We start from the raw sequence: 230,686 nt of genomic DNA, 5'->3' as shown, positions 1-230,686 counted from the left end.
GTTCACCGAAGAAGAGGGGCGCACGCTCCGCACGGCGGTCTTCGGCGCGATGGTGCTCGTGTCCACCGCCGACCCCGGCGCCGTCGACGAGGAGTCGTACGCGGGCATCCGGGCGACCACGAGCCTGTCGCCGGACCTCCGCGCGGTGCTCGGCGCGGCGGCACCGGTGTTGCCCGAGGGGTCGGCCGCGGACGTCGAGGCCGGGGTCATGGAGGCGCTGCGGCACTCGATGAAGATCCTCGGCGCGAAGGCTCCGGCCGAGGTGGAGGCGTTCCCGCGGGCCGTGCTGGCCATCTGCCGCGAGGTCGCCACGGCCGACGGGCAGGTCGCCGCCGCCGAGCAGGCCGTGGTCGCGCGAGTCGAACAGGCGTTGAACGCGGTGTAGTCGTTGCTCCACAAAGCGGACATCTGCTGCTGCCTGTGGGCCAGTTCACCTTTAGAGGATTCCTACAAATGACGGCGTAGAACTCGCGTTGTTCGAGCAGTTTTCCTACTGGCAAGTAGACGAGAGTGTGTAGTCGGTTGGGCGGCGACCGCCGCTGCAGGCCTCTGTCCCCGAGGAGATCGTCGTTGTTCACGCGTATCGCGATCGTCAACCGCGGTGAGGCCGCCATGCGGCTCATTCACGCCGTCCGCGAGCTAGCTGAGGAGACCGGGTCTCGCATCGAGACCGTGGCGCTCTACACCGACGTCGACAGGTCGGCGACCTTCGTGCAGGAGGCCGACCTCGCCTACCACCTGGGTGCCGCCGCGAACCGGCCGTACCTCGACCACGCGGTGCTCGAACGCGCGCTGGTCGAGACCGGCGCGGACGCCGCGTGGGTCGGGTGGGGCTTCGTCGCCGAAGATCCCGCGTTCGCCGAGCTGTGCCACCGGATCGGGGTCGCGTTCGTCGGGCCCAGCGCCGAGGCCATGCGCAAGCTCGGCGACAAGATCGGCTCCAAGCTGATCGCCGAGGAGGTCGGCGTCCCCGTCGCGCCCTGGAGCAGGGGAGCTGTCGAGACGCTCGACGCGGCCAAGCAGGCCGCCGCGCAGATCGGCTACCCGCTGATGCTCAAGGCGACCGCGGGCGGTGGTGGCCGCGGCATCCGGATGATCGCCAACGAGGAGGACCTGGTCGAGTCGTTCGACCGCACCAGCGCCGAGGCGCTGCGCGCGTTCGGCTCCGGTGTCATGTTCCTCGAGCGGCTGGTCACCGGCGCGCGGCACGTCGAGGTGCAGGTCATCGCCGACGGGCAGGGCACGGCGTGGGCGCTCGGCGTCCGCGACTGCTCCGTCCAGCGGCGCAACCAGAAGATCATCGAGGAGTCGGCGTCCCCGGTGCTGACGCCCGAGCAGGTCGCGGACCTCAAGGCGTCCGCCGAGCGGCTCGCCAACGCGGTCGAGTACCGCGGCGCGTGCACCGTCGAGTTCCTCTACCACCCCGGCGAGAAGCTGTTCGCGTTCCTCGAGGTCAACACCCGCCTCCAGGTCGAGCACCCGATCACCGAGATCACCTGCGGGTTCGACCTGGTCAAGGCGCAGCTGCACGTCGCGGACGGCGGCAAGCTGGAGGGCGAGAAGCCCGCCGAGCTCGGCCACGCCATCGAGGCGCGGCTCAACGCCGAGGACCCGGACCGCGACTTCACGCCCAGCCCCGGCAAGATCGTCCGGCTCGAGCTGCCCGCCGGTCCCGGCGTGCGCGTCGACACCGGTGTCAGCGAGGGCGACACGATCCCGGCCGACTTCGACTCGATGATCGCGAAGATCATCGTGCACGGTCGTGACCGCGACGAGGCGCTGGGCAAGCTGCGCCGCGCGATGTCGCAGACCATCGTGATCATCGAGGGCGGCGCGACCAACAAGAGCTTCGTGCTCGACCTGCTCGCCGAGCCCGCCGTGATCGACGGCTCCGCGGACACCGGCTGGATCGACCGCGTCCGCGCCGAGGGCGGTCTCGTGACGCACCGGCACTCCGCGATCGCGCTCGCCGCCGCGGCCATCGAGGTGTACGAGGACGAGGAGATCGTGTCGCGGCAGCAGCTGCTGTCGTCCGCGCACGGCGGTCGCCCGCACACCCAGCACGAGGGCGGGCGCACGCTCGAGTTCGCGCTGCGCGGCCAGAGCTACAAGGTCAGCGTCGCCCGGCTCGGCGCGCACCGCTACCGCATCGGCGTCGGCACCGAGGAGCCCACGCTCACCGCGGACGTCGACGTCGAGCGGTTCGACGACCACACCGGCCAGGTCACCGTCAACGGCGTGCGGTACCGCATCGTCACGGCGACGCACGGCCCGGTGCACCACGTCGAGGTCGACGGCGTCACCCACCGCGTCACCATCGACGAGGGCGGCGTGCTGCGCTCGCCGATGCCCGCGCTCGTCGTCGCGATGCCGCTCGCGGTGGGCGACGAGGTCGAGGCCGGTGGCCCGGTCCTCGTGCTCGAGGCGATGAAGATGGAGACGGTGCTGCGCGCGCCGTTCCGCGCCCGCCTCAAGGAGTGCGCGGTCGCGGTCGGCAGCCAGGTCCCGACGGGTGCGCCGCTGCTGCGGCTCGAACCGCTCGGTGATGACGACGACGCACCGGTCGAGAAGGCCGAGGGGCCGGTCGTCGAGCTGGAACTGCCGGGCGAGCTGGACCTGCCCGCGCAGGACAAGGCGGCGCGCGGCCTGCAGGACCTGCGCAGCATGCTGCTCGGGTTCGACACCGACACCGACGACGCGAAGCGCCTGCTGGGCAGCTACATCGCGGCCCGCGGTGAGCTCGCCGAGCGGCCGCTGGTCGACGAGGCCGGTCTGGTGCAGCTGTTCGCGGACCTGTGCGACCTCACCCGCAACCGTCCCGCCGGTGAGGAGAGCAAGACCGACACCCGCGTGCACAGCCCGCGCGAGTACTTCCACACCTACCTGAAGAGCCTCGACGCCGATCGCGCTGCGCTCTCCGACACGTTCCGCCAGCGCCTCACCAACGTCCTCGCGCACTACGGCGTGGACGAGCTGAAGCGCACGCCGGAGCTGGAGGAAGCGGTCTTCCGGATCTTCACCGCCCAGCAGCGCGGCGCGGCCGACGCGGCCGTCGTGACGTCGTTGCTGCGCCAGTGGCTCAAGGAGCAGCCGCCGGTCGAGGCGGACCGGATCACCGTCGGTCTCGCGCTCGAGCACCTGATCTCGTCGACGCAGGTCCGGTTCCCGGCCGTCGCGGACGTCGCGCGCAGCGTCGTGTTCAGCTGGTTCGCGCAGCCGCTGCTGCGCCGCACCCGTGCCCGCGCGCACAGCGACGTCCGCAAGCACCTGATCCACCTCGACCGGAACCCGGACTCGCCGGACCGCGAGGAGCGGCTCTCCACCATGGTGGCGATCGCCGAGCCGCTGGTCCGCCTGCTCGGGCAGCGCATCGGCCGTCCGGGAACGGACCCGGTGCCGCTGCTGGAGGTGCTGGCGCGCCGCTACTACGGCAACCGCAACCTGACCGACGTCCGCTCGGTCGTCGCGTCCGGCTGCACGTTCGTCGTCGCCGAGCACTGGCCAGCCGAGACCCGGCTGGTCACGACCGCGGTCGACTTCCCGTCGCTCGGCGACGCCGTGCGCGCCGTCGGTGAGCTCGCCGACGGTCCCGTCGTCGCGGACCTCTACGTGACGTGGGAGAACGGCCCGGCCGACATCGACGAGATGGCGGCGCAGCTGCGCGAGGTGCTTGCCGGCCAGCAGCTACCCGCGCAGATGAGCCGGATCACGACGACCGTCGCCGGTCGCCGCGGCGAGGTCATGCACCACCACTTCACGTTCCGCGCCACGGAGAACGGCTTCGCCGAGGAACGCCTCGTGCGCGGCCTGCACCCGGTCATCGCGGACCGCATGCAGCTGGAGCGGTTGCGCGAGTTCGACCTCACCCGCCTGCCGTCGCTGGACGAGGAGGTCTACCTCTTCCGCTGCGTCGCCAAGCAGAACCCGACCGACGAGCGGCTCGTCGCGCTCGCCCAGGTCCGCGACCTGACGCCGTTGCGCGACGACGCGGGCAGGCTCGTGTCGCTGCCCGCGCTGGAGGACATCCTGGCGACGTGCCTCGACGGCATCCGCCGGGCGCGTGCCCAGCAGGGCGGCCGCAACCGGCTCGCCACGAACCGGGTCGTGCTCTACGTGTGGCCGCCGACCGAGCTGTCGTCCGCCGAGCTGACCGCGATCGCGCAGCGCGTCATCCCGACGACCGCGGGCCTCGACCTCGAGGAGGTGCTGTTCCTCGCGCGCCGCAAGGACAGCGTCACCGGTGAGCTGACCGACATGGGTGTCCGGATCGGCCAGGAGCCGGGCGGCGGCGTGCAGCTGTCGTTCGTCCCGCCGCCCTCCGAGGCGCTGCAGCCGCTCGACGACTACCGCCAGAACGTGCTGCGCGCGCAGAGCCGCGGCACCGTCTACCCGTACGAGCTGATCGACGTGCTCACCGGGCCCGACGGCTCGTTCGTCGAGCACGAGCTGGTCGAGAACAAGCTCGTCGCGGTCGACCGCCCGCGCGGCCAGAACTCGGCGGCGATCGTCGCGGGTGTCGTCACCACGCCCACCGCGGCGTACCCGGACGGCATGACCCGCGTCGTGCTGCTCGGTGACCCGACGAAGGCGCTCGGCGCGCTGTCCGAACCGGAGTGCGCGCGCGTCATCGCGGCTCTGGACCTGGCGGACGAGATGCGCGTGCCGCTGGAGTGGTTCGCGCTGTCCGCCGGTGCCCGCATCTCGATGTCGTCCGGCACCGAGAACATGGACTGGGTCGCGGCCGCCCTGAAGCGGATCGTCCGGTTCACCCAGGACGGCAACGAGATCAACATCGTCGTCGCGGGCATCAACGTCGGCGCCCAGCCGTACTGGAACGCCGAAGCCACGATGCTCATGCACACCAAGGGCATCCTGGTCATGACGCCGGACTCGGCGATGGTGCTCACCGGCAAGCAGTCGCTCGACTTCTCCGGTGGCGTCTCGGCCGAGGACAACTACGGCATCGGCGGCTACGACCGCGTCATGGGCCCGAACGGCCAGGCGCAGTACTGGGCGCCGGACCTCCGTTCCGCGCGCGACGTGCTGATGGCGCACTACGAGCACACCTACATCGCGCCCGGCGAGACCGGCCCGCGCCGCGTCGGCACCACCGACCCGCTGGACCGCGACATCTCGTCGTTCCCGCACGACGTGGCCGACAGCCCGTTCACGACGGTCGGCGAGATCTTCTCTGCCGAGTCCAACCCGGACCGCAAGAAGCCGTTCGACATCCGCACCGTGATGCGCGCACTGGCTGACCAGGACCACGAGGTGCTGGAGCGGTGGGCAGGCATGGCGGACGCCGAGACGGCCGTAGTGCAGGACGTCCACCTCGGCGGCATGCCGGTGTGCCTGCTCGGCATCGAGTCGCGTTCCGTGCCGCGCCACGGCTTCCCGCCCACCGACGGCCCGGACACCTACACCGCAGGCACCTTGTTCCCGCGTTCGTCCAAGAAGGCCGCGCGGGCCATCAACGCGGCGTCGGGCAACCGGCCGCTGGTCGTGCTGGCGAACCTGTCCGGGTTCGACGGCTCACCGGAGTCCATGCGCGAGCTGCAGCTCGAGTACGGCGCGGAGATCGGGCGCGCGATCGTCAACTTCTCCGGGCCCATCGTGTTCTGCGTGATCTCGCGGTACCACGGTGGTGCGTTCGTCGTGTTCTCGAAGGCGTTGAACCCCAACATGACCGTGCTCGCCGTCGAGGGCTCCTTCGCCTCGGTGATCGGTGGGGCTCCCGCGGCTGCCGTGGTGTTCTCCCGTGACGTCGACGGGCGTACCGCCAACGATCCGCGGGTGCGCAAGCTCGAAGCCCTTGTTGCCGAGTCCGCTGGGGCTGAGCGGGCTGCTCTCGCCACCGAGTTGGCTTCTACTCGGCAGTCTGTGCGGGCCGAGAAGCTCGGTGAGGTCGCTGCCGAGTTCGATCGGGTGCACAGTGTGCAGCGTGCCGTGGATGTCGGGTCTGTGGACGCGATCATCAAGGCTGCCGAGTTGCGGCCTCAGATCATTGAGGCGATTGAGCGCGGGTTGCGCTGATCGCTGGTTGTTTGTGGAGGAGCCCCTGCCTGTTGGGTGGGGGCTCTTTCTTTTGGTGGTGGGGTGGGGAGGTCCTCGCTGATCACCAGAGGTCGCCACATCGAAAATGCCTTGTCAAGGCGGAAAAGCTGCCTTGACAAGGCATTTTCGATGTGGCAAGGCTTCGCCTGATCAGCGAGGACCTCCCCACCCCTGCCCTCCGGGAAAGTTTGTCCTGGTCGTTCGGCCGCCGGTTTGTGCTCGGGGGCCGCGCCCGTTGGGCAGTGCGGGGGTTGGGAGTGCGGCGGGCGCTCTCTTCTTTTGATATCTGCCGGTTTCGCTGGGCTCCCTTGGTACCTGCCGGTTCGTCGGCTTCTCTTGGTACCTGCCGGTTCGTCGGGCTCTCTTGGTACCTGCCGGTTGAGCGGTGCTCGCTTGGTTCGTGCCGGTTGGGCAGTGTTCCCTTGGTTCGCGCCGGGTGTGGGCGGTGCTCGCTTGGTGCTCGCCGGTTGGGCGGTGCTCCCTTGGCGCCTGCCTGTGTCGTCGTGTCTGCCGCGCTTCTGCCGGTTCTCGCTTTGTCCGCTTCCGCTTCTGCGGGCGTGGAGTTGTCGGTGGTGGCTGGGAGCATGGATTCGGGGGGTTCTCGCGTGCGGGGACGCCTGCGTGAGCGTGGCTGTGTTCGAGGCCTGCCACGCTTCTGCTGGTTGGGGTGTGGCTCGCCTTCGTTTCTGCCGGGTTCGTGGTGGGTCGCTGGGTGTGCTGGCTTCGCTTCGCTTGTGAGGTGTCCGCCGCGCCGCAGAAAGTGCAGGCTGTCGCACCCGGTTTCGCGCTTGTGCGTCTGCGAGGCCGGGGATTGTCGGTGCTGGCTGCGAGTATCGATTCGGGGGGTTCTCGTGTGCAGGGGACGCCTGCGTGAGCCTGGCGCGCTCGGGCGTCTGCGCGCGAGGGTCCTCGCCATGCCGCAGAAGTGCGGCCTCGCGCGCCCCGAGCCTCGCGCCGCTGCGGGAGTGTCGAGTTCCGCGCTGTCGACGCGGCGCTAGGGGGTGAGGGTGGCGTGCAGGTGGCGCAGGACGTCTGGCGCCCAGTCGTCGACTGCCTCGTGGCAGACGTCGGCTGCCGCGTCGGGGTCGCCTAGCAGGATGAGATCGGCGGCCTCGCGCAGGCGTTGGCCTGATTGGCGGTGTGCGGCCAGTGCTGTGGTCAGGTGGGCGTGAGCGCTGGCGGCGTCGCCTGCTGCGGACATGATCCTGGCGGCTACCTGGTGTGCGTCGCCGGACAAGAGCAGTTGGCCGGAGCGTTCTACCTGCTCGAGGGCGGTTGCGGCGGTGGTTGAGGCCTCGGTGATGTCGCCGGTTGCGAGTTGCAGTTCGGCTAGCAGGAGCAGGGCCTCTGTGCCCGCTCGCAGGTTGCCGATCTCCTGGGCTCGGTCTACGCCGCGGTGGCATGCGGCGAGTGCGGTGTCCACGTCGCCTGAGGCGTGGGTGACGCGGGCGAACGCGGTCAGGGCGTTGATCTCGTTGACGTGGTCGGACTGGTCGGCGCCCAGCTCCAGCACCTGCTCGATGAGCTCTTGTGCGGCGCGGAGGTCGCCGGCCGCCAGGCGTTGTTCGGTCAGGTGGATGAGGCCCATCAGTTCGCCGCCGCGGTTGCCGTTCTTGTGGTGGGCGTGGCGGCCTGCCGCGTTGAGGACTTCCGCCTGGTGCAGGTAGCCCATCCTGGTGAGTGCCCAGGCGTGCACCAGCTGCGCCTGTGCTTCGTGGGACGGGTTGCCCGCCTGTTGGGCCATGTCGAAGGCGCGAATGGCTTCTTCCACGGCCAGGCGCAGGTTGCCCTGGTAGCCGCGGGCGGCGCTGAGTGCCAGGTGGGCGGACGACTCCTTGTCGGCGAAGCCCTCGCGTGCGGCGATCGCGATGCCTTCCTCGAGGTGCGAGATCGACTCGGTGAGCATGCCGCTGTTGTTGCACACCATGGCTATGTTGGTGTGCATGGCGACGGCGCCGGAGGTGTCGCCCAGCGCTTCGCAGAACGCCAGTGAGTCGAGGTTGTGCTCGAGTGCGCGGCGGTGGTCCCCGAAGTAGTAGTAGGCCAGTCCGAGTGTGCGGTGCATGGCGGACTGGAGCCGGGCGTCGCCGAGCTCCTGCGCCATGGCGAGGCCCGTGTGGCCGGTGGAGATCCAGTCGCGGGTGAGGCTGTTCATCCAGAAGAACATGCGCAGTGCGTCGATCAGGTGTGTGGCGAGCAGCTCGTGCCGGTGGTCGCGGGCCCAGCCGATGGCGGCCACGAGGTTGTTGCTCTCGGTCGTCAGCCAGGAGACGACGTCCACGTCGGCGGCGACCGCGGTGATCGTCGTGGGCCGCGCCTCCCGGTGCATGTTCGGTGCGAGCTTGGTGGCCGCCGCGTCGGTGTGCACCAGGTAGTGCTCCAGCAGGTCGCCGACCGCGTCCCGCAGGCCCGTCACCGGCTGCTCGCTCGCGTACAGCTTGACCAGGTCGTGCATGCGGTAGCGGCCGGGCTGGTGCTGGTGCACGAGGTGCGCGGACTCCAGCACCGACAGCACCGACAGCGCGGACCGGGCGTCCGGCGTGCCGGTGAGCGCGGCGACAGTGGCACAGTCGAAGTCGGCGAGCGGTGAGGCGCCGAGCAGTGCGAGCATCCGTTGCGCGTCCGGGGAAACCGTGCGGTAGGAGAGGTCCAGTGCGGCGCGGACGCTGATGCGCGGCTCGCCCTCGACGCTGAACAGGTCCAGCCCGTCGCCTTCGGCCAGCGAGCGCAGCGTGTCCGCGATCGTCCCCTGTGGACGGTTGGCCAGGTTCGCCGCGACGATGCGCATCGCCAGCGGGAGGTTGCCGCACAGCCGCAGCAGCTGACCGGCCTCGGCGGCCTCGGCGTCGACTCGCGGGCCGCCGAGCACGTGGCGCAGCAACGTGAACGCCTCGTCGTCGGACAGCACGTCGAGGCCGATGCGGATCGCGTCGTGGTGGACGCCGAGCCCGGTGAGCGCGTTGCGGCTGGTGACGACGACGAAGCAGTTCGGCGAACCGGGGAGCAGGAGGTTGACCTGCTCGACGCTGGCCGCGTTGTCGAGCACGACCAGCATCCGCTTTCCGTCCACAGTGGACCGGAACAGTGCCGCTCGCGCGTCCGCGCCGTCGGGGACGCGGTCGGGTGCGGTGCCCAGTGCGCGCAGGAACACCGACAACGCGTCGGACGCGGACATCGCGGGTGTCGGCGCGTGGCCGCGCAGGTCGACGTACAGCTGCCCGTCCGGGAAGTCGTCGCGGACCGCGTGCGCCCACCTCACGGCGAGCGCGGTCTTGCCGACGCCTGCGGTGCCGGTGATCGCCGCGAGCCGGATCGGTGACCCGGCCGTCGACGTGAGGGAGCGCAGCTCGTCGGCGCGGCCGACGAAGCTCGCCAGGTCCATGGGCAGGCAGGCGGGCACGTGCGCCGACCAGTCGGAGCTGTTCGGGTTCAACGCGGGATCGTGGCGCAGGATCGCGGTGTGCAGCGTGCGCAGCTGCTCGCCGGGTTCGAGGCCGAGCTCCTTCAGCAGCCGGTTCCGCAACCGCTGGTACGCGGTGAGCGCGTCCGCCTGCCTGCCGCACCGGTAGAGCGCGAGCATCAGGTGGCCGATCAGCCTTTCCCGCGACGGGTGCCACTCGACCTCTTCGCTGAGCTCGGCCAGCACGTCCGCGTGCCCGCCGAGCGAGATCTGCAGCTCGAACCAGTCCTCGCGCGCGGTGAGCCGCTGGTCGTCGAGACGTTCTGCCTCGGCGCGCAGCGGGCCCTTCAGCCCGGTGAGCGCTGGGCCGCGCCACAGCGCGAGCGCGGCGACCAGTTCGGCTGCGGCCTCCTCGACCAGCCCGCTGTTCCGCAGCGATCGCGCCTCCTGGATCCGGGTGGCGAACCGGTGTGCGTCGACGCTCTCGGGTGGCAGTGTGAGCCGGTACCCGCCGGGTTCGGTGGTGATCGCGGAGCCCAGCACCTGGCGCAACGCGTAGACGTGCCGCTGCAGCTGCTGCTGGCCGGTCGCGGGCGGGTTGCTGTTCCACAGCACCTCGGACAGCCGGGGCGTCGGCACGTTCTCGCCCAGGTTGATCGCGAGCTCGGCGAGCAGCTTCTGCCGGTGGACACCGGCGATGTCCACTCTGTCACCGTCCTGCCAGAGTTCCAGCGGACCGAGGATGCGCAGTTCGACAGGCACCAAATGATCCTATTGGGTGACCGCTCAGGTACTAGGGGTGAGCGTGCGTTCCAATTGGCGCAGGACGTCCGGCGCCCGGTCCTCGGCCACCTCGTGGCAGATCCCGGCCGCGGTGTCGTGGTCGCCGAGCAGCAGGAGATCGGCCACCACACCCAGGTGCTGGTCGGTGCGCCGGTGCCACGCGAGCGCCACCTCGAGGTGAGCCGACGCGCTGACGGGGTTGCCTTCCGCGAGCCTGACCCGAGCGATGGTCTGGTGCGCGTCGCCGTGCGCCACCATGTGCCCGGAGGACTCGGCCAGCCCGATCGCCTCCACCGCGGTGGAGGTCGCTTCGTCGAAGTCCCCGTCGGACAGGTGGATCGCGGCCAGCAGGACCAGTGCCTCGACCTCCGCCCGCGCGTTGCCGGCGTCGCGCGCCATGGCGATCACCTGGCCGCACGTGCCGAGCGCGGTGTCCAGGCGCCCGGCGACGTGCTGGACCCTGGCGGCGCCGATGAGAAGGTCGATCTCGTTGACCTGGTCGACCTGCTCCTCGATGGCCTCCAGCGCGGCGGTGATCAACTCCTCGGCCTCACCGAGGTGCCCGAGCTTCAGGCAGTGGTCGACCTGCCAGACGTGGGCCGTGACCTCCCCGCCCCGGAAGCCGATCTCCTGGTAGATGAGCTGACCCGCCGCGTGGTGGGACTCGGCCAGCCGCAGGCGCCCCATCTGCTCGTGGAGCCAGGCGCACACGAGCATCGCGTTCCCCCGCAGGTACGGGTTGTCGGCCTGTTCCGCGAGGGCGAGCGCTCGCTCGGCCTGCGCGACCGCCTCCCGCAGCTCACCCTGGTAGCTCCTCGCCGCCGCCACGGCCAGCCGGGCGGGTATCTCCAGGTGCGCCAGGTCGTTGCGCACGCAGAGGTCGACCGCCTCCTCCGCGTGGCGGACCGATTCGGCGAGCATGGTGCCGTGGACGCGGGAGATGGAGACGTTGATGTGCATGGCCGCCGCGCTCGCCGTGTCCCCGAGCTGCTCGTACAGCGTCAGCGAGTCCAGGTTGTGCTCGATCGACCGGTGGCGGTCGCCCAGGAAGTAGTAGGCGAGACCGAGGGTCCGGTGCATCGCCGACTCCAGCCTGGCGTCGCCGAGATCCCGCGCCACGTCCAGGCCGATGTGTCCGGTCGCCAGCCAGTCGTGGGTGAGCCGGTGCAGCAGGAAGAACGCGCGCAGTGCGTCGATCAGGTGGGTGGCGAGCAGCCCGTGGCGGTGATCGCGGGCCCAGTCGATGGCGGCCACGAGGTTGTAGTGCTCGCCTGCCAGCCAGGCCACCGCGTCCACGTCACCGGCGACGGCGGTGATCGTCGCCGGACGTGACTCCCGTTGCATGGTCGGCGCGAGCTTGGTGACCGCCGCGTCCGCCTGCACGAGGTAGTGCTCGAGCACCCCGCCGACCGCGTCGCGCAGGCCCGTCACCTCCTGCTCCGACGCGTACAGCCTGATCAGGTCGTGCAGCCGGTATCTGCCGGGCAGGTGCTGTCGCACGAGGTGCGCCGACTCCAGCTCGGTCAGCACCTTCCTCGCCCGCGTGACCGTCGTCCCGGTCAGCGCGGCCGCTGCCGCGGGCCCGATGTCGGCGAGCGGTGAGCTGCCGAGCAGTGCCAGCATCCGCCGCGCGTCGGCGCCCACCGCGCGGTAGGACAGGTCGAGTGCGGCGCGCAGGCCCGTGCGCTCACCCGGCACGTCGAACACGTCGAGGCGATCCTGCTCGGAGAGATCCGCCACCAGGTCGGCGATCGTCCCGTGTGGACGGTTGGCGAGGTTCGCCGCCGCGATGCGCAACGCCAGCGGCAGGTTCCCGCACCGCCGCAACACCTCGTCGGCCGCCGCGGACTCGGCACCCACCCGCTCGTCGCCCAGCACGCCGCGCAGCAACGCGATCGCCTCGTCGTCGGACAGCACGTCCAGTCCGATCCTGGTGGCGTCGTGGCGGACGGTGAGGCCGTTCAACGCGTTGCGGCTGGTGATCACGACGAAGCAGCCGGGCGAGCCGGGCAGCAGTGGCCGGACCTGGTCGACGCTCGCGGCGTTGTCCAGCACGACCAGCATCCGCTTGCCGTCCACAGTGGACCTGAACAGCGCCGCGCGCGCATCGGCACCTTCCGGGATCCGCTCCGGTGGCGTGTCCAGCGCGCGCAGGAACATCGACAGCGCGTCGGACACCGACATCGCGGGCGCCTGGTCGTGGCCGCGCAGGTCGACGTAGAGCTGGCCGTCCGGGAACCGGTCGCGCACCTGGTGCGCCCACCGCACGGCGAGGGTGGTCTTGCCGACGCCCGCGGTGCCCGTGACGGCCGCGATGGGAACGGCGGACCGGACGGTCTCGGTGAGCCGGTGCAGCTCGCCCGCGCGTCCGGCGAAGCTCGCCAGGTCCATCGGCAGGCACGCGGGCCCCGGCGCCGACCAGTCCGCGGCCGCCGGATCCAGCGCGGGGTCCTGGCGCAGCACGGCGGCGTGCAGCGAGCGCAGCTGTTCGGACGGTTCGACACCGAGCTCGCTGCTCAACCGGGACCGCAGCAACTCGTACGTGGCAAGCGCATCGGCCTGCCGTCCGCCGCGGTACTGGGCGAGCATCAGGTGGCGCGCGAGCTGCTCCCGCACCGGGTGTTGCGCCGCCAGCTCGCGGATCTCGGCCAGCACCTCCGCGTGCCTGCCGAGCGAGATCTGCAGCTCGAACCAGTCCTCGTGCGCGGTGAGCCGCTGGTCGTCGAGCCGCGCGGCAGGCGCCCGCACCGCGCCGCCCATCCCGGCCAGTGCGGGGCCGCGCCACAGCGCGAGCGCGGCGACCAGCTCGTCCGCCGCCTCGTCGACCAGCCCGGAGCGTCGCAACGCCCGCGCGTGCTCGACCCGCGCCGCGAACCGGTGTGCGTCGACGTTCTCCGGCGGCAGGGTGAGCCGGTAGCCGCCGCGCTCGGTGGTGATAGCCGAACCCAGTGTCCGACGCAGCACGTGCAGATGTCGTTGCAGCTGCTGCTGGCTGGTCGGCGGTGGGCTGTCGTTCCACAGCACCTCGGCCAGCCGGGTCGCGGGCACGCGCTCACCGAGGTGGAGCACCAGCTCGGCGAGCACCTTCTGCCGGTGGAGGCCCGCGATGGGGATCAGCACGCCGTCCGACCACATCTCCAGCGCGCCGAGGACGCGGAGTTCGACTGACACCCGGCGATTCTATTGATTCGGCACCGAACGGATCAGACAGGCAGCTGCCACACCTGGTTGCTGCTCGCGAAGCAGTCCCAGATCTGCAGCCGCGTGCCGTCCGCCGAACTCGGCCCGGTCGCGTCGAGGCAGCGGCCGGACGCCGGGTTGCGCAGCGTGCCGTTCGACTGCGCCTGCCAGCCCTGCGCGCCGCTCCCGGTGCAGTCCCACAGCCGCGCGACGGCGCCGTTGGCGGTGCCGCTGAGGTCCAGGCACTTGCCGAGCGCGCGGAGCGTCCCGTCCGTCCCGACAGTCCAGCGCTGGGCGTCGGTTCCGTTGCACGTCCACAGCTGCACGGCGGTGCCGTTGGCGGAGTTGGCCGCCGCGACGTCCACGCACTTGCCCGCGATGCCGGTGATCGGCCCGGTGCGGCCGGTCGGCGGGGTGCCGCCGGTGGCGGTCGCGTAGATCGCGCTGACGAGCGACGTGCTGCCGGAGGTGTCCTGCGACAGCTCCCAGTTCATGATGCCGCCCGCGTTCGCCATGGCCCACTGGGTCTTGCGCTTGATCGTCGGGAGACCGTTGTAGCACTGCTGCGCGCCGCCGGCGGTGGTGCAGTCGCGGTTGGCGTTGGCCGGGTCCATCGCGACGAGTTGCGAGTACGTGAAGTAGCCGGGGCGGCTGTAGAACGGCACGCCGAGAACGGTTTTGGCGGCGGGCAGCCCGCGCGACTTCCAGAAGTTCGCCGAGTTGATCGACCAGTCGTAGTTCGCGTGCGGGCTGCCGCCGTCGTAGGCCATGATGTTGAGCCAGTCGACGTACCCGAACACCGCGGGCTGCACGCCGTTCGCGGTGCCGCCCTCGGACACGACGGCCGCGGTGAGCAGCTTCCCCCTGCTGTGCATGGCATTGCTGAGCTGCTGCATCAGCGCGGAGTAGTTGTTGCCGGACGCGCCGGGGTCCGGGTACTCCCAGTCGATGTCGACCCCGTCCAGGTTGTACTGGTTGATCACGTTGACGACGCTGTTGACGAACGTGGTGCGGCTGTTCGCGTTCCCGGCGAGCGCTTCGAACGCCGAGTCGTTGCCGTCGTTCCAGCCGCCGATCGCGAGCGACACCTTCACGCCGTTGTTGTGCCCCAACGACACCAGTTGCTGGAGCTTGCCGGTGTCGGGGATGCCTTGAAGCGTCCCGTTGGAGTTGGGCAGCGCGAACGCGTAGTTGATGTGCGTCAGCTTGGTGTACTGGATGCTGTTGACGCTGCCGGACCACGACGGCATGTACCCGACGCTTCTGAACCCGTTCGGCAGGTCGGCGCTGGCCGGTGGAACGAGGGTGGTGGTGGCGAGGACGACAGCGCCTACCAGAACTCGTGTCCTCATGGACATCCCTTCGCTCTGGCGGCGGCCGAGCCGAACGTAACGGTCGATTCGCAACGGAAGTAAGAGGTTCGCCGGACCGGAACTAATTCCGAGACGCAGTGGGTACCTGGAGTGAAACGACTGGTGGAGGCGACGATGATCCGGGTGCTGTGCGTGATGCTGTTGCTCTTATCGGGCTGCACGGGAATTCCGCTCACCGCCGACCCGAGCGTCGAAGCCGAGGCGTCCCAACGGGTTCCGGCCGGCACGATGGACGCGGTCGCTGCGAGGGCCGCGCTGGGGCAGCTGGTGCTCGCGGTGCCGGGCAGGCTCGAGGGCTACGAGCGCGACTGCGACGACGGCGCGGCGTGCGTGTTCGGTCAGCCGTGGTTCGACGCGGACGGCGACGGGTGCGACCAGCGCAGCCAGGTGCTCGCCCGCGACCTCGTCGACGTGGTGCGCAAGCAGGGCCGGTGCGCGGTCACCTCCGGCACGCTCCACGACCCGTACACGGCGACGACCGTGACCAGCGTGTCGAAGATCCAGATCGACCACGTCGTGCCGCTGGCCGAGATGTGGCGCAGCGGCGCCGCCGCGTGGCCGCCCGAGCAGCGCACCGCCGCGGCCAACGACCTGCGCAACCTGGTCGCCGTGCAGGGAAAGGTCAACCAGTCCAAGGGTGACAAGACGCCGGACGAGTGGATGCCGCCCAACCCCGCGTACGCCTGCCCCTACGCGCGCATCTACATCACCGTGAAAGCGGCACACGCGCTCACCGCCACCGCACCCGAGAAGGCCGCGCTCGACCAAGCGCTCGCGTCGTGCTGATGAGTGTCGCGGCACCCGTTAGGCGCTCGCGGTTGCCCCGGCCGGGTGCCATGTTGGAAGGTGACATACCAGCGCAACCTCTGGGTGGGGAGATCACGCATGCGACGGACGACGCCGTTCGTCCTGCTGGCGGTGGGCGGATTGCTGGCGGGATGTCTCGGGCAGAACCAGGCTGAGCAGGGACAGCCCACGCGCAACGCGGACGCCAAGGACGTCACGCTGACCATCGTGGCCAACGCCGTCGCGGGAGGGAAGAACACCCGCGGCGCCGACTGGCTCACCAACTGGGTCATCCCGAGGTTCACCGAGGCGCAGAAGGCCAAGGGGGTCAACGTCACCGTCCGGTTCGACCAGAACGGCGCGGGCGACGAGGACTACAAGACCAAGATCGCGCTCGACCTCAAGACCGGCGGCGGTGCGGACATCGTCGAGATCGACGGCATCTGGCTCGGCGAGTTCGCACAGGCCGGGCAGATCAAGCCGCTCGACGACGTCATCGGCAAGTCCGGCGTGGACGCCTGGGACGGCTGGAAGCAGATCCCGGACGCGGTGCAGGGCCTCGGCCAGTTCGACGGCAAGCGGTACGGCGTGCCGATGGGCACGGACGGGCGCGTGCTGTTCTACAACAAGAAGCTCTTCGCGCAGGCCGGGTTGCCGTCGGACTGGCAGCCCCGCGGCTGGGACGACGTGCTGGCGGCCGGCACGGCGCTGAAGAGGATCCCCGGCGTGGCCCCGATCCAGCTCAACGCGGGCACCGCGATGGGCGAGGCGACCACCATGCAGGGCGTGCTGCCCGCGCTGGTCGGCACCGGCAAGCCGATCTACGACGGCGGCAAGTGGCAGGGCGGCACCGCCCAGGTCAAGGACGTGCTGGGGTTGTACCAGCGGGTCTACGGCGGCGGGCTCGGTGACGCCGTGCTGCAGCAGGAGGCGAAGGGCCGCGACCGGTCGTTCGCGATGTTCGCCGACAACAAGATCGGCATCCTGCTGGAGAGCGACTACTTCTGGCGCTCGGTCGTGGAACCGCGCATCGGCGTCGCGAAGATGGCGGACCGGGACACGGCCGTCGGGTGGGCGCTGGTGCCCGCGAAGCAGTCGGGTTCCGGGGTGAGCGGGCAGGACTTCGTCAGCATGTCCGGCGGCGGCGTGCGGGTCGTCAACCCGAACACCCAGTACCCCAAGCAGGCGTGGGAGTTCATGCAGTTCCTCAACTCCGCCGAGGCCGTGAAGGCGGCGCTCGCCGGGACCGCGCAGGTGACCCAGCGCAACGACGTCAACGACGAGGTGCTCAAGGGCGACCCGATGCTGTCGTTCATCGCGGACGAGGTCCTGCCGATCACCCGCTACCGGCCCGGTCTCGCGGACTACCCGAAGGTGTCCGCGGCGCTGCAGCAGGCGACGGCGGACGTGGTGGCCGGCAAGAGTCCGGACGACGCGGCGAAGGCGTACCAGGATGCGCTGGTCAAGGCCGTCGGCGAGGGAAACGTTGCGGGCGGCTGACTCCGATGTGGCCGGACTGGGTGCGACGCGGGCGATCGCCTTCGTCGCACCCGCACTCCTGCTGATCGGCGTCTTCCTCGTCTTCCCCGCGCTGTGGACGCTGTACATCGGCATCACGAACTACCAGCTGACCGGACCGGCCGCGGCGCAGCCGCGCGTCGTCGGGCTGGACAACTTCGTCTCCGCGCTGAACGACGCGTTGTTCCTGAACTCCGTGGGGCTCACCGCGTTGTTCGTGTTCGGCTCCGCGGTGATCGGGCAGAACGTGCTGGGCTTCGTGCTCGCGTGGCTGCTGCGCCGGGTGCGGCCGTCACTGCGGCGCACGGTCGAGGCGTTCGTGCTGCTGGCGTGGATCCTGCCCGGACCGGTGGTCGCCTACCTGTGGTTCGCGGTGCTGAGCCGCGACGGCGGCACGTTCGGCCTGCTCCTCAACGACCCGGCGACGGCGTGGCTGGTCGAGTACCCCATGGTCAGCCTGATCGTGTTCAACATCTGGCGAGGCACCGCGTTCTCCATGCTGCTCTACACCTCCGCGCTGGCCGCGGTGCCGCCGACGCAGCTGGAGACCGCGCGGCTCGTCGGCGCGAGCGGCTGGCAGACCGTGCGGGACGTGGTCTTTCCGCACATCCGCGGCCACGTGCTGACCAACACGCTGCTGATCAGCCTGTGGACCGCCAACGACTTCACGCCGTTCCTGCTCACGGCGGGCGGACCCAACCACCGGTCGGAGGTGCTGCCGGTGCTGATCTACCGGCAGGCGCTGGAGAGCGGGCAGCTCGGCTACGCGTCGGCCATGTCGTTGCTGCTGCTGGTCGGCAACCTGGTGATCGCGCTGGTGTACCTGCGGCTGCTGCGGAGGCGCGCGTGACTCCGGGGTTCGTGGTGCGGCGCATCGGTTTCTACGTGCTGGTGGCCGTGGTGCTCGCGTTCTTCGCGGTGCCGATGCTGTGGCTGGCCAGCGCCCCGTTCGACGCACGGCCCGGTCTCGGCCTGCGCTGGCCGGACTGGACGTGGTCGAACGTCACCGCCACCTTCCAGCACCCGTTCGCGTTGACGTCGCTGCTGAACTCGCTGGTGCTGTGCGGGATCGCGACGGTGGTCACGACCGCGTTCGCCGCGCTGGCCGCGTACTCGCTGTCGCGCGTGCGGATTCCCGGCCGGGATCTGCTGCTGTACCTGCTGTTGCTGCTGTCCAGCGTGGTGACCGGTACCGCCGCGATGGTGCCGATCTTCGTGCTGATGCTCCAGCTCGGCCTGATCAACTCGCAGTTCGGGACGGCACTGGTGATCGCGAGCGGCATGCTGCCCGCCGCGATCTTCATCCTGAAGGACTTCGTGGACGCCGTGCCGCGCTCCTACGAGGAGTCGGCGCGCGTGTTCGGCGCGTCGCCCGCGCAGGTGCTCGGGCACGTGGTGCTGCCCATCGCCCGGCCCGGCATCGCGACGATCCTGGTGTGGTCGTTCGTCAACGCGTGGGGCAACTTCCTGCTGCCGTTCCTGCTGCTGCGCGACGTGGGCAAGCAGCCGGCCGCCGTGCTGCTGCGGACGTTGAACGACGAGGGCGGCAGCGCCAACCTGACCGTGATCCCGGTGTTCTCGCTGCTCTACTCGATCCCGGTGGTCGCGTTGTACCTGCTGGTCAGCAAGCGGTACGGGTTCCGCTTCCACGGAGGGATCAAGAGCTGATGGCGGGCATCGAGATCACCGGGGTCTCCACCGTGTACCCGAACGGGGTGCGCGCGGTGGACGACCTCGACCTGACGATCGCGGACGGCGAGCTGTTCGCGTTGCTCGGCCCGTCCGGCTGCGGCAAGACGACGTTGCTGCGCACCATCGCGGGCCTCGAACCGGCCGCGGCCGGGTCGGTCGCGATCGACGCGCGCGACGTGACGCGGCTGGAGCCGGGTGCGCGTGGCGTGGCGATGGTGTTCCAGGACTACGCGCTCTTCCCGCACATGACGGTGGCGGAGAACATCGCCTATCCGCTGCGGGTGCGTCACGTCGCGAAGTCCCGGCAGCGGGAGGTCGCCGCGCAGACCGCGGGCAGCCTGTCGCTGGGCGAGCTGCTGGACCGCAGGCCGGGTCAGCTGTCCGGTGGCCAGCAGCAACGCGCCGCGCTGGCCCGTGCGATCGCCGCCGGGGCCGAGGTGCTGCTGCTGGACGAGCCGCTGTCCAACTTGGACGCCCGGCTGCGGCTGGAGGCGCGGACGTTCCTCAAACGGCTGCAGCACGAGCTGGCGCTCACGACCGTGTTCGTGACGCACGACCAGGCCGAGGCGCTGGCGCTCGCGGACCGGATCGCGGTGATGGACTCCGGCCGGATCCGCCAGCTGGGGACGCCGCGCGAGGTGTTCCAGCGGCCGGCGGACACGTTCGTCGCGAACTTCATCGGCTCGACGCCGATGAACCTGCTGCCGGGCAAGGCTTCTGATGGTGCGGTGTCGGTGGCCGGGGCGCGGCTGCCGGTGGAGGTCGACCTCGTGGACGGGACACCGCTCGTGGTCGGCGTGCGCCCGGAGTACCTGAAGGTCTCCGGTGCCGGGCTCTCCGGCCGAGTGTCCATTGTGGAGAACCTGGGTGTGACGTCGCTGGTGACGATCGAGTGCGCGGACGGCACGCTCGTCGGACTGACCGTGCCGGAGCAGGAGGAACCGGCCGTGGGGGAGGCGCTGTCGGTGAGCGCCGCGCCCGGCAGGCTGCTGCTCTACGGGGAGGACGGCAGGCTGCTCGGCTCGCGGTGAGAGGGGTACGTGGTGAAACTGTCGGAACGGGACACCGAGCGCTATCGCGCGGACGGATTCCTCGCGCTCGACCAGGTGTTGCGCCCTGAGCGGTTCGACGCGCTGGTCGCCCACTTCGAGCGCGAGCTGGCCGCGTTGCCGCCGGGGGCGCGGCCGGAGCAGATGGACGTCCCGCACTTCACCGATCCGGCGCTGTTCGAGTGGCTGCTCGACCCGGACGTGCTGGACCTCGTCGAGTCGGTCATCGGCCCGGACATCGCGCTGTTCTCGTCCCACTTCATCTGCAAGCCCGCCGGTGACGGCAAGAGCGTGCCGTGGCACCAGGACGCGTACTTCTGGCGTGACGCGATCGAGCCCGCCGCGGCCGCGGTCACCGTGTGGCTCGCCATCGACCCGTCCTCGCGCGAGAACGGCTGCATGCGCGTGATCCCCGGCAGCCACCTCCGCAACGACACGAAGTACGCCGACCTGCAGGGCGAGGACAGCCTGTTCGACAAGCAGATCGCCGCCGTCGACGAGTCGGCGTCCGTCGACGTGGAGCTGCGGCCGGGTCAGTGCAGCGTGCACGCGGCGACGCTAGTGCACGGCAGCACCGCGAACCGCAGCACGAACCGGCGCTGCGGCTACACGATGCGCTACATGCCGACGACCGTCCGGTTCAAGCACGAGTCGGTGGGGCACAAGCACCAGGTCTACCTGGCGCGCGGCGTGGACCGCGCGGGCAATGTCTACGCGGACCCGTCGCGCGCCTACCCGGAACTGGTGGAGCACCGCTCCTGGTAGCTACCCGCGGAGGAAGTCGTCCAACGCCTTCGCGGTCGCCTCGGCCGGGATGCTGTGGTCGGCACCGCCCGGCACGTCCACGTACTCCGCCCGCGCCAGGTGCCGGGGCAGCTCGATCGCGGCGTCGCGCAGCCCCGGCCAGGACTCGCTGCTGCTGAACACGATCGCGGGGACGTCGAGCCGTGCCATCTCGGGCGTCGGCAGGTTCGGCGCACGGGTGATCGTCGCGTCGTAGACGACGGTCTGCGCGATCGCTTCGAGCCGCGGCCACATCGGCGACTGCCGGATCTGCTCGACCAGTTGCGGCGGCAGCCCGATGCCCTCGATCTGCATGGTCGCGACGGCGTCACCGAGCTTCCCGCCGACGACCAGCGCGGCCAGCTTCGCGGGCAGTCCTTCTTTCGCGTGGCCCGCGAGGCCGCCGATGGAGAACGGCGGTTCGTACAGCGCGAGCTTCGTGATCCGCGACCCGGCGACGGCCGCCTGGAGCGCCAGGATCGCGCCGGACGAGAACCCGAAGACGGCCGCCTCACCGCCTTCTGCCGCGATCACCGCGTCGAGGTCCTCGATCTCGCGCTGGACCTCGTAGGACGCCACGTCCGCGGCCGCGATGGCGTCGGTGCTCCTGCCCCGTCCGCGCCGGTCCGGGCGGATGACCGTGTAGCGGTCCTGGAGCAGGTCGGCCAGCGGCGCGCAGGTCGCGGCGTCGTTGAACGCGCCGGGCAGGAACACGATGGCCGGGCCGCTGCCCGCGCGCTCGTAGGCGATGGTGGTGCCGTCGGCGGAGGTCGTGGTCCGCATGGTCGGTCTCCTCGGCTCAGGTGTCGGTTCACCAGGTCGACGAGCGGGATCGGCCGGGATGGACAGTCGGTCGCGAGTTTTTCGGGGAGTATTTCGCCATGCGGTACCTGCTGATGATCAGTGCGGATGAGAGCCAGGTCGACGAGGTGGTCAGCGAGGAGGGCATGCGGGCGTTCACCGCCTGGATGGACGACCTCGTCGAACGCGGCGTCCTGCGCGCGCACGAGGGCCTGCAGCCCAGCCGGACGGCGACGACCGTGCGCGTGCGCGGCGACGAGGTGCTGCTGACCGACGGCCCGTACATCGAGGCCAAGGACCAGATCGGCGGGTTCGCGCTGATCGAGGTCGACGACCTGGACGAGGCGATCGAGATCGCCGCCGGGCACCCCGCGTGCGCGGTCGGGCAGGTCGAGATCCGCCCGTTGCGCCCGTGACCGATGTCGCAGGCGCCGTCACCACCGCCTTCCACGAGGAGTGGGGACGGCTGGTCGCCGCGCTCATCGGGTTCACCCGCGACTGGGACCTGGCCGAGGAGTGCGCGCAGGAAGCCTTCACGCTGGCCTGGCGCACGTGGCCGCGTGACGGCGTGCCCGACCGGCCGGGCGCGTGGCTGCTCACCGCCGCGCGCCACCGGGCGGTGGACCGGGCACGCAGGGCCCGGCTCGGTGAGGTCAAGCTGCGGCAGGTCGTCCTCGATCCGGCGGAGCCCGAGCTCGACGACAGCGCATCGAGGACGACCGGCTGCGGCTGATCTTCACCTGCTGCCACCCGGCGCTCGCGTTCGAGGCGCAGGTGGTGCTCGCGCTGCGCACGCTCACCGGGCTGTCGACGGCCGAGATCGCCAGGGCGTTCGGGGTGCCCGAGGCGACGATGGCGAAGCGGCTGGTCCGGGCCAAGCAGAAGATCCGCGACGCGGGCATCCCGTACCGGGTGCCGCCCGCGCGCCTGCTGCCCGCGCGGACGCGAGCCGTGCTCGGCGTCGTCTACCTGCTGTTCAACGAGGGCTACGTCGCCACGTCCGGCGCGGACCTGCACCGGCCGGTGCTCGCCGAGGAGGCGCTGCGGCTGGCCGCGCTGCTGGTGTCGTTGATGCCGTCCGATTCGGAGGTGCGCGGGCTGCACGCACTTCTCCTGCTCCAGCACGCCCGGTCGTCGGCTCGCGTGGCGGACGGCGTGCTCGTGCCGCTCGAGGAGCAGGACCGGTCGCGGTGGGACCGCGCGCTCATCGCGGCTGGGTTGGCGGAGTTGCGTGCGGCCGTGCGGGAGGAGGTCGGGCCGTACCAGCTGCAGGCGATGATCGCGGCCTGTCACGTGACCGCGGCCGACCCGGTGCGCATCGTCGAGCTGTACGACGCGCTGCTGGCGCGGGTGCCGTCGCCGACCGTCGAGCTGAACCGGGCGGTGGCCGTGGCGATGCGGTCGGGTCCGGACGCCGGCCTGGCGTTGCTGGACGATCTCACGGGCCCGCTGGACCGCAACCACCTCTTCCACGCCGCTCGCGCGGATCTCCTGCGCCGCGCGGGCCGCGTGGAACAGGCCGCCGAGGCGTACCGGGTGGCGCTCGAGCTCACGTCGAACGACGCCGAGCGCGCCTACCTGCGGCGTCGTCTGGACGAGCTCACCAGGTGAGCAGGACGACGAGCGCGGGCACGAGCTGGGCGATCGAACCGCCGACGCCGGCGCCCGTGGGCCGGCTGAGCGCCATCCGATCGGCCGCGAACAGCACGAGGCTCGACAGCACGAGGTGATAGCCGGACGCTCCACTTCGGACATCGCGGCCAGGCTGGTGATCTCCGCGCACACCGTGCAGGACCACCTCAAGTCCGTGTTCGGCAAGGTCGGCGTGCGCAGCAGGGGAGAGCTCGTCGCCGCGTTCCAGCAGGTGTTACGAATTCCGCCGTCCGGGCGATTACCCCTTACCCGACGCGGAGGTGTGCGATGCGCTGGATGACTGCTTCGGCCGTTCTGATCCTGCTCGCCGCGGGCTGCGCCGGTGCGAACCCGGCCGCCGCCCCACCCGCCCCACCTGCCGCGCCGCCGTCCACGACCACCACGCCCGCGTTGCCGCGCGCCGACCAGGCCACCATCGACCTGGCCCTCGCCACGACCATCACGCAGGCCGACCTCAGCGGCACCTGGGAGGTCTACACGCCCGCCCGTGAGGCGGAGCCGGTGACCGGCTGCGGCGATAAGAGCCCGCTCGCCGACCTGCCCGCCGGTGCGCGGCAGCTCGGCCCGGTGCTGAAGGTGCCGAACAGCACCTGGTTCGTCTACTCGTCCTCCGCCGTGTTCCCCGACGAGGCCGCCGCGATCAAGTGGGCGCAGCTGCGCAACACGCCCGAGTACGTCGAGTGCCGCCGCGGTGAGCTCGACTCCGAACAGCACGCGAAGGACGCCCGGTACTCCGTCGTGACGGAGTCGACGACCGCCGAGGGCATCGGCGTCGGCGGCTACGAGGGCTACACGCGGTACCAGCTCAAGGCCGACCTCGGCCAGGGCCCGCAGAACGCGAGCGGGACGTACGACCGGCACACCTACCGGTCCGGCCGCGTCATGATCGGGATCTCGATCGACTTCGCGGCGGGCGAGAAGGACGCGCCGGATCTGCACACCACGATCGGCAACGATCTAACTCGCGCGCTCGCCGCCGTCTACGGTCGTGTGAAATAGGGGAGTGACCAGACGACGCGCACTCATCACCGGCGGATCCCGCGGCATCGGGGCGGCCATCGCACTCGCTCTCGCGGAGGCGGGACACGCCGTGGCCGTCCACTGCAGAACCGGTGTGGAGCAGGCTCGCGCCGTCGTGGAGTCGTTGCCGGGCAACGGACACGTCGTCGTCACGGGTGACATCGCCGATCCCGACGCGGTCTCGGCGTTCGTGCGGGAGACCGTGTCGTCGCTCGGCGGCATCGACGTGCTGGTGAACAACGCGGCGGTGTACTTCCACCAGCCGATCGGCTCGACGTCCTACGTGGACTGGCAGGACGCGTGGCGGCGGATGCTCGACGTCAACGTGCACGGCACCGCGAACGTCACGTGGTGCGTCGCCGACCACCTGCTGAACCGCGCGGATGGTCCGGCCGGGGCGCGGATCATCAACATCGGCTCGCGCGGTGCCTACCGGGGTGAGCCGGACGCACCGGCGTACGGCGCGTCCAAGGCGGCCGTGCACTCGTTCACCCAGTCGATCGCGGTCGCGCTCGCACCGCACGGGATCGCGGTGGCCGGCGTCGCGCCGGGGTTCGTCAACACCGAGCTGGCGTCCGGGATGCTCGCCGGTCCGGAAGGTGACGCCATTCGCGCGCAGAGCCCGTTCGGCCGGGTTGCCACGCCTGCCGAGGTCGCGTCGGCCGTCGCGTGGCTCGCGTCGCCGGGCGCGCAGTGGGCGAGTGGCTCGATCGTCGACCTGAACGGGGCTTCGTACCTGCGCTAGCGGTGAGGTGGTGAGTTCTCTGCAGTGAGGGCTTCGTACCTGCGCCAGGCGTACTTACCCTGGGGAGGTGAGCTCCCTGCGACAGCGCCTCGGTGAGGGTCTGGTCGCGATGGTGGCCGGTCCCGACGCCGAAGCCACCGCGAGGCGGATCCACGACACGCCCGGTCCCCGCTGGTTCGGCGCGGATCGGCCGATCCGGCACGTGCACGCGGACTCCGCCATGTTCGTCGGCGGGCTGAACGCGTTGCTGATGCAGTCGCTGCACCCGCTGGCCATGGCGGCGGTGGCGCGGCACTCCGACTACCGCGTCCACCCGTGGGGCCGGTTGCAGCGCACGGCCGCGTTCATCGGCATGACCACCTACGCCGCGGAACACGACGCGCAACGGGCCGTCGACGCCGTGCGGCGCGTCCACGAGCGGGTGCGCGGGGTCGACGACTCAGGGCGCCCGTACCGCGCCGACGACCCGCACCTGCTGGGCTGGGTGCACGCCGTCGAGGTCGACAGCTTCCTGCGCTGCCACCAGCGGTACGGCGCCGCCCCGCTGGACGCCGCCGGGTGCGACGGCTACGTCACCGACATGGCGCGCATCGGGTCCGCGCTGGGCGTCGTCGATCCGCCGATGGACGTCGCGTCGCTGCAGGCGCGTCTCGCCGGGTACCGGCCGGAGCTGCGCGGCACGCCGGAAGCCCGTGCCGCCGCCCGGTTCCTGCTGATCCCGCCGCTGCCGCTGCTGGCCCGCGCGCCCTACGCGGTGCTCGCGGCGACCGCCGTCGCGATGCTGCCCGCGTGGGCGCGCTGGCCGTTGCGGCTGCCGTACCTGCCGGTGTCCGAGGCGACCACGATCCGCCTCGCGGGCCACGGTCTGATCGGCGCGCTGCGCTGGGTGACCACTAGCTGAGCTTGCGGCCGCCGGGGATCATGCCCGCCGCCATGATCGACATGGTGAGCGGCGTGCCCAGCTCGATGAGCCTGGCGCGCTCGTCGTCGCGGAGCGTGTCGTAGGCGGCTGCCGCCATCGCGTCGGTGTGGTCCTCGATGCGCTGCCGCAGCCCGAGTCCCTGCTCGCTGAGCGTCCGGTCTTCGTTGAGCAGGCCGCGCTTCTGAAGGTCCTCGACGGTCGCGTCCCAGTCCTCTGTGGACCACCCGCGCGTCTTGCGCAGCGACTCGGCGGGCACCTCACCGCTGCCCGCGTGGATCACCAGCGCCTCGAGTCCGCTGACGCCTTCGATCAGCAGCGCGGCCAGGTGCCCGTCGCCGCGGAACTCGCGCAGCAACGTCTGCGCGTGCCACAGCTCGAGGTGTGGCTCGGTGGGCCAGGGGAGCGTCGCGTGCGCGGCGAAGAGCGTCCTGCCGTGCAGCATCTCGGTGGCGCGCTCGGCCGCCTTGCGCGCGATCCCCGCGGCTTCCTTCATGTGATCGGTGCCGATGAAGTCGGCGAGCCCGCGGTTCAGCGCGTCGTCGACGGAGTCGAGCCGCATGCCGAGCATCTGCTCCGGCGACGCCTTCTCCCACGCCGCCGGGATCGCCGCGCGCACCCGTTCCGGGTTGAAGTTGTAGAACGTGGCGATGACGATCTCGGCGGACACCGGCCCGAGTGCGGCCGCGCGGGACGCGAAGTACCCGCTGGCCCGGTCGAGCCCGGCCTCGGCGTACCGCTTCTCCGCCTCCGGCGCGAAGTAGATCATCCCGTGCACCGCCTCGAGACAACGCCACAACGCCCTGGTCACGTTCACCATCGCACCTCCGCATACCGACCGGTCGGTCTTCCAACCTAGATCGACAGGCGGGGTGCGCGCCAGGGCCGTTTGCGTACCCGGCTACGCGTTTTCCCGGATGGCCTGTATTCGCGCTGCTCCTAACGTCCTCTCGTGAGACAACTGGGACGAATGGAGCACATCATGAAGCGCACCCCGGTCTTCACCGCCGGCCTCACCATCTGCGGACTACTCGGGCTGTTCGACGTCGTGTCCATCGGTGGCGCGGGCGAGGACGGCCCTCCCCTCGGCATCGTCGTCGCGGCGGCCGCGCTCGGCGTGCTGACCCTCGTCGGCGTCGTCATGGCGTGGCGCGGCAAGAGATTCGGCGTGGCGACCGTCGTCGTCTCCCGTGTGCTCGCCGCACTGCTGAACCTGCCCGTGTACTTCCTCGACGCGCCCACGTGGGTGCTGGCGTTGGTCACAGCCCTGCTCGTGCTCACCGTCGTCGGTGTCGCGATGCTGACGGTGCGGTCGGACTCGCCTGCTGTTGTCTAGGTGTGACGGCGGATCGCCCGTGCTCGGCACGGGCGATCCGCGGTTTCAGGCCTGCGATGGGGTGTCCGGATCACGGTGGTGAGCTTCATGATCGTGGTTCCTCTCGTGCGCTCAGGCGCGCTCGTCGCGCCTCGAGGAAGGTTCGTTCGGTGTCGTTGGTGGCCAGGGCGACCGCTTCGTCGTAGGCGGCGACGGCATCGGCGGTGCGGCCGAGCCGGGTGAGCAGGTCCGCGCGAGCGGCGGGCAGCAGGTGGTAGCCCGGCAGGTCCAGCTCCTCGATGGTGGCCAGCGCCAGCGCCGGTCCGTGCACCTCGGCGACGGCGACCGCGCGGTTGAGCACCACGATCGGGGTCGGGGTGTGCTGCAGCAGCTGGTCGTAGAGCGCCAGCACCTGCTCCCAGTCGGTCGCGGGCCCGTCCGTGTGCACGGCGTTGATCGCGGCCTGCAGCTGGTAAGGCCCCGGCTGGGCACGCCGCAAGCACCGGCGCACCAGCTCGTGCCCCTCTGCGATCAGCTCCCGGTTCCACCGCGACCGGTCCTGCTCCGCGAGCACCACCAGCTCACCCGAAGGCCCCACCCGCGCCGGCCGCCGGGCTTCGGTGAGCAGGAGCAGCGCCAGCAGCCCGATCACCTCCGGCTCGTCGGGCATCAGCTCGGCCAGCGCCCTCGCCAGGCGGATCGCCTCCAGGCACAGGTCCGTCCGCAGCAGTTCCCCCGACGTCGACGTGTACCCCTCGTTGAAGACCAGGTAGAGCACGGTGAGCACCGAGGCCAGCCGGTCGGGGAGCTCGGCGGCGGCGGGCACCCGGTAGGGGATGCCGGCGTCGCGGATCTTCTTCTTCGCGCGGACGATCCGCTGGGAGACGGTCGCTTCCGGCACCAGGTAGGCCCGCGCGATCTCCGGCACCTCCAGCCCGCCGAGCAGGCGCAGGGTGAGCGCGGTCTGCGCGAGCGGCGACAGCGCCGGGTGGCAGCAGGTGAACATCATGCGGAGCTGGTCGTCGCGCACCGGTCCCACCTCCTTCGGCTCGTCGGGTTGGTGCAGCAGCAAGGCCTGCGCGTGCCGGGCCTCCCTGGTGGACTCCCGGCGCAGGCGGTCGATCGCCCGGTTTCGGGCGGTGGTCACGATCCACGCGCCGGGATTGGGTGGAGGTGCCTCGTCCCACTTCTGGACGGCGACCGCGAACGCGTCCTGCACGGCCTCCTCGGCGAGCCCGATGTCACCGAGGAGGCGGGTCAGCGTGGCCACGCACCGGCCGTACTCCGCCCGGTAGACGCTGTCCAGATCCATCAGCGCCGCCGCGACCCGTCGTCGAACGGGCGCACCTCGATCGGCTGCCCGCACGCCAGCGCGCACTTGCTGGCCCAGGCCAGCGCCTGGTCGAGGTCGTCGGCCTGGATCACCCAGAACCCGCCGAGCTGTTCCTTCGTCTCGGCGAACGGGCCGTCGGTCATCGTGGTCGTGCCGTTGGCGGGGCGGACGACCGTGGAGGCGTGCGAGTGCTGCAGGCCGCCGACGAACACCCACGAACCGGCGGCCTTCATCTCGTCGGTGACCTTGCCGGTCCGGGCCATCATCGCCTGCACCTCCTCTTCGGACTCCGGCGGCGCGCTTTCGTCGAGCTGGACGGCGAGCAGGTACTGCTTCATGGCGAAACTCCTCCGAGAAGGTCAGGCGGACAGGCGGCGGGCGATGGCCGGGATCACGATCGCAGCGGCGACCACGTGCGTCAGCATCAGCAACACCTTCGTGGCCGCGGACGCGTCCGCGAGCACATCGGGAACCAGTGACAACGCGGTGAGCACGACCGTGGTGCGGACGAACGCCGTGCGCGGACGGCGAGCCGTGCGGGCCAGCACCAGTGCGAGCACCAGGCCCACCGCGGAGCAGATGGCGGTCAGCACGGCGAACCCGGACACCGGGATCGGCGCGCCACCGACGACGAGGCTGATTCCGGCGAGCTCACCCGCGGCGGCGACGGCCGCGGTCGCCGCGGCGGCGATGGCCGTGGCGGTCAGGCCACCGGTGACCAGTGGCTTCGCGGGTGTGGTGGTGATGACGGACATCGTGTGCCTCCGGTGAGTGGCGACCGGCCCGTTGCCGGTCTCTCACCCTGGCTACGAACGCGCTCGACGCCATTCGACATCACCGCAGAAAGAATTCAGGCGGGTTTGCGGATCAGGCCGGTGTAGCTGGCGATCGCGAGTGTCGCCAGTGCCCACACGGCGATCTGGATGCACCAGATGGCGATCGTGAAGCCCTGGCCCCAGCGGGTCGCGGTGTCCAGGTCGCATCTGCTGCGCAGGCCGGTCGTACCTAGTGGGAGTCCTCGGTCGATGCCGAGGCCCACCAGCTCGATGAAGCTGCACGGGGTTCCCGCCGGCGCGGCCTGCGTCGTCACGCGTTCTGCGGCCAGGTGGCCTGGGCGCGTGTCGACCTGGCCCGCGACCCAGCCGAGTGTGCCGGACAGCGTCAGCGCGATGATCAGGGCCAGGCCGAGGCGGGCTGCTCGGTAGCCGTAGCCGCCGAGCACTCCCCAGATGGCGTGGATCCACTGGGCGGGGCGGTTGCCCAGTGCTTCGGGGTTGCGGCGGCGCAGGTCCTGTTGTTGCGCGATCAGGATGTGGCGTGCGTTGTGGTCGTGGCCCGCGGCGCGTTCGACCGCGGCCAGCTGCTGGTAGGGCTGGGGCCGGTACTCGTTGGTGTGGAAGCGGATGAGGTGCAGCCACTGCTTCCACGTCATGCGCCCGAGACTGGCGTAGGTGAACATGTCGAGGCTGATGCGACCTGATTGGTGGCAAGGGCCTTGGCTGTCCGGACGGGCACATACAAGCGTCGCTTCCAGGTGGGCCTGCTGGTTCAGCACTGCTTCCCTGAGGTCGATCTTCAGACCGCGGTCGGTGGTGGCCGTGAGTCCTTGACATGCAAGCGGCCCCTCGATGCGTGTGCCGCTCAAGTCCACGACGCCGCCCTCACCGCCTCCGGACACCGTGGCTGAATCGACGAACAGTATGTCGTTGAAGCGAGCTGCCTGGGCTTGGATCGCTGGGCCGCGTGAGTCGACGATATTCGCATTGGTCAAGGACGCGACGCCCTCGATGCGCGCACCAGCGAGCAGAAAGCTTCCGTTGTGGCTCTTGCTAGTGATCTTGATGTCGCGGGCGAACAGGTGACTGTCTGTGTGCATCGAGTCGGCGTCGACTGCGGGACCGTCGTCGTTGGTGAGGTTGGCCCCGTCGAGGTCCACCTGTCCGCCGATGTGCGATCCGACCAGGCGGATGGCACCTTTTACACCGTTGCCGACGATCTTCGTGTCGGAAAGGAGCAGGTTGCCCTCCATGCGTATGGAGTCGGCGTTGATGGCGGGGCCCCGGTTGTTTGTGATGGAGGCACGCTGGAAGGCCACTTGCCCGCCGATGTGAGCAGCGCGCAGTGAAACAGCGCCTTCTTCGTTATCGCTGGTGATCTTCGTGTCCCTGAAGAAGAGCATGTTGTTCGTGTGCAGCGCGTCTGCGGCTACTGCGGGGCCTTGGCTGCTCGTGATCAATGCGCCAGTGAAGTTGATTTGACCGTCGATGCGGGCACTCAGCAGCTGCACTGCGCTCTCTTGCTGGTCGCATTTGATCTGCACGCCCACGAGGATGAGGTTGGCCATGATGTGCAGCCGGGATGCACTCAAGGTGGTCATCAGGCTCATGGTGAGATCGAGAAACGGGAGCTCTGCTTCTCGCGCGTAGATCTTCTCTGGAACCGCGCAGTGAACAAGCCTGAGGCCGGTTGTGGCGCGCACGTGGGCCAGGTCCAGTTCGCCCGTGAGGTGTGCGCCTGCGATCCGCACACCTCGTGGATCGAGTTCGCCCCGGCGGCCGAGCAGGAGTTCGCGGATTAGCTCTGCTCGGACGACGTGGTCAGGATCATCGCTCGTGGCGAGCTCCTCGACGTCCAGGTCGCTGCACACCACCTCGACACCGCGGCGCGCGGCTTCGACGACCTCCTTCTCCTGGTCACTCAGATCTGCCAGTACGGGGATCGGCTCCGGCACGGTCACACCTGTCTGTCGATCAACCGGCCCAGACCGATACATCGGAGTTGGAACAAACCGGTGACAAATACTGGTCTAGCCCAGTATTGTCGGTGTGCAAACGCTCGACGAGGGGGGCGATGGTGGGGGTCATCCAGCTCCGCGTCGACAACAGGCTGATCCACGGTCAGGTCACCTTGGCCTGGGTCGGCTACCTGGACGTCGAACGTCTCGTCGTGGCCAACGACGAGGTCGCGCTCGACGAGTTCCAGCGGATGCTGCTGCCACAGTCGGCTCGAGGGGTGCCGACTGCGGTGCTGAGCATCACCGACGCGGTGAAGTTCTGCCGCGACCCGCTTCGGGGGGAGCGGGTGATGGTGATCGCGCGGCAGGCAGAGGATGCCTTCCAGCTCATGGCTGAGGGCCTGCCTGCCGCGTCGGTCACCGTCGGCAACGCCGCGCCGGAGCCGGGGACCGAGTTCGTGATGGTCACCCGGTCCGTCGCCGTCACCAAGGAGCAAGCCGCCGGGTACCGCGCGCTCGCCGAGTCCGGCGTGCCGGTCTTCTCGCAGCTCATGCCCACTGATCGCCCGGTCGACTTCATCGGGCTCCTGGCCAAGAAATCGTTGTGAGGGGAACAACGTGCTGGTCGCGATATTGCTGACCCTGCTCAGCATCGCATGCATCTACGACGCTCTCGGACCCAACCTGATCTTCGCGAACCGGCCGCTCATCGGCGGGACGCTCGCCGGCCTCATCGTGGGCCAGCCGGTGCTCGGCATGGCGATCGGCGCGACGCTCGAACTGACCGCGCTCGGCGTCTACACCTACGGCGGCGCAACGATTCCCGACTACCAGACGGGTGCGATCGTCGGCACGGCACTGGCCGCGTCGACGACGGCGCCGCTGTCCGAACAGGTCGCGCTCGGGCTCGGCGTCGGCCTGCCCGCCGCGCTGCTGCTCGCCGCGCTCGACCCGATCGGCCGGTTCCTGCCGGCGTTCTGGTTGCACCGCGCGGATCGCTACGCGGACGAAGGCAACGCGCGGGGGATAGCGCTGATGCACTGGACCGCGTTCACGCCGTGGGCGGCGGTCCGCGCGATCCCGACGTTCCTCGCCGCGTGGGCGGCGTCGACCGGGGTGGTGCAGAAGATCACGCAGTCGATCCCCGAGGGTTTCACGACGGGCATGGCGCTCGCCGGATCTCTTCTGCCCGCAGTGGGTTTCGGGTTGCTGCTCACCGTGATGCCGCTGCGCCAGTACTGGTACCTGCCGATCCTCGGCTACGTCCTGTTCGCCTACCTCAAGGTTCCGCTGTTCGGCATCGCCCTGTTCGGGCTGGCGATCGCAGGTATGTACATGGCGCTGCGCAAGCGCGAGGAGACCGCCGATGTCCACTGAGAACGCGGTGACGCGCGCGGACCTCAACCGCGCCTTCTGGCGGTACTTCTGGTCGTTCCAGATCTCCTGGAACTACGAACGCATGCAGGCGCTCGGCTTCTGCTACGCCATCGAACCCGTGCTGCGCAGGCTGAACCCGGACCCCGCGGACTACTCGACGGCGTTGAAGCGGCATCTGCAGTTCTTCAACACCTCGCCGTTCATCGGCGGACCGCTGGTGCTCGGCGCGGCCGTCGCGATGGAGGAGGCCGGGGCGAAGTCCTCGGCGCACAGCCTGAAAGTCGCCTTGATGGGGCCGCTCGCCGGCGTCGGCGACACGATCACCTTCGCGCTGTACAACAGCATCATCTTCACGATCGGCGCGTCGTGGGCGTTGCAGGGCAGCATCTTCGGCCCGATCTTCACCGCGGTCATGGTGCTCGTGCCCTACTTCGCGGTGCGGCGCTGGCAGTTCGTGTGGGCCTACCAGCAGGGCTCGAAGCTGGCCGCGCGGCTCGCGACCGGTGCGCTGACGAGGCTCACCGAGGGCGCCACGGTGCTCGGGCTCATCGTGCTCGGCGGGTTCATCCCGTCGATCGTCAAGATCGTGACCACGCTGACCTACCGGCAGCAGGTCGACGTGCAGGGCACGAGCACCGTGCAGGAGATCAAGGTCCAGGAGCAGCTGGACGCGGTGCTGCCGTTCCTGCTGCCCGTGCTCGTGACGGCCGGGACCTATCTGCTGATCAAGAAGTTCCGCCTCAAGCTGGTCTGGATCATCTCGATCGTGGCCGCCATCGGGTTGTTGCTCGGCTGGCTCGGCTGGTTCGCTCCCGCGCTGCCGGAGGTGCCGAAGTGACTGCGCCGCAAGTGGTTCTCGTCGGGCACGGCGCGTTGCCGAGCGGGGTGCGCGACGCGGTCGAGCTGATCCTCGGCGCGCAGTCGAGGCTGCACGCCGTGGAGCTGCCGCCCGAGATGGCGCCGGAGGGTTTGCGCGACGAGCTCGTCCGGGTACTGGACGGGGGCGGCGAGGCCGTCGTGCTGACCGACGTCTTCGGCGGCACGCCGCACAACGTCGCCGCGGTCGTGGCCTCGTTGCGGGACAACGTCGAGGTGCTCACCGGGATGAACCTGCCGATGCTCGTCGAGGTGCTCACCAGCAGGGCCGCGACCGCGGCGGAGCTCGCCGAGGTCGCGCTGAACGCCGGCCGCGGCGGGATCATGCACGTGAGCCTGATGTCGAGGGCGACCGATGGCTGAGCTGCTGTTCGCGGGAACGCGGGCGAACGTCACGCCGCCCGCCGGGTTCCCGATGGGCGGCTACGTCGCCAGGGGCACCAGCAAGGCAACGCACTCGCACGACGCGCTGGAGGTCAGCGCGTTCTGGCTGAGCACGGCCGACGATCCGGGTGTGCTGTGGCTGAGCCTCGACTCGCTCGCCGTCGACGCCGAACTGGTGGGGCTGCTGGCGAGCAGCGCCTCGACCCGGCTCGGCATCCCGGCGGACCGCGTCGTCGTCTGCGCCTCGCACACCCACGCCGCGCCGATGGGCTGGACCCGCAGGCTGCACCCGTCGCTGCCCGGCGGACGCGACGACGGCCTCGTCGCCACCCTGCTGGTCCGCGTCGACTCGGCGCTCGCCGAGCTGCCGGGCCTGCGCAGACCCGTGACGCTGTCCTGGTGCGACGTGTCGACGAGTGGCGTCGGCACGAACCGCAACCGCCCGGACGGCCCGCACGACAACACGACCGGCGTGCTCGCGGTTCGTGGTGCCGGAGATTCGATCGACGGCCTGCTGTTCGACTACGCCAGCCACCCGACCGTGCTGGGCCCGGAGAACCTGGCGTGGTCGGCGGACTGGCCGGGTGCCGCGCGTGCGGCGTTGTCGAAGGCGCTGCCCGCCGCGGTCATCGGGTTCCTGCAGGGCGCGGCGGGGGACGCGAGCCCGCGGTTCATCCGGCAGAGCCGTGAACACGGCGAGGTCGACCGGATCGGCGGGTTGCTGGCCACCACGATCCTCACCGGACTGGCGCACGGCTCACCACTGCCCGCGGTCGTGCCTTCGGTGCACCGGAAGACGGTCACGCTGCCCGTGCGGCAGGTGCCGCCCGCGACCGCGATGCATCCGCTGATGGCGTGCGCGGGCCTGGCGGCGGACACCCCGGCGGGCCGCATCAACCAGACGCGACTCGAAGGTGCGCGTGCGCTGGCGGCGCTGGCACCGGCCGACCTGCCCGCGACACTGGACCTGCCGCTGAGCGTGGTGACGCTCGGCGAGGTCGCGTGGGTGCACCTGCCGGTGGAGCTGTTCGGCTCACTGGGACTGCGGATTCGTGCCACGAGCCCGTTCCCCGTCACCAGGGTCGTCGGCTACAGCGACGGCTACTTCGGCTACGTCGCCGACGCGGACGGCCACGAGCGCCAGCTGTACGAGGCGCTGGTGAGCCTGTTCGACGCGGACGCGGGGGAGCTGCTGGTCGAGCAGTCGGTGCAGCTGCTGCACAGCGCTCGACTCAGTGCTGCACCTGCGTGATCACCTCGTACCGGTCGGCCCGGTAGATCGACCGACCGGTCTCGACGACGAGGCCGGTCGAGTCGCGGGGCGTGCCCTCGATGACGAAGCACGGCTGGGTGCGGGGGATCTGCAGCAGCTTGGCCTCGTCCTGCTCCGGCAGCACCGCCGAGATCCGCGCGCTCGTCGTCTCGACCTTCACCCCCCAGCGCTGCACCAGCTCCTGGTACAGCGACCGGCTCGACCAGTCGAGCTCGGTGATGCCGGGAAACCGGTCCACCGAAAGGTAAGTGCGTTCGATCGCCATCGGCACGCCGTCCGCGGTGCGGAGCCGGACCAGCCGCATCAACGGCCGCCCAACGGATACCTCCAGCAGGTCCGCCAGCCGCGCCGACGCCAGCTCCACGTCCGCGTTGAGCACCTTCGCGCCCGGCGTCATGCCGTGCTGCCGGGCGTAGCCGGAGAACGAGGTGACCAGGTCGACCTGCGCGGTCTTGGGTTCGGCGGTGAACGTGCCGAGCCGCGGCCTGCGCACGACCACGCCGTCCGCCGCGAGCCGCGAAAGCTCTTGGCGCACCGTCATCCTGGCCACGGCGTACCGGTCGGCCAGCACCCGTTCCGACGGCAGCAGCACGCCTGGTCCGAGCGCGATGACGAGGTTCTCGAGTATCTCGCCGAGCTGGCCGCCCTTGGGGCGGTCGAGCAACAGCTCCGTCGGCATGTCCGTCGACGGGTCGAGGTCGTGCTTGGCGCGCGGCACGGCACCAGTATCTACGAGTTGTGGGCGCCAGGCGTGCCCATCTGGCGGGCACGCCTGGCTTTTCTCAGGCGGCGGCTTTCGCGGATGCGCTCTTCGGGGCCCCGTGGGACTTTCCGGGAGCGCGCACCCCGTTCACGGCCGACGTGTCGAAGGCGAACGTGATCACCGCGGTGGCGATGGCGTCGGCGTTGACGTCGAGCGCGTGCGCGTTGAGGTTGCCGCGCAGGTCGTACGCCGCGTCGAGCTGCGCGTACAGCGCCGCGTCCGCGCCGTCGGCGACGGGCGTGAAGCTGTCGCACGGCTGGTGGTAGCACGGGTCGTACGCCGCGCCGGCCACACCGCCGTACCTGGTCGCCTGGTCGGCGGTCTTCACGCCTTCGGCTCCGGTGAACAGGCCACCGGCGGGAATGCCGACGGCGATGAACGGCCCGTAGTCCGAACGGCCGTCGAACGGCGTGTCGTCCATCGGCTGGCCGCGGCCCGCGTAGAACTTCTCGAAGACGTCCTCGATCTGCGCCGAGCCGGGCGGGATGAAGTCAGGCGGTGCGGTGCCACCCGAGTTGTCGCCGTCGTAGATGCCGAAGAAGTAGTTCGGCGACCCGACCATGTCGAAGTTCAGGTACAGCGCGATCTTGTCCCGCTCCGCCTGCGGCAACGTGGCGACGTAGTGGTCCGACCCGAGCAGCCCGTCCTCCTCGGCGCCCCACCAGGCGAACCGGACCTTCGAGTTCGGCTTCACCTTCGACATCTGGATCGCGACCTCGAGCACCGTGGCGGAACCGGTCCCGTTGTCGTTGATCCCCGGCCCGTTCTGGACGCTGTCGAGGTGGGCGCCCGCCATCACGACGTTGTTCGGGTTGCCCTTCTCCGACTCGGCGAAGACGTTCCACGCGGTGCGCGTGTCCTCGAAGAAGTCCACCTTCACCTTGACGATCGGGTTGCCGACGGCCAGTTCGGCGCCGACCGCGAACGTCGCGGCGACCACCGGGATGGCGAGTCCCGGCGTGTCGCCGATCGTGAAGATGATGTCGGTGCGACCCGGCTGGCCCTCGTTGAAGAAGACCACGCCCGCCGCGCCCGCGGCCTGCGCGTTGAGCGCCTTGAGCGAGAAGTTGCAGCTACCGCGCTGGATCAACGCGATGCCGCCCGCCGGGAAGCCCGCGAAGTCCGCGGCCTCGCACCCGCTGGTGCTCGTGTTCGGCACGGCGCCCGGCGGGAGCACCACGTCCACGGGGTAGAGGGTGCCGGTCGCCTCACCGAGGAAGGTCGGGGTGAAGGCGTTGCGGACGAAGTCGAGGTTCTGCCGGTAGTGCTTCGGCGTGGGGGAGAGCCGCTCCAGCGCGGAGTTGTCCTCGAGGTACGCGAACTCGAACTCCTGCACGGTCGGCTGGTAGCCAGCCCTGCGGAGCTTGTCGACCACGTAGTCGACCGATGCGCGGAACCCCGGCCTGCCCGCGGCCCGGTCGCCGTGGGTGTCGGAGATGGCCTGGAAGGCCCTGAGGTGGCCCAGCACCCCGTTGAGAGTGACCGCCTTGGTGAGCTTGGCGGGGGAGTTGTTGGTGGGGTCGGCGAGCGCCGGATCGGCCAGTGCGACCGGTGTGATCAGCACCAATGCGGCTGTGACGGCGGCGCGGCGCCATGGACGTAGGGACATGTGCTGCCTCCATGCATGTGGAAAGCCCGCACAAGTCCGTCGTCGCGAGGTGTGACCTGCGTTACATCTGTTGGTCGAATGCCGTAGTCCGTTTCGGTGCTCGCTCATGCCTTCCTGGGGAGCGCCAGGTGGACGGCGAAGGCCGCCAGGGTGGTCGCGACCGCCTGGTAGGCGATCGACAGCTCGAGGCTCCTCGCGATGCCGAACACGGCCGCGAGGTCCGGGGTCCACCAGTCGGCGAGCGTGCCGAGGCCGAGCACGTGCCAGCCGAAGAAGCTCGCGCACCAGGCGATCACGAGCCACGGGGCGTGTGCGGGGCGGCGCAGGAAGAGGGTCGTGGACACCGCTGCCGCCGCGTTGATGGCCAGTGCCACGCCGGTGAGCGTCGGGGTGCTCGGCCAGATGAGGGTCGCCGCGGTCTGGAGTGCCAGTACGCCGAACGTCAGCGCGCAGACGATGTGCTTCCTGTCCATTGCGCAGAGGGTACGGGCGGACGCAGCCCGTGAAGCCGCACCCGCGCCGCAGCCATGTCGAGCCTGGGCGCGCGGCTCCGACCTCGATGCGAAACGCTGGGCAGATCGAGAAGGAGCCGACGTGAAGTACCTGATCATGATCTACAGCAACCCGCGCACCTGGGGCCACCCGGTCTTCCTCAACACCGAGGAAGCCGAGGCCATGACCCAGGCCGAGCGCGACGAGATGGTCGCGGGTGAGGAGGCGCTCTTCGCCGAGATCGCCGAGTCGGGCGAGCTGGTGGAGGGGCAGGCGCTGGCCGACCCGATCACCACCAGGACGGTCCGGGTCCACAACAAGGTGCCGGTCACGACGGACGGCCCGTACGGCGAGGCCAAGGAGCAGATGGCGGGCTACTTCATCGTCGACTGCGAGACCCCGGAACGGGCCGTGGAGATCGCCGCGCGGTTCCCGGACGCCAGGTTCGGGCCGGTGGTGGTGCGGCCGATCATGGACTTCTCCGGTCAGGACGTGTGACCGGGCGCGAGATCGAGGACCTGCTGCGCCGGCTGGCGCCGCAGGTCCTCGCGGCGGTCGTGCGCAAGTACGGCGACTTCGAGCACGCCGAGGACGCGGTGCAGGAAGCACTGCTCGCGGCGGCTGTGCAGTGGCCGGAGCAAGGCATCCCCGACCGGCCGGACGGCTGGCTCGTCACGGTCGCCAACCGGCGCATGATCGACCAGATCCGCAGCGAGACCGCGCAACGCAGGCGCGAAATGAACGCGGCCCAGGAGGAACAGCCGGAGGTCAGCGATCAGGACGACACGCTGACCCTCCTGATGTTGTGCTGCCACCCCGACCTCACGCCCGCGTCCCAGATCGGGCTGACGCTCCGGGCGGTCGGCGGCCTCACCACCACCGAGATCGCGCAGGCGTTCCTCGTCCCCGAAGCCACCATGGCCCAGCGCATCAGCCGCGCCAAGCAGAAGATCAGAGGCGCGAAGTTCGTCCTGCCGCCGGAACAAGAGCTGCCGGAACGGCTGCGCACCGTCCTGCACGTGCTGTACCTGATCTTCAACGAGGGCTACACGGCCGTCAGGAACGACCTGGCCGGCGAGGCCATTCGGCTCACCAGGACCATGCACGCGATCCGGAACGACGGCGAGATCGCGGGACTGCTGGCGTTGATGCTCCTCACGAACGCGCGGCACGAAGCGCGCAGGACACCGGAAGGCGACCTCGTCCCGCTCGACGAGCAGGACCGCGCCAGGTGGAAGAAGGATGAGATCCGCGAAGGCATCGCGCTCATCACCGACACGCTGAAGACCGCGCCGCTCGGCCCGTACCAGGTGCAGGCGGCCATCGCGGCGGTGCACGCCGAGGCCGAACGAGCGGAAGACACCGACTGGCGGCAAATCGTCGGCCTCTACCAGCTGCTGCACCAGCTGGATCCGAGCCCGGTCGTGACGCTGAACCACGCCGTGGCACGGGGAATGGCGCACGGACCACGGGCAGGGCTCGCACTCCTCGCACCACTCGAAGCGGAACTCGCGGCACACCACCGGTTCCACGCGGTCAAAGCACATCTGCTGGAGATGGCGGGAGACCGCGAGGCCGCCCGGTCCTGCTACCGGACGGCCGCGAGCCTGACCACCAGCCTCCCCGAGCAGCGCTACCTGCAGGGCCGCGCGGCGAGGCTGGACGTCACGCGCTAGCCGCCATGGCGCGCAGGGTCGTGGTCATGTTCTCCCGCAGCTCGCGCAGCCTGCCCTCCAGAATGTCCGTTCCCCGCGACGGGTTGGCCTCGACGTGCTCGCGCAGTCCGGTCATGCCGGGCCCGTGCTCGAAACCGTGCCGCACCAGCACCTTCGACCCCTGCGGCACCAGCTCGTAGTACCAAAGGGACTCGGTCTTGTGATCGTCGTCGTCGATCACGTCCTTGCCTCCCACGGTCCACGCGAACCGCGTCGGCGCCGTCATCTCGGTGACCTCGCAGATCACGTGGCCGACGAAACCGTGCGGGAACTCGTTGCGCGCCTCGAACCGCGCGCCCACGCCAGGGGTGTCCAGCCAGTCCGCGTGCACGCACTCCGGGCTCCACTCGCCGATCCGGGTCACGTCGGTGATCAGCTCCCACAGCCGTTGCGCGGGCACGTCCAGCTCCAGCTCGACGTCGACTCGGGCACCGGTGACGTAGTCCGTTCGCATGTCTCTCTCCTGCCGTTCGGGGGCACTGTCGCCACGAGGTCGGAGCCGAGCGGGCGAACTCGCCGTCCCCGCCGAAAATTTGTCGTACGGTCCTGCGCCGTGGAGATCCCGACGCTCATCGAGCGGCTCGCCGACCCCGACGACTGGCACGTCGTCACCGCCCGGCTGCAGAAGCTCGGCGACGCCGCGTTCGACCCGCTGGTGGAGACGCTCGCGTCCACCGAGGACCGCGAGGTCGCGGGCAACGCGGCGCACGCGTTCCGCGGACTGGAGGTCCCGCTGGGGCGGTACGTGCCCGCGCTGACGCACCCCCACCCGACGGTCCGGGACCACGCGGCGTACGTGCTGCAGGCCGCGGGTGCCGAGGCGCTTCCGCACGCGCACGCCCTGCTGCCGCTGCTGTGCGACGAAGACGGCGACGTGCGACGGCGGGCCGGGTTCGCGCTGGAAGCCATCGGTGCGGGCGTGGTGCCGCTGCTCCGCGAGCTGCGCCGCACCGGCACCGTGCACGAGCGGCGCGCGGCGCTGGTCGCGCTCGCCGACGTCGGGGGACCGGAGGCGCTCGACGACGCCGACCGCGCGCTGGTCGAGCGGCTGATCCGGGTCAAGCTCCTCGACGAGGACCCGGAGGAGATGCACCTGTGCGGCGGCTGGTACGCGCTGCCGACCACCGACCAGGCCGCCGTGCTGAAGGCGTTCGACCTGTCCGACGCGGTGCCGGTGACGATGCGGCTCGGCGCGGCCGCGTGGAACAACGACCAGCACGCGTCCACACGGGACAGTCCGCACGCCGGGTGCTCCAGGGTGTACGTGAGCCCCGACTTCGAGGGCTGGACGCTGGTGTTCGGCCGGCCGCTCGACCACGACGGCAAGCAGGTCGGCACCCGGTGCGCCGAGCTGAGCCGCGCGTTCGGTGCCGCGCACTGGTACGGGATGAGCTGCGGCGACGGGTGGACGGCGTGGTGCGTCGCCGAGCGCGGTGAGGTGCGCAGGTACTACGACGCGTTCGCGTCGGAGGACCAGGTCGGTGAGCCGCTTCCGGTCGAGGAAGGCTTGATGCCGCCGCACGAGTACCCCGAGGATGACGACGACCGCGACGACTGCTGGGCGACCACGGTCGCGGCCGAGATGTCCGTCGACATCGCCTCACTGGCCTGGGACGTCGGCATCAGCGGGCACGGGTTGCTCGCGCTGACCGGCTGCGGGCGTGAGCACGGCCACCCGCGGGGAGCGCTCGAGATCTGATTTTGGTACGCTCGTACCAGGCCTCGGCAGGGCCTGCGGACGACGGTTCAGTACCCGCTCAGCGACAAGACTGGCCCATGGGAGTGAGTCGTGGCCTGGGTCGTGTTGATCGCGTCCGGCGTGCTGGAGGCCGTCTGGGCCGCCGCACTCGCCGAGTCGCGCGGGTTCACCCGCAGAGGACCGGCCGTCCTCTTCCTCGCAGCCCTGGTGCTGAGCATGACCGGTCTCGCGTACGCCATGAACGACCTGCCCGCGGGCACCGCGTACGCCGTGTGGGTCGGTGTCGGCGCCACGCTCACCGCGGTGTGGGCGATCACGACCGGCAAGGAGAAGGCCACGGTCGCGCGCGTGTTCCTGTTGCTGTGCCTGGTGTGCTGCGTCGCCGGCCTGAAGGCGGTGAGCTGAGTGGCGTGGGCGGTGCTCGTGATCAGCGCGGTGTTCGAGGCCGTGTGGGCGACGGCGCTGAGCGCGTCGGACGGGTTCACCGAGCCGGTGCCGACGGTGGTGTTCGCGGTGGCGCTGGTGCTCAGCATGGGCGGGCTCGCCGTCGCGATGCGGTGGATCCCGGTGAGCGTCGCGTACGCCGTGTGGGTCGGGCTCGGCGCGGCGCTGACCGTCGGAGTCACGATGATCATGGGACAAGAACCGGTGTCCGTCTTGAAGATCGTGTTCCTCGCGGGCATCGTCGGATCGGTGATCGGACTGAAGTTCGTGCGGGGGGAATCATGACTGACCCGAAGGACGACCTGCGCCACTACCTGAACGAAGCGCGCGAAGCGGTGCTGTGGAAGCTCGAAGGGCTGGGCGAGTACGACATCCGCCGCCCGCTGACCCGCACCGGCACCAACCTGCTGGGGCTGGTCAAGCACCTGAGCATCGTCGAGGTGCTGTACTTCGGCTACGTGTTCGGCAGGCCCTTCCCCGACCCGCCCGCGTGGCTGGTCCCGGACGCCCCGCCCGGCACGGACCACTGGGCCACCGAGGACGAGTCGCGCGAGTACGTCGTGGACGTCTACCGGCGGGCGTGCGCGCACGCCGACGCGACCTTCGAGGCGGTGGCGCTGGACGACATCGGCGTCGCACCGTGGTGGCCAGAGGAGCGCAGGCGGATCAGCCTGCACCGCGCGCTGGTGCACGTGATCGCCGAGACCCAGCGGCACGCCGGGCACGCGGACATCGTGCGCGAGCTCGTCGACGGGGCCATCGGGCACGGCGCGGAGCAGGACTACCTGCCGCCCGTCGACCGGGCGTGGTGGGACGAACGGCACCACACCATCGAGGCGGTGGCGCGCCGCTTCGCGTGAGCCCGCACCTCGCGTTTTCACTCGATCCGGGGCCGGATCTCGGCGGCTGTGAACAGTAGGCTCGACCCGACTCTGTGGAGGGGGAGCCGATGACCGAGCAGTCCACCTGTGTGCCAGCCGAGATCAACACCGGGGTGCCCAGCGCGGCGCGGGTGTACGACTACCTGCTGGGCGGTGGCCACAACTTCGCCTCCGACCGCGCGGTCGGATCGCGGGTGCTCCAGGTGCTCTCGGCCGGCAGGGAGATCGCCCAGTCGAACCGGGCGTTCCTGCGGCGCGCGGTGCTCGAGATGATGGACCGCGGGATCACCCAGTTCCTCGACCTCGGCTCCGGCATCCCGACGGTCGGCAACGTCCACGAGATCGCGCACCACGCGAACCCGGACATCCGCGTCGTGTACGTCGACTACGACGAGGTCGCCGTCGCGCACAGCCAGCTCCTGCTGGAGGACGACGCGAACGCCACCGTCATCAACGCGGACCTGTGCGATCCGGAAGCCGTGCTGGGCAGTCCCGAGCTGCCGTCGCTGATCGACTTCGACCAGCCGGTCGGCCTGCTCATGGTCGCGGTGCTGCACTTCGTCCCGGACGAGAAGGACCCGGCGGGCATCGTCGCGCGCTACCGCGACTGCTGCCGTCCGGCAGCCTGGTCGCGCTGTCGCACCTCACCGCCGACTACAAGCCGGAGGAGATGGGCGGTGTCGTCGAGGCGATGAAGCACAGCCGCGACCCCATGCACTTCCGCTCGCACGAGGCGTTCAGCGCGATGTTCGACGGGCTGGACCTCGTCGAGCCGGGCGTCGTGTCCGCTCCGCTGTGGCACCCGGAGCCGGGCGCGGTCACCGGCGGGCCGCAGGACGTGTACGTCGGGATGGGCCGCAAGCCGTAGTCAGCGCCACGACCACCGGATGCCGATCCAGTCCGCACTGGCCCCGGTCTCCAGGTGGTGCACGGCGTTGTGCCGCAGGCGGAGATCCTTGAGGCGTCGGGGCTCGTCGTCCGGTCCTTCCTGGACGACGACGTGCGGGTCGACCGGCGGTGCGTCCGGGTGGAACTCCACCTCGATCAGCACGTGCTCCTCGAACCCGCGGACGCCCTGCCAGTAGTCGGTGCAGGCCGTGGTGTTCGGGACGTGCGACTCGAACTCGAACACCCACGTGTCGCCGGTGTCGAGCGGGTGACCGAAGAGCAGCTCGGAGACGACGGCGTTCTCGCTGGGCTCGTGGACGACGCGGCCGAGCGCGCAGTTCCGCAGCGGTGTCGTGATGACGGGGCCCGCGGGGATTTCCTCGTCGCCGTAGTAGTGCGCGAAGAACCGGTCGACGCCGTCGGCGCGGGCGCGGGTGATCAGGTTGCTGTGCACCAGGTTCAGGCGGTGGTGCTCGTCCACGGTGACGCGGTCGTGGCGGGCGACGATCTCCAGGTCGTTGGCGCGGAAACCCGGTAGCAGATGGGGGATCTCCTTCGGCCACCCGGCTGGCCCGCTGTGCGCCAGCAGGTCCAGCAGCGCCCGTTCCGGTAATCGCAGTATGGCTTCGAGCGCCGCGATCACGTGCAGCGACTTCGGTCTGACCCGGCCCTGCTGCCAGTAGCTCAGTGTGGACAGTCCCACTGAGATGTCCCGTCGGGCCAGATGGCTGCGCAGGCGGTCTAGCGTGAGCCCGCGACGTCGGATGGCCGCGCGCAGCGCGGCGTGGAAGGGGCCGGTGCGCAACAAGGTCTCGAGGCTCGGTGTGGCTGCCACGGCACCCAGGGTAACCAAAGATGAGATTCTTTCGTCTTTCGGGGGTGGCAACAGTTCGGTGTCGAGGCCGCTAGGGCAGTGGATCGTTCATGTGTTCGATATGATCATCTTGTGTCCCGGCCTGTGTTGCGTCCAATTGCGACGTCGTTCGTGGTGCCGGGTCCGGCCGGTGTGGCAGTTCGGGATCGGCTGAAGTGCCTCGCACCACGAGATGTCGAGGTGTTGCGGCTCGTGGGTGCCCATCTGGGTTCGCTGGCATCGCGTGATCTGAAGACGCGGTGCGCCGACGGGCTGCAGCATTGCATGGACAGGTGGGCGGCGCGCAAGCAAGGCCTGACAGGGGCGTCGTCATCGCGGTGGGCTGGTGCGATCACGAAGGCCAGCCATGAGCAGTGGGGGTTGGCACGCCGTGGTCAGGCGGCCTGCATCCGCCGTCTGGAGGCGGGTGTCGCGACGATCGAACGTCGTCTGGCGCTGCCGGTCGGGGCGCCGGGGGTGAAACGCGAGCCGGGCGGATACCGCAGCAGGCATGAGTGGTTCGCCAAGTCCCGACGACTGGGCGTGCTGCAAGACCGGCTGGCCGCGGTGCGTGCTGATCGTGACGCCGGCCGGGTGCGGGTGGTGCGGGGTGGGCGGCGGCTGCTGAACGCCAGACATCATCTCGATGCCGCGGAGTTGACCGAGCCGCAGTGGCGGGCGAAGTGGGAATCGGCACGGATGTTCTTGTCCGCGGACGGCGAGTCGGGGAAGCCGCACGGCAACGAGACGATCCGGATTGATCCTGACGGCCAGGTGAGAATCAAGCTGCCCGCACCACTCGCGTACCTGGCCAACGCTCCGCAGGGCCGCTACGTCCTCGCTTGCACGGTGACGTTCCGGCACCGCGGCGATCAGTGGGCTGCTCGTGTCGCGGCGAACCAGGCTGTCGCGTACCGCATCCACCACGACGTCACGCGCGACCGCTGGTATGTCACCGCTTCGTGGCAGAACCTGGTCGTGCCCGCCTCTCCGCTGCCCGTCGCACTCGCCGGCGGTGTGGTGGGGGTCGACATGAACGCTGACCACCTCGCCGCGTGGCGGCTCGACGCGCACGGCAATCCGGTCGGCGGCCCGTGCCGGTTCTCCTACGATCTGTCCGGCACCGCAGCGCATCGTGATGCGCAGGTCCGGCATGCCCTGACTCGGCTGCTGCGTTGGACCAGGCGGTCCGGCGCCAAGGCGATCGCGGTGGAAGACCTCGACTTCGCCGATTGCAAGACCCGCGAGAGACACGGCAGGCGCAAGTGGTTCCGGCAGCTGATCTCTGGCATGCCCACCGGACGCCTGAGGGCCCGGCTGGTGTCGATGGCGGTCGAACACGGCATCACCATCGTCGCCGTCGACCCGGCCTACACCTCCCAGTGGGGCGCCGAGCACTGGCAGAAACCTCTCACCAGCACGACCCGCAGGGTTTCCCGGCACGACGCCGCGAGCGTCGCGATCGGGCGACGCGCCCACGGCTACCCGATCCGGCGACGGACGGCACCGCCCCCGCACGACCAGAGCGATCGCGCAGGGCATCGGACCGTCCAGGCCGGACCGAGTGGCCGCATGCGTGAGGGATCCCGTCCACCCGCCAAGGACCACGCACACGATGCGCGCAGCCGGGCAGGGACGCGAACACGGGATCCCAGCGTGCCCAACACCGTTCGGGACACGCGCAGCGACAGGAACCGAGCTCAACTCTCACTCCTGCTCACTGAACAGGAACGGTGTGGTATTCCCATCCCATGAACACCAGTACCTCCTCGGTGACGTTCACCAGCGGCGGCGAGACGCTGTACGGCGTGCTGCACGTCCCAGCCGGACCGGGGCCGCACCCGGTGGTCGTGGTGCTGCACGGTTTTCCGGGCTACGAAAGGAACTTCGACCTCGCGCAGTCGTTGCGCAGGGCGGGGTACGCGAGCCTGGTCTTCCACTACCGAGGCTCGTGGGGCGTCGGCGGGTCGTGGTCGTGGACGCACGCGCTCGAGGACGCCGCACTGGTGACGCGCGCGGTGCGGGAGCTGGCCGAGCACCGCGTCGACCCGGACCGCGTGGCCGTCGTCGGGCACAGCATGGGCGGCTTCGTCGCGCTGATGACGGCGGCCGCGGATCCCTCGATCACCGCGGCGGCGTCGATCTCCGGCTTCGACATCGGACGCGCGGCCGCCGCGTGCCGTGCGGACGCGGCGTTGCGCGCGCACTGGACGGAGCAGTTCGACCAGTGGCTGCTTCCGTTGCGCGGCACCAGTGGCGCGGCGCTGATGGACGAGATGCTCGAGGCCGGTGATCGGTGGTCGCTCGCCGGGCTGGCCGATCGGCTCGCCGGTCGCCCGGTGCTGCTGGTCGGCACGAGCCTCGACGAGGTCACGCCGAGCGGCGTGTTCCACGACCCGCTCGTGACCGCGTACGCGTCGGCGCGGCTGGAGCACCACGTCTTCGCGGCGGACCACGCGCTGTCCGACCACCGGCTGGAGCTCGCCGCGACCGTGGAGGGCTTCCTCGGCCGCGTGTGACCACGGTCAGGCCACCAGCTCGCGGTCGATGAAGCCGAGCAGCAGCCCGCGCATCCGGTCGAGGGTCATGCCGGGTGCGCCCGTCATCACCTGGATCGCGGCTCCGTCGGTCAGCGCGGTGAACCGCAGTGCCGCGTCCTCGGGGTCGACGTCCTGCCGGAACACCCGCTGCCGCTGGCCCTTGCTGATGATCCGCACCACGGCCTCGCGCCAGCGGGCGTAGAACTCGTTGTGCGCGGGACGCAGCTCGGTGCGCAACGCGGCCTCGGACCAGAACTGCAGCCAGATCGACCACTCGTCGCGCACGCGGCCGGGCCACGGCAGCTGCATCTCGACCAGGCGGACCAGCCGCTGGTGCGCGTCGTCGATCAGGCCCAGCTCGGCGCGCTGCCGGGTGAACGCCTGCTCGACGCAGTAGCGCAGCGCCTCGTTGAGCACGTCCTGCTTGGTGGGGAAGTAGTAGTGCACGGCGGCGGGGCTGGTGCCGCACGCCTGCGCGATGTCCGCGACCCGCACCGAGTGGTAGCCGCGTTCGGCGATGAGCCGCCACGCGGCCACCAGTATCTCGTCGCGGCGCTGGTCGCGGTGGCCCGCAGGCGCCTCGTCCGGCGGGACGGGCGTGCCGTCGCCGCCGAGGAGCCAGTCGACCGCGACGCCGCCGGTCTCGGCGATCCGGGCCAGCTCCCACGGGGTGAACCGGCGCTTCCCGGCCAGCGAGCGGGAAAGTTTGCTGGGTTCGATGCCGACGCGAGCAGCGAACGCGCGCTGGCTGCCGTCGGTCAGCGCCATGAGCTGACGGACGCGCGCGCGTAGCACCTCGTCGGCGGCCATGGTCGGAGGGTAAGCACAAGATGAGGAAATCTCAACGGTCAATAACCGATTTGGATGAAAGAACCCTTGACATGCCAAGGAGGAACCGGTCACCGTATTGAGACCTTCTGACTGGTGAGTCAGTCAGATGAGCGCAATGCTCTCCCGACGCGCTGGGAGGTTCCACCATGTCCGCAACATCAACACGCCGCGATGTGCTGCGCTGGGCGGTCGCCGGCGGTGCCGTGCTGTTGACCGGGTGCGGGACGCAGGCCGCACCGGGTGCGGCGGGTGGCCCGCCGCGCAGAGGCGGCAGACTGCGCGCGGGCATCGTCGGCGGTTCCGCCAAGGACTCGCTCGACGTGCACGCGCCGGTGACGCACCCGGACGAGGCACGCGTGCTGCAGCTCTACGACTCGCTGCTCTGCTACGACACGGACTTCCGCATCCAGCCCGCGCTGGCCGAGGAGGTCACGCCGTCTGCGGACGCGAAGACGTGGACGATCCGGCTGCGCCAGGGCGTCGAGTTCCACAACGGCAAGGCCGTCACCGCCGAGGACGTCGCGTTCAGCCTGCGGCGGATCGTCGACCCGGCCAAGCCGCAGGCGGGCGCGGTCGGGCTGGCCGCGATCGACCCGGCGGGCATCGAGATCGTCGACCCGCGCACGCTGCGGCTGAACCTGCGCACGCCCGACGCCGTGCTGGCCGACCAGCTCGCCCAGTACAACAACGGCATCGTGCCCATCGGCTACGACCCGAAGAAGCCGATCGGCACCGGGCCGTTCGCGTTCGGCAGCTTCGAGCCCGGCCAGCAGAGCACGTTCACCCGCAACCCGAAGTACTGGCGCGAGAACGAGCCGTACCTGGACGAGATCGTGATCATCGACTTCCCGGACGACACCGCGCGGGTCAACGCGTTGCTCGGCGGCCAGGTCGACGTGATCGACCAGCTGCCGCTCGGGCAGATCGAGGTGGTGCGGGCGAACCCGGCGCTGAAGGTGCTGGACTCCGAGACCGGCGCGTGGACCCCGTTCACGATGCGCGTCGACCAGCCGCCGTTCGACGATCCGCGGGTGCGCGAGGCGTTCCGGCTGATCGTCGACCGCGAGCAGATGGTCAAGCAGGTGCTCGGCGGGCACGGCGTGGTGGGCAACGACCTGTACGCGCGGTTCGACCCCGCGTACGCGAAGGATCTGCCGCAGCGCAAGCAGGACATCGGCCGGGCGAAGGAGCTGCTCAAGCAGGCGGGCAAGGAGAACCTGACGGTCGAACTGGTGACCTCGGCCGTGGCGGCTGGGCTCGTCGAGGCCGCGCAGGTGTTCGCCAACCAGGCCAAGGCCGCGGGCGTGACGGTGAACGTCCGCAAGGTCGACTCGGGCGAGTTCTACGGCGACAACTACCTGAAGTGGACGTTCGCGCAGGACTTCTGGTTCACCCGCTCGTACCTGCCGCAGACCGCGCAGGGCAGCGTGCCGGGGGCGCCGTACAACGAGACGCACTGGTCCGACCCGAAGTTCGTGGACCTGATCGCGCAGGCGCGGTCCACTGTGGACGAGAAGCAGCGCGCCGAGCTGATCAAGCAGGCGCAGCGGATGGAGTACGACTCCGGTGGCTACATCGTGTGGGGTTTCGCGAACCAGGTCGACGCGCACAGCGTCAGGGTGAACGGCCTGGTGCCGGACCGCAGCGGTGTGCCCCTCACGTCGTACGGATTCCGTCGCGCCTGGATGTCGGCCTGATGGTCCGGCTCGCCGTCAAGCGGCTCGTCTTCGGCGCGCTGATCCTGTGGGCGGTGTCGGTGGTCGTGTTCCTGGCGACCGCCGCGCTCCCCGGTGACACCGCGCAGGCGATCCTCGGCCGCGAGGCGACCCCGGAACGGCTCGCGGCGCTGCGGCTGGAGCTGCACCTCGACGACCCGCTGGTCAGCCAGTACTTCTCGTGGCTCGGCGGGCTGCTCACGTTCGATCCCGGCCGGTCGCTCGTGAACGGCCTGCCGGTGGCCGAGTTCGTCGGGCCGCGGATCGTGAACTCGCTGGTCCTGATGCTCACGGCCGCTGTCGTCAGCACCCCGCTCGCGATGTTCCTCGGCACGTGGTCGGCGGTGCGCCGGGATCGCGCGGCCGACCACGTCACCGCGGTGGTGACGCTGGTGCTCGCCGCGTTGCCGGAGTTCGTCGTCGGCATCACGCTGGTGATCGTGTTCGCCACCGGCCCGTTGCGCCTGCTGCCCGCGGTGTACGTCGGCACCGGTCAGGTGACGTTCGTGGATCTTGTGCTGCCGGCGTTGACGCTGGTGCTGGCGGTCGGGCCGTACATCGTGCGGATGATGCGGGCGACGATGATCGAGGTGCTGGAGAGCGAGTACGTGCAGCAGGCCCGGTTGAAGGGCCTGCCGGAACGGACCGTCCTGTTGCGACACGCGGTGCCCAACGCGGTCGGTCCGGTCGCGCAGGTGGTGGCGTTGCAGCTCGCGTGGCTCGCCGGAGGTGTCGTCGTGGTCGAGTTCCTGTTCCGGTACCCCGGCATCGGCTACGCGCTGGTCGACGCGGTGAACAACCGGGACCTGCCGGTGGTGCAGGCGCTCGCGCTGCTGATCGCCGCGCTCTACATCGTGGTCAACCTGCTCGCGGACCTGGTGAGCCTGGTGGCCAACCCGCGCGTGCGGACGGCGATCCGATGACCGCGGCCGTCGCTCCGGCGTCACTGCTGCGCACCGCGGCGCGGACCGGGCGGACGCGGGTCGGGCTGGTGCTCGTGGCGCTCGTCGTGCTGACCGCGTTGCTCGGACCGCTGGTCGCGCCGCACGACCCGACGGACTTCGTCGGCGTGCCGTTCGGCCGCGACTCCCTGTTCGGTGCGGACAACCTCGGGCGCGACGTGCTGAGCCGGTTCCTGCACGGCGGTCAGCTGCTGCTGGTGCTGTCGATCGCCGCGACGGTGGTCGGGGTGGGTGTCGGCACCGCGCTGGGGATGGTCGCGGGGTACCGGGGCGGGTGGCGCGACGAGCTGATCATGCGCATCGGCGACGTGGTGCTGGCGTTCCCGCAGGTGGTGCTGGCGCTGCTGTTCGTGAGCATCGCGGGGCCGAAGGTGTGGCTGCTGGTGACGGTCGTGGGGTTGAGCCACGCGCCGCGCGTCGCCCGGATCATGCGCGACGCCACGCTCATGGTGGTGGAGCGCGACTTCGTGAAGGCCGCCGAGGTCACCGGCACGCGCAGGCTGCGGATCATGACCGGCGAGATCCTGCCGAACGTGACGGGCCCGCTGATGGTCGAGCTCGGCCTGCGGCTGACGTACTCGATCGGGCTGATCGCCGCGCTGAGCTTCCTCGGGCTCGGTCTCCAGCCGCCGACGGCCGACTGGGGTCTGATGATCAACGAGAACCGCATCGCGCTGACCGTGCAGCCGTGGGCAGTGGTGCTGCCCGTCGTGGCGATCGCCGTGCTGACCATCGGCACGAACCTGGTGACCGACGGGTTGGCGCGCGCGTCGGCCGGACTCGGGCGAGGGGTGGAGCGGTGACGACGCCCGAGAGGACGGAGGTGCTGACCGGCGTGCGGGTGCGCGGGCTGACGGTGGCCGGTGTCCCGTCGGGAGCGCCCATCGTGGACTCCGTCGACCTCGACGTGCGGCCGGGCGAGATCCTCGGCCTGGTGGGGGAGTCGGGTTCTGGCAAGACGACGCTGGGCCTGGCGCTGCTCGCCTACTACAAGCGCGGCACTCAGCTGGCCGGCGGTTCGGTCGCGATCAACGGTGTGGATCTCGCCGGCGCCGCGGTGCGCCGGATGCGCGGTGACGCCGTCGCGTACATCCCGCAGTCGCCCGCGTCGGCGTTGAACCCGGCGCTGCGGATTCGCACGCAGCTGGGGGAGTGCGGTGGTGACGACGCGCGCGTCCGCGAGGTGTTGCGCGAGGTGGCGCTGCCGGACACCGACGTGTTCCTGCGGCGGTATCCGCACCAGTTGTCCGGCGGGCAGCAGCAACGGGTCGCGATCGCGATGGCGTTCCTCGGCAGGCCGGACCTGATCGTGCTCGACGAGCCGACGACCGGGCTCGACGTGACGACGCAGAAGCACGTGCTGGAAACCGTGCGGAAGATGTGCGCGACCTACTCGTGCGCGGCCGTCTACATCACGCACGACATGGCGGTGGTCGCCGAGCTGACCGACCGGATCGCGGTCATGTACTCCGGTCGCGTGGTGGAGACCGGTCCTGCTCGGACGGTCCTGCGTTCCCCTCAGCACCCCTACACGGCTCGTCTGCTGATGGCCGTTCCCGATCTGGACGGGCGGCGCGAGATCCGGGGCATCCCTGGGCATGCGCCGTCGCCGGTGCGCAGGCCCGCCGGGTGTGCGTTCGCGCCGCGGTGCCCGCTGGTGGTGGACCGGTGCCGGGACGAGGTGCCCGCGCTGGAGGACGGGGTGCGGTGCTTCCGGGCGGGCGTGTCGCGCTTCGAGGTCGTCGAACGGGTCGAGGTGCCTGTCGTGTCGGCAGATGCCGCACTCGAGGTGCGCGGGCTGTCCGCCTGGTACGGGTCGCACCAGGTGCTGGAGGACATCTCACTGTCCGTCCCACGTGGACAGTGCGTGGCGCTGCTCGGCGAGTCGGGCAGCGGCAAGACCACGTTGGCGCGGGCGATCGCCGGGTTGCACCCTCGGCACGGCGGCGAGGTCGTGCTGGGCGGGGAGTCGTTGCCGCCCAGCGGGTTGCGGCGCACGCCGCTGCAGCGGCGGCGCATCCAGTACGTGTTCCAGAACCCGTACGAGTCGCTGAACCCGCGCAAGACCGTGCGCGAGCTGGTGCTCGCGCCTGCTCGGGTGTTGCTCGGCAAGGTGCCGGACGGCCTGGTGGAGGACGCCTTGTCGCAGGCCGCGCTGTCGCCGGAGCTGGCTTCTCGGTACCCGGACCAGCTGAGCGGCGGTGAACGGCAGCGCGTCGCCATCGCGCGTGCGCTCGCCGCGCAGCCCGAGGTGCTGGTGTGCGACGAGGTCACCTCGGCGCTGGACGTGTCCGTGCAGGCCGCGATCGTCGAGCTGATCGCCGGACTGCGCGAGCGGAAGGGGCTGACCTTGTTGTTCGTGACGCACGACATCGCGCTGGTCCGCACGGTCGCGCAGCACGTCGCGGTGCTGGAGCACGGGCGGATCGTGGAACGCGGCCCGGTGGCCGAGGTCCTCGCCGCGCCGGAACATCCGTACACCCAGGCGCTGATGGCGGACACGCCGAGGTTCGACACCTCGAGGTTCTCGCAGTGAGCCCGGCGCTGCGCTCCGACGCGCTCGACGGGCAGGTCGTGCTGGTGACCGGTGGCGGCACCGGCATCGGCCGGGCCACCGCGCTGGCCTGCGCGCACGCCGGGGCCGATGTCGTGGTGAGCGGCAGGCGTCGGGAACCGCTCGACGAGGTGGCCGCACTGGTCGCCGCGGCCGGACGCAAGTGCCTCACGGTGGCCGCCGACGTCCGCGAGGACGTGACCGAGCTGGTCGATCAGGCGCTCGGCGCGTTCGGACGGGTCGACGTGCTGGTGAACGGCGCGGGTGGCCAGTTCATCGCGCCCGCCGAGGACATCTCGGTCAACGGGTGGCGCGCGGTGCACCGGCTGGCGGTCGAGGCTGCGTGGAACCTGACCCGCGAGGTCGCCACCCGGTCGATGATCCCGAACCGCTCGGGCCTGGTGGTGTTCGTCGCGTTCTCACCGCGCCGCGGCATTCCGGGCATGGTGCACGCGACGTCCGCGCGGGCCGCGGTCGAGAACCTGGCCGCCGGGCTCGCGCTGGAGTGGAGCCGGTACGGCATCCGCAGCGTGGCCGTCGCGCCCGGCACGATCCTCACCGACGGGCTGCGCGAGCAGTACCCGCAGGAGGCCATCGACGGATGGGCCGGTGCGGTTCCACTCGGACGGCTCGGCACACCCGACGAGGTGGGCGAGCTGATCGCGTTCCTCGCCACCGCGACCTACGTGACCGGTACGACGGTCGTCGTCGACGGCGGGGTCGACGCGTGGGGCACCGGCCACCCCGCGCCCCCTCAGGAGCCCGCATGAGCCGCGATCTCACCGCGTTGTTCGCGCCCCGCTCGGTCGCCGTGGTCGGGGCGAGCGACGACCACAGCAAGTACGGCAACTGGATCTCCGTGCGCGCCCTGCGCGGGTCACGCGAGGTGCACCTGGTCAACCGCACCAGGCCGACCGTGCTCGGCAGGCCGACGGTGCCGAGTCTGCGCGACGTCGACGGGCCGGTGGACCTCGCCGTGATCACGGTGCCCGCCCAGGGTTTCGCCGCGGCCGTCGACGACGCGCTCGCGATCGGCGTCCGCGCGGTCGTCGGCATCACCGGCGGACTCGGCGACCAGCAGGACGAGATCGCGCGGAAGGTGCGCGAGGCGGGAGCCTGCCTGCTCGGCCCGAACTGCCTTGGCGTGCTGGACTGCAGCACCAACCTCGAACTCACGTCGTACGACTTCCCCGCCGGCCAGGTCGCGATGATCTCGCAGAGCGGCAACATCGCCATCGAGCTGGCCGGTCCGCTCGCAGACGCGGGGCTCGGCTACTCGCGGTTCGCGAGCCTCGGCAACCAGGCCGACCTCGACGCGGCCGACCTCGTCGACGCGTGCGCCGAGCACGACGAGACCCGGGCGATCGCGTTGTACTGCGAGGACTTCCGCGACGGGCGGAGGTTCGCGCGAGCCGCGGCACGGGCGCACGCGGCGGGCAAGCCGGTGGTGCTGCTGGCCGTCGGACGCGGCCAGGCGTCGGCACGCGGTGCGCGTTCGCACACCGGGTCGCTGGTCACGGACGGCGTGGTGGTCGAGGCGGCCTGTGACGCGGCGGGCATCGAGCTGGTGTCGACGCCCACCGAGATGGCGCACCTGCTGCAGGCGTTGCTGCGCACCAGGCCGCCGCGCGGTCGGCGGGTCGCGGTGTTCGCCGACGGCGGCGGGCAGGCGCAGGTGGCGAGCGACTGCCTGGAGGCGGCGGGCATGGACGTCCCGCGGTTCACGCCGGAGCTCGCGGCTGACGTGGCCGCGGACCTGCCACCGGCCGCGGCCACCGAGAACCCCGTGGACGTGGCGGGCGGCGGCGAGCAGGACATCGGCTGCTTCAGCCGGATCACCGCGACGCTGACCGAGACCGGTGAGGTCGACGCCGTGCTGCTGACCGGGTTCTTCGGCGGCTACGGCGAGTACGGACCCTCGCTCGCGGCGGGAGAGCTGGCCGCCGCACACGACATCGCCGCGCTGAAGGGCAACGTGGTCGTGCACACCATGAACTGGCGCTCCCTCGCCGCGGACGTGCTGCGCGAAGGGGGAGTGGCCGTGTACCGCTCCGTCGAGGACGCCGTCTGGGCGCTGGACCGGCTCACGCGCAGAGGCGCGCACGTGCCGCCCGGCGTCCCGCCGATCCCGCCCGCCGAACCACCGTTGCGGGGCAACGACTACTGGACCGCGCGCCGGTTCCTCTCCAGCGCCGGCCTGCCGTTTCCTCCCGGTGCGGAGGTGCGGACGCTCGCCGAGCTGCGCGCTGCGCGGCTGCGCTATCCGGTGGTGCTCAAGGCGTTGGGCGACGACCACAAGTCCGACCGCGGCGGCGTCGTGCTCGGCATCGACACACCGGAGGCGCTGGAGGACGCGTGGCACGACGTGGCCACGCGGCTCACCCCTGAGGCGTGCTCGGTCGAGGAGATGGCCGACACGTCCGTCGAGCTGATCCTCGGTGTGCGCCAGGACCTCCGGTTCGGTCCGGTCGTGCTCGCCGGGTTCGGCGGCGTGTACGCAGAAGTGTTGCGCGACAACCGGTGCGCTCTCGGGCCGGTGTCGAAGGAACGCGCCCGCCGCCTGCTGTTGTCGTTGCGCGGCGCGCCGCTGCTCACCGGTTTCCGCGGCCGTCCGGCGGTGGACGTGGACGCCGCGGCCGACGTGCTGGTCGCGCTGTCCGAGGTGGCCGCGGCGCACCCGGAGCTGGCCGAGATCGAGTGCAACCCCGTCGCGGTCACCCCGCACGGCGCGCTCTGCCTCGACGCCCGCATCGTGCTGGTCCCGTAGAAAGGAGCTCCACCATGGACTTCACGTACACGCCTCGGCAGCGGGCGCTCAAGGAGCGGGCCGCGGAGCTCGCGGACGTGATCATGCAGTACGAGGACGACTGCGAGGCCAACAACGGCCTGCCGCCGGAGACGCACGCCAAGCTGCGCCAGGCCGTGCTCGACGCCGGGCTGCAGGCGATCAACATGCCAGCCGAGTGGGGCGGGGCCGGCCTGTCGATCTTCGAGCAGGTCGTCGTGCAGGAGGAGCTCGGCAAGCTCACCGGCGCGCTGTGGGACGTGGTGTGGCGGCCCGCCAACGCGTTGCGCGCGTGCACGCCGGAACAAAGAGAACGGTTCCTCGTCCCGGCCATCCGCGGTGACCGCCGTGACGCGGTCGCGGTGACCGAGGCCGAGGCGGGCTCCGACCCGCAGGCGCTGCGCACCACGGCGGTGCGCGACGGCGACGGGTACGTGATCAACGGCGAGAAGTGGTTCGTCACGGTCGGCGACGTCGCCGACTTCATCATCGTGCTGGCGCTCGTCGACGACGCGCCCACGACGTTCCTCGTCGACAAGAACCTGCCCGGCGTGGAGATCGTGCGGATCCCGCAGTTCACCCACACGTTCGTCTACGAGCACCCGGAGATCAAGTTCACCGACGTGCGGGTCGGCGCGGACTGCAGGCTGGGTGAGATCGGGCAGGGCTACGACCTGATCCGCGACTGGTTCGTCGAGGAACGCCTGATGATCGGCGCGCGCACCGTCGGCGCCGCGAACCGCGCCACCAGCCTCGCCGCGGACTGGGCGAACAGCAGGTCGCAGTTCGGCTCGCCGATCTCGCACTTCCAGCTGGTGCAGTCGATGCTGGCGGACAACGTGATCGACGTGACCACCAACCGCCTGCTCGTCTACCAGGTGGCGTGGGAGGCGGACAACGGCATCGACCGCAAGACGTTGCACGCCAAGGCTGCCGTCGCGAAGCTGTCCGCGTCCGAGGCGGCGGGCCGGTCCGCCGACCGCGCGGTGCAGATCTTCGGCGGACGCGGCTACATGCGCGACAACCCGGTCGAGCGGCTGTTCCGCGAGCTGCGCGTCGACCGGATCTGGGAGGGCACGTCCGAGATCCAGCGGCTGATCATCGGCAACGAGATCGCCAAGCGCGGCGTCACGGGCGTGCTGTCGCTGGGAGCGTCGTGACCGTCGTGATCGAACGGCGGGGCAAGGTCGCGGTGCTGACCCTGTCCCGCGAGCACCGGCTCAACGCGCTTTCCCTGCAGCTGGAGCAGGACCTGCTCGACGTGCTGTCCACATCGGACGTCACGTCGAGCCGCGCGGTCGTGTTCACCGGTGCCGGCAGGGCGTTCTCGACCGGCGCCGACGTCGACGAGGTGCGCGGGCTCGACGCGGCGGCGATCGCCGAGTACTACCGGGCCAGCGGCCGCGTCTACGAGGCGGTGGCGGGTCTGCCGCAGCCGACCGTCAGCGCGGTGCACGGCTGGTGTCTCGGCGGCGGCTTCGAGCTGGCGCTCGCCACGGACCTGCGGGTCGCCGACGACACCGCCGTGTTCGGCCTGCCCGAGGTGGGCCTGGGCATCGTGCCCAGCTCGGGCGGCCTGACCAGGCTGGTGCGGATGTTCGGCACCGCCCGCGCTCGCGAGCTGGTGCTGCTCGGCACGCGGGTGCCCGCGAGCGATGCGCTTCGGCTCGGCCTGGTCACCGAGGTGACGTCCGTGGGCAACGACGTGGCCCGCGCGGTCGAGCTCGCGGCCAAGCTGAGCGCCCAGCCCGCACTGGCCGTGGCGGTGGCCAAGCAGGCCATCGACGCGGTCGCCGAGTCGTCCGCGGCGGCGTCGCTGCTCATCGAACGGCTGGCCTACGGGATGCTCAACCGGGTCGACGACGAGCGGCCCGAGTAGCGCACCGCGAGCAGCGCCACGAGTCCGAACTGGACGGCCGTCGCGACGATCAGCCGCAGGCTCAGGCTGTTCAGATCCGGCCACGCAACGACCACGAGCACCACAGCCAGCGCGCCGAGGCACAAGCCCCGCATCTCGCGTCGGTGTGAGATGCACAGGACGATCCACGACACCGTGGTCACCGCGAAGCCCAGCTCGTGCACGACGCCGTGCCAGCTCATCGTGGGCGCTCCCTCCGGGGCGCCGACGGGGAACCCGGCGCCCGCGTCGGTCGGGAACACGCCCGCGATGACCAACCCGGCGCCGATCAACGCGACCAGCTTGCTGCGCATGCCGATCCCGCACGCCACGAACAGCAGTCCGGTCACGACGAAGTTCGCGATCTGCACCCAGCCCAGCGCGCCGAGGCTCAGCAGGCTCGCCGGGTGACGTGCCGGGTCGAAGCCTTCTCGCGTGAACGCCTGCACCGCCCACCCCACGAGGAACAACGGTCCCGCGATCAGTCCTGTCTTCACCATGGCCTTCTCCTCTCGGTTTCACCCGAGACGTCGAAGCCACCGGACCTAGCCGGACACGAGCCGCGCCGCACGTCCCCGGAGATAGCGCTGCTGGGCCACGCTGATCGCCTGCCGCGCGGCGTCCAGGTACTCGTCGCGCGCGGCCACCAGGTCACCGCTCATCTCCAGCAGATGCGCGCGCACAGCGGCCATCCGGTGATCACCGGCGAGCCGCTTGTCCGGTTCCAGCGAGGCCAGCAGCGCGAGCCCGGCCCGCGGCCCCTGCACCATCGCGACGGCGACGGCGTGGTTGAGCGCCACCACGGGGTTGTCGGAGATCCGCAACAGCAACCCGTACAGCGCGGCGATCTGCGGCCAGTCGGTGTCCGCCGCGGTCGGAGCCTCGTCGTGCACCGCCGCGATCGCGGCCTGGAGCTGGTACGGACCTGGCCTGCCGAGCGGCAGCACCGCCGAGATCAGCTCCACGCCTGACGCGATGGCGGACGCGTCCCACAGCGAACGGTCCTGCTCGTCCATCGGGATCAGGTCACCGGAGGCGCTGCTGCGCGCGGCCCGGCGCGCCTCGGTGAGCAGCATCAGCGCGAGCAGCCCGGCGACCTCGCCGTCGTCGGGCAGCAGCCGGTGCACGACGCGGGTGAGCCGGATCGCCTCGGCCGCCAGGTCGTCGCGGCGCAGATCGGCGTAACCCTCGGTGAAGATGAGGTACAGCACGTGCAGGACGGCCGGCACCCGCGACGCGTGGTCCGCGGGCAGGCCGAACGGGACTCCGCTGTCCGCGATCGCCTGCTTGGCCCTGCTGATCCGCCGGGTCATGGTCGTCTCGGGCACGAGGAACGCCCGCGCGATCTCGGTGGTCGTCAGTCCGCCGACGGCGCGCAGGGTGAGTGCGATCTGCGACGCCGGTGACAGGGACGGGTGGCAGCACAGGAACAGCAGGATCAGCGTGTCGTCGGAGTCCGGCACGTGCGCGTCCGCGACGGGCGCGAGGTTCCTGGCGACGGTGTCCTCGCGGGTGCGCCGCGCCTGCTCGTTGCGCAGCAGGTCGGTGAGCCTGCGCGACGCGACGGTGATGAGCCACGCGCGCGGGTTGTCCGGCGTGCCGTCGCGCGGCCACTGGGTCGCGGCGGCGAGCAGCGCCTCCTGCACCGCGTCCTCCGCGGTGTCGAAGTGCCCGTACCGCCGCACCACCGCGCCGAGGACCTGCGGCGCCAGCGAGCGCAGCAGGTCCTCGGTGGTGGTGCTCAGCCCTCCCACCCGGTCTCCGGCCCGGCGATCGGCCGGATGTCGACGTGCCACTCGTGGGTCAGCGCCGCGTCATCGGGGTGCGGGGTGTTGGCGAGCTGCGCGGCGATCTCGGTGGCCCGGTCGAAGCTCTCGCACTCGACGATCGTGTAGCCGGCGAGCACCTCCTGCGTCTCGGCGTACGGCCCGTCCGTCACGACCGGAGCGCCGTCGCGCAGCTCGACCCGCCGCGCGTGGACCGGTGCGGACAGGCCCTGCGCGTCGACGAACTCGCCGGACGCGACGAGGTCGTTGTTCCACTTCTCCATGAACGTCGTCAGCCTCCCGACGTCCTCGGCGGTCCACTTGCCGGTCAGCATGTCGAAGTCCTGCTGCGCACCGAACATCATGATCATGTACTTCACGGTCGTTCCCTTCCGGAGCGGGCACCTGAGATGGTGCCTCGCGAGAGACGTCGGCGCCGGACGCGCGAACCGGACGTTGCGTAACGCGAAGTCGTCACGAAACTCCGGCCGGGTTCTTCCGATGACCCGCACACCCGCTCCCGAAATGCTGTGGAAGGAACAAAACCGCAGTTGAGGGGCTGAGGACATGACTACGGCGACACTGGACCACCCGCGAGCCAGACACGAGACGCTCATCCGAGGACTGTTCGACGCGCACGGCGGCGCGCTCGAGCGCTACGTGACGAAGCTGCTCGACGGCGACCGGCACACCGCAGCCGACATCGTCCAGGAGACGGCGTTGCGGGCCTGGCAGAACGTGGACGACCTGGACGTGAGCGGCCCCGACTTCCGGCCGTGGCTGTTGAAGGTGGCGCGGCGGCTGGTCATCGACCGGCACCGCAAGAGGGCGAACCGGCCGACCGAGGTCGGTGGCGACGCACCGGACTGGGCCGTCCGCGTGGGTGACGCGACCGAGCGGACGCTCGCGGCGATCGTCGTGCAGGAGGCGCTCGACAGCTTGACCGACGAGCACCGCGACGTGATCAGGGAGGTCTACTTCAAAGGGAGCAACGTCGGTGACGCCGCTCGGGTGCTCGGCATTCCGGCGGGGACCGTCAAGTCGCGCACGTACTACGCTCTGAGGGCACTCCGCGCCACGATGGGCAAGCGCGGCCTGATGAGTCCTGTGTAGACAGTCCCGGCAAGATCACCGGTAGGTCACGCGGTATTGCCCGGTGTCATCGTGACGCGGTATGACATGAGGAACTCTCATTCATTGTCGACCAGTCACGAGAACCGGGTGATTGATGTCCTCCGCCTCGGGGGAGCGGTGCGAGGTCTGCGGGGAGGACCTCGTCGCGCCGTCGAACGGTCGTCGCACCGGGAGACCCGCCCGCTACTGCTCGAGCGCGTGCCGTCAACGCGCCTACCGCATGCGCCCGAAAGACCCTGGTCCCGCACTCGACGGTCCGCCGGCTCCGCTCAAGGAGCCGGTGCTGCCCGCGCCGCTGGACAGCTTCGTCGGACGAGAGCGCGATCTGGCCGAGCTGGACTCGTTGCTGCGCAAGCACCGGCTGGTGACGCTGCTCGGGCCGGGTGGTGCGGGCAAGACCCGGCTCTCCGTCGAGCTGGGCACGCGTGTGCGCGACCGGTTCCCCGGCGGTGTCTACCTGGTGGAGCTGGCGTCCTTGACCGATCCCGCGCTCATCGCGCGGACGGTCGCGGACACGCTGGGAGCCGGTGAGGAGATCGGCAGGCCGGTCGTGGAGACCCTTGCCGACGCGGTGTCCCGGCAACCGGCGTTGCTGGTGCTGGACAACTGCGAGCACCTCGTGGTCGCCGCCGCCCGGCTGACCGCGGAGCTGTTGCGCCGCAGTGCCGCGCTGACGGTCGTGGTCACCAGCCGGGAATCACTGGAGCTTCCCGGTGAGGTGGTCTTCCGGGTGGGTGAGCTGACGCTGCCCGCGAACGCCGTGCACGCGGTCGACCTGCTGTCGTCGGACGCCGTCCGGCTGTTCGTCGAACGGGCCTCCGCCAACTCCCCCGACTTCGAGCTGACCGACGACAACGCCGCGCACGTCGCGGCCATCTGCGCCGAGCTGGACGGTCTGCCGCTCGCCATCGAGCTGGCGGCGCGGCGCGTCCGGCTGCTCGGCGTCGCCGAGATCCGCTCCCGGCTCGCGGACCGGTTCCAGCTGCTGACGTCCGGCCCGCGCACCGCCGCGCGGCGCCACCGTGACCTGCGCACGACCATCGAGTGGAGCTACGAGCTCCTCGATCCGGTGGAACAGGTCGTGTTCCGCTCGCTGTCGGTGCTCGTCGGCGGCTTCAACATGGACACCGCCGCCGCGGTGTCCGATGTGGACGACGTGCTGGAACCGTTGTCCGCGCTGGAGTCCCGTTCGCTCGTCGTCGCCGGGCGCGCCGACGGCCGGTTCCGGCAGCTCGAGTCGATCCGGCTCTACGGGTTCGACCAGCTGCGCGCCGCGGGTGAGGAGGACGAGACCTACGACCGGCTCGCCGAGTACCTCCTCGCGCTGGCCGAGCCGATCGTCGGCGACGGCATGCTGCACTGCTACGAGGAACTGGCGCCGCTCGACGCCGAGCGGACGAACCTGCTGGCCCTGCTGGACTGGGCGGCGCAGCACGGCGACGACCGGCACCTCGCGCTGGCCACCGCGCTGGGTCGCGTGTGGCGGCACCACGGGTACGTGTCGGACGGGTCGGCGATGCTGCTGTCCGCGATCGACACGGCCGGGCGCGACCACCCGGTCCGCTGGGCCGCGCTGACCGTGGCCGCCGGGCTCGTCATCGCGGGCGGCGACTACCCGCTTGCCGTCGAGCTGGCGTCCGAGGCGGTGCGGCTCTGCGAGGTCGCGGGCCACCCGGTGCGGCTGGTGAAGGCGCTGAGCATCCTCGCCGCCGTCTACGTCACGAGCGGCATGCACGACGCGGGACGCGAGGTGGCGCAGCGCGCACTCGACCAGGCGCCGCGGTTGACGAACCCGCTGGACCTCTCGGTGTGCCTGCACAACCAGGCCTACTACCTGCTGCTGGCGGGGCAGGTCGAGCAGGCGACCGAGCTGATGGACCGCTGCCTCCCGCTGTACCGCGCCCATTCGCCGCACCCGCTGCCGTCCGAATGGCTGCACACGGCGGGAGTGCTCGCGCTGGCCCGCGACGACGTGGACGCGGCGGACACCCATCTGCGCGAGTCGCTGGAGCGGTTCGTCACCACCGTCGGCGCGGACTCGTTGCCCGTCACCGCGGTCGAGTCGTTCGACGGGCTCGCCATCGTGGCCGTGCGGCAGGGGTTGTACGTGCGCGCGGTGCGGCTGGACACGATCGCCGACGTCGCGCGGCACGACCGCAAGCTCGGCCGCGAGGCGTCGGTCGAGAGCAAGCGCGACGCGACGCTGGCGGTCGCGCGTGGCGGGCTCACCCCGGAAGAAGTACGCCGTGCTGAGTACGACGGCATGGCGCTCGCCCGGCGCGGTGCGGTGGAATACGCGATCAGCGATACGTGGCCCGAGCGCGAGGGGAGCCTGTCTCCGTTGTCCGACCAGGAGATCTCCGTGGCCAGGATGGTCGCGGCCGGGCACACCAACCGGCAGATCGCGTCCCGGCTGCGGCTCACCGAACGCGCCGTCGAGTCCCGGCTGCGCGACATCAGGACGACGCTGGGCCTGCGCACCCGCGCCCAGCTCGCGGCGTGGAGCGCCCAGCACCTGGACGAGCCGTGACCGTTCCCGTGCCGCTGGACAGCCTGGTCGGCAGGCGGCACGAGCTGGCCCGCCTCACCGACCTGCGCCGCACGTCGCGCCTGATCACGTTGCGCGGACCCGGTGGCGCGGGCAAGACGCGGCTCGCGCTGGAGTACGCGGGCCAGGCGCGCGGCGCGTACTGGGTCGAGCTGGCGCCGCTGACCGACGCCTCCCTGCTGGAGTCCGCGACCGCCGCCGCCATCGGCGTTCCCGAGCAACCGGGCCGGCGCCCGGTCGACACGATCGCCTCCGCGCTGGCCGGTCGGCACGCGCTGCTGGTGCTGGACAACTGCGAGCACCTGATCGAGGCCTCGGCCCGATTGGTGAGCGCGTTGCTGGCCAGGTGCGCGGACCTGACCGTGCTGGCGACGAGCCGCGAGGACCTGGACGTGCCGGGCGAGGCCGTGCTGCGGCTCGGTCCGTTGTCGCTGCGCAACGCCATCCGGCTGTTCGCCGAACGGGCGAGTGCCGCCGCGCGGGGGTTCGTGCTGTCGGATGCCAACACCGACGTGGTCGCGCGGATCTGCGAACGGCTCGACGGCCACCCGTTGTCGATCGAGCTGGCCGCCCGCCGCGTCCGGCTGCTCGGTGCCGACGACGTGCTGCGGCGGTTGGACGACCGGTTCCGGTTGCTGGCGAGCAGCCGTCCGGCCGAGGAACGGCACCGCGACCTGCGCACGGCCATCGGGTGGAGCTACGACCTGCTCGACGACGAGGAGAAGGCCGTTTTCCGGCGGCTCTCGGTGTTCCCCGGCGGGTTCGGGCTGGATGCCGCGTCGGCGGTCGGTGATCCCTCCACGGTGCTGGACTTCGTCGGTGCGCTCGAGGCCAAGTCGCTGCTGGTCGCGGCTGGTGGCCGGTTCCGGATGCAGGAGTCCATCCGGTTGTTCGCGCACGACCGGCTCGTGGAGTCCGGTGAGGTCGACGAGGTCCGGCAGCGGGTCGTCGAGTGGCTGGGCGGGTTGGCGGAACGCTATGCGCGGCAGGCGTTTCCGACGCTCGACGTGCTCGGGCCGCTCGACGTCGAACGCGACAACCTGTTCGCCGCGCTGGAATGGGCGCACGAGCGGAGGCCGCTGTTCGCGGCGGCGCTGGCCGCGTGCTGGCGGGAACGGGGCCAGTTCGGCGCCGGCCGGGCGTTGCTGGAGGAGCCGACTGGTCCGTTCCGCAGCACCGTGCTGGCGCAGGCGGCCGTGCTGGCCACTGATGTGGGCGACGGTGCCCGCGCGGTGCGGCTGGCGTCCGACGCGGTGGCGCTGGACCGCGACGGCGACCCGGTGCACCTGGTGCGGTCGCTGAGCAGGCTCGCGGGCGCCTCGCTGGCCGCCGGCGACGCGAGTGCCGCCGTAGTGGCGGCGCGTGAAGCGCTGGCGCTGGCACGTCCGCAGAGGCAACCGTTCGCCACGGCGGTGTGCCTGCACAACCTCGCGTACATCAGCCTGCACGCGGGGTCGCTGGACGAGGCGGAGACGCTGCTCGCCGAGTGCCTGCCCGCGTGCCGGGCAGCCCCGGAGCCGTGGCTGAAGGCCGGCGCGCTGCACAGCGCGGGCGCGGTCGCGTTGGCGCGCAACGACCTCGACGCGGCGGACGCGTACTTCCGCGAGGCGCTGGAGTGCGCGACCAGCCACGTGGCCCGGAAGATCCACTCCATCGAAGGACTGGCCGTGGTCGCGGCCCGGCGCGGTGACGCGCCCCGTGCGGTGCGGCTCAGCTCCGCGACGTCGGCGCTGCGCCGGCAGTGGGGGATGAGCACGAACACCCGTGACTCCGACGTGTCGTCGGCGATCCGAACCGCGCGGGCCGCGCTGTCCGGCTCAGAGGTGCAGCGCGCACACGACGAAGGTGCCGCGCTGTCCGCGGACGACCTCGTCGCGCACGCCCTCGCCGTGGCCTCGGGCCCGCTCACCCCGCGCGAGCACGAGGTGGTGCAGCTCGTCGTCGACGGCCGGTCGACGCGCCAGATCGCGGCTGAGCTGGACATCGCTGAGCGGACGGTCGAGGCGCATCTGGAGAACGTGCGCGGGAAGTTGGATGTGCGCAGCCGGGCCGAGTTGGCGGCGTGGTGGGCGCGTCAGGCGGGGTTGCCGCGTGGGCGCAGCCTGCCGTTCGGCAGCGGTGGTGCGGGCAGTCGTTCGCCGGGGTAGCCCTCGACGCGCCCGAAGCGGTCGGCCTCCCGCTGCCACTCGTCGCGGAACCGGACGATCTCGTCGTGGTCACGACCGACGAAGTTCCACCACATCACGATCTCCTCGCCGAACGGCGGGCCGCCCAGCAGCACGATCCTGGCGTCACCGGAGAGCGTCAGGTGCCGAGAACCGACACCCGCGTAGCCGAGCGAGCCGCGCTGGAGCGGTGTCTCCTCCATCAGGACGCTGCCGGTGTCCACGAGGACGCCGTGCTCGAACGACGGGTCGATCTCGAGGCACACCGTGCCGTTCAGCACGATCTCCGCACCCAGCAACGGCGTGAACGTGCGCACCGGTGACGTGACACCGGCCAGCGAGCCGAGGAAGACCTTGACGACCGCGTCCTCCTGCTCGACCGGCGACGGGACGTGGTGCTGGAAGTCGCGCGGCGCGTCGCGGTGGGCGTCCGGCAGCGCGACCCACAGCTGCACGCCGTGCAGCACGGACGTGTCCTTCGTGGACACCTCGGAGTGGCAGATGCCGCGACCGCCGGTCATCAGGTTGACCTCGCCGGGGCGGACCATCGCGTGCACGCCGAGGCTGTCGCGGTGCTCGATCTCGCCGGTGAAGAGCCAGCTGACGGTCTGCAGCCCGGTGTGCGGGTGCGGCGCCACGTCCATGCCGCCGCTGGCCGTGATGTCGTCGGGGCCGTAGTGGTCGGCGAAGCACCAGGCACCGATCAGCGACCGCTGGCGTTGCGGCAACGTGCGCCGCACGGTCATCGCCCTCGGCCCGCCCAGCGGTACGACCCGCGGTTCCAGCACCTCGACGGTGCCCGGCGTGCTGCGGCACGTCAGCTCGGCCGGGCTCGACTCGACGTTGCTCACCCACCCGACCTTAATGCGGCCAGCGCGTGCGCGGCGCCCGTGGCGATGAGCGCCGTCCTGGTGCGTGCGGGTGCGAGCCGCGGGTAGTGGAACGACAGCACGCCGAGCACGCGCCCGGACGGCCCGAGCAGCGGATGCGACTGGACGGACCGGGTGCCCGCGTCCAGCACGACCGTGCGCGTCTCCTGGCCGTCGAAGATCGGGCTGGAGGTCACGTCGTCCACGTAGACCGGCGCGCGAGTGGACAGCGCGGCGGCGCACGCGGTCGCCTGCGTCGGGGCGACGGTGTCGAAGTACGCGAGGAAGTCGGCGGGGAAACCGCGGTGTGCGGCCATCCGCAGCACGTCACCCGGTTCGCACACCTGCAGATCGCACGCCGCCGCGTTGCCCAGCGTGAAGGCGGCGTCGAGCACCGCCTTCACCACGGCGGGCCAGTCGGCGATGGACAGGAAGTAGTCGTCGAAGATGGGCACCGCCATCGCCCCGCCACGGCGCCTGACCTGCGCGAGCAGCTCACGACGTGTCTGGCGCACCTCGGCGTCGATGGCGTTCTGCTGCTGCTCGGCGACGATGCGCGCGTGTTGTTCGGCGACTCGGCGGCGTTCGGCGGCGGCCCAGTGCGACGAGGATCCTTGACCGCTCACCGAACAATCGTCGCCCTCGCGGGTGCGGTCGTCCAGCGACCGGGACTTGTCACGGTTGTGAGAGCGCGATCACAAGCCACTTCTCCGATCACTCGATCGGGTGAAAGGTGGCGAGGTGAGCCTCAAACCGATTCTCGTGCTGGCGCTCCTGGCCACCTTCACCCTGAGCGGCACGGCGCAGTCCACGGTCCCCGAGCAGAGCCCGGTCGACGTCACCGCGGGCGCGATCCGGTTCGACCCCAAGCAGCCGAAGCTGGACGTCTCCTACGGGGTGTCCGAGCTGGAGCTCAAGTACATCCGCAAGGACGCCGCCGAGCCGGACGGCTGCACCGCCCGCGACCACGAGGAGACCGAGGAGGCGGAGGTGACGCCCGGCAGCGGGCACGTCACCGTCGCCGGAATCCGGTACGAGTTGGTTCAGTTCCACTTCCACACGCCGTCCGAGCACCGCTTCGGCGGCCACGCCTACCCGCTGGAGATGCACCTCGTGCACCGCAGCGCGGAAGGCAAGTTGCTCGTCATCGGCGTGCCGCTCAAGCCGGGTCCGCGCTCCGCCGTGGACAAGGTGCTGGCGAAGCTCGCACCCGAGTGCGGTGAGCCGGTCGAGGTCTCCGCCGTCGACCTCGACCGGTTGCTGCCCGCGAACCGCCGCACGTTGCACTACAACGGTTCCCTGACCACCGCGCCGTTCACCGAGGGCGTCGCCTGGTACCTGACGACCGAGCTGACGGTCACGCCCGCCACGATCGCCAGGTTCCAGGGCCTCTTCCACGACGGCAACGCCCGGCAGACGCAGCCGCTCAACGGCCGCACCCTCGTCACGGTGCCGCGGACCTAGGAACCGGGGTTCACCAGGATGTCCGCGACGCTCGGGTCGTGCCCGCGCAGGTAGTAGGTGTCGTCGCCGAACCGCTCGACGGCGAGGATTTCCCACTCCACGGACGACCGGATGTGCGTGCGCAGCGACTGGGTCGCGATGTGCGCGTCGCGCTGCACCTCAGGCGCGAACCCGGCGGCGCGGACCTGGCTGAGGAACTGCTCCTCGGCGACGAAGAACTCGGCGAGGTGGCCGTTGACCATCGACACCACCTCGGCGAGTCCTTCCTCGGCCGTGCAGCCGGACTCCCTCATCAGGATCGTGATCGCGTCGCTCTGCCTGCCGAGGTCGCGCTGCTTCTCGTAGGAGATGACGTCGTTGGCCAGGCCCACGTGCATGGCCATCGGCAGCCGCATCCGCTGGAACGCGGGCAGCGCGCGCACCTCGGCGGGCAGCTCGGCGTGGTTGGCGATCTCGGTGAGGTCGCTGTAGGGCCAGCTGGCGATCGAGAGGTACCGGTAGGTCAGGTACTCCTCCATCGTCGGCTCGTACCCGTCGGCCCAGTGCCGAGCTTCGAGCGCGTACGTCTGCAGCCACAGGATCGTGGAGTTCGCGAACTGCTGCCGCCAGCTCTCCTGCACCGACGTCGCGGTCATCCGCTCCCACCAGTCGGCCAGCGCCAGCCCCGCCGGAGTCAGCTTGGCGGCGGGCGTGTCCTGCAGGACGTGGACGAACTCGTCGACGACCGCCGCGGTGCGGTCGGCGTCGAGACCGCAGCCCGCGTCGTCGATCTGGTCGTCGAACACGAAGCCCCAGCCCATGAACTCGTCGAGCAGGGTGAGGGTCCTGAGGTCCGCGTCGGGGTAGTAGCACCCGGTCAGCAGGTCGCAGCGGGTGCCCTTGAGCACGCTGAGGTTGCCGGAGTTCGGGAGCATCCCGAACCGGGTGAGCCAGTCGAACATGCGGTCGTGCGCGGCCCAGATGTGCCGGTTCATGCCCCGGTACGCGATGGGCATGTCGAACCGCAGGTTCGGGTGGTAGGGCACCACGAAGTCGGTGTCGGACCGGGTCGGGGCAGGCAGGGTTTGTCGCACAGGGATCTCCTCTGTCACGGGCGCGGGGAGAGAACGACGTCGAGGTGGGACGGGCGCAGCGTGGGGGTGGTCGTGGGCGTCACCGGATCGCCGATCGCCCGCAGCCGCCACTTCTGGGCGATGGACGCCAGCAGGAGGCTGGCGGTGGCCCAGGTGAAGTGGTCGCCGGGACAGCGGTGGTGGCCGTGGCCGAACGGCAGGTACGCGTCGCGCGGCAGCGACTTCGACCGTTCCGGCAACCAGCGGTCCGGGTCGAACCGCTCGGGGTCGGGGTAGAGCTCCTGCCTGCGGTGCACCAGGTACACGCAGACGAACACCGGCGTGCGCGCGGGCACGAGCACGTCACCGAGCCGAACCTCGGTGAGCGTGCGGCGGGAGACCATCCACGCAGGTGGGTAGAGCCGCATGACCTCGGTGAAGAACCGCCGGGTGTAGTCGAGCTTCGGCAGATCCTCCGTGCTCGGCGTGCGGCCGGACAGCACCTCGTCCAGCTCGGTGTGCAGCCGTTGCTCGACCTCGGGGTGCCGGGTGAGCAGGTGCACCGCCCAGCACAGCGCCGAGGTGATCGTCTCGGTGCCCGCGGTCAGCAACGCCATCGCCTCGTCGCAGATCTCGCTGTCCGACAGGTCTTTCCCGTCGCGGATCAGCATCGACAGCACGTCGCCGTGGTCGGCGCTGCCGCTCGCCCGGTGGTGGGCGACGGCCTCGCCGATCGCGGCGCGCACCTGGGCGATCGCGTGGTTGGTGCGCAGGTTTCCCGGCGTGGGAACGAACCTGGCCAGCCCGGTCGGGTCGTACATCGACTTGGTGACCCCGGCCAGCGCCAGCGGCAGGTAGCGCCGGAAGTCGGCGACCCGCTGCTCGTCGATGCCCGCGGTGACCAGCGTCCTGGTGACGAACGTGAAGTTCACGTCGCTGATCAGGTCGTGCAGCGGCAGGCGCAGGCCGTCCGTCCACGACTCCATCAGCTCCTGCGCGGCCGCGGCCACGATCGGCGCGTACTCCGGCACGCGCCGCTTGTCCAACGCCGGCTGCACGAGGCGGCGGCGCTGCCTGTGCAACTCGCCGTCGGCGGTCAGCGAGGTGCGGCCGATGATGCGGGCCATCGCGTCGAACTGCATGCCGCGGTCGAACTTCCGCGCGTCCTCGACGAAGATCTGCCGGGCCAGCTCGAGGCTGCTGACCAGGTACCACGGCTTCGGTCCGCCGTAGAGCACCGCGATGTCGTCGGCCGCGTCGGCGCCGCGCAGCAGTTCGAGCGGGTTGCGCAGCAACGTCAGCGCATGGCCGACGAGCGGCAGACGTCCGTGCAGCACGGGAAGAGTCATCGGCAGGCTCCGTTCGGGCGTGCGACCGCGGTGACGAAGGGGCCCATGACCTTCGGGGTGCCGGGTGGCACGAGGCTGTCGATCTCCTCGACGGCGAAGCCGCCCGCGCGGACGGTCTCGATCGTCGGGCGGTTGAGCCGGCAGCCGCCGACCAGGAACCGCCACACCGGGACGCACACGGTCTGCTTCAGCTCACCGGTGCGCAGGTGCTCGAACAGCAGCACCTCACCGCCAGGACGCAGCACCCGCGCCATCTCGGCGACGGCCCGCGCCGGGTCGTCGACCGAGCACAGCACCAGCGTGCTGACGATCGTGTCGACGCTGTCGTCCGGCAACGACAGGCGCTCGGCGGGCGCGTCGATGACGCGCACCGGCACCGTCGCCTCGCCGACCCTGCGCAGGAGCCGCTTGCGGTACGCGGGATCCGGCTCGGCGGCGACGACCTCGTCGACGTCGTGGAACCGGGGCAGGTTCATGCCGGTGCCCGCGCCGATCTCCAGCACGGTGCCCTTGGCCCGGTCCGCGACCCACTGCCGGGTCCGGCCGAGCCAGTCGACCTCCGCGTACTCGTTCAGGCGGTCGTAGAGCGACGCGTAGATCGGGTGGCTGCGCACCTTCGTGGCGCTCACGCGTTGTCCTGCAGGGAGAGCATCCACGCGTCCGCCTCGACGACGCCGTCCAGCGGTGCGGACACGTCCTCGGTGCTCGCGACGACCACGTCCCGCATGCGCTCCAGCAGTCCGTCCACATAGGACGACGGGACGTAGGCGGGGTCGTACATGCCGATCAGCCTGATCTCGTCGCCCTCCTGGCGGCCGATGACGCACAGCTGGCACGGGATCTGGAAGACCTCGCCCGCGAAGTCCTCCATGAAGTAGTCGCTGCGCCGCACGTCGCAGCCGTCGAGGCGCAGGCTGTAGGGCTCGCCGAGCACCTCGAACACGAGCGACTGGGACAACCCGAACGCCGCCTCCATGTCCGGCAGCAGCTGGGTGAGGCCCAGCAACGGGATGCCGTCGTGGCGCAGCGCGTCCCGCACGGTGGCGCCCGCGTCGGCGAACGCCTGCCTGATGGACTGGCCGGGTTTGGTCTCGTGCCGCAGCAGGACGCCGTCGAGGAAGATGCCCGCGGTGCGTTCGAGATCCGCGTCGCGGCGGGCGCCGTTGACCGAGATCAGCCGCACCTCGGGGTCGCCGGTGTCGGCGGCCATGAGCGAGACGAGGACGGTGTAGAGCGCGCTGTAGAGCGTGATCTTCTGGCCGCGCACGAACGTCAGGAACGGCTGTGCCTGCTCGGCGGGCAGCACGAGGCTGCGAACCTGCGTGCTGTGCGGTTCGGTCACCGTCTCCAGGTGCGCGGGCGGCACCAGCACGGCCGGGCGGCACCCGGCGATCTTCTCCGTCCAGTACGGCAGGTCGTCCGGGCCGGGCGCGGCGGGCTGACGGGCGAGCACCGAGCGGTAGTTCGGCGCCTCCGGCAGCTCGATTCCGTTGTACAGCGCGGTGAGGTCGCGTTCGACGACCTCGACCGCGCAGCCGTCGGCGATCATGTGGTGCATCCGCAGCGCCAGCAGGTGCTCGACGTCCGAGCTGGTGATCAGCTCGGTGGCGAAGACCCTGCCCTCGGCGGGGTTGAGCGGGGTGGCGCGCTGGAGCCGGACGAGCGCGTCGGTGGCGTCCATCCGGTCGGCGTTCTCCTTGCGCAGCACGTTCTTCGGCGGCTCGTTGACGACCTGGAACGCCTCGAGCGGGCCGCCGTCGAAGGACAGCGTGACGCGCAACGCCTCGTGCCTGCGCACCAGCTCGTCGACGGCGCGGGAGAGCGCGTCCTCGTCGAGCGGTCCGGTGATCCGGTAGTTGATCGACAGGGTGCACGCGGGGCCGGGGACCACACCGCGGTCGAGCTGGAGGTCGTGGCCCCACAACAGCATCTGCGGGACGCTCAGCGGCAGCTTCGTACTTCCGGTGTCCACTGCTGCGGGCGCGGCTGCGGTTCTCGGCGCCGTGGCGATGACCTGCGCGAGGCCGTCGACCGTCGGCGCGTCGAACACCGTGCGCACCGGCAGCGCGACGCCGAAGTGGTCGCCGAGCCGGACGGCGGCGCGCACCGCGAGCAGCGAGTCGCCGCCCAGCTCGACGAAGTCGTCGTGCCTGCCCACCCGGTCGATGCCGAGCAGGTCGGCCAGGATCTCGGCAATCCTGATCTCGATCGGCCGCACCGGCCTCTCGTACGGCGTGCTGAGCGCCGGGCGTGCGGCCGACGGCGCGGGCAGCGCGGCCCGGTCGACCTTGCCGTGGCCGGTGAGCGGCAGCTCGGTGAGCACGACGTACGTGGCCGGGCGCTCGTGCTCGGCGAGCGTGGTCGCGGCGTGCCCGCGGACGTCCGGGAGCAGGTTCTCCGTCGCGGACGTGATGACGTGCCGGTGCACGGGCGCGTTGATCAGGTCACCGCCTGATTGCGGCTGGGGCCAGCAGATCAGGGTGTCGTCGCCCGGCCTGAGGAACACGGCGTCGAACTCGCCGTCCGGCCAGCCCGCTGCCCTGGAGAACCGGACGGTCCAGCCGAGCTCTTCGGCGAGTGCGGAGATCTCGGCGGGGTGCACGGCGACCAGCTCGGCGTCGTCCGCGAGCCTGCGCAGGTCGGCGACCGTGAGGTCGCCCGTGCCTGCCAGCTGTGCGCGCACCGCGCACGCGCCCGCGGTGCGCCGGTTGGGAATCCGTTGCAGGCCAACGGGCGTGTCACCGATCAGCAACGTGTGCAGGCCGTCCAAGTCACCCGGCCATTCGTGCCAGTTGGCGATCTCCGTGGCCGGGCCGTCCGACACGACGACGTCGAAGCGGAAGTCGTTCATCTCGTTGCGCCGCTCGCCGCCGCGGGGGCGGATGTCGACGTGCCTGCCGGTGATGGCGCTGGTGAACCATCTCGGGTCCACGAGGAGCTGCGGGTCCCGTTCGACGCGCTTGCGCCACTGCTCGCGCAGCCGCGTCACCGGTGCGTCGTCCGGCGCGTTGGCGAGCACGACCGCGGCGTGGAACGCGTCCTGCAGCGCGAGGTCCCTGATGTCGCCGAACACGACGCGGCGGCCCGCGTGGAGCGCCCGCGTGACGACGTCCGCGAGGTAGGCCTCGCCGGGGAAGTACTGCGTGACCGAGTTGCACAGCACCAGGTCGAAGCCGGTGAGCCCGGCGGTTTCGGTGGCGTCGCCGTGGCGCAGGTCGACGTGGTGGAGTCCGGCCGCGATGAGCCGCTCCGCGAGCGCGTCGAGCGTCGGCCTGCTGACGTCGAGTCCGACGACGCGGGCACGGCCGGGCGCGAGCCTGGTGAGCAGCTGGCCGGTGCCGCAGCCGAGCTCGAGCACCGACCGCGGGTCGTGCTCCTCGGCGAGCGCGACGGTCGTGGCGACCCACTCGGCCATGTCCGCTTCCGACAGTTGTTCACCGGTGTAGCTGCTGGTCCAGCCGCTGCGCTCGTCGTGATGGTCGAGGTCGTCGACGACGCCGGTCCACCGGTCGCGCAGCTCATCGGCGGCCGTGCGCTCGTCCCACTCGGGGACGACGTACGCGACGAGTCCGTTCCCGGCGACGACCACCGCGTCCCGCACGCCGGGGTGCTCGCGCAGCGCGGCGGCGACGCCGTCCGGCTCGACCCGGTAGCCGCGCACCTTGATCTGCTCGTCGAGCCGTCCGCGCAGCTCCAGCTGACCATCGGCCCGCCACCGGCCGAGGTCGCCGGTGCGGTAGACGAGCCGGCTCCGGTCCCGAGGGTGCGGCACGAACCGCGCCGCGGTCAGTTCGGGATCGTTGAGGTAGCCGTTGGCGAGGTTCGCGCCCGCCACGCCCACCTCACCCAGTTCGCCTGCCTCGGCGACCTGGCCGTTCTCGTCGACGATCCACAGCTCGGTGTTCGCGATCGGCGTGCCGACCACGACGTCCGCCCCAGGCCCGAGTGTCGCCGATGAGCACCACACGGCCGCCTCGGTCGGGCCGTACTCGTTGACCAGCTCGACGTCCGGCAGGACGCGGTGGTGCTCGGCGACCAGCTCCTGCGGGCACGCCTCACCGGCGACCACGACCCGCCGCAGAACGTCCGATGGCCTGTCCACAGTGGACAGCAGGATTCGGTGCAGTGACGGGGTGAGCAGCGTGTGGCTGACGTCGCCGCTGGTGAGTGCCTCGGCCAGCTCGGTGACCGCGTCGGACGTGCCGGGAGACAGCAGCCGCAGCTCGCCGCCGGACAGCAGCGTCCACCAGATGCCGGCGAGACTGGAGTCGAACGTCATCGGCGAGATCAGCGCGAACCCGGTGACCCGTTCCGGGTAGCGGTGCAGACGCGCCTGCGTGGAGTTCGCGATCGCCCGGTGCGACACGGCGACCGGCTTGGGCCTGCCCGACGTGCCAGACGTGTGGATCACGTACGCGACGTCGCCGAGCTGCGGGTCGCGGTCGAGCAGCTCGGCGGAACGCGTCGCGATCTGCCTGCGCACGGCGTGGTCGTCGAGGTCGATCCGCGTCGCGGGCGACGTGATCACCTGACCGGTGGACGCGATGAGGAACCGCGCGTCGACGTCGGTGATCATGCTGGTGAGCAGCTCGGCGGGATAGCTCGCGTCGACCGGCACGTACACCGCGCCGAGCGTGAACAACGCGGCTTGGGTGACGACGGCGTCGACGCCCCGTGGCAGCGACACGGCGACGTGCACGCCCGGTTCGACGCCCTGTTCCTTGAGGTACCAGGCGGTGCGGTGGATCTCGGCGTCCAGGTCGGCGTACGTGAGCGCGCTCCTGGCGTCGCGCACGGCGATCGCGTCGGGTGACCGGCCGGCGGCCCGCCTGAGCAACGCGGGCAGCGTCAGCGCGGGGAACTCCACGTTCTGGTCAGACATCGCTGGTCCTCTTCGTGTTCACAGGGGTGGTCGAGATGGCTCTGGCGACACGTCGTGCCTGCTGGCCGTGCACGTGCAGATCGCCGCGCAGCGACGGCGCGCCGACGAAGTAGAGGGCTTCCTCTTGTTTCGCGGGGAATCCCCTCTCGTCGAGCACTCCGAGGTGCCCGACGAGCCCGGCGAACGCGGGCCGGTACCCGGTGGCCGCGATGACGACGTCGGGACGTTCTTCCTGGCCGTTCGCGAGCTGGACGCCGTCACCGGTGAGCGCAGCGACGGCGGCCGTGATCGTCAACCGTCCACTTCGGACGGCGTCGGCGAACCCGCGGTCGGCGGTGGGTGAGGTGCCGTCCCGGTTGAACCGCGCGTGCACGCCCTCGGTCGGAATCGGCAGACCGTGCTCGGCGAGGTCCCGGTAGTGGCTTCGGTGAGTGCTGATGCTGAGCTTGTCGACCAGGTCCTCGGGCAGCCACCAGAACAGCGCGCCGACGCGGTGCAGCTTCGGGTCGGCGGGGACGAGGAGCGGGGGAGTGCGCACCGCCATCCGCACCTCGGCGGCGGTGCCGAGCAGCTCGACGGCGATCTCGGCGCCGGAGTTGCCGGACCCGACCACGAGGACGCTGGCCCCGGCGAAGTCCTCGGGGCTCCGGTAGTCGGCGGCGTGCAGCAGCTTCTTCGTGAACTCACCGGGCCACAGCGGGATGTGCGGTTCGGCGGCCCACCCGGTGGCCACGACGACCACGTCGGCCGGGATGGTGTCCCCGTCCGCGAGCCGCACGTCCCAATTGGCACGACGTCCGTGCGCGACTTGCACGACATCGCAATTGTGACGAATTCGCACTTCGTGCTGGGTGGCGTATGTGTGCAGGTAGCGCGCGTATTCGGCGCCACTCGGCCACGTTCCCGCGCTTCTGTCAATACTTCGACCAGGTAGAGCCGACAATCCGCGGATCGTGTTGAGACGGAGATTCTCACGTCTCTGCAACCAGCTTTGACCCGGCTTGGTTCCGCGTTCCAGAACCGTCACGTGCATGCCTCTGGCCTGCAGGTTTGCTGCGGTGGCGAGACCTGCGGAGCCTGCCCCGATCACTATCACGTGGGATTGGTCGATGTCCTGCCACACGTGTGAGCTCCCGTCAATGCCGGCGGTGTGGCGCAGCTTAGGCAGGCGCAAAAGTAACTAAAGACCAGTGTTGGTGTGCCAGAAGGTTGAGTGCGGTCTCGATTGGTGCATTACCGCAATACTTTCCATGTGTCGCCGATGTTTCTTGTTTCTTAAATCGGAAAGATCTCGCCTTGCTTCAGCCCGCCAGCTTTGCGACGGCGTCGATGAGCTGCGGCCCGTCGAGCAGGACGAGGTCGTTGTGGTCCGCGCCCGGCACCTCGACGGCCTCGCCCCGTGCCGCCTCGGCCACCTCTTTGCTCTGCTCGGGTGGGACGACGGTGTCCTTCGCGCCGTACACGACCGTGATGGGCACGTTGAGTCGTGACACCTGTTCCTTGACGGGGAACTTGTCGAGTAGCAGCAGGCGCAGCGGGAGGAACGGGTAGTGGACCTTGCCCGCCTCGGCCAGGTCGGTGAACGGGGAGCGCAGCACCATGCCCGCCGGGGGATGTTCGGTCGCCAGTTCGGTCACCACGGCGCAGCCCAGGCTTTCGCCCACGTACAGGAGCTTGGTGGCGCCCTCGTTGATGAGGAAGGTGCGGGCTGCTCGGGCGTCGTGGGCCAAGCCCTCTTCTGTTGGGTGGCCGTGGTTGCCGCCGTAGCCGCGGTACTCGAGCAGCAGTACCGACAGGTTGCGTGCGGTTAGTGCCTTGGCCAGCGGGGTGCGCAGGGAGCGGTTGCCTGCGTTGCCGGGGGCTACCAGGACTGTGGCTTTGGCGTTCTTCTGCGGGAAGTACCAGGCGGTCAGATGTAGGCCGTCTCTTGTGTGGAGGGTTACGTCCCTTCCGCCTGGGATCACGTCCGCGGCGTGGGGGAGTGGGCCTGGTGTCGGCAGGTAGATGAGTTTGCGTTGGAACGCGAATGCTGCTGCTAGGACCACGGCCACGATGGTGGTCGTTGTGGCCAGGCCGATCAACAGGCGGTTGCGCACGGTTGTCATCATGCGCCTGGTTGCGGGGTGGTGTTGCAGCGTGGGGGCTTGCGGTGTGGGGTGGGGAGGGGTTCGCTGATCACCAGAGGTCGCCACATCGACAATGCCTTGTCAAGGCGGAAAAGCTGCCTTGACAAGGCATTGTCGATGTGGCAAGGCTTCGCCTGATCAGCGAGCCCCTCCCCACCCCCTGCCCTCCGGGAAAGTTTGTCCTGATCGTTCGGCCGCCGGTTTGGGCTCGGGGGCCGCGCCCGGTTGGCACTGCGGGGGTTGGCAGTGCGGCGGGCGCTCTTTTCTTTTGGTATCTGCCGGTTTCGCTGGGCTCCCTTGGTATCTGCCGGTTGGGGCGGTGCTCTCTTGGTACCTGCCGGTTCGTCGGGCTCTCTTGGTTCGTGCCGGTTGGGCGGTGTTCCCTTGGTTCGTGCCGTTGAGCGGTTCTCGCTTGGTTCGTGTCAGTTGGGTCGGTGCTCCCTTAGCGCCTGCCTGTGTCGTCGTCATGCCTGCCACGCTTCTGCCGGTTCTTGCTTTGCCCGCTTCCGCTTCTGCGGGCGCGGAGTTGTCGGTGGTGGCTGGGAGCGTGGATTCGGGGGGTTCTCACCTGCGGGGGACGCCCGCGTGAGCGTGGCGCGTCGGCGTCGCCTCGTGCACGGGTTCCGCGCCGCGCCGAGTTGCGCTGTGTTCCGGGTACCGCCGGAACCAGCCTTACTGGCGAGGGGCGAAGGCCGCGTCGAACGCGGCCGCCGGTGGCTCGATCGACGTGAGAGTGCGGATGAAGGCCAGCGCGTCAGGGGCGCCGTGCAGGCGGTCCATGCCCGCGTCCTCCCACTCGATTGAGATGGGGCCGTTGTAGGAGATCGAGTTCAGTGTGCGGAACACGGTTTCCCACGGCACGTCGCCGTGTCCGGTGGACACGAAATCCCAGCCGCGGCGGGGATCCGCCCACGGCAGGTGTGAGGAGAGTCGGCCGTTGCGGCCGTTGAGGCGCAGCTTCGTGTCCTTGCAGTCCACGTGGTAGATGCGGTCGCGGAAGTCCCACAGGAAACCCGCGACGTCTAGGTCCTGCCACATCATGTGGCTCGGGTCGAAGTTCAGGCCGAACGACGGGCGCCTGTCGATCGCGTCCAGGGTGCGCACGGTTGTCCAGTAGTCGTAGGCGATCTCCGACGGGTGGACTTCCAGAGCGAACCGCACGCCGACCGAGTCGAACACGTCCATGATCGGGTTCCAGCGGTCTGCGAAGTCCTGGTAGCCGGCCTCGACGAAAGACGCCGGTACGGGCGGGAACATCGCCACGCAGTGCCAGATCGACGAACCGGTGAAGCCCACGACGGTGTCCACGCCGAGCGCGGCTGCGGCGCGTGCGGTTGTCTTCATCTCCTCGGCCGCGCGCTGGCGCACGCCCTCGGGGGAGCCGTCGCCCCAGATGTGGGGCGGGAGGATCGCCTCGTGCCGCGCGTCGATCGGGTTGTCGCACACGGCCTGGCCCGTCAGGTGGTTGGAGATCGCCCAGCACTGCAGGTTGTGCTTTTCCAGCAAGGCTTTTCGTGAAGCTACGTAGGAGGGGTCCGACGCCGCGCGCGTGACGTCGAGGTGGTCGCCCCAGCAGGCGATCTCCAGGCCGTCGTAGCCCCACTCGCCCGCTAGCCTGCAGACCTCCTCGAACGGCAGGTCCGCCCATTGGCCGGTGAACAGCGTGATCGGACGTGGCATCGCTGACCTTCCTTACACGGGCGAGGAAACGTCTACGGACACCCATTCGCCGCAGGCCGCGCTGCGTGCCACGGCGTCCAGTGCCAGCTGGACGCCGAAGCCGTCTGCGAAGCCGGGGACGGGGTCGGTGCCGTGCGCGATGTCCAGCAGGAGGTCGCGCACCTCGTGGGTGAAGCTGTGTTCGTAGCCGATTAGGTGACCTGGCGGCCACCACGCCGAGACGTACGGGTGCTCGGGCTCGGTCACCAGGATTCGGCGAAAACCTTGCGAGGACGTGGGATCCGCGGCGTCGAAGAACTCCAGCTCGTTCAGGCGCTCCAGGTCGAACGCGAGTGAGCCGCGGGAGCCGTTGATCTCGATGCGCAGTGCGTTCTTGCGGCCGGTCGCGAACCTGGTCGCCTCGAAGCTCGCCACCGCGCCGCCGTCCAGTCGCGCGATGAACAACGCTGTGTCGTCGACGGTCACCGCGCCGCGCGAACCGTTGTCCGGCAACGGTCTTTCGTGGACGAACGTGTCCGTCAACGCGCTCACCGCGCGGACTCGCAGGCCGGTCAGGTACTGGGCCAGGTCGACGATGTGCGCGCCGATGTCGCCGAGTGCGCCGGAGCCCGCCATCTCCTGCCGCAACCGCCACACCAGTGGGAACTCGGGGTCGACGATCCAGTCCTGCAGGTACACGGCGCGCACGTGGCGGATCGTGCCCAGCCTGCCCTGCGCGATCAGGTCGTGCGCCAGCACGGTCGCGGGCAGGCGGCGGTAGTTGAAACCGACCATCGCCCGCACACCACGCGCGGACGCCCGCGCGGCGGCCTCGACCATGGCCTGCGCCTCGTCGATGGTGTTCGCCAGCGGCTTCTCGCACAGCACGTGCTTGCCCGCGTCGAGTGCGGCGATGGCGATCTCGGCGTGGCTCGAGCCCGGCGTGCAGATGTCCACGACGTCCACGTCGTCGCGTTCGATCAACGCGCGCCACGACGTCTCGTGCGTGCGCCAGCCGAGCTTCTCGGCGGCGCGCGTGACGCCCGCGGTGTCCCGTCCGCACACGGCGGCCATGTCTACGCGCATGGGTAGGTCGAAGAAGTTGCCCACGGTCCGCCACGCCTGCGAGTGCGCCCGGCCCATGAAGGCGTACCCGACCATGCCCACGCCCAGCGCGGGCTTCACCGGTACACCAGGTCGCTGATCATCCGGGCGGCACCGATGACGCCGGACGTCTCACCCAGTTCGGACACGACGAGCGGCAGGTTGTTGGTGGCCAGGGGAAGCGAGCGCCGGTACACCGCGCTGCGGATCTCGGCGAGCAGCACGTGCCCGATGCGCGCGACGCCGCCGCCGATGACGATCAGGTCCGGGTTGAAGAAGCTGACCAGCCCGGCCAGCACGAGCCCGACCCGTCTCCCGCCCTCGCGCACCAACCGGCCCGCGACGGGATCACCGGCGGCCAGCGCGTCGGCGACGTCGGTCGCGGCCAGGATTCCGCGTTCCTGCAGCCGCACGGCCAGGAACGGCGACTCACCCGACGATGCCACCGCCAGGGCGGCACGGGCCAGCGCTGCTCCGGAGAACAGGGCTTCGAGGCAGCCGAGGTTGCCGCACCCGCACGCGGGACCGTCCTCCTCGACCTGGATGTGCCCGATGTCGCCTGCGGAACCGTTGGCACCGCGGTAGACCTCGCCGTTGACGACGATCCCGCAGCCGACGCCGGTGCCGATCTTGACGAACAGGAAGTCCTCGGACGTGCGCGCGACGCCGACGTGCTGCTCGCCGAGCGCCATGACGTTCACGTCGTTGTCCACCAGCACCGGGCAGCCGAGCTCCCTGGTGAGGTTGTCCCGCACCGGGAACTGGTCCCAGCCGGGCATGATCGGCGGCGCGTACGGCACGCCGTCGCGGAAGCTGACCGGGCCGGGCAGCCCGATGCCGAGTCCGTGCAGCTGCGGCAGGTGACCCTGGTCGCGCAGCTTGCCGATCAGGTAGGTGACGCGGCCGAGCACGTGGTCCGGGCCCTCGCGGACGTCGATCTCCTCGGCGATGTGCTCCAGCACGTGCAGCTCGCCGTCCGTGACCGCGACGTCCACGCTGGTGGCGCCGACGTTCACCCCGGCGAAGCGCAGGCCGGAGTTGATCCGCACGACGGCGGGCCTGCGGCCGCCGCGCGACTCGGCGAGCCCGGCCTCCTCGATGAGTCCCAGCTCGGTCAACCTGTCGAGCTCCGCGCCGATCCTGGTCCTGGACAGCTCAACCAGGTCGCCGAGCTCCGCTCTCGACTGCGGGCCCCGGTCGCGGAGCAGGCGCAACAGCCTGGCGTGCGTCGATGGTCCAGACATGCCCCACAACGTAACTTCTGTCGGTCTTGGACAAAAGTGTTATCACTCGATTGCGACTTTTGGCGGATCGTGCAGAAGTTCTGCTTGACGTGAGCAGATCGTCGGACCATCGTTGCGTTCCATGGCCGCGCCGCTGCTCGCCATGAGGAACGTGTCGAAGAGCTTCTTCGGCAACGAGGTGCTGTCCGGCGTCGACCTCGACCTGCGACCGGGTGAGGTGCACGCGCTGGTCGGCGAGAACGGCGCGGGCAAGTCCACGCTGATGAAGATCCTCGCCGGGGTGCACGAACCCGACTCGGGCGAGATCGAGCTGGGCGGCGAACAGGTGCGGTTCTCGCACCCCAGCCAGGCGCAGGTGGCCGGCGTCGCGATCATCTATCAGGAGCTCACGCTGCTCGGCGAGCGCACGGTCGCCGAGAACGTCTTCCTCGGCCGCGAACCGTCCCGCTTCGGCGTCATCGACCGGCGCAAGATGGAGACCGAGACGACCCGGCTGCTCGAGGAGCTCGGCGAGAGGTCCTTCACCTCGCGCAGGCTCGTCCGCCAGCTCTCCGTCGCGCAGCAACAGGTCGTGGAGATCGCCAAGGCGCTGGTCGTGGACGCCCGCGTGGTCGTCATGGACGAACCGACGGCGTCGCTCGCCGACCACGAGGTCGAGCTGCTCTACAAGCTGATCCACCGGCTCCAGGCGCGCGGCATCGGCGTCCTGTACGTCTCGCACCGCCTGCGCGAGGTCTTCGACCTGGCCCAGCGGGTCACCGTGCTCAAGGACGGCCGCCTGGTGTCCACAACGGACACCGAGGCCATCGACATCCCCGGCCTGGTGCGGCTGATGGTCGGCCGCGACCTGGAGTCGTTCTTCCCGCCGAGGGAGTCCGACATCGGCGACGTGCTCCTCGAGGCGAGCGGCGCGGGCCACCGCAGGCTGCGCGACGTCGACCTCCGGCTGCACGCCGGTGAGATCGTCGGCGTCGCCGGGCTCCAAGGCTCCGGCCGCACGTCGCTCGCCCGCGCGCTGTTCGGCGTCGAGCCGTTCACCACCGGGGAGATCAGGGTGGACGGGCGCAGAACGCGGATCACCTCACCCCGCCGCGCGATCAAGGCCGGGCTCGGCTACGTCACCGAGGACCGCAAGTCCGAGGGACTCGCGTTGCGGCAACAGGTGCGGCACAACGCTTTGCTGGTCGCGCACGCGCTGCACCGGTCCGCGGGCGTCTCGGTGTCCGAGCTGCTCACCTCCGTGGAACTGACCGGTGGACCGGACAGCGCCAGTCGTGAGGTGCGCTTCCTGTCCGGCGGCAACCAGCAGAAGGTCGTGCTGGCCAAGTGGCTGGCCGTGCGACCCCGCGTGCTGATCTTCGACGAGCCGACCAGGGGCATCGACGTCGGCGCCAAGTTCGCGATCTACACGCTGATCAGGGCGCTGTCGGCGCAGGGCGTGGCCATCCTGATGATCTCCTCCGAACTGCAGGAGCTGATCGGCATGGCCGACCGGATCCTGGTGATGCGCGACCACCGGATCGTGGCCGACCTGCCGGGTGACTCGACCGAGGAGGCGATCATGCACGCCGCCGTCCACGAGGAGGCCGCGCCATGACGGCGATCGCCGCACGGGTCAGGTTGCCGTCCGGCGGCGGTGTCCACCTCGCGTTGGCACTGGTGCTGGTGATCGGTGCCGTCATCGTGGCCGTCGACGGCGGGAACCTGTTGTCGCAGCCCAGCATCACCGGCATCCTGCACCGCAGCGCCGCGCTCGGCATCGTCGCGGTGGGCCAGACGATCGTGCTGCTCGTCGGCTCGCTCGACCTGTCCGTCGCGTACCTGATCAGCCTGTGCTCGCTGGTCGCCGCCGAGACGATGGCGGGCCAGGAGGGCATGGTGCTGCCCGCGGTGCTCGCCGTGCTCGGCGTCTGCGTCGTGGTGGGCCTGGTCAACGGACTCGTCGTGAGCCTGTTGCGGGTCAACGCCTTCATCGCGACGCTCGGCATGGCGTTGCTGCTGCGCGGCGTGATCGACGACCAGTACGACGGGCCCGCCGGCCAGGTCGCCCAGGGGTTCCAGCGGATCGGCTACGACCGGATCGGGCCGATCCCGGTGGCCGCGCTGCTGATGGGCGCCGTGGCGCTGGTGGCGTGGTTCGTGCTCACCCGCACCAAGCTCGGCTACCGCATCTACGCCGTGGGCGGGGACGTCGAGGTGGCGAGGCTCTCCGGCATCCGCACCGCGCCGGTCGTGGTCACCGCTCACGTGTTGTGCGCGGTGTGCGCCGGGGTGGCCGGGCTGTTCCTGGCGAGCAGGCTCGGCGCGGGCACGCCGACCGTCGGCACCGACGGCGGCTACGACCTGGAGTCCATCGCGGCGGCCGTCCTCGGCGGCACCGCGCTCGCCGGCGGCAAGGGGGGAGTGGTCGGCACGATCAGCGGTGTCCTGCTGCTCGCCGTGCTGGACAGCGTGTTCAACGCGCTGGAGGTCGACCCGTTCTTCAAGAACGTCGTGCGCGGCACCGTGATCATCGTGGCGGTCGCCGTGTACGCGGTGCGCACGAGGAGGCCGCGGTGAACCGGTCGCTCGTCCCCGTGCTCGGCGTGCTCGCGGTGCTGCTCATCGCGATCGCCTTCGTCAACCCGAACTTCGTCGACCCGCCGGTGTTCCTGGCGTTCCTCAAACGCGCCGCGCCACTGGCGTTGCTCGCGGCCGGGCAGTACTTCGTGATCGCGTCCGGCGAGTTCGACCTGAGCGTCGGCTCGCTGATCACGGCCGAGGTGGTGATCGCCGCACGGCTGATCAACGGCGACGCCGACGCGACCTGGTGGGTGATCGTGCTGCTCCTGGTGATCGGCGCGCTCACCGGCCTGGTCAACGGGACCATCACCACCCGGTTCGGCGTCCCGTCGTTCATCGCGACGCTCGGCATGCTGCTGATACTCGAGGGCGCGGTGTTCCTGTGGACCGACGGCGCACCGCGCGGTGCGCTGTCGGACGAGTTCCGGATGTTCGGCCGCAACAACGTCGTCGGCCAGATCCCGTGGTCGGTGGTGATCCTGCTGCTGCTCGGCGTCGGCGCGGTGCTGCTCATGCGGTCCGACTTCGGCCGCACCCTCATGGCCACCGGCGACAACGCGAGAGCGGCGGCGCTCGCCGGGGTCCGGGTGTCGTGGGTGCGGACGACCGCGTTCATCCTCTCCGGACTGTCGGCAGCCGTGGCGGCGGTGCTGCTCGGCGGGTTCGGGGGAGTGTCGGCCCAGGTCGGCAGGGGAATGGAGTTCGCGGCGATCACGGCCGTCGTGCTCGGCGGCGTAGCGCTCGGCGGGGGACGCGGCAGCGTCGTCGGCGCGATGGCCGGCGCGCTCACCGTGGAGTCGTTGTTCACGTTGCTCAACCTGCTCGGCGTCTCCGGTGCGCTGGAGTACGCCGTGCAGGGCTTGATCATCATCGCCGCCGTCGCGTTCACGTCAAGGAGGACGGATGAACATCCGAGGCCTGGTCGCGGCATTCGCCGCGGTCGCGCTCATCACAGCGTGCTCAAGTGACCAGCCGACCGCACAGGTGGGAGGTGGGTCGACGAAAGCCGAGAGCCCCTCGGAGTTCTTCGACCAGGCCGAGTACGACCGTCAGCTGGCCATGAGGAGCAAGCAACCGGTCGGCCCCGCGGACAAGCCGTGGGAGCAGGCGATCGAGCCGCAGATGGTGGACACGGCCAAGTACAAGAAGGACGGCCCGTACAACTTCTGCTTCTCCAACGCCTCGGTCGACAACCCGTGGCGGCAGGTCGGCTGGAAGACCATGCAGGCCGAGGTGAAGCTGCATCCGGAGATCGCCAAGTTCACCGCGCTCGACGCGGAGGCCAAGGACGACAAGCAGATCTCCGACATGGCCGAGCTCGGCTCGCAGGGCTGCAGCGTGCTGATCGTCTCGCCGAACACCACGGCCACGCTGTCGCCTGCCGTCGAGCAGGCGTGCAAGACCGGCGTGCCGGTCGTCGTGTTCGACCGCGGCGTGCGCACCGACTGCCCGGTCACCTTCATCAACCCGATCGGTGGCTACGCCTTCGGCGCCGACGCGGCCGAGTTCATCACCGGCAAGGTCAAGGAGGGAGGCAAGGTGCTCGCCCTGCGCATCCTGCCGGGCGTGGACGTGCTGGAGAACCGGTGGGCCGCGGCGAAGCTGGCGTTCGACAAGAGCAAGCTGAACGTCGTCGGCGTCGAGTTCACCGACGGCGACCCGGCCAAGACCAAGAGCATCGTCAGCGACTACCTGCAGCGGCACGGCAAGCTCGACGGCGTGTGGATGGACGCGGGCGCGACGAGCGTGGCGGCCATCGAGGCGTTCGAGGACGCGGGCCAGCCGGTGCCGCCGATCACCGGTGAGGACCAGCAGGACTACCTGCGCAAGTGGAAGGACGCCAAGCTCACGGCGTTCTCCGCGACCTACCCGACCTACCAGTGGCGCACCCCGGTCATCGCCGGGCTGAAGATCCTGGCAGGCCAGGAGGTTCCGAAGCAGTGGAAGCTGCCGCAGCCGACGATCACCTCCGACAACATCGACCAGTACCTGCTGCCCGGCATGCCGCCGCTGCACTACGCGCTCTGCGGCTGCAAGGACATGCCCGGCTATCCGCAGAACTGGGGCGGCACGAGCTGATGCGGGCCGACTGATGTGGTCCATCGGAGTCAGCACCTGGGTGTGGCGGTCCCCGTTGACCGACCACTGGCTGGCGGAGCTGGCTCCGCGCGTGCGCGGCTGGGGTTTCGACGTCATCGAGCTGCCGGTGGAGCAGCCAGGTGACTGGGACCCCGGCCGCGCCTCAGCGCTGCTGCGCGAACTGGGCCTCGGCGCGACCGTGTGCCTGGTGATGCCGCCCGGACGCGAGCTGGTCGCCGCGGACCGGGCCACGATCACCGAGACCCAGGACTACCTGAGGCACTGCGTGGACGTCGCGAAAGCCGTGGGCAGCGAGGTGATCGCCGGGCCTGCCTACTCGTCGGTCGGACGGACCTGGCTCGCCGACCCCGGCCCGCTGTACGAGGAGCTGCGGACCAACCTCGCACCGGTCGGCGAGTACGCGGCCGAACAAGGGATCCAGGTCGCCGTCGAACCGCTCAACCGCTACGAGACGAGCCTGGTCAACACGGTCCAGCAGTGCCTCGAAGCACTCGGTGAGCTGCCCGGCTGCGGCATCGCGCTGGACACCTACCACCTGAACATCGAGGAGTCCGATCCCGTGGCCGCGATCAGGGCCGCCGGACGGCACATCGCACACGTCCAGGTGTGCGCCAACGACCGCGGCACGCCCGGCGACGACCACCTGGACTGGCCGGGCATGCTCTCGGCGCTCGCGGACACGGGCTATCGCGGCCCGCTGTGCATCGAGTCGTTCACCCCCGACAACAAGACCATCGCGACCGCCGCGTCGATCTGGCGTCCGCTCGCGAGGAGCCAGGACGCGCTGGCCGTCGACGGACTGGCCTTCCTGCGGGAAGCCGTCACGAAGTTCTGAAATCCCCCGCCGCCGCCTGAACCGCACGGTTGAGGAGGCAAGTCGCCATGAGAACTGCGATGTGCGCCGCGCTGCTGGTCGCCGCGACGCTCGTGCCCGTGCCAGCGGCTTCCGCGCACGGGGTGAACCCGGCCGACTTCCAGCAGGTCGAGCTGGCCAGGGGTGAGCCCGAGATGGGCGAGCCCATGTCGCTCGCGCTGCTACCGGACCGCTCCGCGCTGCACACCGCGCGGAGCGGAGAGGTGCGCCGGACCGACGCGAACGGCAACACCAGGGTCATCGGCACCCTGCCGGTGTACCGGCACGACGAGGAAGGCGTGCAGGGCATCGGCGTCGACCCCGGTTTCTCGTCCAACCGGCACATCTTCATCTACTTCGCGCCACCACTGTCCACACCGGATGGTGAAGCACCGAGGGAGGGCACGGACTTCTCCGCGTGGAAGGGCGTCAACCGGCTGTCGCGCTTCACGTTGCGCCAGGACTTCACCATCGACATGGGCAGCGAGGTGCGGGTGCTCGACGTGCCGGCCGACCGCGGCATGTGCTGTCACGTCGGCGGCGACATCGACTTCGACGCGCAGGGCAACCTGTACCTGTCCACCGGCGACGACTCCAACCCGTTCGAGTCCGGCGGCTACGCGCCGCTCGACGAGCGCACCAACCGCAACCCCGCGTTCGACGCCCAGCGCAGCTCGGCCAACACGAACGACCTGCGTGGGAAGCTGTTGCGCATCAAGGTGAACGCCAACGGCAGCTACTCCATCCCGGCGGGCAACCTGTTCCCGCAGGGCACCGCCAGGACCCGCCCGGAGATCTACGGGATGGGCTTCCGCAACCCGTTCCGGTTCATGGTCGACAAGCCGACCGGCGTGGTCTACCTCGGCGAGTACGGACCGGACGCGGGCGGGCCCGACCCCGACCGCGGCCCGTCGGGGATGGTGGAGTTCAACCGCATCACCGGTCCCGGCAACTTCGGCTGGCCGTACTGCGTCGGCACCAACACCCAGGACGAGGCGTACGTCGAGTACACCTTCCCGAACGGGCCGTCCGGCTCCCGGTACAACTGCGGTGGCCCGACCAACAACTCCTTCCGCAACACCGGGCTGTCGACGCTGCCCGGCGCGAAGTCGTCGTGGATCAAGTACGACGGCTGCTCGGTGCCCGAGTTCGGCTGCGGCTCCGAGTCGCCGATGGGCGGCGCGCTCTACCGCTACGACGAGAACCTGAACTCGTCGATCAAGTTCCCGAAGGACGTGGACGGGCACTACTTCGCCGCCGAGTACGGCAGGCGCTGGCTGCGCATGATCGACGTGAACGCCAACGGCTCGGCGGGCCAGATCTCCCAGTTCCCGTGGCGCGGCACGCAGATCATCGACACCGCCTTCGGCCCGGACGGCGCGCTGTACGTGCTGGACTACGGTACCGGCAGCTTCGGCGGTGACGAGAACTCCGCGCTGTACCGCATCGAGTACCGCCCCGGTTCGGGGAAGGCGCCCACCGCCCGCGCCACCGCGGACAAGACGTCCGGCAAGGCACCGCTGACCGTGCGCTTCTCCTCGGCCGGCTCGTCCGACCCCGACGGCGGCGCGCTGAGCTACAAGTGGGACTTCGGCGACGGCACCTCGTCCACGGCCGCGAACCCCACGAAGACGTTCACCGCCAACGGACAGCGGATCGTGACGCTCACCGTCACCGACCCGACCGGGCTGACCGGCAGCACGAACGTCGTGGTCACGGTCGGCAACACGGCTCCGACGGTGACGTTGCGGACACCGGGTGACGGCAGACTCTTCGAGTTCGGCGACACCGTCCCGTTCGAGATCTCCGTCAGCGACCCGGAGGACGGCGCGGTCGACTGCTCGAAGGTCAAGCTGACCTACGTGCTCGGGCACGACAGCCACGGCCACCCGATCACCTCGCGCAACGGGTGCACCGGCTCGATCACCGTGCCCGTCGACGGTGAGCACGACACCGCGGCGAACATCTTCGCGGTGTTCGACGCCGAGTACACCGACAAGGGCGCCAACGGCCAGCCGCCGCTGACCACCCACGTCAAGCACATCGGCCAGCCGAGGCACCGTCAGGCCGAGCACTACAACAACTCGTCCGGCGTCCAGCTGTACAACAAGGGCGAGGCCGAAGGCGGGAAGACCGTCGGCGACATCCACAACGGCGACTGGATCTCGTTCACGCCGTACGCGCTGTCCGGCGCGACGGACTTCAAGGCGCGCGTGTCGTCCGGTGGTTCGGGCGGCAAGCTGCAGGTGCGCACCGGTTCGCCGACCGGAGCCGTGCTCGGCGAGGTCGACGTCCCGGTGACCGGCGGCTGGGAAGACTTCGTCGACGTGTCCACCGGCCTTTCCAGCAACGCGAGCGGCACCCTCTACCTGACCTTCTCGGGTGATGGGGGCGCGCTGTTCGACGTCGACTCGTTCACCTTCGAGGGCAACGAGACGAGCGCCGCGGCCGACGTCCTGGTGTTCTCCAAGACGGCGGGCTTCCGGCACGACTCGATCGAGACCGGGGTGCAGGCGATCCGCGAGCTCGGCCAGGCGAACGGCTTCTCCGTCACCGCGACCGAGGACGCGGCCGCGTTCACCGCGGCGAACCTGGCGAAGTACGAGGCCGTCGTGTTCCTCAACACCACGGGCGACGTGCTGAACCCGACGCAGCAGGGCGCGTTCGAGGCCTACATCCGCAGCGGTGGTGGGTATGCCGGCGTGCACGCGGCGGCGGACACCGAGTACGACTGGCCGTTCTACGGCAACCTGGTCGGCGCGTACTTCAGCGGGCACCCGCCGATCCAGCGCGCCACGATCAAGGTCGAGAACCGGGGGCACCCGGCGACCGCGCACCTCGGCAAGACGTGGTCGCGCGTGGACGAGTGGTACAACTACGGCACGAACCCGCGTGCCACCGCTCGTGTGCTGGCCACTTTGGACGAATCGTCGTACTCGGGTGGCGACATGGGCGACCACCCGCACACCTGGTGCAAGACGTACTCGGGCGGCCGGTCGTTCTACACCGGCAACGGCCACACCCGCGAGTCGTACGCCGAGCCGGAGTTCCGCACCATGCTGCTCGGCGGGATCCGTTACGCCGCGGGGCTGGTCGACGCCGACTGCCGTCCGGAGAACGGCTACCGCGCGCTCTACGACGGGTCGACGGCGGGCTGGGCGCAGGCCGGGCCGGGCGGGTTCCGCAACGCCGACTCGACGCTGACGTCGTTCGGTGGCATGGGGTTGTTCTGGCACCAGACCGAGCTGAGGTCGTACTCGCTGAAGCTCGACTGGAAGATGCGCGGCGACTCGAACTCCGGTGTGTTCCTCGGTTTCCCGGCGAGCACCGACCCGTGGTCGGCGGTGGACAACGGCTACGAGGTGCAGATCGACGCGACCGATTCCCCTGACCGCACAACGGGTGCGGTGTACGGGTTCAAGTCCGCCGACGTCGCCGCGCGCGACCGGGCGCTGAACCCGCCGGGGGAGTGGAACACCTTCGAGCTGCTCGTCCAGGGCGAACGGCTGCAGGTGTTCCTCAACGGGGTCAGGGTGAACGACTTCACCAACACCGACCCCGCGCGGTCGCTCGTGTCCGGGCACATCGGCATCCAGAACCACGGCGACCGCGACGAGGTGGCGTTCCGCAACGTCCGGCTGCGGGCTATTGGGTAGCGAACACCTCGACCTCGGCGAGCGACAGCACCACCGCTCCCGACTGCTGCACCATCACGTACCTGCCGTTCCGGCCGACGGGGAGCCTGGTCGGGCTCCCCGCCTGGCTGGTCTGGTGGGTGCTCCAGACACCGGGCGTTCCCGCCTGCTGCTCAGGGGACTTGGTGGTGTCGAACGGCCGGTCGGACACGAAGACCCAGTAGTCGGAGAGCCGGTCGCCGCAGCAGTCCGTGCGGTTGTGCACGGTGACCGTGCCGATCTGCTGCGACGAACCGAGGTCGACCTGCCACCACGGCCGGGGATCGGGTTCGGTGTCGGACGTGTGGGTCACCGAGTTGCCCCAGAAGCTGCCGTCGGTGTTGCCGTCCACGGCACGGCCGGCGGCGGCGCCGAGGTGGTGGGTCGTCGACTGCCTCGCCGGTTTGCCGAGCGCGAGGTTGCTCGGCTGACCGTCCTGGTGCGCGGAGACCGTGGCGATGGCGGGGCGTCCGCGCGCGCCGGTGACGCGCAGGCGCAGCTTGTCCGTGGTGACGGGCCTCGTGAGCTCCAGCAGGCGCTTGTGGCCGATGGTGGTGCCGGTGCTCACCTGCTGCCAGCCGGACCCGTTCCAGGAGTCGACGGCGAAGGAGGTGACCCGCTGGCCGACACCGAGGTTCTCCTGGACTCCGATCACGCTGACCTTCCTGGCCGCGCCGAAGTCGACGACCAGCGACCCCGTCTTGCCGGTCGGCTGCCACGACGTGCTCGCGTCACCGTCCACGGCCTTCGCGGGCGTGTTGCCCGGTGTGTTGGTGGTGCCGCTGTCGTTGGTCGCGCGTGCGCCCCTGGCGTGGTCGGCGCCGAAGACGTCGGAGCGCCACCGGGCGAACTCGTGCAGCCGGTCGACGTCGTCACCGGGGAGCCGGCCGGTGTTGTCCGGTGCGATGTTGAGCAGCAGCTGGCAGTTTCGGCCGACCGAGCCGAAGTAGACGTCCTGCAGCCAGCTCAGCGAGTTCGGCTGCTGGTTCTGGTGCCAGAACCAGCCGGGCCCGAGGTGCGTGTCGCACTCGGCAGGCAGCCACTTCACGTAGTCCCAGCGCGGCGTTCCGTTGGAGTTCCGTTGCGTCAGCAGGCCGTTGCTGCCGAGGTCGCCCGCGCCGTTGTCGTCCGGCTTGACGAGGCGGTCGGGGTCCGCGGGGCCGTTGAACGGCAGCACGCTGTGCTCGGTGACCCGGCCGTAGCCGCTCTCGTTGCCGACCCAGCGCACGTCGGGGCCGCCGTCCTGGAAGATCACCGCGTCCGGCTGGAGCGTGCGGACCATGCGGATCCAGTCCGCGTACACGAAGCTCTCCTTGCCTCCGCCGACGGCGTCCGCGCCGTCCCACCACACCTCGTCGATCGTGCCGTACTCGGTGAGCAGCTCGTAGAGGGTGTTGAGGTAGAAGCGGTTGTAGTCGTTGGCGCGGACGTTGAACCTCGGTCCGTCCGGCCGGGTGCCGTCCAGGCCGGGTTCCGGGATGACGGTGTCGACGGACCGGCTCCCGTTGCCGAACCGGCCGCCCGGCTGCGCCTCGTGCAGGTCGGCGGGCGAGAGGTAGAAGCCGACCTTCAGGCCGTACTTCTTCGCCGAGTCCACAAAGGACCTGACAACGTTGCCGTCACCGTTCTGCCACTCGCTCTCCTTGACCGAGTGGTTGCTGTAGCGGGTGGGGTACAGGAGGAAGCCGTCGTGGTGCTTGACGGTGAGGATGGCCTGCTTGAAGCCGGTGTCGCGCAGCGTGCGCATCCACTGGTCGGTGTCGAGCTGGGCGGGGTTGAAGACGTCCGGGTCCTCGGTGCCGGTGCCCCACTCGCGGCCGGTGAAGGTGTTCGGACCGAAGTGGTGGAACGAGGTCAGCTCCATGCGCTGCCACGTCTGCTGCCGCTCGGACGGGACGACGTTGCCCGCCTTCTCGAGTATCTGCTCGTCGCTGTCACCCGGCGAGATCGCGATGACCTCGGAGGGGGCGGCCTGCGCCGCGGCGCCGGTGGGAGAGCAGAGCGCGCCTGCCAGCAACAGCGCGATCACGCCGGGGTGGGCCCTCATGTTCGGACTCCCGTCTACTCGCAAACATTGGATGTATGGGAGTAGAGCACCGGTTCGTTCCGGAATCAACGGAGGTCGTCAGAACTACTCCAGAAGCGCGAAAACTGTTTGTGTCAAAGGAAAAGCGACGCTGCCGTGGCAGCGCCGCTGGGGTTCTCTACGCTTCTGGCGTTGTCAGGTCATCCGATGACTGTCGGATTTCCCTCCTGGAGCGTGCGGTCGTCGACGATCACGCGCGGGATGTGCGGACCGGCGTCGGTGTAGACGTGGGAGGTCGTCGGCTCGTCGGTGACGCGCATCGTGCCGTCGCCGAAGAACCAGCGGAACGTGCTGCCCGGCTTGGCCGTCAGGTGCAGCGTGTCGCCGTCCCTCGTCGTCGTGAGCGGCACGTCGTCGCCCGGCAGGCCGAACCAGCCGCGCAGTCTCGGGTTGAGCAGGAAGCTCTCCGCGTACCGGCGCGAGCCCGCGGTGTTGGGGTGCGCGAGCGCGGCGGTCAGGCACTGCGGCGGGGTGGGGCTGAACTCCGGGCAGGCGTGGCGTCGCAGCACCGAGATCGGGTCCTCGGTGGGGAACTGCCACACCTGCGGGTTGCTGGCGAACGCCGCGTTGTCCACGGTGAACAGCCCGTCGCCCGCGACCGCGTACGGCGTGCCCGACGCCGCGTTGGCCTCGTCGACCGCGCGCCGGTACTCCGCCGCCGAGTACCGGGTGAACTGCTCGTAGCGCAGCGGCGCCCGGCCGATGCGCTGCACGCACTCCTGCGCGACCGCCGCGGTGAACCCGCGGTCGGTGCAGTAGCTCGTCGGCGGCTTGCCGCTCGCCCGGCTCAGCGCGTAGTAGAAGTCCGCGACGAGCACCTTCGGGTGGCCCGGCAGGGAATGCGCTTTCTCGATGGCCGCCTTGATCCCGCGGCCGCCGTACCCGACCTTCGCGCCGCTGAAGTACGGCACGTCCTCGGCCGGGTTCGTCGCGGCCGCGCCGACACCGCCGCACTCACGTCGCACGGCGTTCGGCACGTCCTCGGTGCCGGGCGTGATGCCGAACGGGATGCCCAGCAGCGGGTCCATGTCGTTGATGCAGCCATTGAGGATCACCAGGTCGATGTCCTGACCCGCGGCGCCCGCTCGTTCGAGCTGGCAGAACACGTCCGGCATCTGCGCGGTGACCTCGCCGAGCTCCATCTCGCCGTCTTGGTCCGGGTCCTGGAGGTACGCCTCGTCCAGGCAGCGCCTGTCGTCGTTGCCCTTCGGCAGTTCCGGCGCGTCGAGCACGGCGCCGGAGATCGAGTAGTCCCGGTGGGTGTAGCCGCGACCGGTCTGCTCGCCGAGCAGCTTCGCGGTGAGCCGCGGGAACTTCTTGTCCGGCTCGACGCCCTGGTTCCACACCACCGAGTCGCCGACGGACACGACGTTCACCGGGTCGCACGTCGGCGGCACGTCCTCGCGCCACACCGGGCCGAACGCGCCGCCCGGCCTGCGCGCGTCGACCAGCACCTCGCCGGTTCCCACGGGGAGCGTGAACTCCGCTCTCGCCACGGACCGGTCCATCGACACCGTGCCCGTCTTCGTTTCGCCGCCTAACCGGACGCGCCACTCCACCTGCGTCGACAGGCCTGTCGGGTGGTAGATGCTCACCCGGCCCGGCGCGGGTTTCCCGCAAGCCGGGGTGATGTCCACGTCGAGCACCAGCGGGTCGCCGCCGGCGCTTGCGGCCGCGGGGGCGGCTGTCGCCACCACCACCGCCATTGAAACCATGATCGCCCTCATGGCCTCCGATCATCCCGGCTGAACGGGCTCCGGTCGCTGTGATTTACGATACGCGACAGTTTCGTAAACAGGGTTGGGTGGGGCTGGTCGCCGCGGGGTTGCCGGGCTTCGCCCGGACCACGAGTGATGCCTCCTCCGTCGGCGTCACTCGTACCGAGATTTTGGGTGGCTTGGCACCGTGGTCCGGTCCGGTGGTCGTCTTTCGTTGTTCTGGTCGCGCTGAGTCCGTGGTTGCCGGTCCGTGGCCGGCCTGGTCTCTTCTTCCGTGCATCCCGCCTGCCGTTGTGCCTCTTTCCCGATGGCCTGTGGTTCTCCGCCGGGCGGGCGCCCGCGCCCGGCGGGCAGGCGCGGGACATCGGCCGGTGCCGCTGAGCTGCCGCTCGCAGGGCGTTCGCAGAATTCCTTGAGAACCCGCCCCTAGCGTTCTCACCATGACCGCTAGAGCACTGGCAGCGGGCCTCGCGGCCGCGCTGTCGATCATGTTCGCGTCGGCGGGTGCCGCGCACGCGGACACACCCGGCTACATCAACTCCGTCGCGGGGCACGCGCAGGCCGAGAAGGCCGAGTTCACCGTGCCCGCGTCCGTCAGCATCGCCCAGGCGATCCTCGAGTCCCGTTCGGGCGAGAGCAAACTCGCCCGTGAGGACAACAACCAGCACGGCCTGAAGTGCGCCGCGGCCGACCGGCCCGGTCCGATCGCCATCCGGTGCCGCGCGTACCAGACGCAGGAGTGCACGCCCGGCTGCCACACGGTGACCGCGTACTTCCGCGTGTTCGCGAACGTGCGCGACTCGTTCCGCGACCACGGCAGGCTGCTCACGTCGAGCCCGTCGTACGCGCACGCGCTGCCGTACCGCAACGACCCGGACCGGTTCGCCCGCGAGATCGGCAAGGTCTACGCGACCGACGGCAGCTACGGCGAAAAAGTCGTCAAGCTGATGAAGGACCACAACCTCTACCGCTTCGACAGCGGCGGCCCGCCGCCGTCGGGGCCTGCCGAGCTGATCATCAGCAGTGGCAACACCGACTTCACCGGTGACGGCAAGGAAGACATCGCGACGTTCACCCGTGGCAGCACCGCGGACGCGTACGTGGCCGCCTCCACCGGGTCCGGCTTCAGCGGCACGTCGCAGAAGTGGCACGACTGGTTCGCCGCGGGCAGTGAGATCCCGCTGACCGGTGACTTCAACGGTGACGGCAAGGCGGACGTCGCGACGTTCACCCGGGGCACCACCGCGGACGTGTTCGTGGCGCTGTCGACCGGGTCCGGCTTCTCGGGCACGTCGGTCAAGTGGCACGACTGGTTCGCGATGGGCTCGGAGATCCCGGCCGTCGGCGACTTCAACGGCGACAACAAGGACGACATCGCCGTGTTCACTCGGGGCGACGCCGCCGACGTGTACGTCGCGCTCTCGACGGGGTCGAGCTTCAGCGGCACCTCGTTGAAGTGGCACGACTTCTTCGCCGCCGGCGCGGAGATCCCCGCGATCGGTGACTTCAACGGTGACGGCAAGGACGACATCGCCACCTTCACCCGCGGCGCCACCGCCGACGTGTACGTCGCGCTCTCGACGGGGTCGAGCTTCAGCGGCACCTCGTTGAAGTGGCACGACTGGTTCGCCGCCAGCTCCGAGATCCCGGCGATCGGGGACTTCAACGGTGATGGCAAGGACGACATCGTGACGTTCACCCGCGGCGACACCGCGGACGTCTACGTGGCCTTGTCCGACGGCGGGAAGTTCACCGGCACCACCGTGAAGTGGCACGACTGGTTCGCGATGGGCGGCGAGGTGCCCGGTGTCGGCGACTTCAACGGTGACGGCAAGGACGACATCATCACCTTCACCCGCGGCCCGGCCGCGGACGTCTACGTGGCCACCTCGACCGGTTCCGGTTTCACCGGCACGTCGCAGAAGTGGCACGACTGGTTCGCCTACGAGGGCGAGATCCCGGCTCCCGCAGTTCTGTGAATCACGCAAGAGGGGGAAGACCAATGCTCAGGAAGAAACTGCTCGCGGTCGCGGTGGGCGGCCTCGCCGCGCTGACCGTGGCCACCGCGTCCCCGGCGAGAGCCGCCGACGCGACCGGCGACGTGTACGTGTCGCTCTCGGACGGCACGAAGTTCGTCCAGAACTCCTGGAAGTGGCACGACTGGTTCGGGCTCGACAACGAGGTCGTCCAGACCGGCGACTTCAACGGTGACGGCAAGGACGACGTCGTCACGTTCACCCGAGGTGACGCGGGGAAGACCTACGTCGCGCTGTCCGGTGGCGGAGGGTTCGGGCAGAGCGCCGTCTGGCACAACCACTTCGCGGTGGGAGCCGAGACCCCGCTGGTCGGTGACTTCAACGGTGACGGCAAGGACGACGTCGTGACGTTCACCCGCGGCACCGCGGGCGACGTGTACGTGTCCCTTTCGGACGGTGGGAAGTTCGTCCAGGACGGCTGGAAGTGGCACGACTGGTTCGCGATCGGCGGCGAGGTGCCGCTGGTCGGTGACTTCAACGGCGACGGCAAGGACGACATCGCCACCGCCACCCGCGGCAACACCGGTGACGTGTACGTCGCGCTGTCGACCGGTTCCGGCTTCGTCGGCACGTCGCAGAAGTGGCACGACTGGTTCGGCATCGGCGGCGAGATCCTCGACATCGGTGACTTCAACGGTGACGGCAAGGACGACATCGTCACCTTCACCCGCGGCGACGACGCCGACGTGTACGTGGCGCTGTCGGACGGCTCGAAGTTCATCGGCACCACGCAGAAGTGGCACGACTGGTTCGCGATGGGCGCCGAGGTCCCCGAGGTCGGCGACTTCAACGGTGACGGCAAGGCGGACATCGCGACGTTCACCCGCGGCGGTGCGGCGGACGTGTTCGTGGCGCTGTCGGACGGCGCGAGGTTCACCGGCACGTCGGTCAAGTGGCACGACTTCTTCGCCGCCAACAACGAGACGCCGCGCATCGGCGACTTCAACGGCGACCGCAAGGCGGACGTCTCGACGTTCCTGCTCGGCGGCTCCACGTCGCTGCGCACGCACATCGGCAACATCGCCCGCGGCGAGGTCGGCGTCGGCAAGCCGCAGTGCGAGAAGTACGGCCCGTGCGTCAAGTACGACTGGTGCGCCATGTTCGCGACCTGGACGTGGGAAGCGGCCGGCATCAAGGGTGTTCCGCGCGGCCAGTGGGTCGCGACCTCGCTCGGCACGTGGGGCCAGCAGCGCGGGCTGTTCAAGCCGCGTTCGTCCGGGGTGGGCAACCCGGCGGTCGGCGACTGGGCGGTGTACGGCGCGCCCGGCTCCGGTACCGGCGGGCACGTCTCGGTGGTCGTCGCGGTCAACGGCAACGGCACCATCACGACGGTCGACGGCAACAGCACCGGTGAGCGCGTGACGCTCAGGACGATCAACCCGGCGACCGCCCGCGCGGGCAGCCGCAACGTGCTCATCTCCGGCTACGTCAGCCCGCCCGGCGCCTGAAAGGTGACCATGAACCTCCGTGCACTCGGGGGCTCGGCGCTCGCCGCGATCATCATCGCGGCGAGCGCTCTCGCCCTCCCCAGCACCGCGCAGGCCGCCGTCTCCGACAACGGCCCGGTCGGCTGGGACACCTATCGCAAACTCGACCAACTGCCCGAGCTCACCCACTCGCGCACCGAGCAGTTCTCCAGCTTCGCCCGCGACGGCAGCAACGGCGACGGCTTCTCCGGTGCGTTCTCCTGTCTGCGCCAGGACGCGTCCGGCTGCGTCATCGCCGAGGACAGCGGCGCCGGCGAGGTCCAGTCGCTCTGGTTCACCCAGGTCTTCAACGGCAACACCGGCAACATGACCGCGACCGGCTGGATCAAGATCGAGCTGGACGGCCGCGTCATCCTGCAGCGGTCGTTGCAGGAACTGGTCGACGGCAAGGAAGGCGCGCCGTTCGCGCACCCGCTCGTCGCGAACGCGGACCAGAGCTCGGGTGGCGTCTACGTCAAGGTGCCCATGCCGTACCGCAGCTCCATGCGCATCACCACGCAGAACAACCCGAACTTCTACCACGTGACCTACCGGGACCTCGCGTCCGCGGACGGCGTGACGACGTTCGACAAGTCCGACAAGGCCGAGGACGTGCTCGCGATGCTGCGCGCGTCGGGTACCCGCGACCCGAAGCCCGCCGCCCCCGGCGCGACTCCGGCGAACCGCACGGTGACCGTGCCCACCGGTGGCAAGGCGACCCTCGCCCAGCTCACCGGTTCCGGCAGCATCAACTCGTTGCGGCTCAAGTTGCCCGCGCACAACAACAATCTGCGGCTGCGGATCACGTTCGACGGCCGGACCACTGTGGACAGTCCGGTCGGCGAGTTCTTCGGCAGCGCGCTGTCCCAGGCGGCCGTGCGGTCGCTGATGTTCGCGATGAGCGCCGACGGCTGGCACTCGTCGTGGTGGCCGATGCCCTACCGGTCGTCCGCGCAGGTCGAGCTGGTCAACCCCGGCCCGGCCGTGCAGGTGACGTCCGAGATCTCGTCCGCGCCGCGCGCGTGGACCGGGACCGAGGGCCACTTCGGCACCCAGTCCAAGGGCGCGCGGACGAAGGCGGGCGAGGACTGGTACTTCGCCGACGTGGCGGGCAGCGGCAAGTTCGTCGGCGTCACGCACACCATGCGCGGACGCACGCCCGGCCGTTACTACCTGGAGGGTGACGAGCGGGTGCGGGTCGACTCGTCGCTCGCGCCGTCTCTCCACGGCACCGGCACCGAGGACTTCTACGAGTCGGGCTGGTACTTCGACCGCGGCGAGTTCAGCAACCCGTTCAACGGCAACCCGCGGCACCTGGTCGGCAGGGACGGATGCGTGCACGAGTGCGACGGCGTGTACCGGCTGATGCTGGGGGACGCGGTCGGCTTCGGCAGCGCGCTGCGGTTCGGCATCGAACACGGGCAGCAGAACGACTTCGACGCTGACTACGCCTCGACCGCGTACCTCTACACGCGGCCCGAGGTCGCGACGAAGCGCACCGACGCGATCGACGCCGGTGACGCGGTGAGCCGGTCCGCGCACGGCTGGACCGAGGCGGGCGGCGGCCAATCCCCGTTGTCCGCGCAGTACGAGGGCGATGACGACGACGTGGTCCTGCGCGACGACGTGCGGAGCAGCACCTCGCCGGTGTCGTTCAAGATCTCGGTGAAGGGTGCCGCGTTGCTGCGCCGGACCAGCGACCAGAACGCCCCGGCGCGCGCGGACGTGCTCGTCGACGGCGTGCCGGTCGGCACCTGGGTGCAGCCGCTGCGCAACGGGACCTCGCGCTGGCTCGAGGACTCGTTCACGCTGCCCGCGACCGCGAAGTCGCAGATCACCGTGACGCTGAGGCCGCAGGGCACCTGGACCGCGGCCCAGTACCAGGTCGACAGCCTGGTGCCCGCGTTCGCGGACACCGCCGCGCCGTCCGCGCCTGCTCAGGTCAGGACGGTCGGTACGAAGGTGCACTCGATCGGCCTGGAGTGGTCGCCCGCGGCTGACAACGTCGGTGCGGACAGCTACCGCGTGTACGGCTACCGCGCCGGCGGTGCGGAGACGCTGGTCGGCACCACGCGGGTGCCGCAGTTCCGGGACGGCGCGCTGAAGCCGGGGGAGACGTGGAGCTACCGCGTCGCCGCGGTGGACGCGTCCGGCAACGAGGGTGCGCGGTCCGCGGTCGTCAGCGGCAAGGTGCGCGGCTCCAACGTGTCCGATGTGGACGGTGACGGCCGGGACGACGTGCTCACGTTCACCCGCGGCGACGCGGCGGACGTGTACGCGGCGACCTCGACCGGGTCGGGCTTCACCGGCAACGGCGTGAAGTGGCACGACCACTTCGCAGTCGGCGCGGAGATCCCGATGTCCGGTGACTTCGACGGCGACGGCAGGGCCGACGTCGTCACGTTCACCAAGGGCGACGGCCGGGTCTACGTGTCCCTGTCCGACGGCACGAAGTTCGTGCAGGACGCCTGGATGTGGCACGGCCTGTTCGCGCCGGGCACCGAGGTGCCGCTGGTCGGCGACTTCAACGGCGACGGGCGCGACGACATCGCGACGTTCACCCGAGGCGACTCGGCGGACGTGTTCGTGGCGCTGTCCAACGGCCGTTCGTTCGTGGGCACCGGCTGGAAGTGGCACGACCACTTCGCGGCCGGCACCGAGACCCCGGTCGCGGGTGACATCAACGGCGACGGGCGCGACGACATCGTCACGTTCACCGGCGGCGCGGCCTATGCGGCCCTGTCCACCGGCGCGTCGTTCGAGGGTGACGGCGTGAGGTGGCACGACAACCTGCCCGGCAAGCCGGAGCTGGGCGACGTGGACGGCGACGGTCGTGACGACGTGGTGCTGTTCTCCGGTGGCCAGGTGACCGTGGCCCGCTCGACCGGCACGTCCTTCGGGACGGCGTCCGTGTGGCACGGCCACTTCGCGGTCGGTGACGAGGTCCCCGGCGTCGCGGACTTCACCGGCGACGGCAAGGCCGACATCGTGACCTACACCCGCGGTACCGCCGCGGACGTGTACGTGGCAACCTCTACGGGCACCGCGTTCGCGGGTGACGGCGTGAAGTGGCACGACTGGTTCGCTGCGGGCAGTGAACTGCCACGCCCATCGGTCTGACCAGCGACAAGCGCGTCGTGTTCCGCCACTTGGCGGAACGCGACGCGTCCAGCTCCGTGAAACGATCTGGTCTCGGTATCGAGTCAGAAAAATCGTGCCACTGGTCCCGTCCGTACACCTGCATGGAACAGTGCCGACGTCTCGGAGACGCTCGGGCTACAGACTTGTGAGTGAAAAGGCAGGGAGCATGGCGACAGAGTGGTCGGGCGAGCACCCGGCGGTGGACCCCGCCCTGATGGCGGACGCCCGCGCCAGGAGCCAGTCACGCGCCCAGTCGTGGGAAGTGTTGGACCCGGAGGCCACCAGGCGCGGCAAGCTGCCGCTGCCGATGACCTTCAAGCCGAAGATCATCACTTTGGCCGTGGCGGGCGCACTGCTGGTCACCACGGCCGTGTACATCGGCACCCTCGGCGACTCGGACGACAACCCGGCTGGCATCGCCCAGCAGACGGGCACCGGCAACGGCTACATCCCCGGTGTGATCGACCCGCAGATCCCGTCGTCGGGCCAGCAGTCGTCGACCGCGCCGGCAACGAGCTCGTCGCAGCCTCCCGGCAGCAGCGCCACGCCGACCAACCCGATCGTGAAGCCTCCGGCCGGGCCCGCGTACTCCGGTACCGCGGGGCCTGGGTGCGGCGGGTTCAACGGGGTCGGCACGTTCCGCGACGGGCGTGAAGGCTGGGTCGACCACGGCGACGGCAAGTGCGGGTCGGCGTTCGTGTCGATCCCCATGTCCGGATCCGCCACCAAGGACGACAGCTCCGCCTACGGGCTGTGGACGTTCTCCACCGGTGCCGTTTCCTCCGGTACCTGCGCCCTGTCGGTGTTCATCCCCAACGGGGACCTGCAGGAGGTCGGCGGCAACCCCACGTCCTACCGGGTGTTCGGCGGGCACCAGCCGTCCGGGTCGCCGCTGGGGTCGTTCGAGATCAAGCAGGTCGACCAGCGCGGGAAGTGGGTCGGAGTCGGGTCCTACAAGGTCACGGACGGGAAGCTCGCGCTTCAGCTGCTGACTCGGGGCCAGGACTGGAACGGGTCCGGGGCCACGTACGCGCACCACGCCGCGTCCGCGGTGAAGGCGGATTGCAAGGCGTGAGGATGAGGGAAAGAGGAAAACCCACTCTTTCCACTCTCAACGTATAGCGCACCGGGGGGCTTGCGGCAAGACCCCACTCGCACCGCAGAATCGTCGGCCGTAGCCAGATTCCGCGGCAATGGGGGTTTGCGAAGTGCGTGTGTTGTTGTCGGGGTACGACTCGCGCGGGGGCGTCGAGCCGCTGGTCGCACTGGCGGTGCGACTGCGGGCACTCGACGTCGAGGTGCGGGTGTGCGCGCCGCCGGACGAGGAGTTCGCGGCGCGGCTGGTCGACGTCGGTGTGCCGATGGTGCCGGTCGGCCAGTCGGTGCGCGCGTTGGTGACCGGGGCGACGCCGCCGTCGACGGCGGGCGTTTCCGAGCGCGCGGCCCAGCTGGTCGCGGCGCAGTTCGACGAGCTCGGCCCGGCGGCCGAGGGATGTGACGTGGTGGTGGCGACCGGGTTGTTGCCCGCTGCGGCCGGTGCGCGGTCGGTCGCCGAGAAACTGGGCATCGGCTACGTGTACGCGAGCTTCCAGCCGGTCAGCCTGCCGTCGCCGCACCACCCGCCGCTCGCGAGGCCGGGCAGGCCGCTGCCGGCGGAGGTGACCGACAACCGGGTGCTGTGGGACCTGGACGCCCAGCACGCGAACGCGCTGTTCGGCGCGGGGCTCAACACCCACCGGGCGGCGAACGGCCTGCCGCCGGTGAACGACGTCCGCGACCACGCCTTCACCGACCGCCCGTGGCTGGCGGCGGACCCGGTGCTGGCCCCGTGGCACGAGACGCCGGACCACGACGTCGTGCAGACCGGTGCGTGGATCCTGCCGGACGAACGGCCGCTGCCGGCCGAGCTGGTGGCGTTCCTGGACGCCGGCGCACCACCGGTGTACGTGGGTTTCGGCAGCATGCCCATGGGCGCGTCGAAGGACGTGGCCCAGGTGGCCGTCGAAGCGATCCGCGCGCAGGGCCGCCGCGTGCTCGTCGCCCGCGGCTGGGCCGACCTGGCAGTCGTCGACGGCCACGACGACTGCCTCGCCGTCGGCGAGGTCAACCAGCAGGTACTGTTCTCGCAGGTGGCCGCCGTCGTGCACCACGGCGGCGCGGGCACCACGACGACAGCCACCCGTGCCGGCGCGCCGCAGGTGGTGGTGCCCCAGGGAGGGGACCAGCCCTACTTCGCGGGCCGGGTGGCCGACCTGGGCATCGGTGCGGCGCACGACGGTCCGGCTCCGACCGCGGAGTCCCTGTCAGTCGCGCTCGGCACGGCACTGGCCCCCGAGACCCGCGCGCGAGCCACCGCCGTAGCGGGCACGATCCGCGGTGACGGGGCGGCGGTGGCCGCTTCGCTGCTGGTCGACGCGACCAGCCGGCGCAGGTCACCGGTGTCCGCGTGAACGCTGCGGGATCGAATCTGAAATCAGTCAGGCGCTGTGAGGGGAATGTGTCAGCTCAGGGGTACGAAGAGGAACTGCGGTCCGAGCGCAATTACGTCGCCGGGCTCTACACGCGGCTCGACGCCGAGCGCGCGCGGGTGAAGGGCGAGTTCACCGCGGCGTTGCGCGGAACCGGCGGGACACCCATGGAACGGGACTTCCACGTGCGCGCGCTGGCCAAGGAGGCGAAGCGGCTGGACGTGGCGGACAACGGCCTGTGCTTCGGCCGGTTGGACACCCTTTCGGGCGAACATTCGTACATCGGCCGGATCGGTCTCTTCGACGAGAAGAACGAGTTCGACCCGGTGCTGCTCGACTGGCGGGCGCCTGCGTCGCGCGCGTTCTACGTCGCCACCGGTGCGAACCCGGAGAACATGCGCAGGCGTCGCCAGTTCCACACCCGCGGGCGTCAGGTGCTCGAGTTCACCGACGAGGTGCTCGGCCGCCCCGGAGTCGACGAACGAGGGGACGCGGCCCTGCTCGCGGCGGTCAACGCGCCGCGCGGCGAGGGCATGCGCGACATCGTGGCGACGATCCAGGCCGAGCAGGACGAGATCATCCGGCTCGACCACCCCGGTGTGCTGGTGATCGAGGGCGGTCCCGGCACCGGGAAGACCGTGGTGGCGCTGCACCGCGTCGCGTACCTGCTCTACACCCAGCGGGAGCGGATGGAACGCCACGGCGTGCTCGTGGTCGGGCCCAACCCGGCGTTCCTGAACCACATCGGCCGCGTGCTGCCGTCGCTGGGCGAGTCCGACGTGGTGTTCACGACCACCGGCGGACTCGTGCCCGGCCTGCGCGTCACCGCCGAGGACCCGCCGGAAGCCGCCCGGATCAAGGGCTCGCTCAAGATGCTGGGTGTGCTCGAGGCGGCGATCGCCGACCGGCAACGGCTGCCGGAGGAGCCGATCCCGATCAACCTGGGCGGCGTCGCGGTGCAGATCAACGCCGAGACCGCCGAGTGGGCGAGGGACGAGGCGCGGGCGAGCGGGTTGCCGCACAACGAGGCCCGCGTGACGTTCACCGAGATCGTCACGTACGTGCTCACCGAACGGGCCATCGGCCGGATCGGCCGGACCTGGCTGAGCCGCTCGGACCGCGGCGCGTGGGAGCGGATGCGCAAGGACATGCTCAACGAGCTCGCGAACGACGACGCGTTCACCGCCGCGCTCGACGAGCTCTGGCCGGTGCTCACGCCGGAAACACTGCTGGCACCGCTGTACTCGTCCCTCGAACGACTGCGGGCGGCTGGTGCCGACCCGGCGCTGCTGCGTGCCGACGGCGACGCCTGGACGGTGTCGGACGTGCCGTTGCTCGACGAGCTCGTCGACCTGCTCGGCCGGGACAAGGCGGCGGACCAGGCCGCCGCGCAGGCTGCCGCGCGGGAGCAGAAGGCCGAGGCCGAGTACGCCATGAACGTGCTGGACAGCCTCGTCGGCCGCCAGGACTCGATGGACGACGAGGACCACCTGTTCGCCACGGACCTGCTCTACGCGGAGGACCTGGCGGATCGCTTCGTCGAGCAGGACACCCGCGAGCTCGTCGAACGCGCCGCCGCGGACCGCGACTGGACCTACCGGCACGTCGTGGTCGACGAAGCGCAGGAACTGTCCGAAATGGACTGGCGGGTGCTGATGCGGCGCTGCCCCGGCAAGTCCTTCACGGTGGTCGGCGACCTCGCCCAGCGCCGGTCGGAGGCCGGCGCGAGGTCGTGGGCGGAGATGCTGGAGCCGTACGCACCCGGCCGCTGGATCTACCGGTCGCTGACGGTGAACTACCGCACGCCCGCGGAGATCATGACCGTCGCCGCCGCGCTGCTCGCCGAGTTCGCACCCCAGGTCCAGCCACCGGAGTCGGTCCGCGCGTGCGGCGTCCAGCCGTGGTCCCGGCTGGTCACCGAGGACGAACTGCCCGCTGCCGTCGAGGAGTTCGGCCGCGACGAAGCCGGTCGCGAGGGCACCAGCGTCGTGATCGGGCCACCGGATGTGCCGGGTGCGGTGGCGGCGTCGGAGACGAAGGGACTGGAGTTCGACTCCGTCCTGGTCGTGGACCCGGAACGGATCCTCGCCGACGGCCCGCGCGGTGCGGCCGAGCTCTACGTCGCACTGACCCGTGCCACCCAACGCCTCGGCGTCCTGCACCACGGCCCGTTGCCGCAGGCGCTGACCGGGCTCGTGGAAGCCGGAACACCCGCCCAGGCGGGGAATCAACGGTAGGTGCCCGGCTCGAAGCGTCACTGCTGACCACGAACCGTTCGCGGGCAAGCTCCGCAGTCGACATCGTCGAGCCCGCACTCCGCCGGGCCAGGCAACGCGCCGAACGGGAGGGCGTCGACATGCGGATCGTGCGCGCCGACGTGACCGACCTCGACGCGTCCGTCGGCTCCGGTTCCGGCTCGTGCTGCCGCGCGGCGCCACCCGCGCGGACGTCGAGGAAGCGTTTCCGCGGTGGCGGATCACCGACGTCGAAGTGGCCGACACCGAGCCAGACAGCCTCGCCAGGCTGCTCAAGTTCGACGAGCTGTTCTACCGGCTCCGCCGCAGATGATCCGGAGTGGACTCGACCGTTTGGCCCCGCAGCACGGCGCCGCACCCTGATCGGCTTCCGCGGTCCCGTGGAAAGTCGTGGTATGAAGCCAGGGTGCGGCGCTGCACACCCGGACGCCGTGCTCGTGCGACGACCTGGAGGGAACGTGGGCCGTACACCGATCACGGATCCAGCGCGTCTGGGCAGCCTGCACGGCGCCGCGCTCGCCGTTCTGTCGGAGGTCGGGTTCGCCCGCTTCAACTACGACCGCGTCGCCGATCGGGCGCACGTCAGCAAGGGCAAGCTGTACGAGCGGTGGCCGTCGAAGGTCAGCCTGATCGCGGACGCGGTGATGTCGCTGCGCCCGGACGTGCCGCTTCCGGACACGGGCTGTCTGTCCGCGGACATCCGGGAGATCATGAGCTCGTGGAGCTACGACGAGGCCTGGTACGACTCGCGCGGCCTGCTGCTCGGCCTGCTGGAGGCCAGCAGGGACAACGACCGGATGGCGGAGCTGCTGGAGCAGCACATCAAGCCCGCCTTCGCGGGTGCGCTGGAAACCGCGATCACGCGGGCCGTCGCACGCGGCGAGCTGGCGGACACCGTCGACGCCGCGACCTTGGCGTCGATGCTCACCTGGAGCTACGCGACCCACTCGACGGGCCGGATCGTGGACGGCGTGCTGGTGCCGTTGCTCACGTCGAGACAGTCTTGAGTGGACAGTGAACGAGGAGGCGCAGATGGCGGATTCGCGGCACACCTGGACGGAGCCAGGGGCTTACGAGGTGGCGCCGGGAATCCACCGGATCCCGCTCCCACTGCCGATGGACGGCCTGCGCGCGGTCAACGTGTACGCCGTCGAGGACGGCGACGGCCTGGTGCTGGTCGACTCCGGCTGGGCGCTGGACGAGGCGCGCAAACAGCTGGAGGACGCGCTGGGTTCCGTCGGCTACGGCCTGGAGCAGGTGCACCGCTTCCTGGTCACCCACGTGCACCGCGACCACTACACGATGGCCATCACCCTGCGAAAGCTGTTCGGTGCCAAGGTGTCCCTCGGCATCGGTGAGCAGCCGTCGCTGGAGAAGATCATCAGCGGTCAGGCGGACGGCCAGCTCGCCGAGCTGGCCAGGTGGGGTGCGGGTGCACTCGCCGACGAGCTGCGCGAGGCGTACAAGAACTTCGACAGCAGCGAGGTGCAGCGGGGCTACGAGCTGCCGGACGAGTGGATCGACGGCACGACCGACATCGCACTGCAGGAACGCGTCCTGCGCGCGGTGCCCACACCGGGGCACACCAGCGGGCACCTCGTGTACGTGGACACCAAGGCACAGCTGCTGTTCGCGGGCGACCACGTGCTGCCGCACATCACGCCGTCGATCGGCTTCGAGACCGCTCGCGCCGAGCTGCCGCTCGGCGACTACCTCGACTCGCTGCGGCTCATGCGGTCCTACCCGGACATGCGTCTGCTGCCCGCGCACGGGCCGGTGACCGACAGCGTGCACTCCCGCGTCGACGAGTTGTTGCAGCACCACGAGGACCGGCTGGGTGCGACTCTCACCGCGGTGCACTCGGGCGCGGTCACTTCGCACGAGGTGGCGCGGAAGCTGGGGTGGACGCGGCGGGCGCGCAACTACGACGACCTGGGGTTGTTCGACCGGATCCTGGCCGTGGGAGAGACGAGTGCGCACCTCGACGTGCTCGTGGCGCGCGGTGAGCTGGGGTCCGTTGTGGTGGACGGTGTTGTCGAGTATGCGCCGGTCAGGCCAGCAGCAGCCGAACGGTGAGCTCGAGCCGGGTGGCGACATCGGACGCGGTGGCCCGCCGCGTCACCCAGGCGACGAGGTTGGACAGCCACACGTCGCTGATCACGCGGGCGATGGCCTTGTGCTCGTCGGTCGGCTCTTCCTCGCTCATGGCCCTGGTGAACATGCGCTCCATGAGCCGCGCGACGTTGTCGACCTCGGCCCCGGCTGACGCGTCGGCGAAGGTGAACGCGCGGGTCATCGCCTCGGTGAGGTGCGGGTTGCGCTGCAGGCCGCGGGTGATCCGGCCGAGCACGAACAGCACGCGCTCGTAGGCGTTGTCGCCGGGAATGCTGGTGCGATCCATCTTTTCCTGCGCGCGTTCGAGCTCGACGCCGAGGCTGGACACCAGCAGGTGGACCTTGGAGGGGAAGTAGCGGTAGAGCGTGCCGAGTGCGACGTCGGCGCGTTCGGCGACCGCGCGCATCTGCACGGCGTCGAACCCGCCCTTGGACGCCAGTGCGATGGTCGCGTCGACGATCCGCTTGCGCCGTTCGCGCTGGGCTGCGGAGCTGAGCTCCTCGCCCGACAGCACGTTGAGTGCGTCCGCGCGCGGCTTCGAACTGGCTGTCACCGAGCTGATCCTCCTGGAACCTGTTTCACCGGTGCGAGCATCGTACCTGACCGGTGTCGTGAGTGTGATTGATTCAGGGGTGTTGGCAGAAGTAGAACACGTTCTATAAACTTCTTCATGTCCTGGAGGAGGTCGGATGCCCATCGCCATGACCGACGAACAGCGCGCGGCGCGGTCGAGCCTGCACGAGTGGGCGGCGAAAGCGGACCGGCCGTTGCACTGGCCCGATCTCGCCCGGCTCGGCCTGTTCGACGTGACGCGCGAAGGTGGCGGTGTCGTCGACCTCGCCGCGATGCTCGAGCAGACGGCCGAGGACCTGGTGCCCGGCCCGGTGCTGCCCACCGCGCTGGCCGGTGTCCTGCTGGCCGAGCACCCCGTGGGTGACCTGCTCGCCGACGGACGAGCCGCGGTCGCGCTCGGCCTCACGAGCGGCACCCTGACCGCGGTCGGCGGCGTGCTCAACGGCGAGGCCCGGTACGTGCTGGGCGCGGTCGAAGCGTCACACCTGATCCTGCGCGCCGGGGACACGTGGGTCGTTGTGCCCGCCGACCGAGCAGTGGTGACCGGGCTCGACGCGGTCGACCTCGCCTGTTCGCTCGGGCACGTCGCGCTCGAGAACGTCTCCGCAACCGAGGTGCTGCCCGACCCGACGGACCTGGCGATGACGCTGTTCGCCGCCGAGGCCAGCGGTGTCGCCGCGTGGTGCCTGCGCACGGCGACCGCGCACGCCCGGCAGCGCGAGCAGTTCGGCAGGCCGATCGGGTCGTTCCAGGCGGTCAAGCACCTGTGCGTCGAGATGCTGTGCCGCGCCGAGCAGGCGAGCGCCGTCGCGTGGGACGCGGCACGCGCCGCCGACGAGGCGAGGGACGAGCTCCCGCTGGCGGCCGCCGTCGCCGCCTCGGTCGCGCTGGACGCCGCGGTCGAGAACGCCAAGGACTGCATCCAGGTGCTCGGCGGGATCGGGTTCACCTGGGAGCACGACGCCCACCGCTACCTGCGGCGCGCGCTCGCGTTGCGGCAGCACGCAGGCGGCACGGCGAAGTGGCGCAGGCGTGCGGCGGAGCTCGCGCTCAACGGCGCGCGCCGGTCCCTCAGAGTCGAGCTCCAGGACGACCCGGCCGAGGAACGCGCTGCTGCCAAGGCTTTCGCGGCCGAGATCACCGCACTCGAACCAGCGGAACAACGGAAGCGGCTGGCGGACAGCGGATACCTCGTGCCGCACTGGCCGAAGCCGTACGGGCTGGACGCCTCACCGGCCGTCCAGCTCGTGATCGACGACGAGCTGGCCGGTGTGCGGCGGCCGGACCTGGTGATCGGGGCCTGGGCCGCGCCGACGATCCTCCGGCACGGCACCCCCGAGCAGCAGGAGAGGTTCGTGCGGCCGACCTTGCGCGGCGAGATCACCTGGTGCCAGCTGTTCAGCGAACCCGAGGCCGGATCGGACCTGGCCTCGTTGCGCACCCGCGCGATCCGCACCGAAGGCGGCTGGCTGCTCACCGGGCAGAAGGTGTGGACGTCGCTCGCGCACCAGGCCGACTGGGCGATCTGCCTCGCCCGCACGGACCCGGACGTGCCGAAGCACAAGGGCATCACGTACTTCCTGGTCGACATGCGCACCAGGGGCATCGACGTGCGGCCGCTGCGGGAGATCACCGGCGAGGCGCGGTTCAACGAGGTGTTCCTCGACGACGTGTTCGTGCCGGACGACTGCGTGGTCGGCGACGTCGACAACGGCTGGCGGCTGGCCCGCACCACGCTGGCCAACGAACGCGTCGCGATGGGACGCGGGTCGTCGCTGGGGGAGTGGCTGGAACGCGTGCTCGAGCTCGACGCCGCGCGCGATCCCGATGTGCGGGAACGGATCGGCGCGCTGGTGGGTGAAGGGCTCGCCGGGTCGGTGCTCGAACTGCGCGCCGGGCTGAAGCAGCTGAGCGGCGCCGATCCCGGTGCGGAGTCGAGCGTGCGGAAGCTGGTCGGCGTGCGGCACCGGCAGGCGGTCGCCGAGTTCGGTGTGGAGCTGCTCGGGCTGGACGCCGTGGTGGCGCACCCGCTGGTGCACGAGTTCCTGCTCGGCCGGTGCCTGAGCATCGCGGGCGGCACCACGCAGGTGCTGCTGAACCTGGCGGGCGAACGGATCCTTGGCTTGCCGAGAGAGGGCTGACGTGGACTTCGCGTTCGACGAGACCCAGCAGGAGATCGCCCGGCTGAGCGGCGACGTGCTGGGCAGGGAACCCGACAAGGCGTGGAAAGCCTTGGGGGAGGCCGGGTTGCTGGCGCTGGCCGTACCGGAACGGCTCGGTGGCGACGGTCTCGGCGTGCTCGAGGTCGCCGTGCTGCTCACCGAGGTCGGCAGGCGCGCGGCCGACGTGCCCGCACTGGCGTCGCTCGCGCTCGGCGTGCTGCCGATCGTCCGGTTCGGCACCGACGAACAGCAGAACGCGTTGCTGCCGCTGGTCTCGGACAACCACGGCGTGCTCACGGCGGCGCTGAGCGAACCGTCCGCACCGCTGCCCAGCCGGCCGCACACCACCGCGCGACGGGACGGCAACGGATACCGGGTGTCCGGCACGAAGGTCGCCGTGCCGCACGCGAGTGCCGCCGACAAGATCCTGGTGTCGGCGCTGCTCGATGAAGGCCCCGGCGTGCTGGTCGTCGACCCGGCGCACGCCGAGGTGAGCGGCGGAACGGTGCGCCTCGACGACACCCGAGCGGAGATGCTGCTGGGCGATGACACCAGCGGCCGAGTGGTCGAGGGAACGAAGGAGTACGCGCTGGCCGGTGCCGCGGCACTCGCGGACGGCGTGCTGGCGGGTGCGCTGGAACTGACCGTCGGGTACGCAGGCACCCGCCACCAGTTCGGCAAACCGCTGTCCGCGTTCCAGGCCGTCGCGTGCCAGGTCGCGGACGTCTACATCGCGTCACGGACGCTGCACCTCATCGCGACGTCCGCGTGCTGGCGCCTGGCGACCGGACGGGATGCGTCGGACGACCTGGACACGGCCGCCCACTGGCTCGCCGCCGAAGCGCTCCCGGCCGTCCACACGTGCCACCACCTGCACGGCGGCGTCGGCCTGGACGTCACCTACCCGATGCACCGCTTCTACGGCCTCGCCAAGGAACTCACGAGGTTCGTCGGCGGCGCCGACCACCGGCTGGACCAGCTCGCCGAAGGGGAGAGCCGTGTTCGTTGACCTCACCGAAGCGCAGGAGCAGCTGCGCGACGAGGTGCGTGCGTACTTCGCCGGACTCCTGTCCGCGGAGGAACGCGCGGCGATGATCACCGACCGGCACGGCGAGACCTACCGCGAGGTCGTGCGCAGGCTCGGCCGCGACGGCTGGCTCGGCGTCGGCTGGCCCGCCGAGTACGGCGGCCGCGGGTTCGGCGTGGTGGAGCAGCAGATCTTCGTCAACGAGGCCGCGCACGCGGACGTGCCGTTGCCGTACGTCACGCTGCAGACCGTCGGCCCGACGCTCCAGGCGTTCGGCACCGAGGAGCAGAAGGCGTTCTTCCTGCCGCGCATCCTGTCCGGCGACGTGCACTTCGCCATCGGCTACACCGAGCCGGACGCCGGAACGGACCTGGCGGCGTTGCGCACCAAGGCGGTCCGCGACGGCGACCACTACGTCGTCAACGGGCAGAAGACGTTCACGACCGGCGGCCACGCGGTGGACTACGTGTGGCTGGCCTGCCGCACCGGGACACCGGAGGAGCGGCATCGCGGCATCACGATCCTGATCGCCGACACGACCGATCCCGGCTACTCGTGGACGCCGATCATCACCTGCGACGGCGCGCACCACGTCAACGCGACGTACTACGAGAACGTCCGGGTGCCGGTCGGCATGCGGGTCGGCGAGGAGAACGCGGGCTGGCGGCTCATCACCACGCAGCTCAACCACGAGCGGGTCATGCTCGGCCCGTCCGGCCGCGTCGCCGCACTCCTCGACCACGTGCACGAGTGGGCGGTGCGGCGCGACCTGGTGCGGCACAACGACGTGCGGCGGGCGTTCGCCGAGGTGCGTGCCTGCGTGCGGATCAACGAGCTGCTGAACTGGCAGGTCGCCGCATCGCCGATCGAGGTCGCGGACGCCTCGGCGACCAAGGTGTTCACCGCGGACCGCACGCAGCGGATCGGGCGGCTGCTGGAGGAGGTCGTCGGCAGGCACGGCGACCCGTCCGACCCGGAGACCGCGGAGCTCCTGCACTGGCTGGACGTGCAGGCCAGGCGGAACCTCGTGCTCACGTTCGGCGGTGGGGTGAACGAGATCCAGCGCGAGCTGGTGGCGTCGATCGGGTTGGGACTGCCGAGGGTGGTGCGATGAACGAGATCGAGAAGGAAGCCGCGCGGATCGCCGAACAGGGCGAGAGCCCGCGGCGGCTCGCCCGCGACCCGGTGAACCTGCCGATGATCCGCAACTGGGTGGAGGCGATCGGCGACACCAACCCGGTCTACACCGACCCCGAGGCCGCCGCGAAGTCCGTCCACGAGGGACTCGTCGCGCCGCCGGCGATGGCGCAGGTGTGGACGATGTACGGCCTCAACGGGCAACGCGGTGGCGACGACCCGCTGGGCGCGATGATGACCGTGCTGGACGACGCGGGCTTCACGTCCGTCGTGGCCACCAACAGCGACCAGACCTACCACCGCTACCTGCGGCCCGACGAGCACGTGGCGGTGACGACGCGGCTGGAGGACGTCACCGGACCGAAGCGCACCGCGCTGGGTGAAGGATGGTTCGTCACGACCACGAGCACCTGGTACGTCGGCGACGAGGTGGTCGCCGAGATGCGGTTCCGGGTGCTGAAGTTCCGGCCCGCCGCGAAGCCGGCTGAAGCGAAGCCGGTTGTTTCCACGCCGGTGATCAAGCCCGCGATCAACCGGGACACCGAGTACTTCTGGGAGGGCACGCGGGCCGGTGAGCTGCGCATCCAGCGGTGCGGCGGCTGCGGGCTGCTGCGTCACCCACCGGGTCCGATGTGCCCGGAGTGCGGTGCGACGAAACCGAAGTACCTCGTCTCGGAGGGACGTGGCGAGGTCTACAGCTACGTCGTGCACCACCACCCGCGCGTGCCGGGCAAGGAGGTCCCGTTCGTCGTCGCGCTGGTGGAGCTGGAGGAGGGCGTGCGGATGCTCGGCGAGCTGACCGGTGCCGCCGAAGTCCGCGTCGGCCTGCCGGTCGAGGTCGTGTTCACGAAGGTCGACGACGAGCTGACCATGCCGAGCTGGAGGCCGCGCGCATGATCCAGGTAGGAGACTCGCTGCCCGAGTGGCACGTCGAGGCCACCCCGACGTTCGTGATCAGCACCGCGCTCGCGACGCGCGACTTCCAGGACGTGCACCACGACCGCGACCTGGCGGTGTCGAGGGGCTCGAAGGACATCTTCGTCAACATCCTCACCACCACTGGGCTGGTGCAGCGGTACGTCACGGACTGGGCCGGTCACGACGCGCTGGTGCGCGAGGTCAACATCCGGCTCGGCGCGCCCTGCTACGCCTACGACACGCTGAAGTTCTTCGGCCAGGTCGTCTCCCGTGAAGAGGCAGGTCTGGTCATCGAGGTGGTCGGCCGGGTCCCGCAGGGCGACCACGTGGTGGGCACCGTGAAGATCGAGGTGGCGGCATGAGCGTGTCCGGCAAGGCCGCGATCGCGGGCATCGGGGCGACCGAGTTCTCGAAGGAGTCCGGCCGCAGCGAGCTGCAGCTGGCCGCCGAGGCGGTGCGCGCCGCACTCGCCGACGCCGGGCTCGAACCGTCTGATGTGGATGGCCTCGTCACGTTCACCATGGACACCAACACCGAGATCGCCGTCGCACGTGAGCTGGGCATCGAGGAGCTCACCTTCTTCAGTCGCGTCCACTACGGCGGCGGCGCGGCGTGCGCGACCGTCCAGCAGGCCGCGATGGCCGTCGCGACCGGGATGGCCGAGGTCGTGGTGTGCTACCGCGCGTTCAACGAGCGGTCGGGCCACCGGTTCGGCCAGGTGCAGATGGCCGCCGCGGGCAACGTCGACAACAGCTGGTCGTACCCGATGGGACTCGGCACGCCTGCGGCCATGGTCGCCATGTTCGCCCGTCGCTACATGCATGAGTACGGCGCCACGTCGGAGGACTTCGGGCGGATCGCGGTGATCGACCGCAAGCACGCGGCCACGAACCCCAACGCCTGGTTCCACGAGCGGCCGATCACGCTGGACGACCATCAGTCGTCGCGCTGGATCGCGGAACCGCTGCGGCTGCTCGACTGCTGCCAGGAGAGCGACGGCGGCGTGGCGCTGGTGGTGACGAGCGCGGAGCGGGCGCGGTCGTTGCGGCAGTCACCCGCGGTGATCCGGGCGGCGGCGCAGGGCAGCGGCACCGACCAGTACACGATGACCAGCTACTACCGCGACGACCTGACCGGGTTGCCGGAGATGGGCACGGTCGCGCGCGGCCTGTGGCAGCAGGCGGGCATCGGTCCGTCCGATGTGGACGTCGCGGTGCTCTACGACCACTTCACGCCGTTCGTGCTGGTCCAGTTGGAGGAACTGGGTTTCTGCCCGCGCGGCGAGGCACGCCACTTCATCGCCGGCGGTGCTTTGGAACTGGACGGCGAGCTGCCGCTGAACCCGCACGGCGGCCAGCTCGGTGAGGCCTACATCCACGGCATGAACGGCATCGCCGAGGCGGTGCGCCAGCTCCGCGGCACCGCGGTGAACCAGGTGGCCGGCACCGACCACGTGCTGGTCACCGCGGGTACCGGCGTCCCGACCAGCGGTCTGGTGCTGGGTCAGGTGTAGGTCAGCACGGCGTCGGACAGCACCGGCGCGTCGTCGCGTTCGACGGCGGTCGTCACCAGCACGAGACGGCCGCCCTCGCGCCACACGCGTGTCCGCAAGGTTTCGCCGGGGAACACGACACCGGTGAACCGCGCGCTGTAGTTGGTGACTCGGGCGGTGTCGCCGTCCAGCAGCGCGTCCACCACGGCCTTGCAGACGACCCCGTACGTGCACAGGCCGTGCAGGATCGGCGCCTCGAACCCGGCGCGCCGCGCGAACTCGGGGTCGGCGTGCAGCGGGTTGCGGTCACCGCACAGCCGGTACAGGTAGGCCTGCTGGGGCAGCGTCGGCGTCTCCAGCACGGCGTCCGGCTCGCGAGAGGGCAGCTCGACCTTCATCGACGGACCGCGCGAGCCGCCGAAACCGCCTTCGTCGCGCGCGAAGATGCTGGAGCGCATGGTGTACAGAGGCGTGCCGTCGACCGACACGGCCGTCGCCTCCTGCACGACCACCGCGGCCGATCCCTTGTCGAACACGTCGGCGACCCTGGTCCGCAGCACCGCCTCGCCGGCCGCGGGCAGCGGCGCGTGGACGGTGATCTCCTGCGTGCCGTGCAGGACGCGCGCGAGGTCGATGTCGATGCCGGGGAACTTCACGACGGGCGGCTCGGTCGCCTTGAAGCGCGGTGCGACCACGCCGAACGTCGGCAGCACCTGGAGATCTCGCTCGTAGACGTAGCTCAGCTCGGACGCACCCAGCGCCAGGTGGTAGAGCAGGACGTCCGACGAGGTCCAGGAGAACTTGACCTCCGGCAGCTCGGCTCCGACGGCGACGGCCGGGTCGATCGGCATGGTTTCCCCTCAGCTGTAGGTGATCTTCACCGTGTCGGTCACCGGAACCGACTGGCAGGCGAGGATGTAGCCCTCGGCGACGTCCTGCTCGTCGAGCACGTCGTTGTTGAGCATCTTGACCTCGCCCGACACGAGCCGGCAGGCGCACGCGCTGCACGCACCCTCGCGGCACGAGAAGGGCGCGTCCAGTCCCTTGTCCAGCAACAGGTCGAGCAAACGGGTCCGCGCGGGCCACGGAAACCGGTGGTGCGCACCGTCGAGCTCGACCTCCACGGTCGCGTCCGGGCCGTCCTCGGCCTGGACGGCTTCCTCGAACGGGTTGCTCGACAGCGACACGAACTTCTCGACGTGCACGACCGGGACCTCGCGCAACGCCGCGCGAGTCGCCTCCATGAAAGGGCCGGGCCCGCACACGAAAGCCTCGTCGCACGGACGCGCCAGCGCGGCGAGCTGGGCGACAGCGGGCAGGCCCTGCACGGACTCCAGCCAGTGCACGACCGTCAGTCGAGAAGGGTGCTCAGCCGAAAGCGACGCGAGCTCCCGCGCGAAGATCACCGACTGCTCGTCGCGGTTCGCGTACACCAGGGTCACCCGGCCGGACCCACCCGAGAGCACAGCCTTGATGATCGACATGACCGGCGTGATCCCGCTGCCACCGGCGAACGCGAGCACCGAACCGTTCAGCGACGAGGGCGTGAACACGCCGGCGGGCGCGAGCACGTCCAGCTCGGTGCCCACCTCGACGTTGTCGCACATCCAGTGCGAGCCGTACCCGCCCGCGGTGCGTTTGACCGTGATCTTCACCGGCTCGTGCGGCGCACTGGACAACGAGTAGCAGCGCGCCGCGGTGCCGATCCGGATCGTCAGGAACTGGCCGGGCCGCGGCGTGAAGTCACCGCCCTCCAGCACGAACGACTTCGCGTCCGGCGTCTCGTCGATCACCGCCGCGACGCGCACCCGGTGCACCTCACTCATCCTCGACCTCCAGCACGCCCTCCCGCACCGCCTTCTCGATGCTGTCCCGCAGCCGCAGGCAGGTCGGGATGAGCGCCGTGTTCCCGCCGCGCGAGGCGAACTCCGCGCAGCTGCGCGCGGCGTCGGACGTCCACTGCACGCTGGTGTGCTGGAGGCTGTTCTTCTTGACCAGCACCCGGTTCCCGCAGTCGCACACCACCGGACGCAGGCCGCCTTGCAGGAACTCCTGGCGCTCGGTCACGATCCGCCTTCCTGCCGGGCGAGGTTCTCGGCGACTTCCTTCTCCCACACCTCGACGGCCCGCGAGGTGTCGACCTCGAACTCGAAGCGCCGCGTCATGTCCTCGCTGACGTCCTCGACGTCGACGTAGAACTGCTCGTACCACCGCCGCAGCTGGTAGACCGGCCCGTCCTCCTCGCACAGCAGCGGGTTGTCGATGCGGGTCTTGTTCTGCCAGATCTCCACGTCCTGCAGGAACCCGGCGCCGATGCCGCGCGCGAACTTGGCCGCGATCTTGTCCGCGTGCTCGTCCGAGACGCCGGGCAGCTTCTTGACGATCGCGCCCCACTGCAGCCTGAACGAGTTCGGCGTCACCGGGTAGTGGCAGTTGATCAGGACCGTCTCGATGGTGATGCCCTTGTAGTCGTTCCACAGGTAGTCGATCATGTACGACGGCCCGTAGTAGGACGCCTCGGACTTGACCTCGGTGTCACCGGTGTAGTTCGTCCCGCCGCCGGTGATGTCCGGCCGTCCGCGCGTGTGCAGGTACTGCGAGGCGATGTGGCCTTCCAGCACGTTCTTGAAGTACGTGGGGAACGCGAAGTGGATGTAGAAGAAGTGGGCCATGTCCACGACGTTGTCGATGACCTCGCGGCAGTTCGCGCCCTCGATCAGCACCGAGTCCCACGTCCAGTTGCTCCACTCGGAGCTGAACGCCTGCTCGATGTGCGGGATCGTCACGTGCTCCGGCGGCGGGTTGCCCTGCGGGTCGTTCCACACGAACAGCTGCTTGTTCTGCTCCAGCGTGATCCACGAGCGGGTCCGCGCGCGCAGCGGAACCCGCTTGCCGTAAGGGATCGAGACGCACTTGCCGTTGCCGGCCCAGCGCCAGTCGTGGAACGGGCACGCGATGGCGTCGCCCTTGACGGTGCCCTGAGTGAGGTCGCCGCCCATGTGCCTGCAGTACGCGTCGAGCACGTTGAGCGCGCCGTCCTCGCCCTGGAACACCACGAGCTTCGTGCCGAACGCCTCGATCGCGTGCGGCTGACCGTCCCGGAACCGGTCGGCGAGGCCGAGGCAGTGCCAGCCGCGCGCGAACCTCGCCGGCGGCGCGCCGGTGTCGATCGTCCGAACGGCTTCCTGTGTCATGGAGTTCCTCCAGGAGTGTTCGCTGCGATGTCCAGCCCGGCGAGGTAGCCGAAGGTCATCGCCGGACCGAGTGTGGCGCCGGCCCCCGCGTAGGTGTGGCCCATCACCGATGCACTGGTGTTGCCCGCCGCGTACAGGCCGGGGATGACCGTGCCGTCCGCCCGCAGCACGCGGGCGCGCGCGTCGGTGCGCAGCCCGCCCTTCGTGCCGAGGTCGCCGGGCACGATCCGGACCGCGTAGAACGGTGGCTTGCGCAGCGGTCCCAGGCAGGGGTTGGGACCGTTGCGCGGATCGCCGTAGTACCGGTCGTACGCGTTGCCGCCGCGGTGGAAGTCCGTGTCATCGCCCGATTCGGCGAGGTCGTTGAACCGGCGCACGGTGTCCGTCAGCGACGGCAGGTCGGTCTGCCGCGCCAGCTCTTCCAGCGTGTCGGCGCGGAGCACGGCCTGCTGCCAGCGCCGGGGGATCGCCTGGCGCGGCGGGAGTCCCATGAACGGGTACCGGTCGCGGTACTGCTGGTCCGCGACCAGCCAGGTCGGCATGGCTGCCTGGTCGTACATGGCGTGCACGACGTCCACGTACGGCGCGGCCTCGTTGACGAACCGCCGTCCGGACGAGTCGACCAGGATGCAGCCGGGCAGCGAGCGTTCGGCCAGCAGGAAGAACGGGCCGCGCGGCAGCGGGACCGACGGTCCCCACCACGCGTCGTCCATCAGCGCGACGGACCCGCCCGCCCGGATGCCCGCTTCGATGGCGTCGCCGGTGTTCGCCGCGGCGCCGACCGTCCACTCGGTACCGATCGGGGCGCGCTGGTGCTCCTTGCGCATCCGCTCGTTGTGCTCGAACCCGCCCGCCGCCAGCACGACGTGGCGGGCGCGGATCAGCTCGTCACCGGCGAGCACGCCCGCGACCCGGCCGTTCTCGACGTGCAGGTCGGTCAACGCGGTGTTCAGCCGGACTGGCACGTTCGCGCGCAGCAGCCCCGCGCGCAGCCCGGCCGCGAGCGCCTGGCCCATGCTGAGCCGGCTGCCGGGCAGGAACTTCCTGGCGAACACCCGCGCGGCCGTGAGCACTCCGCGCGGGTGGCGGGCGATGAGGGTGAGCCAGCGGTAGTCGATCTGGGTGATCACGACACCCGCCGGTGTGGGGACGTACGGCGGTTCGAGGTGCGCCAGCTCGGCGCCGAGCACGGTCGCGTTCAGCGGTTTCGGCTCGACCGAGCGGCCCTTCGGCCTGCCGCCGGGCGCGTCGGGGTAGTAGTCGGCGTAGTCGCGCACCCAGCGGAAGTCCAGCGGGGTGTGCTCGCAGACGAACGACAGCATCGCGGGGCCCGCGTCGAGGAACGCCTTGCGCAGCTCAGCGGGCACGTCACCGGCGATGTGCGCGAGGTACTCCCCGGCGTCCTCCGGCGTGTCCTGGACGCCCGCGGTGCGCAGGACGGCGTTGTTCGGCGCCCAGATCCCGCCGCCCGATCGCGCGGTCGACCCGCCGAAGTGCTCAGCCTTCTCGATCACTACCGTGCGCAGCCCGTGGTGGGCCGTGCAGAGCGCGGCCGTCATGCCTGCCGCGCCGCTGCCCACGACGACCACGTCGTACTCGGTGTCCACGGCGCCTCCACGAAGTCGGACTAGAACAGGTTATAGTTCCGGAACACTTTGGCGCTATGGTGTAGGAGTTCGAGCAGGTGGAGTCGCCGAGAACGTGTTCCGGAGGCAGGGTGAACGTCGCCGCTGACGTGGTGGTCGTGGGCTTCGGTGCCGCAGGCGCGTGCGCCGCGATCGAAGCGGCCGCCGCCGGCTCGTCGGTGATCGTGCTCGACCGGTTCGGCGGTGGCGGTGCGACGGCGTTGTCCGGCGGCGTCGTCTACGCGGGCGGTGGCACGCGGCAGCAGGTCGACGCGGGCGTGCCCGACTCATCTGAGGCGATGTACGACTACCTCGCGACCGAGGTCGGCGACGCGGTGTCGGCGGAGACGCTGCGCCGGTTCTGCCAGGACAGCGCGAAGACGCTCGCCTGGCTCGAGGACCAGGGCGTGCCGTTCGACGCGAGCCTGTGCCCGTTCAAGACCTCGTACCCGACCGACGACTACTACCTCTACGAGTCCGGCAGCGAGACGGCCCGCAGAGACGTCGCGCCACCCGCCGCCCGCGGCCACCGGACCAAGGGCAAGGGCACCTCGGGCAGCGTGTTCTTCGCGCGACTCGCCGAGTCCGCGCGCCGGAACGGCGTCCGCGTGCTCACTCAGACGGCGGCGAAAGAGCTGATCACGCGCGACGGCCGGGTCGTCGGCGTGCGCTGCGGCGCGTTGACCGGTGTGCCGCGGGCCGTGCACGGGCTGCTGACGCGGATCGCCGCGAAGCCGTGGCTGTACTACCCGCCGCTCGGCAGGGGCCTGCACCGGCTGGCCGCACTGGTGGAACGCCGGTTCGGCCGGGAGCTGCTGGTCGGCGCCCACCGCGGCGTGGTGATCAGCGCGGGCGGGTTCATCGCCGACCGCGCCATGCTGCGTGCGAACGCCCCGGCGTTCCACGGCGGCCTCGCGCTCGGTACGGCAGGCGACGACGGCGCCGGGATCAAGCTCGGCGTGGCCGCGGGCGGACGGACGGCGCGGCTGGACCGGGTGTCCGCGTGGCGCTTCATCGCGCCACCCAGCGCGCTGCAACGCGGTGTGCTCGTCGGCGGCGACGGGCGGCGGGTGTGCGACGAGTCGTTGTACGGCGCCGCGCTCGGCGAGGCGATCGTCCTCCGGCACCAGGGCAAGGCGTGGCTGCTGGTCGACGACGCGCTGCTGAGCGAGGCTCGCGCGCAGGTGCCGTCGCAGACGCTGTGGTTCCAGCGGCTGCAGACGAAGGCCCTGCTGTCGCGGGGACTGATCACCGCGCCCTCGCTGCCCGAGCTCGCGGCGAAGGCGGGCATCGACGCACCGGCGTTGCAGGAGACCGTCAAGATCTACGGCGCGGTGCCGGACGCGTTCGGGAAGCTGCCCGAGCTGGTGCGCCCGCTGGTGGCGCCGTACTCGTTGATCGACGTCTCGGTCCGCCGCAGGCTCGGCTTCCCGTGCCCGATGCTCACGCTCGGCGGGCTCGTGGTCGACGAGGACACCGGCCGGGTGGCCGGGGTGGCCGGTCTGTACGCGGCAGGGAGATCCGCGGTCGGCGTGTGCTCGGAGTCGTACGTCAGCGGGCTCGCGCTCGCGGACTGCGTGTTCTCCGGCCGCCGCGCGGGCCAACACGTGGCGAAGGAGGCCGGGTGCTGACACCGGAGCAGAGGGCGGAGGCGGCGGAGCTGCTGCACGTCGCCGAGCGGAGCCGTGAGCCGATCAAGCCGCTGGTCGAGCTGTATCCGGGCATCGACGTGGTCGACGCCTACGAGATCCAGCTGATCAACATCCGGCGCCGGGACCGGCCCGTGCTGGGGCACAAGGTCGGCCTGTCGTCGCTGGCGATGCAGCAGATGATGGGCGTCGACGAGCCCGACTACGGCCACCTGCTCGACGACATGCGACTCGACGGCACGGCGGTCGCGTCCCGCTACCTGTACCCGCGCGTCGAGGTCGAGGTGGCGTTCGTGCTCGGTGCCGACCTGCCCGGCGAGGGCTGCACGGTCGGCGACGTGCTGAGCGCGACCGAGTTCGTCGCACCCAGCATCGAGCTGATCGACAGCCGGATCATCGACTGGCGCATCGGCCTCGCGGACACCATCGCGGACAACGCGTCGTCCGCCGGTTTCACACTGGGCGACAGCAGGCTGCGTCCGTCCGAAGTGGACCTGAAGACGATCGGCGTGACCCTGACCCGCAACGGCGACGAGGTCGCGGCCGGACGCAGTGACGCGGTGCTGGGCGATCCGGCCGTCGCGGTGGCGTGGCTCGCGGGCAAGGTCGCGGGCTTCGGCGTGCGGCTGCGTGCGGGTGACGTCGTGCTGCCCGGTTCGTGCACGCGGGCGATCGATGCCAGACCCGGTGACGACTTCCACGCCGAGTTCGCCGGACTCGGCTCGGTATCCCTGCGGTTCGAGTGAGGTGAGCGGCGTGAAAGCGGCGATCGTCGGATCCGGCAACATCGGCACCGACCTGCTGTACAAGCTCGCGCGGTCGCCGTGGATCGAGCCGCGCTGGATGGTCGGCATCGACCCGGCCAGCGAGGGCCTGAGCCGGGCCCGCGAGGCGGGGCTGGAGACGACCACCGAGGGCGTGGAGTGGTTGCTGCGCCAGGACGAGCTGCCCGACCTGGTGTTCGAGGCGACGTCCGCGTCGGTGCACGCGGCCAACGCGCCGCGCTACGCCGAGGCGGGCATCCGGGCGATCGACCTGACGCCCGCCGCGATCGGGCCGTACGTGGTGCCGCCGGTGAACCTGGGTGAGCACCGCGGCGCGCCCAACATCAACCTGATCACCTGCGGCGGCCAGGCCACGATTCCCATGGTGCACGCGGTGTCCCGCGTCGTGCCCGTCGCGTACGCGGAGATCGTCGCCAGCGTGGCGTCGGTGTCGGCGGGGCCGGGGACTCGGGCCAACATCGACGAGTTCACCCGCACGACCAGCCGGGGCATCGAGTCGATCGGCGGGGCCGAGCGCGGCAAGGCGATCATCGTGCTCAACCCGTCAACGCCACCGATGATCATGCGCGACACGATCTTCTGCGCGATCCCCGACGACGCCGACGTGGACGCGATCACCGACTCGATCGCGCGGATGGAGTCCGACATCGCGAGCTACGTGCCCGGCTACCGGCTGCTCAGCGAGCCGCAGTTCGATCCAGGCCGGGTGTCGATCTTCGTGGAGGTCGAGGGCGCAGGCGACTTCCTCCCGCCGTACGCCGGGAACCTCGACATCATGACCGCCGCCGCGACCAAGGTCGGCGAAGAGATCGCCAAGGAGGTCACGAATGCTGCGGCTGACCGACACGTCACTGCGTGACGGCTCGCACCACAAGCGGCACCAGTTCACGGTCTCGGACGTCGAGTCGATCGTGGCGGCGCTGGACGCGTCCGGCGTACCGGTGATCGAGGTCGCGCACGGCGACGGGCTCGGCGGCTCGTCGTTCACCTACGGCTTCAGCCACACGCCCGAGCAGGAGCTGATCAGGACCGCGGCGAAGACCGCCCGCAACGCCAAGATCGCGGTGCTGATGCTGCCGGGCGTCGGCGTGAAGGACGACATCGGGGTGGCGCAGGACAACGGCGCGTCGATCTGCCGGATCGCGACGCACTGCACCGAGGCGGACATCTCGGTGCAGCACTTCGGACTCGCGCGCGAGCGGGGGCTGGAGACCGTCGGGTTCCTGATGATGTCGCACTCCCAGCCGCCCGAGGCGTTGGCGCGTCAGGCTCGCATCATGGCGGACGCGGGCTGCCAGTGCGTGTACGTGGTCGACTCGGCGGGCGCTCTCGTGCTCGAACAGGTCTCCGACCGGGTGGCCGCGCTGGTCGCCGAACTGGGCGACGACGCGCAGGTCGGGTTCCACGGTCACGAGAACCTGGGGCTGAGCGTCGCGAACTCGGTGGCGGCTGTGCGCGCTGGGGCGCAACAGATCGACGGCAGCGTGCGGGGATTCGGCGCCGGTGCCGGGAACACGCCGCTGGAGGCGTTCGTCGGCGTCTGCGACAAGCTCGGGTTCGAGACGGGCGTCGACTTCTTCAAGATCGTGGACGCGGCCGAGGACGTCGTGCGCCCGGTGATGCCCGAGGAGTGCCTGCTCGACCGGATGGCGCTGATGATGGGCTACGCCGGCGTCTACTCCAGCTTCCTGAAACACGCGTACACGCAGGCGGAGCGGTACGGGGTGTCCGGCGCGCAGATCCTCGTCCGGGCGGGCGAGCGGAAGCTCGTCGGTGGCCAGGAAGACCAGCTGATCGACATCGCGCTCGAGCTGAGCAGGGAGAACGTGGGATGAGCGACCAGGTCGTCTCGAAGGTGCGTGAGCTGCTGCCGGTGCTGCGCGACCGCGCGCAGGAGGCCGAGGACCTCCGGCGGGTGCCGGAGGAGTCGGTGAAGGCGTTGCAGGAGATCGGGTTCTTCCGGTTGCTGCAACCCGTGCGGCACGGTGGTGCCGAGGCGCACCCGCTGGCGTTCTACACGGCGGTCAAGCTGATCGCGAGCGCGTGCGGGTCGACCGGCTGGGTGGCGTCGGTGCTCGGCGTGCACCCGTGGCACGTCGGGCTGTTCGCCGAGCAGGCGCAGCAGGACGTGTGGGCGGAGGACCAGGACACCCGCATCTCGTCGTCGTACGCGCCGGTCGGCAGGGCGAAGCCGGTCGACGGCGGGTTCCGGTTCAGCGGCAAGTGGAGCTTCTCGTCCGGCTGCGACCACGCGACGTGGGTGCTGCTCGGCGGGCTGGTGATGAACGACGAGGGCAAGCCGGTCGACTTCCGGACGTTCCTGCTGCCGATCTCGGACTACACGATCAACGACGTCTGGGACACGGTCGGGCTGCGCGGCACCGGCAGCAACGACATCGTGGTCGAGGACGTGTTCGTGCCCGAGCACCGCACGTTGAGCATGATGCACACGGCCAAGTGCGTGTGCCCCGGCCAGGAGCTGAACACCGGACCGTTGTTCCGGATGCCTTACGGGACAATACATCCGTACGCGATCACCGCGCCGATGATCGGCATGGCCGTCGGCGCCTACGAGACGCACGTGGGTGCCACGCGCGAGCGCATCCGGTCCGCGTACATGGGGGAGAAGTCGTCCGAGGACCCGTTCGCGCAGGTGCGCATCGCGTCCGCCGCCAACGACATCGACGCCGCGTGGTTGCAGCTGGAGCGCAACATCGAGGAGGAGATGGCGCTCGCGGTCGCCGAGGAGAAGATCCCGATCGAGCTCCGGCTGCGGGCCAGGCGCGACCAGGTGTGCGGCAGCGCGCGGGCCATCTCGGCGATCGACCGGCTCTTCGAGAGCGCGGGCGGCAAGGCCATCGACAGCGGACTCGCCCTGCCCCGGTTCTGGCGCGACGCGCACGCCGCACGGGTGCACGCGGCCAACGACCCGGAACGCGCGCTCGTCATGTACGGCAAGGGCGAACTGGGCATTCCGGTCCGCGACGGACTGTTCTGAGGGGACTGACGTGACCGAGCTGAGCTTCGACTCCACCAGCCGCTACGCGCAGGCCGGCGACCTGCGGCTGCACTACCACGAGGCGGGCACGGAGCACACCGACACCGTGGTCATGCTGCACGGCGGCGGGCCGGGTGCGTCGGGGTGGAGCAACTTCGGCCGCAACGTGCCGGTGTTCGCGAAGTCGTTCCGGGTGCTGGTGGTCGACCAGCCCGGCTTCGGGCGTTCGGACAAGCGCGACGAGCACGGCCAGTACTTCACCTACGCCGCAACGGCGTTGCGCGACCTGTTCGACTCGCTCGGCATCGAGAAGGCGCACATCCTCGGCAACTCGCTCGGCGGCGGCACGGCCGTGCGGTTCGCCCTGGACAACCCGAAGCGGGCAGGGCGACTGGTGCTCATGGGGCCGGGTGGGTTGAGCCTCAACGTGTTCGCGCCGGATCCCACGGAGGGCGTGCGCAAGCTCAGCGCGTTCGGTCGTGCTCCCACCAGGGAGAAGATCGAGGAGTTCCTGCGCATCATGGTGTACGACCAGGCGCTGGTGACCGACGAGCTGATCGACGAGCGGTTCGCCGTCGCCAGCCAGCCGGAGTCGTTGCGCGCCATGGCCGCCATGGGCAAGTCCTTCACGCGGCCCGACTCGTTCGAGCAGGGCATGCTGTGGCGCGAGGCGTACGAGCTGCGCCAGCGGGTGCTGCTGATGTGGGGCCGGGAGGACCGGGTCAACCCGCTCGACGGCGCGCTGATCGCGTTGAAGCTGATCCCGCGCGCGCAGCTGCACGTGTTCGGCCAGTGCGGGCACTGGGCGCAGCTGGAGAAGTTCGACGAGTTCAACAGGCTGGCCATTGATTTCCTCGCGGAGGCGTGATGGGTATCCGCTCGCTGGCGTATCTCCGGATAGAGGCCACCGACATGGACCGGTGGCGCGAGTTCGGGCTCAAGGTGCTGGGCATGGTGGAGGGCAAGGGATCCGACCCCAACACCCTCTACCTCCGCATGGACGACTTCCCGGCGCGCCTGGTGATCTTCCCCGGCACGCGGGACCGGCTCGCCCAGTCCGGCTGGGAGGTCGCGCACGAGGCCGAGCTGGACGAGATCGCCAAGCAACTGGCATCCGCCGGTGTCGCCTACGTTTCGGCGACACCCGAGGAGCTCGCTGAGCGGCGGGTCACCGGGTTGATCCGGTTCGACGACCCGTCCGGGAACACGCTCGAGGTCTTCCACGGTGCCGCTCTGGAACACCGGCGCGTGGTTTCTCCTTACGGGCACCGGTTCGTGACCGAGGAGCAGGGGCTCGGCCACGTCGTGCTGTCGACGCACGACGACGAGGCCGCGCTGCACTTCTACCGCGATGTGCTCGGGTTCCGGCTGCGCGACTCGATGCGGCTGCCTCCGCAGTTCGTCGGACGGCCCGCCGACGGACCACCCGCGTGGCTGCGCTTCTTCGGCTGCAACCCCCGGCACCACAGCCTGGCGTTCCTGCCGATGCCGACGCCCAGCGGGATCGTGCACCTCATGGTCGAGGTCGCGTCGACCGACGACGTCGGGCTGACGCTGGACCGCGCCACGCGGCGCAAGGTCCCGATGTCGGCGACGCTGGGACGACACGTCAACGACCTGATGCTGTCGTTCTACATGAAGTCGCCCGGCGGCTTCGACGTCGAGTTCGGCTGCGAGGGACGGCAGGTGTCCGACGAGGAGTGGATCGCGCGAGAGAGCACGGCGGTGAGCCTGTGGGGTCACGACTTCAGCGTGGGCGTCCAGAAGTGATCGCCTCGCGGTTCCGCTCGGTGCTCGGTCACTTCTGCACCGGCGTGACCGTGGTGACCGGCACGTCGGACGGCGCGCCGGTCGGGTTCGCGTGCCAGGCGTTCGCCGCGCTGTCGCTCGATCCGCCGCTGGTGTTGTTCTGCCCGCAGCGGACCTCCCGGAGCTGGGCGGCGATCGAGTCCTCCGGGCGGTTCTGCGTCAACGTGCTCGCCGAGAGCCAGCGGGACGTGTCCGCGGTGTTCGGCACCGCTGGTGCGGACAAGTTCTCGTGCGTCGGCTGGAGCAGCTCGCCCTCGGGTTCGCCCGTGCTCGACGGCGCGTTGACGTGGGTGGACTGCTCGGTGGCCGCCGTGCACGAGGCCGGTGATCACTACGTGGTGATCGGGCGGGTGACGTCGCTCGGCGAGCCTGCGGGGGAGCGGCCGTTGTTGTTCTACCGCGGGCACTACGTGGCGATGGACGAGCTCGACGACCGCGGGTGGCCCGGCGAGGTGCTGGACAACCTGCTGACGTGGCAACGCCAGTCGGACTGGATCTAGTCAGCTGCTCCACTCGTGGAGGCGGTGGACGTGGTGCGCCGGACTGCCGAACAGGTGAGAGCTGCCGTGCGCGCGCTTGAAGTACAGGTGCGCGTCGTGCTCCCAGGTGATCGCGATGCCGCCGTGCAGCTGGATCATCTCGGCCGCGACCTTGGTGAACGCCTCCGAGCAGTAGACCTTCGCCACGGCCGCCGCGGTCGGGTCGGTGGCCGCGTGCGCCGCGGAACGCGCGGTCTCCACGAGCACGTGCAGGTCGGCCATGCGGTGCTTCAACGCCTGGAACGAGCCGATCGGCCTGCCGAACTGCACCCTCGTCTTCGTGTACTCGACGGTGAGCTCCAGGCACCGCTCGGCCGCGCCGACCTGTTCCGCGGCGAGAGCGGCGATCGCGGTGTCGCGGACGCCTGCCAGGTCGAGCGGCCCCAGCCGGCTGCCGGTGGCGTTCAGCCGCACCGAGGCCAGGCGGCGGGTCAGGTCCATCGCGGGTGTGTGCTCGACGGTGACGCCCGGCTGGTCCGGGCCGACCTCGTAGAGCGCGATGCCGTCGGCTGACGACGCGGCGACGAGCAGGACGTCGGCCAGGTCGCCGTCGAGGACGTGGTGTGCGGTCCCGGTCAGGCCATCGTGGGCGGTGATCGCCACCTCGTCCGGTGACCACCCGCCGTCCGCGCCCGCCCACACGAGTGCGGCGATGGTCGTCCCGTCGGCGATGCCCGGCAGGAGGCGTTGGCACGCCTCGTCGTTGCCGGTGGCGAGGAGCGCCTGTGCGGCCAGCAGGGAACCGAGCAGGGGAGACGGGGTGAGCGTGCGGCCGAGTTCCTCGAGCACCACGCGGGTCTCGGCCAGAGACGCGCCCAGGCCGCCGAAGCGTTCGGGGATCGCGAGACCGGCCACGCCGATCTCGGTGCACAGGCGCGCCCACAGGTCCGCGTCGTAGCCGCGCGGCGACTCGATTGCCGCGCGCACGTCGGAGTGCTTGGTCAGCAGGCTGCGGACCGAGTCGCGCAGCGCGTCCTGCTCGGCGGTGTTCGTGGAGACAGTAGTCATCGGGACGGCACCTCCTCGCACAGCGCGGCCAGCACGCGGGACCGGTGCATCGACGGCGTGCCCCACGCGGTCACGAGTGCCCGCGTCTTCGTCAGGAACCGGCCGAGGTCGTGCTCGGCGGTGTAGCCGATCGCGCCGTGCACCTGCAGCGCGGTCCTGGCGGCGCGGTGGGCCGCGTCGCCCGCCGCGACCTTGGCCGCGGACACGTCGCGCGGGCTCATGGTGACCGCCGCGCCGTGCACCAGCGGCCGCGCGAGCTCCAGTCCGATCAGCACGTCGGCCAGCAGGTGCTTGACCGCCTGGAACCCGCCGATCGCCTGGCCGAACTGGGTGCGCAGCTTCGCGTGCCCGGTGGCCATCTCCAGCATCGCGCGGCCCAGCCCGACGAGCTGGGCGGCACAGGTGAGCACGCCGAGGTCGAACGCGCGGCCGGCAGGTACGTCGGTGGCGATCACCGGGCCGCCGACCAGCTCGAACAGCCGCCGCGTCGGGTCGACCGACGTCATCTCGGCGCCGGGACCGGCTTCCCGCAGCGTGTCGTCCTCGACGAGGAAGTAGACGTCGGCCTCCGGCGCGTACGGGACGTGCGGCGGGAACGCCACCGACGCCGTGCCCTCGCACGCCACCAGCGCGGGCACCACGGCGATCGACTCGACCAGCGGTCCGGGCACGGCGTGGTGCCCCAGTTCCTCGAACGCCACCACCAGGTCGACCGGGTCGGTCAGCTCGGTGATCCCGATGGTGGCCAGGTTCCGGTGCCCCGCCGAGAGGAAGTCGTGCAGGACCGACGCGAACTCGGTGTGCTCGGCCGACAGTGCGAACCTCATCGTGGCAACCCCAGCAGTCGTTCCGCGATCACGTTGCGCTGGATCTCGTTGGTGCCCGCGTAGATCGGGCCCGCGAGTGAGAACAGCCAGCCGTCCGCCCACTCGTCGGACAGCTCGCCGTCCGGGCCCTGCAACGCGAGCGCGGTCTCGTGCAGCGCCACGTCCAGCTCGGACCAGAACACCTTGGTGACACTGGCTTCCGCGCCGAGCGTGCCGCCGTCGGCCAGCCTGGTCACGGTGCCGAACGTGTGCAGCCGGTAGGCCTGCGCACCGATCCACGCGTCCACGACCCGGTCGCGCAACGCCGGATCCGGAGACCTCTTCCACAGCTCGACGAGGCGAGCGGCCGATGCCAGGAACCGGCCGGGGCTGCGCAACGACAGGCCGCGCTCGTTGCTCGCCGTGCTCATCGCGACGCGCCAGCCGTCGTCGACGGCACCGATCACGTCCTGGTCCGGCACGAACACGTCGTCGAGGAAGATCTCGGCGAATCCCGGCTCGCCGTCCAGCTGCGCGATCGGCCGCACGGTCACACCCGGCGCGCGCAGGTCGAACATCAGGTAGGTCAGCCCGCGGTGGCGTGCCGCCGACGGGTCGCTGCGGAACAGGCCGAAAGCCTTGTCCGCGAACGCCGCCCGCGAGCTCCACGTCTTCTGGCCGCGCAGCAGCCAGCCGCCGTCGCAGCGGGTCGCGGTGCTGCGCAACGACGCCAGGTCGCTGCCCGCGTCGGGTTCCGACCACGCCTGCGCCCACACCTCGTCCGCGCACGCCATCGCAGGCAACAGCCGTTTGCGCTGCTCGTCCGTTCCGTGCGCGAACAGCGTCGGCGCGAGCAGGAAGATGCCGTTCTGGCTGACACGGGCGGGCGCACCCGCCGCGTAGTACTCCTCCTCGAAGATCAGCCACTGGAGCAGCGACGCGTCCCGCCCGCCGAGCTCCGCGGGCCACGACACCACGGACAGCCGCGCTTCGGCGAGCGTTCGTTCCCACGCGCGGTGCGCTTCGAAGCCGTTCGGGGTGTCCAATGAGGACAGCGGACGCACGTGCGCGGCGAGCCAGGACCGCACCTCGGCGCGGAACTCGAGCGTCGCGGCGTCGAGGTCCAGGTCCATCAGCTCTGCGCCTTCTTCATGGCCCGTGCGTCCATGCCGGCGAGCGCGTCCTTGCCGACCTCGGCGTTGTGCGCGTGCGCGAAGTGGTGCAGGCCGAACACCGAGTCCATGCCCGCGCGCATGCCCATCAGGTCCTCGGACTGGTTGACCGCGCGCTTCGCCAGTGCCAGCCCGAACTGCGGCATGGTCGCGATGCGCTCGGCCAGCGCGAACGTCTCGTCCGACAGCGACGAGCGCGGCACGACCCGGCTCACCATGCCCCATTCGCGGGCCCGTTCGGCGGAGAACCGGTCGCCGGTGAACAGCACCTCCTTGGCCGCGCGCGGACCGAGCATCCACGGGTGCGCGAAGTACTCCACACCGGGAATGCCCATGCGCACCACGGGATCCGCGAAGAACGCGTCATCGGACGCCACGATCAGGTCGCACACCCACGCCAGCATCAGGCCACCCGCGACGCACGCGCCCTGCACCATCGCGATCATCGGCTTCGGGATCTCCCGCCAGCGGCGGCACATGCCCAGGTAGACCTCCATCTCCCTGGCGAAGCGGAGGTCACCGCCCGCGCGGCCGACGTGGTCCCACCACATGACCGCCTTGCGCTCGAACGACACGTCCACGTCACGTCCCGGCGAGCCGATGTCGTGCCCGGCCGAGAAGTGGTCGCCCGCACCGGTCAGCACGATCACCGCGACCTCGGCGTCCTCCACTGCCTTGCTGAACGCCTCGTCCAGTGCGTAGGTCATGGCCGAGTTCTGCGCGTTGCGGTACTCGGGGCGGTTCATGGTCACGACGGCGACCGGACCACGCCGCTCGTACTCGACGACTGTCATGGCGCCTCCACGGCGAAGAGTATGTCGGCGCGTCTCACACGTTCTCCTTGCGCAGCAGGTGTTTCACGACCTTGCCGCCCGCGTTGCGGGGCAGGCTCGGGTGGAACTCGACCAGCCGGGGCACCTTGTAGTTGGCCAGCCGTTCGCGGCAGAACTCGACCACGGTCTCAGCGGACAGCGAGTGGCCCGGCGAGATCACCACGTGTGCGACGCCGACCTCGCCGAGCCGCGCGTCCGCGACCCCGACCACGGCCGACTCCGCCACACCGGGCAACCGGGCCAGCACCTGCTCGACCTCCGCCGGGTACACGTTGAAGCCGCCGCAGATGTACATGTCCTTCAGCCGGCCCGTGATGGTCAGGTAGCCGCGGTCGTCGATGCTCCCGACGTCCCCGGTGTGCAGCCAGCCGCCGGTCTGCACGGCCGCCGCGGTGGCTTCGAGGTCGTCGAGGTAGCCGAGCATCACGTTCGGGCCGCGCAGCAGGACCTCGCCCTTCTCGCCGAGTCGCAGCTCGAAACCGGCCGTCGGAGCGCCGCACGTGTGCGCCACGGTCGAGGCGTCGTCGGACGGGCGGCACATCGTCGCCACCACGGCCTCGGTCAGCCCGTACGCCGTGAGCACGGTGGAGAAGCTGAGCTCCTGCTGCATGCGTTCGACCAAGACGACCGGTACGACCGCCGCGCCGGTCACCGCGAGCCGCAGGCTCGACAGGTCGTGCGACGAGCGCTCGGGGTGGTCGAGCATGGTCTGGTAGATGGTCGGCGGGCCGGGGAGCACGGTGATCCGCTCGCGTTCGACCAGCCGCATCGTCTCCGCCACGTCGAACACCGGCTGCGGCACGATCGTGGCGCCGCGCAGCAGGCACGCCAGTATCCCGGCCTTGTAGCCGAAGCTGTGGAAGAACGGGTTGACGATCAGGTAGCGGTCGTCGGCCGTCAGTTCACCGCACGACGCCCACGCCTCGGCCACGCCGAGCGACTGCCGGTGCGCGCTCATCGCGCCCTTGCTCCGCCCGGTCGTGCCGGACGTGAACAGGATGTCGCTCAGCTGGTCCGGGTTGATCGGAGGCAGCTCGGCGGTGGAGTCCGGCCAGTCGGCCGGCAGCGGCACGATGATCTCCGGCAGCCTCGCACCGGTCGCGCGGAGATCGGCGAGCCGGTCGACGCCGAGGAACGGGCCCACGACGATCAACGCACGGGCGTGGCTCCGGTGCAGGACGTCCAGCGTCTCTTCGGCGGTGAACCGGGTGTTGATCGGCACCAGCACCGCTCCCGCGTGCAGCGCGCCGAGCGCGGAGGTCACCCAGTGACGGCTGTTGGGAGCGAGGAGCGCGACTCGGTCGCCCGGCCGGACGCCCAGCGCGACGAGCCCGCGCGCGGCCACGAGGACCTGCGCGCGCAGCTCGGTGTAGCTGAGCCGGATCTCGCCGTCCACCAACGCTTCCGCGTCGCCGTAGAGCGTCGCCGCGCGTTCGAGCGCGACTGTAACCGTTTGCCTGCTTGGATCGAGGTCCACGACAACCTCCAAAGCAAGTGCTTGGTCGGGTAGCCTACGCAGGTGACCGTCCGTTGACCAGAGCGCGGGAGGTGAGCGTGGATTTCCGGGCCGAGGTGCGGGAGTGGTTGTCCGCCAATCTGGTCGGCGAGTTCGCGGAGCTGCGCGGTCTCGGTGGTCCTGGCCGCGAGCACGAGGCGTTCGACCTCCGGCTGCGCTGGGACCGGCACCTGGCGAAGCACCGCTGGACGTGCCTGAGCTGGCCTGCGGAGTACGGCGGCCGCGCTCTCCCGCTGGAACAGCAGGTCGTGTTCCACGAGGAGTACGCGCTGGCCGCGGCGCCCGCCCGCGTGAACCACCTCGGCGAGGAGCTGCTCGGGCCCACGATCCTGAAGTTCGGCACGCCCGAGCAGCGGCAGCGGTTCCTGCCGAAGATCGCGGCGGTCGACGAGCTGTGGTGCCAGGGCTACTCCGAGCCGGGCGCGGGCTCGGACCTGGCCTCGGTGAGCACGAAGGCCGTGCTCGACGGCGACGAGTGGGTGATCACCGGCCAGAAGGTGTGGACGTCGTTCGCGCACCTCGCCGACTGGTGCTTCGTCGTCGCCCGCACCGAACCCGGTTCGGCGCGGCACGCGGGACTGTCGTACCTGTTGGTGCCGATGCGCCAGGAGGGCGTGCGGGTGCGGCCGATCCGGCAGCTGACCGGCACGTCCGAGTTCAACGAGGTGTTCTTCGACGGCGCCCGCACCGCGCGGGAGAACGTCGTCGGCGCGGTCGGCGACGGCTGGCGGATCGCCATGGCCACGCTGGGGTTCGAGCGCGGTGTCGCGACGCTCGGCCAGCAGGTCGGGTTCCGCAGGCAGCTCGACGGCATCGCCGCGCTGGCGGGCGACGACCCCGATCCGGTGCTGCGCGAGCGGCTGACCAGGGCGCGGATCGAGCTCCACGTCATGCGTTCGCACGCGCTCCGCACGCTCGGCGCCCCGCCGGGCCCGGACTCGTCCGTGGCGAAGCTGCTGTGGGCAGGCTGGCACCGCAGGCTCGGTGAGCTGGCGATGGACGTGATCGGCGCGTCGTCGATGGTCGCGTCACCCGAGCTGGACGGGTGGCAGCGGATGTTCCTGTTCAGCCGCGCGGACACGATCTACGGCGGGTCCGACGAGGTCCAGCGCAACATCGTGGCCGAGCGGATCCTCGGCCTGCCCAGGGAGGCACGCGCATGACGCAGGCACACGACCTGCTCGCGGACAAGGTCGTCGTGGTCACCGCGGCCGCCGGGACCGGCATCGGCTCGGCGACCGCGCGGAGGTGCCTCGAAGAGGGCGCGACCGTCGTGATCAGCGACTGGCACGAACGACGGCTCGGCGAGACGCAGGCCGAGCTGGCGTCCGACCACGGCGACCGGGTGTTCGCGATCCCGGCGGACGTGACGGACGAGCAGCAGGTGCAGAACCTGGTCAGCGGCGCGGTCGAGCGGTGCGGCCGAATCGACGTGATGGTCAACAACGCCGGTCTCGGCGGCGAGAAGTCGGTGCTGGACATGACCGACGACGAGTGGTCGCGGGTGCTGGACGTGACGCTCAACGGCACCTTCCGCTGCACCAGGGCGGTGCTGCGGCAGATGGTCGAGCAGCGCAGCGGCGTGGTGGTCAACAACTCGTCGGTCGTCGGCTGGCGCGCGCAACGCGGCCAGGCGCACTACGCGGCGGCCAAGGCCGGGGTGATGGCGTTCACCCGTTGCGCCGCAATGGACGTGGCAGAGCACGGCATTCGGGTGAACGCGGTGGCGCCGAGCTTGGCGGCGCACCCGTTCTTGACCAAGGTCACCAGTGAGGAGCTGTTGACCGAGCTGGCGTCCCGGGAGGCATTCGGGCGCGCCGCCGAGCCGTGGGAGGTCGCGAATGTGATCGTGTTCCTCGCCAGCGACTACTCGTCGTACCTGACGGGTGAGGTCGTGTCGGTGAGCAGTCAGCATCCCTGAGGAAGGAAGACGGCATGAGTGGGCGCAGGTCCGAGTTGCTCGCGCTGGCGGCGGAGATGTTCGCCGAGCGGGGTTTCGGGCAGACCACCGTCCGGGACATCGCGGACGCCGCGGGCATCCTGTCCGGCAGCCTCTACCACCACTTCGACTCGAAGGAGTCGATGGTCGACGAGATCCTGCGAACCTTCCTCGACGAGCTCTTCGGCCGCTACCAGGAGGTCGTGGACGCCAAGCTGGGGCCGAGGGCGACGCTGGACGAGATCGTCGTCGCGTCGTTCGAGGCCATCGACCACCGGCACGCCGAGGTCGCGATCTACCAGCACGAGTCCAAGCACCTGGCCCAGTTCGAGCGGTTCTCCTACCTGCACGACCGCAACGTGGAGTTCCGCAAGCTGTGGACCGTGCTGCTCGAGGACGGCGTCCGCGCCGGCGTGTTCCGCGCCGACCTCGACGTCGACCTCGTCTACCGCTTCATCCGCGACACGGTGTGGGTCGCCGTCGGCTGGTACCGGCCGGGTGGCGCGCTGTCCGCGCGCGCCGTGGCCGAGCAGTACCTCTCGATCCTGCTCGACGGCATCTCGACCAGGCGCCGGAGGACCAAGAAATAGGAGGAGTACCCGTGTCCGAGGCGTACATCATCGAGGCTGTGCGGACACCGGCGTGCAGGCGCAACGGCGCGCTGAGCCACCTGCACCCGGCCGACCTCGGCGCTCACGTGATCACCGCGCTGCTCAACCGGGTCACCGTCGACCCGACCGACGTCGACGACGTGATCTTCGGGTGCGTGGACACGATCGGGCCGCAGGCCGGTGACATCGCGCGAACGGCCTGGCTCGCCGCCGGTTTCCCCGAGCAGGTGCCCGGCGTGACCGTCGACCGGCAGTGCGGGTCGAGCCAGCAGGCGCTGCACTTCGCGGCGCAGGCCGTCATGAGCGGCACTGCGGACTTCGTGGTCGCCGGCGGGGTGCAGAGCATGAGCCGCATCCCGATCGGCGCGGCGATGACCGCCGGTGCGGAGTTCGGCTTCGCCACGCCGGTCGCCGGGTGCGAGGGCTGGGAGCACCGCTACGGCGACGAGGAGATCTCCCAGTTCCGCGCGGCCGACCTGATCGCGACGCGGTGGGCGTTGTCCCGCGAGGCGATGGAGGAGTTCGCGTACACCAGCCACATGCGGGCCATCACGGCCATCAAGGAGGGCCGCTTCGACCGCGAGATCGCGCCGGTCGACGGGGTGGCGCAGGACGAGTGCCCGCGCATGGACACCAGCCTGGAGAAGATGGCGTCGCTCCAGCCGTTGCGGCCGGGCGGCCGGACCACCGCCGCGCTGGCCAGCCAGATCTCCGACGGCGCGAGCGCGGTGCTCGTGGCGTCGGAACGCGCGGTGCGCGAGCACCGGCTGACGCCGCGGGCACGGGTGCACCACCTGTCCGCGCGCGGCGGTGACCCGATCTACATGCTCACCGCGCCGATCAGGGCCACCAGGTACGCGCTCGACCGCGCGGGCATGGACATCTCGGACATCGACCTGTTCGAGGTCAACGAGGCGTTCGCGAGCGTCGTGCTGGCGTGGGCGAAGGAGACCGGCGCGCCGCTGGACCGGGTCAACGTCAACGGGGGAGCGATCGCGCTCGGCCACCCGATCGGCGCGACCGGCACCAAGCTGTCCACGACCCTGCTGCACGAGCTGGAGCGCACCGGTGGCCGGTACGGGCTGCAGACCATGTGCGAGGGAGGCGGTCAGGCCAACGTGACCATCATCGAACGACTCGGCTGAGGTTGGCGATGATCTTCTCCGCTTCCTCGACCACACCGGTGATCAGGTCCGCGCACGTCGGCAGGTCGTCGAGCATGCCGACGACCTGACCGGACGCGAGCACACCGGCGTCGGTGCGGCCCTCGACCAGTCCGGAGCGCAGCAGCATCGGGGTGTTCGCGGCCATGATGACCTGCGACCACCGCAGGTCCCTGCCGTGCCGCATGGCCATGCCCTCGCGGATCATGGCGAGCCAGGACAACCCGGTGTGCCTGCGGAACCGCGCCGCGTTCGCCACCGCGCGCACCAGGCCGCTGATCCGGCCCGCGTGTTCGAGGTGCTCGACGAGCTCGGTGCGCAGCACGCGGTGCGGCATGCCGTCGACGCGCGTGGTCACGACCGTGCCGTCGAGTCCCTTGTCCAAATAGGATCGCTTGACGGCGTCCGGCACGGTGCTCTCCTGCGTCAGCAGGAACCGGGTGCCCATCGCGATGCCCGCTGCTCCATATGCGAGCGCCGCGGCCAGCCCGCGTCCGTCGAAGAAGCCGCCTGCCGCGATCACCGGGATGTCGACGGCGTCGAGGACGCTCGGCAACAGCAACGTCGTCGCGACGCCGCCGGTGTGCCCGCCGCCCTCGCCGCCCTGCACGATCACGGCGTGCGCGCCCCACCCGGCGACCTTCTCCGCGTGCCTGGCCGCGCCGATGGACGGGATGACGACGACACCGGCGTCGCTGAGCCTGCTGATCATCTCCCGCTTCGGCGCGAGCGCGAAGGAGGCCACCCGCACCTTCTCGCGGATCAGCAGCTCGACGCGCTCGGCCGCGTCCGTCGCGTCGGCGCGCAGGTTGACGCCGAACGGGTTGCGCGTGCGTTGCTTGGTCTCCTTGATGGCGGCTTCGAGCTCGGGGTAGCTCATCGTGGCCGACGCGAGGATGCCGAGACCGCCCGCTTCCGCGGTGGCGGCGACCAGGCGTGGCCCGGCGACCCAGCCCATGCCCGTCTGCACGACCGGGTGCCGCACGCCGACGAGCTCGGTGAGCGCGGTCTTCATTCGCGCACTTCCCTGTCCCGTTTGCCCGCTGGGTCGAGCACGGTGCGCAGCAGGTCCAGCTCCTCGTCGGTCGGCAGCCTCGTCTCGCCGACGTCGTCGTGGTGCAGCGGGAACCCGGTCTGGCTCAGCACGTCCTCGACCTCGACGCCGGGGTGCACGGACACGATGCGCATCGAGTGGTCGGCGGTGCCGAAGTCCAGCACCGCGAGGTTCGTGACGACGCGGTGCAGGTCGTGGAACGGCCCGACGGCGTTGTCGTAGCCCACACCGGAGATCACGTCGACCGCCTCGACGAACACGCGCGGGCCGTGCTTCGGGACCCAGTAGCTGGTCCGGTGGTTGATCGTGTTGCCGGGCGCGCCGCGGAACCCGAGCAACTGCCGCGTCGGCTTGCCGTGGTCGCCGATGCACGAGATGTTCTGGTTGCCGAACCGGTCGATCTGGTTCGCACCCATCACCACGTGCCTGCGGCCGTGCGCGACGACGTCGAACACCTTCCGGTACGGCAGCCAGCCCTCCACAGTGGACTCACTGGTGAGCAGGAACGCTTCGCCGTCGGACAGCAGCAGGTCTGGCTCAGTGGTCAGCCTGGCCAGCCGCGCGCCGAGCGACGGGAGCAGGCCCATCGGGCTGGCCAGCGTCTCGCCCGCGCCCGCGAACAGGTCCGCGCACGCGGCCGCGCAGACCTCGGCCCTCGTCACGTCACCCATGCGCCATCTCCAGGTAGTCGGCCTCGGTTCCGGACAGGAACCGGTCGACGAAGCCCGGCCACTTCTCCGGATCGCTCGCGGCCTCGGCGTAGCGCCGCTGGAACTCCTCGTCGCGCCCGTAGTCCGGGACGCAGCTGGTGAAGTGCGCGCCACCCGGCGTCTCGACGACGCCGTCGACCATCAACCGGTTGAGCAGCAACGTCTGCACCGGTGCGTCGGCGGTCAGGTCGGCGGTGTCGACGATGCGCTCGCACGAGACGTACCGCTTCTTCGCGGCCAGGCAGAACAGGTCGTCGAAGTACGGGTCGGGGCCGAGGTACTGGGCGTTGCCGTGCCGGTCCGCGCGGTTGAGGTGCACGAGTGCGGCGTCCAGGTGCAGCGCGGGCATCGCGACCAGCTCCTCGCCGTCGTACGGCGAGCGCACCGTGCGCAGTCCGGGTGCCAGGCGCAGGACGTCCGAACCGAGCCCGGCGCGGATCGGCAGGAACGGCAACCGGTGCCCGGCCGCGCGCAGGCCGCACTGGAACATGCCCTCGTCGAGCTCGAGCACGTCGATCGATGCGGTTTCCCTGGCGCGCCGGAACAACGGGTCGTAGGCGATGGTGTCGAGGCTGACGAACCCGTAGACGAGCTTGCGCACCTTGCCCGCCGCGCACAGCAGCCCGACGTCCGGTCCGCCGTACGACACGACGGTGAGGTCCTTGAGCGGCGATCGGAGCATCGCGCGGACGAGTGCCATCGGCTTGCGCCGAGATCCCCAGCCGCCGATGCCGATCGTCATGCCGTCGTGCAGCTCGGCGACGACCTCGTCAGGTGTCATTCGCTTGTCGCGCATTGGCCTTTCCCCCGTTGAGGAACGCCTGCCGGGCGTCGTCGGACACGCCGGTCAGGTTGAGCTCGAAGGTGAATCCCTGCTCGAAGCGGTAGCTGTGGTGCACCGCCTGCGCGTCGATGCCGTTGATGGCCTCCTTGGCGCGGCGGATGACCCTGGTGTCCTTCGCGGCGATGTCCCGCGCGAGCTCCCGCGCGGCCGCGTCCAGCTCGTCGCGGCGGACGACCTGGTAGACGCTGCCGTGGTGGTGCAACGCCTGCGCGCCGATCGAGCGCGCGGTGTAGTACAACGCGCGCATCAGGTGTTGCGGCACGAGTCGCGCCAGGTGGGTCGCCGCGCCCAGCGCGCCGCGATCCACCTCGGGCAGGCCGAACGTCGCATCATCCGACGCCACCACGACATCCGCGTTGCCGACCAGGCCGACGCCTCCGCCGAGGCAGAACCCGTGCACCGCGGCGATGACCGGCACCGCGCAGTCGTACACGGCGCCGAACGCCCTTGCGCAGCCCCGGTTCGCGGCGAGCAGGGCCTCGTGCCCCGTCGCGCGCTGGATCTCCTTGAGGTCGACGCCCGCGCAGAACCCGCGGTTCTCGGCCCTGAGGATGACCACGCGCGTGTCCGGGTCGTCACCGGCCTTCGTGATCGCGTCGGCGATGTCGAACCAGCCCTGCGCGGGCACCGCGTTCACCGGCGGGTAGTCGATGGTCACCTCGACGAGGCCGTTTTCGGTGTGGCTGCTGGAGATTCCCATTGGGCCGCCTTCCGAACCAAGCGATTGCTTGGTAACTTACCAGTGCGTGAGCGACCAGGGGTAGGTGTGCGTGGAACTCGACCTCGAGGGAGCAGTCGTCCTGGTGACGGGCGGAGTGCGCGGCGTGGGAGCAGGGATCAGCCGCGCGTTCGTCCGCGCCGGAGCCGTTGTGGTGACGTGCGCCCGGCGTGAGTCGGAGGTGCCCGGCACCTCGTTCCTGCCGTGCGACGTGCGGGACGCCGAGCAGGTCTCCGAGCTGATGTCGACCGTCGTGTCGCGGCACGGCCGGGTGGACGTGCTGGTGAACAACGCGGGCGGCGCGCCCTACGCGTCCGCTGCGACGGCGTCGCCGCGGTTCCACCAGAAGGTCGTCGAGCTGAACCTGCTCGCGCCGCTGCTGGTGTCGCAGGCCGCGAACGCCGTGATGCAGCAACAGCCTTCCGGCGGGGCCATCGTGATGGTGTCGAGCGTCAGCGCTCGTCGCCCGTCGCCGGGCACCGCGGCCTATGGAGCGGCGAAGGCCGGCCTGGACAACCTGACCGCGTCGCTCGCCGTCGAGTGGGCGCCCAAGGTGCGGGTGAACTCGCTGAACGTGGGGATGGTGCGGACGGAGCAGTCGCATCTGCACTACGGCAACGAAGAAGGCATCGCCGCCGTGGCGCGAACGGTGCCGTTGGGCCGATTGGCCTCACCGGACGACATCGGCGGGTGCGCGGTGTTCCTCGCCTCGCCGCTGGCGTCCTACGTCAGCGGCGCCACGTTGCTGGTGCACGGCGGGGGAGAGGTGCCCGCCTTCCTGGCCGCGTCCAACGCCGCGTCAAACTCGGAAGAGGAGCCGTCGTGAGCCTGTGCGTGGACCGCGTTGTCATCGTGACCGGAGCGGGCCGCGGCATCGGCCGCGCGCACGCGCTGGCGTTCGCCGAGGCCGGGGCTCGGGTCGTCGTGAACGACCTGTCACCAGGTCCCGCCGCCGAGGTCGCCGCCGAGATCGGTTCCGCCGCGGTGGTGAACACCGACGACGTCGGCACGTGGGCCGGCGCCGGTCGGCTGGTCAACACCGCGCTGCAGGCGTTCGGCGGGCTGGACGTGCTGGTCAACAACGCGGGCTTCGTGCGCGACCGGATGCTCGTCAACCTCGGCGAGGACGAGTGGGACGAGGTCGTGCGGGTGCACCTGAAGGGGCACTTCGCGCCGCTGCACCACGCGGCCGCGCACTGGCGTGCGACGCAGAAGGCCGGTGGAGCGGTGTCCGGACGGGTCATCAACACCAGTTCCGGCGCTGGGCTGTTCGGCAGCGTCGGTCAGGTCAACTACTCCGCAGCCAAGGCCGGTATCGCCGCGATGACCTTGGTGGCGGCCGCTGAGCTGGCGCGTTACGGCATCACGGTGAACGCCATCGCGCCCGCGGCCCGCACCCGGATGACGGAACAGGTGTTCGCCTCGACGATGGCCGCGCCGGACGGCGGGTTCGACGAGATGGCGCCGGAGAACGTGTCACCGCTGGTGGTGTGGCTGGCGAGTGAGGAAGCCGGTGACGTGACGGGGCGGATGTTCGAGGTCGACGGCGGCCGGATCTCGGTCGCGCAGGGCTGGCAGCACGGCGCCGTGGTGGACAAGGGCGCGCGCTGGGAGCCGTCCGAGCTGGGGCCGGTGGTGCGCAAGCTGTTGGCTGACGACCACCAGGTCCCCGTCTACGGAGCCTGACCTACCAAGGCCACTGCGACGCGATGTCCTCCGGCCGGGTACCCGGCTGGACCACGAACACGCGCGCCGCGCTGTCGTCGAACACGAACACCGGACCGGCGACCACGGTCAGCGCGCACGCCGCGTGCAGGACTGCCCTGCCGGACGGCTTGCGGAACGACACCGTTTCCACGGGCGTGCCCGCGCGCAGCACCGCGTCCCCTTCCGCGTGGAAGCTGACTTCACCTAGGTCGAGACCCTTGCACGTGGCCGGATCCGGACAGGTTGGCAGTCTGGCCGCGAGGTCTCGCACCTCGAACCACGGAGTGCCGTGGCACTTGGCGTCCGTGAGCGCGGCGAGCACGTCCACGACGAGAGGAAGCGGCACCGGGGCTGGCAACTGTTCTGGAACGCCACGCGAAAAGGTGGCCGAGCGCGCCCAATCCAGCTCGGCCAAGTGCAAGGGCGCGACGTACACCGACGAGCTCATGGGGCGACACTCTGCCAGAGTCAAATCCGCTCGATGATGGTGCCCGTCGCGAGTGCGCCCCCGGCGCACATCGTGATGAGTGCGGTGGTGGCGTCACGGCGCTCCAACTCGTGCAGCGCGGTGGTGATGAGGCGGGTTCCGGTGCTGCCCACCGGATGGCCCAACGCGATCGCGCCACCGTTGACGTTGACCTTGTCGAGGTCTGGTCGATGCACGCCCGCCCAGGACAGGACAACGCTCGCGAACGCCTCGTTGACCTCGAACAGGTCTACGTCACCGATCTTCATCCCGCTGCGCTCCAGCACTCTGGCGGTCGCGTCGACCGGCCCGTCGAGGTGGTAGTACGGATCCGAACCGACGAGGCACTGCGCCACGATGCGCGCCCGCGGCCGCAACCCGTGCGCGCGCGCCCAGTCCGCGTCCGCGACCATCACGGCCGATGCGCCGTCCGAGATCTGCGACGACGTGCCCGCCGAGTGCACGCCGTCCTCCAGCACCGGTTTGAGGCCCGCGAGCGACTCGAGGCTCGTCTCCCTGAGCCCCTGGTCGCGTTCGACCAACTGGTCGCCGACCTTCACCGGTATGACCTCGCGGGTGAAGTGTCCGGCCTCCCACGCACGGGCGGCCCGCACCTGCGAGCGCACGCCGAACCGGTCGACCTCCTCGCGCCCGATGCCGCGCCGCGCCGCGATCCGTTCCGCCGCAACGAACTGGTTGGGCAGGTCGATCGTCCACGACTCGGGCCGCGGCATCCCCGCGTCACCGCCGACGTTGCTGCGCAAGGGAACCCGGCTCATGGCCTCGACCCCGCAGGCGATGCCGACGTCGATCGCGCCGGTGGCGATGAGCCCGGCGACCAGGTGCGTCGACTGCTGCGCCGACCCGCACTGGCAGTCCACGGTCATGCAGCCGGTGGCGTGCGGCAGCCCCGCGTGCAGCCAGGCGGTCCGGGTGATGTTGTTCGACTGCTCGCCCGCCTGCGTCACGCTCCCACCGATGACCTGCTCGACGCACGACGCGTCGATTCCGGTGCGATCGACCAGCCCGCGCTGCGCCGCACCGAGCAGTTCGGCGGCGTGCAGCCCCGACAACCACCCGTTGCGCTTGCCGATCGGCGTGCGCACCGCCTCCACGATCACCGGGCTGCCCACGTGGGTCTCCTCTCACCGCGCCAAGACCAGAATTAGAACACGTTCTTGACCTGAACAGCGATCGCCTGTCCAGCCCTTCAAACATGAGCGAACCTGTGCTTGAATCCACTAGAACGTGTTACACATCGGAGGTAGCCGTGAGCATGCCGCGCATTCCGGATGGCTTCGACTTCACCGACCCCGACATGTACGCGCAGCGACTACCGCTCGACGAGTTCGCCGAACTCCGCCGCACCGCGCCCGTGTGGTGGCACCCCAAGCCCGCCGGGTCGGGCGGGTTCTCGGACGAGGGCTTCTGGGTCGTCTCCCGGCACGCGGAGGTCAAGGAGGTGTCGCGCAACAGCGACGTCTACTCCAGCTGGGAGAACACGGCGATCATCCGGTTCCAGGACGACATGCCGCGCGACCGCATCGAGATGCAGCGTCTCCTGCTGCTCAACATGGACCCGCCCACGCACACCAAGCTGCGCGGCATCGTGTCCCGCGGCTTCACCCCGAAGGCGATCAACAACCTGCAGGCCGCACTGAACGCGCGTGCCGAGGGAATCGTCACCGAGGCGCTGGAGCGGGGCAGCGGGGACTTCGTGTCCGACGTCGCGTGCGAGCTGCCGCTGCAGGCGATCGCCGAGCTGATCGGCATCCCCCAGGACGACCGCCGCAAGATCTTCGACTGGTCCAACCAGATGATCTCCTACGACGACCCCGACTTCGTCGGCGAGCCGCTCGAGGCCGCAACCGAGCTGCTCGGCTACTCGTGGACCATGGCCGAGGACCGGCGCGGCTGCCCGCGCGACGACATCGTCACCAAGCTGGTTCAGGCCGATGTGGACGGTGCAGGCCTGGCGTCGGAGGAGTTCGGCTTCTTCGTGCTGCTGCTGGCGGTAGCCGGGAACGAGACGACCCGCAACGCCATCTCACACGGGATGAAGGCGTTCCTCGACCACCCCGACCAGTGGGAGCTGTTCAAGGCCACGCGGCCCAAGACGGCTGCTGACGAGATCGTTCGCTGGGCCACTCCGGTCGTGTCGTTCCAGCGCACCGCGCTGGAGGACACGGTTCTGGGCGGGATGGAGATCAAGCAGGGGCAGCGGGTCGGGCTGTTCTACTCGTCCGCGAACTTCGACGAGGACGTCTTTGAGGCGCCGGAGAAGTTCGACATCACGCGGGACCCCAACCCGCATCTGGGGTTCGGTGGTAGTGGGACGCACTTCTGTCTCGGGGCCAACCTCGCTCGGCTCGAGATCGACCTGATCTTCAACGCCATTGCCGACCACATGCCCAACATCCGGCAGGCTGCCGAGCCTCGGCGGTTGCGGTCCGGGTGGCTGAACGGGATCAAGGAGTTTCAGGTCCACTACGCCTGATTGCGGCTTTGCGGTGTGAGGTGGGGAGGGGCTCGCGGATCACCAGAGGTGGCCACATCGAAAAGTCCCCGTCAAGGCGGAAAAGCTGCCTTGACGGGGACTTTTCGATGTGGCAAGGCTGCGCCTGATCCGCGAGCCCCTCCCCACCCCGGCCCTTCGGATGCTTGGGATCGTTCGGCTGCCGGTTTGGGTTGTGGGGCCGCGCCCGGTTGGCAGTGCGAGGGTTGGGAGTGCGGCGGGCGCTCTTTTCTTTTGGTACCTGCTGGTTTCGTCGTGCCCCCTTGGTTCCTGCCTGTGCCGTCGTGCCCACCACGCAACCGCCGGTTGGGCAGGTGACCACCGCACTTCCGGCACGAGCTCAAAGAAGGAGCGCCCGCCGCATTGCCGACTTCCGCACTGCCCAACGGGTGCGGCCCCCGAGCACAAACCGGCAGCCGAATGATCAGAACAAACTTCCCCGCCCACACCGAGAACCCAAGCCCCGCATCACCGGCAGGCATCAGACCTGCCGGAGAGTGGCCATCGCCCGGTCGGTCTCCCAGAACGCACGCATCGACTTGATCAGGCCGTCGGGCCCCACGCGGTAGACGAACACGCCCTCGGTGTCGACGCGATGCCCGCCGGGCAGGAACGCGCTGATGGTCCCGACGTTGGCGACCTCGTCCCCAGCGGCGAACGAGTCGTGCATGGCGAACTCGAACCGTTCCGCCAGCGCGATGGCCTTGTCCCAGAAGGCGGACAGCCCGTCGTGCCCGTGGTGTCCGGACCCGTCCGGCGAGAACATCGACGGACCTACCGGGTCCTCGACGACGCCATCAGCGGCGAACAGCGCGAGCCACTCGTCCTTCGCCCCGCGGGTGACCGCGTCCATGGAGCGCCAGGAGGCGACGCGCGCCGGCGTCTCGGTTTGTGAGGCCGTCCAGGTGATCGCGGTCAAGGGAGTGCTCCTCTACAGGCGGTTGATGACCTCGTCGGCGAACCGGCGGATGCCGTCCTTCTTCGCCTGCAGGGGACCGTCGAAGCCGACGCCGTAGAACAGCCACGGCACCACGATCGCGTCGGTCACGCCGATGTCCGCCAGCTGGCGGTAGCCGTCCAGGCCGAAGCGGTCGATGCACACCGCCTGGATCTCGAACGGCTTGTCGAAGGCTCCCAGCTCGTCCAAGCGGGTGATGGTCGAGCGCAGGTCGGCGAACTTGATCATTGCTGACGTCCAGCCGTCGCCCACGCGGGCGGCGCGGCGGAGGGCTGCGGGGCTGTGGCCGCCGATGTAGAGGGGGACTGGAGCGGACGGGGCCGGGCTCATCTGCAAGCGATCGAAGTCGAAGAACGAGCCGTGGTACTCCACCATGCCGCCGCCGAGCACCAGGCGCAGGACGTCGATCATCTCGTCGACGCGTTTGCCTCGATCGGCGAACGGTGCGCCGCACCACTCGAACTCCTCCGGGGCCCAGCCGAGGCCGACGCCCAGGCCGAAGCGGTTGCCGATCATGTTCGCCACCGAACCCACCTGCCTCGCGAGGAGCAAGGGGTTGCGGGAACCCAGCTTCAGCACCTGGGTGTAGAAGCGGATGTGCGAGGTGACGGCGCCCATGGCGGCGGCGGCGACCATCGGGTCGACCCACGGGGTGTCCTCGTTCCACATGCGGGAACCGTCGGGGGTGTAGGGGTACTCGGCGGACACCTTCTCCGAGTAGAACAGGGAGTCCGGTAGTGCGATCGACGAGTAGCCCCACTCCTCGGCGGTGCGGGCCAGCTCGGTCAGTTGGTCCAGTGGGCTCATGGCGATGCCCAGGGTGAACTTCATGGCTTCTCCGAACTGACGACCCACATCGCGAAGAACTGGGAACCGCCGCCGTACGCGTGGCCCAGGGCAACCCGCGCGCGGTCGACCTGGTGGTCGCCCGCGCGGCCCATCACCTGCATCGCCGCCTCGGCGAAGCGGAGCATGCCCGACGCGCCGATCGGGTTCGACGACAGGACGCCGCCGCTCGGGTTCACCGGGAGGCGGCCGCCGATCTCGGTCTCGCCCGCCTCGGTCAGTTTCCAGCCCTGACCGACGTCGGTGAAACCCAGGTTCTCCAGCCACATCGGTTCGAACCACGAGAACGGCACGTAGATCTCGGCCACGTCCACTTCGGACAGCGGATCGCGGATGCCAGCCTGCTTCCACAGCGCGTGCGCGGCGTCCTGGCCCGCCTGCGGGTTGACCTGGTCGCGGCCCGCGAACGTCGTCGGCTCGGTGCGCATCGCCGTCGCGTGGATCCACGCGGGTTGGCCAGTGGTAGCCGATGAGGAGATGACGACCGCGCAGGCGCCATCGGAGGAGGGGCACGTCTCGTCGTAGCGGATCGGGTCCCACAGCATGGCCGAGGCCTGCACGGACTCGAGGGTGATGTCGGGCTGGCGCAGGTGGGCGTAGGGGTTGCGGCTGCCGTTGCGGCGATCCTTCACCGCGACCATCGCGCCGATGTGCTCGGGAGCGCCCGCGCGGCGGATGTACGAGCGGACGTGCGGGGCGAAGTAGCCGCCCGCGCCCGCGTGCACCGGCATGGTGAACGGGGTGGGCACGGACAGCGCCCACATCGCGTTCGACTCGGACTGCTTCTCGAACGCCACCGCCAGCACGCGCTGGTGCACACCAGACCTGACCAGACTGGCGGCGACGTTCGCCGTCGAGCCGCCGACGGAACCCGCGGTGTGCACGCGGAGCAGCGGTTTGCCGTTGGCGCCCAACGCGTCGGCCAGGAACAGTTCGGGCATCATCACGCCCTCGAACAGGTCCGGCGCCTTGCCCACCACCACCGCGTCGATGTCCGGCCAGTCCACGCCCGCGTCGGCCATCGCGCGGTCCACCGCCTCGCGGCAGAGACCGGCCATCGACACGTCCAGGCGCTTCGCGGCGTGGTGGGTCTGGCCGGTGCCGACCACCGCCGCCAGTTGCACGGCCATCAGTCCCGTCCTTCCATGACGCAGACCAGGTTCTGCTGCAGCAGCGGCCCGCTGGTCGCGTGCCCGAGCACGCGTTCCGCCTCGCCCGACAGCACCCGCCGAGCGGCCTCACCGATCCGCGCCAGACCGGCCGCGAACATCGGGTTGCCGCACAACGCGCCGCCGGACGGGTTGACCTTCACCTCGTCGCCTAGCCCCAGCGCCTGGCGCAACAACAGCTCCTGGTGCGTGAACGGCGCGTGCAACTCGGCCACGTCGATGCGATCGGCGCCAGCGGCCTTGCCCGCGGCCACGGCCGACGCGGACGTGGTGAGGTCGCGGCCACCCAGCGACGGCGAGTCGACGCGGTGCTCGAAACCGGTGATCCACGCGGGTCGCGAACACAGCTCGCGCGCGCGGTCACCGGCCGCCAGCACGATCGTTGCCGCGCCGTCGGTGATCGGCGCGCAGTCGTGCCGTCGCAACGGATCCGCGAGGTAGGGCTCAGCCAGCAACGACTCCACGTCCACCGCACCCGAGAACTGCGCCAGCGGGTTCGACATCGCGTCCGCGCGGCTGCGCGCGGCGACCTCGGCCATCGCGCGCTCGCTCCACAGACCGCTCTCGATGCCCATCCGCGCCTGGATGCCCGCCAGCCCGATCGAGTCCGGCCACAGCGGTGTCACCAGGTACGGGTCGAGCTGCATCGCGAGCACCCGGCGCAGCTGGCCCGCCGACGACTTGCCGAAGCCGTACACGAGCGCGGTCTCCGCCTCGCCGGTCAGCAGCTTCACGTACGCCTCGTACAACGCCCACGCGGCGTCCATCTCGACGTGCGACTCGACGATCGGCGGGAACGCGCCGATCGCGTCGACGGCCGACACGAACGAGAACGCCCGCCCGGCCAGGTAGTCCGACGAGCCGGAGCACCAGAACCCTATGTCCGTTTTGGACAGACCGAGCCCGCCGAGCACCTCGTGGAAGATGGGCACGAGCATCTCGACACCGTTGGTGGTGCCGGTGGTGCTGCGCACGCACGGTGTCTGCGCGAATCCGACGATGGCGATTTCTGGAGCGCTGTTGGGCACACCGACCTCCTCACAGGTGCTGGGAATAGGTGTCGAACGACGCGTCCGGCTCACCGGATGGGCGGAAGTGGTCGATGTTCTGCATCGTCGGACCCCACTCCTCGCGGGGTTTCCACACCGCCTCGACGCGCATGCCCATCCGCACCTCGTCGGCCGCGCAGCCGAGCACCAGGTGCTGGAACGGGATGTCCGCGCCGTCGAGCAGCACGTACGCCGCGACGTACGGCGGTTTGATCCGCTGGCCGAGGAACGGCACGTTGACGATGCAGAAGGTGGTGACGGTCCCGCGGTCGGGCAGCTCCACCTCGTCGGTGGTCGGCACGCCGTCGGTGGGGCAGGCCGGCCGCGGCGGCACGTAAACCTTGCCGCACGCCGGGCAGCGCTGGCCGAGCAGGCGCCCCTCGATGAGACCGCGCAGGAACGCGCTCTCCACCGGCGAAGCGCTGTGCGTGTAGTGGAGCCGCACCGGCGTGGTGATCATGGTGACCTCGTCGCCGGGGACGGACGGATCGCCCGGCTCGTCGGAGATCTCGAAGCACTCGATGTCGGTGATGGCGCCGACCCGTTCCGCGGCCCAGCGGGCGCGCACCCGCGCTCCGGTGCGCATCTGCTCAGCGGAACCGGCGTCCACGGCGTGCAGCAACGAGGTGTCCGCGCCGTCGAGCTGGATCAACGCCCACGCGAACGGGGTCGAGAGCGGCTGGCCCTCCAGCGGCTCTGCGGCCCACGACCAGCTCCGCACCACACCCGTCGACGCGACGTCCACGTGCTCGGTCAGCGGTTCTGCGGTCACCGGGTCGTACTCCACCGGTGGCACGTGCACCCGGCCGTCCGAGCCGCGCACGCCGGTCACCCTGCGCTGCCGCAGGCCCGTCATGAACCGGCTCAGTGTCGGGCCGAGCGAACGCGTGTAGTCGAAGCCAACCTCGAGCGGCGCACTGAGCGGCTTGGTCACAGATCGAAGTGAAACAGGTTCTCGAAATCGTGGCAAGATGCCAGGTATGAAGCTCGGTCTGCAGCTCGGTTACTGGGGCGCGCGACCGCCCGCCAACGCCCCGGATCTGGTGCGCGCGGCCGAGGAGGCCGGGTTCGACGCGGTGTTCGCGGCGGAGGCGTGGGGATCGGACGCCTTCACCCCGTTGGCGTGGTGGGGTTCTGGCACGTCGCGCGTCCGGTTGGGCACGTCCGTCGTGCAGATGTCGGCCCGCACGCCGGCCGCCTGCGCGATGCACGCGCTCACGCTCGACCACCTGTCCGGTGGCCGGTTCGTGCTGGGACTCGGCGTGTCCGGACCGCAGGTGGTGGAGGGCTGGTACGGCCAGCCGTTCGCCAAACCCCTTGCCAGGACCAGGGAGTACGTCGACATCGTCCGCAAGGTGCTCGCCCGCGAGCAGCCGGTGAGCAACGACGGCCCGCACTATCCGTTGCCGTACCAGGGGCCTGGCGCACTCGGGCTGGGCAAGCCGTTGCGCCCGATCACCCATCCGCTGCGCGCGGACCTGCCCATCTGGCTCGGCGCGGAGGGCCCGAAGAACGTGGCACTGGCCGCGGAGATCGCCGACGGCTGGCTCGCGATCTACTACGCGCCACGGCTCGCACCGATGTACGACGAGTGGCTGGACGAGGGCTTCGGCCGGCCGAACGCGCGCAGGACCAGGGAGAACTTCGAGATCGCCGCGACGTGCCAGGTCGTCGTCACCGACGACGCGCCCGCTGTGCGAGCGCACCTCAAGCCCATGGTCGCTTTGTACATCGGCGGAATGGGCGCGCCGGGCATGAACTTCCACGCCGAGGTCTTCACCCGCATGGGATACGGCGAGGTCGTCGCCGACGTCGGGCGGCTCTACCAGGCGGGCCGCAAGGACGAGGCCGCACAGGCGGTTCCGGACGAACTGGTCGCCGAGATCACCATCGTCGGGACGACGGACGAGGTGCGCGCGGAGGTCGCGCGCTGGGAGGCCGCCGGAGTGTCCACGTTGCTGGTCGGGTGCTGGGACGAGGCGTCGATCCGCGCCGTGGCCGACGCTTGCCATCCAGTGAAACAGGTTCTAATTTGACCTGATGTAGCGACAAGACGGGAGCGCTTGTGACCGGACTCTGGAACATCGCCGCCGCGCACCCCGACCAGTGCGCGCTGGTCGACCCGGACGGCAAGGAGCTCACGTACCGCGAACTGGCGGCGGCGGCTGACCGGTACGGACGCGGCTTGCAGGCCATGGGGCTGGAGCCCGGCGACAGCATCGTGCTGATGCTGCCCAACAGCGCCGAGCTCGTGGCCGTGTACTTCGCCGCGTTGCAGACCGGCCTGTACGTCGTGATGGTCAACTGGCACCTGGTCGGGCCCGAGGTCGCGTACCTCGTGGAGGACAGCGGCGCCAAGGCCTTCATCGCGCACGAGCGCTTCGCCGAGGTCGCCGCGGATGCCGCGGCACGTGCCGGGCTCCCGAGCGAGGCGCGGTTCGCGGTCGGCGAGGTCGCCGGGTTCCAGCCGTTGAGCAGGCTGGGGGAGAACGAGCCGGAGGGACGGCCGGACGTGCGCACGTCCGGTTCGCCGATGCTCTACACCTCGGGCACGACCGGCAGGCCGAAGGGCGTGCGCAGGCCGTTGACCGGGGCCGACCCGGACGTCGTCGCGCCTGCGGCACCGTGGTTCTTCGGCATCTTCGGCATCTTCGGCATCAAGCCGTTCGACGGGCACGTCCACCTGTGCGGATCACCGCTCTACCACACGGCGGTGCTCAACTTCGTCGTCATCTCGATCCAGCTCGGGCACACCGCGGTGCTGATGGACCACTGGAAACCCGAGGAGATGCTGCGGCTGATCGAGCGGTACCGGGTGACGCACAGCCACATGGTGCCGACCCAGTTCCACCGGCTGCTCGCGCTCCCGGACGACGTGCGCTCGCGCTACGACCTGTCGTCGCTGCGCACGATGATCCACGGTGCGGCGCCGTGCCCGATCGAGGTCAAGCGCCGGATGCTCGAGTGGTGGGGCCCGGTCGTGATCGAGTACTACGCGGCGACCGAGGGCGGCGGCACCGCGATCTCCGCCGAGGAGTGGCTGCGCAAACCGGGATCGGTCGGACTGCCGTGGCCGACGTCCGAGGTGAAGATCCTCGCCGAGGACGGCACCGAGCTCGCGCCGGACGAGCGCGGCCTGGTCTACATGCGGATGGGCACCGCGACCTTCGAGTACCACAAGGACGCCGAGAAGACCCGTGCCGCGCGCGTCGGCAACCTGTTCACACTCGGGGATATCGGTTATTTGGACGCAGACGGTTATCTCTTCCTCTGCGACCGCAAGAGCGACATGATCATATCCGGCGGCGTGAACATCTACCCGGCGGAGATCGAGGGTGAGCTCGTGTGCCACCCCAAGGTGGCGGACGTGGCGGTGTTCGGCGTGCCGCATCCCGACTGGGGTGAGGAGATCAAGGCCGTGATCCAGCTCGCGGACGGCGTCGAGCCCGGCGCGGAGCTCACCGAGGAGCTGCTCGCGTTCGCGGGCACGCGACTCGCGAAGTTCAAGCTCCCCAAGTCGATCGACTACGTCGCCGAGCTGCCCCGCGACCCGAACGGCAAGCTGTACAAGCGAAAGCTGCGCGACAATGCGTGAGCACATCCGCATGTCGAAGGCCGAGGTCCACGCGTTCCTGGACGAACAGCGGACGCTGGTCGTGGCGAGCCTCGGCCGCAGCGGCCTGCCGCACCTCGCGCCGATGTGGTTCGCCGTGCTCGACGGCGACATCGTGTTCTGCACGGACCGCAACTCGCAGAAGATCGTGAACCTGCGCCGCGAACCCCGGATGAGCGCACTCGTCGAGAGTGGGGAGGAGTACGGCGACCTGCGCGGCGTTCACATGGAGGGCACCGCCGAGGTCTCCGACGACCCCGCCGTCATCGCGCGCGTGGTCAACGCGGTGGTGGCGCGCAACATCGGCCCGCTCGACGAGTCCGGTCGCGAAGGCATGCGCCACGCGATGTCCAAGCGCGTCGCCGTCCTCTTTCGCCCCACCAAGGTCGTCAGCTGGGACCACCGCAAGATCGCCCTTGCCACCACGTAGATGGAGCGATGAGCCATGACCCTCAACCGTCGTCAGGTGCTGGCCGGAGCCGGGTTCACGATCGCGGCGGGGTTGACGTCGCGCGTGCCCGCATCGGCCGACGCGCCGGTGCTGGGGGAGTACGACGTCGTCGTGGTCGGCGCGGGCGCGGCGGGCATGACGGCCGCGCTCACCGCGGCGAAGCGCGGACTGAGCTGCGTGGTCGTCGAGAAGGCGCCCACGTACGGCGGTTCGGCGGCCCGGTCGGGCGCGGCGATCTGGGTGCCGGGCAACGAGGTTCTGCTCGCGGCGGGTGTGCAGGACAGTCCGCAGAAGGCCGTGCCGTACCTCTCGGCCGTCGTCGGTGGCCGCTCGCCCGCCGTGCGGCAGCAGGCGTACCTCACCAACGGCCCGGCGATGATCTCGTTCGTCGTCCGGAACAGCCCGCTGCGGTTCCGCTGGATGGAGGGCTACAGCGACTACTACCCCGAGCTGCCGGGCGGCATGCCGAACGGCAGGTCGATCGAACCGGACCAGCTCGACGGCAACGTACTCGGCCCCGAGCTGGCGCGCCTGAACCCGCCGTACCTCGCGACGCCACCGGGCATGGTCGTGTTCGGCGCCGACTACAAGTGGCTCGCGCTGGCCCTGGTGAACCCCAAGGGTGCCGCGGTTGCGGCCGCGGCCGTTGCGCGTGGCACGAAAGCCGCTGTGCTGGGTCAGAAACCGCTCACCATGGGACAGGCGCTCGCCGGCGGACTGCGTGCCGGGCTGATGGCCGCGAACGTGCCGGTCTGGCTCAACACCCCGCTGGTCGACCTGCACGTCGAAGGCGGCGCGGTCAAGGGTGTCCTCACGTCGCGCGGCCTGGTTCGCGCCCGGCGCGGCGTGATCGTCGGCTCCGGCGGCTTCGAGCACAACGCGAGCATGCGCGCCCAGTTCCAGCGCCAGCCCATCGGCACCGAGTGGACCGTGGGCGCCAAGGAGAACACCGGCGACGGCCACCGCGCGGGCCAGCGCGTCGGCGCGGCGTTCGACCTGATGGACGACTCGTGGTGGGGCCCGGCGATCCCGGTGCCAGGCGACCCGTACTTCTGCCTCGCCGAGCGCACCCTGCCCGGTGGCCTGATGATCAACGCGGGCGGGCGGCGGTTCGTCAACGAGGCCGCGCCGTACAGCGACGTCGTGCACACCATGTACGACAAGAACCCGTCGTCGCCGTGCATCCCGGCGTGGCTGGTCGTGGACCAGAACTACCGCAACCGCTACCTGTTCAAGGACATCGCGCCCGCGCTGCCGCTGCCCGACGACTGGTACCGCTCCGGTGCGGTCAAGAAGAACTGGAGCATCGAGGGACTGGCCGCGGACATCGGCGTGCCGCCTGCCGAGCTGCGCGCGACCGTGCAGCGGTTCAACGGCCAGGCGCTCGCCGGGCGCGACCCCGACTTCAAGCGCGGCGACAGCGCGTACGACCACTACTACACCGACCCGCTGGTGTTCCCGAACTCCAGCCTGGCGGCGTTGTGGCTGCCGCCGTACTACGCGTTCAAGATCGTGCCCGGTGACCTCGGCACCAAGGGCGGCATGGTCACGGACGCACGGGCCCGCGTGCTGCGTCCGGACGGTTCGGTCATCCCCGGCCTGTACGCGGCGGGCAACGCGAGCGCCGCGGTCATGGGCAACAGCTACGCGGGCGCCGGATCCACGATCGGACCGGCGATGACGTTCGGGTACGTGGCCGCGAACGACATCGCCGGCGGCTGATCACCTGCCGCGGAACCGCGGCTTGCGCTTCTCGGCGAAGGCGCGAGGGCCCTCCTTCGCGTCTTCGCTGCGGAAGACCTCCATGCCGAGTTGCGTCTCGAGCGCGAACGCGTCGTTCTCGTGCACCGCCTCGGTCTCCCGCATCGTGCGCAGGATCGCTTGCACCGCAAGGGGTCCGTTCGCCTCGATCAGCGCGGCGAGCTCCATCGCCTTGGCCAGCGCCTGCCCGTCGGGCACGACGTGACCGATGAGCCCGATCCGCAACGCCTCGGGCGCGGTGATGTGGCGGCCGGTCAGCAGGAGGTCCGCGGCCACGGTGTACGGGATCTGCCTGGGCAGCCGCACGGCCGAGCCGCCGAGCGGGAACAGGCCCCAGCGCGCCTCGGACACACCGAACCGCGCGCTCTCACCGGCGACGCGGATGTCGGTCGCCTGAAGGATTTCCGTGCCACCCGCGATGGCCGGACCTTCCACGGCGGCGATCAGCGGCTTGGTGAGCCTGCGCCCCTTGAGCAGCGGCTCGATCACGGACAGGTCCATGTCGCGGAAGTTCTCGCTGGGGTGGCTGCTCGTCATCGCCTTGAGGTCGGCGCCCGCGCAGAACGCGCCGCCCGCTCCGGTGAGGACGCAGACCCGGACCTCCGGGTCGTTGTCGACGCGGTCCCACGCCTCCCGCATGATCGCCATCATCTCGCCGGACAACGCGTTGCGCGCCTGCGGCCTGTTCATCGTGACGACCAGAACGTGCCCGACCAGGTCCACCAGGCAATCTGCCTCTTCCTTCTTGGGTGGCTCAGTCGTGGTGGTCATTGAGATGGCCTCCTGGATCGAGTCTGACCGCATGGGGGATTGTCGGCAACAGTAACACGTTCTAGTTTGACCGACATGGCCCTCAACGTCGCAGACCTCGTCGAACACGCCGTCGACACCGTCCCCGACCGCGTCGCCCTGGTGTGCGGCGACCGCAGGTCCACCTACGCCCAGCTCGACGAGCGGGCCAACCGTTTGGCTCACCACCTGGGAATGCTGGGCGTCGGCGAGGGTTCGCACGTGGGGCTTTACGCGCGCAACTCGATCGAGCTCGTCGAAGCCATGCTCGCGGTCTACAAGCTGCGCGCGGTGGCCATCAACGTGAACTACCGCTACACCAAGAACGAGTTGCAGTATCTGTTCACGGAGTCGGACATCGTCGCGCTCGTGCACGAGCGCCGGTACGCCGATCTGGTGGCCGAGGTGCTGCCGACGGCGCCGAACCTCCGGCACGTCGTCGTCATCGACGACGAGTCGGACACCGAGTTCGCGGGCGTCGCCTACGAGACGGCCCTCGCGGAGGCGTCGCCGGAGCGGGACTTCGGGCCGCGCAGCGCGGACGACCTCTACATCCTCTACACGGGCGGCACCACCGGCATGCCGAAGGGCGTGATGTGGCGGCACGAGGACGTGTGGCGCACGCTCGGCGGCGGCATCGACTTCGTCACCGGTGAGCACCTCACCGACGAGTGGCAGCAGGCCAAGGCGGGCAAGGACTACGGGATGGTCCGGCTGTGCATGCCGCCGCTGATCCACGGCGCCGCGCAGTGGGCCGTGCTCGGCGCGTTGTTCAGCGGCAGCACCATCGTGCTCGTCCCGAAGTTCGACCCGGCCGACATCTGGCGGGCGATCGAGCGGGAGAAGGTCCAGGTCGGCGTGATCGTCGGCGACGCCATGGGACGGCCGCTGATCGAGGAGTTCCAGCGCGGCGAGTACGACGCGTCCTCGCTGTTCATCATCAACAGCAGCGCGGCGTTGTTCTCGCACACCGTCAAGGAGCAGTACCACACCCACCTGCCGCACGTGACGCTGCTGGAGTCGATCGGGTCGTCGGAGACCGGGTCCACGGGCATCGGCGCGGTGCCGAAGGAGATCGTGAAGACCGACGGCACCAGGGTGAAGCTCAACGACGACACCATCGTCATCGACGACGACGGACGGCCGCTCCAGCCCGAGCCCGGCGTCGTCGGCAGGCTCGCGCGCGGCGGCAACATCCCGCTCGGCTACTACAAGGACCCGGAGAAGACCGCGCGGATGTTCCTCGAGATCGACGGCAAGCGGTACACCGTGCCCGGCGACTACGCGCGGTTCGAGGAGGACGGCACGATCACGTTGCTGGGGCGCGGGAACACGTGCGTCAACACCGGTGGCGAGAAGGTGTTCCCCGAGGAGGTCGAGGCGGCGCTCAAGTCCCATCCGGACGTGTTCGACGCGCTCGTCATCGGCATCCCGGACGACCTGCTCGGGCAACGGGTGGGCGCACTGGTGCAGCCGCGGCCGGGCACCACGCCGCAGCTGTCCGAACTGGACACCCACGTGCGCGACGTGATCGCGGGCTACAAGGTGCCGCGCAGCCTGTGGCTCGTCGACGAGATCGGCCGGTTGCCCAGCGGCAAGCCGGACTACCAGTGGGCCAAGCGCTACGTCGAGGAGCAGGCGCGTGCGGACCAGCCTGTGTGACGAGCTGGGCATCGAGCACCCGGTACTGGGTTTCACGCCGTCCGAGCACGTGGCCGCGGCCATCAGCCGCGCCGGCGGGATGGGCGTGCTCGGCTGCGTCCGCTACAACGACGCCGCCGACCTGGACCGCGCATTGACGTGGATGGATGAGAACACCGACGGCAAGCCGTACGGCGTCGACATCGTCATGCCCGCCAAGGTGCCCGCCGAGGGCACGTCGTTCGACCTGGACAAGCTGATCCCCGAGGGGCACAAGGACTTCGTGCAGCGCACGTTGCTGAAGCTCGGCGTGCCGCCGCTGCCCGACGGCGAGTCGGGGGAGGGCGTGCTCGGCTGGCTGCACTCGGTCGCGCGCTCGCACGTGGACGTGGCGCTGGAGCACCCGATCCGGCTGATCGCGAACGCGCTGGGCTCGCCACCGGACGACGTGATCAAGCGCGTGCACGACCACGGCGTGCCGGTGGCCGCACTGGCGGGCAAGGCCGAGCACGCGCGCAGGCACGTCGCCAACGGCGTGGACCTCGTGGTGGCGCAGGGCTACGAGGCAGGTGGGCACACCGGTGAGATCGCCACGATGGTGCTCGTGCCGGAGATCGTGGACGCGGTCGACGTGCCGGTGCTCGCGGCCGGCGGGATCGGGTCGGGCAGGCAGATGGCCGCGGCGCTCGCACTCGGCGCGTCCGGCGTGTGGATGGGCTCCTACTGGCTGACCACCGCCGAGTACACCCAGAACGACGCCACCCAGCAGGCGCTGCTCGCCGCCGGGTCGAGTGACACCGTGCGCACCCGGATCTACACCGGCAAGCCCGCGCGGCTGCTGAAGACCAGGTGGACCGAGGCGTGGTCGTCGGACGACGCACCGGACCCGCTGCCGATGCCGTTGCAGAACCTGCTGGTCAGCGAGGCGCACCAGCGCATAGCCAGGTCCGGCGACCCGGCCGTGGTGTCCATGCCGGTCGGGCAGATCGTGGGACGGATGAACGAGGTGCGACCGGTCGCCGACGTCATGGCGACGTTGCTGCGCGAGTTCGACGAGGCCGTCGAAAGGCTCGACAAGTTGCGCTGACGTGCGGGAAACGCCTGTGCGCGAAACGGACTCGCCCGGTCGAACGACACCCCCTGTGGGTCGGGTGGACGAGGCTCGGAGATGCGCGGTGACTTCTGAAGACGCGGGCACGACGAACGAGTTCTCCGGTGCGGCGGAGAACGTGGTCCAGGCGCACACCGTGCAGAGCGTGTACTTCGGCGCGTCGACCGACGACCGCGTGGCGATCTCCGTGGTGCACCACAAGAAAGAGGTCGATTTCACCGGCCTGACCTGCGTCTTGTCCGTGACGGTCGAGAATCGCGGCGATGTCGAGCGCCACCTGTTCCTGAAGGCGGTCGGCTATCCGGATGTGCGGCTCGACACGCCGGAGATGCGGGTGGGTCCGGGCGACACCGTCAAGACCAAGGTGACGTTGCAGCGCACGGGCACGTCTCCCGAGGCCGATCGGTGCCGGCTGCAGGTGCAGGCCGTCGATGCCGGCGGGGACGGCAGTGGCCGGTGGGGCAGCAAGGTCCGGACGGTCGTCATCCCGGCTGAACCCGCGATGAGCGTGCAGGCGGAGCGGTTGATGGTCGCCTCGGGTGGGGAGCACGAGGCGACCCTGTGGATCAAGAACGAGGGGAACGTCCGGTTGACCGGCCGGGTCTACCTGCCCGATGGCGAGTGGTTGCGGGACAACCGGCCGGGTGACATCACCAACTTCCTCACCACGCGCACCTCACGCGAGATCGACGACTTCGAAGTGGGGACGGAGGAGTCCACGCGGGTGACCGCTGTCGTGACCGTGCCGGACCAGCGTTTGCTGCGCCGCAGCTTCCGGGTGATGTTCGTCGTCAGCGCGGACGATCCCGGTGTTGATGAGGAGCGCAAGGAACTGCACGTCGTGCAGGACGGCAAGCTGCGCGAGATTCCCCGCTACGTCGAGCGGTTCTTCGCGCTCCGCGGGCAGCGCAAGCCGTTCCGGGTCGGCCGGATCATGGACTCGCTGGTCGCGGCCCTCGTGATCGGGGTGGTTCTCGGTCTCCTCTTCAGCAGTGCGCCGCGTGAGGCGGGGCGACCGATGGCGGCAGCGGGGGTTCCCACGACGTCGAGCCCAGAACCGAGCACACCGGACCTCGTGGCGGCCGAGGGCGGGGCGCCGGTGAAGATGCCGTGCGACGCCGAGACGTCCATCGTCAGCCTGGAAGTGGTGTTCGGTCCCGAGGGCGCGAAGTACGCCAAGTACCTGGTGGCGTACCAGAACGAGTACATCGCACGGGTTGCGCCGGACATCGCCGGCCGGTACCAGGTGCACTACAGCACGTACGACCAGATCTGCCCCGCGGTCAAGGGCAACTTCTACCCGGAGGGCGCGTACTACGTGTGGCTCGGCCCCATGCAGTCGGCCGGGCTCGATGGAATCTGCGCCGCGCTGCGCAGGAAGAGTCCGGAGTTCTGCCTGGTCTACTCCGTCGGCTGAGCTCAGGCCGGGTTGGCGGCCAGTGACGCGCCGATGCGGAGCAGTTGGGTGGTGGCTCCGCCGAGCGAGAACTCGTTGCGCTTGGCCGCCGTGAAGTAGCGGTGCAGCTCGTGGCTCACGTCGATGCCCATGCCGCCGTGCACGTGCACGGCGGTGTGCGCCACCCGGTGCCCGGCGTCGGCCGCCCAGAACTTCGCCGTCGCCACCTCGGTCTCGGCCGGCAGGTCCGACGCGAGCCGCCACGCGGCCTGCCACAGCGTCAGCCGGATCGCGGCCACGTCGACGAACGCGTCAGCGAGCCGTTGTGCCACCGCCTGGAAGCTGCCGATCGGCCGGTCGAACTGCACGCGGGTGCGCGCGTACTCGGCGGTCAGCTCGAGTGCGCGTTCGGTGACGCCGAGCTGCGACGCGCACAGGCCGACGGTGTACCTGGTGTTGAGCCAGTCGGCGACGTCCGGGCCGGGGAGCAGGCGGTCGTCGGGCAGCCGCAGGCCGGACAGCTCCAGCGACGCCGCGTCGTCGGAGGCGTCCACGAGTTGTTGCTGGGTGATCGTGACCTCGTGCGGTTCGACGAGGAACACCGCCGGACCGTCGGCGGTGGCCGCGGAGACCAGGAACAGCGATGAGGCAGCAGCGGCGGGCACGGTCGTCTTGGCCCCGGTGAGCACCCAGCCGCCGTCCACGCGTTCGGCCGACGTGGTGGGGTCGCCCAGGTCTTCGGCGAGCGCCACGCTGAGCACGATCTCACCGGAAGCCGCGCGGTCCAGCCACTTCGAGCGCTGGTCCGCGGTGCCGAACGTCGCCAGCGCGGACACCGCCACGATCGACGGCAGGTACGGCACCGGTGCCACCGCGCGGCCCAGTTCGACCAGCACCGCGCACTGCTCCAGCAGGCCGAAGCCGCTGCCGCCCGCGTCCTCGGGCAGCACGGCGGACAGCACGCCCGCCTTCGCGAGTGCCGGCCAGAGCTCGGGTGCGCCCGATTCGCGAAGTGCGGGGGTGAGCTGGTCCGCGACGATCTTGCGAGTCAACGCGGCCAGTTCGAGCTGCGCCTCGGTGAGTGCGAAGTCCATGTCGTCTCCCGGTTAGCGCGGCGCGGCGGGCAGGCCGAGGCCCACCCGCGCGATGATGTCCCGCTGGATCTCGTTGGTGCCGCCGCCGAACGTGAGGATCAGCGACGAGCGGTGCATCCGCTCGACCCGGCCGTGCAGCAGCGCGCCGGGCGAACCGGAGCGCACGATCCCGTTGGCGCCCAGCACCTCCATCAGCAGCCGGTACGCCTCGGTCGCGAACTCGGTGCCGAACACCTTCGTCGCCGACGCCTCCGCCGGGCTCGGCGCGTGGCCCGCGTCGGCGGCGATCTTCCAGTTGATCAGCTTCAGGAACTCGGTCTTCGCGTGCACGCGAGCCAGGTGCAGCCGCACCCACTCCTGGTCGATCACCCGTTCGCCGCTGCCGGGCAGCTTCGTCGACTGCGCCCACTCGCGCACCTCGTGCAGCGCGTTCTGCAGCGGCGCGGCCGAGCACAGCGCGACGCGTTCGTGGTTGAGCTGGTTGGTGATCAGCTGCCAGCCCTTGTTCTCCTCGCCGACCAGGTTCGCCACCGGGACGCGCACGTCTTCGTAGTAGGTCGCGCTCGTGGACGGGCCCGCCATCGTGCGCACCGGCGTCCAGGAGAAACCGGGGGAGGAGGTCGGCACGATGATCATGCTCAGACCCTTGTGCTTCTTGGCCTCCTGGTCGGTCCGGCAGGCCAGCCACACGTAGTCGGCGTACTGGACGAGGCTCGTCCACATCTTCTGGCCGTTGATCAGGTACTCGTCGCCGTCGCGGACGGCACGCGTGCGCAGCGCCGCGAGGTCCGTGCCGGCCTCCGGCTCGGAGTAGCCGATCGCGAAGTGGATCTCGCCACCCGCGATCTTCGGCAGGTAGAAGGCCTTCTGCTCGTCGGTGCCGAACGCCATGATGGTCGGCCCGACCGAGTGCAGCGTCAGGAACGGCACCGGCGCGCCCGCGACGGCCGCCTCGTCCACGAAGATCAGCTGCTCGATCATCGGACGGGCGCGCCCGCCGTACTCCTCCGGCCAGCCGAGGGTGAGCCAGCCGTCGCTGCCCATCTGGCGGACGGTGTCCTTGTACACCTCGGTGTCGCCGTAGTCACCCGCTCCGGAGGCGAGCGCGGCCCGTCGATCCGGTGTCATCAGCGCGGCGAAGTACGCCCGCAGCTCGCGGCGCAACCGCTCCTGTTCGGGCGTGAATCCGATGTGCATGAGCAGTACTCTAGAACAAGTTCTACAAGCTGTCAGGAGGCTGCGGTGAGGGTGAGCGTCGACCACGCGCTGTGCGAGGCGAACGGGCTCTGCGTCGGGATCCTGCCCGAGGTGTTCGATCTCGACGAGGAAGAAGTGCTGCTGGTGCGAGATGGAGAGTTGGCGGGTGACGAGGTCGAGCGCGGCGAGCTCGCAGTCACCACGTGCCCGAGGCGCGCGCTGCGCGTGACGGACTAGCTCATGCTGATGGGCCTTGTGGCGAATAAGAACAGATTCTAGTGTGCCTCTGAGTAACAGCCGTGAGCTCGACGAGGAGTGATACCGGTGAAAGCTGCCGTGCTGAACCAGGTCGGCGACGACAAGCTCGAGTTCCGCGACGACGTGACGACGACCGCGCCGGGACCGGGCGAGGTCCGCGTCAAGATCAAGGCGTGCGGGGTCTGCCACAGCGATCTGTCCGCAATGGACGGAACACTGCCCGCGCTCGCACCCGGAGTGGTCGGGCACGAGGGTGCCGGTGAGGTCTTGGAGGTCGGCAGTGCCGTGACCACGCTCGCGCCGGGCGACCACGTGGTCATCACGTTCGTTCCGCCGTGCGGCAACTGCACGAACTGCGCGAACGGGCAGACGCACCTGTGCATCGTGCACACGATGGCGTCGTTCGTCTCGCCCCGGTTCCTGGTCGGCGGTGCGCCCGCGTTCGGCTACGCCGGGCTCGGTGCGTTCGCCGAGGAGCTGGTCATACCCGCCGACGGCGCCATCAAGATCGACAAGGACGTGCCGTTCGAGATCGCGGCGCTGGTCGCCTGCGGTGTGCTGACCGGGGTCGGCGCGGTGCTCAACACCGCGAAGGTCGAGCCGGGTTCCACGGTCGCGGTGATCGGCTGCGGAGGCGTTGGCGTCTCGGTGATCCAGGGCGCGCGGCTCGCCGCGGCGGCGCGGATCGTCGCCGTCGACCCGATCGTCGAGAAGCACGAGGTGGCCAAGAAGTTCGGTGCCACGCACGCCTGCACGCCCGAGGGCATCGCCGAGCTGAACAACCAGCTCAACGGCGGCCTCGGCTTCGACTACGCGTTCGACGTCGTCGGCCACCCGTCGACCATCCGGTCGGCGTGGGACCTCACGCGACGCGGCGGCCACGTGGTCGTCGTCGGCGCGGGGCGGGGCGACGCGATGGTCCAGTTCAGCGCGCAGGAGCTGTTCCTGCACGACAAGACCCTGCACGGGTCGTTCTACGGCACGTCGAACGTCAGGCGGGACGTGCCGCGCCTGCTGTCGCTGTGGCGCGAGGGCAGGCTCGACCTGGAGAGCATGATCAGCAAGCGGATCCGCCTCGACGACGTCAACGAGGGCTTGCAGGCGTTGCGCAGCGGTGGGTCCCTGATCCGCCAGGTCATCATCTTCGACTAGGAGAACTCCACAGTGGACCTTGCGGGGAAGGTTGCGATCGTCACCGGTGCGGGCGCCGGGCTGGGTCGCGCGGAGGCGCTGGAGCTGGCCCGGTCGGGCGCGCACCTGGTGCTGAACGACCTGCCGGGCGCGGCGTCGGCGGTCGTGGAGGAGATCGAGGCGCTGGGCGGCAAGGCCGTCGTCGTCGAGGGCGACGTCGGCGAACGCGCCACCGCGGACGCCCTGCTCTCGGCGGCCGTCGAGCACTTCGGCGGGCTGCACGTCGTGGTCAACAACGCGGGCGTGCTGCGCGACCGGATGTTGTTCAACATGTCCGACGAGGACTGGGACCTGGTCGTCCGGGTGCACCTGCGCGGCCACTTCCTGCTGTCGCGCAACGCGGCCGCGCACTGGCGGCAGCAGTCGAAGTCGTCGGGCGGACCGGTGTACGGACGGGTGATCAACACGGCGTCCGAGGCGTTCCTGCTCGGCTCCGAGGGCCAGGCGAACTACGCGGCGGCCAAGGCCGGGATCGCCGCGCTGACCGTCGCGACCGCGCGCGGCATGAGCCGCTACGGCGTGCGCGCCAATGCGATCTGCCCGCGCGCCCGCACCGCGATGACGGCACAGGTCTTCGGCGACGCGCCGGACGGCGACGACCCGCTGGCGCCGGAGCACGTGGCGAAGTTCGTCGCGCAGCTCGCGGCACCGGCGGCCGACCGGATCAACGGTCAGGTCTTCGTCGTGCACGGTGGCATGGTCGCGCTCATGGCGCCGCCGACCGTGGAACGGCGGTTCGACGCGATCAGCGAGGTGACGGATCACTTCGCCGATCGCGATCCACAACGGACGTTCTCCTGTACCGAAACTCTTGGCCTGTAGGAGGAGCTGTGACGCTCACCGTGCAACCGCACCGCGAGACGCTGGGGTTGAAGGACGGCCAGCTGCTCGTCGGCGGACAGTTCCGGCCGGCGGAGGAGAGCTGGACGCACCACCATCCCGCGACCGGTGAGGTCGTCGGCCAGTTCGCGGTCGCGTCCGAGCGGGACGTGGACGACGCGGTCCGCGCCGCGCGCAAGGCGTTCGACGAGGGCACGTGGGCGCGCAGCCGGGCCGGCTACCGCATCAAGGTGCTGCGGAGGTACGCGGACCTGTTGCGGGAGAACGCGGCCGAGCTGCGCGGCCTGCAGGCGCTGGACAACGGCGTACCGCTGTCGTTCAGCCAGGTCTACGCGACCTCGGTGGACATCGCCGCGGACATCTTCGACCACCACTCCGGCTGGATCGACAAGGTCGGCGGCCAGACGCTGCCGCCGTACCAGGGCGGCGACCACCTCGCGATGACGTTCCGCGAACCGGTCGGCGTGGTCGCGGCCGTCCTGCCGTGGAACGCGCCGTTCGTGCTGTTCGCGCAGAAGCTCGCACCCGCGCTGGCGGCAGGCTGCACGGTCGTCGTCAAGCCGTCGGAGTACGCGTCGTTCTGCGTCATCCGCATGGTCGAGCTGCTGGTCGAGGCCGGTGTGCCGGACGGTGTGGTCAACCTCGTCACCGGGCCCGGCGAGCCCACCGGCTCGGCGTTGATCAACCACCCGCTGGTGGACAAGGTCAGCTTCACCGGCAGCCGCGCGGTCGGCAGGCGCATCATCGAAGCCTCCGCGGGCACCATGAAACGCGTCTCGCTCGAGCTGGGCGGGAAGAGCCCCGCGCTGGTGTTCGCCGACGCGCCGAACGTCGGACTGGCCGCCATGACGTGCATGGGCATGGTCACCATGGGGCTGTCCGGCCAGGCGTGCGTCGCGCAGACCAGGGCGCTGGTGCAACGCGAGGTGCACGACGAGTTCGTCGCCACCGCCCAGATGCTCGCCGGTGCGATCACGTACGGCGACCCGTTCGACCCCGCCGTGCTCGCCTGCCCGCTGATCAACGAGCGGCAGCTCGAGCGCGTGCTCGGCTACATCGACAAGGGCCAGGAGGAAGGCGCGCGCCTGGTCACGGGCGGCAAGCGGCTCGAAGGCGACCTCGCGGCCGGCAACTTCGTGTCACCCACGATCTTCGCCGACGTGCGCAACGACATGACCGTGGCACGCGAGGAGATCTTCGGCCCGGTGCTGACCGTCGTGCCGTTCGACGACGAGGACGAGGCCGTCCGGATCGCCAACGACACCGAGTACGGCCTCGGCGCCGGCATCTACACCTCCGACGTCCGCCGGGCGTTCCGGCTGACCAGGGCGTTGCGCGTCGGAACCGTGGGCGTCAACGGGTACCAGCTCGAACCGCACCTGCCGTTCGGCGGGTTCAAGCAGTCCGGGCTCGGCAGGGAGGGCGGCCAGAGCGCGTACGAGGCGTACACGGAGCTCAAGACCGTGATGATGCCGCTCGGCGACGAGCTGATGTGATCCGATGAGGCTGGACGGAAAGGTCGCGATCATCACCGGGGCCGCGCGCGGACAGGGCGCGGCCGCGGCCCGCCGGTTCGTCCGCGAGGGCGCCTCGGTGATGATCACCGATGTGCAAGACGTGGCGGGCAAGGAGCTCGCCGAGTCGCTCGGCGCGCTCTACAGCCACCTCGACGTGTCGTCGGAGGACGACTGGGCGCGCGTCGTGCAGGAGACCATCGACTCGTTCGGTGAGATCACAGTGCTGGTGAACAACGCGGGTGTGCTGCACTTCTCGGCCATCGCGGACACCACGCTCGCCGACTACACGCGGGTGACCGGGATCAACCAGGTCGGCACGTTCCTCGGCATGCGCGCGGTGATCGGGTCGATGACGCGCGCCGGTGGCGGCTCGATCGTCAACGTGTCCTCTGTGGAGGGTCTGGCCGGGATGCAGTACCTGGTCGCCTACACCGCCAGCAAGTTCGCCATTCGCGGGATGACGAAGGTCGCCGCGATGGAGCTGGGGGAGTTCGGCATCCGGGTCAACTCCGTGCACCCCGGCGCGATCGACACCCCGATGGTCAGCGACGCGCTCGGCATCCAGGTCGACCTGGCGCCGATCGGCCGCAAGGTGGCGCTGCGCCGGATCGGGCAGCCCGAGGACGTCGCGAACGTCGTGCTGTTCCTCGCCAGTGACGAGAGTTCCTACTGCACGGGTGGGGAGTTCGCGGTGGACGGCGGTGCGACGGCGACACACGGCTTGAGCTAGATCTTCTCCGCGTTGGCCGCCGCGGTCGTCCACGCCCTGGCGACCCGGTGGAGGTCCTGCCGGTCGATCTCGGGCAGCTCGTCGACGAGCCGCTTCTTGATGTCCTGCACCAGTTCGGGGATGCGGAGCTGTTCGGCGCACTCACCGTCGGCGACGGCTGTCGCGATCTCCTTCTCGCGCAGCTGCGGCGAAGGTCCCTGCGTCGCGTAGAGGTTCTTGAGCTCGTCCTGCGCGGCTTCCGGTGACGCATGCCGGAAACCCCGGCCCGCCATGCACTTCGCCCAGTCGTCGACGGCCTTCCGGTAGCCGGCATCGGCTTTCACCTGGTCGGCCATCTTCAGGTGCAGCGCCTGCGGCACGTAGGTGATCCGCGCCCACTCGATGACGTCGCCGTACAGCTCGCGCTGCGCCTCGGCCTGGCAACCACCGCCTGCGAACGACACGGTGCCGCCGTTGCTGAGCCGGATCGCGCGCCGCTCTTCGTCCGTGCCCTGCAACGCCCGCTGGTAGGCGAGCTGTTCGGCGTCCGGGAGCGTCTGCACGTACGCGTCGTTGTCCGGCAGGGCGGTCGACGGTTCGCCGAGCCCGTACCCGTGCGCACGCCTGCCAGCGAGCGACGCGTCCGGTGTCGGCGGCGCCTGGGTCTGCGGCAGGTAGCGCAACCCGCGCCCGGTCATGCACTCGGCGACCAGCCGGTGCTCGGCCGACGACAGCACCTGGTTCACGCGGTCGTACGAACCGGTCTGCGTCAGCAGGTCGAAGTCGGTGTTGTCCTGGGCACCGCATCCGGCCAGTAGCAGCACACCGAGCAGCATCAGGCGACGTGACACGACAACCTCCTCCTGGGGTGCCCCGCCGGCACGGAGCCGGCGGGGCGGTGGAATCAGGTGCAGTTCGCCCACGAGTTGGAGCTGGCCGCGTTGTCGAAGCCCCACGCGCCGAGGTTCGTGATGCCGACTCCCCGGTTCAGCCCGATGTTGCCCCGTGCGCCGAGCGTGTAGCTGAAGCCGTCCCACAGGTACGCCCAGCAGCGGGTGCCGTTGTTGTAGACCGACGACACGCAGTCGTTCCAGGTGCCGCCGCCGCAGGTGCGGTGGGCGAACCTGCGGAAGTCGGGGTTGGTGCCCGCGAGCCTGCCGGGCCCGTCGTTGAAGTTGTTGTTGACCCAGAAGCAGACGTTCGTGGCGTTGCAGCCAGGAGGCGCCGCCATCGGAGCCACCTCGGCGGTCGAGCGTTCGATGGGTTCCGCGCTCGCCACCGCGGCGGACCCGAACAGCAGCACCGCGATTCCCGCGAGCACGAGCAGCACTCGTCTCATCGCTTTCCCCTCTCGTCTTCGCGTCCGGCGGGGACGCGAGGACGACGGTGCCCCAGCGGTGTTGGCTGGCGATTGGACATGTCTTGGACTGGCTGGTCAGAGCCGTTTTACCAAGCACCGGACGGCGTTCGGCCGATGCTCGCGGGCGCACGAAGTGGCACGATTGACGTGCGACGCCTGACGGCAGGGGGAGACTGTGGGGGTCGAGTTCAAGCTGCTCGGGGACGTGTCCTGTCGGGTCGACGGGGTGCCGCTGGACATCGGTCACCGCAGGCAGCGCAGCGTGCTGGCGGTGCTGCTCGTCGAAGCGAACCGCCCGGTGCCGGTGTGCAGGCTGGTCGACCGGATCTGGTCGACGGCGCCGTTGCGCGCCCGCACCACGTTGTACGGCTACGTCCACCACCTGCGTCGCGCGCTGGACGTCACCGACGACGCACGGGTGGTGACGGGCGCGTCGGGCTACTGCCTCGCCACGGACCCGATGTGCGTTGACGCGCACCGGTTCGCGCGGCTGGCCGCACGCGCGCGTTCCGACTCAGACCACGTGCTGTTCGACGTCGCGCTGGGGTTGTGGCAGGGCGAGCCGCTGGCCGGGCTCGAGTCACCGTGGTTCGACGCGGTGCGCGCGGACCTGCGGCGCCAGCGACTCGCGCTCGAACTGGACCGCAACGACGTGTGGCTGCGCACCGGCAGGCACCACGAGTTGCTGCCACTGGTGTGCTCGATGACCGACGCGCATCCGCTGGACGAACGGCTGGCGCACCAGTTCATGCTCGCCGCGTACCGCAGCGGCCGTCAGGACGTGGCACTGCACCGGTTCGACGCCATCCGCGTGCGCCTCGCCGACGAGCTCGGCGCCGATCCGGGTGAGGCGCTTCGGGTGCTGCACCGGCGGATGCTGGCCGCGGATCCCGTCCTGTCCATGCGGTCCACGGCGGTGGTGCACCGCCCGGTGCCGCGTCAGCTGCCACTGCCACCACGGCTCTTCGTCGGCAGATCTGACGAGCTCTCCGCGTTGGACGAGCACTTGGCGGTGCGGCGTCAGGTGATCGCCGTGCTCCACGGCCCGTGCGGCATCGGCAAGACCGCGCTCGCGCTGTGGTGGGCGCAGTCGCGGGCCGACCTGTTCCCGGACGGGCAGCTGTACACGGACCTCCGTGCGGACAACCCCTTCACGGCGCTGCACGGTTTCCTGGACGCGCTGGGCGTTCCGCCGCGGTCCATGCCGTCGGACCTGGCCGCTCGCGCCGCGTTGTACCGCAGTCTGGTGGCGGGCAGGCGGATGCTCGTCGTGCTCGACCACGCGGCCGACCGCGACCAGGTGCTGTCGCTGTTGCCGGGCAGCGCGACGAACACCGTGATCGTCACCAGCCGCACACCCTTGTCCGCGTTGGTGATCATGTACGGCGCGCACAGCATCGGACTGCAGCCGCTGCGCCCCGACGACGCCCGCCAGCTGCTGGCCGGGCACCTCGGGGAGTGGCGCGTCGCGGGCGAACCCGGCGCGGTGAAGACGATCGTGGCGCGGTGCGGGGGCCTGCCGCTGGGGCTGTGCACCGTGGCCGCGCGGGCGTTGACGCGCCAGGACGTGTCGCTGGCGGTGATCAGCGCCGAGCTCGGCGCGCCACTCGCGGTGCGGCGCGCACTGATCCCGTGGCCGCACCGCCCCGAGGTCACCGCGCGATGATCGACGTCTCCACCAGGTCGAAGTGGTAGGTCCGCCTGCCCTCCCAGGTGGCGCGGACGCCCGCGGCGATCCAGACCGTGCCGGTGGCGTCGGTCCGCACGTTCTTGGTGAAGCTGTACTCGATCCAGCCGGGTTTCGCGTTGGTGCGGTCGATGGGCGGCACCATGTCCCGCTCGGTCTCGGGGTTCCTGGTGTCGGCACACCCCGCGACCATCCACTGGCTGACCTGCCCGAGGTGCGTGTTGTGCAGCCAGAACGACGCGGACACCGTGACGGTCGTGTTGCGCGGCGCGGAGAACGCGCGCTCGCCCCAGATCGTGCCCTCGTCGTTGCGCCCGTCGAGGTAGTAGCCGAGCGCGGTGGTGCCGTCCAGCGTTCCGCGCGGTACCGAAATCCGCGCAACCCGAGCGGTCGTTACGATTCGCCGATGCGCGCATTGGTGCTGGGTGGCGGTGGAGTGACCGGGATCGCTTGGGAGACCGGGCTTTTGCACGGGCTGGCTGAGGCGGGGGTCGATCTCGCGGAGGCGGACCTGTTCGTCGGCACGTCAGCGGGTTCTGTGGTGGCCGCTCAACTCGCCGGCGGCGTGTCGCTGGCGACGCAGTACGAGGGCCAGTTGCGGCCGCCGACCGGTGAGATCGCCGCGCGGCTCGGCTACGGCACGATCCTGCGGTACATGGTGGCGTACGCGTTGCCCGGCACCGCGCAGCAGAAGCGCGCCCGGCTCGGTGCGGCCGCGGTGCGCGCGAAGACGGTTGACGAGGCCGAGCGGCGCAAGGTGTTCGAAGGCCGGCTGGCGCAGGGCGGATGGCCCGAGCGCGAGCTGAAAGTGACGGCCGTCAACACCTCCGACGGAGCCTTCAAGGCGTTCGACCGGGACAGCGGCGCGCCTTTCGTGGACGCGGTCGCCGCCAGCTGCGCGGTGCCGCTGGTGTGGCCGCCGGTCAGCATCAACGGCGACCGGTACATGGACGGCGGCATGCGGTCGCCCGCCAACGTCGACCTCGCCGCCGGGTACTCGCAGGTCGTCGTGGTCGCGCCCATCGTCAGGGCGTTCGGGCACGCGGCACGGCCCGACGTGCAGGCCGCCCGGCTCGGGGCCGACGTGCGGTCGATCGTGGTCAGCCCCGACACCGCGGCGCAGGCGGCGATCGGGGCCAACGTGCTCGACCCGGCCCGGCGCAAGCCTTCGGCCGAGGCCGGGTTCGCGCAGGCGGCAACCGTGGTCGACGCCGTGCGCGAGGTGTGGGGCTAAGCGGCGCGCTTCGGCTGCTCTGCCGAATCCTGACCGGTGACCATCTTGAACAGGCTGACCGGGTTCGTCACCTTGTCGAAGAAACCGTTGGGCAGCGAGAGCTTGAAGACCTTCTTCCACGCCGAGCCGACCTGCTGGGGCAGCGAGCCGGTGACGTAGCGCAGGCCGTAGCGGTCGAACAGCTCGCGCACCTTCGGCGCGACCTCCGCGTACCGGTTGCTGGGCAGGTCGGGGAACAGGTGGTGCTCGATCTGGTGCGACAGGTTGCCGGTCATCAGGTGCATCGCCTTGCTGCCGCTGATGTTCGCGGACCCGAGCATCTGGCGCAGGTACCACTCGCCGCGCGTCTCGCCCTCGATGGACCGGCGCTCGAACGTCTCCACGCCCTCGGGGAAGTGACCGCACATGATCACCGAGTGCGTCCACAGGTTGCGGACGATGTTGGCGGTGAAGTTCGCGGTGAGCGTCGTCAGCGCGGACGGCCCGGACAGCAGCGGGTGCACCACGTAGTCCTTGAGCATCTGGCCGCGGATCTTCTTCAGCACCTGGCTGGCCCGCGCGCGGAACTCGGGGCGGTTGCGCCTGCGCTTGGAGAGGTTCTTGCCCAGCTCCAGGTCGTACGCGGCGATGCCGTACTCGAAGAAGCAGGCGTTGACGAAGTTCCACAGCGGCTGCCCGAGGTACAGCGGGATCCACTTCTGGTCCTCGTCGACGCGCATGATGCCGTAGCCGAGGTCGTTGTCCTTGCCGATCACGTTGGTGTACGTGTGGTGCAGCTCGTTGTGCGCGTGCTTCCACTGCTCCGCGGGCGAGGCGTGGTCCCACTCCCAGGTCGTCGAGTGGATCTTCGGGTCACGCATCCAGTCCCACTGGCCGTGCATGACGTTGTGCCCGATCTCCATGTTCTCGAGGATCTTGGCGATGGACAGGCCGGCGGTGCCGACGAGCCAGGCAGGCGGGAACAGGGAGAACAGCAGGATCGCGCGGCTGCCCAGTTCGAGCTTGCGCTGGGTCGAGATGACCTTGCGGATGTAGGCGGCGTCGCGCTCGCCCCTGCTCGCCATCACCTCGTCGCGCAGCGTGTCCAGTTCGCGGCCGAGCTCTTCGATCTGCTCGGCGGTCAGGTGCGCGGTCGGGTCACCGGCGCTGGTCTTCCTCGGGGTGGTCCTGGGGGCGGACGTGATCTTGCGCGGAGCGGGGGCGGTGGTGGTCATGGTCTCGCTTCCTAGCGGTCGATGTCGCAGGCGCTCGCGGCCGCGGACACGCAGGTCTGGATGATGACGCCGTCGCCGGGCGCGGCGGTGGTGATCTCGCCGGTGCGCAGGTCGCGCACCGCGCCCTCGCGCAGCGGGGAGACGCAGCCGAAGCAGATGCCCATCCGGCAGCCGGACGGCATCAGCACGCCGTTCTGCTCGCCGACGTCGAGCAGCGGCGTCGAGCCGTCTGCCTCGATCGTCTTGCCGGTGCGGCTGAAAGTCACGGGGCCGCCCTCACCGGTCACCAGCACGGAGGGCCGGAACCGCTCGGTGTGCAGCCGGTTCGCGATGCCGCGCTGGTCCCAGTGCTCCTCGACGGCGTTGAGCAGGCCCTGCGGCCCGCACGCCCACGTCTCGCGCTCGGCCCAGTCGGGCACGTGCTCGTCGATCCTGCTCACGTCGAGCATGCCGTCGGTGTCGGTGTGCAGCTCGATCAGCCGGATCCGGTCCCTCAGGCCCCTGAGCTCGGCACCGAAGATCACGTCGTCGGCGGTCGGGGCGGAGTGCAGCAGGACGACGTCGTCCAGCTGGTGGCCGCGCAGCATGCCCATCACCGGGGTGATGCCGCTGCCCGCGGTCAGGAACAGGGTCTTGGCCGGGCGCTTCGCGGGGATCACGAACTCGCCGCTCGCCTGGTCGAGCTGGATGATCGTGCCGACCTTCGCGTGGCGCACGATGTGGTTGCTGACCTTGCCGTCCGGGATGGCCTTCACGGTGATCGTGATGCGGCCGTCGGGACGCGCGGAGGTCACGGAGTAGGCCCGCCACTGGCGGACACCGGCCACGTCGATGCCGATCCGGACGTACTGGCCGGGCACGTGCCCGCGCCAGCCGCGTCCCGGCCGGATCACGACGGTGGCCGCGTCACGGGTCTCGGAGCGGATCGCCTCGATGCGGCCGCGCAGGTCGGCGCCCGCACGCAGCGGGTCGACCAGGTCCAGGTAGTCCGACGGCAGGAGCGGCGTGGTGACCGACTCCAGCAGCCGAAGTGCCCGGCTCCTCAGCGAGGTGCTCGTCATGTGTCCAGCATGTGCGCTCCGGCGCGTAAAGTCCTGACCGTTGGACGTGAATTCACCGCCGTGGATTGTTCGTGAGGAACAAAAAATGTCCGAGAGCCGCACGGTTCAGGGAGCAGCCGAGTTCGACATCGACGTGGCGACGGCCGCCAGGCTGCGCAGGTCGCTGTCGGCCACGGCGGACGAGGTGATCCGGGCGGTGATCCAGGAGGTCCCCAGCTACGCGGGTGCGTGGGCGGGCCGGATGGGCACGACCATCCGCCGGGCGGTGCGGACCGCACTGGGCACGTTCCTCGACGTCGTCGGCGGTACAGGTGTGCTGGCCGTCGGCGCGGAGGCGGCGTACGAGCTGGGCAGGGGAGAGGCCCGCGACGGCCGCACGATGGACGCGCTGCTGGCGGCCTACCGGGTGGGCGCGCGCGTGGCGTGGCGCGGGCTGTCGAGCACGGCGGTGTCGGCGGGGATGCCCGCTGACCTGCTCGCCAAGTTCGCCGAGCTCGTGTTCGCCTACATCGACGAGCTGTCCGCGGCGAGCGCGGCAGGCCACGCCGACGAGCTGGCGACCAGCGGCCGGGCCCGCGAGCGCTACCTGGAACAGCTCGGCCGCGACCTGCTCGCGGGCGCCACCGACGAGCTGCTGGTCGCGGCGGCCGATCGCGCCTCGTGGAAGCCACCGGACACGCTCACCGCGGTGCTGCTGCCGTCCGGACACGCGCACATGACCCAGCGCCTGCTGCCGGAGGGCACGCTGCTGCTGGCCGAGGACGCGGCCGGTCTCGCCGAGCCGACGGCGGTGCTCCTGGTGCCGGACGCGACCCGCGCCCACCTGTTGCGGGTGGTGGGCGAGTACCGGGCCGTCGTGGGACCCGTGCGGCCGTGGACGCGCGTGGCGGCGTCGTTCGCGCGTGCCGTGCGGGCGCACGCCATGCGTGGCGACGGCCCGCTGGACACCGAGGAACGACTGGTCGAGCTGGTGGTCGGCGCGGACGTCGAGGCGCACGCCGACCTGCGGGCCCGCGCGCTGAGCCCGCTGGACTCACTGCGTCCGGCCACCCGGCGCAGGCTGGAGGAGACGTTGCGCTCGTGGCTGCTGCACCAGGGCAGGCGAGACGACGTGGCGGCGGAGCTGTTCGTGCACGCGCAGACCGTGCGTTACCGCATGAGCCAGCTGCGCGAGCTGTTCGGCACCGCGCTCGACGACCCGCGCCGGGTGCTGGAGCTGACCCTGGCGCTGGCGGTGCCTGCCGACTGACGTACGCAAACCTGCGTACGGCACAGCCGCGCGTGAACGGATTCCGTCGCTCCGCCCGGTGACGACCATGGTCGACGACCAGACGTCACCAGGAGGAGTTGACCGGCGATGACCACGACGCGCAAGCTCAGCGGCCGCACCCGCAAGACCGTGCTGCTCGTGCACATCCTCACCGCGGCCGCCTGGTTCGGCATCGACCTGGCGCTCGGCATCCTGGTCGTCGTGTCACTGGTGGCCGACGACCCGCGCACCGCGGGCACGGCGATCCAGGCGGTCGACCTGTTCGCGATCTGGCCGATGTTCGGCACGAGCGTCGTGTGCCTCGTGTCCGGCGTGGTGCTGGGGATCGGCAGCAAGTACGGGCTGGTGCGGTACCGCTGGGTCGCGGTGAAGCTCGTGATCAACGTGGTCATGTCCGCGCTCATCTTCTTCGCACTGCGACCCGGAATCGGTGACGCGGCGAGCATCGGTGAGCGCATGGTGGCCGGCGACCCGGCCGCGGCCGTGCCGGGCGACCTGCTGTACCCGGTGGTCGTCGCGCCGACCCTGCTGGTGATCGCCTACCTGCTGTCGGTGTTCAAGCCGTGGGGCAAGGTGCGGCGCTCGCCGCGGGGCGCGACGCCTCCCGCGCAGCGGGTGCGGACGCTGACCGGGGCGAGGTGATCGGACGCGCCGGGCGGCGCGGAAGCCGTCCCCGCGGGGTCCTCAGCGGAGGTGACCGCCCTCGGCTTCCCAACGCTCTTCCGCCACCGGCTCAGCCGAGCGGGCGCGCGGGATGAGCACGGGGCTCGGCCCGTGCACGGGAATGCCGTTGCTGGCCAGGATTTCGGCGGCGCCGGCGGTGGAGTCGCGGTCGGCGGCCGCCCTCAGCGCCGCGCGAGCCGCACCTCCTGGCGTGCTGGGAGGCACGACCAGCAGGCTGACCCGCCGGTGGTCCGACCCGATCACCACGACGGTGTGCGGGTCCATCGAGTGGAAGCCCTCGAAGCGCACCAGCCTGCCGTCCACCGGTGCTTTCCGCGCGATCTGACCCCAGGTGTCGAGGTGGTAGGAGACGCGGTTGACCGGCCCGACCCACGCGCCCAAAGCCGCTACCAGAACGGGGAACTCGCGTGCCGGGTCGTCCGACCACGGCCACCAGCCGCCGCTGAGGTGCCCTCGTGCCGCACCGGCCGGTTTCATCTGCAGGCGCAGCGCGAGGCCCTGCCGGTTCATCCGCGTGGGACTGAGCTGATCCGAGATCATCTCGGCGCTCCCGCCTCCGGCCAGCGCCATCCGCGCGTGCCGGGGATTGCTCGTGCGCCCGAGGCGGCATCCGCGAAACCGCGGGTGCTCGTTCGCCTCCGGTACCCCCAGCCTACGCCGAGAGCCCGGAAGCAGCGCTGGTCGCGGCTAGTCGAGCTCGGGCAGTGCGGGCACGACCCTGAGCACGCGGTTGCTGCGCGGTTCGGTGCGCGTCTTGGCCTCGTCGACCTGACGGATCAGCTCGATGCGGACCTCGTTGAGCGCCACCGGCAGGTCCCGCGCCGAGGACGTGGCGACGAGGTGCTGGCGGGGGACGCGGTTGATCCAGCACTCCAGGGTGACCCGTTGCTCCGCGCCCCGGCGGTCCTTCACGCTGATCTCCAGCTCGACCTGGTCGTCGCGATAGGACCGCAGACGCGATCCCAGCGCGGCCAGGCGTTCCACGACCCAGCCGCGTTCTGTCGCGAGGAAGCCGGTGGCGAGGTGCAGGCGCTCGGTGACCACCGCAGCGTCGTCATGGGTTTCGTTCATGCGGATACCGTCCTTTGTGGAGTGTTGCGCCGGTCGGCGCCTCCTGTCGGTGACGGTGCTCGCTGACGCTTCCTCACGAGGCCAGTGCGGCCGCTGGTTTCAGGGGTGACTCCACCGTAGCCCCAATGGAGGTCGCCGGTGCGTTGGGCGCTCGTGTTTCTGCTGAGAATCTCAGGATGTCGTGGTCAGGTCGGGGACCACGTCGACGATGCGGTCGACCCCTGTTATCCGGAGCGGGTGAAGGACCGTCCGCGTGCGGGCGACCACGCGGAACGCGACTCCAGCGATCACCGTCGCATTCCACGCGGCCATCAAAGTGGTGAGGCCGGAGCTCCCGAAGTGCCTCACCGCCGTGAGGTCGACGACCAGATCGGGGCCGGCCTCGTGGATGTGCTCCTGCAGGCGGGCGTGCAGCAGTGGGCCGCTGAGCAGGTCGACCTCGCCGTGCACCGTGATCACGACCGACCCCGGCCCGTTCGGATGGTCGGTGACGGCGAACCGCTCGATGACCTGGTTGCGGACGGTGCTCACGGGAGTCTCCTCAAGAACCGTGGCGACCGCGGGGTCCAGGCGGGCGGGGATGAGGGGTCGAAGGCTAGAGACCAGCTGAGTCTCCGCACAAGCAACGTCGGCGGTCACCACTCGATCGGGTGGTGCTGTCCTGATCGGCTCCCGGTCACGCGCCGGCGAGAGTCAGCGTCGCTTGGCGTAGTCGGTCGCACCCTGCCAGTCGATCAGGACGCACGGCTCGGAGCCCACGGTCCACGCGTCGTGTCCGGGTGGGGCGATCATCAGGTCGCCGGGGCCGAACTCGGCTTCCTGGCCGTCGTCCATGACGATCTTCATCCGGCCTGACACGCAGTAGCCCATGTGCGCGGTCTGGCAACTCTCCGTCTTGGCGATGGGCTTCACGTGCTCGGCCCAGTGCCATCCGGGCTCGAACACCCCGCGACCGATCGGTCCGGAGTTGATGTTGACCAGATCCAGATGACCCTTGTCCTGTTCGAACGGGCGGGTTTCCTCTGGTTTGTCGAAACTCATGCTCTGCAGACCGGCCATGGCGGTCCTTCCCTCGTGCGGACGGGTACGTCCAAGCCAACCACGCCGCTCGGTGTCGCCGCGCGTAGCGCACGACCCCCGCGGTCAGGGCCGAAAGACCGCATCGACTTGACAAGTGGCCCTGGGTGTCCGATCAGGAATTGCCAACGCGTTCAGCTGAATTGACCATGCATGACACTCGGTGAGTGACCTATTTCCCTTGCCTGTCAAGGAATTCAAGGTCCGGAGTGGACACAACTAGGTGTTGACGCTCCGTTTCCCGGTCGTTAACCTCCAATTCAATTGGAAAGCTTCTTTACTAAATGCTCCATTCCTGGTGGAGGTGCCATGTCCCGACGATTCATCCGCTGGGCGGTCGTCCTGGGGGCCGTACCCGTGCTCGCGACACCCTTGGTCGCGTCCGGAACGGCCGCAGCCGCGGAATCCCTGCTGTCGCAGAACAAACCGACCACGACGTCATCCACTGAGGACGCGACGCTCTCCGGCGCGCTCGCGGTGGACGGCTCCGCCACGACCCGCTGGGCGAGCGCGGAGGGCGCCGACCCGCAGTGGATCGCCGTCGACCTCGGCGGCCCGGCCACGGTCACCCGAGTGAAGCTCAGCTGGGAGGCGGCCTACGCCGAGGACTACCGGGTGGAGACGTCGAACGACGGCACCACGTGGACGACCCGCAAGACCGTGACCGGCGGCGACGGCGGCACGGACGAGATCGCCGGGCTGTCCGCGTCGGGCCGTTACGTCCGCGTGCACGGGACGAAGCGCGCCACCGCGTACGGGTACTCGTTGTGGGAGCTGGAGGTGTACGGCTCGCGCACCGGTGGCGGTGACGTCACGCCGCCGACCGCGCCCACCGGTCTGGCCGTCACGGCGTCCACGACGGACTCGGTGACGCTGGCGTGGCAGGCCGCGCAGGACGACGTGGGCGTGACCGGCTACGAGGTGCTGCGCAACGGCAACGTCGTCGCGACCTCGGCCACCACCGGGTACGCCGACACGGGACTGGCGTCCGGCACCACGTTCACCTACACCGTGCGCGCCCGTGACGCGGCGGGCAACCTGTCATCGGCCAGCGCACCCGTGCAGGCGTCGACGCAACCCGGCAGCGGCAACGGGATCGTGCTCGTCGTCGCCGGTGACATCGCGAAGCGCGAGGTGCCGTCCGAGCACACCCAGACCGCCAAGCTGGTCGAGGGGATCAAGCCGCAGCACGTGCTGACCGTGGGTGACAACCAGTACGACAACGGCACGCTGGAGGAGTACCTCACCTACTACGACAAGACGTGGGGCAAGTTCAAGGCGATCACCAGGCCCACGCCGGGCAACCACGAGTGGTACGACAAGCTCAACGGCTACAAGTCGTACTTCGGCAACGCCATCGCCACCCCGCAGGGAAAGCCTTACTACAGCTGGGAGATCGGCGACTGGCACTTCGTCGCGCTCGACTCCGACCCGCTGACCGACGGCGTCACCGGTGACCAGATCACCTGGCTGCGGCAGGACCTCGCGAGCAACACCAAGGCGTGCGTGGCGGGCTACTGGCACCACCCGCGGTTCAACTCCGGCCAGTACGGCGACCTGAAGCCCATCGCGCCGTTCTGGGACGAGCTGCTCAAGGCGAAGGCCGACGTGGTGTTCAGCGGGCACGACCACCACTACGAGCGGATCAAGCCGCTGAACGCGAGTGGCAAGGTCGACGAGGCGAACGGGATCCGCTCGGCGATCGTCGGCATCGGCGGCGACAACCTCTACACCCAGATCAAGCCGCGGGTGGGCGTGGAGAAGTCGTTCGCGAAGCACGGCGTCATGAAGCTGACGCTCTCCGGCCGCTCCTACTCGTGGGAGATCATCGGCATCGACGGCAAGGTGCTCGACAAGGCCGGTCCGTACACCTGCCGCTGACGCGGCCCGTTCCCGGCGCTCCCCGGCGGGGGAGCGCCGGGCCAGGAGGTTCCCCGTGTACATCGCGTCAGCCCGCCGGACAGACTTGGCCGTGCCGAAAACCGGAACCGGCCGAGTCGCCGCCAACGTCGTCGCGCTCGGCGTCGTCAGCCTCGTCACCGACATCTCGTCCGAGATGGTCACCGCCGTCCTGCCCCTGTACCTGGTGCTGGGACTGGGGTTCTCGCCACTCCAGTTCGGCCTGCTGGACGGGCTGTACTCGGGCGTGACGGCGTTCGTCCGGATCGCGGGCGGCAACCTCGCCGACCGGTTCCAACGCCGCAAGCTCGTCGCGGGCATCGGCTACGGCGTCTCCGCGGTCGCGAAGCTCGGCCTGCTCGCGGCCGGTTCGTCCGCCGCCGCGCTGGGACTCGTGCTCGCCGCCGACCGCACCGGCAAAGGCCTGCGCACCGCGCCGCGGGACGCGCTCATCTCGTTGAGCAGCGAACCCTCGGCGCTGGGCCGGGCGTTCGGGGTGCACCGCGCGATGGACACCGTCGGCGCGTTCCTCGGCCCGCTGGTCGCGTTCGGTCTGCTGTGGACGGTCGCGGGCGGCTACGACGCCGTGTTCTTCACCAGCTTCTGCTTCGCCGTGCTGGGCGTCGTCCTGCTGGTGTTGTTCGTGCGCGACAAGCGCGAGGCCGTGCCGGCCAAGGCGGCGGTCTCGATGCGCGCCGCGGTGGGGTTGCTGCGGGACCGGTCGCTGCGCCGGGTGTGCCTGTGGGCGGTCGCGCTCGGGCTGGTGACGGTCGGCGACGGGTTCGTGTTCCTGTTGCTGCAGAGCAGGCTGGAGATCCCGGCCGCGTACGTGGCGCTGCTGCCGCTCGGCACCGCGGGCGTGTACCTGCTGCTGGCCGTGCCGATCGGCCTGGTCGCCGACCGGGTCGGCCGGTGGCGGATGTTCCTCTGCGGCCACCTCGCGTTGCTGCTGGCGTACGCGGCGCTGCTCGGCGCGGTGGACGGGTTCCTGTTGCTGGGCTTCGTGGTGCTCGCGCACGGCGCGTTCTACGCGGCGACCGACGGCGTGCTCATGGCCGCGGCCGGGCCGCTGGTGCCGTCCGCGCTGCGGACCAGCGGGCTCGCGGTGCTGCAGACCGGCCAGGCCGTGGCGCGGCTGTGCTCGTCCGTGCTGTTCGGCGCGCTGTGGACCGGTTTCGGCCAGGGCGTCGCGATCGGTTGTGCTGTCGGGGGACTCGGGCTGGTCGTCGTGCTGGCGTTCGCCCGGCCGTTGCGGGAGGTGCCGTGAAGATCCTGATCGCGTTGGTGACCACGCTCGTGCTGGCCGGGGCCGCGGTGTTCTACACCGTGCACGCCGCTGGTCGTGACGTTGTCGTCGTACCCGTGGACCCGGCTGCCGTCGACCTGACCACACCGGGGCGGCTGGTGTTCCGCAACGAGGCAGCCGGGCCCGACCAGGGTGCGGTGGCGTCGGTGTCGCTGGACGACCCGGCCGGGCCGCGCAGGCTGAGCTCGTTGCGCTGCGGGCGTTTCGCGGTCAGCGCGGGCACAGGGTTGTGCCTCGCCGACGCGCCGGGCCCGTTGCCCAGCGCGGTCGCACTGGTGGTCGACGCGCGCCTGGCGGAGATCAACCGGACCGCCGTCGCGGGCGTGCCCAACCGCGCGCGGCTCTCACCGGACGGCGCGCTGGCGGCGTGGACGACGTTCGTCACCGGCGACTCCTACAGCACGCCGGGGTCGTTCTCGACCCGCGCGGCGATGCTCGACCGCCGCGACGGCCAGCTCGCCAGCAACATCGAGGGCATCGTGCTGCGGGTCGCGGGGGAGCGGCACAGCGCGGAGGACCTCAACTACTGGGGCGTCACGTTCGCCGCGGACAACCGCACCTTCTACGCCACGGTGTCCACCGGCGGCCGGACGTACCTGGTGCGCGGTGACTTCGACACGTGGCAGGCGGAAACGCTGCGGGAGAACGCCGAATGCCCGTCGCTGTCCCCGGACGGCACGCGCGTCGCGTTCAAGAAGCGCGTGCAGCAGGACGGCGCCCGGCCGTGGCGCGAGCACGTGCTGGACCTCGCGACGATGAAGGAGACACCGCTCGCCGAGACCCGCAGCATCGACGACCAGGTGGCGTGGCTCGACGACCGCACCCTCGCCTACGCGTTGCCCGGCGACGGCCGCACCGACATCTGGACGGTGCGCGCCGACGGGTCGGGGTCACCCCGGTTGCTGGTACCGCACGCGTCCTCGCCCGCGCTCAGCGCTTCCGCAGGCGCGTGACCACCAGCGTCAGCCCGCCGCCGACGCACAGCAGGCCGATGGCGGTCCACAGCTTCTGGCCGGTCATGAAGCTGCCCTCGATGTAGCCGAGTCCCTGACCGGTCCACAACGCACCCAGCAGAACCAGCAGAACGCCGAGCCCGATCGCGAGTCCTCGTGTCATGGGCCTCAGCCTAAGTCCGGGGTCATCCCTGATGTCCGCCCGGTGGGTCGATGCCTACGTTCGCCGCATGAAGGCAATCGTCCAGTACAGGTACGGCTCCACCGACGTGCTGAGATACGAGGAGGTCGAGCAGCCGGTGCCCGCCGCGGGCGAGGTGCTGGTGCGCGTGCTGGCCGCCGGGATCAACGCCTACGACTGGCACGTCATGCGCGGCGACCCCTACCTGGCGCGTCTCGTGGCGCCCCAGCAGTTCGGCTTCGGCGGGCCCAAGAACCGCATCAGGGGCAGGGACTTCGCGGGCCGCGTCGAGGCGGTGGGCCCGGCCGTGACGCGCTTCCGGCCGGGTGACGAGGTGTACGGCGATCTGGGTGAGTCCGATGGTGCGTTCGCGGAGTTCGCGTGCGTGCCGCAGGACGGCGTCGAGCTCAAGCCCGCCAACCTGACCTTCGCGCAGGCGGCCGCGGTGCCGCTGGCAGGCGCCACCGCTTTGCAGGCGTTGAAGGACGTCGCGCCGGGGCAGCACGTCGCGATCAACGGTGCTTCAGGCGGCGTGGGCACGTTCGCGGTGCAGATCGCCAAGGCGCGCGGCGCCGAGGTGACCGGTGTGTGCAGCACGCGCAACGTGGACCTGGTGCGGTCGCTGGGTGCCGACCACGTCGTCGACTACACGAGCGACGACTTCACCCTCGGTCGCTACGACCTCGTGTTCGACCTGGTGGGCAACCGGTCGCTGCGCGCGCTGCGCGGCGCGCTGAAGCCGTCCGGAACCCTGTTGCTGGCAGGCGGAGGCGTGTCGAACGGCGGCAGCGTGTTCGGCCCGATGGGACTGATCATCAAGGGCCAGGTGGTGTCGAAGTTCGTCCGCGACCGGGTCGTGGTGTTCGTGGCGCGGCAGAACAGGGAGACCTTGGTGGCGCTGCGCGAGCTCATCGAGTCCGGGCAGGTGGAGCCGGTCGTCGACCGGACGTTCCCGCTGTCCGACACCGCCGAGGCGATCCGGTACGTCGAGGTCGAGCACGCTCGTGCGAAGGTCGTCGTCACGGTCTGAGGCCGGTGTCCTGTGCTGTGAGCCTGCCGTGTCACCTCACGCCGTAGTCGACGTGACCACCCGTCCCGCTCGACGACGACGGGGTGCGCAGATCCAGCTTGCTGTCCGGGTTGTTCATGGTGGTGACCGCGACGGTGACGCCACTGGCCACGCCGGACCCGATCAGCACGGCCAGCACCACGCCGACGAGCGTTCCCACCCCCCACCCGCGCGACCGCCGGAAGATGAGCAGCAGCAAGGCGATCAGCACCAGCACGCCACCGGTGATCCACAGCACGACGGGGAGTGTGGTGATCATGGACAGCATCGGCAGGTTCTTCTTGAGCGTGTCCGCGTTCCACGTCACCGACTTGTCGTTGAGCTGGAGCACGCCGTCGAACACGGCCGTGCCCTGACCCTCGCCCTGCTCGGGCGTGCGCAGCTCCTGCCGGGCGTCGTCGCGCGCCGAGACGACGGCGCCGGTGGTCGGTTCGACCCACAGCGTGCGGGTGACCTCGTAGTACTGGGCCACGTCGACGGAGGGTTCGGAGCGTCCGATCATGTTGCCCGGCACCGCGAACTGGCCGACCTGCGTGGGCGGCACGATCTGCACGAACCGGTAGACCTCGAGCCCCTTCATGGTCTCCTGGCCGTCGAACCGGATGAAGCGCGGCTTCTCCAGAACCGTGTCGTACCACAGATAATCGCGTTGTTCGGTGTTGAACGGGAACACGAAGCTCAGTCCGGGCTGCAGGAGCTTGTCGCCCTCGGCGGTCATCCGCTTGCCCTGCTGCGTCTCGTAGTACTGCCCGTGGCACGGCGCGACGGACTCGCCGGTGTGCCGGTTCACGCACATCCGGCGGACCTCGGCGCTGAGCGTCAGTCCTTCGGTGTCTTCCTTGACGATCGTCGACCTGGTCCAGACGGTGATGTCGCCGCCCTGCTTGATCTCCGGCTGGCTGAGGTCGCCCTCGACGTGCGAGGTGGCGGTGAGGCTCAGGTTGTGCCGGATCTGCGGCAGGACCGAGTCGCCGTCCGGCGCGTAGACCAGCGCCGTGATGCCGTCGCCCTGCGACACCGAGACCGCGTCGATGTCGTGCGACACCTTGGCGAGCGCGGGGTAGGAGTAGAGCTGCAGCACCAGTCCGGTGGCGACAGCGAACGCACCCAATCCGAGCAGGACGAAGATAGCTGCGCTACGCACGTGTCCTCCCGCGAGCAATGGCTCTTCGGTGGAAAATGTGGTTTCTGCGTATTCGCCGCGGCGCCGCTTAACGGTAACTCTGCGTTCTGTTATACAAGATCGTGGTCCAGATCACAAGATAGACATGAGAATCTTTCGTAAATGATGTCTGTTCCCCACTTCGCAGTACCGTTAGGTCGTTCGATGAGGGGAGGTCTCGTGCGCGTCGTGCTGGTACTGCTCCTGCTCACGCTCTCGGCGTCGCCCGCGAGCGCCGCCACCGGCACCTACCTGCGCCTGGGGCACCTGTCGCCGGAGGCGGCGGAGGTCGACATCACCGTCACCGCGACCGCCAACCCCGGCACCCCGGTGCGGATCACGAACGTCGACTACGGCTCCCTGCTCGACTACCGCCGCGTCGACCCCGGCACTTATGCGGTCGTGATGCGCCCGTCCGGCGCGGACCCGAACTCGGCCCCGCTGAGCTCGGCCACCCTCAACGCGGCCGACGGCAAGGCGTACACGATCGCGGACCTCGCCAAGTCCGGCAAAGTCCTGGACGACGACATCAGCCTCCCGCCGGCGGGCCTCGCCCGCCTGCGCGTGATCAACGCCGCCCCGGTGGCCGCCGAGCTCGACGTGGTCCGCAGCGGCACGGCCGTCGTCCGCCACGCCACCTACGGCTCGTCCACCGCCTACGTCGCCTTGGCCGCCGGAACCGCCAGGATGCAGGTCCTACCGCGCGGCGCGGACCCGATCAACCTGGACGCGACGATCGAACCGGGCGCCGTCTACACGCTCCTGGTCGTGGAACGCTCGGGCAAACCGGCCGCTTCGCTGCGCGCTGACGCGAAGGGCGCCGAGGTCGTGCCGGGCGGCGGCCAGGAAACGGGGTTCGGCGGCATGGCACCGGGCGGCCCCGGCCTCGACTGGCGCCTGCTCGGCCTGAGCTGCCTGCTGGTGTTCTCGGGCCTGTTCCTGTTCCGCAGGCAGCTGTTCCGGTTCGGATGACCTTCGCATGAACAAGGTCAAGCTCGTGCTGGGCGCGGCCGTGGTCGTCGCACTCGCCTACGCCGTGAAACCCCACGCCGCCGCCCCTCACGCAGCAGCCCCGGTGACCGTGCGCATCCCGTCCATCGGCGTCACCAGCTCGCTGGAAGGCCTGTCCGTCGACAAGGCGGGCGCACTCGTGCCACCGACGAAGGCGTCCGTCGCGGGCTGGTACTCCGCCGGCGTCGCACCGGGCGACGCGGGCCCAGCGCTCATCGCGGGCCACGTCGACTCGCGCACCGGCCCCGGCGTCTTCTACCGCCTGCCCGAGCTCAAGGCCGGCGACGAGGTCTTCGTGGACCGCAAGGACGGCAGCCACCTGACGTTCGTGGTCGGCAAGACCTACGCCGTCGAGAAGACCGCGTTCCCGACCGACCTCGTGTACTCGCCGACCCCGGTGTCCGAGCTGCGCCTGGTGACGTGTGGCGGCGAGTTCGACCAGGCGGCGGGCAGCTACCGCCAGAACGTGATCGTCGAGGCCGTCCTCAAGAGTTGACGATGCGGCCAGGTGCCTCCCCGGTACGGCAATTGCGCGGAAAACTGATACAGCCGGTGACCGCGGTAGACCTCTTGGCCCTTCTGGGATATCCGCCTGGACGCTCCCGGACCCCCGTGTGGTCGTGCATCATGGAAACAGCGGGCGAGTGTGGGGAGGCAGTCGACGTGACAGCAACGGACTCACCAGCCAATCTCTCGTCGAAGTTGCCTGATCTCACTCAGGTGTACTTGTCCGATCTCCGAACGCTGCGCACTCCGTTGCTGGACAAGGCGATTCGGTCGACCATCGCCGAGGCGAGGCTCGGCAGGTTCGGCGATTCCATTCAGGGGCAGCGTGACTAGAGGCGATGCGAACCCGGCCGGGGTGACAACGCACCACCTGCCGCGTTTCGTGTTCGACCAGATCTGCGACGGCTCGGTGTCCCGTGAGGGCATCACCGTGTTGCGCAACGGGCAGTACAGCCTCCGGAAGCTGCGGCTGAGGACGTTCGCGGAGGAGGCTGCGGCAACGGTGGACCAGCAGGGCCCGTTCGCCGAGGTGGAAAGCGCGTGGGACCTGCTCGCCGAAGCGGAACGGACATCGCCCGAGGTCGTCGAAGACGTGCTGATGTACCCGATGGTGGGCGTGTGGCTCAGCCGTGCGCTGCGACAGGTGCTGGGAATGGCGCTGGACACGACGCCATTGTGGTCCGAGGTGGGAGTGTTCCACCTGGTCGCGGCAGCGGCGGCCGTCCGAAGTGGCCTGTTGTTCGAGATCGTCGTGCCGGTCGTGCACGGAGCGGTGATGCTGCCGTCCGTCGGTGCGTTCCGGATTGCCACGAGCTTTCCGGTCGGCCACGCGATTCTGCGCAATACGCGGCACGGCTTGACGCTGACCGTGCTGGGAAGAACCACGTCTCCGCCGCTGGAACCGGTGAAAAGGCACCGCGCCGCGGCTCGCGGCCGGATCGTGGAACTGGTTTTCGACGACTTGGATCCGTATCGCGAGTTCACTGCGCCGCTCCCAGCCGGGCCACTTTCTGACCAGGAGAGCGCTGAATGGCGCAAACTCATGGACGAGGCGTGGGATCTGTTGACGGCCTGTCACCCCGAATGCGCGGACGAGTTGTCGGCCTGCCTTGCCGCGGTGGTCCCGTTGAGCGTCGAACAGCAGGTGTTCGCCGCGTCGTCCACCGCGGCGTTCGGCTGCATAGCGATGTCGCCCAAGCGTTCGGCGCTCGAGTTCGCCGAGGCGCTGGTGCACGAGATCCAGCACTCGAAGGTGAATGCACTGCTCGATCTGGTGGTGCTGTGCGAGGACGACGACGTCTGCCGGTTCTACGCGCCGTGGCTGGACCACCCGAGGCCGGTGACGGGCCTGCTGCACGGCCTCTACGCGTTCTGCAGCGTCGTGGAGTTCTGGTACCTGCAACGCGACCTGGTGCCCGCGTCACTGGTTCGCAGGGCCCACTTCAACTTCGCGTACCGCCGCCACCAGGTCGCTCAGGTCGTGCGCACGCTGAGCGGTGCACCGGAGCTGACGGATCTGGGCAGGACGTTCGTCGCCGCCGTCTCGGTGCGGCTGGCCGCGTGCCCGCTGCTCGGTGTACCGGGAGAGGTGACCGAGGCGATCGAGTGGATCATCGCGGCCCACCGCGGGGTGTGGCGGCTGCGCCACGTGCGACCGGATGAGGACGTGGTGGCCGCGTTGACCGATGCGTGGATCGAGAAGCGCGGCCCGAGCCGCCTGTGCCGCGCGGATCTCGTCGCCACATCACCGGAGACCGGCCGGACGACTCTCGCGACGCTGATCAAGGCGAGGGTGGTCGACCCTGAGCGGTTCGCCGCGCTGGGCGTGGTGGACGACGCGGAAGCCGCCTTCCTGAGCGGCGACATGGACCGTGCGGCGGAGTGCTTCACCACCCGGCTGGACGTGGCGCCAGAGGACGTCACCGCGTGGTCCGGACTCGCACTGGCGCTGGACTCCACCGCGTTGCGACGGCTGCCCGAGGTGGTGCGCGCGGTCCGCCGGTCCGTGGCCGCGAGCACTGGACGAGCTCCGGATCCGGGTCAGCTGGCGGCCTGGCTCGACCAGGCCGCCGGCTGACAGCCGGTTACAGCTGCATGGTGTCCGTGTCGCAGTTCGCCCTGGTGTACTGCGCTGCCGCGATGGTCGCGGGGTGGTCGTCGCCCAGTACCTTGCGGAAGCTCGCGACGGTCTGCCGGTGCAGTGTTGACGCGCCGGTGTGGTCGCCGAGCGTGTCCATGTCGATCGCGAGGTTGAGAGCTACCGCCAGCGTCGACGGGTGCTCGGGGCCGAGCACCCGCCGGCACCGAGCCATGGTGTCCTCGTCCATGGCCTTGGCCCGCTCCACGTCGCCCAGCGCGGCGAGGTCGCTGGCCAGGTTGGTCGCGGCGACCAGAGCCGACGGGTGGTCGGCGTCGAAGACGTTGAGCAAGTCCTCGTACGCCGCCCTGTCGATCTCCAGCGCGCGCTGGAGATCACCGCGCAGGCGGTGGATCACAGCCAGGTTCAGCCCGGCGATGAGCGTGTACGGGTGGCGTGCGCCGCGAATCTCCTTGAACTGGTCGTGACTGCGCTGCGCCAGTTCGAGCGACTGGTCGAGATCGCCGAGGTGACGCAGGTCCGTCGAGAGGTTCATGAGCGCGGTCACCGTGTCGACGTGGTTGTCACCGTGCCTGCGCCGGTACCGCTTCAGGCACTCCTCGGCGAGCTCCTTCGCCCGGACGTGCTGGCCCGCCTTGCGCAGCGCGACGGACAGGTTGCGAGTCGCGCCGATGACGCGCGGGTGGTCGGGGCCCAGTACCTCCAACTGGTACTCGAGCGCCTGTTCCTGGTCGCGGGCGGCCTCGACGTAGAAGCCGCACTCGCGGAGGTCCATGCACAGGCCGTTGCGCGAGCCGAGGGTCAGCGAGTGATCGGCACCCAGAACCGCGGTGCGGCGTTCCAGGTTGTCCTCGTCCACCTCTCGCGCCCTGGCGAAGTCGCCCATGAGACGCAGACAGCCCGCGAGGTTGTGGGCGTACCGCAGCGTGGTCGGGTCGTCATCGCCGTACACCTGCCGAGACCGGTCGTACACCGTCTGCTGGAGCTCCAGCTCCTCGCGGAACCGGCCCTCGGAACGGCGGTCACCTGCGACGGCGTCGAGCATCTCCAGCATGCTCTCGTGCTGTTCACCGACCTTTTCGACGAGCAGCTGCCGGGTTTTCTCGTTGAGCCGAATCGCGGAGCCGACATCACCGAGCCTGCGCATCGCCACCGCGAGCCGCCGCGACATGTCGAGCGTGTCCGTCGAGTCGGCACCCAGTTTTTCCGTCCACGACGTCACGGCTTGCGCGGCGAGGTCGCGGGCACCGCCGAAGTCGCCGGCGTTGAGCAGGTACGCGACGAGGTTGTCGATCAGGTCCCTGACCCACTCGTCTTGACAGTCGACCGCGTGCGACACCAGTGCGTGGGGGAGCAGTTCGCCGTAGCGCGACCAGTTCTTGGCGTTGTCGGGATCGCCGGGATCGCCGTTGACCAGCAGCACGTGCACCGCGTGCCGCATGGTGTCCTGTTCTTCTTCGGACAGGCTGTTCTTCAGCACCGTCTGCACCAACCGGTGCAGTTGCAGGGAGTTGTTGCGGTGGTCCAGCTTCGCGAGGCTGTACCGGCTGATCTGGCGCACCGCGCGGCCGAGCTTGATCGGGTCGCGCAACGCCGCGCGCAGGTCGTCCGGTACCGGGGCGTTGCGCACGCCGCGGAACAACTGCTGTGAGATCGGTTCCGGCCCGAAGAACGCGCAGACCTGCAGCAGTTGCAGCGCATCGAGGTGGCGGTCGCGCAGTCGTTCCAGCGGAACGTTCCACACCGCCGCGACCACGGGCATCTGGCCGTCCTCCGAGCCGCCGTGCTTCAGCAGCTCCGTGCGGTTCTGCTCCAGCAGTTCCAGGTACTCCGCCACCTGCATGCCGGTCGTCGCCCGCCACGCGGCGGCCTGCTCGACGGCGAGTGGCAGATCGCCCAGCGCCTCCGCCAGTGCGTCCGCCTCGACGTCGTCGATGTCACCACCACGCCGGTGCAGCAGTTCGATGCTCTCCGCGCGGGTGAACAGGTCGACCTGCACGGAACGGGCGAAGCCGTGCCACTCGGAGTTGCGGGAGGTGACCACGATGTGGCCGGACCCGGCCGGGAAGAACTGCTGCACGTCCTGCGGGCTGTCCGCGTTGTCGAACACCAGCAGCCATTGCTTCCCGGAGTCGTACATGCGCAGGGCTTCCAGCACCGCGGGAACCGCGGTGTCGGCGGACCCCGCGGTCGCCACGCCGAGGCGTTTGGCGAGCTCGACGAAGCTGGCCGTGATCTGAGCGGACTGCTCGGCCGGTATCCACCACACGAGGTCGTACTCGTTCGCATGTCGGTGGATGTACTCCACCACGGTCTGCGACTTCCCGACACCGCCCATGCCGTGCAGCGCCTCGGGGAGCACGGCGGTCGTGCCCTGCTCACTGAGGCGATCCCTGAGTTTCTCCAGCAACTCGGCCCGGCCGACGAAGTCTGGGTTGCGCAACGGCACAGACCCCCAGATCTGTGGTTGCGCGGTGGTGGGACGCCGGTCGTGTGCCGTGTGCGTGCTGGAAGCGCTCACTTGGCCATCTCCTTGTGGCGACTCAGCTTGTGGCGGCTCCCCGGCCCTACGGGCGGTGCTCGGCTGGGAGTCGATGGCAGTCACGTACATGCCTCCTGAGGGCTCGCGTCGAACAGGTCCGTCGTCCCGTGGCGCCGAAACTTCGTTGGGGGGCAGCGATTCAGGGACGACGGTGAGCCCGAGCTCGGCACGAACTCGCGCCGCGCTTTGGGAGTACGGCCCGGCGAGCGCGCGCAACACGGCTGCCTGGACCTCGAGGTACGGCCGGTTCTCCGGAGAGAGGTCCGGCTCCTGGATGTGGTTCGGATCGTCGAGTGTGGCGCGAAGATCGCGCAGCGCGGCGATGTCGGAGCCCGCGTGGTCGTCGAGTACGCGGGCCACCCGAGCGGTGTCCGTCCGCCGGCACGTCCCGAGCAGCTCTTCCCGCACGCCGTCGTGGAACTCGTACGTCACGGCGCTGGCGGCCGGCGCCGTCGGTGGTACGCGGTGCATCAGACCGCCCAGCATGACCTCGGCGAGCACGGAGAGGTCCGACCCCGGCAGCAACACCCGCTGCACGAGGTTCATCAACGGCGGGGTCAGCGGCGTCGCCGCGAGAAGGCCCGCCAGGTGGAACCCGTCGACCGACGCGTACGTGCGAAAACGCAGGACACGCTCCTCCGCGGTCAGCGTCTCGTCGTCATCGTCGAGCTGCGGTGACTCGGGGTGAGCGCTCACCAGGGTGGCCGTCGTCTCGACCTGTTGCGCACCGGGTGCCGCGATGAGCCTGGCCCAGCCCGACATCCACTCCGCGGACAGGCTCAGCACCGGGACCGGGATGACCCCGCGGTGGCGCAGTCCCTCCACGCGGAGCTGCTTGTTCGGCACACCGGGTGCCGGGGAGTGCAGGCGCATGCGGCGGGTGACGATGCCGCCCCACGGCCACAGCCGTTGCGCGAGCGTCTGCACGATCGCCACGGGCATGCGTTGCGCCCAGGCGTGCAGCACGCTGCCGACCGCGCCGCTGTGCCACGCCTTGCCGATGGTGTCGGTGAGCACCAGCACGATCCGCGTGCCCGCGGGCTCGACGAGGTATCCGCAGTCGTGAGCGGCACCGCCCCTGCTGTGCAACGGGAGTTCGGACAGCTCGGGACTGCTGGTGTCGAGCAGGTAGGTCCGGACGTCGCGGAACGCGCCCTGCCGTTCGAGCATGGTGCGGAACTCGCGGGTCGTGTGCTCCCAGAGGTCTCCGGCCACGGCCGTGTCCACGACGAGGGCGATGTCGAACCGTCGCGAGGGCGCGGCCTTCCACTCGGGCACCCAGAGACCGTCCTGCGCGGCCCGGATCGCCGTCGTCTCCTCGTCGACGAGCCGCTCCCACGGCGACGGGTGCGGGCGCGACAACGGCCTGAGCTCACGGCTGATCGCCCGGTGTTCCGGCATCGCGGGCATGGTCGGCCACGCGGATCCCGCGCGGTCTCCCCGTCCACCGTCCACGCCGCCCGCCACCATCGTCTGCGGTCCGGGCGTCCACTGCTGGAAACCGCCGAACGACGGACCGCCCGCACCCGATGGTTCGGGTGCGGGCGAAGCCTCCGGTCTGCTCCGGTCCTCAGGAACCGGGACGTCCTCGGGAGGACCGGATCCGGTGGGCGCGTGCGGTTGTCCCGGTTCGCCGTCGCGTCCGTGTATTCGCGCGGCGAGGAACAGGCTGTCGCGAACCTCCCGATAGGACAGACCGCGCGTCGTCAGCCGTTCGACGCCGCTGTCGGCGATGTCGAGGTGCTGGAGCACCACCTCGGGCACGGGAAGGCGATCGCGGGGGCCGGTCATCGCTGATCTGCCAACGGGTGCCAGATGGCGGTGAGCAGATCCCTCCACTCGTCGTCGGGTGTGTAGGCGCCCGAGGTCGCGAGCCTGGTGGCGAGGTGGACCGCGTTGAGCAGCTGGTCGGCCGCGAGCCCGCCCACCTCGCTGCTCCGTTCGAGGAAGTCGGTGATCAGGCGGCTGGTGTCGGCGCGTTCCTTGCCGTCGAAGTGCGCGGCGACCATGGTGCCGAGCTGCTGGGTCGTGGGGTTCTTGATGTGGAGGCGGAGGCAACGACGGAGGAAGGCCGGTGGGAACTCGCGTTCACCGTTGCTGGTGACGATGACGATCGGGAACTCGCGACAGCGCACGAGTCCGTTGTGGACCGTCGCGGTGTGGCCGCGATCGTCGGTGAGTACGTTGACCTCGTTCTGCCGCTTGGCGTAGCGGACGAGTTCCGGTATCTCGTACTCGCCCTCCTCGAAGACGTTGAGGAGGTCGTTGGGAAGATCTATGTCTCCCTTGTCGAGTTCGTCGATCAGCAAGACCCTGGGGAGATCTGTCGGAAGCAAGGCCGTGCCGAGGGGGCCGAGGTGGATGAAGTCGCCGATGTCGGGCTCGCCCTCGTGGGCGGCGGCCTGGACCCGCGCGATCGCGTCGTAGAGGAAGAGCCCCCGTGCCAACGTGGTCCTGCTGGTGACCGGCCACCTGAGCACTGGACCCAGACCCAGCTCGCGCGCGATCAGGTAGGCGAGCGAGGACTTGCCGGTGCCAGGGGCGCCCGTCACGAGAAGCGGTCGTCGCAAGTGGATCGCGGCGTTGACGAGCGCCACCTCGGTGGGATCAGGTGTGCGGGAGTGCCGGTGTGCGAACCCCACCCGGCGATCGCCTTCGCCGCCGTCGTCATCAGGCCGGGATGTGTTGCCCTGTCCCGTGAACGTGCGCCACGGGGGTGGGGCGGGCAGGTTGTTGATCGGCGACTGCGCGACTGAGCCGTCGCCCCGGTACACGTGCCACGTGGTCATCCGACTGCCCCCTCCACGACCGGATGCCCTGGCTGGTGCGGTACCACCAGGCGGGCCGGGTCGTCGTACAGCACGGTCAGCGAAGCGCCGATGTGCTTTTCGTCCTCTGCCTGTGCGTACGCGGCCACGCGGGCGTGCCGGACGCGGTGCAACAGGTGGTCCTGGTCCTCGGCCTCGAGGAGGAGCCGGTCGACCGTCTCGGTGAACTCGGGGTGGTCGCAGTCCTCGCGGTGCCACCAGATGAGCGGCAGCCCCGCCTTGATCCCGACGCTGACCTCGTCGCCACCCGCTTCGTCCGGCTGCGGGGGTGCGCTGAGCGTCAGCGACACCACGTCGGGCCGTTGGTGGAGGGCAGACCTCAACTGACGTACGCCGTGGTCGCCCGAGCCGTACCCGCGCAGGGAGCTCCGGGTGTCGACCCGTCCATCGCGGCGGAGTTGGCGCACGAGCTCATCCCACCGTTCTTGCCAATTCCGGTGGTACTTGCGCGCTCTCATCCGCTCCGCGCTCCGGACCGTGACCGGGTATCGGCAGCCCATCGGCTCGGAGTGCGGATCGTTCTCCCACGGCCACTGGTCGACGTCCAAGCTGAGGTCCGGGGTGTCGAGCACGAACTCGATCCGGATGTCCGGCCGGCGTTCGCCCCAGTCGACCTCGATCCGCTCGATCAACGAGGCGACGTGGGTCTTCGTGGTGTCGAGCGAGCCCGTCCTGTCCTTGCCGCGTTCCGGCGCCCACTGCGATTCGTCTCCCAGCTGTCGCCAGTCCGTGAGCCGGAACCGGTCGCCGGTCGGTCCTTCCCGTTCGATCTTGAGCACGAGGTAGGCCACCGGTTTCGCCGAGGGGGAGTGGTTGGCGGCCGCGGCCTGTCGGCGGACTTCGTCTCGCAGGTCTGCGAGTTCGGCGATGAGATCCATCTCCGCGGCCCGCGCCCGCGTCCACTGCTGGAGCTTGATCTTGAGCTCCGAGTCGACGTGCGCGGCGACGTGTTCGACGAACGCCAGGGTTCGCGGCAGCCCGTCCCGCCGCGCGTTGAGCGACTCCAGCGCGTGGAGGATGCGCGGATACGTCGTGTGGTCGCCGAGATCGGGCGCAGCCCGTCCACCCGCGGCGCCGTACAGGTCTGCCACGTTGGGGAGAACTACGCCCGCCAACAACGCTAGAAGCCCGGTTCTGTGCTGGTTCGTGAAGGTGTCGGCCGGCCGCTCTGAATCGGTCAGGTCGCCGATGACGAGGCGCAAGTCTGCCAGGGCGGGCGCTTCGGGCCCAAACCGGCTGACCAAACCCATCAGAATTGTCAATCGATAGGGGTTCTGCCAGCAGAGGGAGGCTATGTGTGAGACGTATTGGAGCGTTCCGGGCTGTCCCTCGACGAGGAACCTCTCGCCGAGGGCCCGGCGCATCCCGTGGACGACGAGCTCGCTCGCCATCGGATCGGTCAGGCACGGTATTCGGAACAGTGTTTCGGTGAGTCGGGACAGCGGTTCTTCCGAGACGCCGACGTATCGGTACCGCAGCGCTTCCAGCTGGTGAATCTGCCGGGGCTCCGCGCCGAGTGTTCTGAGCGCGCCGAGCAGGTAGTCGAGCCCGCCGGTGTGCTGGAAGCAGAGACGTGCCAGCGCTCGCGTGTAGGGCCAGGGATCCACGTTTTGCGGCATCTCGGAGGCCATCCCGTTGGGGAGGAGGTCGAGCAACTGAGACCTCGCGTCCTCGCGCAGCAGAGGCGGGACGGCGAGGAGGATGTTCGCCAGTTCGTCCACTTCGGTCGAACTGTCTCGGTTGCTCAGGGGTCCTTTGGTCGCAGGGGTGAGTGTGCTGGAGAGCAGTGGAGCCGTCGACCGGATCCACGCGATCGTGTCTACCTCCTTGACGCTCACCGGGACTCGCCGGTAGGTGTCGGGCTCGGCTGCGGGCTCGTGGACGAGGCTGTTCTCGTAGAAGCTGTTGGACGCGATGATCGTGATGAGGTCCTTCGAGGCCCGTTGTGCCTCGCGAGCCTCGTCCGAGTCGACGAGTCTGCACGCGAAGATGACCGTGCTGTCGGCACTCCCGTTCTCGGCTATCTCGACCGGCCCCGAGTGGAATGCGAGGCGCAGTCGTATACGCCCTTCCACGGCGACTCTCGCGTTGTGCCTGAGCAATCCGGCGGTGAGCCGCGAGGGCACGCGGTCGACGAGCTGTCTTTCCGAGTACCTTGCCGGGACGAGGATCAGAGCGCCGTCGCCCCTGGTCTGAAAGCTGCACTCCGACCAGTCGATCTCGGCTTCGTCGAATGCCTGCTCCAGTGCTGCGAAAAGCCCATCCCGCACCTCCGATCGGTGCAGGTCGCCTCGCTTCTTGTCGCCGAACTTCTCGACGTCGACGACGACAATGGCGTGGTGCAGCGGCTGGGATAACAAACGACCATCCCCCCTCGGTCGGTCGAATTGCACAGCGTACCGATACGGTAGGCCACCTGTGGGGCGACTCGGCAGTGCTCCAAACGAGAATCAGCCCAAACGACTAGACCTCCATTCCATTCGATATGGAAGTTCATGCTCGCTCCGGCCGGACGAAGGTTTGTCTTTCGGACATCAGGTCGGTCGTGTTACCAGGCGTCGCTGCCTGGCGGCCGAAACCGTCCCTTATGGACTCTGGCAGGTCTGTCCTGTTAGGACGATTAGCCGTCGCACCATTCCGATTGACGCTGTGTGGCGAGCGCGTGACCCGTGGTGATAGCGAGGGGAAATAGCGGTTTCCGTTCACCCGATTTGGCCAATGCGCGAGTGCAACGCCCACGACATGTCGAGCGATGAGACATCGCGGCAACTCGACGTGGTCATCGGAGGCGTGCATGGGGCAGGTGGTCGGAGCCGACCCCGGCCAGCTCGATCAGCTGGCGGCGGCGATGGCCGCTTCGGCTCAGCGGCTGGACGCGATCCACGCTGACCTGAGGTGGATGCTCACCCGCTCGAGCTGGGAGGGCGGTGACGCCGACGACTTCCGCTGGCAGTGGGACCACCTGCTGTCCGGTCTCCTGATCGGGATCGCATCCGCGGTGCGGGACTGCGGTGATCGCGTGCAGGTCAACGCGGAGCAGCAGCGAGTGGCGAGCGGCGACCACGGTGGAAGCGGGTCACCATTCTTCGGGGCGCCTCCTGGTTTCGTGGACGAGTTCCTCCGCGTGTACGACGGTTTCGGCGTGGCACTGGGCGGCCTCGGCCTCGCGGGCGGGGTGGCGGGGCTGGTCGGCATGGCGGTGGACGGCTCGTGGAAGGGCGGGCTGGCCAAGGGGATCGCAGGTCTTGTCAACGGATCTCCCGACTTCGTCCGGAACATCGTGGGGAAAGACATCGGGGTCGTTGGGAAGGGATTCGACCTCGTCGGCCGTGCGGCGGAGTTTGCGATGGCCGGGATCGATGCCTATGAGTTCGGGGAGAGCCTGGGACGGGAGCCCGACAGCGAAGAGACGTACAACAAAGGTGCCGATCTCGTCTTCAGTGGGACAGCCGTGGTTGTGGGCGTTGTCTGCCCTCCGTTGGGGGTCGCGATCGGTGCGGCGGGCTTCGCGTACGGGCTGTGGACCGATGCGAATCCTTCGTTCACCAGGGACTTCGTTTGGGGAGCCCGTGATGTGGTCGGGGACGTCGGTGGCGCGATCGGAGACGGTGCCGAAGCCGTGGGCGATGTCATCTCCGGCGGGGTGAACGCCCTGTTGGACAGGTTCTAGAGGGGACGTTGTGACGGATTCGCTGGTGCTCACGTTCGCCGAGGTCGAGTTGCTGCTGCGCATCCGGCAGCCCGAGCTCACCTCGCTCCGCGACGTGCTCGGGCTGCCGGAGACGAACGACGTGACGGCTGCGGCGGGTCTCGCGTCGTTGATGGCGCGCGGCCTGTGCACGCACACCGCAGGCAAGGTCGTGCCGTCGAAGGAAGTCGTGGCCATCGTCGCCGGGCTCTCGACGGCCGATCGCGCGACCAGGGTGCTGGGCTGGGTCGGTGAGCAGATGATCCGCGCGACCCTGCTGACCGGACCGGAGATCCACATAGGACTGTTCGCCGCCGAGCTCGGCCAGTTCGACGTGGCCCCGCTGGACCGGACCGTGCCGCTGGCCGACCAGATCGGCCGGTTCCTCGACTCGTGCCTCGGCTCGGCTGCGGGCACCGCACTGGTCCAGACCGTGACGGCGGCGGGGAAGGTGAGCATCGCGGTCGCGACCGACAGCTCGGGCACCTGGTTCCAGTCGGACTCCGAACGCGACCCGGACACCGCGAGTCCCTCGACGCGCGACGACGTCGTGGCCCGCGTGGCCGAGTTGGTGGCAGGCGAGGCGGCGGGAGCACGATGACACGGGTTCTGTCCGGCACCGCGACGTCCGCGGGCCTCGTTCGGGACACCAACGAGGACAGCGCCTTCGCCGGCGAGCGAATCTTCGCGGTGGCGGACGGGATGGGTGGTCACGTCGCCGGTGAGGTCGCGAGCTCGCTGGTCATCGAACGGCTGCGCGTGCTCGACGCGCGTGGGGCGCTGAGGCCGGACGACATCCGCGCGGAACTGGTCGCGGCCAACCACGCGATGCTGGCCGACGCGCGGCCCGAGCACGAGGGCATGGGCACGACCGTCTCCGGCATCGGCATGGTGGAACTCGCCGGATCCGATCACTGGATCGTCTTCAACGTCGGCGACTCGCGGGTGTACCGGTTCGCGGACGACGTGCTGTCGCGGCTCACGGTCGACCACTCCGAGGTGGAGGAGCTCGTCACCAGGGGACTGCTGACCGAGGAAGCCGCGCTCGAACACCCGCGCCGCAACGTGGTGACCCGCGCACTCGGCACGCCGCTCTCCGCCGAACCGGACCAGTGGGTGTTCCCGGCGAGGCCCGGTGAGAGGTTCGTGCTGTGCACCGACGGCCTGACGAACGAGGTCCCCGACGAGATGATCATCGAGGTCCTGCGCGCGGCGGCCGAAGCGGACGAGACGGCGGAAGAGCTGGTGCGCCGCGCCATCGAGGCGGGTGGGCGGGACAACGTGACGGCGGTCGTCGTCGACCACGTCGCCGCGGGCGTGCCGGTGGGCAGTGCTGACACCGCGCCGAGGAACGCGCGATGACCGCCGTCGAGTACGTGCCCGGAACGTGGGTTGCCGTGGTGGGTGCGAAGGTCTGGCTCCTGCTGGGCGCGCCGCCGGACGCGGAGGTCGTGCGCCGGTGCTGGGATCTCGTCCGGGAGGACGCCGAACTGGACGACGTGCTCGGGGCGATCGTCCACGAGGGCTTCCGCGCGGTCGGCAGCTTCGCGCTGGTGACGCCGCGCCGGGCGGTCGTCCGCGGTGGCGCCGGGCTCGTCTGCCTCGGGGCGGACGGCCAGGCGAGCCGGATCGACGCCACCGGTGTCATGACGTGGGTGGACCGCAACCTCGACGAGTCGATCGTCCAGCTCCGCCTGACGACCGGGGGCACGGGGCCGGTGCTGCCGCTGCTCTCCGGAGTGGTGCTCGCTGCCGAGCTCGTGGTGTCGCTGGGCACTGTTCCCGAGGCGGTGAGGGAAGAAGCGGGTCAGGAAGTGGTGGCCACGACGATCGTGCGCTCGGTGCCGGAACCGGAGCCTGAGTCTCGTGCGGTGCCCGCACCGCAGCCGGAACCCGCGCGCGTGACCGAGCTCCTGGCACAGGAGCCCGGTGGTTTCATCGCGTCCATCGACTGGGCGGCACCCGTCCCCGCACCTGCCCCGGCACCGGGACGGGCCGAGATGTCCGAGACCGTGCTCCGAACCCGCGTGGTCACGCAGGACGACACGAGCATGCTGATCTCCGAGCGCGGTTCGGGAGCGCCGCAGGTCCGCGCGGTCAAGTGCCAGGACCAGCACCTGAACCCAGAGGCTGCGACGCATTGCCGGCTGTGTGGCGGTGCAGTTCCGGCGCAGACGTCGTTCGTGGCGGTGCGCCCGCCGCTCGGCGTGCTCCGGCTGTCCACAGGGGACACGATCACGCTCGACCGCAACGTCGTGCTGGGGCGCGATCCGCACACCGACGACCGGGGAAACCGGGCGAACCTGGTGAAGGTCGGCGACAGCACCGACATCTCGCGCAACCACGTCGAGGTGCGACTGGACGGGTGGGACGTGCTGGTCGTCGATCTCGGCTCGAAGAACGGCACCACCATGACGCAGCCGGGATGGTCGCCGCAGGAGCTCGCCGGGCACATCCCGGCGGTGCTGTGCCCCGGCACGCGGGTGACGTTGAGCGAGGACGCCTACTTCACCTACGAGGTGGCGAGTGCCTGACGAACTGCCCGAGATCCCCGGCTTCCGCTACGTGCGGAGGCTCGACAAGGGCGGCTTCTCGACCCTCCACCTCTACCACGACTTCGGCATGAACAGGGACGTCGCGGTCAAGGTGCTCAACGACTCGGCGCTGTCCGCCCCGGTGCGCGAGCGGTTCGTTTCCGAGGCGAGGGCGATGGCCGCGCTAGGCAACCACTCGAACATCGTGACGGTGTACCAGGTCGGCGAGACGTTCGACGGCCACCTGTACCTGATGATGCAGTACTGCCCGAACTCCGACCTCGGCAAGCTGGCCGACGCGAAACCCTTCTCGCCGGAACGGGTGCTGAGCATCGGCATCCAGATCGCGAGCGCCGTGCAGGCCGCGCACGAGATGAACATCCTGCACCGGGACATCAAGCCGGCCAACATCCTGGTCAACGAGTACAACGATCCGTGCCTGACGGACTTCGGCATCGCCGGGCAGCTGGCGACGCGGGAGATCGAAGGGGATGTGCTGCTCTCCGTGCCGTGGTCACCGCCCGAGGTGATCAGCTCGACGAGCAACGTCAACCCCGGTGTGCCCGCGGAGATCTTCTCGCTCGGCGCGACGCTGTGGCACCTGCTCGCCGGGCACTCGCCGTTCGTCGTGCCGGACGGCGACAACTCCCGAACAGCGATCGAGGCGCGCATCATGCGGAGCAGTCCTCCGCCGACGGGCCGCGCGCCGCAGTCGCTGGAGAAGTTGCTGCGCCTGGCGATGGCGACGAATCCAGCCGATCGCCCTGACTCGGCGAAGGAGTTCGCCGCGCGACTCCAGGCGATCCAGCGCGAGCTCGCGGCCGCCGAGACACCCCTGGCGCTCAAGGCGGTCGCGGTCCCGGTGAAGGAGCGCGACCGGCCTGTGTCCGACCTCACCGTCACCGGCAAGCGCGTCAAGACCTCGCTGCCCATCTTCGTCGCACAACCCCACGTTCCCGCCGCGCACACTTCGGCTCGTCCGGCGGTGGCCGTGACGCAGAGACGTCCGGCACCGCCACCGCCGCCCGCGCCACCCGAGCCCGAGCCGCCGCGGCCCCGGTGGCCGGTGTACGCGGCCGCTGCCGCGGTCACGGCTGGCGCGATCACTGGTGGCCTGATCCTCTTGTCGGGCGAGGAGACTCCGCCGCCCGCGCGGATGACGTCCGTGCCCGACGCGTCCGCACTCCAGCAGAACGCGGGCGCGGACAACGCTCCACCGGGCAAACCGGTGATCACCGCGACCAGGGTCGGCGGGGACGTGCTGCGCTTCACCTGGACGTACTCGGCGCAACAGGCCACGGACACGTTCTCCTGGCGGACCGCTGACGGGCGCACCGGTGTCGTCACGACGCCGTCGGTGGACGTGCCGTCGGCAGGTCCGGTGTGCGTGCAGATCAAGGTCGTGCGCGCCGACGGGAGCAACGCGGCCGCAGAGTGGTCACCCGAAGGATGCGGATCCTGAAATACCTGCCATCAACCGAGTGAAAGGTGCAACACATTCGGCCCTCCCGTCGATAGGACCCGTTGAACGCACTTCTTCGGCCGCGGCTGGTGAGGGGATCTTGGGTTTCTTACGAAAGCACCAGACTGCGATCGCGTCCGGAACGGTGTTGACGCTCGCTGCTGCGTTGCTCGTGGCATATGCCTTCTCTTCAGAAGGAAATCCCGCGCGTCAGGTCGATCTGAATGACGGTGGTGTGTGGGTCACGAGTGATCGCGATGGTCTTTTCGGGAGGCTGAACAAACCCGTCGGTTCTCTTGACGCGGCATTTTATCCACCCGGCGGCGCGCAGCAGAACTACCAGCTCGACGTGACCCAGGACGCCGCCGCGGTGGTCGCAAGGGACCTCGCCGGTGGCAGGTTGTTCCCGGTCGACGTCGCTCGATCGGTCACGTTGAGTGATCAAGGTGTGGCTCTTCCTCCGGCTGCCCAAGTACAGCTGAGAGGCGGCACCCTCGCGGCGCTCGACCCGGCGTCGGGCAAGGTCTGGGCCGCACGGGTCGACACCCGGTCCGGTGTCTCGACGCTCGGCCCACTGGACCCGGCGAGCCCGCCCGTCGCCACGATCGATGCAGCGGAGGCGGCGTCGCTCGCGATCGGCGTCGACGGCACCGTTCACGCGGTGGCGGCCAACGGCCGCACGGCGCGGGTCGAGCCGAGCGGGTCCGGGTTCGCGGAAGCCAGGTACGGCACCGTACCCACGCCCGTGAAGGCGCCTCGTGCGACCGTGGTCGGCTCGAGCCTGGTCGTGCTGGACGCGACATCCGGAACCCTGGTGCTCCCGGATGGCACCGCCCGAACCGGCCAGGACGCGGTGCTCCAGCAGCCCGGCCCCGACGCGGACCAGGTCGTCGTCGCGACGCCCGAGTCGCTCGTCGCGTTCAGTCTCGACGGCAAGGCCGAGAAGAAGCTGTACGAGTCAGCGGACGGCGAGCCCGCGGCACCGGTCCGCCTCGGTGACTGCGTCCACGCGGCGTGGGCGGGCCAGGGCGGTGGCTACGCCCGTTCGTGCGGTGGCAGTCCGGCGGCACCGGGCAACCTGAAGGACCTCAAGGCGCTCGTGAAGCCCGTGTTCAGGGTCAACAGGTCCGCGATCGTCCTCAACGATCTCGCGACCGGTGCGGTGTGGGACCTCGGCAGCCAGCAGAAGGTCGACGACTGGTCGTCGGTGAAGCCGCCGCCGCAGGAGAACCCGAGCGACAAGGACAAGAACGAGAACACGACCGAGTCGGCGCGGGACAAGCCCCCGAAAGCCGTCGACGACACGCTCGGCGCCCGGCCGGGCCGCACGACGGTGCTGCACGTGCTGGACAACGACTCCGACCCGGCGGGCAACATCCTGTCGATCTCGTCCGTCACGGAGCCCGACAGCAAGGCGGCCGCGCTCACGGTCGCTCCGGACGGTCAGACCGTCGAGGTCACCGTGCCGGAGCAGAGCCCGGACATCCACTTCAAGTACACGGTCGACGACGGGAAGGGTCTCAACGCGACGGCCGCGGTGACGGTTCAGATCAGGACGACCGCCCAGAACGAGCTACCCGCCCTCCGCAAGGGCGCCGAGCCGCAGGAGTGGTCCGTCGCGTCCGGAGGCCAGCTGTCCCTCCCGGTGCTCGCCGACTGGCGCGACTTCGACGGCGACCCGCTGGTGCTGGTCGAGGCGTCGGCGAAGGCGGGTTCCGCGACCACGACGGCGACCGGGTTCGTCGAGTACTCGGCCCCGGTCGAGGCCGGCCCTCAGCCGATCGACTACCGCATCACCGACGGTGTCGGTGAACCCGTGCCCGGCACCGAGCGCGTGACCGTGCAGGACCCCGCGTCGGCCACGGCCGTCGCACCCGTCGCGCGGCCGGACGTCGCACGGGGCCAGGTCGGCAGCCCGGTCACGGTGCGGCCGTTGGAGAACGACCTGCCGGGGTCCGATCCCGCTGACCCCGCGGCCGAGCTGAGGCTGGCCGCCGAGGTCGCACCACCCATCGGTACGACCGTGACCACCGATGTCCGAACCGGGACCGTCGTGGTCACCGGCACCAAGCCCGGCACGGTGCTGCTGGACTACACCGCGGCCTTCGGCAACGCACCGTTCGCGAAGGGATCGCTGCGGGTGGACGTGGTCGCCGCGCCCTCGTCGCCACCGCCGCCGGTCGCGATGCCGGACACCGCAGTCGTGCGGGGTCAGGAACCGGTGATCGTCGATGTGCTCGGCAACGACTTCAGCCCGTCCGGAGCCCTGCTCGGCGTGCAGCAGGCGACCGTCGTCGGTGCCGATCCGCAGGTCGAGGTGGCCGTGGTCAAGGGGCGGTGGCTGAGACTCAATGCGTTGTCGCCGACCGTGGACCCGAATCCGCAACTGGTCCGATACGCGGTGACGGACGGGGTCACCGGGCCGGTGACCGGCGAGGTCACCGTGACGCAGGTGCCGCCGCCCGCCGACGACACCCCGGTGCCGAAGGACGACTACGCGGCGGCCCGCGCGGGCGACTCGGTCACGATCCCGGTGCTGGACAACGACATCTCGCCCGGTGGCGCGCCGCTCTCGCTCCAGCCGAACGTGCAGAACGGTCGCGGCAAGCTGACCGTGACCGCCCGCGACGGCCGTTCCGGCGTGGGCGACGCGTACGTGTCGGGCAACCTCGTCCGCTACGTCGCGCCCCAGAAGGTCGACACCCCGATGGTCGTCTCGGTCGACTACGTCGCGCAGAACGAGTCAGGGGACCAGGCCGTCGGCCACGCCACTGTCACGGTGCACCCCGCACCGGCGGAGACCAACCCGAACCAGCCGCCGACACCGCGATCGGTCGAGGTCAGGGTCGTCGCAGGCGACTCGGTGACGGTCACCGTGCCGGTCAGCGGCATCGACCCGGACGGCGACTCGGCCGCGGTCACCGGGCTGACCTCGGCGCCTGCGCTGGGCAGGGTGGCCGGGATCGGCGCCACCTCGCTGACCTACCAGGCGTTCCCGACGAGCAGCGGAACGGACTCCTTCGGCTACGTCGTCACCGACCCGTACGGCAAGACGGGGGAATCCACGGTCCGGGTCGCGATCGTGCCGCCCGGAGATCCGCAGCCGCCGGTCGCCGTCGACGACGTCATCACCGCGTCTCCCGGCGCGAAGCTCGTCGTCGACCTGCTCGCCAACGACCTGCGCACCCCGGACGGCGTGATCGAGGTCGAGCCCCTCGACAAGCAGTTCCCGATCAAGGACGGCTTCGTCGAGGTGACCGCACCCGACCTCTCCGGCAAGCCGGTCGTGGTCCCGTACCGGATCACCGACGGCGTCGCGCAGCCTTCGATCGCCACGCTGACCGTGCGCAGCCAGCAGGACTACGCGGTGCCGCCGATCGCGGGCGACGTGTTCCCGCGGCCGGGCAAGGACGCCGACACCGTGGAGGTCGACGTACTGGAGAAGTCCGGCGACCAGGACGGTCCGGTCAGCGCGCTGAAGGTCAGCCGGGTGTTCCACGACCAGGCGAAGACCTCGGCCGGGAAGGTGACCGTCCCGGTCGGCGACCACCCGCGCACGATCGCGTACGAGATCACCGACGGTTCGGGTGCGACCGCGGTCGGGCTCATCCACGTGCCTGCGCCTGGTTCGGGCGCGCCGTACGCGAAGCCGGACCAGACGATCGAGGTGCCCGCCGACGGGGCGACGACGATCGCGATCGCGGACTACGTGATCGCGCCGTCGGGCAAGCAGGTGAAGCTGACCACCACCGACAAGATGTGGGGCGCGCCGCCGTCCGGGCTCGAGGTGCGCAACCAGGGCGACACCGAGCTCGTGCTGGCCGCGCGCGGTGGCTACACCGGTCCCGCCGCGGTCACCTTCCAGGTCACCGACGGGAACTCGCTCACCGACCCGCAGGGACTGACCGCGGTGATCACCGTGCCGGTCCAGGTCGGGCCGGACACGCCCGTGCTGCGCTGTCCGGCCGCACCGCTGACCGTCGTCGAGGGTGGTGCGCCGGCCAAGCTGGACGTCACGTCGGTGTGCCACGTCTGGGTCGCGGACCGCGCGAAGCTGGCCGGCCTGCGCTACACGGCCACCTGGCTGGAGCAGGCCGACGGCGTGACGCTGGAGGCCTCGGGCCGGACCGTCTCGGTGACCGCGGCCGGCGGCACCAAGCCGGGAACCACCGGCACGATCGAGGTCGGTGCCGAGGGATTCGACGGTCCCAAGGGGAAGATCGCGGTGAAGGTCGCCTCCGCCGCGCCGCCCTCGATCGCACCCGTGACCGTCGACGGCGTGAAGGCGGGTGACACCGCCACCGTCGACCTCGTCTCGTACGTCCGCACGCAGCTGCGCGACCCCAAGATCACCGTCCTCGGCGTGAGCCAGGTGTCCGGAGCGGGGGCGTCCGCCGCCCACGAGGGTTCGTCCGTGCGAATCACGCCGAGCGGCGATGCTCACGGCGGCATCGTGTTCAGCGTCGTCATCACGGACGTCGCGGACGCGGCACGTGACGACCGCAAGGTCACCGGCCGGATCACGGTCAACGTGCTCGGCGTCCCGGACGCGCCGGGCGTGCCGGTTCCCGGTCGGACGGTGTTGAGCAAGGTCGTCGAGCTGAGCTGGTCGGCGCCCGCGAGCAACGGCGCGCCCATCGACTCGTACGAGGTCGAGTACAGCGGTGGCAAGCAGACGTGTCCGGCCTCGCCGTGCTCGATCACCGGGCTGTCCAACGGCACCGACTACACGTTCACGGTCCGCGCCCACAACGTGGTCGGCTGGGGCAAGCCCAGCGGTGGTTCGGCTCCGGCGAGACCGAACACGGTTCCCGGTGCCGTCACGGCGCTGAGCACGTCGAACCCGCAGGACGGCACGCTGCAGCTGAGCTGGAACGCGCCGCAGAACGACGGCACGGCCGTGCTGCGGTACGAGATCAGCTGGTCCGGCGGAGGCCAGGCGACCGCGCCCGGCGGCGCGACCGGCGCGACCGCGACCGGGCTCGACAACAACGCGAAGCACGTCTTCACGGTCATCGCGGTGAACGCGCAGGGCCCAGGACCGGCCGCGACGGTGGAGGGCCAGTCGGCAGGCACACCTCAGCCGCCGGCCGCGCCGACCTTCACCGCGGCGAACGCGGCCAACTCTTCGACCCGCGCGGTCACCGTGTCGTGGTCGGCGGTCAGCCCGAACGGACCGGCTCCGGCCACCTACACGCTGACCCGCACCGGCGCGGGCACGAAGACGGTGTGCACGAACGTGCAGGCCACGACCTGCGTCGACGACGGACTAGCGAACGACGGCACGATCTACGCGTACTCCGTCACCGCGGCGAACGGCGTCGGCCACACGTCACCGGCGAGCCCAGCCGCGCAGATGGAGGCCACGGCGACACCGGACCCGATCACCGGGTTCACCGCCACGCCCACCGGCGCGGACGGCCAGGCGACCCTTCGGTTCGACGCACCCGCGTCGCACGGCAAGTCCAACACGGTCACCTGCACCTGGAGCGGCGGCTCCTGCGGTACCTGGACCTACCCGACGGGTGGCCAGGCAGGCGCCACCCAGACCGTGACCGGACTGCCGAACGGTCAGGCGGTCACCTTGTCGCTGCAGGCGTGCAACGGCAGTGGCGGCGGCGCCTACGCGGGCAACCCGTGCAACAGCCCCGCCACCGCGGGTGTCACGGCATACGGGCCGATCCGCAACCTCGTCCTCAACACCTCGGCCAACGGCCCCGTGGTCGACTTCAGCGTCTCGGTCGACCCGAACGGCAAGCCCGCGACGGTGCAGGTCCAGACGAGCAGGCAGAGCCAGACCTTCACCACCGGGGTCGGAGCGTGGAGCTGGTCCGGCAGCGACAACGTCGGCTACAGCAGCAGCGACACGATCACGGTGACCGTCTCCGACGGCACCCGCCCGCAGGTGAGCCAGTCCAAGACGCAGGGCACGCCCGCGCCACCCGCCCCATCACCCTCCGTGACCGTCTCCAAGGGCGGCCCTTGCGGCGGCGGTGGTGGCGCGCCGTGTGGCGGTGGCACCTGCTCGCACTCGTCCTGCGCGTACATCGTGGTGCAGACCGCGAATTTCAACGGAAACGTCACGTGCACGTTCAACAGCGACCACGGACCGGTCGGATTCGTCAACGAGAGCTTCGGGCCGAACCAGCGCAGGCAGACCAGGAACTGGTACGGCTATCCCGGTGAACGCGTCTACGTCACGTGCGGTGGCGTGCGCGGCGAAATGGTGTGGTCCTGATGCGCGAACACAGAAACGGAAATTCTCATGGCCGCCACTCCTGACCAGGCGCGTCTCTTCGCGCAGACGTTCGACCAGATGGTGCTCAACGTCGCCAGAGCCATTTCCGGAAAGGAGGACGTGATCCGGCTGGCGCTGACGTGCCTGCTTTCCGAGGGGCATCTTCTGCTGGAGGACTTCCCCGGCACCGGGAAGACATCGCTCGCCAAGGCGATCGCGAACACCGTGCACGGTTCGCACGCGCGGATCCAGTTCACGCCGGACCTGCTGCCGTCCGACGTGACCGGCGTGCAGATCTACGACCAGCGCACCCAGCAGTTCCAGTTCCACCCCGGACCGATCCTGAACTCCATCGTGCTGGTCGACGAGATCAACCGGGCTTCACCGAAGACCCAGTCGGCGCTGCTCGAGGTGATGGAGGAAGGGCGGGTCACCGTCGACGGCGTCGCGCACGCGGTCGGCAGGCCCTTCATGGTGATCGCGACGCAGAACCCCATCGAGCAGGCCGGTACGTACCCGTTGCCGGAGGCCCAGCTCGACCGGTTCCTGATGAAGACCGGTATCGGCTATCCGGATCACAACGCCACCGTCGCGCTGCTGGCGGACGCCGCCACGCGCGACCGCACGGTCAACGTCCCGCCCGCGATCGCGTCGGCCGCCGTGGGGCAGCTGGCGGCCGTGGCCGACCAGGTGCACGTCGACCCCGCTGTCCTCGGGTACGTGAGCAGACTCGCCGAGGCGTCGCGCGTCCATCCCGCGGTCCGGCTCGGGGTGTCCGTGCGCGGGTGCCTCGCGCACGTCCGCTGCGCCAAGACCTGGGCGATCGCGCACGGCCGGCACTACGTGCTGCCGGACGACGTCGCCGAGCTCGCTGTTCCCGTGCTGAGCCACCGAATCCTGCTCGCGCCCGAAGCCCAGTTCGACGGCACCACCGTCGAGCAAGTGGTCGCCTCGCTGCTGGCCGACGTGCAGCCGCCCACCGAGCGGGCCGCATGAGAGCACTGATCGCGGTCGTCACCCCGCTCGGCAGGCTGATCGCAGTCTGCTCGGTGCTCGTGTGGGTGCTCGGTGCACTGCTCGGCTGGGTCGAGATGGTGCTGATCGCCGTGACCGGGCTCGTCACGTTCGCGCTGTCGTGCCTGCTGACCATCGGCACCGCGGCGGTGCGGGTCCAGGTCTCGCTGAGCAAGCGGCGCGTCGTCGCGGGCGGCTCGTCCTCGTGCCGCGTCCAGGTCGAGCAGGCCGGTCGCAACAGGTTCCTCCCGTACGCGCTTGAGGTGCCGGTCGGGACGGGCGTGGAGACGTTCGACGTCATCGGAAAGCAGGGCCACGACCACACCTTCCCGATCACGACCGAGCGTCGTGGCGTGATCGTGGTCGGACCGGCGACCACGGTGCGCGGTGATCCGTTGGGCCTGTTGCGCCGCACGGTCGTGCTGAGGGAGCCGGAGGAGCTGTTCGTCCACCCGGTCACGACGGCGTTGCGGTCGTTCGGCACCGGCCTGTTGCGCGACCTGGAGGGGCGCACCACGAACGACATGTCGATGAGCGACCTCGCGTTCCACGCCTTGCGGGAGTACGCGCCCGGCGACGACCGCCGCTACATCCACTGGCGATCGTCGGCGAAGGCGTCCACTGTGGACAGCAAATTTCTCGTGCGCCAGTTCCTCGACACCCGCCGCGCGCACTTCGCGATCGTGGTGGACGGCTCGCCGGTGGCGTTCCCCGATGCCGAGGACTTCGAGATCGCCGTGTCCGCGGGGGCGTCCATCGCGGTGCGGGCCGCGCTGGACGACATCGACACCACGGTCGTCGCTGCGGGCCAGGTCGCGCACAAGCAGGGCAAGCACCGGCTGCTGGACTCGTTCTCGCGCGCGTCATTCGGTCCGGTCGCGCTGCCGGAGCTGACCGCGCGGGCCGCCGGGGTGAGCTCGGGTGCGACGCTGGCGATCCTGATCACCGGTGCGGTGCCGTCGTTCAGCGACCTGCGCCGTGCGGCCGCGGCGTTCGCGCCCGAGGTGCCGAAGGTGGTGCTCCGCGTCGATCCGTCGGCGGCGACCGCGTTGAAGCCGAGCACCGCGCTGACCGTGCTCACCCTGCGGCAGCTCTCCGACCTGCCCGCGTTGCTCGCTGGAGGTGCGCCGCGGTGAACAGGCTCGTGCCCGCACGCGCCGACCTGGTCGACGCGGGGTTCCTCGCGTTGTTGTTCGTGGTGGCGCTCATCGGGTTCCGCACCACGTACACCGGGTGGGTCTTCCTGCTCGCCGGAACGGCGGGGCTGGTGCTCGGCGTGCTGGTCGGTCACGTCGCGACGGCGCTGCGGCAGCCGATGATCACCGTCGCGCTCATGACAGCCGCGGTGTTCTTCCTGCTCGGTGGTGCCGTGGTGCTCCGGGAGCAGGCGGCGGTGGGGTTCCTGCCGACGCCGTCGACGGTCGCCGGGCTCGCCGACCTCGGCGGCAACGCCTGGAAGCAGTTGCTCACGACGTTGCCGCCGGTCGACGGGACCGGGCCGCTGCTGGTGATCCCGTACGTGCTGGGGCTGCTCTGCGGCTCCGGCGGATTCACCCTCGCCCGCCGGGTGTCGTTGACCGCCGCTCCGGTGTGCGCGCCGTTGCTGGTGCTGACCGCGGTGATCCTGCTGGGCACGGGGGAACCGGTGTTGCTGCAGGGCGCGGTGTTCGGTGTGGCGGCGTTGTGCTGGACCTCGGTGCGCGCCGGTCGTCGCCGCACCGGTGGATCGGCCCGGCTGGCTCGGGCGCTGACCGCGCTGGTGCTGCTCGGTGTCTCGGCGGGCGCGAGTGGCGCGCTGGGCGTGCTGCTGCCTGCCGACACCGACCGGGTGGTGCTGCGCAACTACGTGGACCCGCCGTTCGAGATCGGCGCGTACGCGAGCCCGCTCGTCGGGTTCCGCAAGCACACCAAGGACGCGAACCAGCTCTGGGACCAGACGCTGTTCACCGTGCACGGACTGCCGGCCGGGGAACGGGTCAGGATCGCGACGCTCGACGCGTACGACGGTTCGGTGTGGGGAGCCACGAGCAGCCCGTCCGTCGCGACGAACCCGTTGGAACGCAACAGCTTCCAGCGCATCGGTACGCGCATCCCGGTGACCGCGGGAGGGGCGGAGGCGACGGTCACCGTGACGGTCGGTGCGGCGTACACCTCGGCCGACGAGCTGAGCGCCTGGTTGCCCGTCGCGGGACACACCACGGCGATCGACTTCTCCGGCGACGGGCGCGAGGCGCACGTCGAGCACCTGCGCTACAACCTGGCCACCTCGTCGGGGATCGTCGCCGACCGGTTGCGCGCGGGGGACACCTACACGATCACGACGGTCCTGGGATCACCTCGGGTACCCGATGACGCGCAGCCGTTCGGCAGGCCGAACGTGGACGGCAACAGCCTCGCCTTCGTGCGCGCCAAGGCGACGAAGTGGGTGGGCGACGCCGGGAGCATCGCGGAGAAACTCCGTGCGGCGGCGCAGTACTTGCGGGAGAACGGCGCCTACACCGACGGTGGACCGGGCGAGTCGGAGTTCCTCCCCGGACACAGCACCGGCAGGCTGACGTCGTTCTTCAACGCCAACCGCCCCGCGGGCAACGACGAGCAGTACGCCGCCGCGTACGCGTTGATCGCCAACCAGGTCGGCATGCCCGCGCGAGTGGTGCTGGGTGCGATGCCCGGCGAGGACGGCGTTGTGCGCGGCGAACACGTCCAGGCGTGGGTGGAGATCCACCTCGCCGACGGCACGTGGGCCGCCGTGCCGAACACCGAGTTCATGCCCGACCGGTCCAAGCGGCCCGATCGCCAGCCGCCGCAGGAGATCGAGAACACCGACGCCTCGAGCGTGCCGCCGCCGAACACGATGAAACTGCCCAGCTCGCTCACCGACGCGAACCAGGTCGACGCCCAGTCGAACCGCCGCCTGCCCGACTCGGGGGCGGGGTGGCGGCTGCCCGCCTGGGTGATCACGGCGCTGACGTGGACCGGTCCGCCGGTGCTCGGGGTCGCGTGGGTCCTGGGCGCCATCATCGGTCTCAAGGCCCGCCGCCGGCGACGCAGGAGGACACGGGGAACCACCGCCCTGCGGTTCGCCACCGGCTGGCGTGAGCTCGTCGACCACGCCCGTGATCTCGGCGCGGTGGTCCCGCGTGGCCTGACTCGGCCGCAGGAGGCCGCGTTCGTCGGACACGGCCCACTCGCCGGGTTCGCGGATCGGTGGGTGTTCGGACCCGAGGAGCCGCCCGTCCCGATCGCCGAGCAGTACTGGTCCGAGGTGGACGCGGCTCGCCGGGGGATGAGCCGGGGTGTCGGCCGCTGGCGGAGGTGGCGCGCCGCGGTCGACCCGCGATCGTTGTGGCGCGGTCGATCATGAAGATCAAGTTCACGCTCCGCCGCTCCGGCAGGCCACCGGTGGATCTCGTCGCGACCGTCGACTCGGCGACGACGGTGGGCGACGTGGCCGTCTACCTGGTGCGTGCGGGCACCATCCCGCAGGTCGACGGCACCCCCACGCTCGCGGTGATCGGCGCGGACCAGCGCGCGCTGGACCCGCACGAACCCGTTGGGGAGAGCGGGCTCCGGTCGGGTGCGACGGTCACCGTCGCGGTCGCAGGCGCGGGCTTCGCCGACCCGCGGGCCGGGAGCGCCGCGGTGGTCGAGGTCGTGGCGGGTCCCGATCTGGGCCGCCAGTACCCGGTGCACCGCGGCAGCAACGTCATCGGCCGCGAGCCGGGCTGCGACGTGCGGCTGTCCGACCCGTTGATCTCCCGTCAGCACGCCCGGCTGAACATCACCGACATCGCCGAGATCATCGACCTCGGCTCCGCGAACGGCGTCCAGCTCGGCGAGTCGTCCGTGTCGCGGTCGGTGCTGCGTCCCGGCGACCGGGCCAGGCTCGGCGACACCGAGCTGACCGTGCGGGTCCTGCACGCCGCGCCCGCCGCCACGGACGGCACCGCGGTCGCATTCGTGCGGCCACCGCGGCTGAACCTGATCTACCCCGGCACCGAGCTGATCGCTCCGGAGCCGCCGGTTCGGCCCGCACGCCAGCGGTTTCCGGTCATCCCGCTGATCGCCCCGGTGCTCATGGGCGCGGTCCTCTACCTGATCACCCGGTCGCTCGCCTCACTCGCGTTCGTCGCGCTGAGCCCGTTGATGATCATCGGCTACGCGGTGGAGTCCGCGCTCGCCGGGAGGTCGGCGTACCGCCGCGCGGTGGCGCAGTTCCGGGCCGATCTCGCTGATCTCGTTGACGCGGCGGAAAAGCTGCGTGCCGAGGAAGTCGTCGCGCGTGCGGACGAACACCCGCCACTGACGTCGTGCGTCGAAGCCGTGCACCAGGGTGGTCCGCTGCTGTGGACGCGACGTCCGGCGGATCCGGGGTTCGCCGAGATCCGGCTGGGCACCGGCACGATGCCCGCGCGCAACAAGATCGTGCTGCCCGATCCACGTCGGCTGCCTCGCGATCTCTACGCCGAGCTGGTGTCGAAGACGGAGTCGTTCGACTCGGTTGACGCCGTCCCGGTCGTAGCCAGCCCCGCCGAGCACGGTGGTGTCGGTCTGGCGGGCTCTCGGAACACCCTCCTGCCCGCCGCACGTGCGGTGATCGCGCACACCGTCGCGCTGCACTCGCCGTCCGAGCTGGTCCTCACCGGGTTCGCGTCGTCGCAGTCCGCACCCGACTGGGATTGGCTGAAGTGGTTGCCGCACACCACATCGCCGCACAGCCCGCTGGGCGCGAGGCACCTCGCGGCGGACGGGGCGGCGGCCACCACGCTGATCTCCGAGCTGGAGGCGCTGGTCGAGCAGCGGTCGGCGGGGGAGTCAGCGGTCATCCCCGCCGTGGTGGTGCTCGTGGAGGAGGACGCCCCGGTCGAGCGGAGCAGGCTGGTCTCGCTCGCGGAAACCGGGTGGCGGTACGGGATCCACGTCGTCTGGCTGGCAGTGGACGTGGCGCTGCTGCCCGCCGCGTGCCGCACGTTCGTCACGGTCGAGCACCGCACGGCGTCGGCGGGGTTCGTGCACACGGGTGCCCGCGTCACGCCGCTGGTGCTCGACCAGCTGTCGCAGGACGAAGCCGTGAACCTCGCGCGGGCGCTGGCTCCGCTGGTCGACACCGGCGCCCGGATCGACGACGACAGCGATCTGCCGCGCGCGGTGTCGTTGCTGAACGTCGTCGAGCCCGCGCTGGAGGCCGCGGCCGAGGCGGTCATCGAACGCTGGCGTGAGAACAGGTCGATCGTGGCCGGGCCGTGCGCGCCGGCGACTCCGGTGCGGCAGGCGGGCACACTCCGTGCTGTCGTCGGCAAGTCGGCAGCCGGCGCGCACGCGCTGGACCTGCGCACGGACGGTCCGCACGCACTGGTCGGCGGGACGACCGGGTCGGGCAAGAGCGAGCTGCTCCAGTCGTGGATCCTCGCGATGGCCGTCGCGCACAGCCCGCAGCGGGTGACGTTCCTGCTCGTGGACTACAAGGGCGGGTCGGCGTTCAAGGAGTTCGCCGAGCTCCCGCACGCCGTCGGCTTCGTCACCGACCTCAACCCGCACCTGGTCCACCGGGCGCTGGTGTCGTTGTCCGCGGAGCTCCGGCACCGCGAGCAGCTCTTCGCGCGCTACCGGGTGAAGGACCTGGAGGAGTTGGAGAAGCTCGATGCCGCGGTGGCACCCCCGAGCCTCGTGATCGTCGTCGACGAGTTCGCCGCACTGGTGAAGGAACTGCCCGAGTTCGTCGACGGCGTCGTCAACGTCGCGCAACGCGGCCGCTCCCTCGGCGTGCACCTGATCCTCGCCACGCAGCGACCCGCTGGTGTCATCAAGGACAACCTGCGCGCGAACACCAACCTCCGCCTCGCGTTGCGAACGGCGGACGAGGCGGACAGCGTCGACGTGCTCGGCTCACCGCAGGCCGCGTTCTTCGACCCGGCGCTGCCCGGTCGGGCCGTGTCGAAGACGGGGCCGGGCAGGCTGGTGTCGTTCCAGGCCGGGTACGCGGGCGGATGGACCCCGGAAGTCACTCCGCCGCCGGAGATCCTCGTGGAGCAGCTGTGCTTCGGAACGGGTGCGTCGTGGGAGGTACCCGCGGACGAGGACTCGCCTGCTGATCCCGGCCCCACCGACATCGCACGGTTGGTCCGGGCAGTGCGCACCGCGTGCTCGCACGCCAGGATCACACCACCACGCCGTCCTTGGCTGCCCTCGTTGCGCACGTGCTACGACCTCGGTCGCCTGCCGTCGGCGAGTGACCAGGAGCTCGTGTTCGGCGTCCGTGACGACCCGGAGCACCAGGCTCAGCCGCCCGCGGTGTTCCGCCCGGACGTCGACGGCAACCTCGTCGTGTACGGCACGGGTGGCACCGGCAAGACGACGTTGCTGCGCACGCTGGCCGTGGCCGCTGGCGACACCGCCCGCGGAGGTCCCTGCCACGTCTACGGTCTGGACTTCGGCGGACGCGGACTGGCGATGCTCGAGAAGCTGCCGCACGTCGGCAGCGTCATCGCCGGCACGGACCACGAGCGGGTCGGCAGGCTGCTGTCGTGGTTGCGTCAGCTCGTGGACGAGAGAGCCACCCGGTACGCGAGCTGCCACGCGGGCACGATCACGGAGTACCGCGCGTCCGGTGGTTCAGATCCGCGCATCCTGCTGCTGCTCGACGGTGTCGCGGCGTTCCGCTCGGCCTACGAGGTGGGCGACCGGAGCAAGTGGTTCGACGTGCTCGTGGCGATCGCGTCCGACGGCCGCCAGGTCGGTGTGCACCTGGTGATGTCCGCCGATCGTCCGGCCGCGGTCCCGTCGGTGCTCGGTGCCGCGGTGCAGACGCGGGTGGCACTGCGGCTGGCCGACGAGAACGACTACGTCCACATCGGACTGCCGACCGACGTGCTCGGCCCCGCGTCAGCACCCGGTCGCGGCCTGCTGCACGGCGCCGAGATCCAGGTGGCGATGCTGGGTTCCGCGCCGGACGTCGGCGCCCAGGCGGCCCGCCTCGGCCAGCTGGCGGAACGGCTGGCCGCCCGCGGTCTGGACGCGGCGCCCCCGATCAGGTCGCTGCCGGACCGCGTCGGGCTCGTCGACCTCCCCGTGAGTGACGGAGCCTTCCCCGTGCTGGGCATCTCGTCGGAAACACTGGCGTCCCAGCCGTTCGACCCGACGGGCACGTTCCTGATCTGCGGGCCACCCAGGTCCGGCCGCACCACGGCACTGCACGCAGTCGCGGTTGCTGTCCGCCGCTGGGACCCGTCCGCGCAGCTGCACTACTTCGGCAACCGCCGGTCGCGCCTGGCGTCGTTGGACCTGTGGGCCAACCGCGCGCTGAACGACGCGGACGCGGCCGAACTGGCACGGGCACTCGTCGAGAAACTCACTGTCGTCCCGCCCGAGCAGACCGTCGTCGTCGTGGTCGAGAACGTCACCTCGTTCGCGGGTGGTCCGGCGGACGCAGCTCTGCACCAACTGATCCAGCGCTGCGTCCACGACGAGCGCTTCGTGGTCGTCGACGGTGAGGCCACCGCGCTGCAGAGCAACGCGGGCCTGGCCGGGGCGGTCAAGGCGAGCCGCGCCGGTCTCGCGCTCGCCCCGGACGTGAACGACGGTGCCGCGTTCCGCACCACGTTCCCGTCCCGCCTGCGTCGCACGGACTTCCCGCTGGGGCGAGCCCTGCACGTCACCGCGGGCACCACCACTGTCGTCCAAACAGGACTCCCGGAGTGAGAAGGAGAACGTCATGGCTGGCTTCTACGGCATGGACATCGAGGCCATTCGCGGCCTCGCCACGCAGCTCGGTTCGAAGGCCGATGAGATCGACACGATCGCCAACACCCTCACCACCCAGATCGACGGAGCGAACTGGGCGGGCCCGGACGCCGACACGTTCCGGACCGACTGGGCCACGACCTACCGCGCCCAGCTGACCGCGGTGGCCACGGCGCTGCGCGACGCGTCGACGAGAGCCACGGGCAACGCGAACCAGCAGGACGAGACGTCCCGGACGTGAGGTGACGGCGGGGGCGGAACGGCGCGCGCCGTCCGCCCGGCCAAGGCCGCGACGGTGGTCGGTGGAAATGCGATCTGAGGTGGGTGACGGCATGAGGTTTCCGGGCTGGCGAACCATCGGCAAGTCGGGACCGATGAGGTGGTTCGTCATCGTCGTGGTCGTCGCCGTCTTCGTCGCCGGCGGCTGGTTCGCCTACCACGGGGTGACGTCCGAAGTCGCCGGTACCGCGGTGCCGACTCCGCCGCCGACCTTCGAGTCGCCGGACCGGAAGGTGCAGCTGCGCGTCCCGGACGGCGCCATGGATCTGGGCACCGAGGTGCGGTTCTCCGTCCCGGGGCCGGAGGTCGTCGAGGATCTCAACAAGTCGGCTCGCGGTGTCACGGCCGCGGGCGCACCGGTGGACGTCCAAGTCGTCAAAGGGAAGCTGGCGGCCGACCGGGTGCTGGTGACGCTCGAGTACGACCCCGGCCTGATCCCGCAGGGGTTGAACGACAAGCAGGTGGGGATGTCGGTGTTCGACACCGAACTCGGCAGCTGGGTCCCGATCCTCGACGCCAAGGTCGATCCGGCCACGCGGACCGTCACGGCCATCGCCCCGCACTTCTCGACAGTCATCGCGACCGTGCTGAACGCGGCGAAGTCGGCTGTCGACATCGGCGGCAAGGTCATCCAGACCGTGATCGACGCCAACGTCACGATCGCTCGGTGGATCACGAAGCTGCACACCGAGATCCTGGTGACGCTGCTGAAGGACTTCCTCGGCATCCCTGAAGAACTCAAGTGCACGTCCACCAGCCCGAACGTCACGGTTCAAGCCAAGAGCCTGCTCGACCTGGTCCGCGCCTGCGCCCAGCCGGGCGAGGGGAGTGACACGACCGTGCGGCTGCGCAACGGGTTCGCGTTCCCGCTGCGCACGGAGCCGTTGCCCGCTGGGATGGCGATCCGCCTGAGCGACGTCTGGAACGACGGCGCCGACGTGCCCAACCTGGTGCGCAACGCGTTCTGGGCGTTCCGCGGCCAGGTGGTGTTTCCGGGCACGCTGGTCGGAAGCGTGACGGCGACGAGTGATCTGGCAGCCCCGGTGACGGTCAAGATGGACATCGACGCCGATGCGGTCACGTTCGACATGGTGCTCGCGGCGCTCATGGTCGTCGGGCCCGCAGCGGCGGTCGCGAAGAGTGCGCTGAAGGTGGTTGTCGAAGGCCTGTTGAAAGGTGCGGTCAAAGCCGAGGCCTTGACCGGGTGGCTGAAGAAGTCCTACGAAGGCCTCGATTGCGCTGTCAAGGCCGCTCACCAGGTGGTCGACCCGTTCGGCAAGGAGAGCATCAGGGCACAGGCGGACATCGCGGCCGGTTGCGTCGAGCAGGTGCTCGGCGCGCTCGGACTGTCGGGTGCTCTTCGCGCGTTGATCAGCAACGTGCGGATCCTGCCCGAGGTGGTGCAGACGGTGCTCTACCCCGCCGCCGGTCAGTTGGGCGAGCAGTTCGGCCTCTACCAGCAGGGACCCGCAACCGTCAGCGTGGAGCGCTTCCAGGTCAGCAGCACGTTCGTCGGTCACTGGCAGGTGCACGGGGCCGTGGTGGACATCAACCGGGACGGCACAGGCAAGGTGAGCTGGAACGGTGGACCGTGCACCGCTTCGCTCACAGAGAAACGGCATTGCTGGGGGCAGGCACCCCTGACGTTCAAAGCCGGGGCGAACAACACGCTGGTCGGCACCTTCGGCACCGTCCGGTACACGACAGGGGAGGGCGGCGCCGTCGTGACCGACTACGCCTTCGGGAGCAGCGGCTTCCAGCAGGGGCAGACGTTCTCGTTGTGGCGCAACGACGAGCACACGCTCAAAGTCAGTGAAGGAGGCCCAGGAAATCCGTACCTGTGCGATGCGTACGCGAGTTCCCACTCCAACCTGTGTGGTGCATGAGGTGTTCACGCCCCCGGTGCACTCTGCACCGGTCGGTAGCCGCTCACCTCGGTCGTCAGCAGGCCTTCACCGCGGGACAGACCGGGCAGCTGCAGCCCGAACCGGTGCACCTGCCCGGTCGGCACGGTGCCGCCGAGCTCGGCCCGTTCACCGCGAATCGCGGACTCGGTGACGACGGCGCCCAGCTCGACGAGGCGGGACAGGGTCGCTGGCACGGTGTCGGCAGGCAGTTCCAGCTCGAAGCGGCTGATCGGCTCGAGCACCTCGGTGCCCGCGCGCCGCAGTGCCTCGTGCAGTGCCAGCGGGGTGACCTTGCGGAAGTCGCCCGCGGTGCTGACCGGGCTGAGGTAACCGGTGTGCGTCACGGTCACCGCGACGTCGACGACCTCCCAGCCGAGCGGGCCGCGTGTGAGTGCGGCGTGCGTGGTCTCCTCGATCGCCTTGTGGAAGGCCAGGGGTAGTGAGCCGAGTTCGACTTCCAGTGCGAACGTGAGGCCGGTGCCGGGTGCTACGCGCAGACCCAGTGTCGCGTAGTGCGGGTTGCGGCCGTCGCCGATCTCCCACACCGACGTGCCGGTGCCGGTCGGGCGTTCTACGCAGATGGTTCTCGTGTCGGCGAACTCGATGGTGAGGCCGTGCTGTTCGGCGAGCAGGTCGCGGATGACCTCCTTCTGCACCTCGCCGTAGAGGCGGACGGTGATCGTGTGGTCGTCCTGCCGCACGGTGATCAGGGGATCCTGCTCGGCCAGCTCCTGCAGAGCGGCGAACAGGCCTGGGCTGGCCGGGTGCACCGCGGTCTCCAGGCCGGGCGGCGGGAAGTGCGCCGCGTCGGCCCGGCCGGCGACGCCGATGTGGTCGCCGATGCGGATGTCCTTGAGGCCGCTGACCTTCGCGATCTGGCCGGTCTCCGCACGTGCTTCGACTGTGTCCACGCCGTGCTCGAACACCCGCACCGCGGTCACCTTCGCCTCGGACGTGACCTCGCCGTGCACCTGCACGTGGTCGCGTGCGCCGAGGGAGCCGGAGAACACCCGGACGTAGGCGATCTTCTCGCGGGCCCGGCCGCGCTCGATCTTGAACACGCTCGCCCGCAGCTCGGGCCTCGGATCCGGTGTGGTGGCGAGGAGTTCGGGGAGGCCGGTGGCCAGTTCGGCGACGCCTTCACCGGTCCGCGCCGAGCCGAAGTACACCGGTGCGACCAGGCCTAGCCGGGTCTGGCGGACCAGCTCCGCTCGGTAGTCCTCGGCGGGTACGGGACGGTCGGAGAGGTAGGCCGACAGGAACGTGTCGCTGTGTTCGGCCAAGATCTCGGCGGGCCACGACGTCGCGGGCCGGGTGCGGGCGGCGGCCGTGCCGATGGCGTCGACTGACGACATCGGCACGCACGCCACGCCGAGCCGGTCGGTGAGCTCGGTCAGCAGGCCGGTGTCGCGGGCGCCGGTGCGGTCGATCTTGTTCGCGAAGATCACGACCGGGAGGCGTAGGCGGGTGAGCGCGCGCATCAGCACGCGGGTCTGCGCCTGCACGCCTTCCACGGCGGACACGACCAAGACGACGCCGTCGAGCACGCGCAGGGCGCGCTCGACCTCGGAGATGAAGTCGGGGTGGCCGGGCGTGTCGATCAGGTTGATCCGGGTGTCGCCGACGACGAACGACACGACGGCGGAGCGGATGGTGATGCCGCGCCTGCGTTCCAGGTCCATCGAGTCGGTCTGCGTGTCGCCGGTGTCGACCCGGCCCACGTGGTCGATGACGCCCGCGTGGTGCAGCAGCTGCTCGGTGAGGCTGGTCTTACCGGCGTCGATGTGCGCGAGAATGCCGATGTTCAGATGGTGCATGGACGAACGGCTCCAGTGCGGTCGAGAGATCCACATGACTCGGGAACTCGACTGCGCACCTCACGCCGCTCTCCTTTCGCGCGAACACCTTCCAACCGCGGAACGTTATCAGCGCGCGCCGGAACGGCCGACCGAATTGACGTGCGGCCCGTGGTGGGATGTGCGCTGTGAAGTTCCCGTTCAGCAGGCCGGGCCTGCATGCGAACCAGCAGCCCGTCGCAGCCGGAGCCGAGGTGACCGCCTGGTTCCTCGGCACGAGCTCGCTCCTGTTGCGCGACGAGCACACCGCGATCCTCAGCGACGGTTTCGTCACCCGCCCAGGCCTGCTGCGCACTGGCCTCGGAAAGATCGCGCCCGACGAGGCCGCGGTCCGCGGTGCGTTCGAACGCCTCGGCGCACCGGACATCGCCGCGGTGATGTGCGTCCACTCGCACTACGACCACGCGCTGGACGCACCGGTGTGGGCCGGGCTGACGGGAGCCGAGCTGGTCGGTTCGGAGTCCACGGCGAACATCGGACGCGGGCTCGGCGTGCCTGAGGAGCGGTTGCGCGTCGTCGGTGACGGGGACGTCGTGACGTACGGTGGTTTCGAGCTGACGTTCCTCGAGTCGGTGCACAGCCACGGCGACCGGTACCCCGGCACGGTCGACGCGCCGCTCGTCCCGCCTGCCAGGAGCGGGGCGTGGCGGACCGGCACGGCCTACTCGATCCTCATCTCGCACGAAAGCGGGACGGTGTTGCTGCACGCCAGCGCCAACTACCGGCCGGGCATGTTCCGCGGGCGGCTTGCCGACGTGGTCTATCTCGGTGTCGGCATGCTCGGCAAGCAGCCCGCGGAGTTCATCGAGTCCTACTGGGACGAGGTCGTGCGCGCCACCGGGGCACGCCGGGTCGTGCTGGTGCACTGGGACGACTTCTTCACGACCCTGGACAAGCCGTTGCGCCCGTTGCCGTTCCTGGTCGACGACCTCGACCGCACGATGGCGCACCTGGTGCCGCTGGCGGATGCCGACGGCGTCGAGGTGGTGCTGCCGGTCGCGTGGCAGCCCGCGGATCCGTTCGCAAGCCTGTCAGGCGCTGGAGCGGAGCACGAGTGAGGTGGGCAGCAGCACTGACGGCGGCAGCCCGTCCTCGCCTGCCAGCTCGGCCAGCAGGCGCCACGTCATCGTGCGCCCGAGCTGCTCCACGTCCTGCCGGACGGTCGTCAGCGGAGGCACCGCGGTCGATGCCAGGGCGGAGTCGTCGAACCCGACGACCGCGACGTCGCCGGGAATCCGCCGCCCGCGCGCGTGCAGCACCTGCAACGCGCCCAGCGCCATGATGTCCGCCGCAACGAACACCGCGTCGACGTCCGGTGCGCGATCGAGCAGCTGCGCCATGGCGACCGCGCCGCTCTCCGGCGTGAAGTCGCCGTGCACCACCAGGTCCGCGGCGATGCCCGCCGAGGAGAGGCCGCGCCGCCAGCCGCTCAACCTGTCCGCGCCGACGGCCATGTCCGCAGGTCCCGCGATCGTCGCGATCCTGGTGCGGCCCAGTGAGATCAGGTGCCGGGCGGCGAGCAGCGCGCCGTTGAAGTTGTCGGCGTCGACGAACGGGACGCAGTCGCCCGCCAGCGGGCGGCCGCACACCACCAGCGGCAGTCCGGTGTCGCGCAGCATCCGCGGCAGCGGGTCCTCGCCGTGCAGGCTGACCACCAGCGCGCCGTCGACGTGGCCGCCACCGAGGTAGGCCACCAGGTCGCCGTTGTCCGTCTGGCTGGTCATCATCAGCAGCAACTGCGTGCGCTGCCCGGCGAGCTCGGCGTGCACACCGCGCAGCACGCCGGCGAAGAACGGGTCGCTGAGCACCCGGCTGCCGTGCTCGGACACCACGAGCGCGATCGCGTTGGCCCTGCTGCCCGCGAGCGTCTGAGCGGCGTGGTTCGGGCGGTAGCCGAGGCCGGCGATCGCGCGGTGGACGGCGTCGCGGGACCGCGCGCTGACGTGCCGCTCGCCGTTGATCACTCGGGAGACGGTCGACTTCGACACCCCGGCCACGCGGGCGACCTCCTCGATCCGCGGGCCGGGGCGCCTGCCGCTCACGGCACCGCGACCAGTGCGTTGTCCCGCGCCACCCGCGCGAACCACCTGGCACTCATCTTGGGCGTCCGCACCTGGGTCTCGTAGTCCACGTGCACGATGCCGAACCGCTTCGCGTACCCCTCTGCCCACTCGAAGTTGTCCATGAGCGACCAGCAGAAGTAGCCGCGCAGGTCCACACCGGCCGCGATCGCCGCGTGCGCCGCTCGAAGGTGCGACGCGAGGTAGGAGGTCCGGTCCGCGTCCTCGACGCCCTGACCCGAGACCTCGTCGCGGAACGCCGCCCCGTTCTCCGTGATGTAGAGCGGCAGCCGCGGGTACTCCTCGTGCAGCCGCAGCAGCACCGACGTCAGGCCGTCCGGCCGCACCTCCCAGTCCATGTCGGTTCGCTGCGCGTCGCGTCGCGGGAACGACACGTGCTCGACACCCACCCACGGCGAGGGCCCGGCCGCCCCGTTCGGCGACGCGCTGACGTAGTGCTCGGTGTAGTAGTTGACGCCCAGCATGTCGATCGGCGCGGAGATCTCCCGCAGGTCGCCGTCGCGAACGTGCTCCGAGAAGCCGTACGGCGCCAGGTCCGCCACGACGTCGGCGGGGTAGGAGCCGCGCAGCAGCGGGTCGAGGAAGATCCGCTGCTGGAGACCGTCGAGCCTGCGCGCCACGTCCGACGCCTCGGGGTCGGCGGCGATGATCGGGTACATGTTGAGCGTGATGCCCACCTGCGCGGACGGGACCAGCTCGCGGATCACCCCGACCGCGAGTCCGTGCCCGAGCAGCAGGTGGTGCACGGCAGCGGCAGCGGCAGCCGGATCGGTGCGGCCCGGCGCGTGGATCCCCGCCGCGTAGCCGAGGAACGCCGAGCACCACGGCTCGTTCAACGTGGTCCACGTGCCAACCCGGTCGCCGAGCGCGGCCACCACCGACGCGGTGTACTCGGCGAACCGGTACGCGGTGTCCCGCACCGCCCAGCCACCCGCTTCCTCGAGCCGCTGCGGCAGGTCCCAGTGGTAGAGCGTCGGCCACGGCAGGATGTCGTTGTCCAGCAACGTGTCCACCAGCCGCCGGTAGAAGTCGAGCCCGGCCTGGTTCACCGCGCCACCGTCCGGGCGCACCCGCGGCCACGCGACGGAGAACCGGTAGGACTTGAGCCCGAGGTCGGCCATCATCCGCACGTCCTGCTCGAACCGCCGGTAGTGGTCGGCAGCCGGTTCGCCGGTGTCGCCACCGACGACCGCGCCGGGCACCCGGCAGAACGCGTCCCAGATCGAGTCCGTTCGGCCGTCCACTGTGGTCGCTCCCTCGATCTGGAACGCCGCGGTCGCGGCTCCCCAGAGGAAACCCTGCGGGAAAACGATTCTCTCCACCTTCACCCCTTCACGGCACCCTGCATGATCCCGGCGACGATCTGCCGTCCGAGGACGATGAACACGAGCAGCACCGGGATCGTGGCGAGCGTGGTCCCGGCGAGCACGAGCGAGTAGTCGACGTAGTAGCCGCTCTGCAGCTTCTCCAGCGCCACCTGGATGGTCGGGTTGTCGGCGTTCAGCACGACCAGTGGCCACAGGAAGTCGTTCCAGGACTGCATGAACGTGAACACACCGAGCATGGCCGCTGCCGGCCGCGCGGCGGGCAGGCCGACGTGCCAGAACACCCGCCACAGGCTGCAGCCGTCCATCCGCGCGGCCTCGACCAGCTCGTCCGGCACCGCGTCCACGAGGTACTGGCGCATCCAGAAGACCCCGAACGCGGTCACCAGGTTGGGCACGATCACGGCCTCGAGCTCGCCCGCCCAGCCGAACTCCGCCATCGCCATGTACAGCGGGATGATGCCGAGCTGCGTCGGCACGGCGAGCGTCGCGATCACGAACAGCAGCAGCGCGCCGCGGCCGCGGAACCGCAGCTTGGCGAAGGCGAACCCGGCGAGGCTCGACAGCAGCACCACGGAGATCGTGACCGTGCCGGAGACGATGATGCTGTTGCCCAGCGCCTTCCAGAACGGGATGGTGTCGACCACCCGCGACGCGTTGCGCAGGAAGTTGCCGCCGGGGACCAGCGTGAAGTCGCCGGTGAGCGCGCTGTTGTCCCGGCTGGCCACCAGGAACGACCAGTAGAACGGGAACGCCGACCCGAGCACGAACGCGGCCAGCAGGCCGTAGACGGTGAACGAGGGCCTGCGGGTCATCGCCGCACCTCCGACGACGTCGACGCGAGCCGCCTGGTGAGCAGGAAGTTGAGGCCCGCGATCACGATCACGACGAGGAACAGCACCCAGGCGATCGCGGAGGCGTAGCCGAGGTCGAAGCTCTGGAACGCGGACTGGTACAGGTAGAGCACGACCGTCTGGTACTGGTTCTCCGCGCCGCCGCCGCTGCCGCCGGACGGGTCGAACAGCTTGGGCTCGGTGAAGATCTGCAGACCGCCGATGGTCGACGTGACCACGACGAAGATGATCGTCGGACGCAGCATCGGCAGCGTGATGCTGAAGAACCGCCGCAGCGCGCCCGCGCCGTCGACGAGTGCGGCCTCGTGCACCTCGCGCGGGATGGCCTGCATCGCCGCCAGCACGATCAGCGCGTTGTAGCCGGTCCACCGCCAGTTGACCATGGAGGCGATGGCGAGGTGGCTGCCGAACGTGTCGGCCTGCCAGTCGACCGGCCCGATGCCGACCGCGGTGAGCACCTCGTTCACCAGGCCGTACTGCGGCCCGAACAGGGTGCCGAAGATGATCGTCAGCGCGACGAGGCTGGCGACGTAGGGGAGCAGCACGCCCATCCGCCACGCGGTGCGGGCGCGCAGGTTCGCGTTGAGCAGTGCCGCGAGCAGCACGGCGATGATGATCTGCGGTCCGCTGGAGAGCACGAAGATGCTGAACGTGTTGAACAGCGCGTTCCAGAACTGCTCGTCCCCGACGAGCGTCGTGTAGTTCTCGACGCCGATGAACGCCGGGTCGTCCGCGCCGAGCTCCCAGTCGAACAGCGACACGTAAGCCGTGTACAGCAACGGGAACAGGCCGATCGCGGCGAACAGGACGAAGAACGGCGCGACGAAGAGGTACGGCGACACCTTCGTGTCCAATGCGGACAGACGATGCCGTCGCGGGGGCCGCGGGCGGGCCTCCTCCGCCCGCCCGCGGTCCACCGGTGTCAGCACGACGGTCACTTGGCTGCCTTCTCGGCACCCTCGACCGCGGTCAGCCACGCCTCACCGGCGTTCTTGCCCTGTTCGACGGACTGCAGCGCCGGGCTGAACACGTTCTCCTGGAGCTGCCCGTCGGCCGGGCCCTTGTACTGCGCGGCGGCGACCTTCCCCGCCTGCGCGGCGAACAGCGCGCCCGCCTTCACGTCGCCGAAGTAGGGGTTCGTCTGCTCCAGCAGCGCGGGCGACTTCAGCGCGTCGACCTGGCTGGGGAACGTGCCCTTGGCCTGGAACGCCTTGATCTGCTGTTCCGGCGCGGTCAGCCAGGCGGCGAGCTCGGCGGCCTTGGTCGTGTTCTTGCCCTGCCTCGGCACGGTCAGGTACGAGCCGCCCCAGTTGCCGCCGCCGTCCGGGAACGCGTCGGTGACGGCCCACTTGCCCTTGTTCTCCGGGCCCGCCTGGCTCTCGATCACGCCGAGCATCCACGACGGGCACGTCTTCGTGGCGAACGCGCCGGTCTTGAACCCGGTGTTCCACTCGGGGCTGAACGCGACCAGCTTCGCGGACTGCCCCTTCGCGACGGCCGACGTGACGGCGTCCCAGTCCTTCCTGATGTCCGGGTTCGTCTCGACGACCAGGTTGTCGGACTTGTCGAAGTAGCCGACCTCGTGCTGGTTGTGCATGGCGTTGAAGATCTGCGCGGCGTTGTCGAACCAGGCGACGCCACCGGAGCGGGCGGTGAACTGCTCACCGGCCGCGAAGTAGCTCTCCCACGTGGCGAAGAGCGCCTTGACCGCCTCCGGGTCCGACGGCAGACCGGCCTTGTCGAACAGGTCCTTGCGGTAGCACATCGCCAGCGGCCCGATGTCCGTGCCGTAGCCGATCAGCTTGCCGTCCCTGGTGGTCGCGGCGGCGGTCTTCCAGTCGAGCCAGCGGTTCGTGGAGAGGTCCTTCGGGCCGATCTCCTTGAGGTCGTTGAACTGGCTCGCCTTCGCCATGACCTGGCTCAGGTAGCCCTCCTCGACGGCCTCGACGTCGGCGAGCCCGGATCCGGCGCCCAGCTTGGTGAACAGGTTCTGGTGGTGCGGCCCGCCCTGTCCCGTCTTGCGCTGGGTGATCTTGATGTCCGGGTGGGCGGCCTCGTACTCGGAGAACAGGCCTTCGTAGCCGAACTCGTTGAAGGTGGCGATGGTCAGCTCGGTCCGTCCGTCGGCGGTCTGGCTCGCCCCGCCCGAACCGCAGGCGGTGACGGCGGCGGACGCGGCGGCGGCACAGACCAGCACGCTGACCCAACGGCGTGGTCGCACGGAGAACTCCTCTGGTCTCGGCAGGCAGATTCTGGGAGCGCTCCCAGACGTGGAGGAGTGTGACTCCGGTCATTCGAGGGTGTCAAGGGGTGAAACCGCAGGGCGACTCTGCCGTCCGGGTCGATTTCTGGGAACGGTCCCAGAGTCAGGCGCTCGTGCGACGTACCAGCGAGGTGGGCAGGAGCAGCGATGGTGGCAGCCCGTCCTCCCCGGCCAGCTCGGCCAGCAGCCGCCAGGTCATCGTGCGGCCCAGCTGTTCGACGTCCTGCCGGACGGTGGTCAGCGGTGGCGTCGCCGTCGACGCCAGCACGGAGTCGTCGAACCCGACGACCGCGACGTCCTCGGGGATCCGGATGCCCCGAGCGTGCAGCACCTGCAACGCGCCGAGCGCCATGATGTCGGCCGCGACGAAGACCGCGTCGAGATCGGGCGCCCTGCCGAGCAGCTCGTCCATCGCGCGGGCACCGCCCTCGGGCGTGAAGTCGCTGTGCACGGCCAGATCCGCGGCCAGCCTGGCCTCACCGAGCCCGCGCCGCCAGCCGCTGAGCCGATCCGCGCCGACCGCCATGTCGCTCGGGCCCGCGATCGTCGCGATCCTCTTGCGCCCGAGGGAGACCAGGTGGCGCGCGGCCTCGAGCGCGCCGTTGAAGTTGTCCGCGTCGACGAACGGCACGGGTGTCGTGCTGAGCGGCCTGCCGCCGACCACCAGTGGCAGGCCGATCTCGTGCAGCCGCCCGAGCAGCGGGTCGTCGCCGTGCAGGCTGATCAGCAGCGCGCCGTCGACGTGGCCGCTGCCGAGGTAGGCGACGAGGTCCTCGACGTCCTCCGGCTGGCTCATCATCATCAGCAGCTGCATGTGCCGCCCGGCGAGCTCGGCGTGCACACCGCGGAGCACGCCGGCGAAGAACGGGTCGCTCAGCACCCGGCTGCCCTGCTCGGACACCAGCAGCGCGATCGCGTTCGCCCGGTTGCCCGCCAGTGAGCGGGCCGCCTGGTTCGGGCTGTACCCGAGGTTCGCGATCGCCTCGTGCACCGCGTCGCGAGCCTTGGCGCTGACGTACGGCTCGCCGTTGATGACCCGCGAGACGGTCGACTTCGACACCCCGGCCACGCGGGCGACTTCTTCGATCCGCGCGCCGGGACGCCGGGGCTTCGCCGTCTCGGTCATGCGGTCATCCTAGGAGCTAGTCGTCCACCTCACGTCGGGACAGGCGGACCTCTTCCACGTCCAGCTTGGCCTGGATGAGGCGCAGCACGGTGTCGTCGATGGTGCGTTCGTCGCGCAGCCGCACGACGGTGGCGCGCTTGTGCGCGATCAGCTCCAGCCGCAGCGCCGAGTACTCGGCCTCGGCGCGCCGCAGCGGATCGTCGGTGTCCGGGTTGGCGCGCACCACCTCGAGGTGGTGGTCGTACTCGGCGCGCACCCTGGTGACCACCGGCTCGCTGACGCCGAGCTCGGCGGCGAGGCGGGGGAGTGCCTCGAACGCGGCCTCCGACGCGGTGGCCTCGGCCAGCCTGCGCTCCTCGTCCAGCTCTGTGTCGGCGGGCAGGTGTGCCCAGCGCACGACGAACGGGAGCGCGAGCGCCTGGAGCACCAGTGTCACCACGACGACGCCCGAGGTGATCAGGACGATCTGGTGCTGGCCGGGGAACGGGGTGCCGTTGTTGGTCATCTCGGGCACGGCGAGTGCCGCGGCGAGCGAGACGGCGCCGCGGAAACCGCACACCGCGCTGACGCTGCGCTGGCGGGCGCCGACGCGGCGCAGTCGTTGCTGCGGACGGCGGTCGAGCGCTCTGATGATGTACGGAGTCGTGTAGCTCCACGCCCATCGCGTGCCGATGACGGCGGCGGACACCAGTGCGATCGCGCCGAGCGCGCCGCCGACCTCGGCGGTCGTCAGGTCGCGCACCGCGCCGTGCGCCTGGAGTCCGATGAGGACGAACAGGGCGCCGTTGAGCAGGAACGTGGCCAGGCGCCAGAACGCCTCGGCCTGCTGGCGGGTGTCGGCGCGGATCAGGCGCGGGCCGATCTGGCTCAGCGCCAGGCCGCAGATCACGACCGCGAGCACACCGGATCCGTGCACCACTTCGGCGGCCAGGAACGCGGTGAACGGCGTCAGCACGCTGACCACGTTCTCGTGCACCGGGTTGTCGAGCCGCCGCCGCACCTGCACCGCCAGCCACGCGACGAGCAACCCGGCCAGTGCGCCGCCCGCGTAGGCGAGCAGCAGGCGCCAGGCGACCTGACCCGTGCTGAGCTGGAGCTCGCCCATCGTCACGCCGACGGCGATCCCGTAGATCACCAGCGCCGTGCCGTCGTTGATCAGGCTCTCCGCGCGCAGGATGGTCATCGTGCGGCGGGGCAGCCCTCGCGCGATCACGCCCACAGCCGTCGCGTCCGTGGGTGCGACCGCCGCGCCGAGCACCCACGCCGGCCCCCAGTCCAGGCCGAGTCCGTGCGCCACCCACGCCACCGCACCGGCCGTCGCGACCACGAGACCGGTGCTGAGCAGCACGATCGGCCGCAGGTTGCTGCGGATCTCGCGCAGCGACGTGGTCAGGCTCTCCCAGTACAGCAGCGCCGGCAGGAACAGCAGCAGCATCACCTCCGGCGGCAGGCTGATCACCCGCAACGCGGGCACGAAGCCCAGCGCAGCGCCGCAGAACACGAGCAGGACGGGTGGAGCGACGCGCAGCCGACCGGCCACCGCGCTGCACACCAGCACGCACACGCCCAGCACGACGACGAGTTCCAGACCCAGCACGACTACCTCCCGGGGTGGCCACGTGCGACCAACCTAGGCAGACAGACGTCAGCCGACCAGGTGCCGCAGGAAGCGGTTCGGGTCGGCGAGGAAGCCGCGCGTCATCGCGACGGGTTCCGCCTCGTCGTACTCGACGCGTTCGATCGCGCCGTCCGCGTCGATCTGCAGGATGCGCGCGCCCGGCACGGCCAGCACGATCGGGGAGTGCGTGGCGATGACGAACTGGCTGCCCTGCTCGACCAGTTCGGCGATGCGGGCGATGAGCGCGAGACAGCCGCGGGGTGACAGCGCGGCTTCCGGTTCGTCGAGCAGGTAGAGCCCGTTCGGGCCGAAGCGGTGGGTGACGAGCGCGAGGAACGCCTCGCCGTGCGACTTCTCGTGCAGCGAACGGCCGCCGTACGCGTCGACCACGTCCAGCCGTTCGATCTCGGACGCCACGTTGTAGAACGACTCGGCGCGCAGGAAGAAGCCGTTGCGCGGCTTGCGGAGTCCCCATTGGACGATCAGATCGTCGCCGAGGCTCGACTCGGTCGCGCGCGTGGCGAAGCGGAACGAGCGTGAGCCGCCCTCCGCGTTGAACCCGGCGGCCACGGCGAGCGCTTCGACCAGAGTGGACTTGCCCGCACCGTTGTCGCCGACCAGGAACGTGACGCCGGGGTCGAGCTCGAGCTCCTCGCCGACCAGCGAGCGGACCACCGGCAGCGTGAACGGGTACCGGCCGGTGTCCGCGTCGGGCGCGAGCCGCACGTGCCGGATGAAGCCTGCGGTCAAGATTCCCCCTCCGAGTCCACCCCGACGGTACGCGCGGCGGTTTCCCGGAGTCCCCTCGATGATGTGGCGGTGACCACACGCCGGGAACGCGGGGGGCAGGCGCGGGCAGGAACCGGTGTGCGAAGCGACGTGGCGCCGATGACGCCGATACGACCACCGGCACCGCCGGTGCTGGACGAGGACTCGCTGCTGACGCTGTACGAGTCGACCGCCGCGAGGCTGCACCGCTACGTGGCCAGGCGCGTGGGCGCCGACGCCGCGCAGGACGTGGTCTCCGAGGCGTTCCTGGTGCTGTGGGACCAGCGCGCGGGCCAGCCGTTCGCCGCCGACGCGGCGCGGGCCTGGCTCTACGGGGTGGCCACGAACCTGCTCCGCAGACACGTGCGTTCGGAGGAGCGCAAGCTGCGGGCGTGGAGCCGGGAGCACACCGCCCGGACCGACGTGGCCGACATCGGTGACCAGGCCACCGCGGTGGCCGACGCGGCGCTGCTGGCGGGGCCGCTGACCGGCTGGCTGGCCGACCTGCGGATCGAGGAACGCGAGGTGCTGCTGCTCACCGCGTGGGCGGAGCTCGCGCCCGCCGAGATCGCGGTCGCGCTGGACGTCCCGGTCGCCACGGTGCGCACCAGGCTGCACCGCGCGCGGGCCCGTCTGCGCACCCGCATCGCCGAGACCGACACCAAGGGGGAGAACCATGCGTGACCAGTCACTCGACCAGCTGCTCGACGCGGCACTCGGCCACGCCGTCGCCGACGAGCCGACGTTGTCCGAAGTGGACGTCGCGAAGGGCAAGCTCGAACTCGCCACGGCACTGCGCATTCACAGGCAGGCGCCGAAGCGCCGCACGCCGTGGCTCGTGGCCGCAGCGGCCGTCGCGGTGCTGAGCGCGGGCGGCCTCGTGCTGCAGACGGTCGATTTCACCGGCAACGGCCCGAGCTCGACCGCGACGGCCGCCGAGTCGCTCAACCGCGCCGCCGACCTCGCGGCAGGCGTGTCCGACCAGCTGCTCTCGCCGTCGCAGTACCGCTACGTCCGCAGCCGCTACCGGGGCATCACCCTGAGCTGGGGCACCGACGAGGCCTACGCCAGCGGTGTGCTGAACGAGGCGTGGATCCCCACCGATCCGCGCCAGGAGTGGATGGAGCGTCAGGTCGACGACGGCCCGACCGAGTGGCTGCCCGGCCACGAGGGCACCGGCACGCCGCCCGGCAACGGCGGCCGCAACGGCGAGTTCCGCGCACGCTGCGGCAACTTCGGGTACTTCTCGGCCGACACCCCGGACCGCTGCACGCACGGGGGCTGGAACAACCCCACGCCCGAGTTCCTCGCGGCGCTGCCCACCGACCCGAAGGAACTCTACCGGCGCCTGGTCGCGGACGGCCGCAACGGCGACGCCGGTGCGCTCACCCTCGTCAGGGACGCGCTGACCAGCGGCCGCATCCCCGCGGCCCAGCGGGCGCTCCTGTACCGCGCGCTCGCCAACGCGGCAGGCATCCAGATCACCGACAACAGGGCCAACCTGGACGGCGCCGAGGGCATGGCGCTCGGCATCCGCGTCGGCGAGGACTTCCAGGAGATCATCATCAACCCGGCCGACGGCGCGTTCATCGGCTGGCGCGAGGTCGTCGCGGTGGACGGCGTGCTGAGCAAGGGCACGGTCCGCCA

193 protein-coding genes, 2 pseudogenes and 1 riboswitch (2 of these 196 running past the window's edge) are annotated in these 230,686 nt (G+C 70.3%); of the genes and pseudogenes, 115 read left to right on the top strand and 80 right to left on the bottom strand.

Annotated features, from left to right (window positions below; translation table 11 throughout):
* Together FKR81_RS01230 and FKR81_RS01225 are read left to right on the top strand one after the other, a co-directional pair.
* Window positions 1–385: the 3' portion of a hypothetical protein gene (locus FKR81_RS01230; RefSeq protein WP_146348995.1), read on the top strand. It extends 8 nt beyond the left edge of the window; 385 of the gene's 393 nt are visible here — the last part of the coding sequence; its start codon lies off the left edge, out of view; its stop codon occupies window positions 383–385.
* Between the two features lie 185 nt (window positions 386–570).
* Entirely contained in the window at window positions 571–6,033 is a 5,463-nt protein-coding gene (locus FKR81_RS01225) for an ATP-binding protein (protein ID WP_146348994.1), read from the top strand.
* A gap of 1,015 nt (window positions 6,034–7,048) precedes the next feature.
* Here the strand turns inward: FKR81_RS01225 and FKR81_RS01220 are convergent.
* Genes FKR81_RS01220 through FKR81_RS44800 form a run of 3 tightly spaced genes read right to left on the bottom strand, consistent with a single transcriptional unit; the run spans window position 7,049 to window position 14,769 of the window.
* Window positions 7,049–10,216 (bottom strand): AfsR/SARP family transcriptional regulator, encoded by a 3,168-nt coding sequence (locus tag FKR81_RS01220; RefSeq protein ID WP_186762683.1) that lies wholly within the window; start codon window positions 10,214–10,216, stop codon window positions 7,049–7,051.
* Between the two features lie 24 nt (window positions 10,217–10,240).
* The gene (locus FKR81_RS01215; RefSeq protein WP_146348992.1) at window positions 10,241–13,408 is read right to left on the bottom strand and encodes an AfsR/SARP family transcriptional regulator; all 3,168 of its coding nucleotides are present in this window, start codon (window positions 13,406–13,408) and stop codon (window positions 10,241–10,243) included.
* 32 nt (window positions 13,409–13,440) lie between these two features.
* Window positions 13,441–14,769 (bottom strand): glycosyl hydrolase family 18 protein, encoded by a 1,329-nt coding sequence (locus tag FKR81_RS44800; protein WP_235921178.1) that lies wholly within the window; start codon window positions 14,767–14,769, stop codon window positions 13,441–13,443.
* 111 nt (window positions 14,770–14,880) lie between these two features.
* Here FKR81_RS44800 and FKR81_RS01205 point away from each other — a divergent pair, with 111 nt between their 5' ends.
* From FKR81_RS01205 to FKR81_RS01180, 6 genes are all read left to right on the top strand, one after another.
* Window positions 14,881–15,576 (top strand): HNH endonuclease family protein, encoded by a 696-nt coding sequence (locus FKR81_RS01205; RefSeq protein ID WP_146348990.1) that lies wholly within the window; start codon window positions 14,881–14,883, stop codon window positions 15,574–15,576.
* Between the two features lie 99 nt (window positions 15,577–15,675).
* Window positions 15,676–17,076, top strand: coding sequence for an extracellular solute-binding protein (locus FKR81_RS01200; protein WP_146348989.1), 1,401 nt, complete (start codon window positions 15,676–15,678; stop codon window positions 17,074–17,076).
* Window positions 17,063–17,944: a carbohydrate ABC transporter permease gene (locus tag FKR81_RS01195; protein ID WP_222598128.1), complete on the top strand. Its 882-nt coding sequence runs from the start codon at window positions 17,063–17,065 to the stop codon at window positions 17,942–17,944. Before FKR81_RS01200 ends, FKR81_RS01195 begins: the two co-directional genes overlap by 14 nt.
* Complete coding sequence (locus tag FKR81_RS01190) at window positions 17,941–18,762, top strand: carbohydrate ABC transporter permease (protein WP_146348987.1); 822 nt, start codon at window positions 17,941–17,943, stop codon at window positions 18,760–18,762. The genes FKR81_RS01195 and FKR81_RS01190 overlap by 4 nt, the downstream gene beginning before the upstream one ends.
* Window positions 18,762–19,817, top strand: a complete 1,056-nt coding sequence (locus FKR81_RS01185; protein ID WP_146348986.1) for an ABC transporter ATP-binding protein — start codon at window positions 18,762–18,764, stop codon at window positions 19,815–19,817. The genes FKR81_RS01190 and FKR81_RS01185 overlap by 1 nt, the downstream gene beginning before the upstream one ends.
* A gap of 12 nt (window positions 19,818–19,829) precedes the next feature.
* Window positions 19,830–20,600 carry a phytanoyl-CoA dioxygenase family protein gene (locus FKR81_RS01180; RefSeq protein ID WP_186762682.1) on the top strand — a complete coding sequence of 257 codons (771 nt, stop codon included), beginning with the start codon at window positions 19,830–19,832 and terminating at the stop codon, window positions 20,598–20,600.
* Here the strand turns inward: FKR81_RS01180 and FKR81_RS01175 are convergent, their stop codons facing one another.
* On the bottom strand, window positions 20,601–21,401 hold the full coding sequence (locus tag FKR81_RS01175; protein ID WP_146348984.1) for an alpha/beta fold hydrolase: 801 nt from the start codon (window positions 21,399–21,401) through the stop codon (window positions 20,601–20,603). It abuts the gene before it with no gap.
* A gap of 98 nt (window positions 21,402–21,499) precedes the next feature.
* Here FKR81_RS01175 and FKR81_RS01170 point away from each other — a divergent pair, with 98 nt between their 5' ends.
* Window positions 21,500–21,835 (top strand): YciI family protein, encoded by a 336-nt coding sequence (locus FKR81_RS01170; protein ID WP_146348983.1) that lies wholly within the window; start codon window positions 21,500–21,502, stop codon window positions 21,833–21,835.
* Window positions 21,832–23,030, top strand: a pseudogene (locus FKR81_RS01165) (RNA polymerase sigma factor). Before FKR81_RS01170 ends, FKR81_RS01165 begins: the two are co-directional and overlap by 4 nt.
* Here the strand turns inward: FKR81_RS01165 and FKR81_RS01160 are convergent.
* Entirely contained in the window at window positions 23,020–23,217 is a 198-nt protein-coding gene (locus tag FKR81_RS01160) for a hypothetical protein (RefSeq protein ID WP_146348982.1), read from the bottom strand. The pseudogene FKR81_RS01165 and the gene FKR81_RS01160 sit on opposite strands and share 11 nt — an antisense overlap.
* On the opposite strand from FKR81_RS01160, the gene FKR81_RS01155 reads away from it, so the two are divergent.
* From FKR81_RS01155 to FKR81_RS01140, 4 genes are all read left to right on the top strand, one after another.
* The gene (locus FKR81_RS01155) at window positions 23,146–23,352 is read left to right on the top strand and encodes a helix-turn-helix transcriptional regulator (RefSeq protein WP_407936493.1); all 207 of its coding nucleotides are present in this window, start codon (window positions 23,146–23,148) and stop codon (window positions 23,350–23,352) included. The genes FKR81_RS01160 and FKR81_RS01155 overlap by 72 nt on opposite strands.
* Window positions 23,349–24,071, top strand: coding sequence for a hypothetical protein (locus tag FKR81_RS01150; RefSeq protein WP_146348981.1), 723 nt, complete (start codon window positions 23,349–23,351; stop codon window positions 24,069–24,071). The genes FKR81_RS01155 and FKR81_RS01150 overlap by 4 nt, the downstream gene beginning before the upstream one ends.
* Before the next feature lie 4 nt (window positions 24,072–24,075).
* A complete protein-coding gene (locus tag FKR81_RS01145; protein ID WP_146348980.1) occupies window positions 24,076–24,837 on the top strand; it encodes an SDR family NAD(P)-dependent oxidoreductase in 762 nt (253 codons plus the stop codon).
* 67 nt (window positions 24,838–24,904) lie between these two features.
* Complete coding sequence (locus FKR81_RS01140; RefSeq protein WP_235921176.1) at window positions 24,905–25,738, top strand: oxygenase MpaB family protein; 834 nt, start codon at window positions 24,905–24,907, stop codon at window positions 25,736–25,738.
* Here FKR81_RS01140 and FKR81_RS01135 read toward each other — a convergent pair.
* On the bottom strand, window positions 25,731–26,576 hold the full coding sequence (locus FKR81_RS01135) for an SCO6745 family protein (protein ID WP_146348979.1): 846 nt from the start codon (window positions 26,574–26,576) through the stop codon (window positions 25,731–25,733). The two genes, FKR81_RS01140 and FKR81_RS01135, sit on opposite strands and share 8 nt — an antisense overlap.
* 162 nt (window positions 26,577–26,738) lie before the next feature.
* Here FKR81_RS01135 and FKR81_RS01130 point away from each other — a divergent pair, with 162 nt between their 5' ends.
* Window positions 26,739–27,092 (top strand): hypothetical protein, encoded by a 354-nt coding sequence (locus tag FKR81_RS01130; protein ID WP_146348978.1) that lies wholly within the window; start codon window positions 26,739–26,741, stop codon window positions 27,090–27,092.
* 85 nt (window positions 27,093–27,177) lie between these two features.
* Here the strand turns inward: FKR81_RS01130 and FKR81_RS01125 are convergent, their stop codons facing one another.
* The 4 genes from FKR81_RS01125 to FKR81_RS01110 all read right to left on the bottom strand — a co-directional run bounded on the left by FKR81_RS01125 (window position 27,178) and on the right by FKR81_RS01110 (window position 31,135).
* Window positions 27,178–28,383 carry an RNA polymerase sigma factor gene (locus FKR81_RS01125; protein ID WP_146348977.1) on the bottom strand — a complete coding sequence of 402 codons (1,206 nt, stop codon included), beginning with the start codon at window positions 28,381–28,383 and terminating at the stop codon, window positions 27,178–27,180.
* On the bottom strand, window positions 28,383–28,742 hold the full coding sequence (locus FKR81_RS01120; RefSeq protein ID WP_146348976.1) for a YciI family protein: 360 nt from the start codon (window positions 28,740–28,742) through the stop codon (window positions 28,383–28,385). Before FKR81_RS01120 ends, FKR81_RS01125 begins: the two co-directional genes overlap by 1 nt.
* A gap of 21 nt (window positions 28,743–28,763) precedes the next feature.
* Window positions 28,764–29,159, bottom strand: coding sequence for a DUF6069 family protein (locus FKR81_RS01115; RefSeq protein ID WP_146348975.1), 396 nt, complete (start codon window positions 29,157–29,159; stop codon window positions 28,764–28,766).
* Window positions 29,160–29,254: 95 nt separating this feature from the next.
* Entirely contained in the window at window positions 29,255–31,135 is a 1,881-nt protein-coding gene (locus FKR81_RS01110) for a hypothetical protein (protein WP_146348974.1), read from the bottom strand.
* 119 nt (window positions 31,136–31,254) lie between these two features.
* On the opposite strand from FKR81_RS01110, the gene FKR81_RS01105 reads away from it, so the two are divergent.
* From FKR81_RS01105 to FKR81_RS01090, 5 genes are read left to right on the top strand one after another with little or no spacing between them, the layout of a single operon-like run.
* Entirely contained in the window at window positions 31,255–31,746 is a 492-nt protein-coding gene (locus FKR81_RS01105; RefSeq protein WP_146348973.1) for a PTS system mannose/fructose/N-acetylgalactosamine-transporter subunit IIB, read from the top strand.
* Between the two features lie 10 nt (window positions 31,747–31,756).
* Window positions 31,757–32,515, top strand: a complete 759-nt coding sequence (locus FKR81_RS44795; RefSeq protein ID WP_235921175.1) for a PTS mannose/fructose/sorbose/N-acetylgalactosamine transporter subunit IIC — start codon at window positions 31,757–31,759, stop codon at window positions 32,513–32,515.
* A complete protein-coding gene (locus FKR81_RS44790) occupies window positions 32,505–33,353 on the top strand; it encodes a PTS system mannose/fructose/sorbose family transporter subunit IID (RefSeq protein WP_235921173.1) in 849 nt (282 codons plus the stop codon). Before FKR81_RS44795 ends, FKR81_RS44790 begins: the two co-directional genes overlap by 11 nt.
* Window positions 33,350–33,754: a PTS sugar transporter subunit IIA gene (locus tag FKR81_RS43195; RefSeq protein WP_186762681.1), complete on the top strand. Its 405-nt coding sequence runs from the start codon at window positions 33,350–33,352 to the stop codon at window positions 33,752–33,754. Before FKR81_RS44790 ends, FKR81_RS43195 begins: the two co-directional genes overlap by 4 nt.
* A complete protein-coding gene (locus FKR81_RS01090; RefSeq protein WP_146348971.1) occupies window positions 33,747–35,027 on the top strand; it encodes a hypothetical protein in 1,281 nt (426 codons plus the stop codon). The genes FKR81_RS43195 and FKR81_RS01090 overlap by 8 nt, the downstream gene beginning before the upstream one ends.
* Here FKR81_RS01090 and FKR81_RS01085 read toward each other — a convergent pair.
* The 3 genes from FKR81_RS01085 to FKR81_RS01075 form a co-directional block, all read right to left on the bottom strand.
* Complete coding sequence (locus tag FKR81_RS01085) at window positions 35,008–35,766, bottom strand: GntR family transcriptional regulator (RefSeq protein WP_222598127.1); 759 nt, start codon at window positions 35,764–35,766, stop codon at window positions 35,008–35,010. The two genes, FKR81_RS01090 and FKR81_RS01085, sit on opposite strands and share 20 nt — an antisense overlap.
* A 64-nt stretch (window positions 35,767–35,830) precedes the next feature.
* A complete protein-coding gene (locus FKR81_RS01080; RefSeq protein ID WP_146348970.1) occupies window positions 35,831–37,420 on the bottom strand; it encodes a M28 family metallopeptidase in 1,590 nt (529 codons plus the stop codon).
* A 104-nt stretch (window positions 37,421–37,524) separates the two neighbouring features.
* A complete protein-coding gene (locus FKR81_RS01075) occupies window positions 37,525–37,893 on the bottom strand; it encodes a hypothetical protein (RefSeq protein ID WP_146348969.1) in 369 nt (122 codons plus the stop codon).
* 121 nt (window positions 37,894–38,014) lie between these two features.
* Here FKR81_RS01075 and FKR81_RS01070 point away from each other — a divergent pair, with 121 nt between their 5' ends.
* Together FKR81_RS01070 and FKR81_RS01065 are read left to right on the top strand one after the other, a co-directional pair.
* Entirely contained in the window at window positions 38,015–38,410 is a 396-nt protein-coding gene (locus FKR81_RS01070; RefSeq protein ID WP_146348968.1) for a YciI family protein, read from the top strand.
* The gene (locus tag FKR81_RS01065) at window positions 38,407–39,588 is read left to right on the top strand and encodes an RNA polymerase sigma factor (RefSeq protein ID WP_146348967.1); all 1,182 of its coding nucleotides are present in this window, start codon (window positions 38,407–38,409) and stop codon (window positions 39,586–39,588) included. Before FKR81_RS01070 ends, FKR81_RS01065 begins: the two co-directional genes overlap by 4 nt.
* On the opposite strand, the gene FKR81_RS01060 is transcribed toward FKR81_RS01065, so the two are convergent.
* Window positions 39,578–40,081, bottom strand: coding sequence for an SRPBCC family protein (locus tag FKR81_RS01060; protein WP_146348966.1), 504 nt, complete (start codon window positions 40,079–40,081; stop codon window positions 39,578–39,580). The genes FKR81_RS01065 and FKR81_RS01060 overlap by 11 nt on opposite strands.
* Window positions 40,082–40,180: 99 nt before the next feature.
* Between FKR81_RS01060 and FKR81_RS01055 the strand changes: the two genes are divergently transcribed.
* From FKR81_RS01055 to FKR81_RS01035, 5 genes and pseudogenes are all read left to right on the top strand, one after another.
* A complete protein-coding gene (locus tag FKR81_RS01055) occupies window positions 40,181–41,326 on the top strand; it encodes a HEAT repeat domain-containing protein (RefSeq protein ID WP_186762680.1) in 1,146 nt (381 codons plus the stop codon).
* 14 nt (window positions 41,327–41,340) lie between these two features.
* A riboswitch (guanidine-III (ykkC-III) riboswitch) is annotated at window positions 41,341–41,405 on the top strand.
* Between the two features lie 11 nt (window positions 41,406–41,416).
* On the top strand, window positions 41,417–41,731 hold the full coding sequence (locus tag FKR81_RS01050) for a DMT family transporter (protein ID WP_146348964.1): 315 nt from the start codon (window positions 41,417–41,419) through the stop codon (window positions 41,729–41,731).
* Window positions 41,732–42,055, top strand: coding sequence for a DMT family transporter (locus tag FKR81_RS01045; protein WP_146348963.1), 324 nt, complete (start codon window positions 41,732–41,734; stop codon window positions 42,053–42,055).
* Entirely contained in the window at window positions 42,052–42,630 is a 579-nt protein-coding gene (locus tag FKR81_RS01040) for a DinB family protein (protein ID WP_146348962.1), read from the top strand. The genes FKR81_RS01045 and FKR81_RS01040 overlap by 4 nt, the downstream gene beginning before the upstream one ends.
* Before the next feature lie 89 nt (window positions 42,631–42,719).
* A pseudogene (locus FKR81_RS01035) lies at window positions 42,720–43,519 on the top strand (SAM-dependent methyltransferase).
* Here the strand turns inward: FKR81_RS01035 and FKR81_RS01030 are convergent.
* A complete protein-coding gene (locus FKR81_RS01030; protein WP_146348961.1) occupies window positions 43,520–44,374 on the bottom strand; it encodes a hypothetical protein in 855 nt (284 codons plus the stop codon). It lies immediately after the preceding pseudogene.
* Between the two features lie 219 nt (window positions 44,375–44,593).
* On the opposite strand from FKR81_RS01030, the gene FKR81_RS01025 reads away from it, so the two are divergent.
* Together FKR81_RS01025 and FKR81_RS01020 are read left to right on the top strand one after the other, a co-directional pair.
* Window positions 44,594–46,147 (top strand): hypothetical protein, encoded by a 1,554-nt coding sequence (locus FKR81_RS01025; protein WP_222598126.1) that lies wholly within the window; start codon window positions 44,594–44,596, stop codon window positions 46,145–46,147.
* The gene (locus FKR81_RS01020; RefSeq protein WP_146348959.1) at window positions 46,144–46,911 is read left to right on the top strand and encodes an alpha/beta hydrolase family protein; all 768 of its coding nucleotides are present in this window, start codon (window positions 46,144–46,146) and stop codon (window positions 46,909–46,911) included. Before FKR81_RS01025 ends, FKR81_RS01020 begins: the two co-directional genes overlap by 4 nt.
* 6 nt (window positions 46,912–46,917) lie before the next feature.
* Here FKR81_RS01020 and FKR81_RS01015 read toward each other — a convergent pair whose 3' ends face one another.
* Window positions 46,918–47,742, bottom strand: coding sequence for a TetR family transcriptional regulator C-terminal domain-containing protein (locus tag FKR81_RS01015; RefSeq protein ID WP_146348958.1), 825 nt, complete (start codon window positions 47,740–47,742; stop codon window positions 46,918–46,920).
* Between the two features lie 167 nt (window positions 47,743–47,909).
* On the opposite strand from FKR81_RS01015, the gene FKR81_RS01010 reads away from it, so the two are divergent.
* The 8 genes from FKR81_RS01010 to FKR81_RS00975 are packed head-to-tail and all read left to right on the top strand — an operon-like array spanning window position 47,910 to window position 57,658.
* Window positions 47,910–49,460, top strand: a complete 1,551-nt coding sequence (locus FKR81_RS01010) for an ABC transporter substrate-binding protein (RefSeq protein ID WP_146348957.1) — start codon at window positions 47,910–47,912, stop codon at window positions 49,458–49,460.
* Complete coding sequence (locus FKR81_RS01005) at window positions 49,460–50,401, top strand: ABC transporter permease (RefSeq protein ID WP_146348956.1); 942 nt, start codon at window positions 49,460–49,462, stop codon at window positions 50,399–50,401. Before FKR81_RS01010 ends, FKR81_RS01005 begins: the two co-directional genes overlap by 1 nt.
* On the top strand, window positions 50,398–51,243 hold the full coding sequence (locus FKR81_RS01000) for an ABC transporter permease (RefSeq protein ID WP_146348955.1): 846 nt from the start codon (window positions 50,398–50,400) through the stop codon (window positions 51,241–51,243). Before FKR81_RS01005 ends, FKR81_RS01000 begins: the two co-directional genes overlap by 4 nt.
* Window positions 51,240–52,976 carry an ABC transporter ATP-binding protein gene (locus FKR81_RS00995; protein ID WP_235921170.1) on the top strand — a complete coding sequence of 579 codons (1,737 nt, stop codon included), beginning with the start codon at window positions 51,240–51,242 and terminating at the stop codon, window positions 52,974–52,976. Before FKR81_RS01000 ends, FKR81_RS00995 begins: the two co-directional genes overlap by 4 nt.
* On the top strand, window positions 52,973–53,764 hold the full coding sequence (locus FKR81_RS00990) for an SDR family NAD(P)-dependent oxidoreductase (RefSeq protein ID WP_186762679.1): 792 nt from the start codon (window positions 52,973–52,975) through the stop codon (window positions 53,762–53,764). Before FKR81_RS00995 ends, FKR81_RS00990 begins: the two co-directional genes overlap by 4 nt.
* Window positions 53,761–55,761, top strand: a complete 2,001-nt coding sequence (locus tag FKR81_RS00985) for an acetate--CoA ligase family protein (RefSeq protein ID WP_146348954.1) — start codon at window positions 53,761–53,763, stop codon at window positions 55,759–55,761. The genes FKR81_RS00990 and FKR81_RS00985 overlap by 4 nt, the downstream gene beginning before the upstream one ends.
* 14 nt (window positions 55,762–55,775) lie before the next feature.
* Window positions 55,776–56,939 (top strand): acyl-CoA dehydrogenase family protein, encoded by a 1,164-nt coding sequence (locus tag FKR81_RS00980; protein WP_146348953.1) that lies wholly within the window; start codon window positions 55,776–55,778, stop codon window positions 56,937–56,939.
* Window positions 56,936–57,658: an enoyl-CoA hydratase/isomerase family protein gene (locus tag FKR81_RS00975; protein ID WP_146348952.1), complete on the top strand. Its 723-nt coding sequence runs from the start codon at window positions 56,936–56,938 to the stop codon at window positions 57,656–57,658. The genes FKR81_RS00980 and FKR81_RS00975 overlap by 4 nt, the downstream gene beginning before the upstream one ends.
* On the opposite strand, the gene FKR81_RS00970 is transcribed toward FKR81_RS00975, so the two are convergent.
* The 3 genes from FKR81_RS00970 to FKR81_RS00960 are packed head-to-tail and all read right to left on the bottom strand — an operon-like array spanning window position 57,616 to window position 59,813.
* Window positions 57,616–58,176, bottom strand: coding sequence for a DUF998 domain-containing protein (locus FKR81_RS00970; protein WP_146348951.1), 561 nt, complete (start codon window positions 58,174–58,176; stop codon window positions 57,616–57,618). The genes FKR81_RS00975 and FKR81_RS00970 overlap by 43 nt on opposite strands.
* Window positions 58,177–58,221: 45 nt before the next feature.
* The gene (locus FKR81_RS00965; protein ID WP_146349170.1) at window positions 58,222–59,421 is read right to left on the bottom strand and encodes an RNA polymerase sigma factor; all 1,200 of its coding nucleotides are present in this window, start codon (window positions 59,419–59,421) and stop codon (window positions 58,222–58,224) included.
* Window positions 59,418–59,813, bottom strand: a complete 396-nt coding sequence (locus tag FKR81_RS00960) for a YciI family protein (RefSeq protein ID WP_235921219.1) — start codon at window positions 59,811–59,813, stop codon at window positions 59,418–59,420. The genes FKR81_RS00965 and FKR81_RS00960 overlap by 4 nt, the downstream gene beginning before the upstream one ends.
* Before the next feature lie 196 nt (window positions 59,814–60,009).
* Between FKR81_RS00960 and FKR81_RS00955 the strand changes: the two genes are divergently transcribed.
* From FKR81_RS00955 to FKR81_RS00945, 3 genes are all read left to right on the top strand, one after another.
* Window positions 60,010–60,555: a sigma-70 family RNA polymerase sigma factor gene (locus FKR81_RS00955; RefSeq protein WP_146348949.1), complete on the top strand. Its 546-nt coding sequence runs from the start codon at window positions 60,010–60,012 to the stop codon at window positions 60,553–60,555.
* 115 nt (window positions 60,556–60,670) lie between these two features.
* On the top strand, window positions 60,671–63,106 hold the full coding sequence (locus FKR81_RS00950; RefSeq protein ID WP_146348948.1) for an ATP-binding protein: 2,436 nt from the start codon (window positions 60,671–60,673) through the stop codon (window positions 63,104–63,106).
* The gene (locus FKR81_RS00945) at window positions 63,103–65,271 is read left to right on the top strand and encodes an ATP-binding protein (protein ID WP_146348947.1); all 2,169 of its coding nucleotides are present in this window, start codon (window positions 63,103–63,105) and stop codon (window positions 65,269–65,271) included. The genes FKR81_RS00950 and FKR81_RS00945 overlap by 4 nt, the downstream gene beginning before the upstream one ends.
* Here FKR81_RS00945 and FKR81_RS00940 read toward each other — a convergent pair.
* Both FKR81_RS00940 and FKR81_RS00935 read right to left on the bottom strand, forming a co-directional pair.
* The gene (locus tag FKR81_RS00940; protein WP_146348946.1) at window positions 65,199–66,140 is read right to left on the bottom strand and encodes a pirin family protein; all 942 of its coding nucleotides are present in this window, start codon (window positions 66,138–66,140) and stop codon (window positions 65,199–65,201) included. The genes FKR81_RS00945 and FKR81_RS00940 overlap by 73 nt on opposite strands.
* Window positions 66,137–66,784 carry a GAF domain-containing protein gene (locus FKR81_RS00935; protein WP_146348945.1) on the bottom strand — a complete coding sequence of 216 codons (648 nt, stop codon included), beginning with the start codon at window positions 66,782–66,784 and terminating at the stop codon, window positions 66,137–66,139. The genes FKR81_RS00940 and FKR81_RS00935 overlap by 4 nt, the downstream gene beginning before the upstream one ends.
* A 115-nt stretch (window positions 66,785–66,899) precedes the next feature.
* Between FKR81_RS00935 and FKR81_RS00930 the strand changes: the two genes are divergently transcribed.
* Window positions 66,900–67,622: a carbonic anhydrase family protein gene (locus tag FKR81_RS00930; RefSeq protein WP_186762678.1), complete on the top strand. Its 723-nt coding sequence runs from the start codon at window positions 66,900–66,902 to the stop codon at window positions 67,620–67,622.
* Here the strand turns inward: FKR81_RS00930 and FKR81_RS00925 are convergent.
* The 9 genes from FKR81_RS00925 to FKR81_RS00885 all read right to left on the bottom strand — a co-directional run bounded on the left by FKR81_RS00925 (window position 67,619) and on the right by FKR81_RS00885 (window position 81,038).
* A complete protein-coding gene (locus tag FKR81_RS00925) occupies window positions 67,619–68,695 on the bottom strand; it encodes a terpene synthase family protein (RefSeq protein ID WP_146348943.1) in 1,077 nt (358 codons plus the stop codon). The two genes, FKR81_RS00930 and FKR81_RS00925, sit on opposite strands and share 4 nt — an antisense overlap.
* A 14-nt stretch (window positions 68,696–68,709) precedes the next feature.
* Window positions 68,710–70,023: a cytochrome P450 gene (locus FKR81_RS00920; RefSeq protein ID WP_146348942.1), complete on the bottom strand. Its 1,314-nt coding sequence runs from the start codon at window positions 70,021–70,023 to the stop codon at window positions 68,710–68,712.
* Entirely contained in the window at window positions 70,020–70,652 is a 633-nt protein-coding gene (locus FKR81_RS00915; RefSeq protein ID WP_186762677.1) for a class I SAM-dependent methyltransferase, read from the bottom strand. The genes FKR81_RS00920 and FKR81_RS00915 overlap by 4 nt, the downstream gene beginning before the upstream one ends.
* The gene (locus FKR81_RS00910) at window positions 70,649–74,905 is read right to left on the bottom strand and encodes a non-ribosomal peptide synthetase (protein WP_146348941.1); all 4,257 of its coding nucleotides are present in this window, start codon (window positions 74,903–74,905) and stop codon (window positions 70,649–70,651) included. The genes FKR81_RS00915 and FKR81_RS00910 overlap by 4 nt, the downstream gene beginning before the upstream one ends.
* A complete protein-coding gene (locus tag FKR81_RS00905; RefSeq protein ID WP_235921218.1) occupies window positions 74,898–75,995 on the bottom strand; it encodes a flavin-containing monooxygenase in 1,098 nt (365 codons plus the stop codon). The genes FKR81_RS00910 and FKR81_RS00905 overlap by 8 nt, the downstream gene beginning before the upstream one ends.
* Window positions 75,996–76,206: 211 nt before the next feature.
* Complete coding sequence (locus FKR81_RS00900) at window positions 76,207–77,010, bottom strand: alpha/beta hydrolase (protein WP_146349168.1); 804 nt, start codon at window positions 77,008–77,010, stop codon at window positions 76,207–76,209.
* Window positions 77,011–77,703: 693 nt separating this feature from the next.
* Complete coding sequence (locus FKR81_RS00895) at window positions 77,704–78,711, bottom strand: sugar phosphate isomerase/epimerase family protein (protein WP_146348939.1); 1,008 nt, start codon at window positions 78,709–78,711, stop codon at window positions 77,704–77,706.
* A 12-nt stretch (window positions 78,712–78,723) separates the two neighbouring features.
* Window positions 78,724–79,851 (bottom strand): Gfo/Idh/MocA family protein, encoded by a 1,128-nt coding sequence (locus FKR81_RS00890; RefSeq protein WP_146349167.1) that lies wholly within the window; start codon window positions 79,849–79,851, stop codon window positions 78,724–78,726.
* A gap of 20 nt (window positions 79,852–79,871) precedes the next feature.
* Window positions 79,872–81,038: an ROK family protein gene (locus FKR81_RS00885; RefSeq protein WP_146348938.1), complete on the bottom strand. Its 1,167-nt coding sequence runs from the start codon at window positions 81,036–81,038 to the stop codon at window positions 79,872–79,874.
* Window positions 81,039–81,159: 121 nt separating this feature from the next.
* Between FKR81_RS00885 and FKR81_RS00880 the strand changes: the two genes are divergently transcribed.
* Genes FKR81_RS00880 through FKR81_RS00855 form a run of 6 tightly spaced genes read left to right on the top strand, consistent with a single transcriptional unit; the run spans window position 81,160 to window position 90,209 of the window.
* The gene (locus FKR81_RS00880) at window positions 81,160–82,635 is read left to right on the top strand and encodes a sugar ABC transporter ATP-binding protein (RefSeq protein WP_146348937.1); all 1,476 of its coding nucleotides are present in this window, start codon (window positions 81,160–81,162) and stop codon (window positions 82,633–82,635) included.
* Window positions 82,632–83,597, top strand: a complete 966-nt coding sequence (locus FKR81_RS00875; RefSeq protein ID WP_146348936.1) for an ABC transporter permease — start codon at window positions 82,632–82,634, stop codon at window positions 83,595–83,597. The genes FKR81_RS00880 and FKR81_RS00875 overlap by 4 nt, the downstream gene beginning before the upstream one ends.
* On the top strand, window positions 83,594–84,568 hold the full coding sequence (locus FKR81_RS00870) for an ABC transporter permease (RefSeq protein WP_146348935.1): 975 nt from the start codon (window positions 83,594–83,596) through the stop codon (window positions 84,566–84,568). Before FKR81_RS00875 ends, FKR81_RS00870 begins: the two co-directional genes overlap by 4 nt.
* Window positions 84,504–85,679, top strand: coding sequence for an ABC transporter substrate-binding protein (locus FKR81_RS00865; protein ID WP_146348934.1), 1,176 nt, complete (start codon window positions 84,504–84,506; stop codon window positions 85,677–85,679). The genes FKR81_RS00870 and FKR81_RS00865 overlap by 65 nt, the downstream gene beginning before the upstream one ends.
* A 13-nt stretch (window positions 85,680–85,692) precedes the next feature.
* The gene (locus FKR81_RS00860; protein ID WP_146348933.1) at window positions 85,693–86,535 is read left to right on the top strand and encodes a sugar phosphate isomerase/epimerase family protein; all 843 of its coding nucleotides are present in this window, start codon (window positions 85,693–85,695) and stop codon (window positions 86,533–86,535) included.
* A gap of 47 nt (window positions 86,536–86,582) precedes the next feature.
* Entirely contained in the window at window positions 86,583–90,209 is a 3,627-nt protein-coding gene (locus FKR81_RS00855) for a ThuA domain-containing protein (RefSeq protein ID WP_146348932.1), read from the top strand.
* Here the strand turns inward: FKR81_RS00855 and FKR81_RS00850 are convergent.
* Together FKR81_RS00850 and FKR81_RS00845 are read right to left on the bottom strand one after the other, a co-directional pair.
* The gene (locus tag FKR81_RS00850; protein ID WP_146348931.1) at window positions 90,199–92,274 is read right to left on the bottom strand and encodes an alpha-L-fucosidase; all 2,076 of its coding nucleotides are present in this window, start codon (window positions 92,272–92,274) and stop codon (window positions 90,199–90,201) included. The two genes, FKR81_RS00855 and FKR81_RS00850, sit on opposite strands and share 11 nt — an antisense overlap.
* A gap of 179 nt (window positions 92,275–92,453) precedes the next feature.
* A complete protein-coding gene (locus FKR81_RS00845; protein ID WP_146348930.1) occupies window positions 92,454–94,019 on the bottom strand; it encodes a PKD domain-containing protein in 1,566 nt (521 codons plus the stop codon).
* Window positions 94,020–94,471: 452 nt separating this feature from the next.
* Between FKR81_RS00845 and FKR81_RS00840 the strand changes: the two genes are divergently transcribed.
* From FKR81_RS00840 to FKR81_RS00805, 9 genes are all read left to right on the top strand, one after another.
* Window positions 94,472–96,010 (top strand): FG-GAP-like repeat-containing protein, encoded by a 1,539-nt coding sequence (locus tag FKR81_RS00840; RefSeq protein ID WP_186762675.1) that lies wholly within the window; start codon window positions 94,472–94,474, stop codon window positions 96,008–96,010.
* Window positions 96,011–96,033: 23 nt separating this feature from the next.
* Window positions 96,034–97,515, top strand: a complete 1,482-nt coding sequence (locus FKR81_RS00835; protein ID WP_146348929.1) for an FG-GAP-like repeat-containing protein — start codon at window positions 96,034–96,036, stop codon at window positions 97,513–97,515.
* Window positions 97,516–97,524: 9 nt separating this feature from the next.
* Window positions 97,525–100,653, top strand: coding sequence for a DUF2961 domain-containing protein (locus FKR81_RS00830; RefSeq protein WP_146348928.1), 3,129 nt, complete (start codon window positions 97,525–97,527; stop codon window positions 100,651–100,653).
* 187 nt (window positions 100,654–100,840) lie between these two features.
* Window positions 100,841–101,749 carry a hypothetical protein gene (locus FKR81_RS00825; RefSeq protein WP_146348927.1) on the top strand — a complete coding sequence of 303 codons (909 nt, stop codon included), beginning with the start codon at window positions 100,841–100,843 and terminating at the stop codon, window positions 101,747–101,749.
* Between the two features lie 133 nt (window positions 101,750–101,882).
* Complete coding sequence (locus FKR81_RS00820; protein ID WP_146348926.1) at window positions 101,883–103,124, top strand: glycosyltransferase; 1,242 nt, start codon at window positions 101,883–101,885, stop codon at window positions 103,122–103,124.
* Between the two features lie 47 nt (window positions 103,125–103,171).
* Complete coding sequence (helR, locus tag FKR81_RS00815; RefSeq protein ID WP_186762674.1) at window positions 103,172–105,379, top strand: RNA polymerase recycling motor ATPase HelR; 2,208 nt, start codon at window positions 103,172–103,174, stop codon at window positions 105,377–105,379.
* Window positions 105,380–105,560: 181 nt separating this feature from the next.
* Window positions 105,561–105,710, top strand: a complete 150-nt coding sequence (locus FKR81_RS43190) for a hypothetical protein (protein WP_186762673.1) — start codon at window positions 105,561–105,563, stop codon at window positions 105,708–105,710.
* Between the two features lie 145 nt (window positions 105,711–105,855).
* On the top strand, window positions 105,856–106,404 hold the full coding sequence (locus tag FKR81_RS43185; RefSeq protein WP_186762672.1) for a TetR/AcrR family transcriptional regulator: 549 nt from the start codon (window positions 105,856–105,858) through the stop codon (window positions 106,402–106,404).
* A 25-nt stretch (window positions 106,405–106,429) separates the two neighbouring features.
* Window positions 106,430–107,473 carry an MBL fold metallo-hydrolase gene (locus FKR81_RS00805; RefSeq protein ID WP_146348924.1) on the top strand — a complete coding sequence of 348 codons (1,044 nt, stop codon included), beginning with the start codon at window positions 106,430–106,432 and terminating at the stop codon, window positions 107,471–107,473.
* Here the strand turns inward: FKR81_RS00805 and kstR are convergent.
* Window positions 107,448–108,065, bottom strand: coding sequence for a cholesterol catabolism transcriptional regulator KstR (kstR, locus tag FKR81_RS00800; RefSeq protein ID WP_235921168.1), 618 nt, complete (start codon window positions 108,063–108,065; stop codon window positions 107,448–107,450). The two genes, FKR81_RS00805 and kstR, sit on opposite strands and share 26 nt — an antisense overlap.
* A gap of 136 nt (window positions 108,066–108,201) precedes the next feature.
* Between kstR and FKR81_RS00795 the strand changes: the two genes are divergently transcribed.
* The 6 genes from FKR81_RS00795 to FKR81_RS00770 are packed head-to-tail and all read left to right on the top strand — an operon-like array spanning window position 108,202 to window position 114,842.
* Window positions 108,202–110,226 (top strand): acyl-CoA dehydrogenase, encoded by a 2,025-nt coding sequence (locus tag FKR81_RS00795; RefSeq protein WP_146348923.1) that lies wholly within the window; start codon window positions 108,202–108,204, stop codon window positions 110,224–110,226.
* A gap of 1 nt (window position 110,227) precedes the next feature.
* Window positions 110,228–111,256: an acyl-CoA dehydrogenase family protein gene (locus FKR81_RS00790; protein WP_146348922.1), complete on the top strand. Its 1,029-nt coding sequence runs from the start codon at window positions 110,228–110,230 to the stop codon at window positions 111,254–111,256.
* Window positions 111,246–112,388 (top strand): acyl-CoA dehydrogenase family protein, encoded by a 1,143-nt coding sequence (locus FKR81_RS00785; protein ID WP_146348921.1) that lies wholly within the window; start codon window positions 111,246–111,248, stop codon window positions 112,386–112,388. Before FKR81_RS00790 ends, FKR81_RS00785 begins: the two co-directional genes overlap by 11 nt.
* Complete coding sequence (locus FKR81_RS00780) at window positions 112,385–113,308, top strand: bifunctional MaoC family dehydratase N-terminal/OB-fold nucleic acid binding domain-containing protein (RefSeq protein ID WP_146348920.1); 924 nt, start codon at window positions 112,385–112,387, stop codon at window positions 113,306–113,308. The genes FKR81_RS00785 and FKR81_RS00780 overlap by 4 nt, the downstream gene beginning before the upstream one ends.
* Window positions 113,305–113,691, top strand: coding sequence for a MaoC family dehydratase (locus FKR81_RS00775; protein WP_146348919.1), 387 nt, complete (start codon window positions 113,305–113,307; stop codon window positions 113,689–113,691). The genes FKR81_RS00780 and FKR81_RS00775 overlap by 4 nt, the downstream gene beginning before the upstream one ends.
* Window positions 113,688–114,842, top strand: coding sequence for a lipid-transfer protein (locus FKR81_RS00770; RefSeq protein WP_146348918.1), 1,155 nt, complete (start codon window positions 113,688–113,690; stop codon window positions 114,840–114,842). The genes FKR81_RS00775 and FKR81_RS00770 overlap by 4 nt, the downstream gene beginning before the upstream one ends.
* Here the strand turns inward: FKR81_RS00770 and FKR81_RS00765 are convergent.
* Genes FKR81_RS00765 through kstD (FKR81_RS00745) form a run of 5 tightly spaced genes read right to left on the bottom strand, consistent with a single transcriptional unit; the run spans window position 114,833 to window position 119,622 of the window.
* Window positions 114,833–115,672: a MaoC/PaaZ C-terminal domain-containing protein gene (locus FKR81_RS00765; RefSeq protein WP_146348917.1), complete on the bottom strand. Its 840-nt coding sequence runs from the start codon at window positions 115,670–115,672 to the stop codon at window positions 114,833–114,835. The two genes, FKR81_RS00770 and FKR81_RS00765, sit on opposite strands and share 10 nt — an antisense overlap.
* 9 nt (window positions 115,673–115,681) lie before the next feature.
* Entirely contained in the window at window positions 115,682–116,647 is a 966-nt protein-coding gene (locus tag FKR81_RS00760) for a ferredoxin--NADP reductase (RefSeq protein ID WP_146348916.1), read from the bottom strand.
* Window positions 116,640–116,891 (bottom strand): hypothetical protein, encoded by a 252-nt coding sequence (locus FKR81_RS00755; protein ID WP_146349163.1) that lies wholly within the window; start codon window positions 116,889–116,891, stop codon window positions 116,640–116,642. Before FKR81_RS00755 ends, FKR81_RS00760 begins: the two co-directional genes overlap by 8 nt.
* A complete protein-coding gene (locus FKR81_RS00750) occupies window positions 116,885–118,015 on the bottom strand; it encodes a Rieske 2Fe-2S domain-containing protein (protein ID WP_146348915.1) in 1,131 nt (376 codons plus the stop codon). Before FKR81_RS00750 ends, FKR81_RS00755 begins: the two co-directional genes overlap by 7 nt.
* A complete protein-coding gene (gene kstD / locus FKR81_RS00745; RefSeq protein WP_146348914.1) occupies window positions 118,012–119,622 on the bottom strand; it encodes a 3-oxosteroid 1-dehydrogenase in 1,611 nt (536 codons plus the stop codon). Before kstD (FKR81_RS00745) ends, FKR81_RS00750 begins: the two co-directional genes overlap by 4 nt.
* A 110-nt stretch (window positions 119,623–119,732) precedes the next feature.
* Here kstD (FKR81_RS00745) and FKR81_RS00740 point away from each other — a divergent pair, with 110 nt between their 5' ends.
* Genes FKR81_RS00740 through hsaB form a run of 8 tightly spaced genes read left to right on the top strand, consistent with a single transcriptional unit; the run spans window position 119,733 to window position 127,381 of the window.
* The gene (locus FKR81_RS00740) at window positions 119,733–121,271 is read left to right on the top strand and encodes an FAD-binding protein (RefSeq protein ID WP_146348913.1); all 1,539 of its coding nucleotides are present in this window, start codon (window positions 119,733–119,735) and stop codon (window positions 121,269–121,271) included.
* Window positions 121,265–122,035, top strand: a complete 771-nt coding sequence (locus tag FKR81_RS00735) for a 2-keto-4-pentenoate hydratase (protein WP_146348912.1) — start codon at window positions 121,265–121,267, stop codon at window positions 122,033–122,035. Before FKR81_RS00740 ends, FKR81_RS00735 begins: the two co-directional genes overlap by 7 nt.
* A gap of 1 nt (window position 122,036) precedes the next feature.
* Entirely contained in the window at window positions 122,037–122,933 is an 897-nt protein-coding gene (locus FKR81_RS00730) for an acetaldehyde dehydrogenase (acetylating) (protein WP_222598125.1), read from the top strand.
* Entirely contained in the window at window positions 122,902–123,909 is a 1,008-nt protein-coding gene (dmpG, locus tag FKR81_RS00725; RefSeq protein ID WP_146348910.1) for a 4-hydroxy-2-oxovalerate aldolase, read from the top strand. The genes FKR81_RS00730 and dmpG overlap by 32 nt, the downstream gene beginning before the upstream one ends.
* Complete coding sequence (hsaA, locus tag FKR81_RS00720) at window positions 123,906–125,072, top strand: 3-hydroxy-9,10-secoandrosta-1,3,5(10)-triene-9,17-dione monooxygenase oxygenase subunit (protein ID WP_146348909.1); 1,167 nt, start codon at window positions 123,906–123,908, stop codon at window positions 125,070–125,072. The genes dmpG and hsaA overlap by 4 nt, the downstream gene beginning before the upstream one ends.
* Window positions 125,073–125,082: 10 nt before the next feature.
* Entirely contained in the window at window positions 125,083–125,940 is an 858-nt protein-coding gene (gene hsaD / locus FKR81_RS00715; protein WP_146348908.1) for a 4,5:9,10-diseco-3-hydroxy-5,9,17-trioxoandrosta-1(10),2-diene-4-oate hydrolase, read from the top strand.
* Entirely contained in the window at window positions 125,940–126,842 is a 903-nt protein-coding gene (hsaC, locus tag FKR81_RS00710; protein ID WP_146348907.1) for an iron-dependent extradiol dioxygenase HsaC, read from the top strand. Before hsaD ends, hsaC begins: the two co-directional genes overlap by 1 nt.
* Window positions 126,839–127,381, top strand: coding sequence for a 3-hydroxy-9,10-secoandrosta-1,3,5(10)-triene-9,17-dione monooxygenase reductase subunit (gene hsaB, locus FKR81_RS00705; RefSeq protein WP_186762671.1), 543 nt, complete (start codon window positions 126,839–126,841; stop codon window positions 127,379–127,381). The genes hsaC and hsaB overlap by 4 nt, the downstream gene beginning before the upstream one ends.
* Here the strand turns inward: hsaB and FKR81_RS00700 are convergent, their stop codons facing one another.
* The 5 genes from FKR81_RS00700 to FKR81_RS00680 are packed head-to-tail and all read right to left on the bottom strand — an operon-like array spanning window position 127,382 to window position 132,716.
* Window positions 127,382–128,428: an acyl-CoA dehydrogenase family protein gene (locus FKR81_RS00700; RefSeq protein ID WP_146348906.1), complete on the bottom strand. Its 1,047-nt coding sequence runs from the start codon at window positions 128,426–128,428 to the stop codon at window positions 127,382–127,384.
* On the bottom strand, window positions 128,425–129,255 hold the full coding sequence (locus FKR81_RS00695; RefSeq protein ID WP_146348905.1) for an acyl-CoA dehydrogenase family protein: 831 nt from the start codon (window positions 129,253–129,255) through the stop codon (window positions 128,425–128,427). The genes FKR81_RS00700 and FKR81_RS00695 overlap by 4 nt, the downstream gene beginning before the upstream one ends.
* Window positions 129,252–130,367, bottom strand: a complete 1,116-nt coding sequence (locus tag FKR81_RS00690) for an acyl-CoA dehydrogenase family protein (protein WP_146348904.1) — start codon at window positions 130,365–130,367, stop codon at window positions 129,252–129,254. The genes FKR81_RS00695 and FKR81_RS00690 overlap by 4 nt, the downstream gene beginning before the upstream one ends.
* Window positions 130,367–131,200: an enoyl-CoA hydratase gene (locus FKR81_RS00685; protein ID WP_146348903.1), complete on the bottom strand. Its 834-nt coding sequence runs from the start codon at window positions 131,198–131,200 to the stop codon at window positions 130,367–130,369. The genes FKR81_RS00690 and FKR81_RS00685 overlap by 1 nt, the downstream gene beginning before the upstream one ends.
* 34 nt (window positions 131,201–131,234) lie before the next feature.
* The gene (locus tag FKR81_RS00680) at window positions 131,235–132,716 is read right to left on the bottom strand and encodes a FadD3 family acyl-CoA ligase (protein WP_146348902.1); all 1,482 of its coding nucleotides are present in this window, start codon (window positions 132,714–132,716) and stop codon (window positions 131,235–131,237) included.
* A gap of 53 nt (window positions 132,717–132,769) precedes the next feature.
* On the opposite strand from FKR81_RS00680, the gene FKR81_RS00675 reads away from it, so the two are divergent.
* The 4 genes from FKR81_RS00675 to FKR81_RS00660 are packed head-to-tail and all read left to right on the top strand — an operon-like array spanning window position 132,770 to window position 136,450.
* Complete coding sequence (locus FKR81_RS00675) at window positions 132,770–133,918, top strand: acyl-CoA dehydrogenase family protein (protein WP_407936492.1); 1,149 nt, start codon at window positions 132,770–132,772, stop codon at window positions 133,916–133,918.
* Window positions 133,915–134,676 (top strand): SDR family oxidoreductase, encoded by a 762-nt coding sequence (locus tag FKR81_RS00670; protein WP_146348901.1) that lies wholly within the window; start codon window positions 133,915–133,917, stop codon window positions 134,674–134,676. Before FKR81_RS00675 ends, FKR81_RS00670 begins: the two co-directional genes overlap by 4 nt.
* Window positions 134,677–134,690: 14 nt before the next feature.
* The gene (locus FKR81_RS00665) at window positions 134,691–135,284 is read left to right on the top strand and encodes a TetR/AcrR family transcriptional regulator (protein WP_146348900.1); all 594 of its coding nucleotides are present in this window, start codon (window positions 134,691–134,693) and stop codon (window positions 135,282–135,284) included.
* 11 nt (window positions 135,285–135,295) lie between these two features.
* Entirely contained in the window at window positions 135,296–136,450 is a 1,155-nt protein-coding gene (locus FKR81_RS00660; RefSeq protein WP_146348899.1) for an acetyl-CoA C-acetyltransferase, read from the top strand.
* Here the strand turns inward: FKR81_RS00660 and FKR81_RS00655 are convergent.
* From FKR81_RS00655 to FKR81_RS00640, 4 genes are read right to left on the bottom strand one after another with little or no spacing between them, the layout of a single operon-like run.
* Window positions 136,431–137,483, bottom strand: coding sequence for an NAD(P)H-dependent flavin oxidoreductase (locus tag FKR81_RS00655; RefSeq protein ID WP_146348898.1), 1,053 nt, complete (start codon window positions 137,481–137,483; stop codon window positions 136,431–136,433). The genes FKR81_RS00660 and FKR81_RS00655 overlap by 20 nt on opposite strands.
* Window positions 137,480–138,193: a CoA-transferase subunit beta gene (locus FKR81_RS00650; protein ID WP_146348897.1), complete on the bottom strand. Its 714-nt coding sequence runs from the start codon at window positions 138,191–138,193 to the stop codon at window positions 137,480–137,482. The genes FKR81_RS00655 and FKR81_RS00650 overlap by 4 nt, the downstream gene beginning before the upstream one ends.
* Window positions 138,186–139,028, bottom strand: coding sequence for a CoA transferase subunit A (locus tag FKR81_RS00645; protein WP_146348896.1), 843 nt, complete (start codon window positions 139,026–139,028; stop codon window positions 138,186–138,188). The genes FKR81_RS00650 and FKR81_RS00645 overlap by 8 nt, the downstream gene beginning before the upstream one ends.
* Window positions 139,003–139,776: an enoyl-CoA hydratase family protein gene (locus tag FKR81_RS00640; protein ID WP_146348895.1), complete on the bottom strand. Its 774-nt coding sequence runs from the start codon at window positions 139,774–139,776 to the stop codon at window positions 139,003–139,005. Before FKR81_RS00640 ends, FKR81_RS00645 begins: the two co-directional genes overlap by 26 nt.
* A 64-nt stretch (window positions 139,777–139,840) precedes the next feature.
* Between FKR81_RS00640 and FKR81_RS00635 the strand changes: the two genes are divergently transcribed.
* Both FKR81_RS00635 and FKR81_RS00630 read left to right on the top strand, forming a co-directional pair.
* Window positions 139,841–140,620: an SDR family oxidoreductase gene (locus tag FKR81_RS00635; protein WP_146348894.1), complete on the top strand. Its 780-nt coding sequence runs from the start codon at window positions 139,841–139,843 to the stop codon at window positions 140,618–140,620.
* A complete protein-coding gene (locus FKR81_RS00630; protein WP_146348893.1) occupies window positions 140,617–141,480 on the top strand; it encodes an SDR family oxidoreductase in 864 nt (287 codons plus the stop codon). Before FKR81_RS00635 ends, FKR81_RS00630 begins: the two co-directional genes overlap by 4 nt.
* Before the next feature lies 1 nt (window position 141,481).
* Here the strand turns inward: FKR81_RS00630 and FKR81_RS00625 are convergent, their stop codons facing one another.
* Both FKR81_RS00625 and FKR81_RS00620 read right to left on the bottom strand, forming a co-directional pair.
* Entirely contained in the window at window positions 141,482–141,847 is a 366-nt protein-coding gene (locus FKR81_RS00625) for a hypothetical protein (protein WP_146348892.1), read from the bottom strand.
* Between the two features lie 122 nt (window positions 141,848–141,969).
* Window positions 141,970–143,100 (bottom strand): steroid 3-ketoacyl-CoA thiolase, encoded by a 1,131-nt coding sequence (locus FKR81_RS00620; protein ID WP_146348891.1) that lies wholly within the window; start codon window positions 143,098–143,100, stop codon window positions 141,970–141,972.
* Between the two features lie 137 nt (window positions 143,101–143,237).
* Between FKR81_RS00620 and FKR81_RS00615 the strand changes: the two genes are divergently transcribed.
* Window positions 143,238–144,464, top strand: a complete 1,227-nt coding sequence (locus FKR81_RS00615; RefSeq protein WP_146348890.1) for a cytochrome P450 — start codon at window positions 143,238–143,240, stop codon at window positions 144,462–144,464.
* Between the two features lie 499 nt (window positions 144,465–144,963).
* Here FKR81_RS00615 and FKR81_RS00610 read toward each other — a convergent pair whose 3' ends face one another.
* The 5 genes from FKR81_RS00610 to FKR81_RS00590 are packed head-to-tail and all read right to left on the bottom strand — an operon-like array spanning window position 144,964 to window position 149,438.
* A complete protein-coding gene (locus FKR81_RS00610) occupies window positions 144,964–145,401 on the bottom strand; it encodes a nuclear transport factor 2 family protein (protein WP_235921166.1) in 438 nt (145 codons plus the stop codon).
* Between the two features lie 12 nt (window positions 145,402–145,413).
* Window positions 145,414–146,271, bottom strand: coding sequence for a TIGR03619 family F420-dependent LLM class oxidoreductase (locus tag FKR81_RS00605; RefSeq protein WP_146348889.1), 858 nt, complete (start codon window positions 146,269–146,271; stop codon window positions 145,414–145,416).
* On the bottom strand, window positions 146,268–147,416 hold the full coding sequence (locus FKR81_RS00600; protein WP_146348888.1) for a thiolase domain-containing protein: 1,149 nt from the start codon (window positions 147,414–147,416) through the stop codon (window positions 146,268–146,270). Before FKR81_RS00600 ends, FKR81_RS00605 begins: the two co-directional genes overlap by 4 nt.
* Complete coding sequence (locus FKR81_RS00595; protein WP_146348887.1) at window positions 147,416–148,483, bottom strand: thiolase domain-containing protein; 1,068 nt, start codon at window positions 148,481–148,483, stop codon at window positions 147,416–147,418. The genes FKR81_RS00600 and FKR81_RS00595 overlap by 1 nt, the downstream gene beginning before the upstream one ends.
* Before the next feature lie 10 nt (window positions 148,484–148,493).
* Window positions 148,494–149,438 (bottom strand): Zn-ribbon domain-containing OB-fold protein, encoded by a 945-nt coding sequence (locus FKR81_RS00590; RefSeq protein WP_235921165.1) that lies wholly within the window; start codon window positions 149,436–149,438, stop codon window positions 148,494–148,496.
* Window positions 149,439–149,484: 46 nt separating this feature from the next.
* Here FKR81_RS00590 and FKR81_RS00585 point away from each other — a divergent pair, with 46 nt between their 5' ends.
* Genes FKR81_RS00585 through kstD (FKR81_RS00570) form a run of 4 tightly spaced genes read left to right on the top strand, consistent with a single transcriptional unit; the run spans window position 149,485 to window position 154,290 of the window.
* Complete coding sequence (locus FKR81_RS00585; RefSeq protein WP_146348886.1) at window positions 149,485–150,540, top strand: LLM class F420-dependent oxidoreductase; 1,056 nt, start codon at window positions 149,485–149,487, stop codon at window positions 150,538–150,540.
* A 29-nt stretch (window positions 150,541–150,569) separates the two neighbouring features.
* Complete coding sequence (locus tag FKR81_RS00580; protein WP_146348885.1) at window positions 150,570–152,099, top strand: acyl-CoA synthetase; 1,530 nt, start codon at window positions 150,570–150,572, stop codon at window positions 152,097–152,099.
* On the top strand, window positions 152,092–152,547 hold the full coding sequence (locus tag FKR81_RS00575; RefSeq protein ID WP_146348884.1) for a pyridoxamine 5'-phosphate oxidase family protein: 456 nt from the start codon (window positions 152,092–152,094) through the stop codon (window positions 152,545–152,547). Before FKR81_RS00580 ends, FKR81_RS00575 begins: the two co-directional genes overlap by 8 nt.
* 15 nt (window positions 152,548–152,562) lie before the next feature.
* Window positions 152,563–154,290, top strand: coding sequence for a 3-oxosteroid 1-dehydrogenase (kstD, locus tag FKR81_RS00570; RefSeq protein ID WP_146348883.1), 1,728 nt, complete (start codon window positions 152,563–152,565; stop codon window positions 154,288–154,290).
* Here the strand turns inward: kstD (FKR81_RS00570) and FKR81_RS00565 are convergent, their stop codons facing one another.
* Entirely contained in the window at window positions 154,291–155,100 is an 810-nt protein-coding gene (locus tag FKR81_RS00565) for a crotonase/enoyl-CoA hydratase family protein (RefSeq protein WP_146348882.1), read from the bottom strand. It abuts the gene before it with no gap.
* 75 nt (window positions 155,101–155,175) lie between these two features.
* Here FKR81_RS00565 and FKR81_RS00560 point away from each other — a divergent pair, with 75 nt between their 5' ends.
* The 3 genes from FKR81_RS00560 to FKR81_RS00550 all read left to right on the top strand — a co-directional run bounded on the left by FKR81_RS00560 (window position 155,176) and on the right by FKR81_RS00550 (window position 159,287).
* Window positions 155,176–156,780: an acyl-CoA synthetase gene (locus tag FKR81_RS00560; protein ID WP_146348881.1), complete on the top strand. Its 1,605-nt coding sequence runs from the start codon at window positions 155,176–155,178 to the stop codon at window positions 156,778–156,780.
* Complete coding sequence (locus FKR81_RS00555; protein WP_146348880.1) at window positions 156,761–157,846, top strand: NAD(P)H-dependent flavin oxidoreductase; 1,086 nt, start codon at window positions 156,761–156,763, stop codon at window positions 157,844–157,846. The genes FKR81_RS00560 and FKR81_RS00555 overlap by 20 nt, the downstream gene beginning before the upstream one ends.
* Before the next feature lie 88 nt (window positions 157,847–157,934).
* Window positions 157,935–159,287 carry a COG1470 family protein gene (locus FKR81_RS00550; RefSeq protein WP_146348879.1) on the top strand — a complete coding sequence of 451 codons (1,353 nt, stop codon included), beginning with the start codon at window positions 157,935–157,937 and terminating at the stop codon, window positions 159,285–159,287.
* A gap of 2 nt (window positions 159,288–159,289) precedes the next feature.
* On the opposite strand, the gene FKR81_RS00545 is transcribed toward FKR81_RS00550, so the two are convergent.
* Window positions 159,290–160,360, bottom strand: a complete 1,071-nt coding sequence (locus FKR81_RS00545; protein WP_146348878.1) for an acyl-CoA dehydrogenase family protein — start codon at window positions 160,358–160,360, stop codon at window positions 159,290–159,292.
* Between the two features lie 12 nt (window positions 160,361–160,372).
* A complete protein-coding gene (locus FKR81_RS00540; protein ID WP_146348877.1) occupies window positions 160,373–161,557 on the bottom strand; it encodes an acyl-CoA dehydrogenase family protein in 1,185 nt (394 codons plus the stop codon).
* Between the two features lie 45 nt (window positions 161,558–161,602).
* Between FKR81_RS00540 and FKR81_RS00535 the strand changes: the two genes are divergently transcribed.
* From FKR81_RS00535 to FKR81_RS00515, 5 genes are all read left to right on the top strand, one after another.
* On the top strand, window positions 161,603–161,794 hold the full coding sequence (locus FKR81_RS00535) for a ferredoxin (RefSeq protein WP_146348876.1): 192 nt from the start codon (window positions 161,603–161,605) through the stop codon (window positions 161,792–161,794).
* Window positions 161,795–161,881: 87 nt separating this feature from the next.
* The gene (locus FKR81_RS00530) at window positions 161,882–162,967 is read left to right on the top strand and encodes a Zn-dependent alcohol dehydrogenase (RefSeq protein WP_146348875.1); all 1,086 of its coding nucleotides are present in this window, start codon (window positions 161,882–161,884) and stop codon (window positions 162,965–162,967) included.
* Window positions 162,968–162,979: 12 nt separating this feature from the next.
* Window positions 162,980–163,828, top strand: a complete 849-nt coding sequence (locus tag FKR81_RS00525) for a 3-oxoacyl-ACP reductase (RefSeq protein ID WP_146348874.1) — start codon at window positions 162,980–162,982, stop codon at window positions 163,826–163,828.
* 8 nt (window positions 163,829–163,836) lie between these two features.
* On the top strand, window positions 163,837–165,342 hold the full coding sequence (locus FKR81_RS00520) for an aldehyde dehydrogenase family protein (RefSeq protein ID WP_146348873.1): 1,506 nt from the start codon (window positions 163,837–163,839) through the stop codon (window positions 165,340–165,342).
* Between the two features lie 4 nt (window positions 165,343–165,346).
* Window positions 165,347–166,093 (top strand): glucose 1-dehydrogenase, encoded by a 747-nt coding sequence (locus FKR81_RS00515; RefSeq protein WP_146348872.1) that lies wholly within the window; start codon window positions 165,347–165,349, stop codon window positions 166,091–166,093.
* Here FKR81_RS00515 and FKR81_RS00510 read toward each other — a convergent pair.
* Together FKR81_RS00510 and FKR81_RS00505 are read right to left on the bottom strand one after the other, a co-directional pair.
* The gene (locus tag FKR81_RS00510; RefSeq protein WP_146348871.1) at window positions 166,090–166,923 is read right to left on the bottom strand and encodes a hypothetical protein; all 834 of its coding nucleotides are present in this window, start codon (window positions 166,921–166,923) and stop codon (window positions 166,090–166,092) included. The genes FKR81_RS00515 and FKR81_RS00510 overlap by 4 nt on opposite strands.
* A 53-nt stretch (window positions 166,924–166,976) precedes the next feature.
* Window positions 166,977–167,411: a peptidase inhibitor family I36 protein gene (locus FKR81_RS00505; RefSeq protein WP_146348870.1), complete on the bottom strand. Its 435-nt coding sequence runs from the start codon at window positions 167,409–167,411 to the stop codon at window positions 166,977–166,979.
* Window positions 167,412–167,607: 196 nt separating this feature from the next.
* Here FKR81_RS00505 and FKR81_RS00500 point away from each other — a divergent pair, with 196 nt between their 5' ends.
* Window positions 167,608–169,098, top strand: coding sequence for an AfsR/SARP family transcriptional regulator (locus FKR81_RS00500; RefSeq protein WP_146348869.1), 1,491 nt, complete (start codon window positions 167,608–167,610; stop codon window positions 169,096–169,098).
* Here FKR81_RS00500 and FKR81_RS00495 read toward each other — a convergent pair.
* The gene (locus FKR81_RS00495; protein ID WP_146348868.1) at window positions 169,085–169,366 is read right to left on the bottom strand and encodes a hypothetical protein; all 282 of its coding nucleotides are present in this window, start codon (window positions 169,364–169,366) and stop codon (window positions 169,085–169,087) included. The two genes, FKR81_RS00500 and FKR81_RS00495, sit on opposite strands and share 14 nt — an antisense overlap.
* A gap of 159 nt (window positions 169,367–169,525) precedes the next feature.
* Between FKR81_RS00495 and FKR81_RS00490 the strand changes: the two genes are divergently transcribed.
* The gene (locus FKR81_RS00490) at window positions 169,526–170,353 is read left to right on the top strand and encodes a patatin-like phospholipase family protein (protein ID WP_146348867.1); all 828 of its coding nucleotides are present in this window, start codon (window positions 169,526–169,528) and stop codon (window positions 170,351–170,353) included.
* Here FKR81_RS00490 and FKR81_RS00485 read toward each other — a convergent pair.
* Together FKR81_RS00485 and FKR81_RS00480 are read right to left on the bottom strand one after the other, a co-directional pair.
* Complete coding sequence (locus tag FKR81_RS00485; RefSeq protein ID WP_146348866.1) at window positions 170,350–171,567, bottom strand: fatty acid desaturase family protein; 1,218 nt, start codon at window positions 171,565–171,567, stop codon at window positions 170,350–170,352. The genes FKR81_RS00490 and FKR81_RS00485 overlap by 4 nt on opposite strands.
* An 11-nt stretch (window positions 171,568–171,578) precedes the next feature.
* A complete protein-coding gene (locus tag FKR81_RS00480; protein WP_146348865.1) occupies window positions 171,579–172,628 on the bottom strand; it encodes a ferredoxin reductase in 1,050 nt (349 codons plus the stop codon).
* Window positions 172,629–172,713: 85 nt separating this feature from the next.
* On the opposite strand from FKR81_RS00480, the gene FKR81_RS00475 reads away from it, so the two are divergent.
* Together FKR81_RS00475 and FKR81_RS00470 are read left to right on the top strand one after the other, a co-directional pair.
* The gene (locus tag FKR81_RS00475) at window positions 172,714–173,877 is read left to right on the top strand and encodes a PucR family transcriptional regulator (RefSeq protein ID WP_146348864.1); all 1,164 of its coding nucleotides are present in this window, start codon (window positions 172,714–172,716) and stop codon (window positions 173,875–173,877) included.
* A gap of 108 nt (window positions 173,878–173,985) precedes the next feature.
* A complete protein-coding gene (locus FKR81_RS00470; RefSeq protein ID WP_146348863.1) occupies window positions 173,986–174,540 on the top strand; it encodes a hypothetical protein in 555 nt (184 codons plus the stop codon).
* Window positions 174,541–174,582: 42 nt separating this feature from the next.
* Here FKR81_RS00470 and FKR81_RS00465 read toward each other — a convergent pair whose 3' ends face one another.
* The 4 genes from FKR81_RS00465 to FKR81_RS00450 all read right to left on the bottom strand — a co-directional run bounded on the left by FKR81_RS00465 (window position 174,583) and on the right by FKR81_RS00450 (window position 176,694).
* Window positions 174,583–175,122: a DUF5994 family protein gene (locus tag FKR81_RS00465; protein WP_186762670.1), complete on the bottom strand. Its 540-nt coding sequence runs from the start codon at window positions 175,120–175,122 to the stop codon at window positions 174,583–174,585.
* A gap of 147 nt (window positions 175,123–175,269) precedes the next feature.
* The gene (locus FKR81_RS00460; protein WP_146348862.1) at window positions 175,270–175,653 is read right to left on the bottom strand and encodes an HPF/RaiA family ribosome-associated protein; all 384 of its coding nucleotides are present in this window, start codon (window positions 175,651–175,653) and stop codon (window positions 175,270–175,272) included.
* Window positions 175,654–175,824: 171 nt separating this feature from the next.
* Complete coding sequence (locus FKR81_RS00455) at window positions 175,825–176,184, bottom strand: STAS domain-containing protein (RefSeq protein ID WP_186762669.1); 360 nt, start codon at window positions 176,182–176,184, stop codon at window positions 175,825–175,827.
* 162 nt (window positions 176,185–176,346) lie between these two features.
* On the bottom strand, window positions 176,347–176,694 hold the full coding sequence (locus tag FKR81_RS00450) for a cupin domain-containing protein (protein ID WP_222598123.1): 348 nt from the start codon (window positions 176,692–176,694) through the stop codon (window positions 176,347–176,349).
* Between the two features lie 345 nt (window positions 176,695–177,039).
* On the opposite strand from FKR81_RS00450, the gene FKR81_RS00445 reads away from it, so the two are divergent.
* The 3 genes from FKR81_RS00445 to FKR81_RS00435 are packed head-to-tail and all read left to right on the top strand — an operon-like array spanning window position 177,040 to window position 180,888.
* The gene (locus tag FKR81_RS00445; protein ID WP_146348859.1) at window positions 177,040–178,611 is read left to right on the top strand and encodes a discoidin domain-containing protein; all 1,572 of its coding nucleotides are present in this window, start codon (window positions 177,040–177,042) and stop codon (window positions 178,609–178,611) included.
* 55 nt (window positions 178,612–178,666) lie between these two features.
* Window positions 178,667–179,896, top strand: coding sequence for an MFS transporter (locus FKR81_RS00440; protein ID WP_146348858.1), 1,230 nt, complete (start codon window positions 178,667–178,669; stop codon window positions 179,894–179,896).
* Complete coding sequence (locus tag FKR81_RS00435) at window positions 179,893–180,888, top strand: TolB family protein (protein WP_146348857.1); 996 nt, start codon at window positions 179,893–179,895, stop codon at window positions 180,886–180,888. Before FKR81_RS00440 ends, FKR81_RS00435 begins: the two co-directional genes overlap by 4 nt.
* On the opposite strand, the gene FKR81_RS00430 is transcribed toward FKR81_RS00435, so the two are convergent.
* Window positions 180,866–181,051 (bottom strand): hypothetical protein, encoded by a 186-nt coding sequence (locus FKR81_RS00430; RefSeq protein ID WP_146348856.1) that lies wholly within the window; start codon window positions 181,049–181,051, stop codon window positions 180,866–180,868. The genes FKR81_RS00435 and FKR81_RS00430 overlap by 23 nt on opposite strands.
* A gap of 67 nt (window positions 181,052–181,118) precedes the next feature.
* Between FKR81_RS00430 and FKR81_RS00425 the strand changes: the two genes are divergently transcribed.
* Window positions 181,119–182,099 (top strand): NAD(P)-dependent alcohol dehydrogenase, encoded by a 981-nt coding sequence (locus FKR81_RS00425; protein WP_146348855.1) that lies wholly within the window; start codon window positions 181,119–181,121, stop codon window positions 182,097–182,099.
* A 31-nt stretch (window positions 182,100–182,130) separates the two neighbouring features.
* Here FKR81_RS00425 and FKR81_RS00420 read toward each other — a convergent pair whose 3' ends face one another.
* Window positions 182,131–183,282, bottom strand: coding sequence for a DUF3068 domain-containing protein (locus tag FKR81_RS00420; protein ID WP_186762668.1), 1,152 nt, complete (start codon window positions 183,280–183,282; stop codon window positions 182,131–182,133).
* A gap of 183 nt (window positions 183,283–183,465) precedes the next feature.
* Between FKR81_RS00420 and FKR81_RS00415 the strand changes: the two genes are divergently transcribed.
* The 3 genes from FKR81_RS00415 to FKR81_RS00405 all read left to right on the top strand — a co-directional run bounded on the left by FKR81_RS00415 (window position 183,466) and on the right by FKR81_RS00405 (window position 186,895).
* Window positions 183,466–184,272 carry a DUF4397 domain-containing protein gene (locus FKR81_RS00415; protein ID WP_186762667.1) on the top strand — a complete coding sequence of 269 codons (807 nt, stop codon included), beginning with the start codon at window positions 183,466–183,468 and terminating at the stop codon, window positions 184,270–184,272.
* 7 nt (window positions 184,273–184,279) lie between these two features.
* A complete protein-coding gene (locus FKR81_RS00410; RefSeq protein WP_146348852.1) occupies window positions 184,280–184,807 on the top strand; it encodes a class F sortase in 528 nt (175 codons plus the stop codon).
* Between the two features lie 336 nt (window positions 184,808–185,143).
* Window positions 185,144–186,895 carry an HEXXH motif domain-containing protein gene (locus tag FKR81_RS00405; protein ID WP_186762666.1) on the top strand — a complete coding sequence of 584 codons (1,752 nt, stop codon included), beginning with the start codon at window positions 185,144–185,146 and terminating at the stop codon, window positions 186,893–186,895.
* Window positions 186,896–186,902: 7 nt separating this feature from the next.
* Here the strand turns inward: FKR81_RS00405 and fxsT are convergent, their stop codons facing one another.
* From fxsT to FKR81_RS00390, 3 genes are read right to left on the bottom strand one after another with little or no spacing between them, the layout of a single operon-like run.
* Window positions 186,903–191,249: an FxSxx-COOH system tetratricopeptide repeat protein gene (fxsT, locus tag FKR81_RS00400; RefSeq protein ID WP_146348850.1), complete on the bottom strand. Its 4,347-nt coding sequence runs from the start codon at window positions 191,247–191,249 to the stop codon at window positions 186,903–186,905.
* Window positions 191,246–192,247, bottom strand: a complete 1,002-nt coding sequence (locus FKR81_RS00395) for an AAA family ATPase (RefSeq protein WP_146348849.1) — start codon at window positions 192,245–192,247, stop codon at window positions 191,246–191,248. The genes fxsT and FKR81_RS00395 overlap by 4 nt, the downstream gene beginning before the upstream one ends.
* Window positions 192,244–194,646 carry a VMAP-C domain-containing protein gene (locus FKR81_RS00390; protein ID WP_146348848.1) on the bottom strand — a complete coding sequence of 801 codons (2,403 nt, stop codon included), beginning with the start codon at window positions 194,644–194,646 and terminating at the stop codon, window positions 192,244–192,246. Before FKR81_RS00390 ends, FKR81_RS00395 begins: the two co-directional genes overlap by 4 nt.
* 539 nt (window positions 194,647–195,185) lie before the next feature.
* On the opposite strand from FKR81_RS00390, the gene FKR81_RS00385 reads away from it, so the two are divergent.
* The 12 genes from FKR81_RS00385 to FKR81_RS00330 all read left to right on the top strand — a co-directional run bounded on the left by FKR81_RS00385 (window position 195,186) and on the right by FKR81_RS00330 (window position 217,127).
* On the top strand, window positions 195,186–195,956 hold the full coding sequence (locus tag FKR81_RS00385; RefSeq protein ID WP_146348847.1) for a hypothetical protein: 771 nt from the start codon (window positions 195,186–195,188) through the stop codon (window positions 195,954–195,956).
* Between the two features lie 10 nt (window positions 195,957–195,966).
* Window positions 195,967–196,575: a hypothetical protein gene (locus FKR81_RS00380; protein WP_146348846.1), complete on the top strand. Its 609-nt coding sequence runs from the start codon at window positions 195,967–195,969 to the stop codon at window positions 196,573–196,575.
* Entirely contained in the window at window positions 196,572–197,336 is a 765-nt protein-coding gene (locus FKR81_RS00375) for a PP2C family protein-serine/threonine phosphatase (RefSeq protein WP_146348845.1), read from the top strand. Before FKR81_RS00380 ends, FKR81_RS00375 begins: the two co-directional genes overlap by 4 nt.
* On the top strand, window positions 197,333–198,508 hold the full coding sequence (locus FKR81_RS00370; protein ID WP_146348844.1) for an FHA domain-containing protein: 1,176 nt from the start codon (window positions 197,333–197,335) through the stop codon (window positions 198,506–198,508). Before FKR81_RS00375 ends, FKR81_RS00370 begins: the two co-directional genes overlap by 4 nt.
* The gene (locus tag FKR81_RS00365; RefSeq protein WP_146348843.1) at window positions 198,501–199,970 is read left to right on the top strand and encodes a serine/threonine protein kinase; all 1,470 of its coding nucleotides are present in this window, start codon (window positions 198,501–198,503) and stop codon (window positions 199,968–199,970) included. The genes FKR81_RS00370 and FKR81_RS00365 overlap by 8 nt, the downstream gene beginning before the upstream one ends.
* Before the next feature lie 349 nt (window positions 199,971–200,319).
* Window positions 200,320–206,208 carry an Ig-like domain-containing protein gene (locus tag FKR81_RS00360; RefSeq protein WP_235921162.1) on the top strand — a complete coding sequence of 1,963 codons (5,889 nt, stop codon included), beginning with the start codon at window positions 200,320–200,322 and terminating at the stop codon, window positions 206,206–206,208.
* Window positions 206,209–206,235: 27 nt separating this feature from the next.
* A complete protein-coding gene (locus FKR81_RS00355) occupies window positions 206,236–207,204 on the top strand; it encodes an AAA family ATPase (RefSeq protein WP_146348841.1) in 969 nt (322 codons plus the stop codon).
* On the top strand, window positions 207,201–208,358 hold the full coding sequence (locus FKR81_RS00350; RefSeq protein ID WP_146348840.1) for a DUF58 domain-containing protein: 1,158 nt from the start codon (window positions 207,201–207,203) through the stop codon (window positions 208,356–208,358). The genes FKR81_RS00355 and FKR81_RS00350 overlap by 4 nt, the downstream gene beginning before the upstream one ends.
* Window positions 208,355–210,586, top strand: a complete 2,232-nt coding sequence (locus FKR81_RS00345; protein ID WP_146348839.1) for a DUF3488 and transglutaminase-like domain-containing protein — start codon at window positions 208,355–208,357, stop codon at window positions 210,584–210,586. The genes FKR81_RS00350 and FKR81_RS00345 overlap by 4 nt, the downstream gene beginning before the upstream one ends.
* Window positions 210,583–214,920, top strand: coding sequence for an FtsK/SpoIIIE domain-containing protein (locus FKR81_RS00340; protein ID WP_146348838.1), 4,338 nt, complete (start codon window positions 210,583–210,585; stop codon window positions 214,918–214,920). Before FKR81_RS00345 ends, FKR81_RS00340 begins: the two co-directional genes overlap by 4 nt.
* 13 nt (window positions 214,921–214,933) lie before the next feature.
* Window positions 214,934–215,203: a WXG100 family type VII secretion target gene (locus FKR81_RS00335; RefSeq protein ID WP_146348837.1), complete on the top strand. Its 270-nt coding sequence runs from the start codon at window positions 214,934–214,936 to the stop codon at window positions 215,201–215,203.
* Window positions 215,204–215,294: 91 nt separating this feature from the next.
* Window positions 215,295–217,127 (top strand): hypothetical protein, encoded by a 1,833-nt coding sequence (locus FKR81_RS00330; protein WP_146348836.1) that lies wholly within the window; start codon window positions 215,295–215,297, stop codon window positions 217,125–217,127.
* Window positions 217,128–217,132: 5 nt separating this feature from the next.
* On the opposite strand, the gene FKR81_RS00325 is transcribed toward FKR81_RS00330, so the two are convergent.
* Window positions 217,133–218,965 carry an elongation factor G gene (locus FKR81_RS00325; RefSeq protein ID WP_146348835.1) on the bottom strand — a complete coding sequence of 611 codons (1,833 nt, stop codon included), beginning with the start codon at window positions 218,963–218,965 and terminating at the stop codon, window positions 217,133–217,135.
* A 167-nt stretch (window positions 218,966–219,132) separates the two neighbouring features.
* On the opposite strand from FKR81_RS00325, the gene FKR81_RS00320 reads away from it, so the two are divergent.
* Window positions 219,133–220,062 carry an MBL fold metallo-hydrolase gene (locus tag FKR81_RS00320; RefSeq protein WP_222598122.1) on the top strand — a complete coding sequence of 310 codons (930 nt, stop codon included), beginning with the start codon at window positions 219,133–219,135 and terminating at the stop codon, window positions 220,060–220,062.
* Here the strand turns inward: FKR81_RS00320 and FKR81_RS00315 are convergent.
* From FKR81_RS00315 to FKR81_RS00280, 8 genes are all read right to left on the bottom strand, one after another.
* Complete coding sequence (locus FKR81_RS00315; RefSeq protein WP_146348833.1) at window positions 220,036–221,046, bottom strand: LacI family DNA-binding transcriptional regulator; 1,011 nt, start codon at window positions 221,044–221,046, stop codon at window positions 220,036–220,038. The genes FKR81_RS00320 and FKR81_RS00315 overlap by 27 nt on opposite strands.
* A complete protein-coding gene (locus FKR81_RS00310) occupies window positions 221,043–222,407 on the bottom strand; it encodes a GH1 family beta-glucosidase (RefSeq protein WP_235921161.1) in 1,365 nt (454 codons plus the stop codon). The genes FKR81_RS00315 and FKR81_RS00310 overlap by 4 nt, the downstream gene beginning before the upstream one ends.
* A 2-nt stretch (window positions 222,408–222,409) precedes the next feature.
* Complete coding sequence (locus tag FKR81_RS00305) at window positions 222,410–223,225, bottom strand: carbohydrate ABC transporter permease (protein WP_146348832.1); 816 nt, start codon at window positions 223,223–223,225, stop codon at window positions 222,410–222,412.
* Window positions 223,222–224,202 (bottom strand): carbohydrate ABC transporter permease, encoded by a 981-nt coding sequence (locus tag FKR81_RS00300; protein WP_146348831.1) that lies wholly within the window; start codon window positions 224,200–224,202, stop codon window positions 223,222–223,224. Before FKR81_RS00300 ends, FKR81_RS00305 begins: the two co-directional genes overlap by 4 nt.
* The gene (locus FKR81_RS00295) at window positions 224,199–225,485 is read right to left on the bottom strand and encodes an ABC transporter substrate-binding protein (protein ID WP_146348830.1); all 1,287 of its coding nucleotides are present in this window, start codon (window positions 225,483–225,485) and stop codon (window positions 224,199–224,201) included. Before FKR81_RS00295 ends, FKR81_RS00300 begins: the two co-directional genes overlap by 4 nt.
* Before the next feature lie 145 nt (window positions 225,486–225,630).
* Window positions 225,631–226,653 carry a LacI family DNA-binding transcriptional regulator gene (locus FKR81_RS00290; protein WP_146348829.1) on the bottom strand — a complete coding sequence of 341 codons (1,023 nt, stop codon included), beginning with the start codon at window positions 226,651–226,653 and terminating at the stop codon, window positions 225,631–225,633.
* A 16-nt stretch (window positions 226,654–226,669) separates the two neighbouring features.
* Window positions 226,670–228,250 carry a Na+/H+ antiporter gene (locus FKR81_RS00285; RefSeq protein ID WP_146348828.1) on the bottom strand — a complete coding sequence of 527 codons (1,581 nt, stop codon included), beginning with the start codon at window positions 228,248–228,250 and terminating at the stop codon, window positions 226,670–226,672.
* A gap of 48 nt (window positions 228,251–228,298) precedes the next feature.
* Window positions 228,299–229,021: an AAA family ATPase gene (locus tag FKR81_RS00280; RefSeq protein WP_235921157.1), complete on the bottom strand. Its 723-nt coding sequence runs from the start codon at window positions 229,019–229,021 to the stop codon at window positions 228,299–228,301.
* Between the two features lie 117 nt (window positions 229,022–229,138).
* Here FKR81_RS00280 and FKR81_RS00275 point away from each other — a divergent pair, with 117 nt between their 5' ends.
* The gene (locus FKR81_RS00275; protein WP_235921156.1) at window positions 229,139–229,723 is read left to right on the top strand and encodes an RNA polymerase sigma factor; all 585 of its coding nucleotides are present in this window, start codon (window positions 229,139–229,141) and stop codon (window positions 229,721–229,723) included.
* Window positions 229,716–230,686, top strand: partial view of a CU044_5270 family protein gene (locus FKR81_RS00270; RefSeq protein WP_146348826.1) — the 5' portion only. Its footprint extends 55 nt past the window's final position; 971 of the gene's 1,026 nt are visible here — the first part of the coding sequence; its start codon is at window positions 229,716–229,718; the stop codon falls past the right edge of the window. Before FKR81_RS00275 ends, FKR81_RS00270 begins: the two co-directional genes overlap by 8 nt.

Origin of the sequence: Lentzea tibetensis (assembly GCF_007845675.1) — a bacterium.
In the GTDB taxonomy this organism is placed as follows: domain Bacteria; phylum Actinomycetota; class Actinomycetes; order Mycobacteriales; family Pseudonocardiaceae; genus Lentzea; species Lentzea tibetensis.
This window is presented reverse-complemented; position numbering and strand designations above follow the sequence as displayed.

What these genes read in the sequence shown, in the direction of transcription:
- FKR81_RS00575 (WP_146348884.1), top strand. Translation starts at nt 152,092, where the DNA reads ATGCGTGAGCACATCCGCATGTCGAAGGCCGAGGTCCACGCGTTCCTG.
- FKR81_RS00585 (WP_146348886.1), top strand. Translation starts at nt 149,485, where the DNA reads ATGAAGCTCGGTCTGCAGCTCGGTTACTGGGGCGCGCGACCGCCCGCC.
- FKR81_RS00645 (WP_146348896.1), bottom strand. Translation starts at nt 139,028, where the DNA reads ATGCGCGACAAGCGAATGACACCTGACGAGGTCGTCGCCGAGCTGCAC.
- FKR81_RS00445 (WP_146348859.1), top strand. Translation starts at nt 177,040, where the DNA reads ATGTCCCGACGATTCATCCGCTGGGCGGTCGTCCTGGGGGCCGTACCC.
- FKR81_RS00805 (WP_146348924.1), top strand. Translation starts at nt 106,430, where the DNA reads ATGGCGGATTCGCGGCACACCTGGACGGAGCCAGGGGCTTACGAGGTG.
- FKR81_RS00350 (WP_146348840.1), top strand. Translation starts at nt 207,201, where the DNA reads ATGAGAGCACTGATCGCGGTCGTCACCCCGCTCGGCAGGCTGATCGCA.
- FKR81_RS44790 (WP_235921173.1), top strand. Translation starts at nt 32,505, where the DNA reads ATGTCCACTGAGAACGCGGTGACGCGCGCGGACCTCAACCGCGCCTTC.
- FKR81_RS00545 (WP_146348878.1), bottom strand. Translation starts at nt 160,360, where the DNA reads ATGGACTTCGCACTCACCGAGGCGCAGCTCGAACTGGCCGCGTTGACT.
- FKR81_RS00565 (WP_146348882.1), bottom strand. Translation starts at nt 155,100, where the DNA reads ATGACCACCACGACTGAGCCACCCAAGAAGGAAGAGGCAGATTGCCTG.
- FKR81_RS01015 (WP_146348958.1), bottom strand. Translation starts at nt 47,742, where the DNA reads ATGGCCGCCGACGAGGTGCTACGCGCGCGCGTCCGTCAGCTCATGGCG.
- FKR81_RS00340 (WP_146348838.1), top strand. Translation starts at nt 210,583, where the DNA reads ATGAAGATCAAGTTCACGCTCCGCCGCTCCGGCAGGCCACCGGTGGAT.
- FKR81_RS00875 (WP_146348936.1), top strand. Translation starts at nt 82,632, where the DNA reads ATGACGGCGATCGCCGCACGGGTCAGGTTGCCGTCCGGCGGCGGTGTC.
- hsaC (WP_146348907.1), top strand. Translation starts at nt 125,940, where the DNA reads ATGGGTATCCGCTCGCTGGCGTATCTCCGGATAGAGGCCACCGACATG.
- FKR81_RS00955 (WP_146348949.1), top strand. Translation starts at nt 60,010, where the DNA reads ATGACTACGGCGACACTGGACCACCCGCGAGCCAGACACGAGACGCTC.
- FKR81_RS00505 (WP_146348870.1), bottom strand. Translation starts at nt 167,411, where the DNA reads ATGAGACGAGTGCTGCTCGTGCTCGCGGGAATCGCGGTGCTGCTGTTC.
- FKR81_RS01060 (WP_146348966.1), bottom strand. Translation starts at nt 40,081, where the DNA reads ATGCGAACGGACTACGTCACCGGTGCCCGAGTCGACGTCGAGCTGGAG.
- FKR81_RS00825 (WP_146348927.1), top strand. Translation starts at nt 100,841, where the DNA reads ATGGCGACAGAGTGGTCGGGCGAGCACCCGGCGGTGGACCCCGCCCTG.
- FKR81_RS01010 (WP_146348957.1), top strand. Translation starts at nt 47,910, where the DNA reads ATGTCCGCAACATCAACACGCCGCGATGTGCTGCGCTGGGCGGTCGCC.
- FKR81_RS01170 (WP_146348983.1), top strand. Translation starts at nt 21,500, where the DNA reads ATGCGGTACCTGCTGATGATCAGTGCGGATGAGAGCCAGGTCGACGAG.
- FKR81_RS00355 (WP_146348841.1), top strand. Translation starts at nt 206,236, where the DNA reads ATGGCCGCCACTCCTGACCAGGCGCGTCTCTTCGCGCAGACGTTCGAC.
- FKR81_RS00780 (WP_146348920.1), top strand. Translation starts at nt 112,385, where the DNA reads ATGAACGAGATCGAGAAGGAAGCCGCGCGGATCGCCGAACAGGGCGAG.
- FKR81_RS00480 (WP_146348865.1), bottom strand. Translation starts at nt 172,628, where the DNA reads ATGACGAGCACCTCGCTGAGGAGCCGGGCACTTCGGCTGCTGGAGTCG.
- FKR81_RS00985 (WP_146348954.1), top strand. Translation starts at nt 53,761, where the DNA reads ATGAGCCGCGATCTCACCGCGTTGTTCGCGCCCCGCTCGGTCGCCGTG.
- FKR81_RS00895 (WP_146348939.1), bottom strand. Translation starts at nt 78,711, where the DNA reads ATGCCACGTCCGATCACGCTGTTCACCGGCCAATGGGCGGACCTGCCG.
- FKR81_RS00425 (WP_146348855.1), top strand. Translation starts at nt 181,119, where the DNA reads ATGAAGGCAATCGTCCAGTACAGGTACGGCTCCACCGACGTGCTGAGA.
- FKR81_RS00685 (WP_146348903.1), bottom strand. Translation starts at nt 131,200, where the DNA reads ATGACAGTCGTCGAGTACGAGCGGCGTGGTCCGGTCGCCGTCGTGACC.
- FKR81_RS00290 (WP_146348829.1), bottom strand. Translation starts at nt 226,653, where the DNA reads ATGACCGAGACGGCGAAGCCCCGGCGTCCCGGCGCGCGGATCGAAGAA.
- FKR81_RS00515 (WP_146348872.1), top strand. Translation starts at nt 165,347, where the DNA reads ATGAGGCTGGACGGAAAGGTCGCGATCATCACCGGGGCCGCGCGCGGA.
- FKR81_RS01040 (WP_146348962.1), top strand. Translation starts at nt 42,052, where the DNA reads ATGACTGACCCGAAGGACGACCTGCGCCACTACCTGAACGAAGCGCGC.
- FKR81_RS01125 (WP_146348977.1), bottom strand. Translation starts at nt 28,383, where the DNA reads ATGGATCTGGACAGCGTCTACCGGGCGGAGTACGGCCGGTGCGTGGCC.
- FKR81_RS00920 (WP_146348942.1), bottom strand. Translation starts at nt 70,023, where the DNA reads ATGACTCTTCCCGTGCTGCACGGACGTCTGCCGCTCGTCGGCCATGCG.
- FKR81_RS00600 (WP_146348888.1), bottom strand. Translation starts at nt 147,416, where the DNA reads ATGGCCGTGCAACTGGCGGCGGTGGTCGGCACCGGCCAGACCCACCAC.
- FKR81_RS00640 (WP_146348895.1), bottom strand. Translation starts at nt 139,776, where the DNA reads ATGGGAATCTCCAGCAGCCACACCGAAAACGGCCTCGTCGAGGTGACC.
- FKR81_RS00325 (WP_146348835.1), bottom strand. Translation starts at nt 218,965, where the DNA reads ATGCACCATCTGAACATCGGCATTCTCGCGCACATCGACGCCGGTAAG.
- FKR81_RS00795 (WP_146348923.1), top strand. Translation starts at nt 108,202, where the DNA reads ATGCCCATCGCCATGACCGACGAACAGCGCGCGGCGCGGTCGAGCCTG.
- FKR81_RS00655 (WP_146348898.1), bottom strand. Translation starts at nt 137,483, where the DNA reads ATGAAGACCGCGCTCACCGAGCTCGTCGGCGTGCGGCACCCGGTCGTG.
- FKR81_RS00650 (WP_146348897.1), bottom strand. Translation starts at nt 138,193, where the DNA reads ATGGGTGACGTGACGAGGGCCGAGGTCTGCGCGGCCGCGTGCGCGGAC.
- FKR81_RS00370 (WP_146348844.1), top strand. Translation starts at nt 197,333, where the DNA reads ATGACCGCCGTCGAGTACGTGCCCGGAACGTGGGTTGCCGTGGTGGGT.
- FKR81_RS00970 (WP_146348951.1), bottom strand. Translation starts at nt 58,176, where the DNA reads ATGGTGAAGACAGGACTGATCGCGGGACCGTTGTTCCTCGTGGGGTGG.
- FKR81_RS00465 (WP_186762670.1), bottom strand. Translation starts at nt 175,122, where the DNA reads ATGATCTCGGATCAGCTCAGTCCCACGCGGATGAACCGGCAGGGCCTC.
- FKR81_RS00470 (WP_146348863.1), top strand. Translation starts at nt 173,986, where the DNA reads ATGACCACGACGCGCAAGCTCAGCGGCCGCACCCGCAAGACCGTGCTG.
- FKR81_RS00395 (WP_146348849.1), bottom strand. Translation starts at nt 192,247, where the DNA reads ATGACCACGTGGCACGTGTACCGGGGCGACGGCTCAGTCGCGCAGTCG.
- dmpG (WP_146348910.1), top strand. Translation starts at nt 122,902, where the DNA reads ATGCTGCGGCTGACCGACACGTCACTGCGTGACGGCTCGCACCACAAG.
- FKR81_RS00890 (WP_146349167.1), bottom strand. Translation starts at nt 79,851, where the DNA reads ATGGTCGGGTACGCCTTCATGGGCCGGGCGCACTCGCAGGCGTGGCGG.
- FKR81_RS00485 (WP_146348866.1), bottom strand. Translation starts at nt 171,567, where the DNA reads ATGACCACCACCGCCCCCGCTCCGCGCAAGATCACGTCCGCCCCCAGG.
- FKR81_RS00855 (WP_146348932.1), top strand. Translation starts at nt 86,583, where the DNA reads ATGAGAACTGCGATGTGCGCCGCGCTGCTGGTCGCCGCGACGCTCGTG.
- FKR81_RS00450 (WP_222598123.1), bottom strand. Translation starts at nt 176,694, where the DNA reads ATGAGTTTCGACAAACCAGAGGAAACCCGCCCGTTCGAACAGGACAAG.
- FKR81_RS00330 (WP_146348836.1), top strand. Translation starts at nt 215,295, where the DNA reads ATGAGGTTTCCGGGCTGGCGAACCATCGGCAAGTCGGGACCGATGAGG.
- FKR81_RS00460 (WP_146348862.1), bottom strand. Translation starts at nt 175,653, where the DNA reads ATGAACGAAACCCATGACGACGCTGCGGTGGTCACCGAGCGCCTGCAC.
- FKR81_RS01075 (WP_146348969.1), bottom strand. Translation starts at nt 37,893, where the DNA reads ATGGACAGGAAGCACATCGTCTGCGCGCTGACGTTCGGCGTACTGGCA.
- FKR81_RS00775 (WP_146348919.1), top strand. Translation starts at nt 113,305, where the DNA reads ATGATCCAGGTAGGAGACTCGCTGCCCGAGTGGCACGTCGAGGCCACC.
- FKR81_RS01000 (WP_146348955.1), top strand. Translation starts at nt 50,398, where the DNA reads ATGACCGCGGCCGTCGCTCCGGCGTCACTGCTGCGCACCGCGGCGCGG.
- hsaA (WP_146348909.1), top strand. Translation starts at nt 123,906, where the DNA reads ATGAGCGACCAGGTCGTCTCGAAGGTGCGTGAGCTGCTGCCGGTGCTG.
- FKR81_RS00910 (WP_146348941.1), bottom strand. Translation starts at nt 74,905, where the DNA reads ATGTCTGACCAGAACGTGGAGTTCCCCGCGCTGACGCTGCCCGCGTTG.
- FKR81_RS00770 (WP_146348918.1), top strand. Translation starts at nt 113,688, where the DNA reads ATGAGCGTGTCCGGCAAGGCCGCGATCGCGGGCATCGGGGCGACCGAG.
- FKR81_RS01080 (WP_146348970.1), bottom strand. Translation starts at nt 37,420, where the DNA reads ATGTCCCTACGTCCATGGCGCCGCGCCGCCGTCACAGCCGCATTGGTG.
- FKR81_RS00690 (WP_146348904.1), bottom strand. Translation starts at nt 130,367, where the DNA reads ATGGACCTGGACCTCGACGCCGCGACGCTCGAGTTCCGCGCCGAGGTG.
- FKR81_RS00430 (WP_146348856.1), bottom strand. Translation starts at nt 181,051, where the DNA reads ATGACACGAGGACTCGCGATCGGGCTCGGCGTTCTGCTGGTTCTGCTG.
- FKR81_RS00385 (WP_146348847.1), top strand. Translation starts at nt 195,186, where the DNA reads ATGCTCACCCGCTCGAGCTGGGAGGGCGGTGACGCCGACGACTTCCGC.
- FKR81_RS00335 (WP_146348837.1), top strand. Translation starts at nt 214,934, where the DNA reads ATGGCTGGCTTCTACGGCATGGACATCGAGGCCATTCGCGGCCTCGCC.
- FKR81_RS00845 (WP_146348930.1), bottom strand. Translation starts at nt 94,019, where the DNA reads ATGGCGGTGGTGGTGGCGACAGCCGCCCCCGCGGCCGCAAGCGCCGGC.
- FKR81_RS00865 (WP_146348934.1), top strand. Translation starts at nt 84,504, where the DNA reads ATGAACATCCGAGGCCTGGTCGCGGCATTCGCCGCGGTCGCGCTCATC.
- FKR81_RS01200 (WP_146348989.1), top strand. Translation starts at nt 15,676, where the DNA reads ATGCGACGGACGACGCCGTTCGTCCTGCTGGCGGTGGGCGGATTGCTG.
- FKR81_RS00830 (WP_146348928.1), top strand. Translation starts at nt 97,525, where the DNA reads ATGAACCTCCGTGCACTCGGGGGCTCGGCGCTCGCCGCGATCATCATC.
- FKR81_RS00850 (WP_146348931.1), bottom strand. Translation starts at nt 92,274, where the DNA reads ATGAGGGCCCACCCCGGCGTGATCGCGCTGTTGCTGGCAGGCGCGCTC.
- FKR81_RS01175 (WP_146348984.1), bottom strand. Translation starts at nt 21,401, where the DNA reads ATGCGGACCACGACCTCCGCCGACGGCACCACCATCGCCTACGAGCGC.
- FKR81_RS00410 (WP_146348852.1), top strand. Translation starts at nt 184,280, where the DNA reads ATGAACAAGGTCAAGCTCGTGCTGGGCGCGGCCGTGGTCGTCGCACTC.
- FKR81_RS00950 (WP_146348948.1), top strand. Translation starts at nt 60,671, where the DNA reads ATGTCCTCCGCCTCGGGGGAGCGGTGCGAGGTCTGCGGGGAGGACCTC.
- FKR81_RS01090 (WP_146348971.1), top strand. Translation starts at nt 33,747, where the DNA reads ATGGCTGAGCTGCTGTTCGCGGGAACGCGGGCGAACGTCACGCCGCCC.
- FKR81_RS01185 (WP_146348986.1), top strand. Translation starts at nt 18,762, where the DNA reads ATGGCGGGCATCGAGATCACCGGGGTCTCCACCGTGTACCCGAACGGG.
- FKR81_RS00375 (WP_146348845.1), top strand. Translation starts at nt 196,572, where the DNA reads ATGACACGGGTTCTGTCCGGCACCGCGACGTCCGCGGGCCTCGTTCGG.
- FKR81_RS00475 (WP_146348864.1), top strand. Translation starts at nt 172,714, where the DNA reads ATGTCCGAGAGCCGCACGGTTCAGGGAGCAGCCGAGTTCGACATCGAC.
- FKR81_RS00880 (WP_146348937.1), top strand. Translation starts at nt 81,160, where the DNA reads ATGGCCGCGCCGCTGCTCGCCATGAGGAACGTGTCGAAGAGCTTCTTC.
- FKR81_RS01105 (WP_146348973.1), top strand. Translation starts at nt 31,255, where the DNA reads ATGGTGGGGGTCATCCAGCTCCGCGTCGACAACAGGCTGATCCACGGT.
- FKR81_RS00840 (WP_186762675.1), top strand. Translation starts at nt 94,472, where the DNA reads ATGACCGCTAGAGCACTGGCAGCGGGCCTCGCGGCCGCGCTGTCGATC.
- kstD (WP_146348883.1), top strand. Translation starts at nt 152,563, where the DNA reads ATGACCCTCAACCGTCGTCAGGTGCTGGCCGGAGCCGGGTTCACGATC.
- FKR81_RS00700 (WP_146348906.1), bottom strand. Translation starts at nt 128,428, where the DNA reads ATGACTACTGTCTCCACGAACACCGCCGAGCAGGACGCGCTGCGCGAC.
- FKR81_RS00560 (WP_146348881.1), top strand. Translation starts at nt 155,176, where the DNA reads ATGGCCCTCAACGTCGCAGACCTCGTCGAACACGCCGTCGACACCGTC.
- FKR81_RS00960 (WP_235921219.1), bottom strand. Translation starts at nt 59,813, where the DNA reads ATGATCATGATGTTCGGTGCGCAGCAGGACTTCGACATGCTGACCGGC.
- FKR81_RS00305 (WP_146348832.1), bottom strand. Translation starts at nt 223,225, where the DNA reads ATGACCCGCAGGCCCTCGTTCACCGTCTACGGCCTGCTGGCCGCGTTC.
- FKR81_RS00835 (WP_146348929.1), top strand. Translation starts at nt 96,034, where the DNA reads ATGCTCAGGAAGAAACTGCTCGCGGTCGCGGTGGGCGGCCTCGCCGCG.
- FKR81_RS00665 (WP_146348900.1), top strand. Translation starts at nt 134,691, where the DNA reads ATGAGTGGGCGCAGGTCCGAGTTGCTCGCGCTGGCGGCGGAGATGTTC.
- FKR81_RS00605 (WP_146348889.1), bottom strand. Translation starts at nt 146,271, where the DNA reads ATGAAGTTCACCCTGGGCATCGCCATGAGCCCACTGGACCAACTGACC.
- FKR81_RS00885 (WP_146348938.1), bottom strand. Translation starts at nt 81,038, where the DNA reads ATGTCTGGACCATCGACGCACGCCAGGCTGTTGCGCCTGCTCCGCGAC.
- FKR81_RS01130 (WP_146348978.1), top strand. Translation starts at nt 26,739, where the DNA reads ATGAAGCGCACCCCGGTCTTCACCGCCGGCCTCACCATCTGCGGACTA.
- FKR81_RS01020 (WP_146348959.1), top strand. Translation starts at nt 46,144, where the DNA reads ATGAACACCAGTACCTCCTCGGTGACGTTCACCAGCGGCGGCGAGACG.
- FKR81_RS01115 (WP_146348975.1), bottom strand. Translation starts at nt 29,159, where the DNA reads ATGTCCGTCATCACCACCACACCCGCGAAGCCACTGGTCACCGGTGGC.
- FKR81_RS00900 (WP_146349168.1), bottom strand. Translation starts at nt 77,010, where the DNA reads ATGACAACCGTGCGCAACCGCCTGTTGATCGGCCTGGCCACAACGACC.
- FKR81_RS00750 (WP_146348915.1), bottom strand. Translation starts at nt 118,015, where the DNA reads ATGACACAGGAAGCCGTTCGGACGATCGACACCGGCGCGCCGCCGGCG.
- FKR81_RS00415 (WP_186762667.1), top strand. Translation starts at nt 183,466, where the DNA reads ATGAGGGGAGGTCTCGTGCGCGTCGTGCTGGTACTGCTCCTGCTCACG.
- FKR81_RS00540 (WP_146348877.1), bottom strand. Translation starts at nt 161,557, where the DNA reads ATGCACATCGGATTCACGCCCGAACAGGAGCGGTTGCGCCGCGAGCTG.
- FKR81_RS01150 (WP_146348981.1), top strand. Translation starts at nt 23,349, where the DNA reads ATGACTGCTTCGGCCGTTCTGATCCTGCTCGCCGCGGGCTGCGCCGGT.
- FKR81_RS00670 (WP_146348901.1), top strand. Translation starts at nt 133,915, where the DNA reads ATGACGCAGGCACACGACCTGCTCGCGGACAAGGTCGTCGTGGTCACC.
- FKR81_RS00860 (WP_146348933.1), top strand. Translation starts at nt 85,693, where the DNA reads ATGTGGTCCATCGGAGTCAGCACCTGGGTGTGGCGGTCCCCGTTGACC.
- FKR81_RS00490 (WP_146348867.1), top strand. Translation starts at nt 169,526, where the DNA reads ATGCGCGCATTGGTGCTGGGTGGCGGTGGAGTGACCGGGATCGCTTGG.
- fxsT (WP_146348850.1), bottom strand. Translation starts at nt 191,249, where the DNA reads ATGACCGGCCCCCGCGATCGCCTTCCCGTGCCCGAGGTGGTGCTCCAG.
- FKR81_RS00765 (WP_146348917.1), bottom strand. Translation starts at nt 115,672, where the DNA reads ATGCCGATCGACCCGGCCGTCGCCGTCGGAGCCGAGCTGCCGGAGGTC.
- FKR81_RS01135 (WP_146348979.1), bottom strand. Translation starts at nt 26,576, where the DNA reads ATGGTGAACGTGACCAGGGCGTTGTGGCGTTGTCTCGAGGCGGTGCAC.
- FKR81_RS44800 (WP_235921178.1), bottom strand. Translation starts at nt 14,769, where the DNA reads ATGAGGACACGAGTTCTGGTAGGCGCTGTCGTCCTCGCCACCACCACC.
- FKR81_RS01005 (WP_146348956.1), top strand. Translation starts at nt 49,460, where the DNA reads ATGGTCCGGCTCGCCGTCAAGCGGCTCGTCTTCGGCGCGCTGATCCTG.
- FKR81_RS00760 (WP_146348916.1), bottom strand. Translation starts at nt 116,647, where the DNA reads ATGAGTGAGGTGCACCGGGTGCGCGTCGCGGCGGTGATCGACGAGACG.
- FKR81_RS00695 (WP_146348905.1), bottom strand. Translation starts at nt 129,255, where the DNA reads ATGAGGTTCGCACTGTCGGCCGAGCACACCGAGTTCGCGTCGGTCCTG.
- FKR81_RS00980 (WP_146348953.1), top strand. Translation starts at nt 55,776, where the DNA reads ATGGACTTCACGTACACGCCTCGGCAGCGGGCGCTCAAGGAGCGGGCC.
- FKR81_RS01120 (WP_146348976.1), bottom strand. Translation starts at nt 28,742, where the DNA reads ATGAAGCAGTACCTGCTCGCCGTCCAGCTCGACGAAAGCGCGCCGCCG.